General features: G+C 56.2%; 180 protein-coding genes, 2 tRNA genes and 4 pseudogenes (1 of these 186 cut by a window edge). 113 read left to right on the forward strand and 73 right to left on the reverse strand.

Translation table 11 applies throughout. The features are described from left to right. Positions 1–316: 316 nt before the first annotated feature. The gene (locus FKG94_RS11645; RefSeq protein WP_142904443.1) at positions 317–1,594 is read right to left on the reverse strand and encodes an HlyC/CorC family transporter; all 1,278 of its coding nucleotides are present in this window, start codon (positions 1,592–1,594) and stop codon (positions 317–319) included. A 55-nt stretch (positions 1,595–1,649) separates the two neighbouring features. Continuing rightward, entirely contained in the window at positions 1,650–2,447 is a 798-nt protein-coding gene (locus FKG94_RS11650) for a cytochrome C assembly family protein (RefSeq protein WP_142904445.1), read from the reverse strand. Between the two features lie 425 nt (positions 2,448–2,872). Here FKG94_RS11650 and ffh point away from each other — a divergent pair, with 425 nt between their 5' ends. The 12 genes from ffh to FKG94_RS11710 all read left to right on the forward strand — a co-directional run bounded on the left by ffh (position 2,873) and on the right by FKG94_RS11710 (position 15,729). After that, positions 2,873–4,279 (forward strand): signal recognition particle protein, encoded by a 1,407-nt coding sequence (gene ffh, locus FKG94_RS11655; protein WP_142904446.1) that lies wholly within the window; start codon positions 2,873–2,875, stop codon positions 4,277–4,279. A 190-nt stretch (positions 4,280–4,469) separates the two neighbouring features. Continuing rightward, positions 4,470–4,733 (forward strand): 30S ribosomal protein S16, encoded by a 264-nt coding sequence (rpsP, locus tag FKG94_RS11660; protein WP_142904448.1) that lies wholly within the window; start codon positions 4,470–4,472, stop codon positions 4,731–4,733. An 18-nt stretch (positions 4,734–4,751) separates the two neighbouring features. Beyond that, complete coding sequence (rimM, locus tag FKG94_RS11665; RefSeq protein ID WP_142904450.1) at positions 4,752–5,291, forward strand: ribosome maturation factor RimM; 540 nt, start codon at positions 4,752–4,754, stop codon at positions 5,289–5,291. Positions 5,292–5,384: 93 nt separating this feature from the next. Further along, positions 5,385–6,158: a tRNA (guanosine(37)-N1)-methyltransferase TrmD gene (trmD, locus tag FKG94_RS11670; RefSeq protein ID WP_142904453.1), complete on the forward strand. Its 774-nt coding sequence runs from the start codon at positions 5,385–5,387 to the stop codon at positions 6,156–6,158. Positions 6,159–6,199: 41 nt separating this feature from the next. After that, a complete protein-coding gene (gene rplS, locus FKG94_RS11675) occupies positions 6,200–6,553 on the forward strand; it encodes a 50S ribosomal protein L19 (RefSeq protein WP_142904454.1) in 354 nt (117 codons plus the stop codon). A gap of 382 nt (positions 6,554–6,935) precedes the next feature. Beyond that, complete coding sequence (gene xerD / locus FKG94_RS11680; RefSeq protein WP_142904456.1) at positions 6,936–7,847, forward strand: site-specific tyrosine recombinase XerD; 912 nt, start codon at positions 6,936–6,938, stop codon at positions 7,845–7,847. Between the two features lie 118 nt (positions 7,848–7,965). Beyond that, positions 7,966–8,799: a DsbC family protein gene (locus FKG94_RS11685; protein ID WP_142904458.1), complete on the forward strand. Its 834-nt coding sequence runs from the start codon at positions 7,966–7,968 to the stop codon at positions 8,797–8,799. Positions 8,800–8,926: 127 nt separating this feature from the next. Next, positions 8,927–10,246 (forward strand): homoserine dehydrogenase, encoded by a 1,320-nt coding sequence (locus FKG94_RS11690; protein WP_142904460.1) that lies wholly within the window; start codon positions 8,927–8,929, stop codon positions 10,244–10,246. After that, complete coding sequence (gene thrC / locus FKG94_RS11695; protein WP_142904462.1) at positions 10,243–11,640, forward strand: threonine synthase; 1,398 nt, start codon at positions 10,243–10,245, stop codon at positions 11,638–11,640. The genes FKG94_RS11690 and thrC overlap by 4 nt, the downstream gene beginning before the upstream one ends. A 152-nt stretch (positions 11,641–11,792) precedes the next feature. Continuing rightward, positions 11,793–13,553, forward strand: coding sequence for a single-stranded-DNA-specific exonuclease RecJ (gene recJ, locus FKG94_RS11700; RefSeq protein ID WP_142904464.1), 1,761 nt, complete (start codon positions 11,793–11,795; stop codon positions 13,551–13,553). Positions 13,554–14,016: 463 nt separating this feature from the next. Further along, a complete protein-coding gene (locus FKG94_RS11705) occupies positions 14,017–14,736 on the forward strand; it encodes a hypothetical protein (RefSeq protein ID WP_142904465.1) in 720 nt (239 codons plus the stop codon). 546 nt (positions 14,737–15,282) lie between these two features. Continuing rightward, a complete protein-coding gene (locus FKG94_RS11710; RefSeq protein WP_142904467.1) occupies positions 15,283–15,729 on the forward strand; it encodes a hypothetical protein in 447 nt (148 codons plus the stop codon). A gap of 32 nt (positions 15,730–15,761) precedes the next feature. Here FKG94_RS11710 and FKG94_RS11715 read toward each other — a convergent pair whose 3' ends face one another. Both FKG94_RS11715 and FKG94_RS11720 read right to left on the reverse strand, forming a co-directional pair. Next, positions 15,762–19,139 carry a TonB-dependent receptor domain-containing protein gene (locus FKG94_RS11715; RefSeq protein WP_179957605.1) on the reverse strand — a complete coding sequence of 1,126 codons (3,378 nt, stop codon included), beginning with the start codon at positions 19,137–19,139 and terminating at the stop codon, positions 15,762–15,764. Positions 19,140–19,194: 55 nt separating this feature from the next. Beyond that, on the reverse strand, positions 19,195–21,387 hold the full coding sequence (locus FKG94_RS11720; protein ID WP_142904470.1) for a CHASE2 domain-containing protein: 2,193 nt from the start codon (positions 21,385–21,387) through the stop codon (positions 19,195–19,197). Positions 21,388–21,554: 167 nt separating this feature from the next. Between FKG94_RS11720 and FKG94_RS11725 the strand changes: the two genes are divergently transcribed. After that, positions 21,555–22,193, forward strand: a complete 639-nt coding sequence (locus tag FKG94_RS11725) for a Crp/Fnr family transcriptional regulator (RefSeq protein ID WP_142904472.1) — start codon at positions 21,555–21,557, stop codon at positions 22,191–22,193. Between the two features lie 5 nt (positions 22,194–22,198). Here FKG94_RS11725 and FKG94_RS11730 read toward each other — a convergent pair whose 3' ends face one another. From FKG94_RS11730 to FKG94_RS11745, 4 genes are all read right to left on the reverse strand, one after another. After that, positions 22,199–22,693 carry a hypothetical protein gene (locus tag FKG94_RS11730; protein WP_142904474.1) on the reverse strand — a complete coding sequence of 165 codons (495 nt, stop codon included), beginning with the start codon at positions 22,691–22,693 and terminating at the stop codon, positions 22,199–22,201. Positions 22,694–22,891: 198 nt separating this feature from the next. Continuing rightward, on the reverse strand, positions 22,892–23,491 hold the full coding sequence (locus tag FKG94_RS11735) for a DUF3501 family protein (protein WP_142904476.1): 600 nt from the start codon (positions 23,489–23,491) through the stop codon (positions 22,892–22,894). 106 nt (positions 23,492–23,597) lie between these two features. Beyond that, the gene (locus FKG94_RS11740; RefSeq protein ID WP_142904478.1) at positions 23,598–24,941 is read right to left on the reverse strand and encodes a heterodisulfide reductase-related iron-sulfur binding cluster; all 1,344 of its coding nucleotides are present in this window, start codon (positions 24,939–24,941) and stop codon (positions 23,598–23,600) included. Between the two features lie 111 nt (positions 24,942–25,052). After that, on the reverse strand, positions 25,053–25,472 hold the full coding sequence (locus FKG94_RS11745) for a rubrerythrin family protein (protein ID WP_142904480.1): 420 nt from the start codon (positions 25,470–25,472) through the stop codon (positions 25,053–25,055). A gap of 111 nt (positions 25,473–25,583) precedes the next feature. On the opposite strand from FKG94_RS11745, the gene FKG94_RS11750 reads away from it, so the two are divergent. After that, a complete protein-coding gene (locus tag FKG94_RS11750) occupies positions 25,584–26,480 on the forward strand; it encodes a hydrogen peroxide-inducible genes activator (protein ID WP_142904482.1) in 897 nt (298 codons plus the stop codon). A gap of 339 nt (positions 26,481–26,819) precedes the next feature. Here the strand turns inward: FKG94_RS11750 and FKG94_RS11755 are convergent, their stop codons facing one another. Next, the gene (locus tag FKG94_RS11755; RefSeq protein WP_142904484.1) at positions 26,820–27,449 is read right to left on the reverse strand and encodes an arylesterase; all 630 of its coding nucleotides are present in this window, start codon (positions 27,447–27,449) and stop codon (positions 26,820–26,822) included. A 280-nt stretch (positions 27,450–27,729) separates the two neighbouring features. Here FKG94_RS11755 and FKG94_RS11760 point away from each other — a divergent pair, with 280 nt between their 5' ends. From FKG94_RS11760 to FKG94_RS11800, 9 genes are all read left to right on the forward strand, one after another. After that, entirely contained in the window at positions 27,730–28,425 is a 696-nt protein-coding gene (locus tag FKG94_RS11760) for an ABC transporter ATP-binding protein (protein ID WP_142904768.1), read from the forward strand. A gap of 17 nt (positions 28,426–28,442) precedes the next feature. Continuing rightward, a complete protein-coding gene (locus FKG94_RS11765) occupies positions 28,443–30,929 on the forward strand; it encodes an ABC transporter permease (RefSeq protein WP_142904486.1) in 2,487 nt (828 codons plus the stop codon). 110 nt (positions 30,930–31,039) lie between these two features. Beyond that, positions 31,040–34,939, forward strand: a complete 3,900-nt coding sequence (gene hrpA / locus FKG94_RS11770; protein ID WP_142904488.1) for an ATP-dependent RNA helicase HrpA — start codon at positions 31,040–31,042, stop codon at positions 34,937–34,939. A gap of 419 nt (positions 34,940–35,358) precedes the next feature. Next, a complete protein-coding gene (locus FKG94_RS11775; protein ID WP_142904490.1) occupies positions 35,359–36,333 on the forward strand; it encodes an alpha/beta fold hydrolase in 975 nt (324 codons plus the stop codon). Positions 36,334–36,578: 245 nt separating this feature from the next. Beyond that, a complete protein-coding gene (locus tag FKG94_RS11780; RefSeq protein ID WP_142904492.1) occupies positions 36,579–36,959 on the forward strand; it encodes an HvfA family oxazolone/thioamide-modified RiPP metallophore in 381 nt (126 codons plus the stop codon). Positions 36,960–37,196: 237 nt separating this feature from the next. Further along, entirely contained in the window at positions 37,197–38,105 is a 909-nt protein-coding gene (locus FKG94_RS11785; RefSeq protein ID WP_142904769.1) for an HvfB family MNIO-type RiPP peptide maturase, read from the forward strand. 39 nt (positions 38,106–38,144) lie between these two features. Further along, entirely contained in the window at positions 38,145–38,891 is a 747-nt protein-coding gene (locus FKG94_RS11790) for an HvfC family RiPP maturation protein (RefSeq protein ID WP_246125102.1), read from the forward strand. A gap of 297 nt (positions 38,892–39,188) precedes the next feature. Continuing rightward, positions 39,189–40,262 (forward strand): OprO/OprP family phosphate-selective porin, encoded by a 1,074-nt coding sequence (locus tag FKG94_RS11795; protein ID WP_142904496.1) that lies wholly within the window; start codon positions 39,189–39,191, stop codon positions 40,260–40,262. Positions 40,263–40,507: 245 nt separating this feature from the next. Continuing rightward, positions 40,508–41,299 carry an MlaA family lipoprotein gene (locus FKG94_RS11800; protein ID WP_142904498.1) on the forward strand — a complete coding sequence of 264 codons (792 nt, stop codon included), beginning with the start codon at positions 40,508–40,510 and terminating at the stop codon, positions 41,297–41,299. 434 nt (positions 41,300–41,733) lie between these two features. Here FKG94_RS11800 and FKG94_RS11805 read toward each other — a convergent pair whose 3' ends face one another. Then, positions 41,734–42,042: a PilZ domain-containing protein gene (locus FKG94_RS11805; protein ID WP_142904500.1), complete on the reverse strand. Its 309-nt coding sequence runs from the start codon at positions 42,040–42,042 to the stop codon at positions 41,734–41,736. A 260-nt stretch (positions 42,043–42,302) separates the two neighbouring features. Between FKG94_RS11805 and FKG94_RS11810 the strand changes: the two genes are divergently transcribed. Both FKG94_RS11810 and FKG94_RS11815 read left to right on the forward strand, forming a co-directional pair. Then, a complete protein-coding gene (locus FKG94_RS11810) occupies positions 42,303–43,490 on the forward strand; it encodes a response regulator (protein WP_142904502.1) in 1,188 nt (395 codons plus the stop codon). A 2-nt stretch (positions 43,491–43,492) separates the two neighbouring features. Beyond that, entirely contained in the window at positions 43,493–43,981 is a 489-nt protein-coding gene (locus FKG94_RS11815; RefSeq protein WP_142904504.1) for an STAS domain-containing protein, read from the forward strand. A gap of 148 nt (positions 43,982–44,129) precedes the next feature. Here the strand turns inward: FKG94_RS11815 and FKG94_RS11820 are convergent, their stop codons facing one another. From FKG94_RS11820 to dusA, 3 genes are read right to left on the reverse strand one after another with little or no spacing between them, the layout of a single operon-like run. Continuing rightward, positions 44,130–44,585 (reverse strand): tellurite resistance TerB family protein, encoded by a 456-nt coding sequence (locus FKG94_RS11820; protein WP_142904507.1) that lies wholly within the window; start codon positions 44,583–44,585, stop codon positions 44,130–44,132. Continuing rightward, the gene (gene tal / locus FKG94_RS11825) at positions 44,575–45,534 is read right to left on the reverse strand and encodes a transaldolase (protein WP_142904509.1); all 960 of its coding nucleotides are present in this window, start codon (positions 45,532–45,534) and stop codon (positions 44,575–44,577) included. The genes FKG94_RS11820 and tal overlap by 11 nt, the downstream gene beginning before the upstream one ends. 28 nt (positions 45,535–45,562) lie before the next feature. Continuing rightward, positions 45,563–46,513: a tRNA dihydrouridine(20/20a) synthase DusA gene (dusA, locus tag FKG94_RS11830; RefSeq protein WP_246125134.1), complete on the reverse strand. Its 951-nt coding sequence runs from the start codon at positions 46,511–46,513 to the stop codon at positions 45,563–45,565. Positions 46,514–46,958: 445 nt separating this feature from the next. Between dusA and FKG94_RS11835 the strand changes: the two genes are divergently transcribed. Continuing rightward, positions 46,959–47,438 (forward strand): hypothetical protein, encoded by a 480-nt coding sequence (locus FKG94_RS11835; protein ID WP_142904514.1) that lies wholly within the window; start codon positions 46,959–46,961, stop codon positions 47,436–47,438. A 12-nt stretch (positions 47,439–47,450) separates the two neighbouring features. Beyond that, a complete protein-coding gene (locus tag FKG94_RS11840) occupies positions 47,451–47,708 on the forward strand; it encodes a hypothetical protein (RefSeq protein WP_142904516.1) in 258 nt (85 codons plus the stop codon). A gap of 185 nt (positions 47,709–47,893) precedes the next feature. Here FKG94_RS11840 and FKG94_RS11845 read toward each other — a convergent pair whose 3' ends face one another. Further along, entirely contained in the window at positions 47,894–48,607 is a 714-nt protein-coding gene (locus FKG94_RS11845) for a helix-turn-helix domain-containing protein (RefSeq protein ID WP_142904518.1), read from the reverse strand. Between the two features lie 403 nt (positions 48,608–49,010). Between FKG94_RS11845 and FKG94_RS11850 the strand changes: the two genes are divergently transcribed. From FKG94_RS11850 to FKG94_RS11910, 13 genes are all read left to right on the forward strand, one after another. Then, positions 49,011–49,892 carry a beta-keto acid cleavage family enzyme gene (locus tag FKG94_RS11850; protein WP_142904519.1) on the forward strand — a complete coding sequence of 294 codons (882 nt, stop codon included), beginning with the start codon at positions 49,011–49,013 and terminating at the stop codon, positions 49,890–49,892. A gap of 25 nt (positions 49,893–49,917) precedes the next feature. Beyond that, positions 49,918–50,337 (forward strand): acyl-CoA thioesterase, encoded by a 420-nt coding sequence (locus FKG94_RS11855; protein ID WP_142904520.1) that lies wholly within the window; start codon positions 49,918–49,920, stop codon positions 50,335–50,337. 106 nt (positions 50,338–50,443) lie between these two features. Next, positions 50,444–51,205 carry an SDR family oxidoreductase gene (locus FKG94_RS11860; protein WP_142904521.1) on the forward strand — a complete coding sequence of 254 codons (762 nt, stop codon included), beginning with the start codon at positions 50,444–50,446 and terminating at the stop codon, positions 51,203–51,205. 691 nt (positions 51,206–51,896) lie between these two features. Next, positions 51,897–53,957, forward strand: coding sequence for a TonB-dependent receptor (locus tag FKG94_RS11865; protein WP_142904523.1), 2,061 nt, complete (start codon positions 51,897–51,899; stop codon positions 53,955–53,957). Positions 53,958–54,253: 296 nt separating this feature from the next. Beyond that, positions 54,254–55,504: a spinster family MFS transporter gene (locus FKG94_RS11870; RefSeq protein ID WP_179957606.1), complete on the forward strand. Its 1,251-nt coding sequence runs from the start codon at positions 54,254–54,256 to the stop codon at positions 55,502–55,504. Positions 55,505–55,572: 68 nt separating this feature from the next. Further along, complete coding sequence (locus FKG94_RS11875; protein ID WP_179957607.1) at positions 55,573–56,829, forward strand: alpha/beta hydrolase family protein; 1,257 nt, start codon at positions 55,573–55,575, stop codon at positions 56,827–56,829. A gap of 9 nt (positions 56,830–56,838) precedes the next feature. Continuing rightward, on the forward strand, positions 56,839–58,923 hold the full coding sequence (locus tag FKG94_RS11880) for a hydantoinase/oxoprolinase family protein (protein ID WP_142904528.1): 2,085 nt from the start codon (positions 56,839–56,841) through the stop codon (positions 58,921–58,923). Beyond that, on the forward strand, positions 58,920–60,626 hold the full coding sequence (locus tag FKG94_RS11885; RefSeq protein WP_142904530.1) for a hydantoinase B/oxoprolinase family protein: 1,707 nt from the start codon (positions 58,920–58,922) through the stop codon (positions 60,624–60,626). Before FKG94_RS11880 ends, FKG94_RS11885 begins: the two co-directional genes overlap by 4 nt. 21 nt (positions 60,627–60,647) lie before the next feature. Further along, positions 60,648–61,406: an SDR family NAD(P)-dependent oxidoreductase gene (locus FKG94_RS11890; protein WP_179957608.1), complete on the forward strand. Its 759-nt coding sequence runs from the start codon at positions 60,648–60,650 to the stop codon at positions 61,404–61,406. 190 nt (positions 61,407–61,596) lie between these two features. Continuing rightward, complete coding sequence (locus FKG94_RS11895) at positions 61,597–63,177, forward strand: long-chain-fatty-acid--CoA ligase (protein ID WP_218943510.1); 1,581 nt, start codon at positions 61,597–61,599, stop codon at positions 63,175–63,177. A gap of 16 nt (positions 63,178–63,193) precedes the next feature. After that, complete coding sequence (locus tag FKG94_RS11900; RefSeq protein ID WP_142904533.1) at positions 63,194–63,799, forward strand: glutathione binding-like protein; 606 nt, start codon at positions 63,194–63,196, stop codon at positions 63,797–63,799. A 55-nt stretch (positions 63,800–63,854) separates the two neighbouring features. Further along, entirely contained in the window at positions 63,855–64,298 is a 444-nt protein-coding gene (locus tag FKG94_RS11905; protein WP_246125135.1) for a nuclear transport factor 2 family protein, read from the forward strand. 4 nt (positions 64,299–64,302) lie between these two features. Next, positions 64,303–65,157, forward strand: a complete 855-nt coding sequence (locus FKG94_RS11910; RefSeq protein WP_179957609.1) for an NAD(P)H-binding protein — start codon at positions 64,303–64,305, stop codon at positions 65,155–65,157. 32 nt (positions 65,158–65,189) lie between these two features. Here FKG94_RS11910 and FKG94_RS29365 read toward each other — a convergent pair whose 3' ends face one another. Continuing rightward, positions 65,190–65,315 (reverse strand): hypothetical protein, encoded by a 126-nt coding sequence (locus FKG94_RS29365; RefSeq protein WP_281284234.1) that lies wholly within the window; start codon positions 65,313–65,315, stop codon positions 65,190–65,192. 67 nt (positions 65,316–65,382) lie between these two features. Between FKG94_RS29365 and FKG94_RS29540 the strand changes: the two are divergent. The 5 genes and pseudogenes from FKG94_RS29540 to FKG94_RS11940 all read left to right on the forward strand — a co-directional run. Further along, positions 65,383–65,616 (forward strand): annotated as a pseudogene (locus tag FKG94_RS29540) (glutathione S-transferase family protein); the annotation flags it as partial. A 94-nt stretch (positions 65,617–65,710) separates the two neighbouring features. Beyond that, positions 65,711–66,529, forward strand: coding sequence for a M90 family metallopeptidase (locus tag FKG94_RS11925; RefSeq protein ID WP_142904539.1), 819 nt, complete (start codon positions 65,711–65,713; stop codon positions 66,527–66,529). A gap of 156 nt (positions 66,530–66,685) precedes the next feature. Continuing rightward, on the forward strand, positions 66,686–67,324 hold the full coding sequence (locus FKG94_RS11930; protein ID WP_246125104.1) for a 2-dehydro-3-deoxy-6-phosphogalactonate aldolase: 639 nt from the start codon (positions 66,686–66,688) through the stop codon (positions 67,322–67,324). A 294-nt stretch (positions 67,325–67,618) separates the two neighbouring features. Then, on the forward strand, positions 67,619–69,844 hold the full coding sequence (locus FKG94_RS11935; protein WP_246125106.1) for a TonB-dependent receptor: 2,226 nt from the start codon (positions 67,619–67,621) through the stop codon (positions 69,842–69,844). Between the two features lie 5 nt (positions 69,845–69,849). After that, positions 69,850–70,989 carry a PepSY-associated TM helix domain-containing protein gene (locus tag FKG94_RS11940; RefSeq protein WP_142904541.1) on the forward strand — a complete coding sequence of 380 codons (1,140 nt, stop codon included), beginning with the start codon at positions 69,850–69,852 and terminating at the stop codon, positions 70,987–70,989. A 581-nt stretch (positions 70,990–71,570) separates the two neighbouring features. On the opposite strand, the gene FKG94_RS11950 is transcribed toward FKG94_RS11940, so the two are convergent. The 4 genes from FKG94_RS11950 to FKG94_RS11965 all read right to left on the reverse strand — a co-directional run bounded on the left by FKG94_RS11950 (position 71,571) and on the right by FKG94_RS11965 (position 74,649). Continuing rightward, positions 71,571–72,563, reverse strand: coding sequence for an MBL fold metallo-hydrolase (locus FKG94_RS11950; RefSeq protein WP_142904545.1), 993 nt, complete (start codon positions 72,561–72,563; stop codon positions 71,571–71,573). A 60-nt stretch (positions 72,564–72,623) separates the two neighbouring features. Then, complete coding sequence (locus FKG94_RS11955; RefSeq protein ID WP_142904546.1) at positions 72,624–73,769, reverse strand: slipin family protein; 1,146 nt, start codon at positions 73,767–73,769, stop codon at positions 72,624–72,626. 338 nt (positions 73,770–74,107) lie between these two features. After that, positions 74,108–74,180: transfer RNA gene (locus FKG94_RS11960), tRNA-Met, on the reverse strand. 166 nt (positions 74,181–74,346) lie between these two features. Then, complete coding sequence (locus FKG94_RS11965) at positions 74,347–74,649, reverse strand: cyclic-phosphate processing receiver domain-containing protein (protein ID WP_142904548.1); 303 nt, start codon at positions 74,647–74,649, stop codon at positions 74,347–74,349. Between the two features lie 914 nt (positions 74,650–75,563). Here FKG94_RS11965 and FKG94_RS11970 point away from each other — a divergent pair. Beyond that, positions 75,564–77,330 carry a PhoPQ-activated pathogenicity-related family protein gene (locus tag FKG94_RS11970; protein WP_179957610.1) on the forward strand — a complete coding sequence of 589 codons (1,767 nt, stop codon included), beginning with the start codon at positions 75,564–75,566 and terminating at the stop codon, positions 77,328–77,330. 51 nt (positions 77,331–77,381) lie between these two features. On the opposite strand, the gene FKG94_RS11975 is transcribed toward FKG94_RS11970, so the two are convergent. Beyond that, complete coding sequence (locus FKG94_RS11975) at positions 77,382–78,329, reverse strand: helix-turn-helix domain-containing protein (protein ID WP_179957611.1); 948 nt, start codon at positions 78,327–78,329, stop codon at positions 77,382–77,384. A gap of 503 nt (positions 78,330–78,832) precedes the next feature. On the opposite strand from FKG94_RS11975, the gene FKG94_RS11980 reads away from it, so the two are divergent. From FKG94_RS11980 to FKG94_RS12010, 7 genes and pseudogenes are all read left to right on the forward strand, one after another. After that, positions 78,833–79,207, forward strand: a complete 375-nt coding sequence (locus tag FKG94_RS11980; RefSeq protein WP_142904554.1) for a hypothetical protein — start codon at positions 78,833–78,835, stop codon at positions 79,205–79,207. Positions 79,208–79,265: 58 nt separating this feature from the next. Next, positions 79,266–79,511: pseudogene (locus tag FKG94_RS29545) on the forward strand (carbohydrate-binding protein); the annotation flags it as partial. A gap of 262 nt (positions 79,512–79,773) precedes the next feature. Next, complete coding sequence (locus tag FKG94_RS11990; RefSeq protein ID WP_142904557.1) at positions 79,774–80,559, forward strand: FadR/GntR family transcriptional regulator; 786 nt, start codon at positions 79,774–79,776, stop codon at positions 80,557–80,559. A gap of 417 nt (positions 80,560–80,976) precedes the next feature. Continuing rightward, positions 80,977–84,021, forward strand: coding sequence for a TonB-dependent receptor (locus tag FKG94_RS11995; RefSeq protein WP_142904559.1), 3,045 nt, complete (start codon positions 80,977–80,979; stop codon positions 84,019–84,021). A 454-nt stretch (positions 84,022–84,475) separates the two neighbouring features. Next, on the forward strand, positions 84,476–85,228 hold the full coding sequence (locus FKG94_RS12000; protein ID WP_142904561.1) for an SDR family NAD(P)-dependent oxidoreductase: 753 nt from the start codon (positions 84,476–84,478) through the stop codon (positions 85,226–85,228). A gap of 385 nt (positions 85,229–85,613) precedes the next feature. Further along, a complete protein-coding gene (locus FKG94_RS12005) occupies positions 85,614–88,391 on the forward strand; it encodes a TonB-dependent receptor plug domain-containing protein (protein WP_142904563.1) in 2,778 nt (925 codons plus the stop codon). Between the two features lie 306 nt (positions 88,392–88,697). Further along, positions 88,698–90,716 carry a S9 family peptidase gene (locus FKG94_RS12010; RefSeq protein WP_142904565.1) on the forward strand — a complete coding sequence of 673 codons (2,019 nt, stop codon included), beginning with the start codon at positions 88,698–88,700 and terminating at the stop codon, positions 90,714–90,716. A gap of 54 nt (positions 90,717–90,770) precedes the next feature. On the opposite strand, the gene FKG94_RS12015 is transcribed toward FKG94_RS12010, so the two are convergent. Both FKG94_RS12015 and FKG94_RS12020 read right to left on the reverse strand, forming a co-directional pair. Further along, on the reverse strand, positions 90,771–91,715 hold the full coding sequence (locus FKG94_RS12015) for a LysR family transcriptional regulator (RefSeq protein WP_142904567.1): 945 nt from the start codon (positions 91,713–91,715) through the stop codon (positions 90,771–90,773). 102 nt (positions 91,716–91,817) lie between these two features. Beyond that, complete coding sequence (locus FKG94_RS12020) at positions 91,818–93,302, reverse strand: leucyl aminopeptidase (RefSeq protein ID WP_179957612.1); 1,485 nt, start codon at positions 93,300–93,302, stop codon at positions 91,818–91,820. Positions 93,303–93,766: 464 nt separating this feature from the next. Here FKG94_RS12020 and FKG94_RS12025 point away from each other — a divergent pair, with 464 nt between their 5' ends. Together FKG94_RS12025 and FKG94_RS12030 are read left to right on the forward strand one after the other, a co-directional pair. Then, positions 93,767–96,703, forward strand: a complete 2,937-nt coding sequence (locus tag FKG94_RS12025) for a TonB-dependent receptor plug domain-containing protein (RefSeq protein ID WP_142904571.1) — start codon at positions 93,767–93,769, stop codon at positions 96,701–96,703. Positions 96,704–96,848: 145 nt separating this feature from the next. Continuing rightward, positions 96,849–97,214 carry a DUF6482 family protein gene (locus tag FKG94_RS12030; protein ID WP_142904573.1) on the forward strand — a complete coding sequence of 122 codons (366 nt, stop codon included), beginning with the start codon at positions 96,849–96,851 and terminating at the stop codon, positions 97,212–97,214. A gap of 391 nt (positions 97,215–97,605) precedes the next feature. Here FKG94_RS12030 and FKG94_RS12035 read toward each other — a convergent pair whose 3' ends face one another. Next, positions 97,606–98,013, reverse strand: a complete 408-nt coding sequence (locus tag FKG94_RS12035) for a thiol-disulfide oxidoreductase DCC family protein (protein ID WP_246125108.1) — start codon at positions 98,011–98,013, stop codon at positions 97,606–97,608. A gap of 263 nt (positions 98,014–98,276) precedes the next feature. Here FKG94_RS12035 and FKG94_RS12040 point away from each other — a divergent pair, with 263 nt between their 5' ends. The 3 genes from FKG94_RS12040 (at position 98,277) to pepQ (ending at position 101,365) form a co-directional block, all read left to right on the forward strand. Beyond that, complete coding sequence (locus tag FKG94_RS12040; RefSeq protein WP_218943512.1) at positions 98,277–98,825, forward strand: GbsR/MarR family transcriptional regulator; 549 nt, start codon at positions 98,277–98,279, stop codon at positions 98,823–98,825. Between the two features lie 85 nt (positions 98,826–98,910). Further along, complete coding sequence (locus FKG94_RS12045; RefSeq protein WP_142904575.1) at positions 98,911–99,798, forward strand: DUF4166 domain-containing protein; 888 nt, start codon at positions 98,911–98,913, stop codon at positions 99,796–99,798. Positions 99,799–100,030: 232 nt separating this feature from the next. After that, positions 100,031–101,365, forward strand: a complete 1,335-nt coding sequence (gene pepQ / locus FKG94_RS12050; protein WP_142904577.1) for a Xaa-Pro dipeptidase — start codon at positions 100,031–100,033, stop codon at positions 101,363–101,365. Between the two features lie 22 nt (positions 101,366–101,387). On the opposite strand, the gene FKG94_RS12055 is transcribed toward pepQ, so the two are convergent. Together FKG94_RS12055 and FKG94_RS12060 are read right to left on the reverse strand one after the other, a co-directional pair. Next, a complete protein-coding gene (locus tag FKG94_RS12055) occupies positions 101,388–102,434 on the reverse strand; it encodes an AraC family transcriptional regulator (RefSeq protein WP_142904579.1) in 1,047 nt (348 codons plus the stop codon). Then, complete coding sequence (locus tag FKG94_RS12060) at positions 102,431–103,393, reverse strand: GGDEF domain-containing protein (RefSeq protein WP_142904581.1); 963 nt, start codon at positions 103,391–103,393, stop codon at positions 102,431–102,433. The genes FKG94_RS12055 and FKG94_RS12060 overlap by 4 nt, the downstream gene beginning before the upstream one ends. Before the next feature lie 215 nt (positions 103,394–103,608). Here FKG94_RS12060 and FKG94_RS12065 point away from each other — a divergent pair, with 215 nt between their 5' ends. Further along, positions 103,609–104,823 carry a phytase gene (locus FKG94_RS12065; protein WP_142904583.1) on the forward strand — a complete coding sequence of 405 codons (1,215 nt, stop codon included), beginning with the start codon at positions 103,609–103,611 and terminating at the stop codon, positions 104,821–104,823. 493 nt (positions 104,824–105,316) lie between these two features. Here the strand turns inward: FKG94_RS12065 and FKG94_RS12070 are convergent, their stop codons facing one another. Together FKG94_RS12070 and FKG94_RS12075 are read right to left on the reverse strand one after the other, a co-directional pair. Next, positions 105,317–106,114, reverse strand: a complete 798-nt coding sequence (locus FKG94_RS12070; RefSeq protein WP_142904585.1) for a helix-turn-helix transcriptional regulator — start codon at positions 106,112–106,114, stop codon at positions 105,317–105,319. Between the two features lie 7 nt (positions 106,115–106,121). Continuing rightward, on the reverse strand, positions 106,122–106,550 hold the full coding sequence (locus tag FKG94_RS12075) for a VOC family protein (RefSeq protein WP_142904587.1): 429 nt from the start codon (positions 106,548–106,550) through the stop codon (positions 106,122–106,124). Positions 106,551–106,715: 165 nt separating this feature from the next. On the opposite strand from FKG94_RS12075, the gene FKG94_RS12080 reads away from it, so the two are divergent. Both FKG94_RS12080 and FKG94_RS12085 read left to right on the forward strand, forming a co-directional pair. Then, positions 106,716–108,257: an MFS transporter gene (locus FKG94_RS12080; RefSeq protein WP_142904588.1), complete on the forward strand. Its 1,542-nt coding sequence runs from the start codon at positions 106,716–106,718 to the stop codon at positions 108,255–108,257. Positions 108,258–108,370: 113 nt separating this feature from the next. After that, positions 108,371–108,997: a phytase gene (locus FKG94_RS12085; RefSeq protein ID WP_142904589.1), complete on the forward strand. Its 627-nt coding sequence runs from the start codon at positions 108,371–108,373 to the stop codon at positions 108,995–108,997. Positions 108,998–109,270: 273 nt separating this feature from the next. Here FKG94_RS12085 and FKG94_RS12090 read toward each other — a convergent pair whose 3' ends face one another. Then, on the reverse strand, positions 109,271–109,711 hold the full coding sequence (locus FKG94_RS12090) for a universal stress protein (protein WP_142904590.1): 441 nt from the start codon (positions 109,709–109,711) through the stop codon (positions 109,271–109,273). Positions 109,712–110,413: 702 nt separating this feature from the next. Between FKG94_RS12090 and uvrA (FKG94_RS29550) the strand changes: the two are divergent. Continuing rightward, positions 110,414–114,013 (forward strand): annotated as a pseudogene (gene uvrA / locus FKG94_RS29550) (excinuclease ABC subunit UvrA); the annotation flags it as partial. After that, positions 113,996–115,954 (forward strand): excinuclease ABC subunit UvrA, encoded by a 1,959-nt coding sequence (gene uvrA, locus FKG94_RS29555; protein WP_425460045.1) that lies wholly within the window; start codon positions 113,996–113,998, stop codon positions 115,952–115,954. The pseudogene uvrA (FKG94_RS29550) and the gene uvrA (FKG94_RS29555), both read left to right, overlap by 18 nt. A 205-nt stretch (positions 115,955–116,159) precedes the next feature. On the opposite strand, the gene FKG94_RS12100 is transcribed toward uvrA (FKG94_RS29555), so the two are convergent. The 4 genes from FKG94_RS12100 to FKG94_RS12115 form a co-directional block, all read right to left on the reverse strand. Beyond that, the gene (locus FKG94_RS12100) at positions 116,160–117,017 is read right to left on the reverse strand and encodes a hypothetical protein (RefSeq protein WP_142904592.1); all 858 of its coding nucleotides are present in this window, start codon (positions 117,015–117,017) and stop codon (positions 116,160–116,162) included. 533 nt (positions 117,018–117,550) lie between these two features. Next, complete coding sequence (locus tag FKG94_RS12105) at positions 117,551–119,425, reverse strand: DUF885 domain-containing protein (protein WP_142904593.1); 1,875 nt, start codon at positions 119,423–119,425, stop codon at positions 117,551–117,553. Between the two features lie 626 nt (positions 119,426–120,051). Then, complete coding sequence (locus FKG94_RS12110; RefSeq protein ID WP_142904594.1) at positions 120,052–122,154, reverse strand: TonB-dependent receptor; 2,103 nt, start codon at positions 122,152–122,154, stop codon at positions 120,052–120,054. 83 nt (positions 122,155–122,237) lie between these two features. Beyond that, a complete protein-coding gene (locus tag FKG94_RS12115; RefSeq protein WP_142904595.1) occupies positions 122,238–122,510 on the reverse strand; it encodes a hypothetical protein in 273 nt (90 codons plus the stop codon). A 107-nt stretch (positions 122,511–122,617) separates the two neighbouring features. Here FKG94_RS12115 and FKG94_RS12120 point away from each other — a divergent pair, with 107 nt between their 5' ends. Continuing rightward, positions 122,618–123,721, forward strand: coding sequence for an NAD(P)/FAD-dependent oxidoreductase (locus tag FKG94_RS12120; RefSeq protein ID WP_142904596.1), 1,104 nt, complete (start codon positions 122,618–122,620; stop codon positions 123,719–123,721). A 37-nt stretch (positions 123,722–123,758) separates the two neighbouring features. Here the strand turns inward: FKG94_RS12120 and FKG94_RS12125 are convergent, their stop codons facing one another. Continuing rightward, complete coding sequence (locus FKG94_RS12125; RefSeq protein ID WP_142904597.1) at positions 123,759–124,016, reverse strand: RimK/LysX family protein; 258 nt, start codon at positions 124,014–124,016, stop codon at positions 123,759–123,761. Between the two features lie 99 nt (positions 124,017–124,115). Here FKG94_RS12125 and FKG94_RS12130 point away from each other — a divergent pair, with 99 nt between their 5' ends. The 12 genes from FKG94_RS12130 (at position 124,116) to FKG94_RS12185 (ending at position 138,659) form a co-directional block, all read left to right on the forward strand. Continuing rightward, positions 124,116–125,474 (forward strand): glutamine synthetase family protein, encoded by a 1,359-nt coding sequence (locus FKG94_RS12130; RefSeq protein WP_142904598.1) that lies wholly within the window; start codon positions 124,116–124,118, stop codon positions 125,472–125,474. Positions 125,475–125,526: 52 nt separating this feature from the next. Further along, positions 125,527–126,693 carry an iron-containing alcohol dehydrogenase gene (locus FKG94_RS12135; RefSeq protein WP_142904599.1) on the forward strand — a complete coding sequence of 389 codons (1,167 nt, stop codon included), beginning with the start codon at positions 125,527–125,529 and terminating at the stop codon, positions 126,691–126,693. 246 nt (positions 126,694–126,939) lie between these two features. Further along, entirely contained in the window at positions 126,940–127,773 is an 834-nt protein-coding gene (locus FKG94_RS12140; protein ID WP_179957614.1) for a type 1 glutamine amidotransferase, read from the forward strand. A gap of 486 nt (positions 127,774–128,259) precedes the next feature. Continuing rightward, entirely contained in the window at positions 128,260–129,756 is a 1,497-nt protein-coding gene (gene gltX, locus FKG94_RS12145) for a glutamate--tRNA ligase (protein ID WP_142904601.1), read from the forward strand. Between the two features lie 157 nt (positions 129,757–129,913). Next, positions 129,914–129,989, forward strand: a tRNA-Ala gene (locus FKG94_RS12150). Positions 129,990–130,609: 620 nt separating this feature from the next. Further along, positions 130,610–131,383 carry an SAM-dependent methyltransferase gene (locus tag FKG94_RS12155; RefSeq protein ID WP_142904602.1) on the forward strand — a complete coding sequence of 258 codons (774 nt, stop codon included), beginning with the start codon at positions 130,610–130,612 and terminating at the stop codon, positions 131,381–131,383. A 346-nt stretch (positions 131,384–131,729) separates the two neighbouring features. After that, complete coding sequence (locus tag FKG94_RS12160; protein WP_142904603.1) at positions 131,730–132,260, forward strand: isochorismatase family protein; 531 nt, start codon at positions 131,730–131,732, stop codon at positions 132,258–132,260. Between the two features lie 189 nt (positions 132,261–132,449). Beyond that, a complete protein-coding gene (locus tag FKG94_RS12165) occupies positions 132,450–132,932 on the forward strand; it encodes a GNAT family N-acetyltransferase (RefSeq protein ID WP_142904604.1) in 483 nt (160 codons plus the stop codon). A gap of 66 nt (positions 132,933–132,998) precedes the next feature. Continuing rightward, positions 132,999–133,472, forward strand: coding sequence for a L,D-transpeptidase family protein (locus FKG94_RS12170; RefSeq protein ID WP_142904605.1), 474 nt, complete (start codon positions 132,999–133,001; stop codon positions 133,470–133,472). A gap of 315 nt (positions 133,473–133,787) precedes the next feature. Further along, a complete protein-coding gene (locus FKG94_RS12175) occupies positions 133,788–134,651 on the forward strand; it encodes a hypothetical protein (RefSeq protein ID WP_142904606.1) in 864 nt (287 codons plus the stop codon). Positions 134,652–135,112: 461 nt separating this feature from the next. Continuing rightward, positions 135,113–137,461: a TonB-dependent receptor gene (locus tag FKG94_RS12180; protein WP_142904607.1), complete on the forward strand. Its 2,349-nt coding sequence runs from the start codon at positions 135,113–135,115 to the stop codon at positions 137,459–137,461. 154 nt (positions 137,462–137,615) lie between these two features. Beyond that, the gene (locus FKG94_RS12185; protein WP_142904608.1) at positions 137,616–138,659 is read left to right on the forward strand and encodes a VOC family protein; all 1,044 of its coding nucleotides are present in this window, start codon (positions 137,616–137,618) and stop codon (positions 138,657–138,659) included. A gap of 520 nt (positions 138,660–139,179) precedes the next feature. Here the strand turns inward: FKG94_RS12185 and FKG94_RS12190 are convergent. Then, complete coding sequence (locus FKG94_RS12190) at positions 139,180–139,947, reverse strand: SDR family NAD(P)-dependent oxidoreductase (RefSeq protein WP_142904609.1); 768 nt, start codon at positions 139,945–139,947, stop codon at positions 139,180–139,182. A gap of 450 nt (positions 139,948–140,397) precedes the next feature. Here FKG94_RS12190 and FKG94_RS12195 point away from each other — a divergent pair, with 450 nt between their 5' ends. Beyond that, complete coding sequence (locus FKG94_RS12195; protein ID WP_142904610.1) at positions 140,398–140,706, forward strand: hypothetical protein; 309 nt, start codon at positions 140,398–140,400, stop codon at positions 140,704–140,706. A 93-nt stretch (positions 140,707–140,799) separates the two neighbouring features. On the opposite strand, the gene FKG94_RS12200 is transcribed toward FKG94_RS12195, so the two are convergent. Next, complete coding sequence (locus tag FKG94_RS12200; RefSeq protein ID WP_142904611.1) at positions 140,800–141,330, reverse strand: protein tyrosine phosphatase family protein; 531 nt, start codon at positions 141,328–141,330, stop codon at positions 140,800–140,802. 538 nt (positions 141,331–141,868) lie between these two features. On the opposite strand from FKG94_RS12200, the gene FKG94_RS12205 reads away from it, so the two are divergent. Both FKG94_RS12205 and FKG94_RS12210 read left to right on the forward strand, forming a co-directional pair. Next, positions 141,869–142,195, forward strand: a complete 327-nt coding sequence (locus tag FKG94_RS12205; protein WP_142904612.1) for a hypothetical protein — start codon at positions 141,869–141,871, stop codon at positions 142,193–142,195. Positions 142,196–142,482: 287 nt separating this feature from the next. Then, on the forward strand, positions 142,483–143,067 hold the full coding sequence (locus FKG94_RS12210; RefSeq protein WP_142904613.1) for an FMN-binding negative transcriptional regulator: 585 nt from the start codon (positions 142,483–142,485) through the stop codon (positions 143,065–143,067). A 186-nt stretch (positions 143,068–143,253) separates the two neighbouring features. Here the strand turns inward: FKG94_RS12210 and FKG94_RS12215 are convergent, their stop codons facing one another. Next, positions 143,254–143,877, reverse strand: a complete 624-nt coding sequence (locus FKG94_RS12215) for a TetR/AcrR family transcriptional regulator (protein WP_179957615.1) — start codon at positions 143,875–143,877, stop codon at positions 143,254–143,256. Positions 143,878–143,979: 102 nt separating this feature from the next. Between FKG94_RS12215 and FKG94_RS12220 the strand changes: the two genes are divergently transcribed. From FKG94_RS12220 to FKG94_RS12230, 3 genes are read left to right on the forward strand one after another with little or no spacing between them, the layout of a single operon-like run. Beyond that, a complete protein-coding gene (locus FKG94_RS12220) occupies positions 143,980–146,310 on the forward strand; it encodes an efflux RND transporter permease subunit (RefSeq protein WP_142904615.1) in 2,331 nt (776 codons plus the stop codon). Next, positions 146,307–147,098: an outer membrane lipoprotein-sorting protein gene (locus FKG94_RS12225; RefSeq protein WP_142904616.1), complete on the forward strand. Its 792-nt coding sequence runs from the start codon at positions 146,307–146,309 to the stop codon at positions 147,096–147,098. The genes FKG94_RS12220 and FKG94_RS12225 overlap by 4 nt, the downstream gene beginning before the upstream one ends. Next, positions 147,064–148,284, forward strand: coding sequence for a hypothetical protein (locus FKG94_RS12230; RefSeq protein WP_142904617.1), 1,221 nt, complete (start codon positions 147,064–147,066; stop codon positions 148,282–148,284). Before FKG94_RS12225 ends, FKG94_RS12230 begins: the two co-directional genes overlap by 35 nt. A gap of 136 nt (positions 148,285–148,420) precedes the next feature. Here the strand turns inward: FKG94_RS12230 and FKG94_RS12235 are convergent, their stop codons facing one another. Beyond that, the gene (locus tag FKG94_RS12235; RefSeq protein WP_142904618.1) at positions 148,421–148,813 is read right to left on the reverse strand and encodes a peptidase U32 family protein; all 393 of its coding nucleotides are present in this window, start codon (positions 148,811–148,813) and stop codon (positions 148,421–148,423) included. A gap of 240 nt (positions 148,814–149,053) precedes the next feature. Here FKG94_RS12235 and FKG94_RS12240 point away from each other — a divergent pair, with 240 nt between their 5' ends. From FKG94_RS12240 to FKG94_RS12255, 4 genes are all read left to right on the forward strand, one after another. After that, positions 149,054–149,890: an alpha/beta hydrolase family protein gene (locus tag FKG94_RS12240; protein WP_179957616.1), complete on the forward strand. Its 837-nt coding sequence runs from the start codon at positions 149,054–149,056 to the stop codon at positions 149,888–149,890. A 3-nt stretch (positions 149,891–149,893) separates the two neighbouring features. After that, on the forward strand, positions 149,894–150,646 hold the full coding sequence (locus FKG94_RS12245; protein WP_142904620.1) for an SAM-dependent methyltransferase: 753 nt from the start codon (positions 149,894–149,896) through the stop codon (positions 150,644–150,646). A 304-nt stretch (positions 150,647–150,950) separates the two neighbouring features. After that, positions 150,951–151,328 (forward strand): RidA family protein, encoded by a 378-nt coding sequence (locus tag FKG94_RS12250; RefSeq protein ID WP_142904621.1) that lies wholly within the window; start codon positions 150,951–150,953, stop codon positions 151,326–151,328. 292 nt (positions 151,329–151,620) lie between these two features. Further along, positions 151,621–152,280, forward strand: a complete 660-nt coding sequence (locus FKG94_RS12255) for a hypothetical protein (protein WP_142904622.1) — start codon at positions 151,621–151,623, stop codon at positions 152,278–152,280. A 137-nt stretch (positions 152,281–152,417) separates the two neighbouring features. Here FKG94_RS12255 and FKG94_RS12260 read toward each other — a convergent pair whose 3' ends face one another. The 3 genes from FKG94_RS12260 to FKG94_RS12270 form a co-directional block, all read right to left on the reverse strand. Further along, complete coding sequence (locus FKG94_RS12260) at positions 152,418–154,109, reverse strand: FAD-dependent oxidoreductase (RefSeq protein WP_142904623.1); 1,692 nt, start codon at positions 154,107–154,109, stop codon at positions 152,418–152,420. A 253-nt stretch (positions 154,110–154,362) separates the two neighbouring features. Then, entirely contained in the window at positions 154,363–157,632 is a 3,270-nt protein-coding gene (locus tag FKG94_RS12265; RefSeq protein ID WP_142904624.1) for a translocation/assembly module TamB domain-containing protein, read from the reverse strand. Continuing rightward, positions 157,629–159,383, reverse strand: coding sequence for an autotransporter assembly complex protein TamA (locus FKG94_RS12270; RefSeq protein WP_142904625.1), 1,755 nt, complete (start codon positions 159,381–159,383; stop codon positions 157,629–157,631). The genes FKG94_RS12265 and FKG94_RS12270 overlap by 4 nt, the downstream gene beginning before the upstream one ends. Before the next feature lie 315 nt (positions 159,384–159,698). Here FKG94_RS12270 and FKG94_RS12275 point away from each other — a divergent pair, with 315 nt between their 5' ends. From FKG94_RS12275 to FKG94_RS12285, 3 genes are read left to right on the forward strand one after another with little or no spacing between them, the layout of a single operon-like run. After that, complete coding sequence (locus FKG94_RS12275; RefSeq protein WP_142904626.1) at positions 159,699–160,553, forward strand: mechanosensitive ion channel family protein; 855 nt, start codon at positions 159,699–159,701, stop codon at positions 160,551–160,553. Positions 160,554–160,580: 27 nt separating this feature from the next. Then, the gene (locus tag FKG94_RS12280; protein ID WP_142904627.1) at positions 160,581–161,408 is read left to right on the forward strand and encodes a magnesium transporter MgtE N-terminal domain-containing protein; all 828 of its coding nucleotides are present in this window, start codon (positions 160,581–160,583) and stop codon (positions 161,406–161,408) included. Between the two features lie 2 nt (positions 161,409–161,410). After that, positions 161,411–162,736: a magnesium transporter gene (locus FKG94_RS12285; RefSeq protein WP_142904628.1), complete on the forward strand. Its 1,326-nt coding sequence runs from the start codon at positions 161,411–161,413 to the stop codon at positions 162,734–162,736. Positions 162,737–162,807: 71 nt separating this feature from the next. Here the strand turns inward: FKG94_RS12285 and FKG94_RS12290 are convergent, their stop codons facing one another. Continuing rightward, positions 162,808–163,878: a mechanosensitive ion channel family protein gene (locus tag FKG94_RS12290; RefSeq protein ID WP_142904629.1), complete on the reverse strand. Its 1,071-nt coding sequence runs from the start codon at positions 163,876–163,878 to the stop codon at positions 162,808–162,810. Between the two features lie 342 nt (positions 163,879–164,220). Between FKG94_RS12290 and FKG94_RS12295 the strand changes: the two genes are divergently transcribed. The 4 genes from FKG94_RS12295 (at position 164,221) to FKG94_RS12310 (ending at position 167,945) form a co-directional block, all read left to right on the forward strand. Then, the gene (locus FKG94_RS12295; protein WP_142904630.1) at positions 164,221–164,988 is read left to right on the forward strand and encodes a hypothetical protein; all 768 of its coding nucleotides are present in this window, start codon (positions 164,221–164,223) and stop codon (positions 164,986–164,988) included. Between the two features lie 34 nt (positions 164,989–165,022). Continuing rightward, positions 165,023–165,868 carry a mechanosensitive ion channel family protein gene (locus tag FKG94_RS12300; protein ID WP_142904631.1) on the forward strand — a complete coding sequence of 282 codons (846 nt, stop codon included), beginning with the start codon at positions 165,023–165,025 and terminating at the stop codon, positions 165,866–165,868. Between the two features lie 100 nt (positions 165,869–165,968). After that, positions 165,969–166,874, forward strand: coding sequence for a 30S ribosomal protein S6--L-glutamate ligase (rimK, locus tag FKG94_RS12305; protein ID WP_142904632.1), 906 nt, complete (start codon positions 165,969–165,971; stop codon positions 166,872–166,874). 3 nt (positions 166,875–166,877) lie between these two features. Further along, the gene (locus tag FKG94_RS12310) at positions 166,878–167,945 is read left to right on the forward strand and encodes a succinylglutamate desuccinylase/aspartoacylase family protein (protein WP_142904633.1); all 1,068 of its coding nucleotides are present in this window, start codon (positions 166,878–166,880) and stop codon (positions 167,943–167,945) included. Positions 167,946–167,951: 6 nt separating this feature from the next. On the opposite strand, the gene FKG94_RS12315 is transcribed toward FKG94_RS12310, so the two are convergent. Further along, a complete protein-coding gene (locus FKG94_RS12315; RefSeq protein ID WP_142904634.1) occupies positions 167,952–168,455 on the reverse strand; it encodes a Dps family protein in 504 nt (167 codons plus the stop codon). A 54-nt stretch (positions 168,456–168,509) separates the two neighbouring features. Further along, positions 168,510–168,695, reverse strand: coding sequence for a hypothetical protein (locus FKG94_RS12320; protein WP_142904635.1), 186 nt, complete (start codon positions 168,693–168,695; stop codon positions 168,510–168,512). A gap of 85 nt (positions 168,696–168,780) precedes the next feature. Here FKG94_RS12320 and FKG94_RS12325 point away from each other — a divergent pair, with 85 nt between their 5' ends. Further along, a complete protein-coding gene (locus FKG94_RS12325; protein WP_142904636.1) occupies positions 168,781–169,461 on the forward strand; it encodes a hypothetical protein in 681 nt (226 codons plus the stop codon). Between the two features lie 122 nt (positions 169,462–169,583). Here the strand turns inward: FKG94_RS12325 and FKG94_RS28740 are convergent, their stop codons facing one another. The 4 genes from FKG94_RS28740 to FKG94_RS12340 form a co-directional block, all read right to left on the reverse strand. After that, positions 169,584–169,724 carry a hypothetical protein gene (locus FKG94_RS28740; protein WP_179957617.1) on the reverse strand — a complete coding sequence of 47 codons (141 nt, stop codon included), beginning with the start codon at positions 169,722–169,724 and terminating at the stop codon, positions 169,584–169,586. 175 nt (positions 169,725–169,899) lie between these two features. Next, on the reverse strand, positions 169,900–171,642 hold the full coding sequence (locus FKG94_RS12330) for a mechanosensitive ion channel family protein (RefSeq protein ID WP_142904637.1): 1,743 nt from the start codon (positions 171,640–171,642) through the stop codon (positions 169,900–169,902). 167 nt (positions 171,643–171,809) lie between these two features. Next, the gene (locus FKG94_RS12335; protein ID WP_179957618.1) at positions 171,810–172,496 is read right to left on the reverse strand and encodes a universal stress protein; all 687 of its coding nucleotides are present in this window, start codon (positions 172,494–172,496) and stop codon (positions 171,810–171,812) included. A gap of 888 nt (positions 172,497–173,384) precedes the next feature. After that, a complete protein-coding gene (locus FKG94_RS12340; protein WP_142904639.1) occupies positions 173,385–174,800 on the reverse strand; it encodes a DUF2254 domain-containing protein in 1,416 nt (471 codons plus the stop codon). A gap of 508 nt (positions 174,801–175,308) precedes the next feature. On the opposite strand from FKG94_RS12340, the gene FKG94_RS12345 reads away from it, so the two are divergent. From FKG94_RS12345 to FKG94_RS12360, 4 genes are all read left to right on the forward strand, one after another. After that, on the forward strand, positions 175,309–175,485 hold the full coding sequence (locus FKG94_RS12345) for a DUF1328 domain-containing protein (RefSeq protein ID WP_142904640.1): 177 nt from the start codon (positions 175,309–175,311) through the stop codon (positions 175,483–175,485). Positions 175,486–175,809: 324 nt separating this feature from the next. After that, positions 175,810–175,998, forward strand: a complete 189-nt coding sequence (locus FKG94_RS12350; RefSeq protein ID WP_142904641.1) for a hypothetical protein — start codon at positions 175,810–175,812, stop codon at positions 175,996–175,998. A gap of 149 nt (positions 175,999–176,147) precedes the next feature. After that, positions 176,148–176,597, forward strand: a complete 450-nt coding sequence (locus FKG94_RS12355) for a PA2169 family four-helix-bundle protein (RefSeq protein ID WP_142904642.1) — start codon at positions 176,148–176,150, stop codon at positions 176,595–176,597. A 111-nt stretch (positions 176,598–176,708) separates the two neighbouring features. Next, a complete protein-coding gene (locus FKG94_RS12360) occupies positions 176,709–176,867 on the forward strand; it encodes a YqaE/Pmp3 family membrane protein (RefSeq protein WP_142904643.1) in 159 nt (52 codons plus the stop codon). A gap of 55 nt (positions 176,868–176,922) precedes the next feature. On the opposite strand, the gene FKG94_RS12365 is transcribed toward FKG94_RS12360, so the two are convergent. Beyond that, a complete protein-coding gene (locus tag FKG94_RS12365) occupies positions 176,923–178,080 on the reverse strand; it encodes a phospholipase D-like domain-containing protein (RefSeq protein WP_142904644.1) in 1,158 nt (385 codons plus the stop codon). A 251-nt stretch (positions 178,081–178,331) separates the two neighbouring features. After that, entirely contained in the window at positions 178,332–179,726 is a 1,395-nt protein-coding gene (locus FKG94_RS12370) for a sigma-54-dependent transcriptional regulator (RefSeq protein WP_142904645.1), read from the reverse strand. A gap of 255 nt (positions 179,727–179,981) precedes the next feature. Between FKG94_RS12370 and FKG94_RS12375 the strand changes: the two genes are divergently transcribed. The 3 genes from FKG94_RS12375 to FKG94_RS12385 all read left to right on the forward strand — a co-directional run bounded on the left by FKG94_RS12375 (position 179,982) and on the right by FKG94_RS12385 (position 183,374). Next, positions 179,982–180,890 (forward strand): diacylglycerol/lipid kinase family protein, encoded by a 909-nt coding sequence (locus FKG94_RS12375; RefSeq protein ID WP_179957619.1) that lies wholly within the window; start codon positions 179,982–179,984, stop codon positions 180,888–180,890. Beyond that, a complete protein-coding gene (locus tag FKG94_RS12380) occupies positions 180,887–181,681 on the forward strand; it encodes a metallophosphoesterase family protein (RefSeq protein WP_179957620.1) in 795 nt (264 codons plus the stop codon). The genes FKG94_RS12375 and FKG94_RS12380 overlap by 4 nt, the downstream gene beginning before the upstream one ends. A gap of 259 nt (positions 181,682–181,940) precedes the next feature. Then, a complete protein-coding gene (locus tag FKG94_RS12385; RefSeq protein ID WP_142904648.1) occupies positions 181,941–183,374 on the forward strand; it encodes an OmpA family protein in 1,434 nt (477 codons plus the stop codon). Between the two features lie 377 nt (positions 183,375–183,751). On the opposite strand, the gene FKG94_RS12390 is transcribed toward FKG94_RS12385, so the two are convergent. Genes FKG94_RS12390 through FKG94_RS12410 form a run of 5 tightly spaced genes read right to left on the reverse strand, consistent with a single transcriptional unit; the run spans position 183,752 to position 189,087 of the window. Further along, positions 183,752–184,972, reverse strand: coding sequence for a hypothetical protein (locus tag FKG94_RS12390; protein ID WP_142904649.1), 1,221 nt, complete (start codon positions 184,970–184,972; stop codon positions 183,752–183,754). Continuing rightward, positions 184,956–185,666: an ABC transporter ATP-binding protein gene (locus FKG94_RS12395; protein WP_142904650.1), complete on the reverse strand. Its 711-nt coding sequence runs from the start codon at positions 185,664–185,666 to the stop codon at positions 184,956–184,958. The genes FKG94_RS12390 and FKG94_RS12395 overlap by 17 nt, the downstream gene beginning before the upstream one ends. A 56-nt stretch (positions 185,667–185,722) precedes the next feature. Beyond that, positions 185,723–187,000 (reverse strand): ABC transporter permease, encoded by a 1,278-nt coding sequence (locus FKG94_RS12400; RefSeq protein ID WP_179957621.1) that lies wholly within the window; start codon positions 186,998–187,000, stop codon positions 185,723–185,725. Then, on the reverse strand, positions 186,997–188,289 hold the full coding sequence (locus FKG94_RS12405) for an ABC transporter permease (RefSeq protein ID WP_142904652.1): 1,293 nt from the start codon (positions 188,287–188,289) through the stop codon (positions 186,997–186,999). The genes FKG94_RS12400 and FKG94_RS12405 overlap by 4 nt, the downstream gene beginning before the upstream one ends. 6 nt (positions 188,290–188,295) lie before the next feature. Further along, positions 188,296–189,087, reverse strand: a complete 792-nt coding sequence (locus FKG94_RS12410; RefSeq protein WP_142904653.1) for an outer membrane lipoprotein-sorting protein — start codon at positions 189,085–189,087, stop codon at positions 188,296–188,298. A 177-nt stretch (positions 189,088–189,264) separates the two neighbouring features. Here FKG94_RS12410 and FKG94_RS12415 point away from each other — a divergent pair, with 177 nt between their 5' ends. After that, positions 189,265–189,873 (forward strand): TetR/AcrR family transcriptional regulator, encoded by a 609-nt coding sequence (locus tag FKG94_RS12415; RefSeq protein ID WP_142904654.1) that lies wholly within the window; start codon positions 189,265–189,267, stop codon positions 189,871–189,873. 207 nt (positions 189,874–190,080) lie between these two features. Then, positions 190,081–190,386 (forward strand): DUF1330 domain-containing protein, encoded by a 306-nt coding sequence (locus FKG94_RS12420; protein ID WP_142904655.1) that lies wholly within the window; start codon positions 190,081–190,083, stop codon positions 190,384–190,386. 87 nt (positions 190,387–190,473) lie between these two features. Here the strand turns inward: FKG94_RS12420 and FKG94_RS12425 are convergent, their stop codons facing one another. Next, a complete protein-coding gene (locus tag FKG94_RS12425) occupies positions 190,474–191,613 on the reverse strand; it encodes an AraC family transcriptional regulator (protein ID WP_142904656.1) in 1,140 nt (379 codons plus the stop codon). Between the two features lie 456 nt (positions 191,614–192,069). Between FKG94_RS12425 and FKG94_RS12430 the strand changes: the two genes are divergently transcribed. From FKG94_RS12430 to FKG94_RS12445, 4 genes are all read left to right on the forward strand, one after another. Further along, a complete protein-coding gene (locus FKG94_RS12430; RefSeq protein WP_142904657.1) occupies positions 192,070–192,909 on the forward strand; it encodes a glycoside hydrolase family 88 protein in 840 nt (279 codons plus the stop codon). 73 nt (positions 192,910–192,982) lie between these two features. Continuing rightward, the gene (gene kduI / locus FKG94_RS12435; RefSeq protein WP_142904658.1) at positions 192,983–193,813 is read left to right on the forward strand and encodes a 5-dehydro-4-deoxy-D-glucuronate isomerase; all 831 of its coding nucleotides are present in this window, start codon (positions 192,983–192,985) and stop codon (positions 193,811–193,813) included. A 177-nt stretch (positions 193,814–193,990) separates the two neighbouring features. After that, positions 193,991–194,761, forward strand: a complete 771-nt coding sequence (locus FKG94_RS12440; protein ID WP_142904659.1) for an SDR family oxidoreductase — start codon at positions 193,991–193,993, stop codon at positions 194,759–194,761. Positions 194,762–194,821: 60 nt separating this feature from the next. Then, positions 194,822–195,019 (forward strand): hypothetical protein, encoded by a 198-nt coding sequence (locus FKG94_RS12445; protein WP_142904660.1) that lies wholly within the window; start codon positions 194,822–194,824, stop codon positions 195,017–195,019. Between the two features lie 22 nt (positions 195,020–195,041). Here FKG94_RS12445 and FKG94_RS12450 read toward each other — a convergent pair whose 3' ends face one another. Together FKG94_RS12450 and FKG94_RS12455 are read right to left on the reverse strand one after the other, a co-directional pair. Beyond that, positions 195,042–195,611: a class I SAM-dependent methyltransferase gene (locus FKG94_RS12450; RefSeq protein WP_142904661.1), complete on the reverse strand. Its 570-nt coding sequence runs from the start codon at positions 195,609–195,611 to the stop codon at positions 195,042–195,044. Positions 195,612–195,697: 86 nt separating this feature from the next. Further along, complete coding sequence (locus FKG94_RS12455) at positions 195,698–195,883, reverse strand: hypothetical protein (protein ID WP_142904662.1); 186 nt, start codon at positions 195,881–195,883, stop codon at positions 195,698–195,700. 371 nt (positions 195,884–196,254) lie between these two features. Between FKG94_RS12455 and FKG94_RS28975 the strand changes: the two genes are divergently transcribed. The 3 genes from FKG94_RS28975 to FKG94_RS12470 all read left to right on the forward strand — a co-directional run bounded on the left by FKG94_RS28975 (position 196,255) and on the right by FKG94_RS12470 (position 198,371). After that, positions 196,255–196,734 carry a hypothetical protein gene (locus FKG94_RS28975; RefSeq protein WP_218943513.1) on the forward strand — a complete coding sequence of 160 codons (480 nt, stop codon included), beginning with the start codon at positions 196,255–196,257 and terminating at the stop codon, positions 196,732–196,734. Positions 196,735–196,998: 264 nt separating this feature from the next. Further along, the gene (locus tag FKG94_RS12465; protein WP_179957622.1) at positions 196,999–197,844 is read left to right on the forward strand and encodes an Lcl C-terminal domain-containing protein; all 846 of its coding nucleotides are present in this window, start codon (positions 196,999–197,001) and stop codon (positions 197,842–197,844) included. Between the two features lie 14 nt (positions 197,845–197,858). Further along, on the forward strand, positions 197,859–198,371 hold the full coding sequence (locus FKG94_RS12470) for an Lcl C-terminal domain-containing protein (RefSeq protein WP_246125113.1): 513 nt from the start codon (positions 197,859–197,861) through the stop codon (positions 198,369–198,371). A 15-nt stretch (positions 198,372–198,386) separates the two neighbouring features. On the opposite strand, the gene FKG94_RS12475 is transcribed toward FKG94_RS12470, so the two are convergent. The 4 genes from FKG94_RS12475 to FKG94_RS12490 form a co-directional block, all read right to left on the reverse strand. Beyond that, on the reverse strand, positions 198,387–199,616 hold the full coding sequence (locus tag FKG94_RS12475; protein WP_142904665.1) for a DUF1552 domain-containing protein: 1,230 nt from the start codon (positions 199,614–199,616) through the stop codon (positions 198,387–198,389). A gap of 76 nt (positions 199,617–199,692) precedes the next feature. Then, positions 199,693–202,860 (reverse strand): DUF1592 domain-containing protein, encoded by a 3,168-nt coding sequence (locus tag FKG94_RS12480; RefSeq protein ID WP_179957623.1) that lies wholly within the window; start codon positions 202,858–202,860, stop codon positions 199,693–199,695. A gap of 22 nt (positions 202,861–202,882) precedes the next feature. Beyond that, positions 202,883–204,064, reverse strand: a complete 1,182-nt coding sequence (locus tag FKG94_RS12485) for a cellulose binding domain-containing protein (protein WP_179957624.1) — start codon at positions 204,062–204,064, stop codon at positions 202,883–202,885. Positions 204,065–204,784: 720 nt separating this feature from the next. After that, on the reverse strand, positions 204,785–207,628 hold the full coding sequence (locus FKG94_RS12490) for a thrombospondin type 3 repeat-containing protein (protein ID WP_142904668.1): 2,844 nt from the start codon (positions 207,626–207,628) through the stop codon (positions 204,785–204,787). Between the two features lie 631 nt (positions 207,629–208,259). On the opposite strand from FKG94_RS12490, the gene FKG94_RS12495 reads away from it, so the two are divergent. Both FKG94_RS12495 and FKG94_RS12500 read left to right on the forward strand, forming a co-directional pair. Then, positions 208,260–209,201, forward strand: a complete 942-nt coding sequence (locus tag FKG94_RS12495) for a TonB-dependent receptor domain-containing protein (RefSeq protein WP_281284236.1) — start codon at positions 208,260–208,262, stop codon at positions 209,199–209,201. 514 nt (positions 209,202–209,715) lie between these two features. Next, positions 209,716–211,917 carry a glycoside hydrolase family 3 C-terminal domain-containing protein gene (locus FKG94_RS12500; RefSeq protein ID WP_142904670.1) on the forward strand — a complete coding sequence of 734 codons (2,202 nt, stop codon included), beginning with the start codon at positions 209,716–209,718 and terminating at the stop codon, positions 211,915–211,917. Between the two features lie 646 nt (positions 211,918–212,563). Here the strand turns inward: FKG94_RS12500 and FKG94_RS12505 are convergent. After that, positions 212,564–214,138, reverse strand: a complete 1,575-nt coding sequence (locus FKG94_RS12505) for an alpha-L-fucosidase (protein ID WP_142904671.1) — start codon at positions 214,136–214,138, stop codon at positions 212,564–212,566. 744 nt (positions 214,139–214,882) lie between these two features. Here FKG94_RS12505 and FKG94_RS12510 point away from each other — a divergent pair. Continuing rightward, the gene (locus tag FKG94_RS12510) at positions 214,883–215,851 is read left to right on the forward strand and encodes a transposase (protein ID WP_142904672.1); all 969 of its coding nucleotides are present in this window, start codon (positions 214,883–214,885) and stop codon (positions 215,849–215,851) included. 208 nt (positions 215,852–216,059) lie between these two features. Here the strand turns inward: FKG94_RS12510 and FKG94_RS29560 are convergent. The 11 genes and pseudogenes from FKG94_RS29560 to FKG94_RS12565 form a co-directional block, all read right to left on the reverse strand. Next, positions 216,060–216,143, reverse strand: a pseudogene (locus FKG94_RS29560) (hypothetical protein); the annotation flags it as partial. Between the two features lie 17 nt (positions 216,144–216,160). After that, entirely contained in the window at positions 216,161–216,493 is a 333-nt protein-coding gene (locus FKG94_RS12520) for a hypothetical protein (RefSeq protein ID WP_142904673.1), read from the reverse strand. Between the two features lie 342 nt (positions 216,494–216,835). After that, positions 216,836–217,162 (reverse strand): hypothetical protein, encoded by a 327-nt coding sequence (locus FKG94_RS12525; RefSeq protein WP_142904674.1) that lies wholly within the window; start codon positions 217,160–217,162, stop codon positions 216,836–216,838. 2 nt (positions 217,163–217,164) lie between these two features. Beyond that, positions 217,165–223,608, reverse strand: a complete 6,444-nt coding sequence (locus FKG94_RS12530; protein ID WP_142904675.1) for an RHS repeat-associated core domain-containing protein — start codon at positions 223,606–223,608, stop codon at positions 217,165–217,167. A 571-nt stretch (positions 223,609–224,179) separates the two neighbouring features. Next, positions 224,180–224,755, reverse strand: coding sequence for an aromatic-ring-hydroxylating dioxygenase subunit beta (locus FKG94_RS12535; protein WP_142904676.1), 576 nt, complete (start codon positions 224,753–224,755; stop codon positions 224,180–224,182). Beyond that, positions 224,752–226,122 (reverse strand): aromatic ring-hydroxylating oxygenase subunit alpha, encoded by a 1,371-nt coding sequence (locus FKG94_RS12540; RefSeq protein ID WP_246125115.1) that lies wholly within the window; start codon positions 226,120–226,122, stop codon positions 224,752–224,754. Before FKG94_RS12540 ends, FKG94_RS12535 begins: the two co-directional genes overlap by 4 nt. Continuing rightward, complete coding sequence (locus FKG94_RS12545) at positions 226,119–226,847, reverse strand: SDR family NAD(P)-dependent oxidoreductase (RefSeq protein WP_142904677.1); 729 nt, start codon at positions 226,845–226,847, stop codon at positions 226,119–226,121. Before FKG94_RS12545 ends, FKG94_RS12540 begins: the two co-directional genes overlap by 4 nt. After that, on the reverse strand, positions 226,844–227,236 hold the full coding sequence (locus FKG94_RS12550; protein ID WP_142904678.1) for a Zn-ribbon domain-containing OB-fold protein: 393 nt from the start codon (positions 227,234–227,236) through the stop codon (positions 226,844–226,846). The genes FKG94_RS12545 and FKG94_RS12550 overlap by 4 nt, the downstream gene beginning before the upstream one ends. Further along, positions 227,233–228,402, reverse strand: coding sequence for a thiolase family protein (locus tag FKG94_RS12555; RefSeq protein WP_142904679.1), 1,170 nt, complete (start codon positions 228,400–228,402; stop codon positions 227,233–227,235). The genes FKG94_RS12550 and FKG94_RS12555 overlap by 4 nt, the downstream gene beginning before the upstream one ends. Continuing rightward, complete coding sequence (locus FKG94_RS12560; protein WP_142904680.1) at positions 228,399–230,018, reverse strand: AMP-binding protein; 1,620 nt, start codon at positions 230,016–230,018, stop codon at positions 228,399–228,401. Before FKG94_RS12560 ends, FKG94_RS12555 begins: the two co-directional genes overlap by 4 nt. Positions 230,019–230,126: 108 nt before the next feature. After that, positions 230,127–230,686 carry the 3' portion of a LysR substrate-binding domain-containing protein gene (locus FKG94_RS12565; protein ID WP_142904681.1) on the reverse strand. Its footprint extends 364 nt past the window's final position, so 560 of the gene's 924 nt are visible here — the last part of the coding sequence; its start codon lies beyond the right edge, outside the window; its stop codon occupies positions 230,127–230,129.

The raw sequence follows: 230,686 nt of genomic DNA on the forward strand, positions 1-230,686 counted from the left end.
AAGGGGTCGGGGTGCTTGAATTTTAACCAGGCTTTTCCTGGTTAAAATTCAAGCACCCCGACCCCTTCGAAGGAAAATTCAAGCACCCCGACCCCTTCGAAGGGCACCTCCGGCGGCACGGTGCCCCAAAGAGCACTGTCACTCGCTCGCCCCTTAGCTGGCAGGCAAAAGTAAACCGCAGTGCACGAAACAGGTGCCGCAGGTAAAGGGGAGTGGCACCATTCTAAGGGGACGCAACTAAAGTTACGTCCCCGCACCGCGCCGCCGGGAGAGGTGCCACTCGCCAATGGCTTACCTAACTTCGAGCGGCCCCCTCTCAACGCCGCTTCGGCAGTTCGCAGACGCGGGCTTTCTCGATCATCTTGGCGGAAATCTCCGCAGTTTCAAAACGGTAGCGCTGAATTTCGAAACTCACATGGGCGTCGGGAATATTTTCCAGATATTCCACCACCAGGCCGTTGAGGGTTTTAGGGCCGTCGGTGGGCAACTCCCAGTTCAGGTTGCGGTTGATATCGCGGATCGAGGCACTGCCCTCGATCATAAACCAGCCGTCGCTGAGCGGGCGGATTTCCTCGCTCTGTTCCTCGGCGCGGTTGGTGGTAAAGTCCCCGACGATCTCTTCGAGCAGGTCTTCCAGCGTCACCAGGCCGAGCACCTCGCCGTACTCGTCCACCACCACACCTATACGGCGTTTCTCTTTCTGAAAGTTAAGCAGCTGGATATGCAGCGGCGTGCTTTCGGGGACGAAATAGGGCGCGCGGGAAAAGCGCCGGATGGCGTCGCGGGTAATAGTCGAGTCGTCGCCGTAGACAAAGCGGGCCACATTGCGCAGGTGCAACATCCCCACCACCTTGTTGATATCACCCTCGTAGACCGGCAGCCGGGTGTAGTCGGCGTGGCGAATCTGCTGCATCAGCGTGGGAATATCGTCTTCGAGGTTGAGCCCGACGATTTCGTTGCGCGGAATCATGATGTCTTCCACGGTGGCCTTCTCCAGGTCCAGTATATTCAGCAGCATGCCCTGGTGCTGATCGGGAATCAGGTCACCGGCTTCATCGACCACCGTGCGCAACTCCTCCGGGCGCAAATGCTCGGTGGCACTGTTGCCGGTGGGGTCGACACCGAACAGCCGCGCCAGACCGCTGGCGATGTGGTTGATCAACCAGACCGCGGGATACAGCAAATACAGCAGCGGCCGTAGGATCAGACTGGCGGGAAAAGCGATTTTCTCAGGATACAGGGCGGCGAGGGTTTTCGGGGTAACTTCCGCAAACACCAGGATCGTCAGTGTCAGCAGCAGTGTGGCGATCGCTATACCGGCGTCGCCGTACAGGCGCAGGGCGATCACCGTGGCAATCGAGGAGGCCAGTATATTGACCAGGTTGTTGCCGATCAGAATAACGCCGATCAGCCGGTCGGGCCGCTTCAGCAGGCCGGCCACGCGCAGGGCGGCGCGGTGCTTCTTTTTCGTCAGATGCTTTAACCGGTAACGGTTGATAGACATCATGCCCGTTTCGGAGCTGGAGAAAAACGCGGAGAGTACAATCAGGCCGGCCAGCGCGGTAAACAGCAGGCCGAGGGGTGCATCGTTCAACTAGGGACTAGCCTTTACTTTTTATTGAGCAGCTATCTTCCACCAGTTTTCGGGCTCAGGCAAGGATAATTTCGAGCACCAGCTTGGTGCCGAAATAGGCCAGCATCAGGGCCACAAAGCCCCCCAGCGTCCAGCGTACCGCCTGGGTGCCGCGCCAGCCGCTGCGGTGGCGACCCCACAGCAGGATGGCGTAGATGGCCCAGGCCAGCAGCGAAAAAGCCGTCTTGTGCACCAGGTGCTGGGCGAACAGATCCTCGAGAAACAGAAAACCGGTGAGAATGCTCAGCGTCAGCAACAACTCGCCCGCCCACAGCAACTCGAACAACAGGGTTTCCATGGTTTGCAGGGGCGGTAACACGCGCGTCATACCCATCGGGTGTTTGTGCCTGAGCTGGTAGTTCTGGTAGGCCAGCAGCAGGGCCTGCAAGGTGGCGATCGTCAGCAGGCTGTAGGCCAGAAACGACAGAAAGATATGGGTGACGATTTCGATGCCAATGGCGCCGTAAGGGGTAATCGGGCTGGTGCTGAACAGCGACACGCCAACTGACAGTGCCGATAACGGAAACAAAAACACGAACAGATTGTGCAGGGGCTTTTTCAGGCTGCTGGCGAGCACCAGCAGGTTGATCACCCAGAAAATCATCGACGAGACTTTGAGAAAGCCCAGGTTGTAGCCCTCGGGAGAGAAGATGATGCTGAACACGCCCATCCCGTGAAACACCAATGCGCTCAGGGCGAAGCTGCGCAGCCAGCTTATCGCCGCCGCCTGTTTGCTCAGCAACTGCGAGATCAGATAGCCACTGGCGGCGAGATAGAGCGCTATGGCGGCGGCGTTGAAGGCGAGGGTCAACATGGGGTTTCTATGTCCGTGGGCGGCCCCTGGGGGCCTGGCTGAGTCGAAGCGCAGAGTTTGTCATAAAAGAGGGGTCGGAGTAAAAACCTGGGCGCTATATCCTGGACAATCTATCGATATAGGGCGGCACCCGGGGCCGCCGGCATCACGGCGGTCTGCAAGCGGGAGTAAAATGTCACTGGCTCCAAGTGACCTGCTCTGAATAGTAGTTTCAGCGTGTACCGATTGGTCCGACACATCGGCCATCCGGAGACAAACCTGCGCCGGTGTCTTTATTCAAGATCAGCGGGTATACGTTGAGGGCCGATGTCCTGTGCAAATCCTCCCGGCTGATACCAGCGGGGCTAGATACTTGAGGCCGGTAAGGTATACTGGCGCGGCTTGTACCCCCTAAATATGCCGTTGACGATACCCGATGGATTGTTATGTTTGAGAATTTATCCGACCGCCTTTCCCATTCCCTGAAAGCGATCACCGGCAAGGCCCGGCTGACCGAGAACAATATCAAGGACACCCTGCGCGAAGTGCGCAAGGCTCTGCTCGAGGCCGATGTGGCGCTGCCGGTGGTCAAGGCCTTTGTGGAACAGGTGCGCCAGCGGGCCCTGGGCCAGGAAGTGTCCAAAGCGCTCAATCCCGGACAACAGTTTCTCAAGATTGTCGAGGGGGAGCTGATCGCGGTGATGGGGCAGGCCAACGCCGCGCTCGACCTTGCCGTCAAGCCGCCGGCGGTGATCCTGATGGCGGGCCTGCAGGGGGCCGGTAAAACCACCTCGGTGGCAAAGCTGGCCCGCTACCTGAAAGAACGGGAGAAAAAGAAGGTGCTGGTGGTCAGCGCCGATGTCTATCGGCCCGCGGCAATTCAACAACTGGAGACCCTGGCCGGCGAGGTGGGGGCGGAGTTTTTCCCCTCCAGCGCTGACCAGCAGCCGGTGGTCATCGCCACCGCGGCCATCGAACAGGCGCGTCGCTCCCACGCCGATGTGGTGATCGTGGATACCGCCGGGCGGCTGCATATCGACGAACAGTTGATGGCGGAGATCCAGGGCCTGCACGCCGCCGTTACACCGGCGGAGACGCTGTTCGTTATCGATGCCATGATCGGCCAGGACGCGGTCAATACCGCCAAGGCGTTCGATGCGGCGCTGCCGTTGACCGGCGTTATTCTCACCAAGGCCGACGGCGATGCCCGCGGCGGTGCCGCCCTGTCAGTGCGTCATGTCACCGGCAAGCCGATCAAATTCCTGGGGGTGGGCGAAAAAGTCGAGGCGCTCGAGCCGTTCCATCCCGATCGTATCGCGTCGCGGATTCTCGGTATGGGCGACATTATGTCGCTGATCGAGGAGGCGGAGCAGAAAATCGACCAGCAGAAGGCCCGCCGGCTGGTATCGAAAGTCCAAAAGGGCAAACGCTTCGACCTCAATGACCTGAAAGAACAGTTGCAGCAGATGCAGAATATGGGCGGGATGACCGCCATGCTGGAGAAGCTGCCGGGCATGGGCAATATGGCGCAGATGGCCGAACAGGCCAATATGGGCAAGCAGTTCAAACAGATGGAGGCCATCATCAACTCCATGACCCCCGCCGAGCGGCGCAACCCGGACCTGCTCAACGGTTCGCGCAAGCGGCGTATTATCCAGGGCTCGGGCACCCAGATTCAGGACCTCAACCGCCTGCTCAAGCAGCACAAGCAGATGGCCAAAATGATGAAAAAGATGAAAGGCGGCGGCATGGCCCGGATGATGCGTGGCATGGGTGGCATGATGGGTGGTGGTGGCGGTATGCCGCCCGGAGGGGGCTTTCCCGGCGGCGGGCTGCCGCCCGGTATGCGTTGAAATTCTGACTTGCATTTAACACGCTGGTATTCTGGCGGTCTTTCCCGTAAAATACCGCGCCTTTCGCAGGGTGTGTCTCCGCCTGGGTGGGGGCAGCGTCCGATAGCATGCCCGCTAGCGGATAGAAAACCTAAAATGGTGTCCTGCCGTGAGGCAACACTTATTCTGGAAAAACAGGAAGAAGATTTTCATGGTCAGCATTCGATTGGCTCGTGGCGGCTCCAAAAAGCGGCCTTTTTATCACTTGACGGTAACCGACAGCCGCAACGCCCGCGATGGCCGTTTCATCGAGCGGGTGGGTTTTTTCAACCCCATTGCCCGCGGCCAGGAAGAGCGCCTGCGTATCGACAATGAACGCGTGGATTACTGGGTGGGACAGGGCGCTCAGCTGTCCGACCGCGTGGCCAAGCTGCTGAAAGAGCAGGCGGCGGCAAAAGCACAGGCGGCGGCGTAAGCCGATCGCGACCCGGTTGTGGCAAAACGGTCCGACAGCCTGCGCGGCGGACTGGTCACCGTCGGGCAAATCACCGCGGTTCACGGTATTAAGGGCTGGGTCAAAGTACACTCGGCGACTGAACCGCGGGAAAACCTATGGCAATACAAACCCTGGTGGCTGAAGACCCGCCACGGGGTAAAAGCAGTGGAAATTGACGATTATCGGGTCCACGGCAACGGCTTCGTGGCCCATATAGTCGGTGTCGACGATCGCGATCAGGCCGGCCAGTACTGTCAGGTCGATATCGCCGTGGAGCGGGCGCAACTGCCGCCGCTCGATGAAGGGGAATACTACTGGCACCAGCTCGAAGGCTTGCAGGTGGTCAGTGACTATCAGGGCGGTACCTTTGCTTTGGGGCAAGTGGTGCGCCTGATGGAAACCGGGGCCAATGACGTCCTGGTGGTGCGTGACGAGAGCGGGCGCGAGCGGCTTATCCCCTATGTACCGGCCCAGTTCGTCAAAGCGATAGACCTCGATGGCGGAGAAATGCGGGTCGAGTGGGACCCTGAATTTTGAGGCCTGAATTTTGAGGCCTGAATTTTGAGGCCTGAATTTTGAAACAAGGGTTTTGACGCTTGAGGTTTCGGTATTGAACGGGGGGGTGCTGGCGTGCGAATTGCGGTGGTCACTCTGTTTCCCGAGATGTTCAGTGCCGTTACCGATTTCGGCGTGAGCGGCCGGGCGTTGCAACAGGGGCTGGTGGAACTGGCCTATTGGAATCCGCGCCAGTTCGCGTCCGATCGACACCAGACCGTGGACGACCGGCCCTACGGCGGTGGTCCGGGCATGGTCATGTTGGCCGACCCGTTGCGCCAGGCCATAGCGGCAGCGAAGCAATGGGCCACGGCTGAGGGGGAAATGCCTGCTCAGGTGATATACCTGTCGCCCCAGGGGCATCCTCTGGGGCAGTCGGCGGTGGTGGAATTGGCTGCCCCATTGGCGGCAACAAGGCCTGAACGACGGGGGCTGGTATTGTTGGCCGGGCGCTATGAAGGGGTGGACGAGCGTTTGCTCGAGACCGAAGTGGATGCGGAGTGGTCAATCGGCGACTATGTACTGAGCGGCGGCGAACTGGCGGCGATGGTGGTTATCGACGCGGTGATCCGGTTGTTGCCCGGCGCCCTCGGCCACGCGGACTCGGCCGCACAGGATTCATTTAGCGACGGCCTGCTCGACTGCCCGCACTACACCCGCCCAGAGTGCTACCGTGGGCGATCGGTGCCGCCGGTGCTGTTGTCGGGTGACCACGGGCGCATTCGCCGCTGGCGCCGGCAACAGGCGCTGGGACGCACCTGGTTGAGAAGACCGGATTTGTTGGAAAAACTGACTTTGGACGAGGAGCAGCAAGAGCTGCTGGCTGAATTTAAAGGCAACCTCAACTAGCTGTGAAGCTACACACTTTGGTTAACATTTAGGAGCTGACCATGAGCAGTAACAAAATTATCCAGGCACTCGATGCCGAACAGTTAAAGCAGGAGCTTCCTGAATTTGGCCCCGGCGATACCGTTGTGGTGCAGGTAAAGGTGAAAGAGGGTAACCGCGAGCGCCTGCAGGCGTTTGAAGGTGTGGTTATCGGCAAGCGCAACCGCGGTCTCAATTCCGCGTTTACGGTACGCAAGATTTCTCACGGTGTCGGTGTCGAGCGTACTTTCCAGACCCACAGTCCGCTGGTGGACAGCATCACCGTAAAACGTCGCGGCGATGTGCGTCAGGCCAAGCTGTACTACCTGCGCAACCTGACCGGCAAGGCGGCGCGTATCAAAGAGAAGTTGAACTGATCTTGATTAGGAATACCGGGCTGAGTCTGTTTTTGCCGGTTGTTTTGTGCTGAGACAAAGTCGTCTCGGTAGTTGAGCTTGCTAAACTTTTTATGTGTCACTTCACGGCCCGGCGGGGGTGAGCGGTCCCGCCGGGCCTTACCTCTTGCACACTGTTCTTGTATCGAGAAATCCGCAACAGGCGGTATTCACCCCGAGGGCGCGTAGTCTGCCTTTTGACCTCGCACCCTGTCTCTCAACGTACCACGCTCCTCTCTAACTTCCCAACTCGCCTTCATCCGTCCAACCATGAGTGGCATGGTATAGACTATTGTCTTAGCCCCTTACTTGGCGCCGGTGAAAAAGCTTTTGATATTCCGCCTTTCCCTTTAAAGTCTGCGCTATGACCGACAACCAACCCGGCAGCGCCGATCGACAGCTGATCGACCGGTATCTCGATGCACTCTGGATGGAGAGAGGGCTGAGTGACAATACGCTGGCCTCTTACCGCAACGATCTCACCAGCTATGCGCTATGGCTCAAGGCCGGCGCCGGCAACCTGGCGGATGCCACTTCGCAGCGCTTGCAGCAGCACCTGGCCGAGCGCTTCAGCCAGGGCCTTTCGGCCCGCTCCACGGCGCGGTTTCTATCCTGCCTGAGAGGCTTCTACCAGTATTTGATACGGGAAAACCTGTTAGAGGAGGACCCCACTGCCCGCATTGACAATCCCAAACTGGGTCGCCCCCTGCCGCGCTCGCTGACCGAGGCCGATGTGGAGGCACTGCTGGCCGCGCCGGCGGTGGACGACCCGCTGGGGCTGCGCGATCGGGCCATGCTCGAGGTGCTCTACGCCAGTGGCCTGCGGGTTACCGAACTGGTCAGCCTGACACTACCGCAGGTCAACCTGCGGCAGGGCGTGGTGCGGGTGATGGGCAAGGGCAGCAAAGAGCGACTGGTGCCGCTTGGCGACGAGGCCGCGCAATGGTTGCAGCGTTTTGCCGCAACGGCCCGGGGCGCCCTGTTGAAGGGGACGAGCAGCGATATCCTGTTTCCCAGCACTCGCGCCCGGATGATGACCCGGCAGACCTTCTGGCATCGCATCAAGCATTGGGCTACAGTGGCGGGCATCGATAAGCCGCTGTCACCCCACACGTTGCGCCATGCCTTCGCTACGCATCTGTTGAATCACGGTGCCGACCTGCGGGTGGTACAAATGTTACTGGGACACAGTGATTTATCGACTACACAAATTTATACTCATGTGGCACAAAGTCGGTTGCAGGCCATACATGCAAGCCATCATCCGCGCGGTTGACGGGTTCACGGCGACCAGTTCACAAAAAGGCACCGATTGCGGAACCCAACAGTCCCGCCGGGCTCCAAGCGGGGTAAAATAGGCCCCACAGTTCGCGAATAAATAGAGAGAGATTGTTATGCAACTTGTTACACAACAGGGTTGGTTGAAACGGCTGGGTCGACGGCTAACCAAGGGTGGTGCGGCAGTGGCCTGCTTGTTGGCTGCGGTGCAGATGATGAATTACTCGCCGCCGCTGCAGGCAGCGCCGGGGCAGGCGAGCACGGTGTTTCCGGATGCCGATGCCAAGGTGGCGGAGCAGATCAAGGCGACTTTGCGCAAGGGCCGCCAGGCGTTCGAGTTTGAAGAGGTGAAGGAAACGCCGATCAAGGGTCTCTATCGGGTGCAGATCAAACACGGTCCGTTGCTGTTCACCAGTGCCGACGGCCAGCACTTTGTAGCCGGCGGCGATATGTACGGCGTTGAGCCGGGCACCTTCGTCAATCTGAAGGAGCGGGAGTTCCAGCCCGAGCGGGCGCAACTGATGGCGGCGGTCGATACCAAAGACCAGATCGTGTTCTCGCCCAAGGGTAAGACCAAGGCCTATGTCAACGTATTTACCGATGTGGATTGCGGGTTCTGTCGCAAGTTGCACCTGGAGGTGCCGGCCCTGAACGCCAAAGGGGTCGAAGTCAGATACCTGGCCTATCCGCGAGCCGGACTGCAGGGCGCTTCCTACGACAAGATTGCCACCGCCTGGTGTGCCGATGATCCCCAGACCACCCTGACCCGACTAAAGAACCGCGAAGCTGTGGCAACCAAGGTATGCCAGAACAACCCGGTGGCCCAGCATATGGAACTCGGTGCCAAGGTCGGGGTGAGCGGCACGCCGGCCCTGGTGTTTGCCGACGGCACTATGATTCCCGGCTATCAGTCGGCTGAGGATTTGGTTCGGCTTTTGGGGGTGGAGTAGTACTGCAGGTCCTCGCCACGGTGAAGGGGTAGGCGCAGCACGGCCTATAGTGTCCGTGTATGCGTTGACAGCTATGTCCGGTCTCAGTAAGGTGGCCGTCTTTTTCCGCCAATGAGAGGACCCCGCCTTGAAACCGGTAAAAATCGGCATCTGCGGCCTGGGAACCGTAGGTAGCGGCACCTTCAATGTGCTGGCGCGCAACCGCCGCGATATCAATGCCCGCGCCGGCTGTGAGATTGTGGTGGCACAGATCGGCGCTCGCCGCGACAACCCCGCCTGTGATACCGGTGCCACCCCTGTCAGCCGGGACATCTTCGACGTGGTGGATAACCCCGAAATCGATGTGATCGTCGAGCTGATCGGCGGCACTGATGTGGCGCGGGAGCTGGTGCTCAAGGCTATCGCCAAAGGCAAACACGTGGTCACCGCCAACAAGGCGCTGATCGCCGAGCACGGCAATGAAATCTTTCTCAAGGCCAAGGAAAATAATGTGACCGTCGCTTTCGAGGCGGCGGTGGCCGGGGGCATCCCGATTATCAAAGCGATTCGCGAAGGCCTGGCCGCCAATCGGATCGAGTGGCTGGCCGGTATTATCAACGGCACCGGCAACTTTATTCTCAGCGAAATGCGCGACAAGGGCCGGGAGTTCGCCGATGTCCTGCGCGAAGCCCAGGCGCTCGGCTACGCCGAGGCCGATCCCACGTTTGATGTCGAGGGTATCGATGCCGCTCACAAACTGGTCATTCTCGCCTCGCTCGCTTTCGGCATGCCGCTGCAGTTCGACAAGGTGTTTACCGAGGGCATCGGCAAGATAGAACCCCAGGATGTCGGCTATGCCGAGGAACTGGGTTATCGCATCAAACACCTGGGCATCGCCCGGCGCAACGATCGCAACGGCGTCACCGGCATCGAGCTGCGGGTGCACCCGACCCTGATACCGGCGCGGCGCCTGATTGCCAATGTCGACGGCGTGATGAACGCGGTGTTGGTGCAGGGCGATGCGGTGGGACCGACGTTATACTACGGCGCCGGTGCCGGCGCCGAGCCCACCGCCTCGGCGGTGGTGGCCGATATCGTAGATGTGGCCAGAACCCTTACCGCCAACCCGGAGCACCGGGTGCCGCACCTCGGGTTCCAGCCGGGCAATCTCAACGACCTCGAAATCCTGCCTATCGAGGCCGTGGAGACAGCCTATTACCTGCGCATGCTGGCGCTGGACCAGCCGGGCGTGCTGTCGCGGGTGGCGCAGATTTTCAGCGAGGCGGGCATCAGTATCGAAGCACTGATCCAGAAGGAACCGGCCGAGGGACAGCAGCATGTGCCGGTGATCATACTGACCAGCCGGGTGGTGGAAAGACAGTTGCTCGATGCCGTGCAGGCCGTCGAGGCGCTCGCCAGTATTGAAGGGCAGGTAACGCGTATCCGCATGGAGTCCCTGGGCAAGTGAAATATATCAGTACCCGCGGGCAGGCGCCTGTGCTCAATTTTGAAGACGTGGTGTTAACCGGCCTGGCGGCCGACGGCGGTCTCTACGTACCCGAGACCCTGCCCCACTTCAGTCGCGAAGAGATCGCCGCTTGGGCGGGGCTCTCCTATGAAGAACTGGCATTGCAGGTGATCACCCCGTTTGTGGACGGCGAGGTACCGGAGCGGGATTTGAAGGACATCATTGCCGCATCCTACCGCAGCTTCCGCCACCGGGCCGTGGCGCCGCTGGTGCAGACCGGGCACAACGAGTGGGTGCTCGAGCTGTTTCAGGGGCCGACCCTGGCATTCAAGGACTTTGCCCTGCAGTTTCTCGGTCACCTGCTGGATTACACGCTAAAAAAGCGCAACCAGAAGGTGGTGGTGATGGGGGCGACCTCCGGTGATACCGGCTCCGCCGCCATCGAGGGGTGCCGGCGCTGCGACAATATCGACATTTTTATCCTGCACCCGCACAACCGCGTCTCCGACGTGCAGCGCCGGCAAATGACCACGGTGCTGGAGGACAATGTGCACAACATTGCCCTGCAGGGCAACTTCGACGATTGCCAGAATATGGTGAAGGCGAGTTTTGGCGATCAGTCGTTTCTGCCCGAGGGGCGCCAGTTGGTGGCGGTCAACTCCATCAACTGGGCGCGGATCATGGCCCAGATCGTCTATTACTTTTACGCCGCGCTGGCCCTGGGTGCGCCGCACCGCCCGGTTTCCTTCTCGGTACCCACCGGTAACTTCGGCGATATCTTTGCCGGTTACCTGGCCAAGCAGATGGGGCTGCCGGTGCAGCAGCTGATTATCGCCACCAATGCCAACGATATTCTGCACCGCTGTATCAGCGCCAACGATCACAGCAAAAAGGCCCTGGTCCATTCGCTGGCGCCGAGTATGGACATTATGGTATCGAGCAATTTTGAGCGGCTGCTGTTCGATCTGCACGGGCGCGACGGCGCCGCCATCGCGCACTTGATGGAGGACTTCAAGTCCGGTGCCATGCACCTGAGCGAGGCGGTATTGGCTGAGGCACGGCAATTGTTTTCCAGTTATCGAATTGACGATGCCGGCACCGTGGCGGTGATCGCCGATGTCTTTGCCGGCACCGAGTACCTGCTCGATCCGCACACCGCCATCGGCGTCGAGGCGGCGCGCCGCACCCGCCGCGACAGCGCGGTGCCGGTAATCTGCCTGGCCACCGCGCACCCGGCCAAGTTTCCCGAGGCGGTGCGCAAAGCCGGGCAGACCCGCGACCCGGCCTTGCCCAGGCATATGGCCGATTTGTTCGAACGCGAAGAACGCTACCAGGTTTTACCTGACCAGTTATCTGAGGTGCAGCGGTTTATCGCCGCCAATATTCGCGCCTGAGTTGATGTGTGTGGTGTGGTTCCCGCACCTGCGTTTACCGACTATCGAAAGGGAAACTCAATTCATGCTTGCCAAAACCTTTGACCAGTGCGCTATCTCAACCTCCTTGCCGTGCGTCGCGGTCAGATTATCCGGCGCCGCAGTCTGATCCCATGCAAAAAATCATCAAACGCCGGCAGGTTGATCTATCCGAGGCAGACTTTTCCGCTGCCATTCCGCCCCTGCTCCAGAGAGTTTACGCCAGCCGCGGGATCAAGACCGACGCCCAGTTGCAAAACGGTTTGCAGCAACTTCACCAACCCCAGGCTTTCAAAGGCCTGGACGCTGCCGTGGAGCTGCTGGCGGAGGCCGTTGTCGAGGGCCGCAAAGTATTGATCGTCGGCGACTTCGATGCCGACGGCGCCACCAGTTGTGCGCTGGCGGTGCTGGCGCTGCGGGCCATGGGGCTTGAGCAGGTGGACTTTCTGGTGCCCAACCGCTTCGAGTACGGCTATGGCCTGACGCCGGAAATCGTGGCGGTGGCGGCGGGCCTGCAACCGGCGGTCATCGTTACCGTCGACAATGGTATTTCCAGTATCGAGGGCGTGGCGGCGGCGCAAGCGCGTAATATTCGGGTGGTGGTGACCGATCACCACCTGCCGGGGCCGCAGTTGCCCGCCGCCGATGCCATCGTCAACCCGAACCAGGGGCAGTGTGGTTTCCCCAGTAAACACCTGGCCGGTGTCGGGGTGATTTTTTATGTCATGAGCGCCCTGCGGGCGGAACTGCGGCGCCGCGACTGGTTTGCTGAGCGCGGGCTTGCCGAACCCAATATGGCCGATTATCTCGACCTGGTGGCACTGGGTACCGTCGCCGATGTGGTGCCCCTGGATGACAACAACCGTATTCTCGTCTACCAGGGCATCCAGCGCATTCGCGCCGGTCGGGCCCGGACCGGTATCCTGGCAATGCTCGCCGTGGCCGGGCGCGAGCCGCGACGCCTGGTGGCGGCGGACCTCGGCTTTGTGGTGGGGCCGCGACTGAATGCCGCCGGGCGCCTGGACGATATGTCGCTCGGTATCCAGTGCCTGCTCTGCGACAGCCCGGGCCTGGCCCGGGAGATGGCACTGGAGCTGGAAGATCTCAACCGCGACCGCAAGGCGATAGAGAGCGGGATGCAACGCGAGGCTATGCAGTCGCTGCAGGCATTACAGGTCGATGAGGCCGGCGATCTGCCCTGGGGGCTGTGTCTCTACGATGCCACCTGGCATCAAGGGGTAATCGGGATTCTGGCAGCGCGCATCAAAGACCGCTTTCACCGCCCGGTGATCGCCTTTGCCGACGCCGATGCGGGCACTATCAAAGGTTCTGCCCGCTCCATTGCGGGCCTGCATATCCGCGACGCCCTCGATGCGGTAGCGGCGCGCCACCCCGGCCTGCTGTCAAAGTTCGGCGGCCATGCCATGGCGGCGGGTATGACGTTGGAAAAGGCGCACTTCGACCGCTTTCAGGCGGCCTTCGACGCCGTGGTGCGCGAGCAACTGGACGCGGCGGACCTGCAGGCGGAGTTACTCAGCGACGGCGCCCTCGAGCGCGAGGATTTCGCCCTCGAACTGGCCCAGCAAATTCGCGAGGCCGGCCCCTGGGGCCAGCATTTTCCGCAACCGCTGTTTGACGGCGAGTTTTATTTGCAGCAACAGCGGCTGGTGGGCGAGAAACATCTGAAACTGGTGGTGTCCCTGCTGCCGGAGGATCAATTACTGATCGATGCCATCGCCTTTAATGTCGACCTTGACGTTTGGCCCAACCCGGCGGTGCAGCGGGCCAGGCTGGCCTACCGACTGGACGTGAATGAATTCAGGGGGCGGCGCAGTGTGCAGTTGATTGTGGAGTATCTGGAGCCCTGCCAGGTGCCGGCGCCGGCTGCCAAGTAGGGGGAACCCGCAGCGGACATCTGGCCTCGCCAGAGTCAATGGGCAAAAAAATCGCTATAGACGCAAAAGAAAATGTAAGCCTGAGCCAAGCCAAATCCTATTGTGAGATGTTGGATTACGTTAAGCCAATATCTGCGGAAGAGCGGGATGAGACGGCCGTGGAAGCAACGGAAATTTCTGACAATAGTCTCCCTCCAAAAAATCTGTGGTGAAAAAAAGACGATATAGAGACGATAGAGTCTGATTTAGTAACCATTGAGTCCTTTATCGCTGGTGTCGCGGTTAACGGTTTGTCCATTCAAAGTGAACCTCTTCAGCCAAGGAAATAACTGCAACTTTTCTGCCTCACTATCCGTACATACCGGTAACTGCTGACTGCGATGACATCAACCAGGCGAAACAATGGTCCCCGTCATTGGAAAGCGGGCTCTCTCTTTACACTCCGAAGCAATGGGACTTGAGTATGCATAACGGGTTCAATTTATATGGTGGTAAATATATCTTCAAACGCAGTGTCAATTACACGCGCGTAACCGGTTTCAATGCCTCGCCCGCTCCCGGTTTTGCCGGTGAAGGGATGGACGCTGATGTGTGCCGTCAGATCGGTTACTTGGACGGCACCTTCTCAATAGACGGTGTCGGTTTTATTCCGGGGCGAGATCATGTTGCCGGAACCAGAAAAAAACGCATGCAGGGTGTCTGTTGCGGCATAAGCACGGCTTGGATGGCGGCTTTTCTCGGTGGCAATGCCGATGCGACGAATCACGGCAGCTTTGGTGATTTTTTCCAGGTCATGCGCTTTCAGGGTGCCTATGGCAAGTTTTATGGCGATCGGCCATGGCATCAGGAGACATTATTAAATAGTTTTGGACTGGGACCTCTGACCGCCACACAAATGACTTTCTCTCAATCGGCCAACATCCCATTTCAACGGTTCGCGTTACGCAGCCGTTGGGTAGGCTATGTGTTTACGTGTGAGCATGTTATTGCTATCGGGAAGGCGCGAGATTCGAATTTCTTCATCATGGATCCAAACGCAGGTTTATTTGAATACACTCGACAAGACCAGTTTCGTGCTGATTTAGGGGAGTACCTGGCTGCGATTTGGAGTGAGACACATGACGTGTTCACTGCGCCGTCTATGGATATCTATTTTTACCATAAAGCATTTGACCTGATTTAGGAGAAACTGCGATACGACAATCTCGTATAACCTGGTGACAGTAAAGGTTACTGAATACCACCAGGCTTACGAAACCTGGTCCACAGCCTGATTATTGACAAAAACCGGACCTGACCATGCCGGATTGGATGTTGCCGGGTCACCGGCGACATGAAGCCTGAAGCCGCTCACCAGAACCCGGCAGTGTGAATATGTCACAGCACGCGTGTGTGTTTTTACCTACCAACCCGGCGCGCATCTGACCATACTGGCAATTCCCAAGGTTAACGGCTAAGCCAATGTTACTGCGGTAGCGGCGGAATAGCCGGAGTTGTCAGGATTCGACACGGATGTGAATCAGCAGGGATGCTGTCAAATCCCACAGTGGGTTGGCAATTTGGCGTCTCTCTCCTCTTGCTGGCGGCACCGTCCCGGGACCGCACTCCAGGTTTCTGTGATCTGTCTCTGATTCGATGTTTTAATCTGGCGCCTGTGGCGTTAATATTGTCGCCGGCGCGCTTAGGCGTCGCTGGCAACAATAAAAACCCACAAACCTTGGGGGATTTCATGGGAACCATCACACCGCGCTCGCTGCGATGCGGGCGGCTGGCAGCTTTGGCACTTTGCTTTACCGTCTTCGGTCTGGCCGGTTGCGGCAAAAAACAGTATCCGGACCCGACAGTGCTGCAAGCTGAGGTATTTCTAAAAGAAAATAAGGAGGGCCTGTTGGCACCGGCGACACTCGATGGAGAGTTCTGGCCCGTATGTCCGCCGCAGAACTGCAGCATCCAGGTCGATGCGCCGGAAGTACCGGACCGCAAGCTATTTGACCTGGTATTGATAGAGAAAAAATCACCGAAGCCGAAACAAAAACAAGCCGGCTCACAACCCCTTGCAGGTCTGGTGGGCAGTGCCCACGCCAGTGGCGACGGTTGCACCGTATGGTGGGTTCACTATCCCAATCTCGGCTGGGTGCCCTATTACGATCCGAATGACCCCGATTGTCCTCCCTGAGGGCGGTTGCGCCGGTGGCCGGCGGCCATCGGCTAAAACTCCAACTGTACTTTCAAATAGGCGGAGCGTTCGGGCAGTAACTCCTGAGGTCTGGGGTTGGTGGTGAAGAAGTTGAAATCCCGGTACCTGAACTCTTCGTCCAGCAGATTTCTCAGTTCCAGTGTCACCACGCCGAGGCGGCTTGGCAAGCGGAAATTGAATGACCCGTCGAGTGTCCAAAACGTCTCGTCGTCGTTAAAGCCGGGTGTAAATCTATTGGCTTCCTCTATACGGATTTTCTGGTCGACAAAGTTGGCGGTGAAGCTGAAAGACGTGCGCTCGCTCGTTATCACCGTGGCTGTCAGCGGCAGCAGCCTGGTATCGAGGCGCAACGGAATTGACGGCACCCGTATCTCCGGTTGCGGCTGTCTGTCGAAGACCTCATGCCGATAGTTCAACGCCAGGGCGACGCGGTCGTTGAGGGCGTAATAGACGCTGGCTTTTAGGATTTCATTGTCGATGTCGAAGGGGTCGACATTGACGCCGAGATTGGGCACCTCGAGGTCGCGTTCCACGTATTCCAGGCTCAACTTCAGGTTGTGGCGCGGCGCGTAGTCGGCGGCGGCGCCATAAACGTCCGCAGCGGTACCCTCGGAGTCGTCATATACCTGGGCGAAACCCGCCACGTGGCCCGGCTCGATGGAGACCTGTGCATCGGTGCTCGGGGCAAATGTCCGCAGGGCGGTGCCCCGCAGTGTCCAGCCCGGTGCCACAGACCATTCCAACCCCAGTTTGGGGTTTATTTTATCCTCCGCCTGTTCCACATCGCCCTGCAGACCGCCGGCCACCACCTGCTCGTAATCGGTGTAAGACAGTGCCGCTGTCAGCGTCAGCCGATCGGACAAAACGGGCCAGAAAGAATAGGCGTAAACGCTCTCGAATGTCGTATCGAACACCAGCGACGGTGCAACGCCGGCCGGGTTGAGCTCACCTTCGCTGTCGGCATACCTGCCGCCCAGTATCCAGGTGCTGTTGTCGGCCAGCAGGTGGTATTGCAGGTCCGCTTGCTCCGTCTGGGTATCGAAAGCCGAGGACTGGTCAATCACCAAACCGGGGAAGGGCTCGAATGACCTTTGCGTCTTAATCTCTGTGTCTTTACGGGTCAGCGACGCCAGTATCCGCGAGCCCGGGGACAGCCGGTAATTGAGCCCGAGTCTGACGGTGTCGGTATCGGTGTCTACCTGGAGATTGTCGGAAAATGTGTCCAGGTCGAACTGCAGGGCAATGTCGCCGCGCTCCTCCTCGCGGCGCCTCAGCTCCAACTGTAACCCAAGGTCCGGCGTCACCTGGTACTGTCCCAGCACATTGGATAGTTCGTATTTGACATCGTTGTTGGCGCGAAAGCCATCGGATTGATAGCGATACTGCCCGGCGTTGAACGAGCCCTTGCCCAGCAGTCCGTTGAGGTTCCACTCGTAGGCGTGGGTATCCTGGGTGCCGCCGAGGCCGGACAAGCGGCCGTTGAGCCCTTCACGGATAAACAGCGGATTATACTCAGCCACGCCCAGATCGGTGGGCCCGGCGCCGTCCACCACCAGCAGGCCGGTCTCGCGCAAGCCCAGCGGCAGCGGTTGTGCGCCCGGCGGTGCCAGCAGCGTGGCCATCAAGGTTGCCCCGGCGCGCAGTGATTCCAGTTGTGGCTGGTCGGCATAAACTTCCGCCAGCAACCGGTGGCCGCTGTGCTCGGCCGGTGCCTGGCGCACGGCGCGGGCGCCTTGCAGGATGGCGGCCTGGTCGAAGCGCAGGGCGCTGTAGATACGCGCCTGGTTGGCACTGCGGCTGGCATTGTCGTTGTCCAACAACAGCCGCGAGCGGTAGACGGCGCGGTTGTCGTTGCGGGCGACAGCGGTATCGAGCGCGGCCAGGGCCTCGATCAGGCGGTTGTCACTCTGTTGGCGCAGGGCCTGGTAAAACCAGGGCGTCGGATCGGCCGGGTCCAACTGCTGTGCCAGTGTGTATTGCTCGTCGGCCAGCTCGTTGCGCCTTTCCTCGTAATAGGCTTTGCCCAGGTAACTGCGCAGCACTGCGTTGCCCGGGTCCTGGGCTATGGCATGTTCGATATGTTCGCGCCCGGCGCGCAGTCGGCCCTCGCGTATGGCAATCAGGCCGAGGCCCAGGGCCGGCAGGGGGTCGGCGGCGTCGAGTTGAGCGGCGCGGCGGAACGACTGCTGTGCGGTGGATAACGCGAAGCGATTTAGAGCGGCAAAACCGGCAACGGTGTGGGTGCGACTTAAGTTGGGGCTCAATGCCGCGGCGCGGCGGGCAAAACGGTCGGCTTTTTTATACTCGCCGAGCATCAGTGCCAGTTCCGCCAGGCGCGCTTGCAACAGACCGCTGTCCCCGGCGCGCTGTTCAGCGTTCTGAGCGCTGGCAAAGGCAGCGTCCAATTGCAACAAACTCTGCTGTACATATGACAGGGCCAGCCATGCCGCCGGGGAATCCGGTGCGGCGGCGACAGTGGCCTGCGCGCCCCGCAAGGCAGCGGCCGTATCGCCTGCGACCATCTGCCGGAGGCTTTTCAAGGCGAGGGCGGCGGGCGCCTGGGGGTCTTTTTGGAGGGCGCGATCCAGCAGACCTGCCGAAGCCTCGACCTGGCCGCGGTAAAGCGACAGCGCTGCCGCCAGCGCCAATAACTCGGCCGATTGTTGCGCCGGCGGCAGCTCGGCCAGCGCGTCTTCGGCACTGCGCAGGCGTCCGGCCGCGATGGCCGTCCTGACCGTTTCGGGGGCGCTGGCGGGCACCGGCATGGGCGGGAAGTACAGGGCCCAGGCTACGGTATCGCGCAATTTTACCGAGACCGCTTTTTGCGGCGCCGTATTGGTACGCGCCAGGGCCGATTCACCGGCTTGTAAAGACAGTTGGCCAAAGGCATTACTGAGTTGCACCTGCCCCTCGAACAGCGCCAGGGTGTTGGCGTCGGACCGCGCCGAGACGCTGAACTCAGTGCCCTTGATGGCGGCGTTGAAGTAGGGGGCTTTGACCTCGAACGGTTGCGGCGTGCGGGTGATAAAATGCGCGATCCCCTCGAGCAACTCCACCCACAGCGACTTTTGCGGAGGCAGAAATTTTAATGTGGTGTTTTCCTGGAGGCGGACCACGGTTGCGTTAGGCAGACGCAGGGTCGCGCGGCTGTCCTGAATCCGCAGGGTGTCGCCGACACAGAACTCGAAACCGGCGCCGGCGTTCTGCCACTGGGATGTGCCCGGCGCGCGCCACTGGGCCGCGCCCTCGAGGCTGATGATCCTGGCCGCCCAGTCCTGGCAGCGATCCGGGGTTTGCGCGTGCGCCAGCACACAGAGACCGAGCAGCAGAGCCACCGGCAGGCGGCGACACAGTGCGGTTATGGTTGGCCGTCGTGCAAAAAGGCGCATACTTGTTTTCCCCAATGTGATAAAGAGTGCCGGGTCTCGATGCTGCGAAGTTTTTTTACGCCACATATTCCTCGCAGACAGTCCGGTAATAGCGACTGGGACCGTCGTCGGGAAAGCGGCTCAGCACCATCTTAAACGCGTTGAGCGCCCGCTGTTTATCGCCCATTTCGTAAATGCTCAGGGCTTCGCCAAAACGGTTGATCAGTTCGCCGGTGGCGCCGCCGGCCCGCTCGCGCAACCCGACCAACTCGTGTACCACCAGCGGCTGGCTTTTGTTTTTTACCTTGAAGTGCCCCAGATACCGAATGATAAGGTCTGTGGTCGGGTTTGCAATAATCTTCTGTGCAATCGATTCGGTCAGCAGTATCTGCGTTCCCAGTTGCCGATTCAACGTCTCCAGGCGCGCGGTGGCATTGACGATGTCGCCGACCGGGGAGTATTCATAGTGATCCATGGCGCCTAAATTTCCCAGGGAAAAGGCACCACCGTGAATGCCGATGGAGGTGGGTAGCGCTACGCCCTCAATTTTACTTTGTTGAAAGGTCTCCCGGATCGACAGTGCTGCCCGACAGGCTTTCTCGCAGCAACTGCGCTGCAGAGCATCGACTGTCCACAGCGCCAGCAGACTGTCACCGACAATATTGGCGACGCGGCCGTCCTCGCGTTTGACCGTTTGCATCAACTGTGAATAGTAGCGGTTCATGACGCGGTGTAGATCGTGCGGTGGCAGGGTTTCGGCAACGGCGGTGTAGCCCTGAATGTCCGTCAACAGACAGATGCCCTCGACCAGGCGCCGCTGTTCCTGCAAGCGTCTGACATCGCCGCCGAGCTGGCGCGCCGCCTCGCTCGGCAGATAGTGTTCGAGTGCCTCGGTGATTCGCGCCTGCTCGCGCCGGCTGCGCCGGTAGCGTGACGACACCGCGGCGAGGTTGGCAAATAACAACAGCCCCAGCGGCGCTGCCAGTGGTAACCACCACTGCAGGTGAGTGAACAGGTAAGCGGCGAGCCAGGCATAAGCCGCCAGTAACAGTCCCTGTGCGGCCAGCGCGTAGCGAACCGGCAACTGCGTCATAAAACGATAAAGAAGCAGGGCAATAGACACTACCAGCAGGGCGTTAACCAGTGGGGGCAGCGGCTTTAACGTTTGCTCGTGTAACAGATTGGCAAAGACTGTGGCGGCAATTTCAACGCCGCTGATATCGACGCCGTTGGGTTGGGAAAATACGGTGTTGTAAACGTCCCACTGCTCGGTCTGACGGGTTTCGACCAGACCGACAAAGACGGCTTTGCCGCTGACGTTTGCGGCTGCCGGATCCTTCAGGACCGTGTCGTAGTCGATAGTGGGCAGGCTGCGTTTCGGTCCGTAAAAATTGATGTAGGCCGCGTCGGGCTGGTTGGCGGCACCCACCAGCGCGCGTAAATAAGGTCGCTCGGTCGCGGTGGCGCGCTCGCGCAGGTACCGCTCGACAGCGCCGTCCCCGTGTGCAGCCAGGTAGCGGCGCAAGGCCAGCATATACGCCTGTGGCTGTTGTGCATTCATGGCGTTGCGGGTGGCGGCCGGCAGTGCCGGCTCCAGCACCTCGAGCAGACGCGGGAGGTAGGGACGCAGATACACCGCCAGCGCCGCCACCGGCAGTGTCACTTCGAGGCCGGCGGACAGTTCTGTAAACAGCACCGCCCGATCCACCCTGACCGGTATCTTGGGCAGTGTGAAGGTGGCAATCGCTGCGGCCTCGCGGCCCAAAACCGCTATTGGTGGCAGCTCCCGTTCTATATCGAGCACCGTCACCGCCTGGCCGGCAACGGTGATGGGGTCGGGTTGGGGGCGCTGCAGATATTTAAACAGCACGATGTTGCCGGCGTCTTTAATGGCCTGTGCCAATGCCCGATCCTGGTTGGGCTCGCGGCTTTCGGTGAACGCAATATCGAAAGCGATACTGGCGGCGCCGCGAGCTTGCAGGGCCCGAATCAATTCGGCGTGACGGGCCCGCGGCCAGCGATCCACTGCGGTCGGCAGTCCCATGCGCGCCGCGCCCGCGCCGTCGATCGCCACGATCACCGCAGAGTCCGGCGGTATAATCGCGCCGCGCCCGTGAAACAGCCACTGCAGGCCAAACGCCGCCTCCAGACGTGTCAACCAGGGAGACAGGCCAAACAGAAAGAGTAAAACTGTTATCGACACCAGAATCGAGGTGTCTGAACGCCGATAACCTGTCGCGGTGGTGTCGTGTAATGTGTGCCCGGGCATGGCCGCCCTCTATCGGGGTCTGATCCTTTGTATAGAATCGCCAGTCAACAGTGGGTATGATAACACCTTGGTGCGGTAGCAGGATGCGATATCGCCATATGGGTCATTTTCAGGCTAGCCCGGGATTACTGACCTGATTGAGACGACCCCAATAAGAAGACCTTAACATGCTGGAAAACGTCAAGTTGTTTCAAGACACGCCGAAGCATATCACCGATGCCCTGGCGGCGTTCAGTGTACGCCGCAGCTACCCTAAAAATACTATCCTGTTTATGGAGGGCGATGAGAACAGCCAGCTTTTTATTATCGAGTCCGGCAAAATTCGCGTGTTTGTCAACGGTGAAGACGGCAAGCAGGTGACGCTGAATTTTATGGGTGAAGGGGAGTACTTCGGTGAGTTGGCGCTGATCGACGGCAACCCCCGCTCGGCCTCGGTGATGACGGTGACCGATTCGGTTTTTGTGACCGTCTCGCGCAAAGATTTTCAACAGTTTATTGCCCAGCATCCGGAATATGCACTCGATATGATGCGCCAACTGGTGAGTCGCATTCGCGGTTTGACCGATAGCGTGAAAGATATGGCGTTGCTGGACGTATACGGACGGGTCAGCCAGTTGCTGCGGCGCCTGGCCGATACCGACGACCGGGTCTGCAACCCGAAACCGACCCATCAGGAAATCGCCAATATGGTGGGGGCGTCGCGGGAGATGGTCAGCCGCATTATGAAAGAGCTGGTGATCGGCGGCTATATCGAGCAGCAGCCCGATGCGCTGGTGATTTGTAAACAGTTGCCGGCCGGCTGGTAGGGCGCTCACACTGACTCCGCGAGCGCCGCTTCACAGGCTTGCAGGTGGAGTTTGATATGTTCGCGGCGACGGGGTCTCCTCTCGTCGGGACCCGGCAGTGATTGTTCGTAGATGATCAACTCGCAATTGTCCCGGGGAAACGGGATCACCACTTCGAATGTGGTTTCCGGTTTGCGTTTGCGGGAGCCTTTGGCCGCAGGGTTGGTTGTTCGAAAGTCTGCGCTGCCGGCGCTTTCGCGCGCGGTATCGAGTTTTTCCACGAGGTCAATGTTTTCCACCAGATAGTTCAGCGGCAAGACATTGTGTAGAAAACGCCGGTAAACAGTGTTGCCGTTATCGCACTTCACCTCCACCCAGTGACCGATAATCGTCGGTTCGATCGGATCGAAAGGCTGCTTTTCCCCGCGTGGCGGCAGGGTCCGCTCGCGCAGGCTGCGGGTCAGGTGCAATTGCTTGGACTCGATATTGAAACTTAAGCGAAGTGATTCCTGCTCGTTCATAACCGCCCACCTTGGATATCTAACTGGCCGCTAGAACAGCATGCGCTAACGCCCGGCGATGTTCACCACGGAGCAGGGTAGAGTGGTTTGCAGGTAGTCGCTGTGAAGTGTTGCCCGCGGCGGTTGTGACTTATTCACATGCGCCGCGTGAGATTGGCGCTGCGGTTCACGCGGTGTGTCGCGTGGCCGCAGGTCGCGTCAGTTCAGACTGATGTCGTCCAGATCATTCGCCAGGGATGCGGTGACGGCATCAGATAAAGCAACCGGTTCGTTGTCAAAGCCGGGGTGATCGATGCCCGCCTGCAATCTCGCGCCCTGCTTGACCGCCTGCACCATTGCCGGTGTCAGTTCGAAGCGCAGGAAGTGCACACTGGAGGTTTTTTCCTCGTTGCTGCGCTCCAGGTCTTCGTTGCAGATCGGAAAGACTTTGTCGAAATCCTCGATGCGCAGCCACACCGTGTCCTCGATACCGCGCAGTGTCGCCAGGCGCCGGCGGCGCTCGTCCACGTCGTCGTATTCCAGCATCAGTGTCGCTTTCCAGTTCTGGCCGTCGGGAATCAGCGGATTATAGGCGTCCAGTTCGTCCTGAATACCCTCTGCTTCAAAGACTTTCTCGATGCGCAGCATTTCCTGAACCTGGTAGCGAATGGAGAGTTCGTCTTCAAACAGCAGCCGCGCGTGGTTGCCGATAACCACTTGGCGCTGCTTCTTGTGGGCCATGACCTGTTCGCGAAACTGCGCGCGCCGTTCGGCGTATTCCTCCAGGCTCCACAGGTCTGAGCGGTTGAGTGAAGTCATGTGCTGATTCCTCCTTTGTCTGGGTTATACAGCGATAAGCTGTACAGCTCTGGGATATGCATCTGTTGTCAGTAATGCAAGTATCAGTAGTCGTGCAAGGGCATTGCTACAGACCGTAAGCGCGACGCAGTAACGTCATCGGGTGCACGGCTTGTTCGACACTGTCGGCCAGGGCGGCAATATGGTTGCCTGCCATCGGGCAGTCGCTGCTGAAATAAGCCGGCTGCTGCTGGTCCACTTTGCGCACCACCGGACGCGCGATTTTAACGGCTTTGGCGTGGGTTTCTTTTTTCACCGCATAGGTGCCGTCGTGGCCTGAGCAGCGTTCGATCGCATCGACGCGAGTGTCCGGCACCAGGCTCAGAATGTCGCGGGTTTTCAGGCCGATATTCTGTACCCGCAGGTGGCAGGCCACCTGGTAACTGATATCGCCCAGCGGTTGCTGGAACTCGGTGTTGAACATGTCGGCCTTGTGGCGCAGCCACAGGTATTCGAACGGGTCGTAAAAGGCGGCGCGCACTTTCTGCACCTCTTCGTCGTCCGGGAACATCAGCGGCAGCTCTTGTTTGTACATCAGCACACAGGACGGAATCGGGGCGATCAGGTCGTAGCCCGCATCCACCAGTCGGCTCAGTACCGGTATATTGGCTTCCTTCAGTCGCGCCACCGCTTCCAGGTCGCCCAACTCCAGCTTGGGCATACCGCAACATTGCTCTTTGGGTACCAGTTCCAGCGCAATGTGGTTGTGACTGAACACCGCGTGGAAATCCTCGCCGAGGTTCGGACTGTTGTAGTTGCCATAACAAGTGGCATAGAGTGCGACCTTGCCGGTAGTCTTGCCGGCGGGTTCCGCCTTCACGCCGGTTTGCTCCCGCCCGGTCAGGCGCTTGCGCATAGTGTTGCTGTGGTATTGCGGCAGTGGCGCCTGGTGGTGCACCTGCAGGGTTTTTTCCAGGGTTTTTCGAAACAGGGTGTTTTTATTGAGCGCGTTGACGGTGACGTCCACCACCGGGATAGCGGCAAGCTTGCTGACCCCGTCGGTGTTGGTGAGCATGCGGTTGCGCAGGCTGGTACCTTGCTGTTTGAACTGCACTGCCTTCTCGCGCAGCATCAAGTGAGGAAAGTCCACCGCCCATTCGTGCGGTGGCACGTAGGGGCATTTGGTCATATAACACATATCGCACAGGTAACACTGGTCGGCGACCTGGTGATAGTCCGCCTTGTCGACACCGTCCACTTCCATGGTCTCGGATTCGTCCACCAGGTCAAACAGGGTCGGGAAGGCATCGCATAGGCTGACACAGCGGCGGCAGCCGTGACAGATATCGAATACGCGTTCGAGTTCGCTGTCGAGCGCTTCGCGGTCGTAAAATGCATCTGACTGCCAGTCGATCGGATGGCGGGTAGGTGCTTCCAAACTGCCTTCGCGAACAGATGTATGATTACCCATAGCGCCTCCGCTGGGCTGAGAGTGTATGGCCGGGCCGGCTTCAAGCGCAGCGCCCGGGGTCGGGCGCTGTCTTCCTGGATCGCTGGTCGAGGCTGTCTTGCCGAGACGTTATCAGGCGTCGAGACCGTCGAGTGCTTTCTGGAACCGGTTGGCGTGGCTGCGTTCGGCCTTGGCCAGGGTTTCGAACCAGTCGGCGATTTCATCGAAACCTTCGTCGCGGGCGGTTTTCGCCATGCCCGGATACATATCGGTGTATTCGTGGGTTTCGCCGGCGATAGCCGCTTTCAGGTTTTCGGCGGTAGAGCCAATGGGCAGACCGGTGGCGGGGTCGCCGACTTCCTCCAGGTGTTCCAGGTGGCCGTGGGCGTGGCCGGTTTCACCTTCGGCGGTGGAGCGAAACACTGCCGATACATCGTTGTAACCCTCGACATCGGCCTTGGCGGCAAAGTACAGGTAGCGGCGATTGGCCTGGGACTCGCCGGCGAACGCGGCCTTGAGATTTTCCTCAGTCTGTGAACCTTTCAGGGACATGGTCATTCTCCTTTGTACAGGTTGGCTTTGGTTATCACGGTGGAAAGAGTTTAGAAGAGTCCCTATACTTCGGAAAACGGATTTTTTAGATTAACCTGATCGTATTTTTCGATGAGCTATTTGCCCAGTCTGAAACAACTCAAATACCTGTGTGCGGTGGCTGAGCACCGGCATTTCGGCCATGCCGCCAAGGCCTGCCACGTGTCCCAGTCCACGCTCAGCGCCGGCATTCAGGAACTTGAAAGTCAATTGAGTGCGGGGCTGATCGAACGCAACAACAAGCAGGTGATGATGACGCCCCTGGGCGAGGATATCTGCAGTCAGGCGCAGCGAATTTTGCTGGCGGTGGACGACCTGATGGCCAGTTGCGAGGTGCGCTCGGCGCCCCTGAGCGGCAGTCTGCGGCTTGGCGTAATCCCCACCATAGCACCTTATATACTGCCGAAACTGCTCAACCGCCTGCGCCGCAGCTACCCGCGGCTGCGGGTGTTTATTCGCGAGGAGATGAGCCGGCCGCTGACCGATGCGCTGCAAAACGGGGAACTCGATGTGTTGCTGTTGGCGCTGCCGTTCCCGGCCAACGGTGTCGAGGTGATGCCGCTGTTTGACGACCCGTTTGTGCTGGCGGCCCCGCGTGGTCACCCGCTGACGGCGGCGTCATCGGTGCCGATCGAGGCGCTGCGCGGCAGTGAGTTGTTGTTGCTGGAAGACGGCCACTGCCTGCGCGACCACGCCCTGGATGCCTGTAAACTGAACCCGCGGGACCTGCGGGTGCCCTACCAGGCCACCAGCCTTACCACCATCGTGCAGATGGTGGCCAACGGCATCGGCATCACGCTGTTGCCGCAGATGGCGGTCGACGCGAAAATTCTGCACGGCACCCGTATCCAGACACGGCCGTTTGCCGAGCAGGAGATCACCCGCCATATCGGCCTGATGTGGCGCGGCACGTCGCCGCGGCAGGCGGAGTATCGGATGCTTGGGGATTTTATTAAGGCGGGTGATTGAGGTTGTGCTGGCCGGCTGGTTGACACCTACTTCTTTAGGGCAACACTTGGGAGCGAATACCAGAAGCAACTGCCTTTAGGGATCAGAGCCGAATGGCACTTAGTTAAGCGTATTGGCAATCAGCCTATCGGTCACTGCTCCAGCCACATCGATCTCAATTCAGTGTACCGAAGATAGGTCTGGTCCTGGCTGAAGCCTTCAGAAACTCTCGGCAGCAGGGATGCTGTCGGGAAGCCCCCAGGGAAGGGTTTACAGCGTGTTTCTGAAGGCTTCAGCCAGGGCCAGACCGGGCAATTAGCACATACCTGCTTAACTCAGCGCCATTGGGATCAGAGCCCTTTACAGCATCGGCTCCAGATAGGGCCAGACATTGTCAAGCATCTGCGGCTGGGCGCTGGTATTCGGGTGAATGCCGTCGCTCTGCATGGCACCTTCCCGCAAGGCCACTTTGTCCAGAAAGAACGGCACCAGCGGCAGCGACAGTTCCTCCGCTACTTGCGGGAATACAGCACTGAACTGGCGGGTGTAGCGGGCACCATAGTTGGGCGGAATTTGAATGCCTACCAGCAGGGTGGCGGCGCCGGCGGCGCGGTTGAGTTCGACCATAGCCGTGAGATTGCGCCGAATCAGCTTGATCGGATGGCCGCGCAAACCGTCGTTGCCGCCCAACTCGACGATAACCAGATCGGGTTGAAACTCTTTTAGCAAGTCGGGCAGGCGCGCCAGTCCGCCGCCGGTGGTCTCGCCGCCGATACTGGCGTTGACCACGGTAAAGTCGCCGCGCTGGTCCAGGCGGTCCTGCAGTAACTGCACCCAACCCTGCTCGATATCAATACCGTAGCCGGCGCTCAAGCTATCCCCCAGCACCAACAGGGTCTTTGCCTGGGCTGCGCCGCTCAGCAGCAACAGTGCCAGCAGCACCAGGTTTCTGGCGGCGGCGATAAGGTGATAACCCGGGAATATAGACATAGCGATTTAAAGTTACTGTCAAAATAGTGCTGGGCGGTGAATGCAGGTGAATCTGCAATAGAGACTTTGAGCACAGTATACTGATGATCCGCCCGTTGAGGAGCGCAAATTGGGCAAAGTTTCTGTAAAGTTGTGTCAACTGTTTTGACAATAATTTCGTACAACGTGAGTATGCCTAGCACTGACTATGAGTATCCCCGACACCGATGACAGTATGTATGTCCAACAAGATTCCGGCGCGGATAAATCCGAACAGCAGCCGTCAAGCGTATCTAAGCCCATGATTGAAGCATCCCACGTCACGAAAAGCGTTGCCACCAGTGAAGGCGAACTGGTGATCCTGAACGATGTGTCCCTGTCGGTAGGCAGCGGCGACAGCCTGGCTATCACCGGTGCCTCGGGTTCGGGTAAGTCGACCCTGCTGGGTATCCTGGCGGGCCTGGACTTGCCCACTTCCGGGTCTGTCCGCCTCAATGGCCAGATGCTGACCGATATGGACGAGGAGGGCCGGGCCCGGGTGCGGGCAGACAATGTCGGCTTCGTGTTCCAGTCGTTCCAATTGCTGCCCGGCCTGAGCGCGCTGGAAAACGTGATGATGCCTCTGGAGTTGCACGGTATCGGCGACGCGGAGGATAAAGCGCGGGAGTTCCTGCGCCGGGTGGGCCTCGGCGAGCGCCTGCGCCACTATCCGAAGCAGCTCTCCGGCGGCGAGCAGCAGCGGGTGGCGATTGCCCGGGCGTTTGCCAGTCAACCGCGGGTGCTGTTTGCCGATGAACCCACCGGTAACCTGGATACCGCCACCGGCTCGCGGGTGATTGATTTATTGTTCGACCTCAATCGGGAGCAGGGCACCACGCTGCTGTTGGTCACCCACGAGCAGCGGCTGGCAGACCGCTGCCAAGCGAATATGGCGCTGCAGGCCGGGCAGGTGCTGGCGGCGCCGGTGTCGATGCCGGCCGGCGCCGTGCTGACCTGAGCGCGGGGGAATAAACAGTGCTGGCACTGCGATTGTTGTGGCGCAACTGGCGCAGCGGTGAGGTGAAAATTCTTGCCGGCGCGCTGTTGCTGGCAGTGGCGGTGGTCAGTGCCATCGGCGTGTTCACCGAACGCCTGGAGCGCTCGCTGATAAAGGAGAGCAGCAGCTTCCTCGGTGCCGATCGCATCGTGCGCAGTTCCCACCCCATCGATCCGGACTGGTTTGCCGCCGCCGATGAGCAGCAAGTGCGGCGCGCCCAGTCGATATTGTTTTCCTCCATGGTGTTTTCCGGCGATAACATGCACCTGGCCTCGGTCAAGGCGGTTACTCCCGGCTATCCGCTGGCCGGTACGCTGGAGATCAGCCGTGTCCCCTTTGCGGTGGACGCTGCGGATGTCTTTGTAGCACCGGGCGTGCCGGCACCGGGTGAAGCCTGGGTGGATTCGCGGTTGCTACCGCTGCTCGATGTGGGTATCGGCGACACTGTGGAGGTGGGAGAAAAGACACTCACGGTGTCCCACGTTGTGATTCGCGAGCCCGATCGCGGCGATGGTTTCTCCCTGTTCGGCGCGCGCCTGATGATGAATGCCGCCGATCTGGACGCCACCGATGTCATTCAACCCGGCAGCCGCGTGCGCTACCACTGGCTGCTGGCGGGAGATGAGACGCGGCTGGAGGGGTTTATCCGCTGGCTCGAGCCGCGCCTGACCGAGCACCAGCGCATTGTCGATCTGGATTCGGCGCAGCGCGGCCTGTCCACTACCCTGAATACCGGCCGGCGCTTTCTGATGCTGGCCGGGGTGGTGGGGGTGCTGTTGGCCGGGGTGGCCATCGCCATTGCCGCCCAGCGCTTCGCCGGTCGCCATGTGGACCAGGTGGCGCTGATGAAAAGCCTCGGCGCCAGCGCCTGGCGCATTCGTCGCCTCTATGCCGGGCAACTGCTGTTGCTGGCGATTATCGCCTCGCTGGCGGGGTTGCTGGTCGGCGATATGGTGCAGCGATTGGTGGCCTCGGCGCTGGCGGCGGTATTTCCGGTCAGCCTGGGCGCCGCGCCGCTGAGCGCCTACGGTGTGGGTGCGATTACCGGATTGGTCTGCGCGCTATTTTTTGCCCTGCCGCCACTGTGGCATCTACCGGTGGTGCCGCCGTTGAAAATCCTGCGCCGGGAAATGGAAGTGGGTGCGGTGCGCGCCTGGTCCCAGGGCGCCCTGGGGCTGTGTGCGGTAGTCCTGTTGGTGTGGCTCTACAGTGGTGACACCCGCCTCACCGCCGCGGTGGTACTGGGACTGGGTGCGGTGATCTGCCTGGCGGCGCTGGCGGCTTGGCGCCTGGTGCACGCCGGGCGCTATGTCGGGATGCGCGCCGGCAGTATCTGGCGGCTGGCGCTGGCCAACCTGCAGCGCCGGCGCGGTCAGAGCGTGGTGCAGATCCTGGTATTTGCCATCGCCCTGATGTTGCTGCTGACCCTGGCGACGGTGCGCACCAGCCTGATCGATGAATGGCAGGTGCAACTGCCCGCCGATACGCCGAATCACTTTCTCGTCAATGTCGCGCCCCACGAGGTGGAGCCGATCCAGCAGTTGATGGCCGCAGAGGGAGTAAGCGCATCGTTTCTGTTTCCGATGGTGCGCGGGCGGCTCACCCATATCAACGATGCCCTGCCTACCGCGCAGGTGCAGCGCGAGGCGGAAGTCCTGCGCCGCGAGGCCAACCTGAGCTGGACCGAGACGCTGAACCCCGACAACAAAATCACTGCCGGCCAATGGTGGCCGCAATGGTCGGCCGAGCGGGGCGTGGGGGTGTCGGTGGAGCAGGAGATTGCCGAGCGGCTGCAGTTGGAATTGGGCGATCGCCTGCGCTTCAGCATCGGCGGCCTGCGCCTGGATGCCACAGTGGCCAGTTTCCGCTCGTTGGAGTGGGACTCCATGCGCCCCAATTTCTACTTTTTGTTTTCCCCCGGTGCGCTCGACAATTACTCGCCCATGTACCTGACCAGTGTCTACCTGCCGCCGCGCAAGAAGCTGTTTGTCAACGACCTGTTGCGCGAGTTTCCCACCGTGGTGGTGGTGGAGATGGATAAGGTGATCGAGCAGATTCGCGTTATTGTCGCCCAGGTCAGCCGGGGGGTGGAACTGGTGTTGTGGCTGGTGCTGGCGGGCGGGCTGTTTGTATTGTTGGCCGCGGTCAATGCCAGTATGGACAGCCGCCTGCAGGAATCCGGCCTGCTGCGGGCGCTGGGCAGTCGGCGCGGGCTGATTATGGGCAGTCTCTGGGCCGAGTTCTCGGCGCTGGGTTTCTTTGCCGGTGTGCTGGCGGTGCTGGGCGCCGAGGTGTTGTTGTTTGGTTTGCAGACCTGGGTGCTGAATATCCCCATTCAGCCCCATCTGCTGTTGTGGGTGCTGGGCCCGTTCGGCGGCGCCGCGCTGGTGGGGGCATTGGGCGTGCTCAGTTGCCAGCGGGTGGTCACCGTCGCGCCTGCCGTCGTGTTGCGCGAGGTGGGTTAGGCACTATAATGCTGCCCCCGATGACCGCCGCTTCCCATTGCCCTGGGTGCGGCAATCAGATTCAGATATAGACAGCAGACAGCAGACAGCGCGACCGCCACTGACACGCCATGACCGACAAACAGGCCGACCTCAACGCCCTGGCCGAACACATCCAGCACAGCGCCAGCGCTGACCGCTTCCGGTTGCAGCGGCGCTGGCGCGAACTGCGCCAAAAAGCGGCGGCCGGCAAGCCCGACCAGGCCGCCGTCGAACGGCTGCAGGGTGCGCTTGAGGCTTCCCTTGCACGGGTGGCGGAGCGGCGCCGGCGGCTGCCTGTCATCGACTTTCCCGCCCAGTTGCCGGTGTCGGCCAAGCGCGAAGTGATTGCCGAGACTATCGACCGCCATCAGGTGGTGATCCTGGCGGGCGAAACCGGTTCCGGCAAGACGACTCAACTGCCGAAGATTTGCCTGGCGCTGGGACGCGGTGTGACCGGTATGATCGGACACACCCAGCCGCGGCGCATCGCCGCCCGCACGGTGGCCAGCCGGATTGCCGAAGAGTTACAGGTGCCCCTGGGGGAGTCGGTTGGGTACCAGGTGCGGTTTACCGATCACGCTACCGACTACACCCATATCAAACTGATGACCGACGGTATTCTGCTGGCGGAAATTCAGCACGACCGCTATCTCAACCGTTACGACACGCTCATTATTGATGAGGCCCACGAGCGCAGCCTCAATATTGATTTTTTGCTCGGTTACCTGAAATTGATCCTGCCGCGGCGGCCCGAGCTGAAGGTGATCATCACTTCTGCCACAATTGATGTGGAGCGGTTTTCCAAACATTTTGACGACGCGCCGATTATCGAGGTGTCCGGGCGCACCTATCCCGTCGAAGTCCAATACCGCCCGCTGGTATCCGGGGAGGAAAACCAGACCGAGGCCATAGTCGAAGCGGTGCAGGAAGTCTTGCAACTGGAGCGGCGAAAAAGCGGGACCGGCGGCGATATGCTGGTGTTTCTCAGTGGTGAGCGGGATATTCGCGAAACCGCCAAGGCGTTGCGCGAGGTGCAACTGCCCCACACCGAGATATTGCCGCTGTACGCCCGGCTGAGCCTGGCCGAGCAGAACAAAGTGTTCCAGTCTCACCGCGGGCGGCGTATCGTCTTGGCAACCAACGTCGCCGAGACCTCGATTACCGTGCCCGGTATCCGCTATGTGATCGATCCGGGCGTGGCCCGTATCAGCCGCTACAGCTATCGCACCAAGATTCAGCGCCTGCCGGTGGAGCCCGTTTCCCAGGCCAGCGCCAATCAGCGCAAGGGGCGCTGCGGCCGGGTCGGCGAGGGCGTCTGTATCCGGCTCTACGACGAGCAGGACTTTGCCGCCCGGCCGGCCTTTACCGATGCGGAAATTCTGCGCACCAACCTCGCTGCGGTGATTCTGCAGATGCTGCATTTGCGCATCGGTGATATCCGCCGTTTTCCGTTTGTCGATCCCCCTGACCAGCGCTTGATTAATGACGGTTTTAAACTGTTGGAGGAATTGCAGGCGGTGGATGCCCGCGGGCGTCTGTCGGTCATTGGCCGCCGGCTGGTGAAGTTGCCGGTGGACCCGCGCCTCGGTCGCATGCTGTTGGCGGCCGGTGAATTGGGTTGTGTGAGAGAGATGTTGATTATCGCCAGCGCGCTGGCAGTACAGGACCCGCGCGAGCGACCGGTCGAGCGGCAGCAGGCCGCCGATGAAAAACACCGGCGCTTTCGGGACCCGCAATCGGACTTTCTCGCCTACCTGAATCTCTGGGAGTATGCCGAGCAACAGCGCCAGGCGCTGTCGCAAAACCAGTGGCGCCGCCAGTGTCGCAAAGAGTTTCTGTCGTACCTGCGGTTGCGCGAGTGGCGCGACATCCACTACCAGTTGCGCCTGGCCTGTAAAGCGCTGGACCTGAAAGAGCGTCCCGCTACCGATGACGGGCCGGATTACACCGGTATTCACCGGGCTTTGCTGGCGGGGCTGCTCGGCAATATCGGCAACAAGGGCGAGGACCGGGAGTATCTCGGTGCCCGCAATCGCCGTTTTCATATTTTTCCCGGCTCCTCGCAATTTAAGAAAACCCCGAAGTGGCTGGTGGCCGCACAGTTGCTGGAAACCTCCAAGCTCTACGCCCACACCACCGCCAAGATCGATCCCGCCTGGGTACTCGACGCCGCCGCCCATCTGGTGAAGCGCCAGTATTTTGAGCCCCATTACGATGCCCGCCGCGGCCAGGTGATGGCGTTTGAAAAAATCAGTCTCTACGGCCTGGTATTGGTGGAGAAGCGGCGCATCGGTTATGCCGATATCGATCCGGCGGTGGCCCGCGACGTGTTTATTCGCGCGGCACTTGTCGAGGGTAACTACCGCGGCAAAGGCAGCTTCTTTCAAGCGAATCGCCGCCTGCTGACTGAATTGGAAGAACTCGAGGCGAAGTCCCGCCGGCGCGATATTCTGGTGGACGACAGTGTGGTGTTTGACTTCTATGCCGAGCGGGTGCCGGGCGAGGTGGTGGGCCTGACCAGCTTTGAGCGCTGGCGCAAGCGGCTCGATGACGGTGGCCGCGAGCTGTTGCGGCTGTCGCGCGAGCATCTGATGCAACACAGTGCCATCGACATTACCGAGGCCCAGTTCCCCAAGCAGCTTGAATGGGAAGGCATGACCCTGCCCCTGAGCTATCACTTCGAACCGGGACAGCCCGAGGACGGCGTCAGTGTGGCGGTGCCGGTCAGCGCTTTGCACCTGGTGCCGGAACACCGGCTGGAATGGCTGGTGCCCGGCCTGTTGCGGGACAAATGCATCGATTTGATCAAGGGTTTGCCCAAACAGTGGCGCAAGCATTTTGTGCCGGTGCCCGCTCATGTGGACAAAGCGCTGGCCGGGATGCGGGCGGACAATACCCCGCTGACTGAGGCGCTGGGTCACCAGTTAAAACGCCATACCGGTGTCGACCTGGCGGGCGAACTCTGGTCGCAGGTCAAGTTGGAGGATTTCTACCGGATCAATATCCGCGTCGTCGATGAAGACGGTCACTGTATCGATCAGGGCCGCGATCTGGCGGCGCTGCGGTCGCGTTACCGCGATCAATTGCAACAGCGTTTGCAGACAGCGGACAACAGTATTGAGCGGGGCGGTATTCGGGCCTGGGATTTTGGCGAGCTGCCGGACAGTATCGAGCTGCGCCGCGGCGGCATCGGTATTCGCGCCTATCCGGCCCTGGTTGACGAAGGTGACAGTGTCGCCATTCGCGTGCAGGACAACCCGACACTGGCTGCGTGTCTGAGCCACCGCGGTATGGTCCGTCTGTTATTGCTGTGCCAGGGGCAGTCGGTGAAATACCTGCGCCGGCAATTGTTGCGCGGTGCGGATATCGGTCTGAGTGTCGCGCAACTGGGCAATCGCGACGCTGTTGTTGACGATCTCCTGTGCGCGGCCTGTGCCATGGCCTGCCTGGACGGGCGGCCGCTGCCCCGTGACAGCGACGCGTTTGAGCAGTGCCTGGCGGCTGGACGGGGCCAACTGGCGGCTTGCGCCAACGAGTTGGAAGCGGCCTTGCAGCAGATACTGACCGGGCTGGTGGAAATAAAGAAGTGTTTGAAATCGCAGAAAAATGCCCTGCTTCTGGCCTTTGCCGCCGGCGATATCAACCGCCAGTTGCAGGGGCTGGTGTACCCGGGGTTTCTCGCTCGCACGCCGATTGACTGGCTGCGCCAGTACCCGCGCTATTTCAAGGCCATTTTGCTGCGCCTGGAGAAGGCCGCGGGCAACCCGCAGCGCGACCGGCTTCACACCGGCGAACTGGAGCAGCACTGGGAGCGCTATACGCAGCGGCTGGAGCAGGATGGGCCGGCGCTCTGCGCTGCCAATGCGTCCCTGCAGCAGTATCGTTGGATGATCGAGGAGCTGCGGGTATCCTTTTTCGCCCAGTCGTTGAAGACATTAATGCCGGTCTCGGGAAAGCGTCTCGACAAACAGTGGCGTGAAACGCTTTAGCTGGAGGCACGCACTTCGAGCGGCACGGTGCGGGGACAGGTTTTACCTGTCCCCTTCGAAGGGAACCACGCCACTCCCAAACAGCACCTCTGCCGGCGGCACGGTGCGGGGACAGGTTTTACCTGTCCCCTTCGAAGGGAACCACACCACTCCCAAACAGCACCTCCCCCCGACGGCACAAGAGGTGCTCAGCGAAACACGGCCAGACCCGAGTGGCACTTCCTTTAACCAAGCATGACCGCCAGGTCGCACTTTGCCGATGACTATCCAGCCCCCGCCTCCGGGAAATTCCAGCGCCATCGACGGCTGCGGATAACTGAGATTTAGTTCTAGGATATTTATTACAATTGGTATAGTCTGGCGCAATTCAATAACCGTAGATAATAAGCGCTGGTGGGATTACCCGCCTGGTGTTGTCCATGCAGACGATCAACTGGCAACAGACTCAGCTTGAATTGAATGATTACCGCGTCAATGTCACCGGTGGTCATCAGTTGCAACTCAAGCAATGTTACCGCCAGGCCGGTGGCCCGCCGGTGCTGTTGTTGGCGGGATTTCTCAATGATGCCTCCCTGTTTTTCACCCCTGTCGCCGAGGGCGGCCTGGCGCAGTACCTGGCGGCTGCCGGGTTTGATGTCTATGTGGCGGAGCTGCGCGGCAAAGGCGGCAGCTGGCCGGCGGTGAATCGCAAGTCCGAAACCGGCCTGCACGAGGCTATTACCGAGGACCTGCCGGCCCATATCGATAAAATCGCGCAGTTGCGACCCGGGGAACCCCAGTGCTGGATTGGCGAGGGTCTCGGCAGTGTGTTGTTGGCGGCGACCTACGCCCGCCTCGAACAGACGCCGGCGCCGGTGCTCGGCATGGCGCATTTTGCCGCCGGGCGTTACTGCGAACTCACTTCCTGGCCGCAAACACTGGCCTATATGACCTGGCAGTGGCGCTGGCGGTTGAGCTCAATCGCCAGTGGTTACATCAAGCGCGGCTGGCGCGCGCCTACCCGCGAATCCCGTGTCAGCGCACAAAACTGGCAAACCTGGCAGCAGCAGGTTGACTGGTGTGATCCAGTCGACGGTTTTGACTACCGCCGCGCGATCAGGAGGAAAGGCATGCCGCCGAGCTTGTATTTTGCCGCGCGTAACCAGATACTTTGGGGCGCTTTGGACAGCACCCGCCTGTGGATTCGGGAGCTCGGCAACCACGATGCGCGACTGCTGGGATTGGGCAAGGCGTCCGGCAATTTAAGTAATTACAGTGCGCGCACCATGGTCACCAGCGCCAAAGCCTGTGAAGACCATTTTCCGCAATTGCTGGGTTGGCTGCGCGAGCGCGGGGTGTTGTGGCAAAACCGTGGCGTGCATGCCACACAAAGTTATCAGTTGGCAGTCTGCTAATAATAAAAGGCAATATTGGACCCGTATCGTCATTTGTTCACCAGTTCAGCAACGTGAACGCCACAATCAGCTACTGTGTTAAATAAAGCAAAGAATTAATAACCATTGACACAAATCAATGCATATTTTCGAAACTAATCAAAATGACCCCGGTCATAGTAGGCGACATCGCGGCGCCTAAGTGGTCGAGATGATAATTGAGATTGTTAAACCCAAAGCAAAACTCGCGTAACTAGGAGAGAACTATGGCGAAGAAAACTTTGACCCCTCTGGCAGCAGCGGTAGGTGCCGCTTTTTTGGCGTCCGCAAGCCTGACCTCGGCCGCTACCACCACCAGTGCCGAAAACCCGTTTGCCGCCGATGAGCTGCAGGGCGGTTACAACCTCGCCGGCAACCACGCCGAAGGTAAGTGTGGCGAAGGCAAGTGCGGCGAAGGTAAGAAAGGTGAAGGAGAAGGCAAGTGCGGCGAAGGGAAGTGCGGCGGCGACAAGAAAGGTGAGGGCAAATGCGGCGAAGGTAAGTGCGGCGGTGACAAGAAAGGTGAGGGCAAATGCGGCGAAGGAAAATGCGGCGGCGATAAAAAAGGTGGTGAAGGCAAGTGTGGCGAAGGTAAGTGCGGCGGTTAAACCCCGGCTTATCTGAGGCAACTACGCCCGTGGCAGTAACAGTCGCCAGTTAGCGTCTGCCACAGACAACAGCCCGCCCCGTATCGGCGGGCTGTTGTTTATATAAGGTGTTTTTCTTAGAGAGTTCCTTAGAGAGTTCCTTAGAGAGTTCCTTAAAGATTTTCTTAAAAGAGTTTCTTAAAGGGTTTCTTAAAGAGTTTCTCAACCCGCGCCCGAGGAGTTTCAGTTGTGAAAAGTATCTCCCCAACCCGTGCCGGCAACCCGGACCCAACCCATCCACATGGCGTCGATCATGTCGTCAGTGGTGCCGGCCTCGGCTTGCGTCGCAGTCTGTTGCACGATCTGCAGGATTTGACCACCGCTGATATTGATTTTATGGAAGTGGCGCCGGAAAACTGGATTGGCGTGGGCGGCCGCCTCGCCGGGCAATTGCGCGACTACACCGAGCGGTTTCCATTTGTTTGTCACGGCTTGTCTCTGTCTATCGGTTCGCCGAGCCCGCTGGATTACGATCTGGTAAAAAGCATCAAAGCATTTATCAAACAACACGGCGTGCGCCTGTATACCGAACACTTGAGTTACTGCAGTGATCAGGGACATCTTTATGACCTGATGCCGATTCCCTTTACCGAGGAAGCCGTGCACTATGTGGCCGGGCGTATACGCGAAGTGCAGGACATACTCGAACAGCGTATCGCCATGGAAAACGTATCCTATTATTGCGCCCCGCACCAGGAAATGCGCGAAATCGAATTTATCAATGCCGTGATCGCCGAGGCCGACTGCGATCTGCTGCTGGACGTCAACAATATTTATGTCAACAGTATCAATCACCGCTACGATCCACTGGAATTTCTCCAGCAACTGCCGGGTGAGCGGGCGGTGTATGTACATGTGGCCGGTCACTACGACGAGGCTGAGGACCTGCGGGTCGACACCCACGGCGCCCCGGTGATCGCCTCAGTGTGGAATCTGTTGGACGCCGCCTATGCGCGCTTTGGCGTGCTGCCGACCTTGTTGGAGCGGGATTTCAATATTCCCGCCACGCCGGAGTTACTGGCGGAGGTCGACCAGATCAAAGCGATTCAGGCGCGCTATGCGACCGCCGCTGTTGCCGCTGACACCGGCGCTTTGGTACGAGGTTGAGCGATGGCCACCAATGGTAGGGGAGCAGAGGCAGAGCCTGTGAACGAACCCGTCTTTAAAACTGTGCAGCTCCAGTTTGCCGCACACCTGCGCGACCCCGCCGCCAACCCGGCGCCGGCGGATGTGGAAGATCGCCGGATGGGCATCTACCGGGACCTGATCTACAAAAATATCGAGGGGTTTATCAGCGGCGGCTTCCCGATTTTGCGACAGCTCCTGGACGATCGGGCCTGGCATGGGATGGTCAGGGATTTCGTCAGCCGGCACGTCAGCCACTCGCCTTATTTTCTCGAGATCAGCCAGGAATTCCTCAAGTATTTACAGGAGGAGCGGCAGCCGCAACCGGCCGACCCGCCGTTTATGCTGGAGCTTGCGCATTACGAGTGGGTGGAGTTGGCCCTTGATGTCTCCACCGAGCAACTGCCTGGCGGCGCGCCGCAGGCGGTAACCGACTACCTTGCCGCCCGGCCGCGGGTCAGCCCGCTGGCTTGGTGTTTGTCTTACCAGTATCCTGTTCATCGGATCGGACCCGATTACCAGCCCCGGCAGCCCCCGGCGCAGCCAACCTTCCTGATTGTGTATCGTAACGCTGCCGATCAGGTGAAATTTATGGAGAGCAATGCGGTAACGGTGCGTTTGCTGTCCATTCTCGAGGAGCCGTTGACCGGTGACGCTGCCCTGGCGCAGTTGGCGGCAGAGATGCAGCACCCTGATCCCGGGGCCCTGAAAGCGGCCGGACAGGAACTGTTGGCGAAGCTGCATCGAGCCGAAATCGTCTATTTCTAGCTTTGTCGCTGTCATTTTTCCGCAGCAATACTGTCATTGCTTTGTCGTATTTGCTGTTTCTTTAGGCGCCACATTGCCACTTCGGCTGAAAAACTGTACAAAAAATCTACACGATGAGCTTTTTTCGATAAAAAGACACGATTTATTCTTCTCTCTGTAACAAAAGTGACACATACCCCTCCCAGAATACACCCCGTCGATTTGTGAAGTTTTTATTGCAGTGCTATGACTTAATAACTGCCGACATTGAACCAGGACTGATTCATTTACTAAAAAACTCGAGATGAGGATAAATCCATGAATAAAGCGCTTCTGCTTTCAGGATTGACCGCTTTTGTAACGGCGCACGTCAGTGCAGGTACGGTCACCACCGACGGCCCCGATATCGTTATTAGCACCAAACCCGGGTTGTCTGTCAAGACTGCCGACGACAAATATTCTTTCGGGATCGGCGGTCGTATTATGTGGGATTACAACCGCGCCGAACTCAATGGCGAGGCCGACGAAAACGAGCTGTCAGTGCGCCGGGCGCGCCTGGCGTTTACCGGCAGCGCCGGTGACTGGAGTTTCAAGTCTCAGTTCAATCTCGGCGAGGACGGTAGCGATGCCGGCGATGTGGAGGACCTCTACCTGCGCTACAACGGCTGGGGCAAAGCTGCCAAGCTGACCATCGGTCGCCAGCGGGAGCCCTTCGGGTTGGAGCAGCTCACCAGTTCCAACGATATCAGCGTGCTGGAACGCTCGGCGATCACAGAAGCCTATGCGCCGCCGCGCACCAGTGGCGTTCAGCTCTCCGGTGCTCTTGGAAAATCCCTCTACTACGGCGTCGGTGTATTTGAAGGCGACGGTGAAGAAGATCGATCCGCTGATAAGGTCAATGTCACCGGGCGGGTGGCATTTGCGCCACTGGTCGACAAGGGACGCCTGGTGCACCTGGGTGCCGCCGCCTCGACCCGCCTCAATATCGACGTGGTGGGCCTCGAGTTTGCCGCCGTCTATGATGCCTTTCACTTCCAGAGCGAATGGCAGCAGGGGGATGTAGATTCTATCGACGAGAAGCTGGACGGTTACTACCTCCAGGCCGGCTGGATCATCACCGGTGAGAGTCGACCCTACAAAGACGGTAAATTCAAGCGCGTTAAACCCAACGGCAGCGCCGGCGCCTGGGAAGTAGTGTTTCGCTACGAAGACGGTGACGGTAATTTCAGTGACATCGAACTGGGCAACGTTGATGCAGAGGCTTACACCCTGGGCCTGAACTGGTATTACAACAATAACGTTCGCTTTGGTGTGAATTACACCGATGGGGAGTCCAACAACTTCGACAACGACGGCGAAGAGTTTCGTATTCGCGCGCAGTTCGTGTTCTAAATCCCGTCCCCGGTCAAAAAGCCCGACCTTTCCGGTCGGGTTTTTTTTGGCATTTTTGTGCGCCCGCTTGGGGCGGTTTGCACCAACTCGAACCAACGGGTGGCTGTGTTGTCAACAAAGCACTCACTGCGCCCCGGAGTTGTCGCGGCGGGCGACCAGAGGCGGTGGTGTAAAGCGGCCGCTTCGGCTAAACTCTTGGCGCTGCGCGCGCAAGTGCGCGCGGGTGTGGCTCATTCGAGGTGTTTATGTCTCATTTTCGCTGTCGTTTTTTATTTATCGTTGTCGCGTCGGTGCTGGTCTCTGCCTGTGCCACCCAGACCCAAAATCAAAACCCAAGTCCAAACTCAAGTCCAAACCAGGATCAGGACCTGAACCTGGAGTGGGAGGAAAATCCGGTCGACCCCTGGGAGGGGTTTAACCGGTCGATGTTCGCGTTTAACGACGGCGTGGATACCTATTTTCTCAAGCCCGTGGCCAAGGGGTATCGGGCTATTACCCCTGATCCGGTGGAAAACAGTGTCAGTAATGTGTTCGGTAATTTGTTGGAAATCCGTAACGTCATTAACGATGTGCTGCAGTGGAAATGGGGCAAGGCCGGGAACGACAGCGGCCGCTTTTTAATCAACTCGACCATTGGCATTGCCGGCCTGTTTGATGTGGCTGCGAAAATGGGCCTGGAGAGGAATGACGGCGAAGACTTCGGCCAGACGCTGGCGACCTGGGGTGTCGGCTCGGGTCCCTACCTGGTGCTGCCGCTGTTTGGTCCGAGCAATGTCAGGGACGGTCTCAGCTTCCCGATCGACGCCTTTTCCGACCCGATCCGCTACATCGACCATGTGCCGACCCGCAATTCCATCAACGGGGTCCAGTTGATCAGCACTCGGGCCGGGCTTTTGCAGGCGGAGTCGCTGATCAGCGGCGATAAATATGTTTTCTTCCGCGACGCCTTCCTCCAGCGTCGGGAGTACCTGATCCTCGACGGAGAGGTCGAGGACGATTTTGGCGAGGACTTTGAAGACTACGACGAAGACTATTAGTCGGAACGCATGATCATGGTATGCCAGCCACCGCTGTCATCGATCATTCAGCGCCCAGCAATCCGCAAAATCAGGGACCTGTCAATTAGCACATATTTGCTTAAGGCAGTGCCATTCGGGAGGTGTCGGTGCAGGGTGTTTTTCAGCCCCATATGTAAATCGTGTGCCAGAAGGGGTGTAGTACCAAGTTGGTCCGGATGGCAGAGGTTCCGCTACCGGAAGGCTTAAAAATACCCTGTGCCGAGGCGGCCCGTGCCGGGTGGCATTTCCCTAACCCGTATCTTCAGCGACCGACAGGACAGTCAACCGAAGCTGCTATGCAGGTTTATCAACCGGGGTCATCAACCTCGACCATCAACCATGAACAGATAGCCTGCCGCTTTAACTGATCGTCTGTTCCGGGGCGCCGCACAGATCCCGGACGCCCGTTTCGGTCAGCTCAACATTTGCTGTATTTTCATACCCAGGGTGCAGGTGCCGGAGTGATCGGCGTCGACCCGGGTGATAACGGTCATGGCCCGCAACAGGGGTTGGTGTCCGTGAGCGGATGTAATCGTGACTTCCAGCTCGGTGCCCACCGGTAAGGTTTTATCCACCTCTATCATCATGCCGCCACCGCTCAGATCGCGACAGATACCCTGTAGCTGAGTGTCATCGCTGAGAATGCTCACATCGGCGGGGGTGTCGATTTTCATACGAATGAAGTTGCGTTTTTCGGTGTATTCGCGCTTGGCTAGGTTCATGCGGAACGCCCTCTAATTGTAAAAATGTCGGGTTCTGCAAACCGGCCTCGCATCGGGTACCGGTTTATACAAAGTTACTGCAAAAAACGTGATTTGAATAGCTTGCGAAGGCGTTAATAAGGGAGTAGGGTTGAGTTTTTGGCAACTTGTCACTTAATTCCTTCCGAAAACCGTGTTTTTAAGACTTGCGCTTTTGCTACTGATGTCTCCGCGGCCCGTAACGGCAACTCATCAGGGACGGCGGCCAACTGGGATTGTTGATGGCGGAACTTAGTAGGAAACTCCTCATTATCGATGACGATACCATTGTTCGCCAGGGTATAGTGGCTTACCTGGAGGACAGCGGTTTCGAGGTGTGCCAGGCCGAGGACGGCGCCAGGGGACTGGAACGCTTTGCGCAGGAGGCCCCCGATCTGGTGCTGTGCGATTTGCGCATGCCGGGGGTGGATGGTCTGCGTGTGCTCAAAGAAGTCCACGAGGTCTCGCCGGATACGCCGGTTATCGTGATTTCCGGTGCAGGGGTCATGAGCGATGTGGTGGAGGCTCTGCGGTTGGGGGCCAGCGACTACCTGATCAAGCCGGTGGTCGATATGGAAATGCTGGTGCATTCGGTAGAGAAGAGCCTCGAGCGTACTGAACTGCGTTCGCAGAACCTGCGCTACCGCGAGGAGCTGGAGCAGGCCAACCGCGATCTGCGCGATCACCTGCGGGCGCTGGAGCGAGACCATCAGGCCGGCCGCCAGGTACAGACCAACCTGCTGCCCCGCACACCGATGATTTTCGACGGTTATCGCATTGCCCACCGCATAGTGCCGTCGCTGTACTTGAGCGGCGACTTCATCGACTACGGTTACCTGTCACACCGCTATCTGGCGTTTTATCTCTCCGATGTATCGGGTCACGGCGCCTCCTCGGCCTTTGTGACCATCTGGCTGAAACACCTGGTGACGCACCTGGTGCGAGACGAGGGTTTGTTCAGCGATGCCGAGTCGTTTGAGGTGGGCCCGAGCCGGTTTCTGGAAGAGATCAACGACGAACTGCACGAAACCACACTGGGGCCGCATCTGACCTGTTTTGTCGGTGTGATAGACACCCAGTCCAATGAAATATGCTACGCCGTGGGTGGCCATCTCCCGATGCCGGTGCTGGTGACGCCGGAGGGTGCCCACTACCTGGAGGGCAAGGGTAAGCCCATCGGTATTTTCACCGATGTGAAGTGGCAGGTTTACCGGCAGCAACTGCCGGCCCGGTTTGCGCTGGTGGCCCTTTCCGATGGCGTGTTGGAAATGCTGCCAGCGGAAGATTTGCGGGAAAAGGAAACTCAGCTCTTACACTTATTGTCTAACTCAGACGGTAGCCTGGCCGATGTCTGCACCGCCCTGGGGCTGGACCAACTCGCTGAGGCGCCTGACGACATTGCCATACTCACGGTGGCCAAGGAGAGTTAAGCATGCAGCCTGGGCAGATATTAGTGGCTGAACATGACGGCGTATATGTGATTAAAATGGTAGGCGATGTGCGCCTGACACTGTGCATTTCGTTCGATCAGTTTATCGATTCGATGTTGGAAGACAGTGACTTTTGCTCCATTCTGTTTGATCTGACCGGCGCTGAAGCCATTGACAGCACCACCCTCGGCCTGATGGCCAAGATATCCATCCTCGGCAACCAGCGCAGAGGGATAGTGCCGGTGGTGGTCTCCACCAACCCGAGTATCAACCGCCTGCTGGAATCCATGGGATTTGAGGATATTTTTGAGATTATCCATGAGCCCGCCGCGGCGGTTACCGATGCCACCTGCCTGCCGGTCGCCGAGGTCAGCGAACAGGTCGTTAAAGGCAAGGTGCTCGAGGCGCACCGGATTCTGATGGGGTTGAACGAAACCAATCGGGAGACATTCAGGGACCTGGTTAAGAGTTTGGAAAGACCCGGCTGTTAGGGGCTGTTCGCACTTATTCAATTGGCTTTGATGAGTTTGCCACACCTGCCGCGCCGGGCTGACCGCACCGGAGCCAACTGAGATGGGGCAAGCAGGTCCCGGGAAATTGCCAGAACCCTTAGTCCCATCTTGGTCATTTTACGGACGGTCAGGCAGTGCCATCGCGGGCGTCGCGCTTGGCGCGGATAAACGCCGAGTGGGACAGGTGGATCAAATCGGCGACCTTGCGAATGATATATTCCTCATACTTGTCAATATTGCCGTCCGCATAGGCGATACACCACATGTCGCGGATCAGGCTGTACTTCTCCTCCGGCGAGAAGTGCTGATTGACCAGTTGGGTGAACTGGTAGAGCGAGGTGGCGTCCTCGCTCTCCTGTTTTGCCAACTTGGAAATTTCGGCCAGCTCCGAGTCGGTGAGTTCGAACTGCCGTTGCAGAATATCGAACAGCAGGCTGAATTCCCGGCCGTCGAAGTCGCCGTCGATGGTGGCCACCTCCACCAGCAGGGCGGCCGTGGCGATATGTCGCTGGTGCTCGGTGAGGCCGCTGTCGTCCTCGGCCAGCAGCTCGGTGGTAAAGAAATCCCGTATTTTATCCAGCATGTGCTTTTAGTAAATTCTCCAGGTTGATTTGGTCTTTGACAAAGTTCCTGATGCCCTCGGCGAGTTTCTCGGTAGCCATGGCGTCGCTGTTGAGGCTGTAGCGAAACTGGGCTTCGGCCTCGTGCAGTGCCGCGCGGTCGGTGGCGGTATTACTTGGGCTCAGCCGGCGCACCAGAGTTCCCTGATCGGCCTCCAACTCGCCCATCAGCGCCGGGCTGATGGTCAGGCGGTCGCAGCCGGCCAGGGCTTCGATTTCGCCGGTGTTGCGGAAACTGGCACCCATAACGATGGTGGCGTAACCGTGCTGTTTTAAATAATTATAGATGGCTGTTACCGAGACTACGCCCGGGTCCTCCTCGGGAGCATATTCCTGCCGATCGGTATTGGCCCGATACCAGTCGAGGATGCGACCGACAAACGGCGAGATCAGCGTGGCCCCCGCATCGGCACAGGCCGCCGCCTGGTGAAAACTGAACAGCAGGGTCAGGTTGCAGTGAATACCCTCCCGCTCCAGCACTTCGGCGGCGCGGATGCCCTCCCAGGTGGAGGCCAGTTTGATCAGTACCCGGTCGTTGCCGATCTCCGCAGTGTTGTATAGGTCGATCAGTGCGCGGGCCTTGTCGATCATGGCCTGTTGATCGAACGACAGGCGCGCGTCCACCTCGGTGGATACCCGGCCCGGCACCAGTTTCAGAATTTCACAGCCGATAGTGACTGCGAGGCGGTCGGCCGCCGCGCTCAACTGGGTCTGCTCGCCGTCGGCCTGGGACCTGCCCCACTGGATGGCCGATTCGAGGTGAGGTCGGTATTGCGGCAGTTGGGCCGCTTTGTACAGCAGTGAGGGATTGGTGGTAGCGTCGAGCGGCTGGTAGCGGCGAATCGCTTCGATATCGCCGGTGTCGGCAACCACGTCAGAGATTTGTTTGAGCTGCTCTAACTTGTTGGGCATGGGTGTTTTTACCTATTGGGTCGATGGGTTAGCGGGCCGGCTTCGCAGTGGCCTGGACTGCGGCGAGTGCTGCGTCCAGCACGTCGATACCGGCGGCGGGTTTGTGGGCATTCTCGCTGATATGGCGGCGGAACTGCCGCGCGCCGGGAATGCCTTGAAACAGCCCGAGCACATGACGGGACATATGGTGAAGCCGGGTGCCGCGCTGCAGTTGCGTGGCGCAGTAATCGATATAGGCCGCCATAACCTGTTCCCGGTCGGGCGCCGGTGAGGTATCACCATAAATCAACCGATCCACCTCTGACAACAGGTAGGGGTTGTTATAGGCCTCGCGGCCCATCATGGTGCCATCGACATGGGTCAAATGCTGCCGGCATTGGGGCAGGGTGGTGATGCCGCCATTGATAATGACCTCCAGGGCCGGGAAGTCCTGTTTTAGCCGATAGACCATATCGTAGTGAAGCGGTGGTTTTTCGCGGTTTTCCTTCGGACTCAGGCCCTGCAGCCAGGCTTTGCGGGCGTGGACGATAAAGGTGCGACAGCCGGTCTCGGCGATGGGGCGCACGAACTCCACCATGCCGGAGTAGTCCTCCATATCATCGATACCGATGCGGTGTTTGACGGTGACCGGTATCGATACGGCATCCTGCATGGCCTTGATACAGTCTGCCACCAGGGCCGGCTCTGCCATCAGGCAGGCGCCGATTTTTCCCGATTGCACCCGGTCGCTGGGGCAGCCGCAATTGAGGTTGACCTCGTTGTAACCCCACTGTTCGGCCAGGCGGGCGCAGGCGGCCAGTGCCTGCGGATCGCTGCCGCCCAACTGCAATGCCAGGGGTTGCTCATGGGGGTGGTAGTCGAGAAAGCGCGGGCGGTCACCATGCAGGACGGCGCCGGTGGTCACCATTTCGGTGTAGAGCAGGGCGTGGCGGGAGATTAAGCGCCAGAGGAACCTGCAATACTTATCAGACCAGTCCATCATTGGGGCAACGCAAAACCTTCGATCCAGGTCAGGGCGCGTACTGCCCGAGCTATAGACGGTTTCGTCAATGTTCTCAGTCACTTATTTAAACCTCTACTTTGGGCCATTTTACCCTGTTTTTTGAGATTTGGTGCTACAGAGATACTACAACAATCGTTTGTAACCCCGCTGGGATACGGAGAGGGTGATTTGGCCAGCATAGCCGTAAGTTAGCATGTTAATTTATACGAGGTAAGTAGGCGATTGCTCCCGCATGGTGCAAGAATCGTTATTCGCCCTTTAAGTGGATTGAGCTTAGAAGTATAATTTTTCTAGAGATTGCTTTTTCGTAAAAATACCAAATTTTCTTTTAATATTGTGTCTTAGTTATGAGTTGGATGTGCACTTATAAAGTAAAATGAATTTCTATCAATGTGGACCTTAAACGAACGGTAAATTAGAAATGCATAAGCATGTCTTTTCTCTCTTTGTAATGCTGCTTTTTATTCATGCATGCGCCACAATGGGAGCGAGCCAAAAAAATGCAGAGAGTCCTGCCAGCCCCCCTCTTACATCTATACTAGACTCACCCGGCCTTAAGGCCTTTAAACGCACACTAAATCAGATCGTGCTGGAGCGAAATCCGGGTACGGGTCAGTCGCAACACTTTTTTGTGAGCAAATACTCAGAGAATGAATCTTTGGCATATATGTTTTGGCAAGAAAAAAAGTTGCTTTGGATTATGTCTCTGGGTGCGACTGATGAAGAAAGCTGGTTAGGTGTTCGTTATCCTAGTAGTGGACAATTAATTGACTTGAAAAATAGTGTTGTTGCTTCAGTCGACGATGTTGGAGGGAGTAGCTATCTGGTTACCAAAGAGTGGGCTGCTGAACGGCTTTTTGACACTGTAGTTCACGGTGATTTAATAGTTATTAGCCAATAAACGAGGCTGGCAATGGGGCAATTTACTACCACAGGAAATCACAGCATTGCCTTAAAAGAAATTGAGCTTCCAGTTACAGAAAGTAAGCGTTTGCATCTTGTAGGTGTAAAAGCCAGAGTGGCTTCGGATATAAAGCTTGTTTTTGATAAAAAAATAGAGGCTTCAATTAAGGTGACGCCGTTCGATGGGCCAAAAGGTATTTGGGTTGTCGATGTGAAAGGAATATCGAAAAGCACGGAGACTTGGCCGGGCAAACATTTTATACGCTGAAATAAGCTCCGGAAATTAATGTGAAAACTAGATGATGCTCAAAACCCGCCCGATGACACCTAAGGTCAGGTTAATATCAGGCGTTTGAGGAAAAACTGGTTGCTGTGTTCAGCCAATATACAATAGGAAATGCTCTCGATGATCACATAACCCGGTAGTCGTATCGGTGCGCCGTAATGAAAAGCCTAGCTTTTTCTGACACTGAACGGCTTTTTCGGTGTCCCGCCATTCACAACAGGATCCATCATGACAATATTAAGAACTTTTGTCTTTTTTCGGCCTTTCGACACGTATGAGTGCGGCACTTTTCCGGCAAACATGGCACTGCCGCCTTCGGGTATATCAAAAGGTTCTTGCCCTTCAAAGTGTAATGTCAACATCCCGCCCAGCACATAGCAAAACTCAATGCCGTCATGTCCTTTGAGGCCGCCGGCATCCTCAAGGTTTTTTGCAGACACTTCAAAAACCAGCGGCTGTGCCAGATGGGAAAATGCGCTGTCAGTATTTGGTGCCCAGTGCGTGTAGCCGTGTATTGTATTGGAGGGCGCTTCTCCAGGCATTGTAACGCTGATAATATTATTTCTCTTCTCTGGACTGTCGAGGCTTATCAAGTCTGTCAGCGAGATTTTCAAACCCGCCATAATCTTTAACAAGACAGGAAAAGTCGGTGACATCTTGTTGGTTTCAATACGGGATAGTGTTGCGGCAGGAATGCCGGTCAATTCACTGGCTGTATTAAGGGACATCTTTTCCTGTTCGCGAAAGCGTCGTATCCTGGCGCCCATTTCACCACTGATTTGCTGTGCCTCACTGTCTCTGCGCCACACGCTTTTTTCAGCGCTATCCTCTTCCTTGCGCTTTTTATTGACATTCTTGGTCGCCTTCTTCACGGCCGCCATAAAATCGTCCTCAATATCGGGTTGGATAAGGTTAATGAATGGTGAAAATTAAATAGGGGGATTTTACCCTGTTTTTGCACAAATAGGCGGTATCGGATACTGCAACCGCTATATGAGCTAACAGCATTTATTGATTTCCGAGTTGATTTTAACTTACGGATGTGTAATATTCAATGTTACGTATCGGTAATATTGTCGTGCCCGTTTTGTTCCATTAAGAGAGTTCGATAGTGTGTAAAAGACTGCCTGCCTGCGGCGATGATGATTTGGGCAGCTTCGCTCAGCGTAATGGCGCCGGCGGCCAGGGCGCTGCTGCCGTTTAATACTGCGTTATTGAACTGCCACCGTGTGTTGGGTGGCTAAGTCACCCATAGATTACATCAATAATTTGAGAAGGATTGTCATGAGAAAAGTTATTTTGACCTGCGCCGTTGTCGGCGAGAATGACTATAACCGCGATCATCCCAACTTTCCCGTGACGCCTCAGGAAATTGCCGATGCGGCACTGGAGGCGACCCAAGCGGGCGCTTCAGCGGTACATCTGCATGTCCGCGATCCGCAAACGGGGGCAGGTAGTCGCGATCCGGACCTGTTTTTGGACATGGCGACTCGCGTGCGGGAAAACGGGGTTAAGTCTGTTATCAATATCACTTGTGGTGGCGGCGCGACTTTTTGCCCCGATCCCGAGGATGAAAGCCGAGCCGGGCCGGGCTCGGATATGGCGCTGGCCGATGAGCGGGTACGGCATATCGAAATGACGCTGCCGGAAGTCTGTTCCCTTGATGTCACTACCCAAAACCAAAAAGACGGCGAAAAAGAATACGTCTATCTCAATACGGAATCGACCCTGCGCAAAATGGCTAAACGCTTTCAGGAATTGGGAGTTAAGCCGGAGATTGAAGTATTTGCCCCGGGTGATGTGCTGTTGGCTAATCAAATGCTGGCAGAGGGTTTGTTCGATACGCCACCACTGTACCAGATAGTGACCGGGACTAAATGGGGGTTGCCCTCAACGCCGGAAACCCTGATCTATATGCGCAATTTGTTGCCGCCGGATGCTGTATGGGGTGCCTTTGGCATTGCGCGCATGCAGATGCCGATGGTGGCCCAGTCGGTCTTATTGGGCGGTAATGTGCGGGTTGGCCTGGAGGATAACCTCTATCTGAAACGTGGTGTCTTTGCCACCAATGGCCAGTTGGTCGAACGGGCCAGAACTATTATTGAAAGTATGGGTTTCGAGGTTGCTACACCGGCAGAGGCACGTGCAATGATGGGCTTGGGTTAAACAATAACGACAAAGGTAGAACGCCATGAAACTCTACGGAAAACAGATTGTGCACCCCTGGTTGTGCGACAGTATGGGCCATCTAACCACCCGTCATTATATGGCGATGTTCGATGATGCCGCCTATCACCTGTTGTCGGAAACCAGCGGCTGGCAGCCCAACGATACAACGGGATCATGGCAGGGAAAAGGGTGGGCCGATGTCAGCCAACGCCTGCAGTATCTAGCGGAAATAGCTTCCGGTTCTCTAGTTGAAATTTACGGTAAGGTCCTAAAAGTTGGCAATAAATCGATAACGTTTGCTTTGGAAATGCGTGAAAAGTCCACCGGCAAAATCGCGGCAACCTGTGAATCCACAACCGTCTATTTTGATTTGGTTGAACGAAAGGCGGCACCCCTATCCGCGGAGATGGGTGCAAAGATAAGTGCTGGTTTGGCGAATTGATAAAACCCTGTAGAAAACGACAAAAACTGTACTTGGAGTCACGGTGCGGCATTGTCTATCGGTATGGGTGAGTTGCGGCCTGTGATCAATAGGAGTCAATCGAAAAATGAATCAACAAAATGTACTTGTGACCGCCGGTGCTTCTGGTATCGGTTATGCCACGGTCAAACGCTTTCTTGAAGCTGGTGCAAGGGTTGCGGTATGTGATATCGATCAGCAAAAGCTGGACGAAGTGAAAGGTCTTCACCCGCAAGTCATAACGGCGCTAGTCGATGTCGGGAATTCGCAGGCCATACGCGCTTTTGTCGGTGATGTTGTGGAAAACCTAGGCGGTATCGATGTGGTGGTCAACAATGCGGGTATTGCAGGGCCTACGGCTGCTATTGAAGACATTGCGGACGATGAATGGCTGCCGTCGTTCAGTGTCAATATTCATAGTGTTTTTTATATGCTGCGAGAGGTGGTGCCGTTGATGAAGGCTCGGGGCGGCGGGGCTATTATCAATATTTCCACGGGCTCAACGTTCACTGTACCGCTGAATCGCTCCCCCTATATCGCTTCGAAATGGGCTGTTGAAGGTTTGACCCGCGCCGCTGCGCGCGAGCTTGGTCCTGCCAATATTCGCGTTAATGCTATTCGTCCCGGCATTGTTGATGGTGAGCGGATGCGTCGTGTGCTAACCAAAATTGCGGTTGCGCAAGGCACCACCGTGGAGGCGTTAGAGGCCGAGGCGCTAGGTTATATATCCATGCGAACTAAAATACAGCCGGAGGAAATCGGCGATATGGCGGTATTTTTGGCCTCGGCAAAGGCGGCTCATATCAGCGGACAGATGATCTCCGTCGATGGCAATATGGAGTGGGAATAAAAATACAATCGGTAGTATGCAAGAAATATCGATAAAAACAGCAGTGTGTAACCCTGAATGGTACTTCCTTAAGCAACGATGTGCCAATCGACCGGTCCGGCTCTGGCTAAAGCCTTCAGAAACACGGACTAGGCGTCCTCTCGATGAACCCCCGCAAGCGGGTCCAGCCCAAAGCCAGAGGCTTTGGGCGTTGCGCGGGGCGAAGCGGTGCTTCGCTGTTTCCCGCTCCACCCCTGGGAACTCGCCTAAAGCGCCTACTTTCGTTTAAGGCGCCTACTCTCGCCTAAAGCGCCTACTTGTGGTGGTGGTCACGACAGCATCCCTGCTGTCGAGAGTTTCTGAAGGCTTTAGCCAGAGCCAGACCTCCCTTCAGTATGCTTAGTCGAGGTCGAGGCAACTGGGGCGGCTATCGATAAACTGATGTAAATATGCTTAAGGAAGTGCTATTCGTGTGTAACCCTGTTTTTTCCAAATAATATTCTGATAGCAGCTCGGCGTCTTGTCCTGTTTTTATATCAATAAACGACGTTGGCTGCCGCAACAAGCACAAATTAAATTAGTTTAATTCCGGCTTGAAATTAAATTACCGATATGTAATATTTGTGTTACGTATCGGTAAGTTAATCCGGCTCGCGGTTTTAAGAGAGTTGGATACACTATTTTTAAGAAGCCATGTTGCGAGGTTAATATAATGAAAAGATCTAAGAAGCTTTTGAAACCGGTGGGTATCGAGTTGGCCAGTGTTGCCTGGGTGCTAGGACTGATGTCCAGCCCTGTGGTTGTTATGCAGTCATCCGCCCAGATGCTTGAGGAGGTTATCGTAACAGCCCGCAAACGGGACGAAGCGCTTAGAGATGTACCGGAGACCATCACTGCCTATTCTGAGCAACATTTAGAAAGAGCCGGCATCAGAAATCTCGATGATCTGGGGCGTTCGCTGCCGAATGTGGTGTTGAATCGTCGCGGTGATAACGAGCCCAACGTGGTTATTCGCGGTATCGGTTCTTTCGGTAATGTTCAGGGTATCGGCTTCTATATAGACGATGTGCAGAATTTTACCGATCAGGCCAGCCGCCTCGTTGATCTGCAGCGTGTGGAGGTTTTGAAAGGACCCCAGGGAACTCTCTACGGCGGCAGCTCCATCGGTGGCGCGGTAAAATATGTCACCAAGAAACCTGGAGAGGCGTTTGAAGGCAAGGTTTCTTTAGAGGCCGGTAGCCACAGCATACTGAACGTGAACGGGTCGGTGAATGTACCACTGTCGGATACGGTATATGCCCGATTTTCCGCTTATAGCGATACTACTGACGGTTATCTCGACAATAACATTACCGGTAAGAACAACGATGAAGCTGAAGAGTATGGTCTGCGTGCCGCTGTTCGATTTCTGCCTTCCGACGAGACGGAAGCCAATCTGAGCATTCGTTACAGTGACCTTGATAATGGGGGTAACGACTATTATCTGACTTCCAGCACGACAGACTACAGGCTTGATTCGGACCTTAACCTGGATATCTTCAATCGCCGTAAGGTACTGGGCAGTATCCTGGATGTACAGCATCAGATCAACGACCTTTCGTTGACCTCTTTGACCTCCTATACCGAGCGTGAGAATGAAATTTTTTGGGACCTGGATTACAGCCCTGCAGACGGTGTTTCGGTTGCTCAAAATCGCAGACCGGTAAAAACGAAGGTGTTAACCCAGGAGCTTCGGTTGCAGTCGGATAGCGGTGAAGCCTGGAACTGGCTGGTTGGCGGGTATTATTCGAGTGTTCGCGATCGTTCGCTCGTTATCCTGGCCGATGTTTTCCTCGGCGTCGATGCCGACGGGCCGGTAGAGCTACTGGATTTTCACGATAGCACCAGCCTCGAGAAAACCTATGCCGCCTTTGCGACAGTAACCTATGAAGCGGGTGCGTTTGAGGCATCGCTGGGTGCCCGGGTGAACCGCAATGATTTTTATGGCAAGAATCGCCTGATCAACGACAGCATGCACGTCAAAGATACGGTTGTATTGCCGAAATTGACGCTTTCCTACGAGTTCAATCCCACAGTAATGCTGTATTTCAACGTATCGGAGGGTTATGAGCCCGGCCGTTTAACCCTCTTCAACGAGACACCGTTAATTGCTTATGAGCCGGAAGAATCACAGAATTTTGAACTGGGTGCCAAAGGGCAGACCGAAGACGGATTCCTGACCTACGAAGTGGCTGGCTTCTATATCGAGAGCACGGATCGTCAGCTTGAAACGCTGGTGCTTGTGGGCGGAGTACCCAACGAGGCAATCGGCAATGTCGGTGACGCCAGTACCCTGGGGGCTGAATTTTCCGTCACTGTGCGCCCGACCGATGAGCTGTCTTTTAGTGTCAATGGCGGTTGGATGAATTCTGAGTTTGACGCCGGTCTGTTTGATGGCTTTGATGTGCCCTTTGCGCCCGACTTCACCGGTGGTGCCAGTGTGGATTATGTGACGGATATTTCGTCATCGCTAACGCTTTCTTTACGGGCCGATGTTTCTCACAGTGAAGGTTTTTACTGGGATACCGTCAACACGCTGGAGCAGGAGGCCTATTCCGTATTCGGTGCGCGTATCGCTTTGGCTACCCTCGATGACAAGTGGGAAGTGGCTGTGCGGGTGGATAATCTGACCGACGAAAAATATCACTCGGAATTGCAGCCATTTGACGCTGATCTTCTCGCCCGTCGCGGCCGGCCGCGCACGACCATTGCGACGGTCACGTACCAGTTTTAAGCAGCGGGGCACTGAGGTCTCGATCAGGGGGGGCGCCTAGCCCATAGCCCTTCGGGACCTTCGCCAGCAGGGATGCTGGCGAAGAGCCTACATGGATGTATTCACGGCGAGTCCCGAAGGGCTATGGGCTAGGCGCCCCCCCTGATCGAGACCGTGTCAGCTAAGGACACCAAAACCCTTTTTAATGTGGAAGTACCATGTCTAACCTATCAACGCAGCACGATACTCACGAGATACTAGCGGAACAAAAACAGTTTGCCTGGCGCAGTGAGGCTTATGCCTGGTGTGTTGTGGTTTTGCTGATCCTGGCGCTTACGCTGTCGATGATTGATCGCATGATTCTGACATTATTGGTGGGGCCCATTAAGGCTGACTTTGGTCTCAGTGATACGCAGATCAGTCTTTTACATGGTTTGGCATTTACGCTGTTATATGTTGTCGCAGGCCTGCCAATGGGTCGCTTGGCCGACCATTACAGTCGCAGAGCTATCGCGGGATGGAGTGTTTTTTCCTGGAGTTTGGCCACTGCCATGTGTGGCGTGACCAATAATTTTTGGCAGTTGTTTGTTTCCCGTGTCTGTGTCGGGATTGGTGAGGCGGGCTTATCGCCGGCAGCGGTCTCGATGATTTCCGATTATTTTTCGAAAGCCAAAGTGGCCAAGCCTATTGCCTACTACTCCATTGGTGCTTCTGCCGGTGCGGGTTTGGCTTATATATTCGGCGGTGTCGTTGTCGACTATGTATCGACATTGGGACCGGTAACTATTCCAGTGTTTGGTGTGATCCGACCATGGCAACTGGCTTTCTTTGCCGTCGGTTTGCCCGGGATTTTGTTTGCCGCTGTGTTTATGTTTGTGCGCGAACCCAAACGCAACAAAACCCAGCAGGAAATAGAGGCTGGTGAACGCGTGCCGGTGTCAGAAGTGGTTGCATTTTTTATGCGCCATAAGGATTTCCTGATACTGCAGTTGGGTGCGGCGTCTATGGCCGCGCTGGCTATCCTCAGCCTGCATGCCTGGATGCCGGCCTTTTTAATGCGCACCTATGGTTTGTCGCCAGGGCAGGCGGGTACAGGCTATGGCGTTGCGGTATTGATTGGTGGGGTGTCCGGTCTGCTGTTGACGGGGTGGCTGTCCAATCATTGGACGGCGAAGGGGATGCGGGCGGCCCATATCAGAATTGCCTGCCTCAGTGTGGCGATATCCACGATACCGGCGGTATTAACACCTTTGGTACCGAACTTTTATCTGTCAATAATACTTTCCGGCTTTGCGGTATTTGGTTTTGCTGCCGCCATTGCGCTCGCGCCTGTCGCTCTGCAAGTGTCTGTGCCCAACAATATGCGAGGTCAGATATATGCGTTCTACCTGCTGACGATCTCAGTGCTGGGTTATACCGTAGGGCCAATGATTGTTGCGCTTATTACTGATCTCGTGTTCCAAGACGAAATGAAAGTGGGCCTGTCCATGGCGCTTGTCGTGGCGATTGCCGGTCCTGTGTCTGCTATTGGATTTGGCCTTGCACGCACAAAATATTTTGGCGAATAGTATTTGACTATTACCGATCCGTAATGTTTAATTTGCGGATCGGTAAACACTATAATGGATGGTGGACTATGACAAAAGCAGCTTCGTTAACCAGGGTCGCCCCTGACTATAAGCCGGTCGGCGAATATATGCCTGCGGGCTGGATACAGTGGCCTGATAACCCGGATTATTCCTTTCAGTTTATGCGTATATTGGGTGCGGCGCAGGAAGGTGCCAGCGCAATCAGTGAGTGCTTTTTGGCGGGCACCCGCATTACGCCCGGCGACGATGAAAGCTGGTACCGCGAGTGGACTGCGATGGGGCATGTCAATAAAAAGCGTGCCGAACAAGCCATTGCGCAACATCACATTAACACTGCGCGGATGAACTGGTTGCGTGCCGCCAATTATTTTCGCTGTGCAGAGTTTTTTCTCCATCATGACGATCCGCGACGGCTTGAACTTTTAGATCTTTTGGAAGGGTGTTCGCAGGAGTATATGAAGCGTATGTCCCCCGCCGGTGAAGTCGTGAAAGTGCCCTACGAAAATGGCGCGCATCTCGACGCCTATTTCTTACGTGCGCCTTACGAACTGGAAAAGCAACCTACTGTGATTTGCTTTGGTGGCCTTGATGAATTCAAGGATGAGCTGCTGCATGAAATACCCAAGCATGCTTTTCCGCGCGGTATGTCGGTGTTGCTGGTTGATCTACCGGGGCAGGGCGCCACGCTGCGGCGACAAAAATTAACCGTGCGTGTCGATACCGAGGTGCCGGTGTCAGCGTGTGTGGATTATCTGTTGTCCCGTGCGGATGTGGACCCGGACAAAATAGCGCTGTATGGCGCCAGCCTGGGAGGTTACTACGCACCGCGGGCAGCCAGCTTTGAGCACCGCCTGAAAGCGGTCGTCTCTGACGGTGCCATTTGGGATTTGCAGCGCAGCGTCAATACAACCGGCTATGATCCCGGCCGTATCGCCATACGTCATTTGCATTGGGTACTCGGTATTGAAGGTGCAGGCACGCAAGAGGGATTTAAAGCTATTGTCGAGGCCTTAGGGCAATTCAGGCTCGAAGGTGTGCAGGACAAAATTCAATGCCCCTATCTGATCGTAGAAGGTGAGTGCGACTTTGCCGGTTTTGAATTTGCGGTTGAATCCTATGAGTACTCGAAAAAGCACGGCCTCGATGTGACATTCAAGGAATTTACAGCGGAAGAAACCGGTGCGGCTCACTGCCAAATCGACAATCCTACATTGGGCCAGGAATTCATTTGCGATTGGCTGGCGGACAAGTTGGGCATTGATCAACGGCAGTTGCCCGCACCGCTGCAGAAGCCGTGGGTATAGGGGGTTCTCGTGCGTCTAGCGTGTGATACCGGGGGTACGTTTACCGACCTGATTGTCGAGGACGACGAAGGCAATCTTGACATGTTCAAGGCGTCCACTACACCACAGGATCCGGTGCTGGGTGTTATCAATGCGGTTAAGTTGGCGGCGCAAGCCGCGGGGCTCACACTGGCTGACTATCTCGCTTCCGTCGACACATTTATTCACGGTACGACGCATGCCATCAATGCGGTTATTACCGGAAACACCGCGCGCACCGCATTTTTGACAACGCGGGGGCATCCGGATGTGCTTGTGTTGCGCGAAGGTGGGCGGCAAGAGCCGTTTAATTTCACCGTTAAATACCCCGAACCTTATATTCCGAAGGCGCACACCTTTGAAGTGCCGGAGCGTATCGGTGCCGATGGCGATATCGTAAAGCCGCTTGATGAAGCGGCGGTTATTGCCATTTGCCAACAGATAAAGGAAAAGGACATTGAGGCTGTGGCGGTATGCTTGCTATGGTCTGTTGCCAACCCGGCGCATGAGCGCCGCATCGGCGAGCTGATAGAACAGCACTGTCCCGGTGTGGCGTATACGCTTTCACATGCCCTAAACCCCACCATTCGTGAATTTAGACGGGCCTCAGCTACCGCTATTGACGCTTCCCTGAAGCCGTTGATGGGCTCCTATTTAGGATCGCTTTCAGCAAGGCTGGATGATGCCGGCTTTACTGGCCGCTTGTTGGTACTGACCTCGCAGGGCGGCATGATCGATGCCGATGAAATCGCGCAGTCGCCTATTCGGGCGATTAACTCCGGGCCCTCGCTGGCACCGATAGCGGGCCGGTATTTTGGTCAGAATGCGATGCCGGGAGCCGATATCATTGTCGCCGATACCGGGGGCACCACCTACGATGTGAGCCTGGTGCGGGGTGGGCAGATTCCGCTGACCAGGGATGCCTGGATTGGCGCGCCGTTTCAAGGGCATTTGACCGGTTTTCCATCCGTTGATGTGCAAAGCGTTGGCGCCGGTGGCGGCAGTATCGCCCATGTCGACAGCGGCGGTTTGCTGAAGGTTGGGCCGCAAAGCGCCGGTGCTGTGCCCGGTCCCGTCTGCTATGGCCGGGGCGGTAGTGAACCTACGTTGAGTGATGCCTGTGTCGCGCTGGGTTATGTCGATCCGGATTATTTTCTCGGCGGCGCCATGCGGTTGGATAAGGAAGCCGCAAGAGCCGCGATTAAAGAAAAAGTGGCAGACCCGCTCGGTATGGGCGTTGAACAAGCCGCCGCCGCCATTGTGACGCTGGCAACGGAAAATATGGTGCAGGCCATTGCCGATATTACCGTCAACCAGGGTATCGACCCGCAGCAGGCGGTGCTGATTGGTGGCGGTGGCGCCGCCGGTCTTAATTCAATTTTTATCGCCCGTCGCCTTTCTATCCCGCGGCTTGTGATCCCCGAGGTGGGGGCGGCGCTGAGTGCGGCCGGCGCGCTGATGTCTGAGCTGGCGGCGGACTATCGCGCAGTCGACTATATGACGACCGCTGAGTTTGACCGAGACCGAGCCAACGACATTGTCAGTGGTCTCCGACAAAAAGCAGAAGCTTTTCTTGCGGATGTTGGCAAGGGAGCCTTTGATCCGAAGATACAGTTTTCTGTTGAAGCGCGCTATGAACAGCAAGTATGGGAAATAGAAGTGCCGCTGCCGGTTGTCGATTTTGCCGGTGAAGCGGACATTCATCGTCTTATCGAATCGATGCATGAAACCCATGAGCGTATTTTTGCCTTCCGCGACGAGCAGTCTGCCGTAGAGGTTATCGGCTGGTCGGTGCGGGCAAGTTGTCGTGTACATAAGCATTTGATCGGGCGCATGCAGACACAGACCGAGCCGGCGCCGCAACCAATGACCCGGCAGGTATGGTTCCCGGTAACCGGTGCAACTGAAGCGGCTATCGTGCCATTTGCCAATTTGGAGATCGACAGGAAATACAACGGACCTGCGATGGTGGAGTCGCCTTTCTCAACAGTGGTGATTGACCCCGATTCCCTATTTTGGCGCCTGCCGGACGGCAGTCTTGTGATCGACACGCAGACAGAAGGAGCCGCAGCATGACAGCCGACTCACCCGCTCTCGATGGCGCGCAACTGGCGGTATTGAATAATCGCTTTGAAGGTGTGGCACGGAAAATGGCGAACACCCTACTGCGAGCCGGTCGGTCAGGCGTTTTGAACAGGGCGAGGGATTTTTCAGCCTGCATCGTTACCGCAGATAACCAGTTGCTTGCCGCCGCCGAAAGTTTGCCGATTCATGTGCTGTCCGGTCCCGACTTGATGGCTGCCGCCATGCAAAAGTTTCATCCGAATTTACAGCGCGGTGATGCATTTTTGCATAACTCACCGTACCATGGCTGCTCGCACCCGGCTGACCATACGATCCTGGTGCCGGTGATTGATGATGACGGTGTGCACCGTTTTACCGTCGTCGCCAAGGCGCACCAGGCGGATATCGGAAACTCGATCCCAACCACTTATCACGGCACTGCCAGCGATGTCTATGAAGAGGGCGCGCTGATCTTTCCCGCTGTCAAAGTGCAGGAAAACTACCAAACCAATGCCGATATTGTGCGCATGTGCGAGATGCGTATTCGCGTACCTGAACAGTGGAAGGGCGATTTTCTGGCGATGATCGGTGCCGCCCGTATCGGTGAGCGCGAAGTGTTGCAGCTTGGCCAGGAGGTAGGCTGGAGCCAGCTTGATGTTTTTGTAAACCGCTGGTTTGACTACAGTGAGCAACGCATGGTGGATGCTATTTCACAGTTGCCGGCGGGTAAACGTATTGCTACCAGTACCCACGACGCTATTGCCGGGACACCCGATGAAGGTATTGTGATCAAGGCTGAGGTAGAGGTGCTGGCCGATGAAAAAAGGATGGTTGTTGACCTGCGTGACAATATCGATGCGCTGCCATGCGGTCTGAATCTCAGCGAAGCCTGTGCCCGTACCAGTGCCCTTATCGGTGTTTTTAACTCAATCGATCATGCGGTACCGAAAAATGCCGGTGCCTTCCGGCGTGTTGATGTGCGCCTTCGGAACAATTCGGTTGCGGGCATTCCAAGGCATCCCACCAGTTGCTCTGCGGCGACAACCAATGTTGCGGACAGGGTGTGTGCATCGACACAGACGGCTATCGCAGAGCTGGCCGATGGCTTCGGTATGGCCGAGGTGGGGGCCGGTCTCTCGCCTGCCAGCGGTGTTGTCTCCGGCGTTGATCCGCGTACCGGCAAGGCATTTATCAACCAGCTTTTTCTGGGTGCAACCGGCGGTGGCGCCACCGCCCATAACGATGCCTGGCTGACCTATTTGCATGCCGGTAATGGTGGCTTGTGTTTTATCGACAGCGTTGAGCTCGATGAATTGTGCCAGCCCATACGGGTAACCAGCAGGCGCTTGCTCGCCGATACCGAAGGCGCCGGGCGCCTGCGAGGCGCCTCCAGTCTTGAGGTGGAGTTCGGGCCGGTCGGCTGCGAGGTTGATGTTGCTTTTGTCAGCGATGGGATGTTCAACGGCCCCAAAGGGGTGCGTGGCGGAGAGCCGGGCGGCTGCTCGCGGCAATATAAACGTAACAAAGATGGAACACTGATGGACGTCGATCAGGTCAATGTGTTGCGCTTGCATAGTGGCGAGACCGTGGTTTCCATTACCACCGGTGGTGGCGGTTATGGCAAGCCCAGTGAACGCGACAAGGCACTGGTGCGGCGCGATGTTGACGAAGGCTGGATTACGCCGGAGCGTGCAAAGTCAGTCTATGGCTTGTAAATAATAATGGAGGGTAAAGATATGAGACTTGAAAATAAAGTAGCTATAGTTACCGGCGGTTCTCAAGGCATTGGCGAAGCAATAGCCCAGCGTTTTGCCAGCGAAGGCGCAAGCGTTGCCATTGTCTACAGTCGTAACGATGAAGCGGCGAATAGTGCTGTAAATAAAATAGCCGCTGCAGGTGGCAAGGCTATCGCGGTTAAAGGTAATTGTGCGGATGTTGCAGACATTAAACGCTTTGTGGCGGCTATTGCGGAGCGTCTGGGTGGCGTGGATATTCTGATCAATAATGCCGGCACATTTAAAACTGTACCGGTGTCGGAAACTACCGAAGAAATATGGGATGCTCAGATTGATCTGAATCTTAAAGGCACATTTTTCTGCACACAAGCAGTGCTTCCTTACTTTAGAAAAAGGGGGGGTGGCAAAGTCGTCAATATTACGTCAATTGCCGGTGTTGCCGCATTCCCTAATTGTCCGGCGTATTGTGCTTCAAAAGGTGGTGTCGCTATTCTAACGCGTGCACTGGCGACAGAACTGGCCGCTGAGAACATCAATGTCAATGCGATTGGTCCAGGCAATGTTGCGACACCCATCAACGAACATCTGCGTGGACCGGGCCATGAGGACTACATAAAACTGATGAGTGAGAACACGCCGACCGGGCGTGCCTTTATGGATGTCGGTGATATGACCGGCGCCGCTGTTTTTCTATCCAGTGATGATGCCAAAGGCGTGCACGGGGCTGTCCTGATGGTGGACGATGGCTGGTCTGCATAAGCGGGATTTAAACCGGGGAATCGTGTATTCGGTAGCAGGTATTTACTAGTGCTTCGACCAGAAAATATTTTTACTTCGGTGGCACAGAGGTCCCGAAGGGCTATGCCCGGATTGAGACCGTGTCGGCTAGGACACCAAAACCCATTTTGGGTGAAAACCTTTATTTGGCGAAGCAGTAGGAGGTGGCAAAATGGAGCACATGCAGGCTTGGCCGCTTACCGTTGATCGCTTTATTGATCACGCTGCGCGCTGGTATGGAAATCATGAAATCGTATCTCGTCTAGCGGATGGTGCGGTTGTACGAACAAGTTGGGCTGAGCTGTTGCTGCAAGCCAAGCGTGTGTCCAATGCGTTACTGGCCTCCGGTATCAAACCGGGAGACAGGGTGGGCACCCTGGCAATGAACAGCGCCCACCACCTGGCGTGTTGGTATGGCATTATGGGCATAGGTGCGGTATGCCACACGCTCAACCCCCGCCTTTCCGATGAGCAGTTGACCTATATTATTAATCACGCCGAAGACCGGTTGATTTTTGCAGACAAGGATTTTACAGAGATCGTCGCCCGCTTGCTGCCGTCGTGTCCTGCGGTTGAGAAAGTCGTGTCTATCGATGACACGGAGAGTTGGGAGGGTTTTACCAGCGGCCATAGCGTTGATGTTGTTTGGGGGATGTTTGACGAGCAAGCGGCTGCGGGCTTGTGTTATACATCGGGTACAACGGGCGACCCCAAAGGTGTGCTTTACAGTCATCGTTCCAACTACCTGCATACGATGATGACGATTCAGCCCAATGCGATGAACCTGGGAATTGGCGACGTCATAATGCCGGTTGTCCCTATGTTTCATGCCAATGCCTGGGGTTTGGCGTTTGCCGCGCCGGCCGTCGGGTCGAAATTGGTGTTACCCGGTGCACGGCTCGATGGTGCTTCGTTGTATGAGCTGATGGAAAACGAAGGTGTTACGGTTACGGCAGGTGTACCCACTGTCTGGCAAAATTTGCTGCAGTATATAAGCGAGCACGGTCTTCAACTGTCCAGTCTCAAACGCGTGCTGGTTGGTGGCGCCGCGTGTCCACGCAACGTGTTTGATGACTTTAACGCTCTGGGAGTTGAGGTGGTACATGCCTGGGGCATGACGGAACTGTCGCCTCTGGGCACCTGCGGCACTATGGATAATGAGATCTCGACGCTACCGCGGGCAGAGCAAATGCAATACCGGGTAAAACAGGGACGGGTGCTGATGGGGATTGATATACGCATTGTTGATGACAAAGGCGCGGAGCTGCCCCGTGATGGTAAAACCAGTGGTTTTCTTCAGGTGAGGGGGCATTCCGTTGTCGCTGCCTACTACAAGAAAGACGGCTCAGTACTGGACGCCGATGGCTTCTTCGATACCGGCGATATTGCCACCATTGATCCCAGGGGCTTTATGCGAATTACAGACCGCGCTAAAGATGTGATTAAGTCCGGCGGCGAGTGGATCAGCTCAGTGGACATGGAAAACACGGTGATGAGCCACCCGGGAATAGAGCTTGCCGCTGTGATTGGCGTGCCGCATCCGAAATGGGATGAAAGACCGCTGCTGATCGTTAAGCGCCACCCAGGTCAGTCGGTGACAGCAGCGGACCTGCAAGCGCATATTGCCCGGTCTGCGGCGAAGTGGGAAGTGCCCGATGCTGTGTTGTTCGTCGACCACATACCGCTAACGGCAACAGGAAAATTGGATAAGAAGCACCTGCGCGGCCAGTACGGAGCTAGCTGGCAATGGTGAAACCGGAGAAAGTGATATGATGAAGTTATATTATTGCCCTCCTGCTGTGTCGATAGCACCACTGATTGCGGCCTTGGAGTTGGACCTTGATATAACACTTGAATACGTTGACCTGGAAACCAAGACCACAAAATCCGGAGACGATTTGTTTACGGTTAGCCCTAAAGGGTTGGTACCGATATTGGAACTGGATAACGGGGAGAAATTGACGGAAACACTGGTCATGCTGCAATATATCGCTGGCCTGAAACCTGACGCCGGCCTAAATGCGGCGGTCGCAACCCCTGATTATTATCGTATATTGGAGTGGATGGTCTATTTTGCCTCTGAAATTCACAAATTATTTACACTCCTGTTCTGGGAGGTCGATAACGGCGCCAAGCAAGAAGTGGCTCGGCGTATTCTGCAAAAGTTTGACTTTATCGAGGCTGCCCTGGCGGGTAGAGACTATCTGGTGTCAAACCGCTATTCGATAGCCGATCCTTACTTGTATGCCGTGATTCGCGGCCTGCATTTAATCGACGTCGATATGGCGACTTATCCCCGAGTGACGGCTTTTAAAGAACGAATGGAAAGCAGGCCCGCAGTCATCCAGGCTTTGGAACGACACAGCGTGAATTAACCGCTGCGCTGTTGTCTTAAGCAGTATCGCTCTATTAGAAGGGAGAGTTTATTTGATGGCTAATTCATTAATAAAACAAATCGTTGACGAGCAACTGGCAAGCCTGCTCAGAGCTGATGTTGATGCCTGGGTTGATTGGTGGCATAAGGACGGGGTGTTCGAGTTTCCGTTTGCGCCGCCGGGTTACCCTAAAGTGGTTAAGGGTAAAGCGGCCATAGCCGATTACATGGCCGGCTTGCCGGAAAAAATCCACCTTGAGCGGTTCGATATTGTCGAGCTGCATGAAAACCGCGCCGGTGATGGCGGGGTGGTCGAGTTTACCTGCACAGGTACCGTGGTCTCTACCGGTCGTCCCTATAACCAGCATTATGTCGCCATTCTGAAAACCAAAGAGGGAAAATTGAGCCTGTACAGGGATTTTTGGAACCCATTGGTAGCGATTGAGGCTTTCGGCAGTGCCGGGGCCTTTGAAGATGCATTTGCAGGTGGGGAAGAATAGCAATATGGAAAAGATTGAACAAATTCTGGTGACCGGTGGCAGTGGCAAGACCGGCCGTGCTGTTGTGGCGACGCTGGCCGATTTGGGCTACAAGCCGCGTATTGCCGTTCGTAACCCGGCGGGTGATATGCCGGCGAACACCATTGCTTTTGACTGGATGGATGCTGATACGCATGCGGCAGCAGTATCCGGTATTGATGCCGTCTATATTGTGGCGCCGGCACTGCTGGTCGATCCTGTACCCGCCGTGGACAGCTTTATTGCCACAGCTATTGCCGCTGGTGTCAAACGCTTTGTGTCACTGAGTTCTTCTGCAATACCACAAGGCGGTCCGGTGTTGGGGCAAATTCATCAAATTCTCGCCGACAAGGCAGAGCAATGGACAGTGCTACAGCCATCCTGGTTTATGCAGAATTTCACTGAAGGCCATCATGGCGACAGCATTCGCAAAGAATCGGCCATTTATTCGGCCACCGGTTCGGCGGGTATTGGTTTTATCGATGCCAATGATATCGGTGCAACGGCTGCGCATTGTCTTGTTGCCGATCGGGCTTTGGGGCGGGGTATCGTGTTAACCGGGCCGACCAGCCCAAACTATGACAGTGTTGCCGGGATACTGTCAAACGTGGCTGGCAGAACCATTCGCCATGTGTTGCTCTCGCAACAGGCGCTGGCGGAGCGATTTGAAAAAGTCGTAGGTATGCCGGCTGACTATGCGAATTTTCTTGCCGGAATGGATGCGATGCTTGCCGGCGGCAGTGAGGACCGTGTTACTACCGGGGTCAAGGATATGACCGGGAAGGAGCCCCGTAGCTTTGAAGTGTTCGCTGAACGCTACGCTGATGTTTGGAGAAGCTGAAATACCCATAAATACTCCCCCTGCCAAGGCTCTTAGGCTTTCAGATTGCCGGTGAGCCGTGGTGATTGCAGGGACTCCATAATCGCCAGCGAGAGTATCAGTTCGACAACCTCCTGATGGTTTAAATTCAGGCGCTCAATTCCCCACCTGCCATTCAAACGAGTGCCTCCCCGCGCCCCAGTCCGACTCAATTGGACAACCGGCACGCCTTAGCTCTGCCGGCTCTCGCATCAAGGTAAGCTGCCTGCACTTGTGGATGGCGGAGTAGTGGTTACGGAAGTGGCCGCCATCTGTGCATACCTCGCTGACAAGTTTCCGGAAAAGAGGCTTGCACCTGAAATAGGCTCTGCTGATCGTGCGACTTATTATCGTTATCTGTTTCTCGCAGGCAACACCATTGAGCCGGCATTTTCACCCATGGCTGCTGGAATAGAGCACCCCGAGTCCAGGTCGGTTTGAGTGACGGGAGATCGTTTCCCGGAGCATTGACATTGGGCACTGTTCAGACTTTCAGGTAAAATGATCAACTGTTCGTTGTTGAGGTAATAGTACGTTGCAACCATCTATCATAGTTCTGGGCCTCCTGGCGCTGGCCGCAATCATTTGGGTTGTCCAAAAACGCAGGGCTGAGGCCCGCCGCAATAGCCTCTTCCAAACCCCGCTTTCTCCCGGGCAAATTGCGATTCTTGAGAGCAAGGTGCCATTGTATGCGCGTTTACCCAGAGAGCTGCGTAAAACGCTACATGGTTGTATCAATTTTTTCCTCGATGAAAAAGTATTTGTCGGTTGTGACGGTCTTGCGATCACCGATGAGATCCGGTATGTCATAGCGGCCAATGCCTGCCTGTTGGTGGTAAACAGGGATAAGAAACAGTTTTCCGGTTTTGAAACCATTCTCGTTTATCCCGATGCCTATGTAGCCAGGGAGGTCACCTATGACGGTTTGGTGGAAATACATGGTGACAGCACCCGGGCCGGTGAGTCCTGGCATCGCGGACCGGTTGTGTTGTCCTTAGTGGATGTGTTGCGAGGCTCGGGTAACGAGGAGGACGGTCATAATGTGGTGCTGCATGAGTTCGCCCATAAGCTGGATGAAGAAAACGGCATTATGGATGGCTTGCCCGTTCTTCGGAAGAGTACCCACTACAAAGAATGGGCCGAGGTGTTGACACGGGAATATGATGAATTTCTCGATCGTGTCGAACGGGGTACGAATAAAGTTATCGATGAATACGGGGCTGTTTCTGCGCCTGAGTTTTTTGCCGTCGCTACCGAGTCATTTTTTGAAAAATCAAAGCAGATGAAGAAGAGGCTACCAGACCTTTATCGCCAGTTGCAAACACTTTATGGCCTTGATCCCGCTGAGTGGTAAACCGGGAAAGCCGGGGCGGTTTTTTAAGGGTGGCCGTTATCGGGGGAGTATTAAAGGTTTTAATCGTGAACTACCCAGTCGAACATTTGGTGTCCCTGTTGCAATGTGTTGTTGTGTCGATAGTCGGAATACACCCTATTTTTCAAAGCCTGGAACATGAGCAAAACCAATATGCCAATTGATTTTTTTTCACTGCTGCAACAGATGCCGGTGATCGCCATCCTCAGAGGCATAACACCGGAGGAAGTTATTCAAGTCGCGGATGTCCTTTACTCTAATGGTATAAAAATTATCGAAGTACCTCTGAATTCCCCTCGTCCCTGTGAAAGCATCAAGCGGCTACAGGACAAATTTGGCGATCGCTGTGTATGTGGCGCGGGGACTGTTATCAATGAAGCCCAAGTGGAGCAGGTTTTTAACACCGGGGCACAGCTTGTTGTTTCGCCTAATACCAACCGCGACGTTATTCGAAAAGCCATCGATTTGGGTATGATGCCCGTTCCCGGATTTTCGACACCGACGGAAGCGTTTGCGGCTATTGAGGCCGGTGCCAGGGTGCTAAAACTTTTCCCGGCCGCTAGTATTGGCCCCGATTTCCTTAAAGCATTGTCGGTGGTTATTCCTGATGGGGTTCATATTATAGCCACCGGTGGCACCCGAGCAGACACTATGCAACAGTGGCTGGCGGCGGGCGCCGCGGGCCTGGGTGTCGGTAGTGATCTTTACCAGCCTGGTGTTAGTGACGCTGACCTGGCGCGACGAGCAGCGCAGTTCAGCAAAGCCTTTAAGGGGTAAAACACGGGTTCCGTAAAAAAATGCGAGGCCTCTTGGCCGGTGGGAGACTACGCAGCATACTTCGCTCGTGCACGGCAGTTATACACTTGTACACAGTGCATATGCTGACCTGTAACTCATTGAAATAGAAAGAAAATAAAATACAGTTGTGCTGCCCAACATGGAGACAAGAGCAAGTTGCCGGCCGAAATATCTCCAAAATCATTGATCACAGTGAAACAAGGCAGTACGACCAGAAGGCGCGTTTTACTCAAAAAACCCGCTATTGCCACTTGACACGCAAATGATAATTGTTTGCAATTGCGTATTTTTACGGCAAGTGGGAGCGATATGCAGAAGCAAAGGCAAGGCCGACTGGCGGTAGCGGTCTTAACGGCAACGATTTGTATAAACAGCCTGGCATCGGCGCAAACAACGCCTGACTCACAGGCTGAGACAACCTTGGATGAGGTCGTTGTCTACGGAGACGCATCCCAGGTTGAGCTGACCCGCGCATTCGCCGGCGGGCAGGTGGCCCGTGGTGGACGCGCAGGGCTACTGGGCAATCTCGACTTCCTCGATTCCCCGTTTAGCGGGACTGCCTTTACTCAGGAAATCATTCGGGGACAGCAGGCGGAGAGTGTCGGCGACACATTGTTGAATGACCCGGCTGTGCGGGTAACCAAAGGCTTCGGCAACTTCCAGGAAGTTTACATTATCAGAGGGTTTCCGGTTTTTTCCGATGACATCACTCTGAACGGGCTTTTTGGTATTCTCCCCCGGCAATTCGTCGCCGCAGAACAGCTGGAACGCGTAGAGGTATTTCGCGGCGCAAATGCGTTTATCAATGGTGCTGCGCCCGGTGGCAGCGGTGTTGGTGGCACGGTGAACCTGGTGGCAAAGCGTGCTCCCGCAGCGGGGGTCATACAACTGACGGCTGGTTATGAGGGGGCCGGGCAACTTTATGCTGCTACCGATTTAGCGAAACGTTTTGGCGGCGAAAACGAGTGGGGGATTCGCTTTAATGCGGTGTATCGAGATGGAGAGTCTGCTGTCGAAGACCAGGAACGTGAACTCTCCGTGTTCTCTTTTGGTACAGATTACGCCGGTGAAAACATCCGCTTCTCGGCTGATATCGGCTATCAGGACAATCATATAGATAACCCGCGGCCACAGGTCACCCCGGAGGGCGAAGTACCGCGTGCGCCCGACGCCGATGCAAACTATGCCCAGCCGGGTACCTATACCGATGAACAGCAGCTTTTTGGTGTTGTCCGCGCTGAATTCGATGTTTCCGACGCTGTCACGGCTTGGATCGCCGCCGGTGGACGCGAGGGCGAAGAGAAAAATATTCTTGCTAACCCGAGAGCATCAGCCGATGGCGCAACAACCTCGGTGCGTTTTGACAACGTCCGCGAGGACAGCGTATTTTCAGCCGATTTAGGTGCTCGGGCCACTTTTTCGACGGGACCTGTCAACCATAATCTTGTTGTTTCAGCGTCATTTATCGATAGTGACTCCAACAACGCCTTTGCACTCTCAGATTCTTCCACGCCACTGATCAGTGACTTATTTACACCAACTCCACTGGCAGAGCTTCCGGTGGCTGATGCTTTTACCGGTGGAGTGCTGTCAGACCCGCTTACCACCGAAGAGGTGACTAATTCGAGTGTCGCGATTGCGAACACACTGGGGCTGTTAAGTGACAGCCTGCTGGTGACCGCGGGCTTGCGCTATCAATCGATTGAAACACGGACGTTCGATTTTAATACCGGCGTTGAAAATTCCCGCTATGACAAAAGTGATACGACACCTGTTTTTGGCGCGGTGTATAAGGCATCAGACAATATGTCTTTCTACGGCAACTATGCCGAGAGCTTACAGCCGGGCGCGACGGCACCAACAACCAGCAATAATATACAGGTGTTAAATGCAGGAGAAACTCTCGATCCTTTTTCCGGCGACCAAGTGGAACTGGGTGCAAAGTATGATGGCGGCAGTTTCGGGGTGACGGCTGCCGTATTTTCATTGTCCCGGCAAAATGCGATTGTAGAGAATCAAATCTTCAAAGCGTCCGGTGAACAGCGTAATGAAGGTTTGGAATTCAGCGTCTTTGGTGAACCGGTTGCCGGTATTCGATGGTTGGGTGGTATCACCTATGTCGATGCCAAATTCGAGAAAACGCAGGATAACCTCAATGAAGGCAACACGGTAATCGGGGTTCCAGAAATACAGGCAAACCTAAACGGTGAATGGGATATACCCGCTGTACCGGGCCTGACGGTGGATGCCCGTGTAATTTACACAGACAACCAGTTTGTCAACGCAGAGAATACTATCGAAATTGACAGCTGGAGACGAGTGGATTTGGGCTTGAGATATACCACGGAAATTTACGGTAAGGCCCTTACTTTCAGGGGACGGCTCGATAACCTGACGGACGAAAGATACTGGGCGTCCACCGGCGGTTTCCCCGGCGCTAACTACCTCATCCAGGGTGATCCCCGCACGTTTTTCATGACCGTATCAATGGAACTCTAGCTTCTATGCGTTCTTCAACGCTCCGCGCGTGGTCGTTTGTACACCTGTGGTCGAGCCTTGTCTGTACCGTTTTTCTGTTGATGCTCTGCATCACCGGTTTGCCGTTGATCTTTCACGACGAGATCGACAGCGCGTTAAATCCGGATAGGTGGCAGCCGGCTAATCCGGGCGGCGCTTATCTTGAGTTGGATAGCATTGTTGATATTGCGCTTGGTCGAAGACCGGGCGAGGTGCCAATTTTCCTAAGTTTTGATATTGACAGGCCGGTGGTTAATGTCACCACGGGGTTGCAGGCTGATATCGATGCCGGTCAGATGCATTTTGCGTCTTTTGACCTGACCAGCGGTGACTTGGTCCCACCTGCGGAGGTTGGCGCCGGCGTCATGCATTTTCTACTCGATATGCATACCGATATGTTCCTGGGGCTGCCCGGTATGCTGTTTCTGGGCGCGATGGGTATACTGTTTATTGTTGCGACGATTACCGGTGTCGTACTCTATGCGCCTTTTATGCGCAAACTCGATTTTGGTACGGTCCGGCTTTCCAAATCGGCGCGAATCCGATGGCTCGATTATCATAACCTGCTGGGTATAGTGACGGTGGCATGGGTGCTGGTTGTTGGTGTTACCGGCGTTATCAACACACTGGAAGAGCCTATTATCGATACCTGGTGGGCCAATGACCTGGCAGAGTTAATTGCCGAGCATAATAACGCACAGGCGCGGCCGGATCGGATCGCCTCACTCGATAGAGCGGTAAGGCAGGCTGTTGAGGCTGCTCCAAATATGACCTTGCAGTTTGTTGCGTTTCCAGGCAGCGGGTTTTCCACGGACGCCCACTACACGATTTTCCTGCATGGCCGGACACCGCTGACGAAACGTCTTATTACACCGGTTTTGGTCAATGCAGCGACTGGAGAATTTGTCGGCCTAAAGCATATGCCCTGGTATGCACAGGCGCTGTCGTTATCGCGTCCTTTACATTTTGGCGACTATGGCGGACTGCCATTGAAAGTTGTTTGGGCGTTAATGAACCTATTTACAATCATTGTACTTTTAAGTGGTGTGTATCTATGGATGGCGCGGCGCAGGGGTAAAGACAGTGCTGAGTCCATTAACCGATCTGGCAAGTGGATAGACGTATGAGGCGGGAGCGGTCTGTTTATCGAATTTTTGCCATGCCTTTGGTATTTTTCGTTACCGGCATGTTTGGCCTTATCTCGGCGTTGCTATTCGATAACCCGGTCGATCTGCTGGCAAGTTTGGTTGTCGGTATGCCTGTCATGACTGTCGCTTGCATTGTGCATTTCCGGACGAGAAAAAATATACACAAACACAAGCGTGACCGCTACCAGTCTCATTAAAAGGTATTGCCTGCTTACGATGGTACGAGAGATCCAGTGGTGCTTCGACCTGAAATGTTTTCACTTCAGTGGCACTTAGGTCTCGATCAGGGGGGGGCGCCTAGCCCATAGCCCTTCGGGACCTTCGCCAGCAGGGATGCTGGCGCAGAGCCTACAGGGGTGGAGCGGGAAACAGCGAAGCGCTGCTTCGCCCTGCGCAACGACCGAAATCTATGATTTCGAGCCGGGCCCGCTTGCGGGTATCAACGGCGAGTCCCGAAGGGCTATGGGCTAGGCGCCCCCCCCTGATCGAGACCGTGTCAGCTAAGTACACCACAACCCGTTTTTAGGTGACAACCTTTATTTGTCGAAGCTCTGGAATAATTACCGCTTACGACCACTTCCCAGGCCAGGCTGTTTTAGTTGCAGGTTGCCACCCTTGTCAAGTTCATAGCCTGCCAGGTCATCGGCGAGGAATAAGTTGCCGTCATAGTAAGCTCTCGCTTCGTGCTCCAGCTCGTTTACAGAGGCGCTGCCGGGGGCATCGATTTGATAGCGGGCGCTGAAATGGGTCAGTACCAGATTCCTGAGACCGACACGCTGGGCAAACCCGGCGACTTGCGCCGCCGAGCTATGCCGGTGCTTCGAGCCCACTACTGCGGCGACTGCTTCGGTGTAGGTGGCTTCATGTACCAAGACATCGGCGCCGGCACACTCGGCCGACAGCAGCTCCGGTGTATCGTTGTCGCCGCCGATCACAATGCTGCGGGGGGAGCGCTGTGGCAGCAGGTACTCATCACTGCAGTGCTCGGTTCCGTTGTCCAGTGTAACATCCTGTCCTTTTTGCAATCGCCCCCACAAGGGACCCGCCGGAACCCCACGTTCTTTTAGCTTTTGAGTGTTCAGGTTGCGAGGAACGTAACGTTCAGTAAAAGTATAGGCGTAACTCGGTACACGATGAGACAAGGCTGTTGTCTTCACCAGCATATCGGTGCCGCGCCAGGCCGTCTCCGGTTCCTCCACCGGCGTAAAGATAATATCGTAGGGTATATAGGTGTCTGTCGTCTTTTGCGCTATCTCGATAAACGCCCGTATGGGCTCCGGCGCTATGATAGGCAGGGGTTCGCTTCTGCCGGCCATAGCGGCGCTGGCCAGCAGACCGGGCAATCCAAAGCAGTGATCGCCGTGAACGTGGGTGATAAATATGCCCGCGAGTTTTACCAGCGAGCGATGTGTCTGTAACAACCGGTGTTGAGTGCCTTCACCGCAGTCGACCAGATACCACGCCTTGGCACCGGCGATGCCTATCGCTAATCCGGAAACATTTCGATGCCGGGTGGGAACACCCGAAGAGGTCCCCAGAAACATAAACTCCATAAGCGCTCCTGGCAAAAAAGCCGGTATAACGCCGACTCGCGGCGTTATACCGGCCCGGGTTTACGAAGTGCGCAATTTAACCAGGTCATTCAGCACACCCTCCAGACCCCCGTAAACGGAGATCTTATCGATGCGTCCGGTGACCCGCTCCAGCGCCTCCAGTTCTTTCAAGCGTAGTAGCGTCGGGTTGTTGTCCATCATTTTAGCGGTGTTGTGCAGTGATCGCATCGCTTGAGTTTCCTCGCGGCGCTTTATCAGGTTGGCCTCGGCCTCTTTCTGGGCCTCCACGACCTGATTCAAAATCACTTTCATATCACCGGGCAAAATAATATCTTTCACACCGACACTGATCATCTCGATACCGTATTGTGACAACTTACCACGAATACCGTCGGCGATAACCACATTCAATGAATCCTTGTCTGCCAACAGGGCATCCAGTGTTTGCGTGCCTACGGCCTCGCGCAACTGCAGTTGCAGCTCGCGGTAGATAAAACCCGCGAAGTCGTTGAGTTTTAATGCGGTAATCTCCGCATCGACCACCCGGTAGCTGCCGGTCAGGTTAATCCGCAGGCTGACACGATCTTTGGTGAGAATCTCCTGACCGCCGACCTCCATCGCCTGCAGGCGCAGATCCAGCAGTTTGACCACAACAGACCGGTTGTATTTCCAGAAACCGTAGCTGCCGGGCGCCAGGGTTTTCTCCAGCTTGCCGTTGACCTGTAACAGACCGACATGTTCGTCGGGTACCTCGGTGTAGGCGACCGCTTTCACCACTTCACGGCTCTGCCCGATTTTCACACCGCGGCCAACCAGCGCCAATACCGACGGATCGATCTCGAACTCAGTGTCGATATTGACAGCAACCACGTTGACGGCTTCAGTGCCTTTCCAGGCGGCCAGAAAGCTACCCGGCGCCAGCACGTCCACCAGGTGCCCGTCGCGGTACAGTAAACCGACCTCGGTGTCCTGCAACTCAAACTTGTCCAGGTGCGGCGCCAGTGTTTCAGCGTATTGCGCCAAAAGAAACCTGGCTTTGCTGTGGTTAAAACGCCCCTCAGTAATGTCGAAGGTCTCCACGCGCACCTTGCCTTGCAGGCGCGATACCCGATGCCGGCCGGGTGTCAGTACGCCTTCGAATCGATCCCGCACATATAAAAAGGCGCGCTGGTGATCGGCAATATCAATAGTGTTCCATAACATCATTGTTTTTCTCCTTTTGTAAATACCCTATATAACAAGTAAAGGGTTGAGGCCCACCCGACTCCCGCGCGGCCGGCGGTTTACCCCAGTCCGGTGCGATACACAGCGGCCATTCGCGCACTGCCCCCGAGTTCCCTTCGGATCACCATCCTCGGTCGGCAGTTGCGGTCCGGGCTTGTGTATCGCACATGGCTGGCGAAGCCACTGCCGGCGGCGTTGAAGCCGGCGCCGTCGGGCCTGCGTAAGCACCCGGCGACCATGGGCCTCCGTTCAGTTTTTAAAGTGGGGATTCGAACCCCGAGACTTGCGTCTCTACCATGAGGTCGTTTTGCGTACGACTGTCACTTTGGCCGGAATCGAACCGGCTACCCACTGATTATGAGTCAGTTGCTCTCCCAAATGAGCTACAAAGTACCCTCTAAGCGTTTTGCACGAATTGGTACACATCACGCCAGCGGCGCTTGCGCCAGGCCGGCTTACAGAACCGGCACCGCTAATCCGTCAAAACCGGCTTAAAGCCTGTTGCGACCGGTGACTCGGGTCACCAGTCAAAATTGATGTTTTCGGACAATCCCCCGGGTTATCGGCCTTGCCACCTGCGGTAATTGATACCGTCGGCCGAGCGATAACCGCTTGCCTCAAGCAGATAACCCATGGCGACCCGCTGGTTGCGGTTGGTTGTCACCAATACCACGTGTTGCGGCGTCAGATCGTGTTCCAACGACCAGCGCAGGGCATCGGTGCCTGTCTCGCGCCCAACCAGGCGGTGGTCTATATAGAGCGTATAGACATCATTTTCCTTCAGCACCCGTTTACCATCGCGGGCAGTCGGACAAAATCGATCCACCGCGTAAGCGAGCGTATTGCCAATCAGAACTCGCATGGCTTCCTCCCTTCTTTATCAAGGTGCACGTCCCTGTGCAACGACTTCCCTGACCCGATGCCCGCTGTTGATTATTCAGCGGGCAATAAAAAACCCCGTGCGGGATTACCGATCGGGGTTTCAGTTTCTACCTGCCCGGTCGGCGGCAGCCTCCCGGGTTAGCGGAAAACTACACAGCTATCCTGTATTAATCAAACCTGTCGCTTTCATAGAGGCCTTCGCCAAGGCACAGTGGTCCTGTCCCGGCGCCTCGCGCAGGGCCAAACCGCCGGCTATACCAAGCCGGCTTTCTTTTCTAAACCTTATGGGTTTTGTTTCGCACATCAGGTGCTCAACCTAACGTTCACCATAGTCTTGTCTATTGCCCAACTCGTTGATCCTAAACGCAAAAACCCGGTCGGTTTTCACCTTCCGGGTTTTTTTATACCCTGGAAGGCGGCGACGCCTTCCGGATAGAAAGACGCACTCAGCCTGGCAGCCGCTCCCCTACATTGGTGTAGCGACGAACTATAAATATTGCACTTAAACCCGTGCTGCCTTTGCACCCTTGTGCAAGTTGCGCTGGTTTGCCTGCTTGATGTCGGAGACTTTGAATCATTGCCTTAAAAACTGAGCTGATTGATTTTGACGCCATGATAGTGCCCGAAAAATTAAAGTCAACAATTTTATGTATTCATATCAATATTTTTTCTATGCAGATGTTTTTTTACTTCCTTTAACTGTGTGCGAATCGTATTTTCGGCTTGACGACTGAGCACAACGTAAGTGGAGCGCGAAATTAACACAGACAAAGAATTGCTACTTGCACCCGCTCAGGTAAAAATATCTGCAGCTTTCCCCACGGATATTTTAATAATAATTAACACGACAAAAAGGCGCATCCCATGTATAGCTACCGATCTCCAGACCTCCCATTGACTCGACCCATCTTCGGCACGCTGCTGTTTTTCCTCTACAGTCTGTCGACGATCGCAGCGGGGCCGAACACGGCCCTCAAGGATTACGTTGCCACACCGGACCCGGCATACCAGTTTACGCTTATCGGCACCATTGAGGAGGCCGACGCCACCGTCTATCTTCTCTTACTGACCTCCCAGCAGTGGCGCATGCCTGCTGAGGTCGACAGGACCTTGTGGCAGCATCAACTCAGTATCGTGGTGCCGCATGTCGTCAGTTCACGCACCGGCATGATCTTTATTGGCGGTGGCGACAATGACGATATCGGGAGGCCTTCCAGTCTCCTCTCCACCGCCGGCGCCCTGGCGGTTGGCTCGGGCAGCGTGGTGGGGCTGTTGGGCCAGATACCCAACCAACCGCTCGTATTTGCCGACGAACCGGGCATAGCCAAGGAGGAAGACGACCTGGTGGCGTTTACCTTCGATAAGGCGATGGACACGGGCGACTACACCTGGCCGGCTTATCTGCCTATGGTGAAAAGCGTGGTGCGCAGCATGGATGCGGTGCAGGCATTTCTTACCGCCTCCACACCCGCGATCGAACTGGACGATTTCGTGATAACGGGCTTCTCCAAGCGCGGCGCCACCGCCTGGCTGACGGCGGTGGTGGACCCTCGGGTTACGGCGGTCGCCCCCGGTGTTTTTGACGTCCTGAACTTCACCCCCTCATTCGAAAGCCACCGCGCCTCCTACGGCGCCTTCTCGTCGGCGTTGGCACCCTATGTCGAGTATGACATCCTGGATCGGGCCAGAACGCGAGAGGGCCGGGAATTACTGCAGGTGGTCGATCCCTTTACTTATCGGGACAGACTGACGCTGCCGAAGTATATATTGGCGGCTTCGGGGGATGAATTTTTTCCGGTGGACTCGGGCCAGTTCTATGCTGATGCGCTGCAGGGTGAAGCGTTGTTCCGCTATCTTCCCAACACCAATCACGGCGGCGCCAACGGTGGCGACGATGCCGCTTTTGCCGGGCTGCTGGCCTGGTATCTGCGGGTGATTAACCGCCAACCGCGGCCACAGGTACAATGGCACGTTGACGACGGGACCCTGCGGGTCACTACCGACGGTGTGCCGTTACAGGCAAGTCTCTGGCAGGCGAACAATCCCAGCGCGCGTGATTTCCGCTTTGATGAAGTAGGCGCTATCTGGCATGCCACCCCGTTAACCGCGGACGGCGATGGCAGCTATGTCGCCCGCCTGGAAAATCCGGTCACCGGCTGGAGCGGATACTTTGTGGAACTGGTGTTTCCCGGCTTGGGGCCGCTACCCGAGGTTTATACCACCCCCGTTTTTATAACACCGGAAACCCGCCCCTTTTCGCTGGATCAACCGCTTGGCGATCCGCGCAGAGTGCGTTTCTGGCGGCGGGAATTTGCCGCAGCCCTGGGTGAAAACCCGGGCTACAGGCCGCTGTATGATGCTGCGCAATTGCACGGTTTTTTGCCGGTGCGTGTATTTGACGACTATTTTTTTACTCTCGAGCGGGTGCGGACGGCATTGACCCCTGAGTATCCCCGCGACCAAGAGGCGTCCGCGCTGAGCCAGTGTTTGGCGGCGAGGTTGAATGTGCAGAGTCAGCAAATCGACTGGTATTCGCCGATGCGCTTGTTTTTCATCCCGCGCCAGCCTTTTTGGAAACTCTGGAACGGTGCAGACAGGCAATTTAGGCGGGGGCGGCCGTCTATTGCGGAGAACTTTTGTAGAATTGCCAATCTGCAATAAAAAGGGACTGACGCTGACTTTAGGTCGTTGGCGCACCTGCCAGCTGTGCCGTCACCTCCGGATGCGCGGGGATGACGGCTGTTTACGAAACGTGTTGGGCGTATGGCCGGTGACTTTTTTGAACGTATGGAAAAAGTTACTGTTGGTGTAGCCGACTTCCAGGGCGACAAGGCTTACGGGCATATCGGTCGATCTCAACAGGCGTTTTGCTTTTTCAATGCGTTGTTGCATCACATATTTATGTGGAGGCAGGCCCACGGTATCTTTAAAGAGCCTGGCAAAGTGATAAGTGCTCATATGTACCAAGCCGGCAAGCACATTCAGTGATATCTCTCGATCGAGATGGCTGTGGATATAGTCGAACAACAACCTTAACTTACTGGTACTCAAACTACATCGATACTCCGGTACCTTGTAAGTCACTGAGCAATACTCTTGCAGTAAATAAACGGACAACAGACTCACTGCCGTTTCCACAAAGATCGTACCGAATGGGCTGCCGCGATCGACTTCTTTTTTTATCTTTTCACCCAATTGCCGCATAAAAGGATCGACGAGACCCAACTGGTGCGGCAGTTCGATCTTATAGGGACCTTTGTCGGCAACCTCAAGCGCAGACTTTGCCAAAAGCCCTGGTGAGATATTCATGTAACATACAGACAGGTCGACATGCTGCGGGGTGATGGCATCCCAGCGGATATCGCGGTCGTTTTCCAGGGCCGGGGCGATAAAGAAGGCGCCTGCGTGCCAGGTAAACTTTTTCCATTTGCTGGAATTTAGCCGATATTCACCCCGCGCAGCACCGCTGTCGGCGAAAATCAAACTGTGATCGGTCGTTGCCGGCCTTGGGCTTCCCGTGCAGTGTCTGGGGTAATTGACACTCATAAAATGAAAGCCGTCCCAGCTTTTTTGTCTACTGCTGGTTTTAAGCCTGCCGGGAACGAGCCTTTCATAACTGACGCTATCGACGACAGTTTTCCCCCCTATTACCTTTGTCACCTGATACCTCTTGGCGCTTATATCAATATTATCGTGTGTTGCTTTTAAATTTGTTGTCCCGGTTGCTACGCAATAACCCCCGTTTCTTGCAGGGCAATAGCTGCTTTGACGAGCCGAGAACAGCTGCCAGGTATATTGAGAAAACAGTAAGTCGTCGAAAAACAGGGCACCGGCTGGGCGATAGAATGATATTGTCATCTCAATCGGCTGGTAGTGCGCTTCCCGGCTCCAGAAGTATATCTTCCTCGCCTATAGAGACTGTGACTGCCGAAGGGCTATAACCCTATGGCCGGCAATAGCGAAAATAGAATCGCTATATAAGACAGCAAATAACCAGACGTATTTAGCAGGATACCGGAGTCGCCGGCTTCTACAGTGGAATATTATTCTTCCAGCTGAAGTGGCAACCTGCCGAATACTGTTGGACCAGTCGATAGGTGATGTTTCGGTTTGATTGCGACTTTTTAAGGCTTTTTAACAATTGATAGTGGAGATTAAGGAATATGAAAAAACTGGGAAATAAAAATATCGAGGATAAGGTAAAGGCGCTTGCCGGGCAAACACTAATCGCTTTAGGTTTAGGGCTGAGTTTGTTGCTGCCCTCCGGCGCCGTGGTTGCAGAGGTAAAATCCGGCTCTTTGTCGAATATGGCGGGTGTCTTGTCGGATCTAAAAGAAGTCGGGGGTGGGGACGGTGTTGTGGTTTTGCCCCGTGAAGTCAGCGAAAAATTGGACATAAAAACCATACCGACGCCGACGTCCGCGGGCATCCGGATTGGAACCTACTGGGATTGCTACAACCATAGCAGCGGGCATGAAATCTGCCGGATCAAACTCGTTGCCTGCACTGATGATCAAAGCTTCTGCGTGGAAGTGTAGATCAGCCCTCAAAGTGCCGGCCGCTGGCCGGCACAGCTTTTAGAGCGCCACCCAGAAGCAGTCGGCGATCGTTCGCCGTGTGTTCACGCGTGAAATGAACAGTGTCCAACCGGGGGATGCCGTGAATGTGGGGGCGACGGGAGGATGGCAGTCCTGGCAAACAGTATCAACGGCTGCCGCTCAGCTCAGTCAGGGTACGCAAACACTGCGGGTGCAGGTCCAGTCCGGAGGTTTCACTCTCAGCTGGATCGACATCAGGATGAAGCCGCGGCCGCAAAAGTGTCAATATCGGTTATCTGCTTAATCGTTCAAGTTGCCAATGCTTACCCGCAACCAGGGTAGCAAACTGCCGGGGCAGGGTGGTTTGCATTCGGCAGGCCCTCGATATGCCTTGCTATCTTATTGAATTAAAAGTAAATTCTTGAAAAACAACCTACCGCCTTTGCCATTTTGAATAATTGGACAATATCAGTGTCTGACCAATTGCCGCACCCTGTGCTACAATCCCGAAAAAATCCGCGTGCGGTCGGTAAGTACATGAACAACGGGCAACTTGGAGATGGGTTATGAAGCAAGGGCAGTCGACTAATGGGCAGCGTCTGTACCAGCAGGTGGTCGATAAGATGTTGGCGGTACTGGACTCGGGCGAGTATGCCGCCGGTGTGCGCCTGCCCTCGGAGCGCGAGCTTTCGGAGCGTTTCGGCGTCAGTCGCCCGACCATCCGCGAGGCGATTATCGCGCTGGAAGTGATGGGGCGGGTTGCGGTGAAAACCGGTTCCGGTGTTTATGTGTTAAAGCATCAGCAGAAAAATGACGATGTTCACGATTTCAGTCCCTTCGAGCTGACAGAAGCGCGCGTGCTGATCGAGGGGGAGGCGGTGGCCCTGGCGGCATCCATGATCACCGCCGACCAGCTCAAACAACTGGCGCAGGCGTTGGAGGAGATGGCCGCTGAAAATGAGGCCGGTCACCTGACCTCCGAAGTGGCGGACAGAAAATTTCACGCTATTATTTCCAAAGCCACGCAAAACCGCATGCTGGCCGACACCATAGAGCGGTTGTGGTATATCCAGGAGCATTCCCAGGATATTCACCTGGCCCATCAATCCGTTTGTAAGAAGGACGGCCAGCGGCGCCTCGCCGAACACAAGGCTATCTATGATGCCTTGGCGAAAGGTGATTCCCAGGCTGCCAGGACCGCGATGCGCAACCATTTTTCCCGGCTTATCGAAGCGCTTCACGACGCCACCGAAGCCCAGGCGGTGGAGGAAATGCACCGCAAGGTTTCAGAGCGGCGGCAGCGCTTCTCGCTTAACCGCCTGGAAAATGGCTTTGCCGATAATGCCTACTGAGGCGGTAACGGGCGCTGCCGCCTGTTGCAGAATCTTGCTTCTCTAACATTTACAGGTAAATTGGTTAGACCAATTTGTCGCTCCTTTTACTTTGCAGCTCCTCAGCCGCCCCCTTTTCTGACTCTGCCGCCACAGCCAAAGTCTTTCGAGGCCAGTGTTTGTCTGACTTGTCGATTTGACACTTACCAACCTGGTTACTTTAATTGGCTCTCTCAGATAAACGCTTTTTTTTTACGTCGCTTCCGAACCCTTTTGGGGCAGAAGAGCCCCTGGGTCGTCCGTTTTGGTGATTTATTACAACCGGTCATAACAAAGCGTAAAGCCAATAACTTTAAATTGGTAATATTTACTGGTTGACATTGCGGCAGGAAGAACGTAATTTTCGTGACACGACTAACATAATTATAAGGGGTCACTATGTTTAAGTGGTCATACAAATACGATGATGAGAGAGAAAAGTTTTCATTCCAGGGGATTGGCACGGCGCTGCTGGTTGGTGTGACAACCTCACTGTCCCCGCTGCCGGTAGCGGCCCAGTCCCAAGAGATAAGCGTCGACGATATCGAGGAAATCGTGGTCCAGGGGACCCGCCGCACCATCCAGGACTCTATTCAGCAGAAGCGCAACGCCGATGTGATTGTCGAGGCGCTGTCGGCGGAAGATATCGGCGATATCCCGGCGCTGTCGATCGGCGAGGCGCTGGAGACGCTGACCAGTGCCGCCTCTCACCGGGAGCAGGGTGGGGCGACCGAAATTTCGATTCGCGGCATGGGGCCCTATCTGGGTTCCACGGTGATCAACGGGCGCGAGGCCACCAACGGCAGTGGCGACCGCTCGGTGAATTTCAGCCAGTTTCCCTCCGAGTTATTCAACACGCTGCAGGTCTACAAGTCCCAAGAGGCGAGCCTGATTGAGGGCGGTGTCTCCGGGCAGATATCGCTGGAGACCATCAAGCCGCTGGATTACGGCAGGCAGCGAGTGCAGCTCGACCTGAAAGGCAATTACAACCCGGACAATCAGGATATCAAGGACAATGAAAGGGATTACGGTTATCGGGGGACTGTGAGCTATATCGACCAGTTTGATTTTGGTGAAGGCAGTCTGGGGATTTCTCTGGGGCTGCAGAAAAACGTGGCCACCAACCCGGAGCAGGAATATCGAACCAGCAGCACCTACCGCTCCTGCCGCAATGATCCGGACGCGACGTCGGGCGTCTATGCCAGCGGCAACTGCGACAGTAATGGCGGCTCTTTGAATACTAATGTCGACCCGGCAACGGGGGAGTCGCCGGACGACGCCGATACGCCGGTAATCTTTGTGCCCAGTTCGCGATCCTACCGGCAGAATATTACCGATGATGATCGTGAATCCATCTTTGCTGCGGTGCAATGGCAGCCGAATGACAAGCTGGATATCAATGTCGACTACCAGTATTCGGACCGGGTTTTTACCGAAATACGCAACGATCTGGTTTTTGCCGAAAACCGGCGGGTAAACCCCGAGGGGTTGGTCACCACCAACAAAGGCGCGGTGTTGGCCTTTAACAATGATGGACGGATTGAGACTCACAGCCAGTTCCAGGAGCGGCTGGAGGAGTATGAAGGCGGTGGTATTACCGTAAAGTATGAGGTCAATGACCGGCTGAATATATCATTCGACGCCTCCTATTCTGATACTTCGCGTCGCGAGAATATTTTCCAGACACGACTCCAGTCCGAGGCCAACGATATTTTTGGTAACCCCACACCGGCCGCCACAGATCGCCCGGCGACCTCCTACCGATTGGCCGGTTCCGGTTCCAACTCTTCTGTTGGCCTGGTTACTGTCACCAATTTTGATGTGACCAATCACGACTTGTTTGCGGATGCGGCGCGCACCAGAATTGACCTAAATCAGGCACGTGATAACACTATTACCGCATTTCGAGGCGACTTCGAACTGGAAGTCGATTGGGGGCCGATACATACCCTCGAGGGCGGTATGCGTTATTCTGAGCTGGAATTTACCAGCTTTCCCAGAGTCAGGGACGAATTGAACTTCAATGACAACGCCATTGCCCCTGCGAGCTTGGCCTGCCGTAACGAATCATTCCCCGAAAGCGGTTTTCTGTCAGAGCCTAGTAACGGTCAGGCGCTGATCACTAACGTAGATGAGAACGGTAATGTTATTGCCGCTGGAACAGGTAGTCGCTACGCTACCTTTGACCCCATGTGTTTGGTGCAAGAGTTGATCATCGCTGAAAATGCAATTCGGACCGCCGATGGGCGGGACGACCTGCTTGAGTTTTCCGGTTTTCCGTCGCCGGAGAAAGATGTCAATAACGTGGATGTTGAAGAAGACACGATTGCACTGTACATACAAGCGAACTACGAAAGCGAGCTCAACGGATATCCCGTGCGTGGTAACTTTGGTTTGCGTATAGTACGCACAGATGTGACGTCCACGGGACTGCGGACCACGTTTACCTCGAGAAGAAATGATGATGGCAATATCATTATCGACAACGATCAAGATAATTTCTTTTCCGTCGAGGGCGGCGACAGCTACACCGAGTTTCTACCCAGCGCCAGTATTGTAGTGGATTTGCGAGACGACATACTCCTGCGTGGCGGTATTTTCCGAGGGCTGTCTCGCCCCGACCCGGCTGACCTCGGGTTTGGTCGCAGATTCGAAGTCGACGATAATGCTGTGATCACCGATCTCGACGAGCTTGTGGGTGAGGCAACCGCCACTGGCAATCCAGATTTGGAGCCTTTGCTGTCCTGGAACTTCGATGCGGCGATCGAGTGGTATCCCAATGACGACACCATTCTCGCTCTTGGTGGTTATTACAAAAGGTTTCAGGGTGGCTTTGAAAACGTCCAGCGCTTTGAAACCTTCATTGTCGATGGTGAGCCGCTGCAAGGCAAGGTGACCACCACCCGCACCGATTCCGATACCAGTACGCTAAAAGGTTTCGAATTAACTGCGACTCACTCCTTCAGTTATTTGCCAAGCTTTTGGAGCGGCTTTGGTGCCAAACTCAGCTATAACTATGCCGACTCAGATTTTGAATTTGAACACGGCAGGTTCGGTGCTGCGGAGGTGCGGCAGGTAGACGGTACTGTAGAGGAAAGAATCGGCATAGTCCCCCCCGCCAACCTGTTCGGTTTCTCGGACAACGTGCTCTCCACCCAGCTCTACTACCAATGGGGCGGCTTCGACCTGCAGTTGATCTACAAATACCGCAGCGAATACTTCCAGCAGTTTATCAGCACCCCCGGCGAGCTTCGCTATATCGGCGACACCGAAGTCTTCGAAGCCAGGCTTACCTATAAACTCAACGACAATGTCTCGTTTAGAATCGAAGGTATCAACCTGTTTGACGAAGACCGGACGCAATTCAACCCGGTGGACGACAATGTCGCGGAAGTAAACAGCTACGGACCGCGCTACTTTGCCGGCGTGCGGGTGAAGTTCTAAGCATTGCTGCCGTCCTTATCCAAGGTTACAGCTTTATAGATAAGGGCGGCTGTGCCGATAGCTGCCAACGATTTAGGGTGTGCAAGGAAAACCGGTTTACCCCACTATCTCTCTATAGTTAAAATCGGGTTTACTGTCGGTTATGCACGGTTTTATTTACCTGAACAGTGAAGGTGAGGCGATCACCGGTCCCAATGGTAGAAAGCAATAGTTAGGAGTGAAAAAAAAGTAAATCATTCAATCGATAAATCCAGAAGTTGTTTCTTAGCTGCCGGGCCTGACAAAACGCCTGATAGATAACGCCGCAATAGTCCGGCAGCTATGAAACAGTTTTTAGGGTGTTGTCTTCCAAGTAGCCTGCAGATTCCGGTAGCTGGATATCTGGTCGCAAAACCGGAAGATGTTTTATCCAACCACATTGGCGTTGGTTAAAAAATAATTATGTGGAGGCATTATGAAATTCAAAAACAGAGTAGCAGTGGTCACCGGTGGCGCAAGGGATATCGGTAAGGCGATCTCCGTCAAACTGGCCGCCGAGGGCGCCAGGGTGGCGATCAATTACTTCGGCAGCAGTGGCCCGGCTGAAGATACGTTAAAGGAGATCAAAGACGCCGGCGGCCAGGCTATTTTGGTACAGGGCGATATGACCCAGCCGGATGATGTCGGCCGCTTGATTGACGAGTGCCGGGCCGCCTTCGGCCCGGAGATTCATATGTTGGTCAATGTTGCCGGCGGCCTGGTCGCCAGGAAAACGATCGATGAAATGGACGCAGACTTTTTCGACCAGGTGATAAAGCTCAACCTCCACAGTACGTTTCTGCTTACCAAAGCCGTGGTGCCCTTGATGCCGGAGGGCGGGGCAATAGTCAATCTCGCCTCTCAGGCCGGCAGGGACGGGGGCGGCCCCGGCGCCTCCGCTTACGCCGCGGCAAAAGGTGCCGTGATGACATTTACCCGATCAATGGCAAAAGAATTAGGCCCGAAGAATATTCGGGTCAATGCCCTGTGCCCGGGGGTTATCAGCACCACCTTCCACGACACCTTCACCAAGGCCGAGGTGCGCAGCAATATTGCCGCGGCCACGCCGTTGCGCAGGGAGGGTGGGGCCAACGAGGTGGCCGATGCGGTGGCTTACCTGGCTTCCGGTGAGTCGTCTTTTATTACCGGTGTCAATATGGATATCAACGGCGGTTTGATGTTCTCTTAAACAAGTGGGTAACGGTGATACAGTAAATAGCGGCCAGGCTTCCCTGGCCGTGTCATCAGGTTTCGAATAATTGATTTAACTTATTGATTTTAATAAAAAATATCTGGGCTGCTAGCGCCTCGGCAACACTTCTAGCAGGGCTGCATCAAGGCCCCCGTTGCCGCCAAAGTCGATACTGCCGATCGGTTCAGGCCGATCCCTATGATTTTTCCGTCTAATTCTTGCCATAAACAGCATTGCTGCCCACTGCGTGACTTTTATAATCGATCAATCGCCAGTAGCGTAGCGCTGGAGGGTTTGACTATACGCAGGGTTAATGGCGGTATCGATGTTGCCCTGAGTGCTTGATCGTTGTCCAACATAATAATCCATAACGGGAAAAGTCATGCATTCCAACAACGAAGGTCCGCTAACGGCAGCGGTTTTGCTGCTTCTATGGGGCGCTTTACCCGGGCAGTCGGCCGCCGCCAATGATGTTATAGAGGAAGTTACCGTGACCGGCTCCCATATCCGGAAAAAAACCGGCTACGAGGGCAGCTCGCCGTTAACGGTCGTCGATAAAGAGGCGTTCAAAGCACAGGGCGTGGCGGATCTGGTGGACCTGGCGGCGGGGTTGACCGTCAATGCCGGCAGCATTGTCTCACAGGAAACCGGCGGCCTGATTGGCACCAGTCAATTCAATATCCGCAACCTCGGGGCGGGCTCGACCCTGACCCTGATCAATGGGCGCCGCGGTGGCATCTCCACGGTTCCCGATGCCGGCGGCAACCTGTTTTTCGATAATAAACAGTTACCCCTGGCCATGATCGAGCGGGTCGATGTGCAAACCGATGGCGCCTCGACCACTTACGGCTCCGATGCGGTGGGCGGTGTGGTCAACATCATCACCCGCAAAGGATTTGAAGGCTTTGAACTGTCGGCCCGCTACCAGGATGCCTCCAACGAGGCGTATTCCGTTAACCTCGCAACCGGCGTCAGGACAGACACAGCGATATTCAATCTCTACGCCACTTTCTATGGGCAAACACGCAATCACCGCACGGACTTTGACTGGCTGGTGGAGCGAATTCACGGCGACGGTGACCTGACCCGGTCGCGATTGATTTCCGGCCAGGGGTCCCCCGGCACCTATCGCCCGGCGGTGACCGATACGAACGGGGTGATTACGGCGTTTGGCAACCCGCATATCGATGCTGATTGCGAGGCGGCGGGCGGTGTTATCAGGGGCGAGAACTGCCGCTACAACTTTGCCGACCAGGTCGCCATACTGCCGGAAGAGCAGCGCTTGCAGGTGTTTGCCGAGGCGGAATACGATTTTTCCGAAACGACCACACTGTTTACCGAAATCAGCTACTCCGGCAATGATATAGAGCGCACGCAAGGGCCCAACAGCTACCGCAACGGGTTGGTAGAGGGGGGCAGCCTGTTTATCCCCGCCGAGCACCCCTTTAATTTTTGGGTGGCCGACCCGGCCGATCCCGGCGGCGCCAGCCTGATCTATATCGACCCTGCGAACTGGGACAACGCCATCCACCAGGCTGTAGACCTGTCGTGTAACTGCCGGCCCCAGGGGCTGGAGGCCAACGGCAGGGGCGACGATGCGCCGTTTAACCGCAATATCGATCTGGATTATTATCGCCTGGTGTTGGGCGGGGAGCGCGAGCTGTCTGAAACCTGGATATTGACCGCCAATTACATCTACGCGGAATCGCGGCGCAAGTATCGCGAGGAGAACAACTGGAACAGTATTACGCTCAATGCGTCGCTGCTGGACGGCACCTTCAATCCCTTCGGTACCTCCAGGGTTTCACCCGATCTGGTTTCGCCAAAAGACGGCGTTAGCACCGCGGGTAATTCCCGCGAGACCCTGTTGCTTGTTATGCACAAGGAGAGGGCCCGCATAGATACCAAACAACAGGTGCTCGATATCGTGGCGTCCGGCGATCTCTTTGAGATAAACAGCGGTGCCGTTGCCGCGGCGGTGGGCGCCCAGTACCGGCTGGATGAACGCGAGACCAGTCCCGATCCGTTTTTGGTCAGCGGTTTGGGAAACAGCCCCGAGGGTAGTGCTGCCCCGAGCACCGCCGACCAGGATGTTGTGGCCGTGTTCGGCGAGGTGTCGGCACCGGTCACCGATGACCTGCAAGTGTCGATCGCGCTGCGCTATGAAGATTACGGTGATGTGGCGGGATCGACGCTGGACCCCAAACTGGCATTGCGCTGGGAGGTGAACGATAGCGTGGCCGCGCGGGCGAGTTGGGGCACCGCTTTTCAGGGGCCTTCCATTCCGCAGACCGGCCGTACCTCAGCAACGACGTTTATCGACGATGCCGCTGTCGTCAATCCGGTCACCGGGGTGCTTGAATGCGGCGATGGCGGCGATGGCAGTATTGTCGTGGTGCAGACCGAAGGCAGTGACAGTCTCAAACCGCAGTCCTCAGAGAATTTCAATCTCGGCCTGATTTTCAGTCCCACGGACGATCTGCGGCTCAGTGTCGACTATTGGCGCTTCGAGTACGAAGACCTGATTACCCAGGACGAGGGTGCCCAGGCTATCGTCGACAACGATTGCGCCGATAACGGTATTCCCGATGACCCACGGATCCAGCGGCTTGGCTCCGGTCAGCTGCGCGTTATTACCTCCGAGTTTATCAACACCGGATCGGTGGAAACCGACGGTGTTGATCTGGCGACCCACTATGATTTCCCATCTGTTGCACTCGGCCTGTTCAGTGCGGGCCTGAACCTGACCTATGTCAACAAATTTGCAGTCGTCAACGACGATGGCAGTACTTTTGACGGTGTTGGCAGTCGTAATTTTACCAACCAGTTTGGCTCGCTGCCGCAGTGGCGGGCGATGGCTAATATGGGCTGGAACCTCGACCGCCACTCGGCCAACCTGGTTGTCCGCTATATCGACAGCTACGAAAATGATCAGAGCGATGATTTTGAAGTAGACAGTTTTACCAGTGTCGATCTGAATTACGCCTATGAGCTTCCCTGGGACGACGACGGCGAGCTGTTGATTTTCAAGCTGGGTGCCCGCAACCTGTTTGATGTCGATCCCCCGTCGCTGGGCGACGGCGTGCGGCCGGCGTACGACGATCGGGTGCACGATGTGCGCGGGCGGATACTGTATGCTGAGACTACATGGACGTTTTAAATCGTTTGCGGCACTGTAGGGTCTTTAATCCGGCGCTTTTGCGGCAGTGTTCATAACCCGTTGCAGTTAATAAGTGGACTCACTTAATAGGACTTGCGTCAATTTATCGACCACCATTCCAGTCCTTAGGGTCTTGATTAAGAATACTGAGGCAGGCCGGGCAATTGGCACGTCCTCGCTTAAGTATCTCCACCCCAGAAAAATTAAGTGCTTAAAGCGAGCGCCGCCAATTGCACCTAACCTAATGTCGATAAACAGCGCCCGCAATACCGCGCCTTTGTATAAACCACAACCAACAGGAAAAATATGAATAGAGTATATCGAGTCGTTTTTTTGTATGGGCTTATTGTCTTTTCTCTATCGACGTTGGCCGCGGCCGCGCCGGAACCCAGGGCTATGCAGCCCCTGGATATACTGAATCTGCCCTCTGTATCGGCGCCGAGAGTGGCTGCCGACGGGCGCCGTGTGGTGTATATCAAAAAGGTGTCCGATTGGGAAAAGAACCGCCAGGTCGACGACCTTTGGCTGGCGGAGACTGCCACCGGCACCGAGCGGCAACTGACGTTCGATGCGCGGTCGAAAAGCCAGTTGGGCTGGTCCCCCGACAACAGCTTTATCAGCTTTGTCAGCAAGCGTGATGGGGATTCCCACAAGCAGATACATCTGCTGCCGCTGGCCGGTGGCGAGGCGTTCGCCGTGTCGGATCACAAAGCCGATATTCAGAGATATCAGTGGAGTAGCGACGGCCGCTCACTATACTTTCTCGCCGATGAGCCCCTCGACGAGGCAATCGAGGACAGAAAGAAAGCAAAAGACGATATGTTTGCCTTTGAGGAACCCTTGAGCTATCGCCATATCTGGAAGCTGGATATCGAGCAACGGACGATTGAGAAGATCACTGAGGGCGAGTATTTTGTCAGGGATTTTGACCTGTCCCCCGACAATCGCTTTATCGCTTTCAGCCGGGCTGTCGACGCGACCATCGATGCCCGCCACAGCGCCGATATATGGACAGTGCCCAGCAGTGGCGGCCGCATCGAGCGCGTGACCAGCAATCAATATGCGGAGAGCAGGATACGTATATCACCCGACAACAAACATATCCTCTTTATCTCCAATACCAATGCGGACGGCGAGTACTACTACGATGCCAACCTGTTTGTGGTCACTATTGCCTCCGGCCGGGTGCGCCTGCTGGCGCCCGAGCAGACCTTTGAAGTCGAGGCTGCACACTGGTCGCGCACCGGCGACTCGATTTATATATTGGCGAATATGGGCGTGCGCTCGGAGCTGTGGGAAATCGGTCTCGACAGGGGCCGGCCGCGGCAATTGACCGACGCTGTCCACACATTGAAGAGCTGGCGCTACAATGCCGCCGCCGACCGGCACGTGTTCGTACGCACCACGCCGTCCAACCCCGGCGATATCGGGCTGCTACCCGGCGCCGGCGGCGAGCTGCAGCCGGTGACCCGGGTGCACAGCGAGCTGTCGCGCACCTATCGATTACCCGAACAGCGGCTGGTGCGCTGGCAGGCCGCCGATGGTACACCGCTGGAGGGGCTGCTGAGCCTGCCGTTGGACTACAAAAAAGGTACACGTTATCCCACAGTGATTCACACCCACGGCGGCCCGCGCAGCTCCGATCAATACGGGCAGTTCCGCTGGCGCACCCATATTCCGGTGCTCGCCGGCATGGGCTATGCCTACTTCACCATCAATTACCGCGGTGGCACAGGTCAAGGCGATGCGTTTATGCGCGATATGGTGGGGGGATACTTTAACAATGCCCATCTGGATGTCATGTCCGGCGTCGATCATTTGATCGAGGAGGGGATTGCCGATCCGGACCGACTGCTAAAGGCGGGCTGGAGTGCCGGCGGCCATATGACCAACAAAATTATCACGTTTACCGACCGCTTCAAGGCGGCGTCTTCGGGCGCCGGCGCAGTGGACTGGGTGTCGATGTACGGCGAGAGCGATACCCGTTACGGGCGTACCGACTGGTTCGGCGGCACACCCTGGCAACAGAATGCGCCTTTGGATATTTACCGCAAGCACTCGCCGCTCAAAGATATGTGGAAGGTGAAAACGCCGACCTTGATCCTGGTGGGCGAGAAGGATATCCGGGTGCCGCCCACCCAGTCGATGCTTTTGTATCGCGCCTTGCGGGATTTGGGGGTGGAGACCAAGCTGTATATCGCACCGCGGGAGCGGCACGGCTTTCGGGAATTGCGCCATCGCCTGTTTAAAATCAATGTGGAGTTGGAATGGTTCGAGCGGCACGCGCGCGACCGCGCATACCAGTGGCAGCCGGCGCCCGAGTGACGCCGGTGTCCGGGTGGCAGTCAACGGCGGCTCATTGTCAACTACGGCTCATTGTCAACTACGGCTGGGCGCAGCGCTGTCACCGGACGGATAAACAGCGCTCAGCTTGTGCCAAAATGCCATGATTTCAGGTTTGGTGTTGAGCGCATAGCGATAAATGTCGATCGACAGCGGAATATGGTAGCGACTGTCGCCGACGGCTTGCAGAGTGCCGGACTGCAACTCTTGCCTGATCGCCGACTCGGGCAGCCAGGCAATGCCGTAGCCCTCCAGCACCAGTGCCTTGATACTCTCTGCGGAGCTGGTCTCCATGGCGACATCGAGGTAAATGGGGGCGACGGCGCTGATAGTGGTGATATCGGCAACCTCTTTTGCCAGTGTTGAGTACTGCTTGTAGCTGATATAGGGCAAGGGTCGCTGCAGTGAGCCGGGCAGGTAGTATTGTTGCTCCTGTAACAGCGTTGTTTCACAAACCGGAATCAACGACTCGCCACCGAGTGTGAGCGAGACGAATTTGTCCGACTGCAGGGGTATCGACTTGGTGACACTGCTGTAGCAGATCAGAAAATCAAATTCCTGAAACCGCAGGGATTCGAAAAAGCCGATGCCGGAGCGGATACTCGACAGCAGGTCGAAATAGTAAGACCCTATCTCCTGCTCGATGTTGTGCAGCCAGGACGGAAAAAAGTGAATGGACAGGTGGTCGGCAATACCGATGGTCAGGGACTGGCGCTTGCCGCGGTTTTGCGTGGTGAAATCATCTCGCACCTTGTAAAACATGCGCACCGATTGCTGGGCGGTTTCCACAAAACGGGTGCCGGCGGCGGTGAGCGTGACGGGATGGGACTTGCGGTCAATCAGTCTGGTGCCGAGCCACTCCTCGAGAGATTTGATGCGCCTGCTGAACGCGGACTGGGTGACGTTGCGGTTTTCCGCAGCCTTGGAAAAGCTGCCGGTATCAGCCAGACAAATAAAATCTTCTAACCACTTGAGCTCCATCGGCCATACTCACGGCGAAAGTTGCTTTTTACTATATAACAAAAAAGCCCGGGAGGTTAGCACCCGCCGGGCTGGAGCCGCGTTTTCAAGGTGTGCGCTTAGTCAGCCGCCGCTGTCCGCTTGCAGGTCGAGCAGGTATTGCATCAACAGCGGTACCGGCCGGCCGGTGGCCCGGACAGTCGGTTTAGCCCGCTTGGCGGTACCGGAGATATCCAGGTGCGCCCAGGGGTAGGCGCCGGCAAAGCGCGACAGAAACAGCGCCGCTACCACAGCGGCGGCGGTGCCGTCGCCCATATTGGCGATATCGGCAAAGTCGGTGTCGAGTTGCGACATATCCTGCGCCGACAGCGGCAATTGCCAGGCTTCATCCAGGGACTCCCGTCCGGCTGCCAGCAGCCGGTCCGCCAACTCCTGCCGGTTGGCGAACAGACCCGAATAGTGCTGCCCCAAGGCCACCACGCAGGCGCCGGTCAGGGTTGCCACATCCACGACCGAGGCCGGTGTAAAGCGCTCGATATAGGTCAGGGCATCGCACAGGACCAGGCGTCCTTCGGCGTCGGTGTTGAGCACCTCGACAGTCTTGCCGGACATGGATGTCACTACATCGCTCGGCTTGGTGGCGCGGCTGCCGGGCATATTTTCCGCACAGGCGATGACGCCGATGATATTCAGGTCCAGCCCCAGACGGGCGGCGGCGGTCATGGTGCCGATGACGGCGGCCGCTCCCCCCATGTCGTATTTCATCATGGCCATACCGGCGCGGTTTTTAAGGAAGATACCGCCTGTGTCAAAGGTGATACCCTTGCCCAGGATGACATGGGGCGGTTGCTCGGGGTCGCCGCCGCGGTAATGCATAACCGCCAGTCTGGAGTCCTGGGCACTGCCCGCACCCACCGACAGCAGCGCCCCCATGCCCAGCTCGCCCATCGCCGCTTCGTCCAGCACCGTGGTCGACAGCCGTTCGTGGTGTTGTGCCAGTTCTTGCGCCTGCTCGGCCAGATAGGTGGGTGTGCAGAGATTGGCGGGCAGATTGCTCAGGTCCTTGCAGGTTTTGATTCCCTCCACCATCGCCAGGCCCTGGGCCAGGGCAGCCCGGCAGTCGACACCGCCGGCCAGGGTGAGGCGCTGTAAAGGACGCTGTTTGGCAACCTGGCGTTTACCGCCGCCAACCTGGTAGATGGCTTCTCCGGCGGCGATTACCTGTTGTTGGATCTTCCAGCCATCACTCCGTCCGGTGACTTCCAGTTCGGTGAGGTAGGCGGTGGCCGCGGCTATTGGCAGTTGTACTAACCGGTCGCAGGCGGCGGCCATCAGGGTGCGGTATTCCTGCGGCGATTTTGCACTGCCGGCGCCGGTGCCGATAATCAGCAAATGATCCGGCCCGCTAGTGTTTGCCAGGGGCACCGCAACGACCTCGCCAAATTCGCCGGACACTGTGCCCCGCTCCAGCAAGGTACTGATTATATTCTGCGCCAGGCTGTCCGCCCGCTGCGCAGACTCGGACAATCCGCCGCTGCCGACGGCAACCACAACGCAATCGCTGTGTGCTGCGGGAGGCGGGGTCTGGGTAAGGTGAATATCGAGCAAAACGGTCTCCCTTAAAGATGGCCGAGTTGGCGGTACCTCGAGTGATGTTGCGCGTATGACTTCGGGGAAAGCTGACGCCACTCGGCATCTGGTAGATAAAAATTGCAGGTATCGTCTAATTGCCCAATATAGCAGCAAATATCCCAATGGCTGATGCTAATAGCGGCAAACGTTATGCCCGAATGGTATTGAGTTTTCCGTTCGGACGGCTACGAGTGGCGCCACCTGGCGGCAACCTATGACATATTTGCATAACTGTTTCCCTTTTCGGACTTGGAATATGACACTGACTGTGGTTACTCTTGACAGTTGCTCTCACGGTGGCGACATAAAAACCAAGCGACCGGGGGTGTAATTATAATAACCAGCAGGGAAGGCGACGATGTCACGATGTATAGATGATGGATAAGAGACCCTATCAACTATAACTGGTATCGCAGTGCGCATTGCCAGGGGAGTGAGCTATGAAGTCCAGATTCGCGGCCAGTGTCATGGCCGCCGCCGTCGGCCTGACGGCAGCCAACCAACCGTTATATGCCCAACCTGCCGGCGCTGCGTCGGCCGGCGCTGAGATGGAGGAGGTGGAAGTCACCGGTACCCGCATCCGCCGCGACACCTTCTCCAGTGCCATGCCGATCGTCAGTATCGACAAAGAGGACCTGCTGTCGATCGGCTCGAACTCGCTGACCGATGCCCTGCTGGAAATTCCGTCTGTCGTTTCCGGTCTCAGTCAGACCAATACTACCGCTAACCTGCAAAACGCCGGCTTGTCCAGCGTCGAGCTGCGAAACCTGGGTGACAATCGCACCCTGGTGCTGATCGACGGCCGGCGCACGGTCTCCAACAGCGCCAATGGCAATCGCGTCAGCCTGGGTACCATTCCGGCGAGCTTTGTCGAGCGGGTGGAGTATATAACCGGCGGTGCCTCGTCAATATACGGCTCCGATGCCGTCGCCGGCGTGGTCAATATCATTACCGAGAATAACCAGGAGGGCTTCGAGTTTGACGCCCGCTACGGGGAAGGCAATGGCAATGGTTATCACGACTACACACTGGATGTCAGTTTTGGCAGCGCGTTTGCCGGCGACAGGGGCTATTTCTTCACGACCCTGAACTACGATGAACAATCCGGTATCGAGGCCAAGGATGTGGTGCGGGCATTGGTGCAGGCCAGTTGGGATTACGAAAACGGTGTCAATGTGTTCGAAACAGCCGCCGGCGACCAGCCCGCCGCGCAGATCACCCGCGATCAGTTGGCGGATTTGAGCGCGGACCCGGACGGCGGGCGTTTCGATGGCAATAACTTCTGGTACGACGACAACGGTCTGCGCGAGGACTTCGTTACCAATCGGGACGGCTTCGATTTTCGCCGGGACGACCATATATTTATTCCGCGCGAGCGACTGAATGCCGCTTTCAAAGTGCGTTATGAGATTACCGCCGGCCTCGAGGCATTTGCCCAGGCGACCTACAGCAAGGTCGATACCGATAATCTGCGCGAGCCGGAGGGGGACGATTTCAACGATCCTCACACCTTGTTCGATTTTGCCAATGGTACCTCGGAGTTAATCGCAGCCGGCCGCATCCCTCTGAACAATCCGTTTGTACCGCAGCAGATCGCCGATGCGGTAGGTGGGGATATAAGCTGGGACCGGCGTTTTGTCGAGGTGGGTCTGCAACGCACGGTCAACGAGCGTGAAACCACGCGCTTTTGGGCCGGCCTGCGCGGCGACGTTTTCAGCGACTGGGACTGGGAGGCGAGTTTCGGTTACGGCAAATACGAGCAGGATCAAACCCGTTTCAACGAGATCAACATTCTCAACCTCACCGAGGGGCTCAATGCCGAAGTGGGGCCGGGGGGCGAGATTCGCTGTGCCAGCGCCGAGGCGCGGGCCAACGGCTGTGTGCCGGTCAATCTGTTCGGTCGCGGCTCCATTACGCCGGCGGCGGCTGACTACATCCGCGCCAATCTGGGGCTGCAATCGGAAGTGGAGCAGGTCAATCTGCAGGCCTATATGACGGGCAACCTGTGGGAACTGCCGCACGGTCTGGTTGGGGTGGCGTTCGGCGCCGAGTATCGCAAAGACGAATTGAGTCTCGAGCCGGGCGAGCTGAACCGCACCGGCGGTCACTCGTCCAACTTCGTGCCGATGTTTTCCGGTGAGCTGGAAGTGACGGAGTTGTTTTTCGAGGTGAGTGTGCCGCTGCTGGCAGACCTGCCCGGTGTGCAGTCGTTGGTCTGGGACGTCTCGGCGCGCTATGCCGACTACGACCTCGCCAATGTCGGCGGTGTCACCAGCTACGGCACCGGGTTGCAGTGGCGCCCCATCGACGACCTGAACTTTCGGGCTACCTATAATCGCGCCCTGCGGGCGCCGGATATCGCAGAGGCCTTTTCCCCGCCCCGTGGCGATACCGATAACTTTGACGACATCTGTATAGGCGTAACGCTCAGTACACCGGGCGTGGTGGCCGAGAACTGCCGGGCCGAGCCGGGTGTGCTGGCCAATATCCAAGCCAACGGCAGCTTTGATGATGAGACGCGTGGCAAGTTTTCCCCCAATGCGGGCAACCCGGACGTGAGTGAGGAAACCGCCGATACCGTTACCGCCGGCATCGTCTGGCAGCCGGGATTTCTGCCGGATTTTAACCTGGCTGTCGATTACTACATTATCGAAATTGAAGACGCCATCGATTCCCTGACCAATGAAGAAATCCTGCGCCAGTGTTACGAGGACGGCCAGACCTTTGGCGAGCAGAACCCTTTTTGCAGGGATATCACCCGCGACAGCGAGGGCCAGATTGTCGGCCTGATTCAAAGGCAATTGAACCTGGATTCTCTCGAGGTGGAAGGTGTCGATGCCACGGTCAGATATAGCTTTGGATTAGAGGCGCTGGGATTGCCGGGAGAGCTCGATCTCAGTTATAGACACTCCCATGTGATCAAGCACGAGATCGTTGCCCAGGGTGTCCAAAGTGTTGTCGATGACAAAAAAGGCGAACTGGACGATAGCAGTGAGGTTTTTGAGGATCGCTCGCAGTTCAAACTGGACTGGACCCACAACAATCTCAAAGTGACCTGGCGCGCGAAGTATTTTGGTTCAGTCAACGACGACAATGACCTCAAGGAGGAGTACCGCGAGGCGTTGGCGGCCAATCCGGATGCAGAGAAGCCCCTGTACCTGGATATCGACAGTGAGGTGATCCACGACCTTAATATCGGTTACCGGCTGCAGACCGAGCGCGCCGGTTATCGATTTTATGGCGGCGTGCGCAATGTGTTCGACAACGACGGGCCCTTCCTGCCGGCCGGCACCAGTGGCGGCGGTGATAATCACAACGATGTATACGGTAATATTCGCGGCCGCTATGCCTATGTGGGGGCGACGTTAACGTTCTGAGACAATTGAGGTCTAACCCTTTCGGCAGCAGCTTCGCGGTTTGCTGCCGTTTTTTATGTGCCGGCATCCGGGCCGGCTGCCCCTTCCCCTTCTCCCCGACATTTATGGTCTATAATTTTTCAACAGCCGCCGCCGGGCGGTGGTTATGACCGATTACCAGGGGGCACAGGGGATGAAATTGCAGGTTTCACAGTTGGCGCAGATCAGTGAGCGGGGCGTCTTGATCATCGAATCGCTGGATGCCAGTCTCTACCAGGCCTTTGTTGCCGTCGATGGTTGCGAGCACTTGATTTACGGAGACGACGGCCGGCCGGTGCGGGCGTTCAGCCTGGGCAATATGCGCCAGCGCCTGGGCTACCATCGCTTCCTGCGGGTGGTGCTGCGCCAGCACAGTGCCTACGACGAGATGATCGGCCAGCCGGTGAGGGAGCAGAGTAACGCCCTGGAAGTGGATATAAGCTGGCCGGCGGAGTCCGGGTTTCCGGTGCCGATCAGCAAAAGCTTGCATTGATAAACTGGTGCGGGCCTTAAGCAAATATGTGCTAATTAACCGGTCTGGCTCTGGCTAAAGCCTTCATAAACACGGGCTAGGCGCCCCCTCGATGAACCCCCGCGAGCGGGTCCAGCCCGACATCATATATATCGGGCGTTACGCGGAGCGAAGCAGTGCTTCGCCTTTTCCCGCTCCACCCCTGGGGACTCGCCTAAAGCTCCTACTTTCGCTTAAGGCGCCTACTCTTGGTGGTCTCGACAGCATCCCTGCTGTCGAGAGTTTCTGAAGGCTTTAGCCAGAGCCAGACCTCCCTTCAGTATGCTTAGCCGAGGTCGATGCGACTGGGGCGGCGATCGACAAACCGGCGCTACTACGCTTAAGGAAGGTCTATTCGGCGCGGGCCCCGGTTTCAGGTCTTCGGCCCGCAGCGGTTGCCGTCACAGCGGGCGCGGCCGGTGAGCCACAGCGAAATACGGTAGCGGTGTCGGGCGAACAGACGATAACAGCCATCGGCGACCAACCGCAGCAGCGGCCAGCGCAAGGGTGCCGTCAACCAACCCCGGCCGACCAGCGACCAGGCCCGGTGGCTGGTATCCAACCCCTTCAACACCTGGCCGTCCGGCAGCTCGCCGTGGAGTGCCGCAAGGGCGGCGTTGCGGTCGATATGGGGGTAGTCCCGTTCGAACTGTGGTTCATGCAGGTCTACCAGCCGGATACGCCGCTGGTGGTCGAGTTCCGACAGCTTCTGCATCTCCTTCACACACAGGGGGCACTGGCTGTCATAGTAGATGGTCAGTTCCGCACTCGCGTCCGCCAAGGGATTGTCACCTTCTGTTTGATCACACTGGGTATACGCCGGACAGCCTGGAATGGATGTCCGCGATCGGGGTTGGCTGGGGCAGCCTGTATGTCCGGCTCCCGGCTGTTGACACCCGATCGGCCATGCTATACATTTATTTCTGTAATAACAGAAATAGCTGATACAACTGAAACAATTGCAGCAGTTGAGACCAGCAACTGAGAGAACCGCAACCGCCAAAAGATTGCAACAATAACTGAGAACAAGGTACAGCCACACTTATGCCAATGCCCGTCACACCGCTGATGCAAAAGTACATTCTCCACTGGGGCGAAATGGGCACCCGTTGGGGCGTCAATCGCACCGTAGCACAGATTCACGCCCTGCTTTACCTGGCGCCACAGGCGCTGCCCGCTGAGGATATTGCCGAGATGCTGTCGGTGGCGCGCTCCAACGTCAGCACCAGTATTCGCGAGTTGCAAAGTTGGGGATTGATCAAGGTAGAACATGTGCTGGGCGACCGCCGCGATTACTTTTCCGTTAATGGCGGCAACTGGGAGATGTTGACGACTATTTTGGAGGAGAGGAAAAAGCGCGAGATCGAGCCGACCCTGACAATGCTGCGCCAGTGTGCTTTGGAAATGGAAGAAGACCGTGAAACACCTGCCGAGGTAAAGGAAAAAATGTCGGCGATGCTCACTTTCGTCGCCACACTCAGTGACTGGTTTGACCAAGTGAAAGCGCTGCCGAAGTCGACGCTGGTTGCCTTGATGAAAATGGGGGCCAAGGTGGCCAAGTTCATTCCCGGTAAGAAGACCAAAAGTCGGTAAAAAAATTTCCCTGAATGTTTCTGTCTTGACAGAAATTACTGAAATAAAATCAAGCCGATATCGCGAACAAAATAAAGGAGACACAATGCCCCCCAAAACCCCGCGACTGATCAATAACCGCCAAGATGTCAATTCGCAGTGCCTCGATGCCGGGACCACTGGCACGCGGGCGACCTTTTCACAGGACTTTGACTGGGGAACCAACGACTCGCACATTACCGCTTCACGGGGTGTGGATTTGCAGGGCCCCGGACCGCAAGCCCGCACTGACAGCTCCGCCGATCCACCGGCAACGGCTGCCCAGGGCCTCGATTTCAAGGCCGACGATCCACCGCTTGACGATCCGCAAACCGGTGACCTGCAGACCAACTACGAGGCGCTGCTGGGACGGCGAGCCTGGCAGCGTCTGCACGGAGATATCCGCCGTCGTTTTGGCTGCGGTTATGTCCACCGCGCGACTTGCTACCGGGGTGTTATGCAGGATGTCAGCCTGTCTTTTACCGGCCGCTTGCTGGCGCAGTTGTGCCGTCTTATCGGTACACCCTTGTCATTGCATCAGGGCCGCGACGTGCCGGTTACCGTCAAGGTGTATCCGGATCGGCGGGTCGGTGGTCTGTGCTGGGATCGGTTTTATTATTTTCCCGGTGCTCGCGTCAACCGCGTCAGGTCCACCAAATGTATCTGCCGGCAGTCCGGTTTAGTGGAAGTGGTCGGCGGCGGTTTCGGCATGTGCCTTAAGGTGACAGAACGACAGGGCGCAATCTGTTTTGAGAGCAGCCGCTTTTTTTGGCAGATGGGCCGTTGCCGGTTTTATATTCCATCCTTATTCACCCCCGGTAAAACGACCGTCGTGCAGACGGCGCTGGCGGGCGGCAGGTTTCGTTTTGAGCTGGAGGTCGTGCATACGGTGCTGGGGCTTATGTTCCGCCAGAGCGGTATCTTTACGGAAGTGGAAACGGCGGCCGATCAATAACCGCCTTTGGTCTGGCCGAGCGGCCCGATCTTGCGCTTGTCTCTGCAGTTGAGTAGCGTGTTCAGGTGGGCGGCAGGGCCGTGAATCAACACGCAGAGTTGAAGTAAAGTGAATGTTACCGCAAGCGGATCTTTGATAGAGTGGCCCCCGGATCGAGACCGTGTCGGCTAGGACACCAAAACCCGTTTTGGGTGAAAACCTTTATTTGCCGAAGCACTGACAGGTAAACCAAATGACTGATTTATACGCAAAGCATATTGACAATAAAATGGCGGTTTACCGGGAGGTGTTCGACATTACCCCCTGGCGCAAAGTGATTATCCACGCCGGCAGCGAACATGTTCAGTTTCGCGATGATGTGCATTATCCCTTCAAAGCCAATCCCTATTTCAAGGAGTGGCTGCCGCTCGCCGACTACCCCGACGCCTACCTGGTCATCGAGGCGGACCAGTCGCTACCCCGCTTACTAGTGAAGCAGGTGGAAGACTTTTGGCACTCGCCGGCCCAACCCCCGGCCGCGGCGATTGTCGAGGCGTTTGATATTGCCCACTACAGCAGCGGTGCGCAGTTGCAGGCCGGCCTCGGCATCGATGCCGCCACCGTTGTGATTGCCGAGGGTGGTGACGATATTGCCAGGCAACTGCAGCGGCCCGAGCAGCATAACAACACCGAGGTTTTGCATATTGTCGATTACCACAGAGCCTGTAAAAGCGACTATGAAATTGACTGTATGAGCGAAGCCAATCGTATAGCGGTGCGCGGTCACCGCGCCGCGGCGGCGGCCTTTCACGAAGGCGGTTCCGAATATGCCATCCACCAGGCCTACCTGGCGGCCACTGAACACACCGAAAATGAATTGCCCTACGGCAACATCTGCGCGCTGAACGAGCACGCGGCGGTCTTGCACCATATGCATCTCAATAAAACGCCGCCGGCTGAGCGGCGCTCCTTTCTCATCGATGCCGGCGCCACCTGTGCCGGTTACGCCGCGGATATCACCCGCAGCTATCAAACTGACGGCCCGTTGCAGGACCCAGACTTTGCCGCGCTGCTGGCCGGCATCGACGCCTATCAGCAACAATTGGTGCAGCGCTGCCGTGTCGGTATGGACTATCTGGATTTACACTTGTCGATGCACACGCTGCTGACCCGGTTGTTGTGTGAGATGGGGGTGTTCAAACTCGAGCCGGAAGCGGCGCTGGCGCGGGGGTTAAGCAGAGCTTTTTGCCCCCACGGCCTCGGGCACCTGATTGGCATACAGGTGCACGACCGGGGCGGGCACCAGTGTGACCGGCAGGGCCAACTGCGGCCGCCGCCCCAGGAACACAGCTTCTTGCGTTGTACCCGCACCCTGGCCGAGGGCATGGTGGTGACGGTGGAGCCGGGCGCTTACTTTATTCCGAGTCTGTTGCAGCCGCTGAGACAGTCCCAGCCCCAAGCCATCGACTGGTCCCTGGTGGACAAGTTGGCGCCGTTCGGCGGCGTGCGCATCGAAGACGATGTACTGGTCACTGCCGCCGCACCCCGCAATTTTACCCGCGAAGCGTTTGCCGCGCTGGTGGATTGACCTTTTGAACCGGCCATCGGGTTCAATCGTGTGCCTGTCTCAACTCGCTGGGTAACAGACCGGTCCAGCGCTTAAATGCGCGGCGGAAATTATTCACATCGGTAAACTGCAGATAGGATGCCAGTTGATTGTTCTTCCAGCCCTCGTGCCTGAGGAGGAAGAGGGCGGCCTCCTTGCGCACCTGGTCCTGGAGGTGCTGGAAGCTGGTTTCCTCGCGCTTGAGGCGGCGCTTGAAGGTGGTCGGGCTCATACCAAAGCAGGCGGCGACCTGTTCAAGATAGAGCGGACTGTCGTGATGCCGGTCGGGTTGGCGGTGCAGTTGCGCGTACAACAGCCGCCGGGTCTGTACCAGCAGGCTGTGCCTGGTGCGGGTCTGTTGTATCAGTTGGCGGCAGCGCGAGGCATTAACGTCGAACTGCTCGCGATCGCGCAGACTAAAAGGACGGTAGAGCGCCGCCGGCGCGATCAGGATACCCGACTGCCAGCGGCCAAACGCGATCTGTTGACCGAAGTACTCCTGGTACTGATGTATGGCTTTCGGCTGCGGCCAGGCGAACTCCACCGTGAGCGGATAGTCCCGGCCCCACTGTCGTTTTAGCACTCGGGTCAGCCAACTCAGCAAGGCTGCGGTCAGAAAAGCCCCGCTGTTCCCCTTGGCATCGGCGCCGCACAACAACAACAGGGTATTATTGCCGCGCCGCGCGTGAATATAGGTCAGGGGCTGTAATAGCGGGTGGTAGCGCACCAGTTGCTGCAGCAACTGGGCCAGGTGCTGGCAACTGTTCAACAGCCTGTCCAGGGCCGGGTCACAGTCGGACAGGGCCCGGTGGCCGAGTTGAAAACACAGCTCTTCATCGCCGCACAGGCGTTCAGCATTGGCAACCAGTTGCCGCCACTGGTTAGGGCTGATATGCACGCCGGGCAGATGCAGGTCCTCGCTGAACAGGCGCGTGCCGCGCAGTAACTTGTTGATATCGCAACCGCGCTGTTGTGCGAGCTTGATCAGCGTCAGCGGCGGGCCCTGCAGCGCAATGACCTTCTCATCGCCGTGAAAGCCCGCGCGCTTCATGGCATCGCCTCGCGCAAGCAGTGGTGTCGTTTGTGGCTGTGTAGCGCGTCATTGGCGCGCTCGATCAGGCTGTCGGCGCTGTCTGTGGGGGTAGCGGTAAGGGTGATCACCGTGGCGCTCAGCGACGCCCGGTTGTGCCAATAATGATTCTTCAGCGTGTCGTGCAGTTGCCGGGCTATCAGCTGTGCACTGTCGCTCGGCGTTTTGGGCATTAACACGATAAAGCGGTCACCCGCGTAGCGGCACGCCAGGTCGGTGGCCCTGATGGTCAGCAGGATCAATTCGGCGGTATGCAGCAGGGCCTGGTCGCCCTGTTCAGTGCCGTAACGCCGGTTGTAATCGTCAAAGTCATCGAGATCGATCAGCGCCAGGGACAGTGGTTGACCCTGGTGCTTGTGCAGAATCAGCTCCCGGCGCAACTGGTGTGTCATGTACACGGCGCCGTTCAGTTGGGTGAGGTGATCGATCAGCGCATGTTCCCGGTAGAACCGCTCGCGGCTGCGCAGTTGCCGGTTGACGCCTTGTTGCTCGCGGTACCAGAGCCACAAACCGTAGCTGATCAGTACCAGCCCCGCCGTCAGCGGCAGGGACTCCAGCCAACTGAACCAGCGTGAATCGGCCGGTGCGCGCACAAACTCGTCCATCACATCCAGCAGGCTGGACAACCAGAAACAACCGGTGCCCGCATAGAGAATATTGGTGACGCGACCGCCCGGCCGCGCAATCAGCAGGATACCGATCCACAGGGTGATTATCACCGAGACGCCGACTTCGCCGACGACATCGATAACGTCGATGTCTGCGCGCGACTTGGCCGAGCCGAGCCAAACATAGATGCCGCAGAGCAACAGCGCCAGCGCGATCAAAACGCCCAGCTTGAGCCCGTGCAGGGCGGCGATATTATGCAGCCTATGCAAGCTTTTAGAGGGACTGTCAAAGGGGTCGATAGTAGCGGGCATGCTGGACAGTTTATCACCGGATTATGGCGGTTGTATCTACGCCGTGATTTTATAGCGGTCCGAATTGACCCCGTCTCAACAGACTTGCGAATCTTGCCCGAAGCCGCGCCATTTCGCATTGATGTCATTTATGCTGCCTGCCCTGTACACCGTTTTACCCAAACACCGGTTGCTGAAGCGACCGGTAGTCGCACTAATAAAATAAAGGAGAGGACATGAAACCTTATTTCAAGCCTTGTCTGCTGGCGTTGGCCGGCGCGCCGCCGGGGGCGGCATCGATGCGATTGCTGGCGCAGGTGTTGCTGGCCGCGGTCAGTCTCGTGCTTGTCGCCTGCCAGCCGGCACAGAAAAGTCCGCACCAGTCGCCGCCGCAGATGCGCGTGCTTGCCGGCAGCCAGGGGCCGGGGGCGTCGCAGTCGGCGGTGCCGGTCTCGCCGCCAGTGATACCCGAGGTAGCGGCGAGCCTGGAAACGCCGGCGGCGGCGCAGGCCGGTGACGTGATGGACGATCCGGCGATCTGGTATAACCGCCGGAACCCGGCCCAGAGCCGCATTCTCGGCACCAATAAGCAGGTGGGGCTGCACGTGTACAACCTGGCGGGCGGGCAGTTGCAGTTCCTCGCCGACGGCCGTGTCAATAATGTGGACCTGCGCTACGGCTTTTCGCTGCGCGGTCGCACGGTGGATATTGCCGCAGCAACCCGCCGCGATGACAACAGCCTGGTGGTATACGCCATCGATGAGGGCGGTCGGGTGAGCAAGGTGGCGCAGTTGCCGACCACCCTCGATGCCATTTACGGTGTGTGCATGGCGAAGTTGGACAATCGGTTTTATGTTTATGCCAATGATAAAGACGGGCGCATCGTGCAATACCTGCTGTACGAGAACGACGCGCGAGAAGTGGCCGCTCGCGTGGTGCGCCGCCTGGCGGTAGCCTCCCAGCCGGAGGGTTGTGTGGTGGACGACCTGACCGGCCGTTTGTTTATCGGTGAGGAGAATCGCGGGGTTTGGGTGACGGCGGCCGCTGCCGTTGCCGCCGGCCAGTTTGAACTGGTCGCCGCCGTTGGCGAGTATCTGCGGGCCGATGTGGAGGGGCTGGCCATCGCCCGCATGAAAGCCCAGGGCCAAGAGACTGACTGGCTGGTGGTATCGAGCCAGGGTAACGACAGTTTTAGTGTTTATAAAGCTGAGCCACCATTTGATTATCTGGGGCGCTTTCGCATTGGCCCTAATCTGCAAGCCGGTGTCGACGGCGTATCCGATACCGACGGCCTGGATGTCTCATCGCTGAATTTTGGCGACGCTTTTCCCGGCGGGATACTGGTGGCCCAGGACGGCCACAACCGGATGCCGGATGAACCCCAGAATTTCAAGTTGGTGGATTGGCGGGATATCGTGGCTGTTATTCAGCGGCAGGTAGCGGTTGATTAGGGGGGAGCTACCCGGCATGTCTTGGCCTTTGGAATCGCGAGGGACACAGTGATTTCAACTCGTATAGGATGGTTGGGTGGCTTAGGTTGGGAGACTCGAGTCAGGAACGTGCCATCCGACACGGGCCGCGCCGGTACAGGGTGTTTTTCAGCCTTCCGGAACGAAGACCTCTGCCGCCGAGCACTGCTTGCTACTACACCCCACTGCTGGCACGAGTTTTAAGTATGGGGCTGAAAAACACCCTGCACCACCCCGTCCCTGGTTGGGCAGATGGCTGCGCGTTAACACCTCGATAGTGCTGGTGCACTATTCGGGGGACTATTCGGGGGACTATTCGGGGGACTATTCGGGACGGAGGGATTATTTTTCGATCAACTCAAATCTGATTGACTATTCGGGACGGAGGGATTATTTTTCGATCAACTCAAATCTGATCACTCTTTAATCCCTCCGTCCCGAATGGCCCGTCCCGAATGGCCTTTGTTACAGCGCCTTATGTCGTTTCTTCAAAATAAACCACCATCTTCAGATGGTAGTGCTCGTCCACCGTCAGCGTTTCATGGGTAAAGTCACGGCGCTCTGAATTCTCGCTCATCAGTGTGCCGATACCTCTTCTATAGCTTTCCATGTCGGGCTGTTCAATCCATTGGCGGAAATCAGGCGATAGCTTTTTTAAATCCTCGATCAGGTTCAGCATGGCCGGATCTTCCGGTGCGCCAGCCAAATCGCTGCGGAACTGCGCCAGCAGGCGGGGGGCGTCTTTCCGCCATTCCGGAAGGCGGCGGCGCAGGTCGGGATCGGAGAAAACCAATCGTATGATGTTGCGCTCCGCCAACTCCCGCGTGGAAAAATGAAACAGGCCATCGGCTGTCGCGTTCCAGGCGATCACATCCCAGCGCAAATTGATGACATAGGCCGGGCGTGCGGTCAGGTCGTCAAGCAATTGCTGGATATGTGGGGTGACGTTTTGCCATTGCCGCGCTTCGGCAGGTGGCGGACGCTGATGAGCGAGAAGAAAAAAGTGACTGCATTCAGCATCATTCAACTTCAGGGCTTTTGAGATTTTCAAAAGAAAACTCTCCGAAACCTGAATATCGCGCCCCTGCTCAAACCATGTGTACCAGGTGAGACCCACACCTGCGAGCTGAGCGACCTCTTCCCGCCGTAGTCCCGGCGTGCGCCGCCCGCCCGTGGTTGGCAGACCGACATCGGCGGGGGTAAGCTTTTTTCTGTGGCGCATTACAAAATCAGAGAGTGCACTTCTTTTGCGTTTCAGACTGCGTGCAGACATGGCGTTGTTACCACCGGAAAGAACCGTCTTCGCCGTGCGAAGCAAACGGGTTATGCGCGACTTCCCAGAGGTAACCGTCGAGATCGGAAAAATAACCCGAATAGCCGCCCCAGAAAACCTTTTGCCCGGGCTTGATAATCGTGCCGCCGGCAGCTTCGACCTGTTGCAGCGTTTGATCAACTTCCCCAGGCGTCTGTACGGTATAGGCGAGGGTAAAAGATGGGTGCATGCCTTTGGTCATGGTGACCGTGGTATCCTCCGCCAGTTTATCAAGCGGGAATAATGCCAGAGAAAACCCGATCAGGTTATAGGCAACAATGCTTTCTATTTCCTCGGTATTGTCATTGGCTGGCTTCCAGCCCAGGGAATCATAAAAATCTCTGGCCCTCCCCAAATCCGCAACACCCAAAGTGATCACACTTAATCGCTGTTCCATTTTCCTTTGATCTTTCCGGTGGTTTTGAAGATCAAACTATTTGTATATCAGACTATTGGTTTTAGTAATAGCATAATTACTTATATTGTAACATGAATAAATTGGCATCATAGTCTGTTTTCCACAAAAAATCCGGTCACGAAGCCGGAGGGAGAGGACAATACAATGGCCAACATCAATCACACCGCTGATCAATCCATTCCCACCAGAGCGGGAACACGCGAGTGGCTGGGGCTGGTGTTGCTGGCACTGCCGACATTGTTGCTTGGATTAGACCTGACTTTTCTGCCGCTCATCTTACCGTCACTGGCTGAGCATTTGCAGCCGACCAGTACGCAGGCTTTATGGATTATGGACATCTCCGGCTTTATGCTTGGCGGCTTTTTAATCACGATGGGCACACTTGGTGACCGGATTGGACGGCGCAGGCTTTTGATGATCGGCATGATTGCCTTTGCGAGCGCCTCAACCGTTGCAGCCTTTTCAACCAGTGCCGTGATGTTGATTGCGGCACGCGCCCTCGTTGGTATTGCGGCGGCAACGCTGATGCCCTCCACACTCTCATTGATCAGCGAACTCTTTCGTAACCCGCAGGAACGGGCAATGGCATTCGGTTTATGGGCAACAGTTTTTGGTGTGGGTTACGCACTTGGGCCGGTTGGCGGCGGCTATCTGATGGAGCAATTCTGGTGGGGTGCAGCTTTTTTAGTCGCGATTCCACTGACTTTGGTGCTACTGGTTTTTGCACGCACGCTTCTGCCGGAGCATTGGACGTCCAAGCGGGATAAAATAGACCTGTTGAGCGTTGCCTTCTCTTTGATCGCAATGCTGTCAGCAACACATGGCATCAAACAGCTTGCAAAGTTCGGGATCAGCTTTGAAGGCGCAATCGCACTCACCATCGGCCTGATCGTCGCAGCCGTTTTTATCAGGCGGCAATACCGGCTTGCCGATCCGTTGCTTGATATCAAACTCTTTTCTAATCATGAGTTTACAGCAGCATTGATTGTGCTACTGGTCGGACTGATTGCGGTTGGCGGCACAATGATGCTTACCGCACAATATTTACAACTGGTCTGCGGCTATGCCCCTTTTGCCGCAGGGCTGTGGATGGGGGTGGCAGCACTTGGCATGATCGCAGGTGGCATTGGTGCGCCTGTGGCCGCACGGTATATACGCCCCGGTTTTGTCGTCGCCGGGTCACTTGTGTTGTCGGCTCTGGGATATGCGATGCTTGCTATCGCCGGACAAGTTGATTTTACAATTGCATTGATTGTCAGTGGGCTGGCGCTTGCTTATCTCGGCAATGGTGCTATCGCTGCGCTTGGTACTGATCTTGTCGTTGGCTCTGCTCCGTCTGAAAAAGCCGGATCAGCCTCGGCCATGTCGGAGGCCGTTCAGGATATCGGCGTTTCGATGGGAATTGCCTTGCTTGGCAGTGTCGCCACCGCGATTTACCGCAGCACAATGCTGGGCAAAATGCCTGATACCCTTAGCGCAGATACGCGCGATGCCACGAGTGACAGCCTATGGGCGGCGACAGCGATTGCTTCCGAATTGCCTGCCGATCTTATGAAAGACGCGCAATCTGCTTTCATCCTCGGTTTTAATAGCGCTGCTATTTTTAGCGCGGTCAGCGTTATGATCCTTGCTATCCTCGCGGCACTTGCACTGCGGCATGTAAGGACGCCTGGAGCTTATGGATGATGGAATCTGCGTTTAGGCCGCCCCGCTCGTGCATGCTGTCTTATCATCGTTAACTCCGTCCCAAATGGCAAATCCCTCCGTCCCGAATGGCACGCCGGATGGCATGGTGTTAGATAAACTGTCCCCAGAACCCCCGGTTTTATGTTTATGCCAATGATAAAGACGGGCGCATCGTGCAATACCTGCTGTACGAGAACGACGCGCGAGAAGTGGCCGCTCGCGTGGTGCGCCGCCTGGCGGTAGCCTCCCAGCCGGAGGGTTGTGTGGTGGACGACCTGACCGGCCGTTTGTTTATCGGTGAGGAGAATCGCGGGGTTTGGGTGACGGCGGCCGCTGCCGTTGCCGCCGGCCAGTTTGAACTGGTCGCCGCCGTTGGCGAGTATCTGCGGGCCGATGTGGAGGGGCTGGACATCGCCCGCATGAAAGCTCATGGCCAAGAGACTGACTGGCTGGTGGTATCGAGCCAGGGTAACGACAGTTTTAGTGTTTATAAAGCCGAGCCGCCGTTTGATTATCTGGGGCGCTTTCGCATTGGTAGTAATCTGCAAGCCGGTGTCGACGGCGTATCCGATACCGACGGCCTGGAAGTCTCATCGCTGAATTTTGGCGACGCTTTTCCCGGCGGGATACTGGTGGCCCAGGACGGCCACAACCGGATGCCGGATGAACCACAGAATTTCAAGTTGGTGGATTGGCGGGATATTGTGGAGGTTATTCAGCGGCAGATGGCGGTTGACTAGGGAAGTGCCACCCGGCATGGGCCGCACCGGTACAGGGTATTTTTAAGCCTTCCGGTAGCGGCACCCCTGCCAACGGGACCTGCTTGCTACTACACCCCCCTTCCGGCACACGATTCTGGTGTGGGGCTGAAAAACACCCTGCACCGACACGTCCCTGGTTGGGCAGATTACTGCGCGTTGGGAGGTAGCTTGATTTTTTCTGAGCGAGGCGTTGTCTCAGCGCGGCGGCGGCCTGTGCGGTTCGACGTTTGCCGCCTTTGGCTGGATACGACTTCAGCCGCGCTCGTGAGTGGGAACCACCAGCACCGGACACTTGGATGCTTTGAGCACACCCGCACTGATACTGCCGACCAGCAACTGGTGCATCCTGCCCCGGCCGTGAGAGCCGACGACGATCATATCGGCATCGAGCCGTGTCGCTTCCTTCAGGATAGTGTCCGCTGTTTCACCCTGTATCAACAGTGCTGTTGCCTCCAGGCCCCGATCCCGCAAACGGTCTGCCAGTGCCTGAATTTGTGTGTGCTCTTTGCGGAGTGCTTTGGAGACCGAGTCGCGGACTGATTGCGGACCTACATCGAGCCCGACGAACTCCGGCTCCGGTGCCGCGACATGCAGGAGCCAGACTTGCGCCGACAGTGCCGTGGCGATTGCGGCGGCTTTGTCCACGATCTTTTCGGTGGATTCAGAGAGATCGACGCTCACCAAAAGTCTCATTGGTTTTCTCCATAGCCTGCACCGGCGGCACAGTGATTAAATTTCTGGGCACATGGCGGGCAGGTCATTCAACCATCGCGATGCGTAGCGTTGAACTGATGCTCCTTCTTCGAAACGCAATCCCGCCCTCCCCAATCAGCCATCATAGTGAGTTCTTCCGGTAGTTTTTGCAACATCCTGTAAACTCTGGGGTTTATACCTACAAAGGCATACAGGCACTAACTGTGCAGAGTTCAAAACGCGAATGGCTTTATGGTAAATGTCCACAATGTAAACACGACGCAATTTGGTGGCAAAGGAGCGCCGCTTGGCGCGGTTTCACTTAAGCCATTGTATGATACCCCTTCCAACTTGCAGTGATCTGCCCAACCAGGGACGTGGTGGTGCAGGGTGTTTTTCAGCCCCACACCAGAATCGTGTGCCGGAAGGGGGGTGTAGTAGCAAGCAGGTCCCGTTGGCAGGGGTGTCGCTGCCGGAAGGCTTAAAAATACCCTGTACCGGCGCGGCCCGTGCCGAATAGCACTCTCTCAACCGACCTTTCACAGCCTCCCTTTCTGAAAATTCCCTCTGGTCCGGGTATTCCCCCAGCACTAAATTTTTAGCTGCAAACGCTCCCTCAATACTGTATATTTAGCCAGCTTTCCGGCCCTGGCACTAATGACCAAGGTATCACCCGACAACTCAAGGTATCACCTGTCCACTATGAGTCGCGAATCCATCGTTATCAAAGGCGCCCGCCAGAACAACCTCCGCAACCTCGACCTCGAACTGCCCACCAATGAGTTGATTGTGGTGACCGGCGTCAGCGGGTCCGGCAAATCCACCCTGGCGTTTGACACCATCTATGCGGAGGGGCAGCGCCGCTATGTGGAAACCTTCTCCGCCTATGCGCGGCAGTTCCTGGACCGGATGGACAAGCCCGCCGTCGACAGCATCCAGGGCATACCGCCGGCGATCGCCATCGACCAGACCAACCCGGTGCGCACCTCCCGCTCCACTGTGGGCACCATGACCGAACTGAACGACTACCTGAAATTGCTGTTCGCCCGCATGGCACGGCTCTACTGCCATAATTGTCAGCGGGAAGTCAGTAGCGATTCGGCACAGAGCATCGTCGCGGCGCTCTACCGGGACGGCGGCGCCGGCCAGCGGCTGATGGTATGCCTGCCGATCGAGATTCCCGCCAACTTCACCGATGAAGAAGTGGTGCAACTGCTGAACCAGCAGGGCTATACCCGCATTCATACCCGCAGCAAAAAACGGGTCGAGGCGGTGCAGGACCGCCTGCGGCTGGTGCCGGAAAATCGCGCGCGCCTGACCGAAGCGGTGGAGGCGGCGCTGCACCACGGCAATGGCCACCTGCTGGTCTACCCCCTGGATGCGCAGAAACAGGCGGGCGAGCCCTGGCGCTTTTCCAGCCACCATCACTGCCCGGACTGCGATATCGATTACGGCGAGCCGAGCCCCAGCCTGTTTTCGTTCAACTCGCCCATCGGCGCCTGTGACACTTGCCGGGGCTTTGGCCGGATTATCGGGGTGGATTACGGCCTGGTCATTCCCGACGAAAACAAAACCCTGAAAGAAGGGGCCATCAAACCCTGGCAAACCCCCTCCAATATCGAGATTCAGCAGGCCCTGATCAAGTACGCCAAAAAACGCGGTATTCCCATCGACAAACCCTGGAACAAGCTCAGCAAGAAACAACAGCGCTGGGTGATCGAGGGCGAGGGAAGCTGGGACGACGGCGTCTGGTTTGGCGCCGAGCGGTTTTTCAAATGGCTGGAGAGCCGCGCCTACAAAATGCACGTGCGGGTGTTGTTGTCCAAATACCGCTCTTACACCCCCTGCGGAGACTGTAACGGCGCCCGTTTAAAACCGGCGGCACTGTGGTGGCGGTTGGGACGGTCCACAGCAGCGCCGGCGGCCAAGGGACAGCCGCCCGGTCTCAATATACACCAGGTTATGCAATTGCCGCTGCAAGCGTGCGCCGAGTTCTTCGACCAACTAAAACTGCCGGCGCCTTTTGACGAGGCGGCGGAGCTGTTGCTGGGTGAAATCCGCTCCCGCCTCGGCTACCTGCTGGAGGTGGGATTGGGTTATCTCACCCTCGACCGCCAGTCGCGCACCCTGAGCGGCGGCGAGGTGCAGCGTATCAATCTCACCACGGCGCTGGGCACCTCATTGGTCAACACCCTGTTTGTGCTCGACGAGCCGAGTATCGGCCTCCACCCCCGGGATATCAACCGCCTGGTCAAGGTGTTGCACCGGCTGCGCGATGCCGGCAACACGCTGCTGGTGGTGGAGCACGATCCGCAAGTGATACTGGCGGCCGACCGCATTCTCGACATCGGCCCGGGGCCCGGCAAGCAGGGCGGGGAGATCGGTTTTTTCGGCACGCCGAGAGCCCTGCTCAGCCACCGCAAGTCGCTGACGGCCCAGTATTTATCGGGCAAAAAACATGTCGTTGCCAGCGCCGTGGAGGCACCGCCGCCCGCCGCCTGTGTGCAGGTGGTGGGCGCCACCGAGCACAACCTGCGCGATATCGATGTGGAGATTCCCCTACAGCGGCTGGTGTGTATCACCGGCGTCAGCGGTTCCGGCAAATCGACATTGATGCGCGATGTGCTCTATCCGGGTATCTGCAAACACAAAGGCAAAACCGTAGAGACACCCGGCGCCCACCGGGCCATTGAGGGACACGAGCATATCGACGAGGTGGTGCTGGTGGACCAGAGCCCGATCGGCAAAACCACCCGCTCAGTGCCCGCCACCTACGTGGGCGCCTTCGATGCGATCCGCAAACTGTTTATCGCCGAACCCTTGGCTGTCGAGCGGCGTTACACCGCCGGCACTTTCAGTTTCAACGCCGGCAAGGGGCGTTGCCCAACCTGCTCCGGCAACGGTTTTGAGCATGTGGAAATGCAGTTCCTGAGCGATGTCTATCTGCGTTGTTCGGACTGTGACGGCAAGCGCTATCGGGATGAAATTCTGGAGATAAAGCTTTACGGCGCCGCCGATCAGCAGGCGGACCCCGCCCTGCACCAGGGCCGCTCCATTGCCGATGTGCTGGAGATGACGGTCGCCGAGGCGCTGGCGTTTTTTGCCGACCAGCCGGAGGTGGTGAGCAGCCTGCAGCCGCTGGCGGACGTCGGCCTGCATTATGTGCAGTTGGGCCAGGCGGTGCCGACGCTCAGCGGCGGCGAGGCCCAGCGGCTGAAACTGGCGGGGCACCTGGCGAAAAATATGTCCGGCCGCCAAACCCTGTTTCTGTTTGACGAGCCCACCACGGGTTTGCACTTTGACGATATCGCCACGCTGATGGAGGCGTTCCGGCAATTGATCGCCGCGGGTCACTCGCTGTTGGTTATCGAACACAACCTGGATGTTATCAGCGCGGCGGACTGGATTATCGATATCGGCCCGGAGGGCGGCGCCGGGGGCGGGCAGGTGGTCGGTCGGGGCACCCCGCAGCAGTTGGCCGCGGCCACCGGTGCCGAGGCCACCCATACGGCCAAGGCGCTGCGGGCTTACCGGCGCAGCCGTGGTAAGGCGCTAACCCTGCCCAAGGGGCGCGTCAGCGCTGCCAGGCAGGCAACCAAGGCGCGCGACCGGTCGATAGTTATACACCATGCCCGCGAACACAATCTCAAAAATATTGATATCACCATTCCCCGCGACCAGTTTTCCGTGATCTCCGGTGTCAGCGGCAGCGGCAAAAGCACTGTGGCTTTCGATATCGTGTTCGGCGAGGGGCAGCGGCGCTATCTGGAATCGCTCAATGCCTACGCCAGGCAGTTTGTGCAACCGGCGTCGCGCCCGGATGTGGACACCGTGCACGGTATTCCCCCCACTGTTGCCATCGAACAGCGCACCAGTCGCGGCGGTCGTAAAAGCACGGTGGCAACGCTCACGGAAATCTATCATTTCCTGCGCCTGTTGTATGTCAAACTCGGCACCGCCCATTGTCCCGACTGCAACCTTGCGATCGAGCCGCAGACAGTGGCGGCGATTCTCGCGCGGCTGCAAAAAGATTACCGCGGGCGCGAAATCACGTTGTTGGCACCGATGGTGGTGGCGCGCAAGGGCATCTATAAAGAACTGGCGAAATGGGCAGCCGAGAAAGGTTACACGCAACTGCGCGTCGACGGCGTCTATGTGTCCACCGATCCCTGGCCAAAACTGGACCGCTACCGCGAGCACGATATCGAATTGCCGCTCGGCAGTGTCACCGTGGCGCCCAAACATGAAGCGGCGCTGGCCGCGCTGTTGCAGCGCACTTTGGATATGGGCAGCGGCGTGGTGGTAGTGGAAGCGGCGGCACCCGGCAGAAAGCGCAAAACCGTCGATGCGCTGTTTTCCACGGAGCGGGCCTGTCCGGGTTGCGGGCAAGGGTTTGACGAACTGGATCCGCGCCTGTTTTCCTACAACTCGAAACACGGCTGGTGTGAAGGGTGCTTCGGCACCGGGGTGGTGCTCAAGGGGTTCGATGAAGAACAGACCGGTGAGGAGGGCGAGTGGCTGGAGCAGGATGAAGATGCGCTGGCGGAGCGACCCTGCCGGCGCTGCGCGGGCCAGCGCCTGAACCCGACGGCGCTGGCGGTGCGTTTTCGCGACCGCTCTATCGCCGAACTGGCGGGGCTGTCGGTGGCGCAGGCGGCGGTCTGGTTCGACAAACTGAAACTCAAAAACAAGGAACAGGAAATTGCCCGGGATTTACTGTCGGAACTGCAGGGGCGGTTGAGTTTTCTCCAGAAAGTCGGGCTTAACTACCTCACCCTCGACCGCGCGGCGCCGACCCTGAGCGGTGGTGAGTCCCAGCGCATTCGACTGGCGTCGCAGTTGGGTTCTAACCTGCAGGGTGTCTGTTATATTCTCGACGAACCCACCATCGGTCTGCACACTCGCGACAACCGGCGCCTGATTGCCACGCTGCGGGAATTGCAGCGCCAGGGCAATACGGTGCTGGTGGTGGAGCACGACGAGGACACCATCCGCGAGGCGGATTACGTGATCGATATGGGCCCGCGGGCCGGCATCGACGGCGGCGAGGTGATCGCGCAGGGCAAGCTGTCGAAGTTGACCCGCAACAAAAAATCCCTGACCGGCCAATTCCTGGCCAAACCCCTGCGCCACCCGATGCCGGCGCTCAGAAATACCGAGATGCGCGCGCTCTGGCCGGCTGAACAGGTCAGCGTGCACGGCGCGGCGCAGAACAATCTGGCCGGTATCGATGTCACTCTGCCGTTGCGCCGGTTGGTGTGTGTGGCGGGTGTCAGCGGCAGTGGCAAGAGCACATTGGTCAACGGTGTGTTGCAGGGCAATCTGCGAACTGTGGTCAAGGCCCCGGGGCGCGGCCGGCGGGGTCGCAAAAAAACCACCTGGCAGGGGTGCGACGAGATTCGGGGATGGGAGTCGATTCACCGGGTGTTACAGGTGGACCAGACGCCGATCGGCAAGACGCCACGCTCCTGTCCGGCGACGTATATCGGTATCTGGGACGCTATCCGCAAACTCTTTGCCGGCACGGTGGACGCCCGCCTGCGGGGTTATACGCCGGGGCGTTTTTCTTTCAACGCCGGAGAGGGGCGCTGCGATGCCTGCGGCGGTCACGGTATGCGCAAGGTGGAAATGAATTTCCTGCCGGATGTGCGGGTGCAGTGCGAGGTGTGCGACGGCTGGCGCTTTAACAGCGAAACCCTGACGGTGCGCTACAAGGAAAAGCACATCGGCGAAGTGTTGGCGATGAATGTGGAGGAGGCGACTGAGTATTTCGATGCGCTGCCCGGCATTCGCCATGCATTGCAGTTACTGCAGGATGTCGGCCTGGGCTATCTCACCCTGGGCCAGCAGAGTCCCACCCTGAGCGGCGGCGAAGCTCAGCGAATCAAGTTGGTAGCGGAGCTGGCCAAGGCCAGGATCGAACCCGAGGCGGTGGTAAAAAAACAGGCCGGGGGCCGCGCCGGCACTCAGCACAATCTCTATATCCTGGACGAGCCCACCGTCGGCCTGCATATGGCAGATGTGGAAAAGTTGTTGCGGGTATTGCACCGGCTGGTGGATGCGGGTAACTCAGTGGTGGTGATCGAACATAACCTGGATGTGATTGCCGAGGCCGACTGGGTGATCGATATGGGACCTGAAGGCGGCGACGGCGGGGGCAAGGTGGTCGCCCAGGGGACGCCCGCCACAATTTGTAAACGCAAGCGGTCCTTTACGGGGCGTTATTTGAAGGATGTTATTTAGGATTGTTTGCTGTGTGGATTTTTGGGGAGGCTATAGTGCCTAAAGGGAAGTCCGGCCTGCTATTCGAAGTTGTTTGTCACTGCCAGTTTGCTGTCGCTCCACCACGCCCGGCGTCAATGCAACAGCATTCCGTCAACACCAAAACCTGCCGCCGCGATTGTTCGGGCGGCAGGGAAAGGAACCCGCGACAGCATACTTGCTCTTGTCAATCCAACCTGAAGCGGTAGTTGCCAATATTGCGAATAACCACCGTCTGGTTGCCCACGGCGTTGGGAAACTGTCGCTTGTATATCTCTTTGACCGGTGTCAGGTCAAAACGCTTGGGAACGTCGATCAGGTCTGTGCAACCGTCGTTGTCTTCCCCGTAGACGGATAAAGAGGACGTGCGTACAGTGCCGCCGGAGGTGAAGTCGTCATCGATAACCAGGTCGAAATCGTGTTCGCCACAGCCGCCTCTCACTTCAAAAACCAGCCTGGCAATATCGCCATCGATTGATGCGCTGACAACGGTGTGCGGCTCGGTGTCGACTTCGATATCCGCCAGCGCCGCGACAAAGACCGGTTCGTGCAGGTCCGGGACGGTGGTGTTATTCAAGTCGCCACAGCCGGTGCCGCTAAACGCCACCATGGCTGAGGCCTCATAGGCCCGGCACGAGTTTTCGAAGCTGCGGTATCTGAAAGTAAACAGGTCGTTGTCCGGCAGTGCCTGTTTGGCACACACCGGTTCGGCGTTGGGCAGACAGGTGATATCGAAATCGCACTGCAGTCGCCACTCCTCGGCGCGTTGCCGGTCACTGGCAGTCAATCTGCAGCCGCTGCCCTGGGCGTTGTACAAAATGGCGAGATCAAAAAAGTCCTGATTGCGGTCCAGGCTGACCAGATGTTCGCCGTTTTCGTCTATCTCGAACAGGCGCCCTGACAGCCGTTCGATCAGGTCAACCGGTTCGGTTACCCCGGAAGCGTCGATACGCAGTGCTTTTACGCCGTTGTCATTGTCGTCGTCATCACTGCCGTTGCAACCCAGCAGCGGCAATACCAAAAACAAAATAGCCAGACTTCTCACAGGCGTGTCTCCAAGAGTTTAAAACCCAGGTATCTTAAACAGGAGCTGTGTGCGAAGACGTAATAATTTGTTAAAGGCTGGCGCGTATATGTATGCGATGTCACTACCGTCCAGCTACCCGCAAATTCGGGAGGCTGCTCCCGTGGTCGCTGGTGCATATTCTTATCCTTCGGCTTTCTCTCGATAACTTTTTAAAGAGCCGGATAAGCGGTACAGAGGGAAATGTGAAGCTCGAGGTTGGGTCAGGCTTTCCCAGACCGTGCGCGGCAGGGATGCCGCGCTCGAGCCCCCATGGGTGGAGCGGGAAACAGCGAAGCGCTGCTTCGCCCCGCGAAACGCCCGAAATTTATGATTTCGGGCTGGGCCCGCTTGCGAGGGTAAGGGGGGACGCCTAGTCCGAGTCTGGGAAAGCCTGACCCAACCTCGAGCGCCTCGCACTGAATAAAGAATGTTGTCGTAAAACCAATAATTGCGGGTAATCAGATAGGCCCGAGCGGGTGGAGTTCTACTCCACCCGCCTGCGATATCGCCTGCTATGACCGCTGTTGTTCTATCCAGGCCGCTATTTTTTCTTCCAAGAGTGACAGGGGCACGGGCCCGTCTTTCAACACTTCGTCGTGGAAGCCGCGAATATCGAACTTATCTTTTAACGCCGAGCGAGCCTGTTCGCGCAGTTCCAGGATTTTGATCTTGCCGATCAGGTAAGCTGTGGCCTGGCCCGGGTAGACGATATAGCGCTCAATGGCTTTGACCGTATCGCCGGCTGGATTGGGTGTGTTGTCCTGCAAGTACTGGATGGCTTTTTCCCGTGACCATTGCTTGGCGTGCAGACCGGTATCCACCACCAGGCGACAGGCGCGCCAGAGCTCCATCGCCAGGCGGCCGAAATCGGAGTAGGGGTCCTGATAAAATCCCATCTCTTTCGGCAGGTACTCGCTGTAGAGACCCCAGCCTTCGGTGTAGGCGGTAAAGGAGACATATTTCTGAAACTCCGGCACGCCCTCCAGTTCCCCGGTAATGGCCCGCTGCATATGGTGACCCGGTATGCCCTCGTGGTAGGCCAGGGCCTCCATCTGGTACTTGGGCATATCGGCCATATTATACAGATTGGCGTAGTAGATACCGGGCCGGCTGCCGTCCGGAGTCGGCGACTGGTAGAAGGCCTTGCCGGCGGAACGCTCCCGGAATGGCTCCACCCGCTTTACGATCATATCCGCCTGCGGCAATATACCGAAGTAGTCGGGCAGTCGCTTGGCAATGATATCCACCAGCGCCTTGGCTTCACCGAGATAGGCCTCGCGACCGGTATCGGTGTTGGGGAAGTAAAACTGCGGGTCGTCGCGCATAAAGGCGAAAAATTCCTGCAGTGAGCCGGTAAACTCGACTTTGGCCATAATGGCCCGCATTTCATTGTGGATGCGGGCTACGTTTTCCAGGCCCATTTGGTGCACCTGCTCGGCATTGAGGTCGGTGGTGGTGTAGTAACGCAGCAGGTAGTTGTAGTAAGCCTCGCCGTTCGGCAACCGCCATACACCATCGCCCTCGGGCGCGACCGACTGTTGGGCGCGCAAGGCGTCGATCAGGCGGCCGTAGGCCGGCTGCACGACCTGCAACAGTGCCTCGTTGGCGCGCGTCATAAACGCGGTAGCTTTTGCCTGGTCGAGGTTGAGGCCGTCCAGTTTGCTTTTGAAATCCGCCAGCAGCGTGCTGTCGGCGCCGTCATCGAAGGGTGCCCCGGTAATGACGTTGGTCGATGCCTCCAGCATCTGCGGGTAACTCCAGCGCGGCGGGTAGACCCCGCGTTTGGCGCGCACCTGCATCTGCTCAATGACCTGATCGAACAGCGTGCCGACTTTTTCCAGCCGGCTCAGGTAGGCCTCCAGATCCGCGACGCTGCCGACGCGGTGAATACTGATCAACACACTGGGCACCATTGTATGCCAGGCCCGGAACTGCTGCATGATGTACTCGTGATGGCGAAACTGATCGCCCTCGATTGCGCGGTCGTTTGACAATTGGGCGATGCGCAGGCTGAGAGCGGCAGTGTTGTCCAATTGCGCCGCGTCGAAGCCCTGCAGTTCCTGCCGGCGTCGCTGCCAGATCGCCAGGGTTTCATCCTGGTAAGTATCGGTGAGGTTGCTCCAACTGTCCTGCCCCATTTTTTCACCGCGGAAGGAGGCGAAGATGGGCGAGCGCTCGAGATTTTCCCGGTCCATTGCCGCCAGATAGTCCATCAGGCGCTGTTGTTCTGCAGAGACTTGTTCGGCAGATGCTGTGCCGGGTGCCTCGGCGGCGCTGGCCGTTTCGGTTTGAGTGTCCTGCCGGCCTGTGTCGCAACCGCTGATAACGGCCGCCGCGACGCAGGTGATAGCCAGCAGCCAGGGGCGCAGGTGTCGGGTATCGCGCATGGGTCTGTTGTCCTTTTGGGTCGGTGGATGGGGAAGCGCTCATCTTAACACCAGTTATCGGCCCTCGGGGAGCTATTGTGGCGCTCACCGGTCGTATCGCGCCGGTGTCAGGCGGCGCAAAGTCCGCTGCTGCTAAATGCTGTCGCCGCCGGCGGGAATTGTCAGGCAGGTAGTGTGAGTTTCGGGAATGATTGCCCGTTGCCACTTGAAAAAGTCCGGGGCCAAAAGCGAAGGGCACTTGCTTTAGGTGCTTGCTGCGGGTGCTTTAGCAGATTTGCACAGTTCATTGAACCCCACTTTAACCTTACTGACCTTGGTGAAATATACCGGAGTAGGCCTGCCTCTGGATGGGGCCTGCAGAAACTTTCGATGGCAGGGATGCTGTCGCGGCCACCACCACCACCACCACCACCAAAAGTAGGCGCTTTAGGCGAAAGTAGGCGCTTTAGGCGAAAGTAGGTGCTCTAGGCGAAAGTAGGCGTCTGAAGCGAGAGTAGGCGCTGCTTTAGGGAGAGTAAGCGCCCAGCACGAGTACCAATCGGGTGAGGGACGGGTGTTGTGCGCTTGCAAAAAATGTCGCCAGGCCAATCGCCACCCGAAGATAACGATCGGCCTGCCGGTTGCGGCTAGAACGTGAAACGCAATCCTGCTTCCAGCGTGCGTCCGGGTGCCGGGGCAAAATCCTTGATAAAGGACACGTGGTTGCGCTGCTCCTCATCGGTAAGGTTGCGGCCCTGCAAAAATACCGTCAGCGTGGTTTGCTCCAGTGGAAACTGTGCGCCGACATAGGCCCGCACGTCGTCGTAGGCATCGGTGGGCAATTCGAGTTCCGCCACGTCGTCCTGCTCATCCACCCGGGTATAGTCCAGGCTCGCGTTGACCACTCCCCAGTTGGCGGCCAGGCCCAGGCCGTAGCGGGTGGGAGGAATGCGCGGCAGGTTGTCGTTACCGCTGATATCCAGCTCCGCCGTTACCGTGTCGAACATGGCTTTGACGCTGAGCTGGCCGTCGCCCCACTGGTGCACTATGGCTTTCGCCTCGGCTTCGAAACCGGTAAAGACGGCATCCTCCTGGGTGTAGCGCAACACCGGCAGCTCGTCCTCTTCGAGGCCGGTATTGAAGCGGTAGATAAAGTCGCTGAAGTCGGTGCGGTACAGTGTGCCGGCGAGGTACCAGTTAGAGCCGGCGTAACGGAGGGTGGCGGAGAGGTTGAACGCCGTTTCTTCGTCGAGACTGGCATCGCCGATCTCGAACGTCCCGGCAGCCAGGTGAGCGCCGTTGGAGTAAAGCTCTTCGCTGACCGGCGCGCGGGATGAATAGTCGCTCTGCAGGCTCAGCGTCCAGTCTGACGTCAGGGGGATGATCGCACCCAGGGAACCGCTGACATTGGTAAAGTCGGTGTCGGCGAGGCCGCTGTCGGATGGCCGGTGCTCGACCGTCTCGACGCGCAGGCCCGTCTCTATATGCCAGTCGGCGATATCCCGCTCGCCCACCCAGAACAGGCCGATCGACTCGGTATCGACCGGCGATAAAAATGCTTCTTCCCCCAGCGCGCTGAATTCCCGATCGCTGTATTGCAGACCGACGGCGCCTTCCCAGCCGCCGACGGATTTATGCATCAACTCGACCCGCGCTTCCCAGGCTTCGTTCTCAAACAGGGTGCCGACTTCGCCGGAGGGTTCGATCTCGGCATGCTCGTAGTCGTTGATACCGACCCGCACGTTAAGGCTGGAAAAGCCGGCAAAAGGATTTTCCACACCCGCTTCGAGGTCGATACGGGTTTGTTCCATATCCAGGGTGGGGTTACCTTCCTCCTCCTCATGTTCCTCCATGCCGGGTTCCTCTTCCTCATGTTCGTGCCCGTGCCCGTGAGCGCCCGGCAAACCGTATTCGGCATCCAATTGGCTGACGGAGAAGCCGACAAAACCGCGCTCCCCGATATACGACAGGCCAAACGCGCCGCCGTTAACTTCCAGTTCGCTGCCCGGCAGTTCGCCGCGGGCTTCCTCTTCTTCGTGTTCCTCGCCCTCGGCCTCTTCCAGCGCCCGCAGTTGAGCCGACTCGACAAAGTTCGGGATTTCATAGTTGTCGGCGTCGCGCCAGAAGCCATCCAGGTGCCAGGCAAAACTGCCGGCGCCGCCGTCCAGGCGCAGGGCGCCCACGCGCGTCTCGGCACTGTCGTCGGCCCGGGCCTCGGCTCTACCGGTCAACGTTTTTTCCGGCAATTCGTGGGGAATGCGGCCGGTGTGGACATCCACCACGCCGCCGATGGCGCCGGAGCCGTAGAGCAGGGTGCTGGCACCTTTGAGAATTTCCACCCGATCGGCGATAAAAGGTTCGATCGCGGTGGCGTGATCGGCACTGGTGACGGAAACATCCAGGGTGTCGATACGGTCTTCCATCACCCGCACCCGGGCGCCGCCCAGGCCGTGCAGCACCGGCCGGCCTACCGCTTGGCCGAAGGAGGCCGAATGCACACCGGGAATATTGGCCACAGTGGCGCCGATAGAGGCCTGCAGGCTGCGGGACAATTGTTCCCCGCTCAGAACCGCCGAGGCCTGGGCCAGGCCCTCGGCCGACAGCGGGTGGCCCACGACTTCGACTTCTTCGATGTGCAGTGCCGAGCCGGTTTTGGCCTGCACCGCGGCATTGGTGCCGGTAATATTGAGCAGCGTACATACGGACACACAGGCCATGGGTACGGGCGAGAAAGCTTTTGCAAAGCGCATGAATAGCTCCTGATTCCTAATAGCAAACTGGCGTGAACGGGATACCGGTCACGCAATAAATATGAAGTTAAGGGTTTGCGGATTCAGGCAGGCGGCGGGGCGCGCGGGAGATAGTGACCAAAGCGTTCGGTGGCGGTGTGATCGACAGGTGCCGCGGTGAAAACCAGCGGCCCCGACAGTATCCATGGCTGATAGCCGCCGCCAACCAGGGCGTCGGCGTGATCGCTGAGGGCGCAAATGGCGCAGGGCTCTGCGAACAGATCGTCATTGTGGACGTGTCCCTGGGCGGCCGTGAGGGCCAGCACTAACAGTAGGCTGGCGATCCAGGCGCTATGGAAGCGGCGAGCAGCGTTCATTTACATCGGGTTTGCAGTAAAGTGCGATTGATTATACTGATTGACGGTTGCGAGTGGAACTCATTTGCAGCGTATATTCCTTTAGCGTGTAAAGAGGTGGTGCGTCCGTGACGGAAACGGTCGATTGCGTGGTAATCGGCGCCGGTGTGGTGGGGCTTGCCTGTGCCCGGGAGCTGGCCCGCTGTGGTCGCGAGGTGCTGGTGCTGGAAGCGGCGCGGGCCGCGGGCACCCACAGCAGCAGTCGCAATTCGGAGGTGATTCATGCCGGTATCTATTATCCCCGCGGTTCGCTCAAGGCTGCGCTTTGTGTGGAGGGTAGGGAACGGCTTTACCGTTACTGCCGCGAGCGGCAATTGCCCCACCGGCGCCTCGGTAAGCTTATTGTGGCGACCACCGACAGCGAGCGGGAGACCCTGCTCGGCTATCGGCAGGCGGCTCGCGACAATGGTGTCGAGGATCTGCAATGGATTGAACAACCGCAACTGCAGCATCTGGAACCGGCGCTGGCAGGTACCTGCGCACTGTTGTCGCCGTCCACCGGTATCCTCGACAGTCATGCGTTGATGTTGTCACTGCAGGGTGATCTGGAATCCAACGGTGGCCTGCTGGTGTGCCGGGCGCCCGTGATTGCCGCGCGAGTCGTCGATCAAGGCGTGCGGCTCAGCGTCGGCGGCATTGATCCGATGGAAATCACCGCGCGCACCCTGGTGAACAGTGCCGGCCTCGATGCCGTCAGGGTCGCGCAGCGTATCGAGGGCTTGCCTGCCGCCACCATTCCGCCCGCCTATTATGCCAAGGGCCACTACTTCACGCTGCGCGGCAAGGCACCGTTTCAGCGCCTGATATACCCGGTGGCCGGGCGCGCCGGCCTGGGAATTCACGTCACCCTGGATATGCAGGGCCGGGTCCGCTTCGGGCCCGACGTGCAGTGGGGGGAGCGCGACTATCGTTTTGATGAAAGCCGCAAGCCCTTGTTTATCGAGGCGATCCGGCGCTATTACCCCGGTCTGGTGCCGGATCGGTTAGAACCTGACTATACCGGTGTTCGACCGAAGCTGGTGCCTGCCGGTGAAGCGCCCCACGATTTTGTTATCAGCACGGCGGCGCAGCACGGGGTCGGCGGTTTGGTCAACCTGTTCGGTATCGAATCGCCCGGGTTGACGGCGGCGCTGGCGCTGGCGCGCCGTGTCAGGGCCGCCCTGGTGCCTTAGCCCGCCGCTGCCCGCAGGTCGGCCTCCCTGTGACGCCTTAGAGCTGCAACCATTCCGATGCCGTCATCTCGCCGGTCCGGAAGCTCGCGGCGGGGTCCAACAGCATCCGCCCCTGCATGGCCTCGCGCCCGGGCAGCATGCAGTAGCCCGTGGAGTCGCGGTTGGTCGGGGCCACCTCTACCTCCCAATATCGCCGCCGACTGTGTGGCGGTTCGCGCACCACAGAGCGCTTTTCACTGACACCGCTGGCGCTTTTCACCAGGCGCCGGTCGAGCACCTGGGACTCGCAGCGCACCGTGGCGCAAAATAATCAATCCTGCCGGTATCTTAAAGCTCGACATTTAGCACCACCGGCGCTATATCTAGGGCCTGTGACAGGCTAGCGGAGGCGGCCATGGCCAAAAGCGCTCAGGATATTGTGCAGTTGATCGACGAACGCGGCATCGAGTATATCAAGGTCGGGGTGTTCGATATCGACGGGGTCCTGCGGGGCAAGTACCTGAAAAAGGACAAATTTCTGTCGGCCCTGGACACCGGGTTCGGCTTCTGTGACGTGGTGCTGGGTTGGGACAGCAACGACCAGCTCTACGACAATGTGAAGTTTACCGGCTGGCACACCGCGTACCCGGATGCGCCGGTGCGGCTGGTGCCCGATTCCGCCCGCGAGCTGCCGCTGGAGCCCGATACGCTGCTGGTGCTGGGCGAGTTTACCGGCGCGGCGGAAAAACTCTGCCCTCGCGGTGTGCTGCGCCGGGTGTTGGAGCGAGCCGACGCCATGGGCTTGGCGGTGCAGGCGGCCTGTGAGTACGAATTCTTTTTGTTCGAGGAAACGCCGCACAGCGTGCGGGAAAAGAACTACCAGAGTCTCAAAAGCGTCACGCCGGGTTTTTTCGGCTATTCGGTGCTGCGCAACTCAGTGCACGCGGAGATCTATCACGACCTGCTGCGACTGTGCCAGGAAATGGAGATGCCGCTGGAAGGCCTGCACACCGAAACCGGACCCGGTGTGATCGAGGCGGCGCTGCTTCACGATACGGCACTGGCCGCGGCCGACAACGGGGCCCTGTTCAAAACCTTTACCAAGGTGTGGGCCCAGCGGCTGGATATGATGGCCACCTTTATGGCCAAGTGGTCGTCCGAGTATCCCGGGCAGTCGGGGCATATTCATATCTCCCTGCAGCATAAAGACAGCGGCGCCAATGCGTTTTACGATGCCGGCGAGGCCCAGGGCATGGCGGCTGTCCAGCGTTGGTTTGTGGGTGGCCAGCAACAACTGATGCCGGAATTCCTGGCCATGGTGGCCAGCACGGTCAACAGTTACCGGCGTATGGTGCCCGGTATGTGGGCTCCCCTGGATGCCACCTGGGGCATTGAGAACCGTACCTGCGCGTTGCGGGTTATTCCCGGTGGTGAAAAATCCCAGCGGGTGGAGTACCGCATAGCCGCCGCCGATATGAACCCTTACCTCGCCATGGCGGCGGCCATTGCCTCCGGTTTACAAGGCATAGAGGACAAGATCGAGCCCACCGCGGCTGTTGTTGGCAATGCCTATGACCAGACGCATCCCGGCGCACTGCGGCTGCCGCAGACTCTGTACGAGGCGGCCGAGCGGTTGCGAGACTCGGCCGCGGCCCGGGCGCTGTTTGGGAGTGAGTTTGTGGAGCATTTCAGCCAGACGCGGATCTGGGAAGAGCGCGAGTTCAGAAAAGCGGTGACCGATTGGGAGCTGCAGCGGTATTTCGAAATTATCTGACTCTTATCTTACGACCCTTGTCTTATGACGCTTGCCCTATGACCCTTGCCTTATGACTATAGTGACCTGGAATTACCCGACCTCGATCGCCTTTGGCCCCGGCGCCATCGCGCAATTGCCACAGACATGTGCAGACCTGGGTATGCGCCGCCCGCTGGTGGTGACTGACAGCGGTTTGAAAACCGCGCCGTTTATTGCCCGGGTTTTGCAGGACTGTCGCGCGGCAGGGCTGGCCGCGGAATTATTTGCCGGGGTGCAGGGAAATCCGGTGGATGAGAATGTGGCGGCCGCACTGGCGGCCTATAAAGGCCAAAGTTGCGATGGAGTGGTCTCGGTGGGCGGCGGCAGCGCGCTCGACGTCGGCAAGACCCTGGCCCTGATTGCCGGGCAGACGGCTTCGCTGTGGGAACTCGGCGGCGCCGAGGACGACTGGAGCGGTATCGACGGCGACAGCATAGCGCCCCAAATCGCCGTGCCCACCACCGCCGGGACCGGGTCTGAAGTCGGCCGGGCCGCGGTGATTACTGACACTGCCGCGCGTGTCAAGAAAATCATTTTTCATCCGCAGATGTTGCCGCCCAGAGTCATCGCCGACCCGGAGCTGACCCTGGGCCTGCCGCCGCACCTGACTGCCGCCACCGGAATGGATGCCTTGGTGCACAGTTTCGAGGCCTATTGTGCCACCGGGTTTCATCCCATGGCTGACGGCATAGCGCTGGAAGCCATGCGCCTGGTGGCAGCCAGTCTGCCCCGGGCCTTTGCCGACGGCGGGGATCTCGAGGCGCGCACGCAGATGCTGGCGGCGGCCACCATGGGCGCCACCGCTTTTCAAAAAGACCTGGGCGCCGTGCACGCTCTCGCTCATGCCATCGGAGCGCTGTTCAATGTGCACCACGGTCTTACCAACGCCATCCTGTTGCCCTATGTCATGCTGGCCAACCGGGCGGCGATTGAAGATAAAATGGTGCCTTTGGCCCGGGTGCTGAACTTGCCGGCAACCGGGATATCCAGCTTCGAGGCGGTGTTTGAGTGGGTGTTGGCACTGCGAGGTTCCCTGGCCATTCCCCACACCCTTGACGAGATCCAAGTAGCGGCGGGGCGTGCCGATGATATAGGCTCGCTGGCGGCGACAGACCCCTGTGCAGCGGGAAATCCTATAGGATTTGATGCCGGACACTATGCGGAGATTTTTACCAGAGCTGTCGAGGGGCAGTTGTAAGCGGTGTTTCTGGAGTTTGCCGGAAAATAGGGTGTTGTAGCCGGGTGTTGGAATCTAGTGAAACCGGTTATTGAAACCGGCTATAGAAATCAGGTTTTAAGACTAGGTCTTAAGACCAGGTTGTAAGATCAGGGGTTGAGTCCAGATTCCGCGACCGGGCACTGAAACCAGGACTTGAGCCGAGACACCAAAATCTATCACTGAAACCCGTTTGTTAAAACCACAATGTCGAGAGTGTATCGTTGTATGAACACTAAACCTCTATTGATTATCGATGGCAACAAGCGCGAGTCCAATCAGCAGCAGGCTGCCATGGGCGGTATGGCTACCGGCGAGGGCTACGCAGCGGTGCTGCGGCGCATCGACCCCGCCGTGCAGTACACCATCGTGCAGCCGGCCTATGACGATTATCAGAAACCGACGTTCGGCCCCGATGACTACCGTGGCGCCGTGATTACCGGTTCGGCCCTGCACGTCTACGATGCTGTGCCCGAGGTGGAGCGCCAACTGGCACTGGCGGCCGAAGTTTTCGATTGTGGCATTCCGGTATTTGGCAGTTGTTGGGGCTTGCAGGTGGCCAGCACAGTGTTGGGGGGAAGGGTACGCGCCAACCCCCGCGGCCGCGAACTGGGCATTGCCCGGGGCATCTGCGCCAATCAGCAGGGCGGCGAACATCCGCTGCTGGCGGGCAAGGGACCGGTCTACGATGCCGTCGCGATCCACACCGACGAGGTGGTGGAATTGCCCGCCGGGGCCACGTTGCTGGCGAGCAACACCATCAGCGAGGTGCAGGCCGTGGTGATAGAACAGGGAGACAAGCGGTTTTGGGGCGTGCAGTATCACCCCGAGTTCAGTCTGTTTGATATCGGCACCATCTTTTTGCGCTATGGGGAAGGCCTGATCGCCGACGGCTTTTTTACCTCATTGCCGGCGCTGGAATCGCTGGTGCGGGATTTTCACAGTCTCGATCAAAAACCGGACCAGTTGGCATTGAGCTGGCGTTACGGATTGAGCGCCTCGGTGTTGGACTTTGATTTGCGGACCCGGGAACTGCGCAATTGGCTGCAGGCGCTGGGTTAGCTGTCGGCGCCTTATGGGCGCGCCGTGCAAACAACAACATGACGCCGTGCAAACGACAATATGACAGAAAAATGTCGCGGTGCTAAAACAGAAGGAGACGCTTATCAGTAGGTAAAGCGGGCCAATAAAAAAAGCCTCTAAAATGATTTTAGAGGCTTAACATGTATATAACTACACTAAATAGAGGAGGGAGAGTTAAGATTCACGATAAAAAGTGTGTTCTCGCAATCTAAGATGGCTGATTTTCCTTAAAGTTCCTACCGCCCCGGTAAAAAAATGCGAATTGGATCAATTAATCTGTTGGTTTTTTGAACCAGTCGTATGACCGCAGGAGAAGGCGTGCCGATTGTGGACGCGATGGATACCGCCCCTGCACTCCGCGCTTGCCGGGTCGCTGGCGGCTGGCGCGGGACAAAGGCTATAATCCGGCGCTTTACCTCGGACCTGCTGCTGAGGTTCCACTGATCAGAGAGAGCACGCCAGTCAATGACCGTTCGCACCCGCATTGCGCCTTCGCCCACCGGTGATCCCCACGTGGGAACCGCTTATATCGCCCTGTTCAACCTGTGTTTTGCCCGCCGCCACGGCGGTCAGTTTCTGTTGCGGATCGAGGATACGGACCGGGCCCGCTCGACCCCCGAATCTGAACAGGCCATCTTCGACAGCCTGCGCTGGTTGGGGATCGAATGGGATGAAGGGCCGGATGTGGGCGGTGATAAAGGGCCTTACCGCCAGAGTGAGCGGGGCGATCTCTACCGGGAATACGCCGAGCAACTGGTGCGCGAGGGGCATGCGTTTCATTGTTACCGCACGGCGGAGGAATTGGAGACACTGCGTGCGGCGCGTCGCGCCCGCGGCGGTTTTACCGCGCTCAAACCCGCTGAGTTGGCGCTGCCGGCGGCGGAGGTGGAAAAGCGCAGGGCCGCCGGTGAACCCTTTGTGATTCGCATGAAGGTACCGCAGGAGGAGGGGCCCTGTCCGATTGACGATATGCTGCGCGGGCGCGTCGAGCTGGATTGGGGGCAGGTGGATGCTCAAATTCTGCTCAAGTCGGACGGTTTGCCGACTTATCACCTGGCCAATGTGGTGGACGATCACTTGATGGGTATCACCCATGTCATTCGGGGTGAGGAGTGGATCAATTCAGCCCCCAAGCACAAGCTGCTGTATGAATACTTCGGTTGGGAGATGCCGCAATTGTGTCACCTGCCGCTGCTGCGCAACCCCGATAAGTCCAAGCTCAGCAAGCGCAAGAACCCGACCAGTATCTTGTACTACCGGCGCATGGGGTTTCTGCCCGAGGCCCTGTTGAATTACCTGGGCCGTATGGGCTGGTCGATGCCGGATGAGCGGGAGAAGTTTACGCTGGCGGAGATGATCGATAACTTCGATATCCAGCGGGTATCCCTCGGCGGTCCGATCTTCGATGTGGAGAAGTTGTCCTGGCTGAACGGCCTGTGGATTCGCGAGGACCTGAGTGTCGAGCAACTGGCCGATCGCCTGCAGGACTGGGCGTTCAATCGGGAGAATCTGCTGCGGGTGCTGCCCCATACCCAGTCCCGGATGGAGACCCTGAGCGACTTTGCCCCCCTGGCTGCGTTTCTGGCGGCGGGCACTTTGCCGCTGGCGGAGGCCGATTTCGCCGGGCTCAAGCTGGAGCCGGACCAGCTCAAGCAGGTGTTGCAGTTTGCGCTCTGGGACCTGGAAGCGCTGCGGGAGTGGGAGCGGGAGCAGATTTTCGCGGCTCTCAAAGCGCTGGCGGGGCGTCTGGATATCAAGTTGAAGGACTTCCTGGTGCCGTTGTTTGTAGCGGTAGCCGGTACTACGGCGTCCTTTTCAGTCATGGATTCCATGGTGTTGTTGGGTCCGGATATGACCCGGGCGCGGCTGCGTCACGCCCTGAAGGTCTGCTTCGGTGAGTTGGGGAACAAGCAGTTGAAGAAGCTTGAAAAAGCCTACGGGGCCCTGGCGCGTCAGGGGTAGTCGGGGCGGCGTGGGAATCCGCCTCGGGCCTGGAAAAACAGCAGTCAATTCAAGCAGTTATTCCAGCGCGGAGACCGTTGTAAGGGAGTTGACAGGCGTCGCGGGAATGGTAGAATGCGCCCCTCTTTGCCGTTGATGTTATCGATCGACGCACTACGGGGCCATAGCTCAGCTGGGAGAGCGCAACACTGGCAGTGTTGAGGTCAGCGGTTCGATCCCGCTTGGCTCCACCAATGTATAAAAAACCCCAAGGTTAGCCATTAACCTTGGGGTTTTTTATTGCCCCGCAGGCGTGATCGAACCCGGTTCGAGCGAGTGGCCGCACCGCCCGCTTGGCTCCACCAAACATTTAAACCCCCGAGGTTAGTACTAACCTCGGGGGTTTTTTGTTACCCCGCAGGCGGGATAGAACCCGGTTCGAGCGAGTCGTCGCACCGCCGCCTTAGCTTCACCAAGTTTTCTTTTCAAATTCTCCTGACTCCGCCGGTGTGCCCTGTGCTTACTTAAGTCGGTTCCAGGAATATCTGCAGTGAATAGAGCCGGTCTGGTAAATTTAGGGTTGATTTCAGTAGGTGGCAATCGCCAAGATACCACGGCTCGTTTAAATGAAAACCGCCTACTACCCACTAAGTGAACTATTGCATTTCAGCTCTGGTAAAATAATGCTCTATAAAAATATAATCCAAAAATCAATGGGTTAGACGTCAAAATGTGTTGGAAGACAAGAACCTTAAACAATACTCTTTGCAATAATATCCCGATTTGGGGTGCTAAAACGCCTGACCTCGTTAATTGTTTGTAACCGTCATGGCTTCTCAAAAAGCGTTATGTGTAAAACTGAGTGGGTAAATTGATGAAGACAGTTGAAGAAAGCGTCGTAATGGCTATGGATGGCGCAGATAGTAATTTGTTTCCGTATTTGCCGTACATTTTACAGGATTTATGGGAAATTGGTGCATCTCCTGAAGTCGTACTTAAATTAGTGGAAAAATACACGACTGATCGTTCAAATCTTAAGGTTCTCGATTTAGGATGTGGGAAAGGGGCAGTGTTAATAAAATTGGCAAAACAGTTTAACTGTTATTGCCATGGAGTAGATGCTGTTGAGGAATTTATCGATGAGGCTAAAGATAAAGCAAAAAAATTCAATGTTGACGAAAATTGCTGCTTTGAATGTGATGACATAAGAGTCAGAATTAATGATTTAAGAGATTACGATATCATAATCCTTGGTGCTATTGGCCCAGTTCTTGGTGATTATCAGTCGACATTAACTAAAGCTTCAAAATGCATCAAAGAAAGCGGGCTAGTATTTGTTGATGATGGATATATCGATGACGGGAGTGAATATTCACACCCTTTAATGGAAAAAAAGTCAGTGATTCTTAAGCAAGCATCTGATGCTGGAATGAAACTAATCGATGAGGTTGTTGTTAACACAGATGAAATAAAAGAATCAGATGAGTACATTTACAGAAATATTAAGAGGCGATGCCAAGAGCTGATCGAGAAACACCCTGATAAAAAGAATATTTTCATTGATTATATTAGGGAGCAAGAAGAAGAGAATGAGGCACTTGAAACGAAAGTAGTTTGCTCAACAATGCTTTTTGGGAGGTGTAGTTAGAACAATGGTGCCATAAAGTATATAAAGACATGGCAAACAAGGACAAGTTTCGCCTGCCGAAACCTGTATCCAATTGTTGAACAGGCCCGGAGTGTGTGGTTAAAAATCAGTCTTTATATAGGCCCTAAAATAGTATCGTTTCTTTTGGCCTCCGGCACAGACCCTGACTATGATGTACGTATTAGAGAGTGTGATTCGACATTGTTCTCCGCTAGAGCTATCAGTGGTCCTCATGGAAAATATCCGGACGAAAGCACTTATATACAAATGTCAAACCAACTTCAAGCCAATAAGCGCGTCAACTGATTGAGACGTTAAGTTCACCAATCATTGTTTAGGGGAAATCGTGGATATATTGCTTATCATTGATATGCAAGTGGCATCGTTTGCAAAAGGAGAAAAATATGACTCCGATAATGTTATTGCTCGAATAAATCAGTTGTCTGAGCACGTTCGTCGAAACGGCGGAAAAGTGGTTTTCATTCAACACGATGGAACGGAAGAAGAGGGATTGCTGCCATTCTCCTCTGGATGGAAAATTCTACCATCACTTACTCAGGATAAACGTGATGTCGTCATTAGGAAGACTATTAATGATTCTTTCTACAACACAAGCCTAAACAAGTGGCTACAACAATTCAATGAGATAAGACTGCTGGTTACAGGCTGGGCAACTGATTTTTGTGTTGATACAACAATTAGAGCGGCTGTTAGTCACGGATACAACGTTGTTGCTGTTTCTGATTGTCACACGGTAAGTGACCGGCCTCATTTAAGTGCTGAACAGGTAATTGAACACCACAACTGGATATGGAACAATATGCATACGCCAGCAAAGCCTGTTGAGGTACTACCGCTAAAGGCTCTGTTTGGGTAGGTGGCGTGGAAACTTAACAACCACAGTTAAAGGAAAACCTACGCGTTGATCTGATTCTCCTCACCGTAAGCTTAAGTTTGTAAGGCAGTTTTGTGGAAGCCGTGAGTGATGGGGCCAGACCACATTTTTCCGTTTTTTCGGGTGAAGTTACCTCAAAACGTCGCCCTCAATGGTTCAAACTAAAATTATATGAATATCAGAGAAGCTACAACAGAAGATTGGGATTTAGTTTGGCCTATTTTCCACGAAGTAGTCAAAGCCGGAGAAACCTATGCGTATGAAGTGGATACAACCAGAGAGCAGGCAGAGGAGATCTGGCTAAATACTCCACGTAAGACCTACCTCTTTGAAGAGAGTGGAAAAGCATTGGGTACCTATTTTTTAAAAACTAACCAAGCAGGCCCGGGAAGCCACGTTTGCAATTGTGGTTATATGGTTGCTTCTCAGGCCAGGGGCAAAGGGCTCGCCACCTTAATGTGTGAACACTCACAAGAGGTTGCCAAGGAACTCGGCTACAAAGCTATGCAGTTTAACTTTGTAGTATCAAGTAACGAGGGTGCAGTACGGTTGTGGGATAAACTTGGTTTTAAAACTGTAGGTTGCTTACCTAAAGCTTTCAATCATCCAGTAAAAGGGTATGTGGATGCGCTGGTCATGTATAAATGGCTATAAACATGGCAATCAGAAGCATGGCGACGTTGGTGCAGGATCAGTCCGCTGCCGTAGGCGTTAGATGTTATGAGAATTATCATACTACTTTTCTTACTTTTTAGTTATGCAGCTTGGTCAGATGCTGATCTCGTAAAGGTCGATAAATCTGAGCGTAAAATGTATCTTTTGAGTGGCGCGAAAGTTATAAAGGAGTACCATATATCGTTGGGTGCAAATCCTGCGGGCCACAAGCAGCAAGAGGGTGACGAGAAAACTCCAGAAGGAAGTTACACCCTCGACTACAAAAAGGAGGATTCTTCATTCTATCGTGCGATGCATATCAGCTACCCGAATGAAACTGACAAAAAGCTCGCTCAAGCTAAAGGAGTCTCTCCGGGCGGTTTTGTTATGGTTCATGGACAGCGAAACTGGCTGGGTTGGCTCGCTCCCATAGCACAGAGCTTCGATTGGACAAATGGGTGTATCGCGATAACCAACTCTGAAATGGATGAATTCATGAGCTTGGTAAAGACCGGCACGGAAATTCAGATTGAGTGGTAAGCATTTAACCCCGCTAGGAGAGTGATGGGGGACAGACCACCTGTTTCTGTTTTTCGGGTGCAATTACTTCAAAAGGTGTCCCCAATGCTACAAAATGACAATAGGTGGCAAACAAGTTGGCTTCAACGGGCACTGCAGCGGTAAAGTCGATAAATATGGTCTTGCGGGTGTTCTGGGGTCGGCTTACCTGAAATTCTCTGATCGTCTTATGAATACAGAATTTAGTTAAGTAAACTGTTTTGGGATTCAGAAAAGTATAACTTTTTGTCATCCGGATTTTTCGAGTGAAGTTTTGACATTCCTGGTAGTTGGAATATGAAGATTCTGTTTTTGACATTAATAGCACTTAGTCTTGTTCCGCTGTTTATTGGTTTTGCTATGCTCTGGCGAACGCCAAGGTCAGAAAGTCAGATCATGCTGTCGGTTCCTGCCAGCATTTTACTTTGCGCTTTAAGCTTCAATTTGACTTTTTTTGTTCAAGAAATTGGCTTGGTGGTTCCCAAGGCGCTGGTGCCTGACCTGAATCCCATTCTCTACCACAACGACCATAGCTGGAGCGGTGACGCAGAGATCGCTGAACTACTCCAGGGTACCGGCGCGATCGCAACATTGACGAGCGGGTTGGTGTCCATTGCCCTGCTGCGTGTTTTTCGAAACGCGTCTGCAACCTGGAGACTGTTTTTCTTCTGGATGTCTTTTCAAGGTCTCTATCAAGCGCTCACACAACTTGCGATTGGGGCCTTAGTTGCCGGAAACGACATGGGCCGCGCGCTTGCTTTTCTCCAGATCAGCCAGGCCGGTAAGATGATCATTCTCGCAGTGGCGGTGCTGGGACTGGCTGTCAGTGGTTTAACGCTTGCTCGTATCTATCCGTTTTCTTTTCGGGGGGAACCAGCGCGTTACAATTGCAATAGCGCGCTCCATCTGCTTTTGGTGTCGATTATTGCTGTAGCGCTGGTTATCCCCTTTCGCATGCCCCGTGAACTGATCGAAGTGCTATTCGTGCCCATGGTTGTAAACATTATCGGCGTTAGCTGGATGATCCTGGGTACAGGTTTCTCACAGGCTCCTGTAGCGGCAATCGATGATCAGCCTCCGACCGTAATCGGTCCGGCCACGGCACTAGTGCTAACGCTCGTTTTCTTTCAGCTTTTTTTACGGCCCGGGGTTGAGTTCTAGTGGCTGTGCCGGTTATTGAAGCGGTTGCGTGATATTCAGGTATCTCTATTCCAGAGTCCGCTCTACGTTGACATTCTGTCTAATAAAAATTGCGATTTTCTCATAGATACTCTCTGCATGGGCCGAACTTTTATAGTTATAGCCACCATTAATAGCTCGCTATAAATTTAATGACTATTAGTCAGTATTGTTAGTTTGATTACACTAATCGCCGACATTCTGTAAATTTATATTTAAAAACACATAACTTATTGAATTTTATGTACTTATCACTTTCCAAACTAACGGTTAGTATAGAAAAACTATAGTTTTGCATATTAAAAGATAGTGCTTATAACTCTTTTATTGAGTGTTTGCTAAGAATTTGGCGCTATTATTGTATTAAAGATCAGTAAGGTGTTGACTAAGGCGATGTAAAACTCTAATTTAGCGTCATTAGATAATAAAAATATGTGGAGACGATGATGCTATACAAAAAAAGCAAGGTTTACCTTGCACTTCTCGCTACCTATACGGCTTCCATCAGCGCGCAGACGCAGCAAGACGTTGGAGCTATGCTTGAGGAAATTATTGTTACCGCAGAGAAGCGGGAGGCTACTCTTCAGGATACAGCCATAGCGGTAACGGCTTTGGATGCCGGTACGTTAGAGCGATCCAATATTGAAGATAGCCTGGATTTACAGTTTGCCGTGCCGAATCTGATGCTTGGCCAGAACGATAATATTACCTTGCGTGGCGTAGGGCAGAGTGTTTTAGGGGGAGGTGCTGACCCAGCGGTAAGTTCCACCTTCAATACTATGGCTATTTCTCCCACCGGTGAGATTTACGATTTGGAGCGAATCGAGGTGTTGCGCGGTCCACAGGGAACTTTGTTTGGGCGCAACACGACCGGCGGTGTGATCAATACGGTTTCCGCCAAGCCCACGGAGACTTTTTCTGCAGACCTGGCCGCTCAGGTAGCGAATTTCGGATCGATACGCACCGTGGGGGTTGTCAATTTGCCGCTAACGGACTCTGTCTACCAGCGTTTTGCCTTTAATACGGTCAGGCGTGATGGCTACACCGAGAACGAATTTAACGGTACTGACGTTGACGGCCGTGATCAGGTGTCTATTCGCAGCACTACCCGTTTTGAATTTGGGGGGGATAACGAGGCAACCCTGATTGTGCAGTATTACGACGAGGACAGTGATCGACAATCTGCAGTGAAGGTTGCCTGTAAGCAGGATACTACCCTGGGTTGTGCGCCTGATACTGAGGATGAAATTGGTTATCCGGCAGATTTTATAGGCAGTGTCGATACGGGCTTGCTGCTTGGCGGCATTCTAAAACCGAACCGCTATGGCGAGGCGCCGAGCGACTACCGTACTGTCAGGCTTGAAACGGACCCTACTTATGAGTTGGAGGAGCTCTTTGCCGGGTTGGAAGTCAATATTAGTCTTGGTGATAACTTGACGCTGACTTCTGTTACATCTTATGCAGATGGCGAGTTCAATCAATTTCGAGACTTCGATTTGGCAGCTGCGCCCGACGCTTTTAATGTCACCCCTGCTACTCCCGAGGCTGCGCTGACCTATCTATACGATGGCGAATTTCAGACTCGTACTGACTATGCGTCAACGCAAAGAAATATTAGTGAGTCCGAAAGCTTCGCTCAAGAATTTCGCCTCGCCTCGGGTTTTGATGGGCCACTCAATTTTCTTGTGGGTATATCCTATTTCGAAGAGGATGTAGATTTTTGGGGGGCGAGCTATATACCGGGCTTGCACAATACGCTCAACCCTGCTTTTGCTGCCGGTCTGATCACTGGCGGGGTCACTAATGAGAGCGATCGAACTTCTGAATCTCAAGCAGTATTTGGTGAGGTTAATTACGATTTAACGGAAAATCTTATTCTCACTACGGGCTTGCGCTATACCGAAGATGAAAAGAGGTCGACGGCTGGCTTCAACACCCTCGGTGAGGTTACTAATTTTGTAACAGCCGAGGGAAGCTGGGAGGAGGTTACCGGCAAGATAAACCTTAGTTGGAGGACAGAGCTACCGTTTACCAACGACACCACTGTGTACGGAACCTTGTCCCGAGGCTATAAAGGAGGCGGTTTGAACCCCGGAAATATTATATCGGAGACTTTTGATCCGGAGTATATTAATGCCATCGAAATAGGCGCGAAAAACCAACTGCTCAACAATAGCATGCAGTTGAATGCGGCCGCCTTTTACTATGATTATAAAGATTATCAGGTAGGTGGCTTGATTGAAGGTGTGGCTGTCAATTTCAATGCCGAAAAGGCTAAAATTCAAGGCTTTGAGCTGGAAGGACTGTATTTGATCACTGAAAATTTATTGGTCAATGCCAATCTGGCTATTCTGGATACAGAAATTGTTTCCTCACTACCTCTGCCTAACACTTCACTGGGGAGCGTTGGGGGAGTACCCATTCTGGAAGATGTGGAAGGTAATGATCTGCCCAATGCGCCGGAGAGTTCTTTTAGCTTGGGCGTTCAGTACACTCAGCAGCTCAATGATACGTATGAACTTCGCTATCGCGCTGACTACTACTGGCAGGATGAGTTTCAAGGGCGAGAGTTTGATAACTACACCTACGACGCGTGGGACCGGACTGACCTCTACCTTACCTTGAGTGAGACAGGTGGTCGGTGGGAAGTCGAAGCGTTTGTGAAAAACGTGACTGACGACGACGGTATAACCGGTGGTAGTGCCGAAGCCGCGCTGGTGGGGTTGTTTCGCAAATTACGTCTGTTAGACCCACGCACTTACGGCGTTGAGTTTAACTATCATTGGGACTAAAAAATCATTCAGGTCTTACGGATTTGATCCGGCTGTGACCGGTATTTAGTGAAAAACGACGACATGATGTCGTCGTTTTTGCATCAGCGAAATGTAGAGTTTTTAAAGCGGTTTATTTTTACTGACAACTTTCTCGTTTATTAAAGGAATTTTTATGCGCAATATTCTTTTGGCCCTTTTGAGTGTTATGACCTTGGCTGGTTGTTCCAGCGGTGAGCCGGGAAGGCCGGATGACGCAGTTGTTCGTGGAGTTCACTATGTTGGCGTCGCTGTTAGTGACATCGAACGATCTGCGAATTTTTATCGAGAGATAGCCGATCTGGAAAGTGTTGAAAATGGAGAGTTTCATCATCATCCCGTGATTGATGCGCTTGTCGATCGAACCGGTGCTAAAGCCTCGACAAAACTTATGAGAAGTGTGAACGCACAGCTTCGCCTTATGGAGTTTGAAAATCCATCTGCAGCGGCAGTGTCGGCCGGTCAAGTGGAGGTGTACGGTCCCGGCATTGCTCACTTGTGTTTTCAAGTAAATAAGGAAACCAAGTCCTACCAGCGCTTTCTTGAAGCTGGGGGCGTCGCGATTGGCGATCGTGAAATGGCTCAGCTAAATCCGGCTAGTCCCGTTTCTTATGCTTATGGGCGTGATTTTGACCAGGCAATTATAGAGATTGAGCACGTGAATTTTGAAGCTCTTGATCTCGACACGCCGCCGGAGAATGACTATCGAATTCGACACATATCACTGGCGACACCGGATGTTGATCGCGCGGCGAAGTTCTATTCCATTCTGTTACAGGAGGAGAATCCGCGCCGGGTTGGTAACTGGTTTCCCGTGTCCGGTGAAAAGGTGGATATGGTTTCCGGTCTTCCCGGCAGCAAGCTGAAATTTGCCTGGTTTCAAGTCCGAAATCTCGAGTTGGAGATCATTCAGTATGTCAGTCACCCAACCGAGCTTGCGGATGCGCCCCGCCCGGCGGATGCTCATGGCTATAATATGATTGTCTTTGATGTTGTTGATTTAGACGCAGCGAGCGAAAGACTTATCGCTGCAGGCGGTACCGTTGTCGTTGAAGACAAGCCGATGGACGGCGGTAAAGTCATGTTTGGTCGGGACCCTGATGGAAATTTATTGGGCTTTCAACAATTGCCGGATGACTCTGTACTTTCATCGCAGAACTTTTCAGGCAATGGTACTTAAAATGTGCTGTTACGTCTTTGCCGGTATTGTTTTACTAGTGCTTTGACCAGAAAATATTTTCACTTCGGTGGCACTAAGGTCTCGATCCGGGCGTAGCCCTTCGGGACCTTCGCCAGCAGGGATGCTGGCGAAGAGCCTACAGGGATGTATTCACGGCGAGTCCCGAAGGGTTATAGGCTAGGCGCCCCCCCTGATTGAGACCGTGTCAGCTAAGGACACCAGAAGCCGTTTTAGGTGAAAATCTTTATTTGTCGAAGCACTAGAATACTTTTTTCCTACGCAACCCGCCTCACCGTTACCTAACTTCCACCCTTTTCGATATGAAAAGGATATGTGAGGCCTCATCCCGCTCGATCAGCTCGTATGCCGGATAGAGTACAAGATGATGCGCTATGAGATGACGGAAAAGGCGGTTATGTGATTGCCTATACGCTTGCAAGCCATCGATAAGGCATTGGGTGATGGCCGCATCACTCCAGCTCCACAATGCCCTGTCGCAATCGTATGGAAAGGTGAGATTTTAATAGTGTGTATGTTTGAGGGCGCCACCGTCGACCCGGAGGTTTGCACCGGTAATATAGGAGGCGGCAGGGCTTGCTAAAAATGCTACCGCATTGGCCACTTCCTGCGGTGTTCCGTGGCGCTGCAGGGCAGATATTTGGCTGGCGCGTTCAAAGAGTGCGGGATCTGCCTGTTTGACTTGAGCCCAAAACCCCCCTTCAAAATTTATCGGCCCCGGTGTCACAAAGTTAGACCTAATGCCATTTTCGGCAAGGCGGTGAGCGAGCTGTGCGGCGTAGGCGTTCAATGCGGCTTTCATCACGCCGTACTCCCTTTCCTGGGGGATAATGTTAGCCATGACGGAGGCGATACTTGAAATGAAAACAAGAGAGCCGGCATCACTTTTTTGTAGAAAGGGGATAACCAATTCGGTAGCCCGCATATGCTGCAAGAAATCTGTTTCGAAGGCGTCGAGCCAGCGTTGTTCACCTTGGGAGCTGATCCGTGTTGAGACATTACTGATAAAAATATCTACGCCGCCTAAGTGGTTCGCGGCGTTTTCCAGCCAGCGGGTATAGGCGGCGGTATCGGTCACATCAATGGCTTCGCCATAGGCGTTGATGCCTTGGGCCTCCCATTCACCCAGCGCTTTATTTAGCGCTTCAGAGCCCCGGGCACAGGTGGCTATGGAAGCCCCTTCTTTGGCTAAAACGTTCAAAATAGCATTGCCAATACCTCGGCTGCCGCCCGTTACAATGGCTCGTTTACCCTTTAAATTCAAATCCATGAGGCTTTCCTCGCGTCGATTTATTAATTTAATTTGGGCTAGTTTAAGTTTTTATTGTTGTAGAAGTCAATAAATATCAAATTGCTTTTGATTTCCGTACTTTTAAAGGGTGATATTGTATTCAAATAGCGGGTCTCTATAAATTTACTGCATATAAATAACTGATATATATGAATTTTTTAAATTTAACTTAGATAAATAGTTTTCTTTCAATAAGTAGATATTAAGTCATTAAAATATATATTTTCTGTCCTTGACATCTATTCAGATACTTAAAGTAGCCTGTGAATAGGGCAAAGGTCTATCTTTTTTCTATGTATATTGTATTTATCGTCATTAATGGTAAGGCCGGCACTTTTGTGGATACATTGCAAGAACGTTACGTATCGGGAAGGGGGGCTTGGCTAGTCCTGCCGTTGTGGTAGCGTCATGGCTATTTTTTAGTAGTGGATGATCGAATTGGCGACGGGAACTGAAAAGAAAACATTTACGCGGATGTCGCCGGAGGCCCGAGTGGGTGAGATTTTAGACTGTTCAGTGGGCATCGTTGACTCAGGCGGTGTGGCCGCTCTCGGTAGGGAAGAGGTGCCAATGCGGCAGGCAAGACCCGCTGTGGATATCTCCTTTGGGCTTCCGGCCGCCGCCGGCTGCTACCTGGATGAAAAAAAGGCCGATAGGCAAACCATTGAAGATATTATCGTCACGATGACCACAGGCAGCATAACCGCAATAAAAGAGGGGTTTGATGTAAAAGCTTAAGGCGCTGCCTGCAAGAGACAGATAGGCTATAGCGGGTACCGGCTGTCAAATTGCTGTCACCCAAGTATTGATACAGTGCGGTACCTGATGGGGCTACTGTGACAACTTTTCCCTGACCACTGGCTCCAGACGCGTTAAACCCCACCGCTTGCCTTCAGCGATGGCGGCCTCAATATCACTGCCGTTGGTCTCACCCTCTGCCAGCGCAACCAGTGCCCCCACCCGATTGCCGCTGCCGCAGTGCACCAGCACCGGCTCGCCGTCAAGCCCGCTTAGGAGCTGCTGTAGTTTTCGCGCATTGTCACTGTTGACACCAGTCGCGCCGGCGACAGGAATATGATGATACTCCATGCCCAGCGACTGTACATGCGCCTGCTCGTCCCAGTCCAGCTCACCGGCGGTGCGCAGGTTAACGATATGTTTGACACCTGCTTCTGCCAGCGTTTGAAATTGCGCTTCGGTGGGCTGGCCGGCGGTAAAAGACGCGGCATCGGTAGCGGTGAGATTGGTGATCTGCGCTTGTTCGATAAGTGCGGTATCCAGCGTGGGCGCTTTGGAGGGTGAGCATCCCATACTTGCCGCTAACACAACACCGAGTATAAAAAGCTTGTTAAATATTTTCATCGAATTACTCCAGGGATAGCGGGTATTCTGTATTCCGGGGACATTTTAGAATGGCACTGCCTTAAGCAAATATGTGCCACTTGAACGGTCTGGCTCTGGCTAAGGCCTTCAGAAACACGCTCTGAACCCATCCCTGGGAGCTCGCCTAAAGCGCCTACTTTTGGTCCCGACAGCATCCCTGCTGTCGAGAGTTTCTGAAGGCCTTAGCCAGAGCCAGACCCCCCTTCCGTGCCATTCGGGACAGTTTACTCAATTGCCTTTAGCTTTTACATGAAAATAGGGTTTAATTTGGGGAAATTGCCCTTGATGGCACTTGCATGAAGCGCTTGCTGTCGCTTAAAGCGCTTACTTTAGCTAAAGTACCTACTTCCAGTGGCGGTACTTTAGCGAAGAAATGCTAATTGATGGGGCTGCCTCTGGAGGGGGCTGGATATGCAGGGCAAACCCTTTTTGTATCAAGTGTTTGTGTCAGTCTTCAAGGGTCTCATTTTTTGTCAGGTAGCTTACGCACTATAAGCTTTTCAACTGAGATAACGCTATGTATAAGCATTATAAAAAAATCACTGTGGCAATAGCGCTGTTGTCTATTATTGTATTCCTTTCTTTTCAGGCACTTGTAGCCACGAAAATAAGGGAAGCTGCCGAACCTGCCAGGCAGTATCTCTCTGCGGTAATTCAAGATTTTCCCTCCTGGGATATTAAAAAATTTGATCACTATCTGACTTCTAATGGCTTAAAGGAGTTTAACTCCTCCGGTGGGCAAGACCTGTTAAGGCTGCTGAACTCTATGGGGAAAGTGGTATTGGTGAATAATCCTTCATTTTTCGGCACAACCACGGGGCATCTTAACAACGGAGCATCTTAACAACGACGCAATAAGGCAGACTGTTGAATTTGAAGTGGATTTTATATTTGAAAGTGGAAGTGCCAGAACACTTTTTTTTCTTTTAAAGACAAGTGAGGTATGTAGGGTTGATCGCATTGCTTTCACCTCTTTAGAGCAAAACTGATATTTTTAGCGAGCCTACTTATGCTGTCCCAACAGTTGTCCTGTTTCGTAATTTTGAAGTGAAAATGAGTTAAGTAAACTGTCCCGGGGCTCGGGGCTCAGTCACAACTAATAAACGTTTGAGTCTTTCAGGCGAGGAAATTATGTACATACCCAAGTATTTCGAGGTAACTAATCAACAGGAAATATATGCGTTCATTGAGGCAAATGGGTTTGGCCAGCTTACCTCCAACTTAGCGGGGCGACTGTTTTCAACGCATCTTCCTTTTTTATTGTCGAAAGACAGAACCAAGTTGCTTTGCCACCTGGCAAAGGAAAACCCCCAAGCCAGTGACATTGAGGGCCAAGAGGTCTTGGTAACGTTACAGGGACCCCATGATTACATATCCCCGTCTTGGTACCTAAGCCCCGGTGTGCCGACATGGAATTATCAGGCAGCGCATATCTATGGGCGGTGCAAGGTGTTCAGTGAGATCGAGGCGTTGAAGCAGGCAGTTGAGGCGCTCACCAGCAAATATGAATCCGGTCTTCCCGCGCCTTGGCAGCCCGAATACAGTCCGTCCATGCTCAAGGCCATTGTCGGTATTGAAATTCATATCACTGAGATTCAGTGCAAATACAAACTAAGTCAAAATCGCACGGTGCGAGATCGAGAGCAAGTAATTGAGCAGTTGAAAAATAATGGCTCCAATCGGTTAGCGGAAGTGATGGAGCGCAATCCGTTGTGATCGTTGGCAGCCGTTGGCGCCCCAAGTGCTGAGTGCCGGAGTCCCGCGCCGTTGGGTAAAATACTCTCCTTTCAACAAGTAAGGGAGTCATATGAGTCAACAAGTACTGGGTTTAAGCAATGATAGGCGATTGACCATTTTAACCTGGGGTGCCGGTTATTCCGGATCGCTAACGCAATATTCACGCTAAAGTTCAAGAATAATAGCCATAACAGTTTGTATATGCTTCTTATGATCTTTGAATTTTGAGGTTTTAAAACCGTACAATAGCTTTTGATAGGTTTTGCCTTCCCAACTGTTCAATAGAAGATCTGCTAAAAGTTCAGGCGTTTCCTTGCGTTTGATAAAGCCTTTCTTTTGGCCATGTGCAATCATATCTTCAAGATGGCTGTAAGTGACTTCATAGGCGCGTTTATAAAACAACTTTGACATATCGGGATTTTCCAAAACCTGCGTCAGCATTAGCTGATCAAACCGCACAATTTTGGGGTCTTCCAGGAAGTGGAGCAGATTTACGCCAAAATTGATAAAGGCTTGTCTGTAGTCCTTTTCATTGTCGATGGCTTCAAAGGCCGGAATGAAGAACTGCTTACACTCATGATCCAAGACTGCAACTAAGATTTCTTCTTTGCTTTTAAAGCGTGAATACATGGTGGCCTTGGACATATTGGCCTCTTTTGCCAGCATGTCAGTAGACACGGCAGCTACACCATATTTGAAGAACAGCGTTCGAGCAGCGTCGATAATGCGCTCTGTTGGGTGTGGTTTTTTTGGGGATGTTGTTGTTTTTTTGTCGTTTATTTCTTTCATAGGTCGTCGCATACGTCTTGGGATTTAAAGTTTGCAATGATCAAAACTGTACGGTACAGTTCACTTTTATTATAGTGTAAGATTGATCAAGGACACAAACTTATGGCGCAGATTACACTATCCGTTGAAAATCTCGGAAAAACGCTGGCTGAATTTTCTGTGAAACGGGCGTGGCTTACCATTTTCATGTGCATCGCTCTTGTTATCGCTGGTGGCTACGGTGGTAAGAACTTAGGTTTTTCCGGTGACTACCAAATCTTTTTCGGGGATGAGAACCCCGAGCTTCAAATTTTTCTGGACTTTGAAGCCACATACGGGAAAGCGGATAACATTAGCTTTGTTGTAATCCCGAAGGAAGGCGACATCTATCAACCCAGAGTAATTGAGGCCATTCATGATATCACGACTAAAGCATGGCGTCTGCCTTTTGTTTCGCGCGTTGACAGTTTAACGAACTTCCAGCACACCTACGCCGAGGGCGATGACCTCATCGTCGAGGACTTGATTTTCGAGAAAAGCGAGATTGCTCAACCCGGCCAGATGGAAAGACTACAGCGTATTGCTGAAAATGAGCCGCTGCTCCACGAGTTTATCACCGCCTCAAATGGTACCGCCACTATCATCAATGCTGTTTTGCAGGTAGATCGAAAAATTGCCGAGGATGTGTTGGGGGCAGCGCAAGCTGCCAGGGATATACAAGCAGAAATTCTAGAGCAATATCCAAGTATTGATATTAAACTCACTGGCGCATCCATGCTGTCCTCAGCATTCAGTGAGGTTGCGATGCAGGATTCCGCAACGCTGATTCCCGCCATGTATCTTCTGATCACTGTTGTCATGCTTTTGGTTCTGCGCTCTCTGTGGGCCACGGTCGCAGGCTTACTTATAGTGATTCTCTCCACGATATTCGGCATGGGCTTTGGGGGGTGGCTCAGCATTGAACTTACGCCGATCTCAGTCGGTGCATCGACGATTATTTTAACGATCGCCATTGCCGATGCCGTGCATATCATTGCGGCTATGCGGCAAAAGATGCAGCGTGGACTTGAGAAGCTCCCGGCGATTGTTGAAGCGACAGCGACGAATACATTTCCTGTGACTTTGACTTCCATTACAACAGCGATTGGATTTCTGAGCTTGAATTTCTCGGATTCACCGCCATTTCACCACCTTGGTAATATGGCCGCCGCTGGGATTTTTATGGCGTGGATACTCTCCATCACATTCCTGCCGGCAGTGCTAACGCTGTTACCCGTAAAATATGAAGTTTTGCCGAAAGACAAGCAGAACGGATCGGTGATGAAGTCCCTGGGCGCGGCGATTCTGAGGAGGCGTTACGCCGCTTTCATCCTGACAGCGGCTACATGTGCTGTTGCGATATCGCTCATCCCGCGCCTTGAGTTTAACGATGTCTGGTCAAAATATTTTGACGAAAACATAAAGATTCGCCAGGCGATTGATGCTACGCGCCCACACTTCGGCACGGATAATATCGAATTTGTGATTGATTCCAGCGCGCCTCAAAATGTCCTGGAGCCTGTATTTTTGCAGGATGTCAAAGCTTTTTCTGAATGGCTTAGAATGCAGCCCGAAGTCGCGCATGTCTATTCGGTATCGGACATTATGAAGCGTCTGAATAAAAACCTGAATGAAGATAAGCCGGACTTTTACGATATTCCCGACAATCGTAAACTCGCCAGCCAGTATCTTTTGGTGTATGAGTTGTCGCTCCCCTACGGGCTTGACCTCAATGATCGTATTGACATCGATCGTCAGCGCACTCGCGTAACAGCGACGATTAGGGATACGTCAACAGTCGAGGCGCGTACCTTGATAAAAAACGCAACAGACTGGATGGAGAAAAATTCACAATTCGGTGCTACAGTCAGCCCCACCGGAAACACGACGCTGTTCAACTATATTGCCGACCGCAATGTTCAGGCGATGTTTGAAGGCGGGCTGGTATTGATTGTCGCGATCTTTATTATCATGACCGTTTTTTTTAGATCGGCAGGGATTGGCTTGCTTAGTATTATCCTCAACGCTATCCCGGTTTTTGTAGCGTTCGGGATCTGGGCGGTCGTTTCCGGCACGGTTGGTTTCTCGATTGCTGCTGTTGGGGCGGTAGCCATTGGGTTGGTGATCGATTATACGGTTCACCTGGTTTCCAAATTCATGTCAGCCAGACGTCATTATGGCAAGAATAATCAGGAAAGTATCCTGTATGCCTTTGACACTGCAGGTACAGCGATTGTGGCCACCACGGCGATTCTAACGGCTGGTTTTGCCCTGCTCGCTACGTCTGCTTTCAAACCGAATACCGACATGGGGTTGCTGACTGCGATTGCCATCATGCTTGCGATGGTAATTAATTTCCTGATTATGCCCGGTCTGTTAAGTTTTAATTCAAAAGAAAAGGAGAATCGCTTATGAAAACATTGATTCCTTTGATTGTCATGGTTAGTGCACTGGCGCTGTCTATACCCACAGTGGCTGAAACACCACAGGAAAAAGGCTTCCGGATTGCAGCCAAGTCCGATCGTATGGATAGAGGTTTTGGTTCCAGCATCGCGCAGTTGGAGATGACCTTAAAAAATGCCGCGGGACAAACCACCACGCGGACGTTGGAGATTAAGACACAGGAAAAACCCAACGAGGATGTGGGCGATAAATCCGTGACGCTCTTCTTTACCCCGCCCGATGTAGAGGGCACCGCCTTGCTCTCTCACGCCAAAATCCTTGACTCCGACGACCAGTGGCTGTACCTGCCGGAGCTGGCGCGGGTCAAGCGGATTTCATCCTCAAACAAATCCGGCCCATTTGTAGGGTCTGAGTTCGCCTTTGAGGACCTGACTGCCGCTGAACTTGGCAAGTATAGTTATGAGTGGCTGGAAGAGACTACATTGGATGGGATGGCCGTTGATAAGATAAAACAGACCCCGCGCTACAAGCGTTCAGGTTATACCTACCTGATTGCCTATATCGATCAAGATATCAGTCAGTTGCGAAAGATCGAGTTTTATAATCGCGGCGCGACGCATTTTAAGACGCTGACCCAATCAGAGTTTAAAAACTATGGCGGCACTATTTACCGCCCGATGATGCAGGAGATGAATAATCACCTGACGGGGAAGAGTACAACGCTGCGCGCAAAATCCTATAAATTTGGAATAGATCTGGACGATAATGAATTCAAACCTTCAGCACTTAGCCAGTTATAAGACAGCGATTTTAGCAGCTATTGTGCTGTTACCGTTTGGACGTGTGGTTTTGGCAGGGGCGCCGACATTTACACCCAATATCGGCGTGGAGCTGCGATATTTCCCCGACAGCCCTGCTTTCGACGGGCAGCTGGAACATGTTCAACCCTCTGTGGCTTTCGGTGTTGAAGGACGATGGGTGTCTGATGACCGCAAAAAGCGTGTTCGGTTTGAACCCTTTTTACGTGTAGATGCGCAAGATAGTGAACGCACGCACTTTGACCTGCGGGAGCTGACCTACAGCCAGCGCCTGAGTGACTTTGATCTCCTGGTTGGAAGCGCGCAGGTCTTTTGGGGAGTAGCTGAAAGCCGGAACGTGGTGGATATCATCAACCAGTTTGACGGGGTGGAAAATAACGACGAAACCGACAAGCTCGGTCAACCTTTGGTAAGACTTGGTAAATTCACGGATGTTGGTCGCTTTGAAGCCTATTATCTTCCCTACTTCCGTGAGCGCACTTTCCCGGGTAAAGATGGGCGGCAACGTGGGCCGCTGGTTGTTGACACCGATGCTGCAGAATTTGAACGTGGGGGCGAAGAGTTCGCCGGTGATTTTGCTTTACGGTATCAGCACCAGATTGATAAGTTCGATATTGGCGCGCATATATTTTATGGCACAAACCGTTCCCCATTTTTTAAGCTTAATGGCGATGGATCACGTCTCATTCCCGTCTATCAAGAGCTGACGCAAGGTGGTGTTGATTTACAGTGGACAAGCGATGCCTGGCTTTTGAAGTTTGAAGGGATTGCGGCTCATTCCGGCGGTGAAACGTATATCTCAAGTGTTGCCGGATTCGAGTATACGTTCTTTGATGTCAAAGAAAGTGGTATTGACGTGGGCATCCTGGCGGAAGGTTTGTACGACAACCGCGATGAAACGCAAACTGCCTTAACCCTGTTCGAAAATGATGTGTTTCTCGGCACACGCATCACTTGGAACGATGTGCAGGAGAGTGAGCTTTTGGCCGGGGCGGTTGTCGATTGGGAAAGTGGTGCGACCTTCGGTTCTATCGAATTTGAAACCCGTATCGGTGAGAATATGAAATTTGAAGTTGAGGCCCAAATTTTATCCTCACCGGATAGCGAGCCTTTAGCGCAACAGGAACGAGACAGCAATATCACCGTTCGTTTGACGCGATACTTTTAGACAGAAGTCAACCGGCACGTCTCAAAGTCCGGGCTAAAATGCCTATCATTCTGACAGTTGATCTCCATCAATGCCGACTGAGGTCGAATCAAGCTATATATGATCTGCCGAATGGGTGAGGCGTCGGCCTATACTGTCAAGCGCACCTGGGGGCCTGGCGCCATACCCGCACCACCTGTTCCACATAGGCGGGGCTGCGCTGGCGGCCCTCCAGTTTGATCGCTTTGATACCGATCTCTGCCAGTGTCGGAATAAGGGCACTGACATCGAGGTCTGCTGCGATATCGACCGCCCGCTGCCACCGGGGCCAGCCGGCGGGTTGCGGGTAGGTGTTTATTGCCACGAATACCTTGGTATGGTGTCGGCGAGTGTAGTCCAGCGCCTTTGTCGCCTTGCGATCGGTAAAGTTAAGGCCGCTGAAATGGCGGGCGTTGGTGGCGTCGTTAAAGCCGATATATACCGCATCGGCGCCGTTGTCTACAGCAACTTTCAGGGCCGGCAGGCTGCCGGCCGGACACACCAGCTCCATTTGTTGTTTCCTCTCCTGTCAGGATAAAGGTATACGGGCGGGTAAAACGGTCGAGGTTGGGAGTGTGGCGTCGAAAGGGGTTCTCCGTATTGATATAAATCAAGTCATATGCGAAGGTAACCCTCAGCTATAAGCCTCTGTAACGGAAACTACGGAATTTATGTACTTTAAGCTACAGGGGTGCGAACAGAGTAGGGTGTTTGATATCAGACAAGGACTATTAACAGACCACCAATGTATATGAACAAGACAACAGTTATCGTATTTTTTCTTATTTACAGTATTCAAGTCTTTGGCGAAGACTATAAAATTGAGAATGCTGAATTTTATAGTCACGGCGACAAATTATCCGGATCGATAGTTTTTCCTGTGGAAAAGGAAATACACTCCGCCGTGGTATTTGTGCATGGCTCAGGAAAGCAAACAAAAAATATAGACTGGGCAAAGCGCTTCGCCAGGGAAGGTATTGCAGCGATGGTCTACGATAAGCGAGGTGTTGGAAAGTCAGGTGGTAGATATGAGAGTAAGCAGAGCGTTAGCGAAAAGAATATAACCCTGCTGGCGGACGATGCGGTTTCAGCCTTGAACACACTCGCAAATCATCCGGCGTTAAAAGGAACCGCTCTGGGTTTAACAGGTATAAGCCAGGCCGCTTGGATTGTGCCTTTGGCTGCAGAGAAGAGTGAGGCTGTAAGTTTTATAGTCTTATGGAGCGGTCCCGTTTGTAAAGTGAGTGAAGAGGACATATTCAGTAAATATACTGCCGATGTCGACGGAAGGGAGGTGCCGAGTTACGACGAAGCGCTCAATTCAAGGAAAGAAAAATATATCTGGCCGGATTTCTTGGGTAAAGATATGGATCCAAGCGAAAGCCTGGCAAAACTGACGATTCCCGGGTTTTGGATATATGGAGAGGAGGACGGGAGTATTCCTGTTGATTTGTCTATTCGGAGACTGCAAACATTAAGAACTGCGGGCCACAGTTACGATTATGTACTTTTCTCGGGCCTTGGGCACAATAATATGGTTGAAACTTTTGCTACCGCAACTGATTGGATCAAAAGACTATTAAGGTAACCAATGGAAGATCAGGAAAAATATACCGAAGCACTTGTCAAACTGCACAGCGGTCTTGCAAGGCAGGGGCCGGGTGATGCCAGTTTCACTGATTACATAATCGATCGACTACCCGAGCTGCCACCCAGTCCACGAATTGCGGATATAGGTTGCGGCGCGGGAGCGGGGACTTTAATACTTGCCAAAAAGTATCGTTCTAAGGTTAAAGCTGTAGATTTCTCAAAGACTTTCCTGGATCAAATGATGCACCAGGCCAGGCTGGAAGGCTTGGAGGACTTGATTGAACCCATCGCGTGCGATATGGGGAATTTGGATTGGGAGCCGGGGACAATTGATCTTTTATGGTCCGAGGGTGCTGCATATACGATAACCGTTGAGAAGGCACTAAAGGTCTGGAGACCGCTTATGGCTGCGGATGGGATTGTGGTTATTTCAGAAATGACTTACTTTTCAAATCCGGCTCCTGAAGCCGTCGCGCAGTATATGACGGGCCTTTATCCGGGGATCAAGACCGAAGCAGGTAATGTTGATTTAATTAACGCATCGGGATTTCAGGTTCTTGCAGCACACCGGCTGCCCTCGAAAGCTTGGTGGGACAATTATTATAACCCTCTTCGTAAAAACATAATGAAATTAAAAGATACCACCGATAGCGTCATGCAGACTGTAATCAGTGACACCGAAGAAGAAATGCAATTCTTCAAAGAGTATCAAAGTGATTACGGTTATACATTCTTTATAATGCGAGCAATTTAACCTCGCTGGACTGACAGCCATATATTCCCGAACGGTAACAGTGGCCGTTGCTCGTCGCTATTATTTTCTTTACAGGTATTCGGGTGCAGGTTTTCAAAAGCCTTAGGAGTCCAATGAAAAACGCGCATACGCAATAGACTTTTTTTGGTCATAAACGGCGCTATGGTATTAACCGCCGCATCTGTCAATTGTTCGCGTCGCAACCGACCCTGTATAGGGTCCAGGTGCCCAGTCGTCTTATAGCATTTAGGCGCTAAGATGATTAAACTGAGGCAGATTTTTAGTGAGGAGAACCTGGTGGTTTATGAAGATCGTCGAAACTGAAAATGCAACCACCCCCGCGGGGCACTACGCCCAGGCGGTGGTCCATAGGGGAGTGATCCATATATCCGGGCAGTTGGGGCGGTTGCCGGGTATGGACGATGCTGAAGCCGGTGATATCGAGCGGCAGACAAGCCGTTGCCTGGACAATATTAAGGCGATCCTCGAGGCGGCGGGCAGCTCAATGGATAATTTGCTGAAAGTGAGTGTGTACATCAGCGACATAGCGCTTTGGCCCGATGTAAATACGGTCTATGCCCGCTATCTCGGCGACCACAAACCCGCGCGGGTCGTCGTTCCCGTGCCTAACCTGCACTACAATGCCCTGATAGAGATTGAGGCCATGGGTGCTGTCCCTTAACCGGTCGACCCCAATATGCGTTTAGGACGGGTCTTCCGGAGACAGTTTAATCTCTACCGGCTGCTGTAAGTCTATCCAGCTTTCATGCCAGGAAAAGACTGAGTTAGGTGAACTGTCCCCAGGTTGCCTCAATTTTCAACACAGTCGACACTATTCGGTGCCTGTTTGACGTAGAATTGCGCCATATACTGCCACACATAAAGCCACTGTCGGAGGTACTGTGAACCAGGCATCAACCGCACTGCCACGGGTAAAAGCGGCAAGTCTTCAAAAGTCACCCTGGTATGACATTTTGCTGTTTCGCACCCGCCTGCGGATCAAGGTTCCGAAAGCCACTGCCAGAGTCGGCAAAGACGCGCTCGGGAACACGATTGACCGGCGTCCTTTCTTAAACACCGTAGCGAAAACAGAGTATGACTGTAACGACAGGCTCGGCCGTTGTGTCATCGATATTTACCACTCCGCCTGGCGTCTTTACCCCGCTAACCTGCTCTCCCGTTCGCATGCGACACTCTCTTTCTTTCTGCGTGGCCTGGGTGTCACACCCAACGAACGTCGAATATACCGGGATCTCTACCAACTCGATACGGCGAGCATATGGATACAAAACTACTACTCCGGCGCGACCCACCAGTTTGACGAGCTGCCGTCCGTTGCACCGGTTAGCAGCGATGGTGAAGATGACCGACCCGAGTCCGGCGGCAACCTTCGCTTTGCGATCAAGGAGGCATCCATCAATGACATCAAGGTGTTTTTTTGCCGTCCGTTTAAAAACCAGGTGGATTATTTCATTCCGTTTTCCGAAGCGGATCTGCTGCAATTTTCTTTCCAAATGACACCAACAAACGCACGCGGCAAAGAACAATCGATTGAATTAATGCGGGTCGCACAAAAGTTCGCTTTTGCTATGCTCAACACCCTGGCGATGGAGCGGGATACGGTACCTGCTTGACTCCGGCACTATCAGTCAGTGTCCAATCCGCCACTGTTGCAGTCGGCGTGAGCCGGTTGTCATATCGAGCCGCTGCGATAAACACCCAGGGCTTTGTTGAAGAACCCCGAGCGTGTGAGAAATGACGGCTTTCGATCTCAATAGTCAGCCAGGTACTGATGCACCTGGCTGATCGACATCGACCCTTCACCGACACCTGATGCCACCCGTTTAATCGAGCCGGAGCGCACATCGCCGGCGGCAAAAATACCCGGGGCACTGGTTTCCAGCATCATCGGACTGCGCGCCAGTTCCCAGGCCTCGTTGTCGGCAATCTGCAGTCCTGTGCAGACAAAACCCTTATCGTCGAGTTGAACACAGTTTTGCAACCAATCGGTGTTGGGCATGGCGCCGATCATAAGAAACACATGCCTGATGGGATGTGTCTCGCTTTTATCATTCTTGCTGTCATGCCAGGTTACCGTTTCCAGATGTCGCTCGCCGTCGAGGCGGGTGATTTGTGTCTGGGTGTGGAGCGTAATTTTTTCGGAGGAGTTGATGCGCCCCACCAGGTAATCGGACATGGTGGCGCCGAGGCCCGGGCCGCGCACCAGTATATGGACGTGGCGCGCATGGCCGGACAAAAATACCGCCGCCTGTCCGGCGGAGTTGCCGCCGCCGACCACGATAACATCTGAATTTTCACACAGACCCGCTTCCATTGCCGTTGCCGCATAGTAGACGCCGGCGTTGTCGAAGCGCCGGTCATCTTCGATGCCCAGGGTGCGATAGGTCGCGCCGGTGGTTACCACCACGCACTTGGCGGTGATTTTTTGCTGGTCACAGAGACTGAGTGTGTAGGCTTTACCGTTTTCGCGCACAATATCGGTAACCCCGTGGGGCAATGCAATCTTGGCGCCGAATTTCTGCGCCTGTATCTGGGCCCGCCCCGCCAAAGCCTGGCCGGATATTCCGGTGGGAAAGCCGAGGTAGTTCTCTATTTTGGAACTGGTACCGGCCTGTCCGCCGGGCGCCTCCTGTTCCAGCAGGAGTGTGCTCAGCCCCTCGGAAGCGGCGTATACCGCCGCCGACAGGCCCGCCGGTCCGGCGCCGACAATAGCGACATCGTAGACGTGGTCCGGCTCGATCTCCTCAACCAGGCCCAGGCATTCGGCCAATTGATAGTTGGAAGGTTTGGACACGACCCTCTCACCCAGGTGAATCACAACCGCCGGTAAGCTCTCCTCGGCCAACTCATATTTTTCCATGAGTTCAGCACAGTCTTCACTGGTGCACTCCATGATGTCAACGGGATAACCGTTGCGGCGCAGAAAGCGCTCGATGCGCAGGGCGTCTGCCGACAGCTTGTTGGTAATCAGGGTCACCGAACCCTGTTTATGTGAAATCAACCCCATGCGGCGCAGTATAAAAGCGCGCATGACTGTTTCACCGATATCGGGCTCCGCAGACAGGAGTTTTTTAAAGTTGCAGCGATTGATCCTCAAGACCGTGCCGTCTTCTCCCATACGGCCGCCAACCAGAATCTGGCGGTCGTTGAACAAATCCAGCTCGCCGGTGAACTGGTGATTGCCGTGAACGGTAAACACATTGATGCCGTCGCGGCGATGTTCGTAAATTTCGATGGTTCCCTGCAGTAAAATAAAGAAGTCGACGGTGCGCTCTCCGCGTTCGAACACGACGGTGCCGCGCTCTAGATCCTCGATGCTGCCAAACGGTTTGGCGCGGGCGATTTGGTCGTCCGTCAAAGTTGGAAACGTTTGTCTCTGGCGTGCATAGGGATCGCTCGGGTCGAGAGACTCCTGGTTGGTGAAGAGATTGGTTTGCGGCATCTTTATCTCCTGGGCGGTGTCGACACCTGCGCCACGTCCGGCGTGGATGGATCGGAGCTAATGCGGTCAGCCCCGGCTGCTGGTCCAGAGTCGCTGACGATATACACTATCTTCTGTGGGGTTATTCAGTGTTGCAACTGGCAGAGCGTCGGATAGGCAATCGTGCGGCAGAATATAGTCGATTCGCAGTCTGATGTAAAAACAGAATAGTTTTCCTTGCCGCCACTACCGATTTTGCACCGTTACAGTGCCGCTATTCGCGCTCGAAAGTCCACAGGACATCCAGCGAGTTGGACTCGCCGCTGACTGCCTCCAGGTACAGGTTGCGTCCCACTTTGTAGCGCAGTGTCAGGGAGTTGACCGCATCGAACACGCCGATGCCGTAGCGCACCAGCAAGTTCGAAGAGAGGTAGCCGCTCAGGCGCATTTGCGGGCCGTCGCGACCGCCTTCGGCGCTCATTCTGAAATTATCGATACCCAGCGCGCGGGCGGTTTTGTTGACCACGTTATCGCTGGTATTGATACCCAGGGAGAGCGCCGTCTGCGCGGCGATAAGATTGGGGTCCTGTTCCACGCTGGTGCCCGGCGCCTGTCCGGTCAGCAGGTAGTGCAGCTTCGCCTGCTCGGGCATGTCCGGTTGGGAGAACAGATTGATGATCGGGTTTCTGGCCGGTCCGGTAGCTCGCAGTCCCACCACCGTGCTGTCGCTGTCCATCTCCCGCACCGCCTCCACCCGCAGTTGCGGATTGTCCACGTCGCCGACAAAAATCAGGTCGCCCTGGCGAATGGCCAGGGCCTGGCCATAGGCGCGGTAGCGCCCCTCGCGCAGGCGCACTACGCCCCTGGCCCGCACACCCTGGGTGCGGCTCTGTTTCAGCGTCAGTTCGCCGGTCAGTCGCGTATCCAGGCCAAACCCGCGAAAAACCACATCGTCGCCGAGTTGCAGGGTGATGTCGCTGACCACTTGGGGACCTTCGGGCCGGCTTTTTTCCAGTCCCACCACCACGGTGTCCGGCGAGGGGGAGACGGCCTGGGCCGGCAGTTGTTTCAACCGCACGCGGGCCCGAGGCACTGCCACCTTGCCGGCGATTTGTATCTGCTCTGGTGCCAGCGCCAGTGTTATCGCGGGCGACAGGATAACTTCCATGTCGTCGTCGGGACGCAACAGCAAGCGCTCGGCATCCACGGACAGCTCACCGCGCCAACCCGGATTGAGCCAGGTCAATTGGCCGTTGAGTGTGCCCGGCGCGGTGCCGGCCTGAAACTGGCCCTGCAGGCGGGCCGTGCGACCCTCGAACTCGATATCCATGCCGAGCTGTTCGATCGGCTGCGGCAGGTTGGCCAATTGGGTCTTGGCGTCGGACACCGTCAGTTTGCCCTGCAAGCTGGGTTGGTCGCGCCGGCCGCTGACGCGAATGTCGGCGTCGACCAATCCACTCAGCGCTTCCACCCCGGCGTCGGCCAGCAGGGGCTCGAGCGGCGCCAGGCGGGCGGCGGCGATGGCGATAGTTGCCTCTATTTTCTCCGGGTCCAGGGTCAGCCCGCCGCTCAGGCGCCCGTAGTCGGCAGCGTCACCGGACCAACTGAGTTCGGCCTGTTGTCGATTCAGTGACAAGTCGGCGGCGATACGGGTCACCGGAATGGTCAGGGGCTCGCCGGTATCGGCCTGCCAGTGCACGGCCGCGGCGCTGCTGGCAATGGCCGCGCTCACCTCGGGTGCGCCGCCGGCAAGGGTGCCCCGGAGGCTGAATTGCCACTCGCCCTGAAGTTTGATTGTCTCGGGCAACCAGGGCGTGAACATTTGCCAGGGCAGCCGCTCGCCGGCCAGGGACACACCGGAGACCACATCCCCGGCCAGGGTGATCGGACTGTCACTGCAGATCACCGCCCCGTTGTGGCCGGCAGATAACAGACCGAGACATAGCGGTGCCAGTTCGGCACTCGGCCCCGCCAGATCGAAGTGCATTTGGGCCGGGTCCCGCAGGGCCCAGGTTTGCCGGGTGAAGCCGAGCTGCAACTCGCTGCATTGTCCGCGCCAGACGGTATCCGCCAGTGCCCCGCCGCAGGCCAGGTTGGCCTTGTAGTCATCCGGATGCCGCCAGCGCGCGCTCAGTTGGTGTTGCGCCAGGGTGCCGCGGGCGGCGAACTGGAGGTCGCCGAGGGTCTGGTTCTCCATCGCGACTTGTTGCAGTTGCGCAGTAATCTCGCTGGACTTGCGACCCAACTGCTCGAGATGAAACCTGAGCCGACCTGCGTCAATTGCCAAGTCCCGGTAACCGACGCCGCGGAGATCCAACTGTGCATCTATATCGGGTTGGTCGAGGTTACCGCTGAGGGCCAGAGGACCTGCCAGAGTGCCTTTGAGCCCGGGCCACAATTGCGCCAGGTCGGGAAAGTTGATCACTGCCTGCAGTTTGCCCGCAGTGTCGGTGCCGACCGAGCCGGTGGCGCTCAGGTGGTTTACCCCCTGTCGCAACTGCAGGTCGCTGATGGCCAGGCGCTGGTCGCCCCAGGTCAGATCGGCGCTGCCGCTGATTTGGCGTTGTGACACGACGCCGTCGAGATTGCGCAAGGTTATTGCCAGCGGCGCCGACGGGTTCGGCTGTTTCAGCGCGGCCTGTAGTTGCAGGTGATTGTTCCCGTCCCAGAATGCGGTGCCGAAATCCACCTTAACGTTGGCGGCGAGCGACTGCGGGGTGCCGTTTACGTCCAGGGCGACGCTTTGCAGGTCGAACCGGCCGTCACCGAATGCCAGCGGCTGTCGCAACCGGGCACTGGCTTGCAGGGGACGCTCGAGGTCCAGTGGGGATAGCGACACCTTTGCGTCGAGAGCCCAGGTCCCCGCGCTGTGCAGCTTGGCGGTCAGCCATTGCAGGTCGCCGCTGAGGTCGCCGGTGACCGTGCCGAGCGGCAGGTCGGTATCGCACTCAACGCGGGTGCGCAGGGGATAAGCGTCCCGCAGTTGGATATCCGCCTGAATCCGCCCGCGACAAACCGGATGCCTGAGTTCCGCGTTGGCGATCCGCAGGCGATCACCGCGCCAACTGCCGCGCAGCACCAGGGACTCCAGACCCGCGACTGTCGCACCCGCCTGGCGCAGCGTTATCGAGCCCATTCGCACCCGACTGAATACCAGCGGCAGCGGGGTGCTGACGGCCGGCAGTTCCCCGCGGGTATCCACTGGGTTCGGGTCCGGGTAAGTGACGATATCCAGGGTGTCGGCAGACAGTTCATCGATACACAACTGCAGGCTCCAGAGGCAGGCGGGCCCGATGCGTAGTTTGGCCCGGGACAGGGTGATGGCGATACTACGGGTGCGATATTCAGCGTCGAACCGCAATCCCTGAATCAGGTTCCCCGACATCGCCGTCGCCTCGAATTCCGGTACCCGCTCGGTTACCTGATCGGCGAGATAGCGACCGACCACACTGGAACGCAGCGCGGCGTAGATTGACAGGTGGATAAAAAAGGCAATGACCAGCACTACCTTTAACCCCGTCAGCAGGGCGCTAGCAGGTTTCACAAAGGCAGGCCCATATAGATATGCAGGCGCACCGAATCGCTGCGGTCGCTGTCTACCGGCTTGGCAATATCGAACGCCACCACGCCGATTGGCGACTGCCAGCGCAGGCCGATGCCGGCGCTGGTATGGAAGGGCTCGGCGTTGTCGTTGTAGGCGCGGCCGCTATCGGTAAACACTGCCCACTGCCAGCTTGGCCGCCACTGGCGCCGGTACTCGAGGCTGGCGGCGTTAAGGTACTGGCCACCGGTCAATTCGCCCTCGGCGTCGCGCGGTGACAGGGTTTCGAAATCGAAGCCGCGCACGGTCTGGTCGCCGCCGGTGAAAAAGCGTCGCGAAGCCGGCACATCCAGAAAGTCGCCGCTGACAATGGCGCCGAGTTCCGCCCGGGCAATGACCTGGTTTTTCTCCGCCCAGGTGTTCAGGTAGCGCAGGCCGCCGCTCAGGCGCGCGAAGTCGGTGTCCGAGCCGAGCGCGGTACTGCTGGCCTGGAGCCCGAACCAGAGCCGGTAGCCCCAGTCCGGTGCCCGCGCCTGGCCGCTGATCACGGTGCGCGACCAACTGCTGCTCGGCACCACGAAGGTGACGGTTTTTTCCGGTTCCGAGCCCTGTTGAAACGTCTCCTGTTCCAGGTCGACGTGGTAGCTGTACTGCCAGCCGTCCTCGGCCAGGTTGTGGTAGGACAGGCCGGTGGTGATGATTTCGGTCTCGGTATCCTCCACGTCTTTTTCCTGAAAGCCGTTTTTCCAGGTGAGGTAGCGTTCCAGCGGGTGGTGCCAGGGAATGCGGTACTGGGTCGACACTTCGGTGCTGATGGCCGAGGCCTCCAGCCGGGTCTGGAAGCTGTCGCCGCGGCGATTGATACGCGGGCGCTGCCAACTCAGTTGCAGGCGCGGCCCGGTGTCGGTGCCAAAACCGGCGCCGGTGGTGTAGCGGTGCGAGGGCGCATCGACAAGCGTGATCTGGAGCTGCACCCGGTCGGGCGGTCGCGGCGCGGTGTCAATATCGACGGCGGCGAAATAGCCGCTGTTCAACAGTCGATTGTAGACTTCACCGATTTTGTTCACGTCGTAGCTTTCACCCGGCGTCAGTTGCGTCAGTTGTTGCAGTAATTGGGGCGAGAGATTGCTGCCGCTGTAGTCGATCTCGCCGATCCGGTAGGCGGTTCCGATGGCCAGCACCAGCGCCACATCCGCTCGGTTGCGGGTCAGGTCGATGCGCAGTTGGTGTTGGGTCAGCTCCGCATCCAGGTAACCGCGCCGCTGTGCCAGAGACAGAAATTCGCGCTTAAAGTTCTCGTAGGTGGCGTGATTGATCTGTGTTCCCGCCTCGAACGGGTGCTGCACCGCCATCCGGGCAAAGACAGGATCGAGTGTCTGGTCGCCATCGACGACCCGGATATCAGCTTCACCCCAGGTGACCGCCGGTCCCGGTGTGATAGCGACCGTCACTGCTTCGCCGTCGGTGCGGTAGTCGACCTCCGCCTGGTAGTAGCCAAACGCCTGTAGCGCCTGGGTCACCGGGCCCTGCAGGCGCTGCTGCAGCAGCTCCGGGTCGGCCGCCGGCAGGGGTTCGAGGCGCGATAGATGGAGCCTGAGGTTATCCGCCACCGGCCCCTCGACGCCGGTGATATCGATCCCGGCGGCCGGCCAGAGGCTGCCGTGCCAAAGTGCCAGGGTCAGCAGCACGAACCTACGGGTGATGCCCAGCCTGAATGTTACCCCCAGGCGAGCTATGAAAGACGTTTTTGACATAACTACATACTCACTGCGTCCGCTGACCATATAAGGAATCACACCGTCTATTCAAGTGCCAGGGTGTATTCAGGCGCCACGGGTCCTATTTACCGGGCCGAAGTCGCAGTGGCCGAATGCAGATTGATTTCAACGATCCATTTCAACGATCCATATCGACAATGCATTTCAACGATCCATATCGACAATCCATTTCAACAACCCATTTCAACAACCCATTTCAACAACAGACTTGCTTTTTTGGCGGTTGTCCCTAAATGTTAGCGGTAACCGTGTTGCCAAGGACACAAAAATCGATTCAACGGCAGTGAAACCATGGATAACGATAATATTCTGAGCAACTGGCAGGGGGCTCTGGCCGACACCTACCAGCAACTGGCCCGGCAACTGGCCGATATCCTTCCACAATTGCTGAGTGCCGTCCTGCTGTTGCTGGCGGGCTGGATAGTCGCGCTTGTCGCCGCCCGCGGGGCCCGCAGCCTGCTGGCGGTGATGGCGTCACTGGTCGGGCGCTGGCTGCCGGCCTCGGCACAGCCGCGCGACAGCCTGACGCCGGTGCAGATCGCCATCGGCGGCCGGGTGATATTTTGGCTGGTGATGCTGTTTTTTATTGCTGCCGGCGCCAGTGCCCTCGGCATCACCGTGTTTTCCAGACTGGTGACCGATGTCGTCGCCTATCTGCCCAAGCTCCTCACCGGGTTGCTGATTATGCTGGCGGGCTACTGGCTGAGTCGGATCGGCAAATCGATCGCGACTGCCGCGGCCGCCTCGGCCGGCATGCTGGAGGCCGGGCTGGTGGGTGCCGCCGTGCAGGTGGGCGTGGTGTTTACCGCGCTGGTGATCGGCGTTCAGCAACTGGGTATCGATATCCAGTTTCTCACTCAACTGCTGGCGGTAGTGCTGGGGGTTCTGTTGGCGGGTTTCTCGCTGGCGTTCGGGCTCGGTGCCAGGCAACTGGTGGCCAATGTGATCGGCGCGCAGCAACTGCGCAAACAATACCGGGTCGGCGATACGGTAAAAGTCGCCCAGGTCAGCGGCGTGATTGTGGATATCACGGCGACCACTGTGGTGCTGGATACGGGCGAGGGCAGAGCGACGGTGCCGGCGTCGAAATTTCAAGAGCGGGTCGTCGTGATCAACGACCACTCGGCATCGGATACCTCCGGTTAACCGCCACCCGCTGTTGGAGCCAGCCCCATGAACACCGACGAGATACAATTTGCGTTTGCTTTTTTAAAAACCGAACCCGAGGCTGCGGCCCGCCTGCTGGAACTGCAGCCCGGCGCCGATGCGGCGACGTTTCTCGCCCGCGCCCCCGCGCCCGATGCCTGGCGGGCCCTGCAGCATATGCTGCCGCCGGCCGCGGCCGGCGCCCTGGAGCAGATGAAGGTCGCCACCGCCGTGGATATGCTGACACGCCTGAGCCACTCCGGGGCCAGCGCAATTTTGAGGGCCATGGATAAAACCGCAAAACAACAGGTGCTGGAGCGCCTGCCGGTGAAATTCAAGGCCGCCTGTAGTCTGTTGCTGAATTACTCCCCTGAAGAGGTTGGGGCATGGCTGGAGACCCGCTTGCTGATGGTATCCGGCGAGGGCAGTGTCGCCGAGTGCCTGATCGATTTGAAAAAGAAAGATCGCCAGATCGATGCCAGTCGCCTCTATGTCGTATCGCGCAATCGCCAATTGCGCGGCACCCTGTCGTTTATGAGCCTGCTGCAGGCTCACCCGCAGCAGGCGCTGGCGTCATTGCTGGTCGAAGACACGGCGGCCATGCGCAGCCGCACCGGTCTGGCGTCGGCGTTAAAAAGCCCGCTCTGGCAACAACGGGACTGGGTGCCGGTCATCAACCGATCCGGCGAACTGATTGGTGAACTCTATCACCACGTATTGCGCAGGGTGCTGGCGTTCGAACGACGGGTGAGTGCGGCGGCGCCTGCCAGTCTGGCGACCGAGCTGTATCAGGCCTACGGCGACAGTCTGGCACAGGTATTCGACACCTTTACGGATGACGAGGCGAGGCTCTGACCATGACCACCACCAGCGAGCGTTTAACGTCGACAGCCGGCGTGTTGAGCGAGGCGTTCTTGCTCAACTATCCGCAAAAAGCGGCGCGCTATATGGAAAAGATCCCCGCTGCAGAGGCGGCCAGTATCTTCCAGCAGCACCCTGTGCCCAGCGGCAAAGCCGTGTGGGTGTTTCTGAGCCCCGGTGCCGCCGACCAGATTCTTGGAAAAATGCCGGATAAGGTTGTCGCCGAGTTGCTCGCCGTGCTCGACGCCAATCTTGGCGTCGCCCTGCTGGGGCGTCTCGACGAGGCCCGCCAGGCACAGATTCTCGCCTGCGCCCACGCCGATATTGCCAGGGAAATGCGCGAGTTGTTGACGTTTCCGGAGGATACCGCCGGCCGCCTGATGCAAACGCGGGTGATGGCGTTAAACGAAAATATCACCGTCGAAGAGGCGATCAGGCAGCTAAAGGCCGCCGGTCGCACCGATACCGACCACCTGTTTTTACTCGACGACAATGCCCGCCTGACCGGGCGCCTGGCCGGGAACCGGTTGGCGTTGACCGACAAAACCCAGCGTCTGTCGCACCTGGCACTGCCCATGCTGTTGACCGTGCATACACTGGACCCTAAAGACGAGGTGGTGGAGAGACTCGAGGCGGCGAAAACCGATGCCGTACCGGTGCTCGACAGCGATGACAACCTGGTGGGAGTCATAAAAACCGCGGCCCTGTACCAGGATATCAAAGAAGAGCTGGTCACCAATATGCAGACGATGGTGGGTGCCAGCAAGGATGAAAAAGCGCTGTCGAGCAGCCTGTTCTCCGTGCGCAAACGCTTGCCGTGGCTGCAAATCAACTTGCTTACGGCCTTTGCGGCGGCCGCCGTTGTGGGTGCATTTGAAGGGCTTATCGCGCAGTTTACGGCGCTGGCCATTTTGCTGCCGGTAGCCGCCGGTCAGTCCGGCAATGCCGGTGCCCAGGCGCTGGCGGTGACCATGCGCGGTCTGACGCTGCGGGAAATAACCACCCGCAGTTGGCTGAGAATATTGTTGAAAGAAATGAGTACCGGCTTTATCAACGGCGTGGCCATCGCCCTGACCTGCGCCGTGGGGGTGTGGGTTTGGAGTCAGTCGCTGGGTCTGGCGCTGGTGATCGCCCTGTCGATGGTGGTATCTCTGGTGATTGCCGGCTCCGCCGGTGCACTGGTGCCGATTTTGCTGAAAAAACTGGGACAGGACCCGGCGCAGTCTTCCTCAATTGTATTGACCACGGTTACCGATATTGCCGGCTTTATGTCGTTTCTCGGTATCGCGACCCTGTTGTCGGGGATGTTGCCGCAGGGCTAGCGGAGGTTATGCTTCGACCCCGCCATCGGGGGATGATGACGGGCGGAGTAGTACGGGAGACAAGTGCTGTGTCAGTCCTTTTTTGCCCCGTTTTCAAGGCGGCTCGAGATACCCTTGACGCGTTTTCTATGGCGGTTCAGTTTCTTTGTCAGGCTTGCGCGCTCGGCCTCATCGGCCTGACCAAGCTGCGCCTCGAGCGTTTTGATTTCGACCAGTAAGGCCTCCTTCAGGATGCGCAGTTCCTCGAGTTTGCCGGCTTTATCGGCCTTATCGAAAATCAACGCTTCCGGCACCGTTTGCCCGGCGTCGCTCTGCCGGGTTTCAAACAGGTGCGGCCGCCGGGGTATGATGCTGGCCCCCTCGGGCAGCACGCGCTGGTTCATAAAGGTCGGTGACACGATTTCTATGCCGTTTTGGTGCAGCGTGTCCAGCACTTGTTTGCAGAGATTAGAGCGGGTGGTCAGCAGGTGTTTGACCTCGACGAGAAAACCGGCGATGCGATACACCACCGAGTAGTCACCGAGTTCCATCACCTGCACAAACGGCTCGGTGAGCCCGGCCTGCCCGGCGGCCTCAATCAACAGAGGCTCGATCTGGGTGCGCGGAATGTCGTAGCCGAGTGACAACTGGGTCGAGACAATCGTGCCCGAAGCGTGCACGACGGTGACCGGCTGCGATACCAGAAACAGATTGGGCAGGGTGGTCAGGTCGCGATCCTCGGTCTGGATCTCCGTGTGGAACAGGCCGCGCTCGGTAACCCGCCCCAAGTGGTCGCCGACGCGGACAAAATCGCCGGGGTGGAAACTGCCCACCGAGCGCAGCATGATGCCGGCCATGGCATTGGAGACGAACGTAGTGGAGGACAGCGCGATGATCGCACTCAGCAACAGCCCCAGCAGACTCAGCAATTGGCCGCGGGTGGCGTCGGAGGTTGGCAGGGCCAGAATAACCATCACCACACCGATGCCGGTGAGCAGCAGCATAACCACTTGGCGCGGCAGGCGCTTCTCGGTTCCCAATTGCGCGCCGCGGCGAAACAACAGCAGATGCAGCATCCACAGGATGCCGGTCACCGCCGCGGTAACGGCCAGAACCGGTAGGTAGTCGGCCAGTGCGCTGTAGAGCTGTTTTGCTTCATCCACTAGATGGTGATCCTCATTGCTGCCGGGGTTACACCGCGGGCTGGCGTAGGTTAGACGGGCAAGCTTAAAACAGGGGCGAGCCGTCCCACAAGGGGTGCGTTTCAAATAGCTTCCCGGTAGGGTCGATTTTAGTAGAGTTGATTGTAATTTGGGCCGGCGGCGCTATAGTCGACTCGAGCAGCGGCTTGCGGCGCCGGTAGGTTGGTCGCAGGCTCGCAGGTGTGGTGTAGGTGTAGGTGTGGTGTAGGTGTGGTGTAGGTGTGGTGTAGGTGTGGTGTAGGTGTGGTATGGGTATGATTGGGTGCTTTGTGCACAAAAGCGGTTTGGTGAAGGATTAATGGTGTGAGCTATTCGTTTTCGGACAATACAGTGGTAACGGAACAAGCCGTGCAAGTGGGCGATTGTCACTGCCTGGTGTTCGGGTCGCTGTTTGCGCAGGTGCAGCGCCACAACCACGAGTGGCGGGTCGAATATACCTATGGCAGTGCGCCCGCGCAGGAGCGCCTGGCGACCTACGGCGCGCCCAAAATCTCCAGGCTGGTGACCAGTACCACCGACGGTAAGCTCAGCACCCGGCTCAGGCTCGCTGATCGCCCTATCGTATCGAGACCCACCGATGTGTTGGAAGTGTTGCCCGATAACACCGCGGTCATTTATATCAGCACGACACTATGGATTTCCATATGGGTGGCAGAACAACAGTTGGTGGAGCTGCCGGCAGCACAACTGTCTGATACCTGGTTTGGGCCCAACACCTACGAGGGCGAAGTATGCTATGCCAGCACCACCCGCGCGCGGCTCGACGCGGCGCTGCTGGAGCCGGTACCGTTCAAAGCGGTGACGCCGGTAATGATCCACAATAAAAGCGACGTTAAGCTGGTGCTGGAACGGGTGAACCTGCCGGTGCCGTTTCTGACCCTCTATGTGGTCAATGGCGAGTATTGGACATCCCCCGTGCGGGTGACGGTGGAGGCGGACTTGAGCCGCGCCAAGATCGATATCGACCCGGATCATCTCAAGCGGGAGGAGGAAAAAACACAGCTTGCCGAACCCCGTAAAGGTAGCGGTAAAGGTGTGTTGGACAAAGCCATCAATTTACTGCTGGCATAGATCAAACTTGTATGAAAGCGTATAGAGACTTGCCATGGAACAGATAGAAGTGCTCAAAAGTGCCTGGGATTGGAGCAACGTTCTGCGTGCCCTGATTCTGGTGGTGGCCGGTTTTTTTGCCGCCCGGCTGGGCAGCAAGCTGGCCCGCTACCTGTTGCTGGAGCGTTTGTCGCACCACGCCCTGGCGCTGGTCGGGCGCGGTATTTTCTGGCTGCTGTTCTCGCTGTTTCTGATCAGCGGTTTTCACCAGTTGGGGTTTAAGCTGAGTGTCTTGCTGGGTGCGGCCGGGATTCTGTCGGTGGCGCTGGGGTTTGCTTCCCAGACATCGGCCTCGAACCTGATTTCCGGCCTGTTTGTGTTGGGTGAGCGCAGCTTTTCCATCGGTGACATCATCCAGGTCGGCACCACCACCGGAGAGGTGTTGTCGGTGGATTTACTGTCGGTCAAGCTGCGCACCTTCGATAATCTCTATGTGCGGATTCCCAACGAAACCATGATCAAGTCGGAGGTGACCACTCTGACCAAATACCCGATTCGCCGTTTTGATTTACTGGTCGGCATCGCCTATAAATCGGACATTGCCAAGGCCCGGGAGGTGTTGTTACAGGTCGCGGAAAGAAACCTTTTGTGCCTGGAGGAGCCCAAGCCGCTGTTTATCCTGAAGGGGTTTGGCAACTCCTCAATCGATATCCAGTTTTCCGTCTGGACTACACGGGAAAACTGGCTGGCTTTGAGAAACAGCATCCAGGAACAGGTAAAACAGGCCTTTGACGATGCCGGTATCGAAATACCTTTTCCCCATGTGAGCTTGTACACCGGTGCCGCTTCGGCACCGTTCCCCATTACCCTGGTCGACAGGGACGAGCATGGTCGATATTAGGTGCTGCCGCACTGGTTTGCACGTTGCGCCGGCGTAGTCTTTGCACAGACCTTTTCGTATCGAAGCGCCGACTGTTCACTGAATTTAAAGGAAAACCATTATGAAAATAGCGATATTGTCACGCAATAGAAAACTGTATTCCACCCGCCGTCTGGTCGAGGCTGCCAAGCAGCGCGATCACGAGGTCCGGGTGGTCGATACCTTGAAGTGTTATATGGACATCACCTCGACCAAACCGGTGGTGTGGTACGGTGAGGAGAAGCTGGTCGGCTATGATGCGGTAATCCCGCGTATTGGCGCCTCGATTACCAACTACGGACTGGCCGTTATCCGTCAGTTCGAAATGATGGGCGTCTACTGTTTGACGGAGTCGGTGGCGCTCGGACGCTCGCGCGACAAACTGCGCGCCCATCAACTGCTGTCACGCAAAAATGTGGGCATGCCCAACACCAGCTTTGCCCACGATATCAACAATACCAAACATCTGATCAAACTGGCCGGCGGTGCGCCGCTGGTGGTAAAACTGTTGGCCGGCACCCAGGGGCGCGGGGTGATTCTGGCGGAGACGGCGAAGGCGGCAGAGAGCGTGATCGACGCCTTTCGTGAGCTGAAGGCAGACATTCTGGTGCAGGAATTTATCAAAGAGGCCGGCGGCAGCGATGTGCGTTGTCTGGTGATCGGTAACCGGGTGGTGGCGGCGATGCAGAGAACGGCCCAGGCGGGTGAGTTTCGCTCGAACCTGCACCGGGGGGGAACGGCGGAGCTGACTAAACTCACACCGCTGGAGCGCCGCACGGCGGTGACGGCTGCGCAGACCATGGGGTTGCATGTGGCGGGTGTGGACCTGCTGCGTGCCGAGCGGGGGCCGCTGGTGATGGAGGTCAATTCGTCCCCGGGCTTGGAGGGGATTGAGAGTGCCACCGGCAAAGATGTTGCCGGGGCGATTATTCAATTTATCGAAACCAATGCGAAACCCAACAAGACCCGCACCCGCGGCAAGGGCTGAGTTATGCCGAGCAAAAATACCCCGATCGAAATAGCCGGTGTGACGGTCCGGCCTGGTGAGTACAAAACCATCGATCTGCCGCTGGCGGCGATGTACACCCACAACGATGTACAGATGACAGTTCATGTTATCTGCGGCAAGCAGGCCGGGCCGGTGCTGTTTATCTCTGCGGCTATCCACGGCGATGAAATCAACGGGGTCGATATCATTCGGCGCGTGCTCAAACGCAGGCAGCTAAAGAGTATCAAGGGTACCCTGGTCGCTATCCCGGTGGTCAATGTGCACGGTTTTCTGAGTCATTCACGCTATTTGCCGGATGGGCGCGACCTCAACCGTACTTTTCCGGGGGGCAGTAAAGGATCACTCGCGGGCCGCATTGCCAATACTTTCTTTAGAGAAATCGTCAAAAAATGTACTCACGGTATTGATCTGCATACCGGTGCGAGGCATCGCAGTAATCTGCCCCAGGTGCGGGCGGATCTTAGCACCGAGGCGGTGAGAACGCTGGCTCACGCCTTTGGTGTCCCCGTGATTATCGACTCTAAAATCCGCGACGGCTCCCTGCGCCAGGCTTGCAGTGACGCCGGTATTCCAATCCTGCTCTACGAAGCGGGGGAGGCGTTGCGCTTTGATGAAATTTGTATTCGCGCCGGCGTCCGGGGCGTCGTTAACATTATGCGGGAAATTGGTATGCTGCCCCGGCTGAAAACGGCCACAGCGGTGCGTAAACCGGTGGTTTCAACCAATACCACCTGGGTCAGGGCGCCCCACAGCGGCATCTTGCGCGCGCTGGTGCCGCTCGGTGCCAAAGCCGAGAAAGGCAGTGTCCTGGGGGTGATCGCTGACCCGCTGGGGGTGAGCGAGTACGAGGTGGTGGCGCAGGCCGACGGTATCGTTATCGGACGCACCTACCTGCCGCTGGTCCACGAGGGGGAGGCGTTATTCCACCTGGCCCACTATGAAATGAAAACTGACAAGGTCCTGGGCCAGGTTGAAAAGTTCCAGGAAAAACTGGAGCCGGAGACCACCATGGTGGCGCCGCAGAGCGCCACCGATGCACCGATTCAATAGCCTCCGCTACGCCAGCAGTGCCCGCAGCATCCAGGCATTTTCTTCATGTTGACCAATGCGTTCAGTCAGCAGGTCGGCCGTTTTCACGTCGCCCACCCGATCGGCCTCGGAGACCGCCTTGCGCAGTTTGCGGCTGCATATCTCATTGCCGTCAACCAACTGCTGGATCATTTGCTCGGCGGTGGGCATTCCGGTTTCCTCCTCGACCGAGGCCACCAGTTTAAACTGGTGAAAGCTGCTCGGGGCGGGAAAGCCGATGGCGCGAATCCGCTCGGCGAGGGTGTCGATAGCCTCGGCCATATCTTCGTATTGCTCTTCGGTGAGTTTATGCAGGCTGTAAAATAGTGGGCCCACCACATTCCAGTGAAAACCCTGGGTTTTGACATAGAGCAAGTAGGTATCCGCCAGCGCTTCGGAAAGATAGCCGGCGAGGTCCCGGCGATCCTCGCGGGCAACGCCGCTGTGGGTTTCGACTTCCTCAGGTTTTGACTGCAAGATGGGGTCTTTCATAAATTGCCTCCTGATTGTGGGGCTTTGCCAATGTTACCGAGGCTTTTGCACAATTCATACCGCCGCACAATTCATACCGCCGCACAATTCATACCGCCGCATGTTTCGTACCGGCACCGTCAATACTCGCAAATGCCGGTCGATTTCAACCGATGAGGGGCAAAACCACCACGGATCGCCGGTGGTCCCGGGCGTGATATGAGCGCTCGGGTTGAAGCCGCAACTGTCAATCTTTGGCATAGCTATTGCTCCAGCACTGCCAAGGGGCCTACCGAGGTCCAGCTGATGTCACAGTTATTGATATTTGCCTGAAGGAGGAACGGATATGTTTGGTAGAATTTACAGAATCGGTTGTATTGTCTTCATTGGCGCACTGCTTGCTGCGTTTCTCGGCGCCTGTGCCGCGCCGACCAGCATCAAGTCGAACTGGCAGGACCCGACGTTTGCGAAGCCGCCGATGCGGAAGATCGCCGTGTTGGCGTTGTTTGAAACGGAGGCCGATAACCGCCGCTTCGAGCAGAGCGCAGTGGCGGCCCTGCGCGCCGGCGGCGTAGAGGCTGTTGAGGGGCACAATGTCATAGAGTCTGCTCGGGATTACTCCTACGAAGAACTGGAAGACAAATTGCTCAATGCCAACGCAGACGGTATCCTGATATTCAAATTGATCGCTATCGATCATGATCACGTTTATCGTCCCCCCACACCTTATGCCGCTTACAGTAATGTGCATCCACATGATCCGATCTACGATTACTACAACTCGACTGCGCATTATTATTCTTATTGGAGTGCCGGCCGGCAGGTAACCCGCAATCCTGCCTATTGGGAGGAGCGCGCCTACTATGTGGTCGAAACCACGCTGCATGAAAATACCGCTGATCGCCTGGTGTGGACGGCAGTCTCCCAGACCTACGAACCGGATGATATTGGTGAATTGTCGCGCTCGGTTATCGATATTGTCAGCAAGCGTTTACTTGAGGAAGATCTGGTGGCGGTAGAGCAGTAGCCGGTCTATGTTGATAGCGCCACAGCAGCGGCCACTCAATACCTGGTGAGATTCTCAGGCAGGAACAAAGGCAAATATATTGCCAGTCATTAAAGCAGGCGCGGGAAGCGCCTGGAGCCTTTTCAACCGCAACAAACAAAAATGCCGGCGGTATTCGGAAGGTCGGTTGCCAACCCGTAAATAATAAATAATAAAACAACGACAATTACCGCTGTCCCTATCATGGAACCGATTGAGCGACTTTCAGTTTTTTTTTCTTTCATAGCTGCATTTATCCTTTTTACACTACCCTGGTGTTTAACAGAGCCGCCTAAGCGTAAAGCAGGGCATCTCTGTTAGCATACCGTTGGTTGATAAGCTCTCTGAGAGGGGCTCTGTAAGGAAGGAGCAGCAAGTATCGAGCCAGACTATGGGGGATAACAGGCTGGCTCGAATATACTAATGGCCGGATTTAGGCTGAGCAGGTTGGTCCGACGCCTCGGCAGTGGCGGGGCTCGAGTTTTGTGTGTAATCATCCGGCTGCATATGGACAGTGAGTTGGGTAAAGGGAATGGTCCAGGCGTTTTTATTACACGCGTCCACCGCAGCGCGCTGGATAAAACGTTCGAGCGGTATATAATCTGCCGCTGCCGCACCGTCAAAAGCGGCGATAATCATCAAATCCAGTGAGGAGGCGCCGGCTTCCTTGAACTCCACCCGCAGCTCACCCAGGTGTTCGCCGTAGCGGCTTGTCTCGACTGCCTGGCGGATGTTGCGCTGCATGGCGGTCAACACATCAGTGGTGATTTTCTCCTGCAGTGAGTAATCCAGGCCAAACGTGACAAACAGGCTGAAGCCGCCGGATAAGTTACGCGGGGTTTGGGCCAGGAAATCCAGAGTCGGGTAGGTCTTTATCGCACCGCCGAACAGCTTCAGCTGAACGAACTCCGGGGTTTGCATGGCGACCTTCCCAAAGGTATCATCCGCCAGGATCAGGTAATCGCCGGCTTTGGTGGGGAACCAGGGTTCTTCCCGCGACCAGCGCCGCGAGATCAGTGTGTTCATCACCCGCATGGGTAAGCGCAGCCGCCCGCCTGTCAATACAGGGTTGATCAGCACGGAGTAAATATTCAGCCGTGATATTCGCCAGGGCAGGCCATTGTAGATCACGCGTTCTCCCTCGCGCGCCGGACCGATATTTAACAGAAGCCTTACTTCGTCCACGTACCGCGGCAGCGAGTTTCTCAAAGTGAAAGCCACCGCGACCAGGAAGATCAACAGCAGTGTCAGGATCAGCCAGTCACCCAGTGTATAAAGTGTCGCCAGCAAGGCAAAAGTAGCGGCGACGACGGTAAATACCTGAAAGATCACATGGGCCAGGCGCGAGAAAAGCCGACTTTCGGCGTCTTGGCCCCGCTTGATCCAGCGTTTCACCAGATGACTCGAGTACCTCAGCACGGCAAAGGTGATGATAAAAGCGATGATCGCCAGAAACAGATTCAAGCCGTGTCCGGTAAAAAACTCCTTCAACGCCCTGGCGATAACCGTGCCTTTGGCCTCGCTGTTGTCCAGTTTTTCATTGAGTTGGAAGCGCACCAGGTTCAATTCGCGCTCGAGGTCCTCGCGCCGCTCCTGCCAGCTTGTCAACAGCGGCGCCAGCGCTTTTTTCGTATCCTCGACCTCGACTGCGGCTATCAATATGCCTATCTCCTCAATGGCGATAGTGGCAGCTTCTATGCGCGTTTGCAGCGATGTTTCCCGGCTGCGCAGACTTTCAATCTGGCGCGGTTTTTCAGTCAGCTTCTTCAACTCGAAAAGAATTGGCCTGAGAATCTCCTTGACCTCGGTTTGCCAGTTGAAATCATTGACCGGTGCTTTCCTGAACAGGGATAAGTCGACAGCCCCGGTGGCGATTTGCTCGAGCGCGTTCTGCTGTTTTTTGAGCTGCTCGAGTACGTTCTGTCGCTGCGCTGCAAGGGATTCGATCTCTGCTTCCAGCTTGGTGGCTGCAAGCGACTTGTCGAGACGGGCTATTTCGGTCTTGAGACTGGATATCTCATCGATAATAACGGCAATCTGCTCGATGACTTCCGGTTCGATTTGGGCGGCATCGGCAGCTTGGTTCTCGTTTGCCGCTAACGGGGCCGACAGTCCCACCAGACAGATAATAACCAAAAAGAGGGTGCTTAACTTGGATTTCACGCTGTTTACTTTTCCCTGACTGTTGTCGATTTCCGGCCGGCAACGGATCACCGCAAATGAGGTCGTAGCCTGGCGTCCCGATATGGGGCCGCCATAGAGCACCGGAATGGGCGGTGGCCGTCAGTACCGGACGACGGCCAGGTTGCACTACCTTAACTGATAAGGTGTCAGTGCGACAATAGAACGGGCACTGGCGCGTTTTTCAGTATATTGCGGGTCGCGCCGCCCATGACCAGCTCCGCCAGGCGCGAGCGACCGTAGGCGCCCATTACAATCAGGTCGTTTTGCCTTTCCTTGGCGTGGGTCAGTAGTACTTCACTGATATCCGGCCCTGCGCGTTGCTCCCTGATCAGGGTCGGTTCAACATCGTGCAGGCGCAGGTAGTTGAGGAGGCCGCTGTCGGCTCGTTGGCGGAACTCCGCCGTTGCTGTTGTCGTCTTGCCCGAGAACACATCGATTTGCCCGGCGGTTTGTAAAAACGGCAGAGAGTCGCGCAATGCCCGCGCGGCCTCGCGACTGCCGTCGTGGGCTATCAGTGGATGTGAACAGGGCTCGGTTGCCGTGTAGTCGTCAGGTAGCATCAGCACTGCGCAAGCGCTGTTGACTGCGGTGTTGGCGGCGGCCAGAAACATGTCGTCCAGCAGATTACCCTGCGTGACGGTGCGGCTGAGGATGATCAAATCGTGATAACAGCTGTTTTGTGCCAGGGCCTGACTGAGAGGGCCACTGCTGCTTTCCCAGGGCGGTAGGGGTTTTAGAGTACGGATATGGTGCTCGAGTCGTGCCTGAATGCGCGATTTTTCCTCGGTAATATAGTATTTGCTGATAGGTAAGGCCTCTGGTTCCTGAGGCATATCCGCAGTTTCAGGGGACTGCAGTTTAAGGCTACTCGTTTGGGGCGGGGGCGGCTCGATATACAAACCTTTTAACAGAGACCCGAACCGCTGTGCTAAAACAGCAGCGATCTTCAGGCGACCGTCACACGCCTCGCTGTCGTCCAAGTGAATCAATATGCTCTTTATCGGCATTGAAAAAACTCCTGAAAAAGCTTTGGGTAGTGATCCAGGTTTTTTAAACTGGGTTTGTCGCGGCAGGATTTTTTGTGTCTTGTCCCAGGTGTGGATAATGCCGTCCGTAGTCGTTTGCCGAGAACTCTTATCGGTTTGTTTCAGTGAATTGAGGTGTTTTTCCAGTTTGCTATGTCCGGCTCTTGGTTTGGGGAACTCCCTGGTTATGGTGCAGTGCTGTTGCGTGAGCTGCTGTCGTCATTTTGTTGTCTCCGAATAATCCGTATACCGCCGGCTGCGTTGATACCTGATTCTCACAAGTATATGTGCCCGGCCTGGGTGGACTGGATTTTGACCATGTCCACCAATGTCCCACCCGGTTTGGATTCTAACTCGCAACTTCCTGCGGGTAGCAGGAGAACTGCATTTTGCGTGCCATCCATACGGATACCTGTCTAGGTACTACCGTGCCGATGTCGATGGCAACAGCGGTGGATATGCACTGGACTATGGTGGATTTCAACAGTCCTTCCTTGCAGTCAACTGTTGCAGATATTACACACCTCGATCATGGTATTACTCTTGAAGTGATATAGGTCCTGGATGCGTTCGTGCTCAAGTAAGGAAGTGGGGAAGGGACTATCGATGGCCTATGCTACTGTGGTCGGCAAGTATGGGGGAGCGTTTTCCGAGAATGGAGGGGGAGAGCGGAGTTGTCACGCAGCAGATTATGAATTAGGTTCCCCCGGCCAACCAGTGTTCACGTAACAGGTGCCGGTTCACAAGCATGGGGCTGGCGGCGATGCCCTCCAATATGGCCTTGCGTCTTTGTAGCTCCTTTACGTCGCCCTCACAGTGTTGTTGTTTCGCGCGTTCCAACATTGGCGTCAACAGTGACAGTAGCGTCTGGCGCTGCGATTGTAATGGGCAGGAGATGACAACCCGCCCGATCGTGGTGAGAAAGTGCAAGGCGGCATTGCGATCGGTGGCGGCGTAAGCACTGAGGCGTGTGTACGTGGTTTGGGTAAACTCCGTGAAGTCGACCTGCCGGTACAGCAGGCGCAGTGTGCCGTCTTCGTCCAGATAATCCGGTTTATCGACCCGGCGTGTCGCGAGACAGCGACAGGCGCTACTCAGCCAGTCCATGCAATCCATTGCCGTAAACGGGTCGTTGATACCCGGCGACAAGGCCCGCACCGCGATTTCCACCAGTTCGTTGGAGAGAAAAAGAATGTCCTGCGCAGGCGTGCGTTTGGTGCCGATGATAAATGCTTTGTCCAGGTCTGGCGCCGCCAGTGTGTTGGCGGCATCCGGTGTGATTGTCCAACCGAGGCAACTGCTTTGACTGAGGTAATCCCCCGGCCGGCAGTTGACTACAATGGTGCCGTCGATATCACAGGCTATGTTGTGAAGGTAGTCGAGGTCGAGAAACTGTAAATAGCCATTGCCGCTGGATTCTATGCTTTGGCTGGCTTGTATATCGATTTTGTCTACAACCAACTCTGCGTAGTCGGTGGACTCCTGCGTGTCTGCCGCCGGCTGCAGGCTGTTGGGGTAGATAACTTTTATTCTGTCGATCAGCGATGCCCCGATATCCGCGATAACGTTGGAGGCGTGAATTGATGCCGGTACATGATGAATGAAGTAAATCAATACGCAGATGCTGGCGATCCCCAACAGTACGCCGAATGCCACGGCGATATGCGGCACAAAAGCCCCGGTTACCCCCGCGTCGCCCGGCTGCAAAGTCGGTACGTCGGCGTTGGCAATAGTGCGCAGTACCAACAGGCAGTAGAGGAAAGTGGCGATAAAGGTTCCCAGTGTAAACTGGTTGCCGCGGTCTTCCATAAAATTTGTCAGCAGGCGTGGCCCGTACTGGGTGGTGGCGTAGGCGACAGAGGCAATGGTGATGGAGAAGGTGACGCCGGCGACCGTAATCATCGACCCGGCGATTGTCGACAATAGAATACGGGCACCTTCCGGTTTGGATAGATAAAGCCATTGGAGATACTGCGCATAGGTGTTTTGTAAATACTGGTTATTCGCCGTCAGCACATGGGCCAGGAGAAAGGCTCCGACAGCCATCAGGCTCGGAATAAACCAGTAGCTGCCTTGCAGGCTATCCCAGAACTTTGCCAGGCGGTTTAGCATCGCCGGTAGTCTCCCCTGGTGAGTGGAGTCTGCATATTGCACCAGTGCGCAAGAAAGTTCACGTTTTCCGGTTACCCTATATAGACCCCGGGCGGGGGCACTGGGGGAAAAGGCCCGGTTGGGTGGTGAGAACCACCTTGGCAGGTGCCAACCCCCTTAGCAGGTGCCAACCCCACCCCCGAACGCAAGGAACGTGGTTGCCTTCGGATGGCGCTATGACTGTGCATAGTTTGACACTGTAAAAACTTCTCTGGGTTCGCAACCGTTTATTCCAAAGGTCGGGCGCGGGTTTCGACGTCTGTTGTTTGGTCGATGTAACTCTTTGGCATACTTCCTGCTTTAACCCTGGCAATGAGGCTGTCAGTTACGACTAGCCAGATGACGAGGCCTCTCTGATTTACTATCGAGTCGAGTGATACGGAGAGTTGCCTGGGGCCTCAACGGGCGAATACACCCTGGTTGTTGCCGGGGTGGTCGAGAGTTCAAATGACGCACGAGGAGAAGGGTTATGTTGAGATGGGCAGTGATATTTTTTGTGATTGCACTGATAGCCGCAGTTTTGGGTTTTGGCGGTTTGGCGGGTACGGCCGCCGGTATTGCAGAAATTTTGTTCTTTGTCTTTTTGGTGTTGTTAGTAATCACTTTGGTTATGCACCTGGTAAAGGGCCGGCGTCCGCCGTTGTAAAGAGCTTGGGCGGCAGGCCCTGCCTCCAAAGTATATTTAGCTAACTATCGGCAGAGGCCTATGTTAAGTTACAAGCGGCCCTTGTAAATGTTAACTGCCTGTAATTGTCTTATGATGGCCAGGTAGCCTGTGGAAGGTGTTAGCGAAGTCAATAACCGACTGAAAGCCGTGTCCCGTTAGCCGGTTCTGTAGTTTGGTGATTTGTTCAGTGGGGTTGGCTTCAGGCCGTCCCGGCGCCTTTGGGCGCGAGTGTCACGGCACTCGAGTTCAATGTAGTAGAGTTTTCAATTTTGTAAAATGTTCAACTTATAAAAGGAAAGTCTTATGAAATACTTTTATTCACTGTTTATTATACTCACCCTGGCAATAGGGGTAGTCGGCTGTGAGGAGGGACCCGCTGAAGAAGCTGGCGAGAAAATAGATCGCGCCCTGGACGATGCTGGTGATGCAGTCAAGGATGCCGGCAATGCAGTCGAAGATGCGTGTGAAGATGTTACCGGTGAGAACTGTTAAGCGGCAAGTGATGCTCGAGGCGAGTACAGCAGCCCGGCAGCCGCAACCGGCAGCCGGGTTATGCTGCCTGGGGAACATCGAAATGGTTTCTTCGCAAGCCATGCCCTCGATGGTCCCCCAGGGTTAGCCGAGCGCTAGGGGGCTATTTTATGGAAGATGTAGGTGCAAGCGAGAAAAGCCATATCAGTGACATTGTTAAGGCGCTGAATAGCGGTGTAGATTTTTACACCCAGGCGCGGGACAAGGTCAACGATCCCGCGCTCGCAACCTTGTTTGAATTCACGGCAAATAAGCGCCGGCAGATCATAGAAAGGTTTCAGCCCTACATCGAAGCTGAAAAAGGGGCGCCGGAAGAAGGGAATTCTTTTGTCCTTGAGACACGCAAACTGTACACCAACATTCTCGCGCTGGTGGTCCCCGATTCAGAGTATGCCTACATCCAACAGTTATACGAAGTTGAAGAGAATACGTTGAAAGCCATTATTGCCGCCCTGGACGAAGAGCCCGCTGTCGACTGCCGTGCCGTGCTGGTGAACGCTTACGACGAGGTCGGAGAGTGCCAGGATAAATTGCGGGCCCAGATAAAAACCAGGAAGTGAATCCACCTTGCGGCGCGGACTCGGGTAAGTGAGACCGCTCCTGTTGTGCCGCTTAAATGGCGTGGTTTGTCAGGTGTGATTGGCACGACAGCGTGTTATTGAGGAGGCATTATGGATTTTATTCGCGTATTGGTGGCGATTTTGCTGCCACCCTTAGGCGTGTTTCTGCAAGTCGGTATCGGTGGCGCGTTCTGGTTGAATATACTATTGACGCTGCTGGGTTATATTCCCGGCATTGTACATGCCGTTTGGATTATAGCCAAGAAGTGAAGCCCGCAGCCGAGGCCCGCAGTATTGGATGAGTGCCGGATTTGGCACCGGCCTCTCAGAGTTGCTCGATCAACAGGCGAGCAAGGCGCTCCTTGGCGCGCAGCCAGGTGCTGCGGCCTTTCCATGCAGCGAGCGTTAGTTGCTCGGCGTGGCTGCAATCGGCAATGAAATCACTTTCCAGCTCGGCGGCTAACGCGGGCGATAAAACAACAGCGCAGCACTCTTCATCCTTACCCAGGGAGCGGTGATTCAGATTAGCCGATCCCACACAAGCCAGGGTGCCGTCGACCGTCATCAGTTTCGCATGCAGCATGGTGCGCTGGTAAATCCATATCTTGACGCCACCGGCGAGCAGACGCTCGAAACTGAGCTGCCCGGCGAGCTGCGGAAGCCGCTTGTCGATGTACTTGCCGGGCAACAGCAGGCGTACCTCCACGCCCCGTTGTGCGGCAGCACAGAGTATGTCGACCAACTTCGCGTCGGGTACGAAATAAGCCGTTACTATCGTCAGGGATTGCCGGCTCACCGACACCAGCGCGCGCAGCAGGGAAGCCATTTCGGTCCACCCGATAGTCGAGGAGGCGCGCACAATCTGCACGGGCTCGCCGTCGGGGTGCGCCGGTGTCGGCGTGCGTTGCCCGTCCCAGGTCCAGTCGCCCGCTTCGTTCCAGTTGTCGAGAAAGGCGGATTTCAATCCCCGAACCGCCGGGCCATCCAGCTTGAAATGCGTCTCTCGCCATTCACTTGGGTTACTGGCATTTCCCTCCCACTCTTCGGCAATACCCACGCCGCCGGTGAAGCCGATGCGGTCGTCGATAACGAGAATTTTGCGATGCGTGCGTTTGTCGTTGCGCCACAAACGCCAGGTGGCGAGCGGGCGAAACCAACGCACTTCGACACCCGCGCTTTGCATTTTCTCTACCAGGGTTACGGATATCGTTTTTGCCCCAAAAGCGTCCAGCAGTACCCGCACGGTTTTACCCTCGCGGGCTTTCGCAGCCAAGGCATCCGCGAAGCGCCGGGCTATGTCGCCCTGCCAGTAAACAAAAGTTTCAAAGTCTACGCTGTCTTGCGCCTGTGCAATTGCCGCCAGCATGGCCGGGAAGATCTCAGCTCCGTTTTGCAGGGCTTTCAATCGGTTGCCATCGATAAAGGGAACCCCCAGTGCGTACTCCAATTGAACTTGGTAATAAGTAATGTTTTTACTATGCATATTGTAAATCTTTCAATTCTTTATGTTTGTTTATCCGGTGGTCCGAACATCGAGTCAAGGTACCGGTCAAGAGGATTGAGGTTTTGACGCCGGCTACATTCTATACGACCCCATGCCGGCTGGCATGTTTTAGCCGCTACGGTTGCCACTGAACAACGCAGAAATGTGCACGTTGCAGCAATAGTAAGAAAATAATATCGGCGTAATATAGGTTGTCGCAGGCGACCAGAAAGGGGTGCTGTTAGTGATTGTCAGGAGGTCTGCAAATCGTATTTCTGGATACGGTAGCGCAGCGTCTCCCGCGTAGTACCCAGCACCCTGGCGGTTTCTGCGATGTTGTAGCTGTTGAGTTGCAGTGCGGTTTGAATGATATGGCTGTCCATTGCGTCCAGTGACATGCTGCCGTCCAACTGGATGGTAATGGTGTCGCGGGATGCACCGGCGCCCATAGCTTTCGCGGACCCGGGTGTACAATTTTCCTCCAGTTGCAGCCATCTGATCGGAAATTCCTCGCCCGATGACAGTAGCACGCAGCGCTCGATAACATTGCGCAATTCGCGCACATTGCCTGGCCAACCGTAACTCAGCAGTTTCTCCCATACCTCGTCCGGTACTATTTCCACATGTTTATTGGCTTTGGCATTGTATTCCGCCACAATGCTCGGCAGCATTTCAACCAGGTCGTCCTTGCGCTCCCGCAACGGCGGCAGGGTTACGCAAAAGACACTCAAGCGGTGATAGAGGTCCTCGCGGAACCTGCCCTCAGCGGCTGCCTGCTCCAGATTGATACCGGTGGCGGCGATGATCTGTGCGTCCACGGTGATTTCGCGTTCGCTCCCCAGCCGACGCAGCCGCCTGTCTTCGATAGCCTTTAACAGTTTAGTCTGCAAATCGATATCCATGTCACCGATTTCATCCAAAAACAAGGTACCGCCGTCGGCCTGTTCCAGCAGCCCGCGGTGGCGGCTTTTGGCCCCGGTAAAAGCGCCGGCTTCGTGGCCGAACAACTCTGACTCTATCAAATCCCTTGGCAGGGCGGCGCAATTGAGTTCCACCAGCGGGCCGTTTTTGCGCAGGCCCGTGTGATGGATGATGCGTGCCGCCAGTCCCTTGCCGGTGCCGGTTTCCCCGGTAATGATCATGGTGCTGATCGGCACCTCGGCCAGCCGCCGCAACATGTCTTTCAATGTTCGCACCGCTTCGCTGTTGCCCACATAGGCATCGAGTTGATAGCGTTTGGTATCGGCTGCGGAGTAGCTCTGCAGGCGACGGGTTGTCTGGGAAGCACGCAGGGCGCGCTTGAGCACCTTGTCCAGGCGCCTTTGATCAAAGGGTTTTTCCAGAAAATCGTAGGCCAGCTCATCGATGCGTTCCATATCGGTATCGCCATCGGCTGCGATGGCAAATACCCACTCGCTGTAGTCGATTTGCTGGTGCAATTCCTCCAGGTAATCGAGGATATTGCCGTCGGGCAGTCCTAAATCCGCGATAATTACATGGGGATTGAGTTCGTCTTCAAGCAGGTAATGCCGCGCTTTTTCGACACTGGTTGCGACTTCGACCTGCCAACCTTTTTTGCGGTAATACCGGGCAATACCGCCACCGGTATCGGCGTCGTGCTCAATTACGAGTAGTTTGTCGGCCATGGCGAGGTCCCTGAGGAGGTTTACCATCCAGTGATCGGGATTATACGAGACTTCTCAGTCCGACTGTTAATATATTCTGCCCGGTCAGTCTTTGTGAATGGGAACCGGTGTTTCCAGGTTTTACAGGACAGGGCTCCTGTTGGCTGGTACAGAAAATGCTTGCTGAAGGCCAGTGCGCGCAAGGCAATAGGTTCACTGAACAGCTGTTATTGGCAAGGGTGCTATTTATACAGGAAGCGAACAAGGGGAGTGCAATTGGTTAGGCAACCACCGTTGATATTGTTTTCCAACAGTGCATCGGGAAGCGCCCAGGGTGATCGACTACTGGCTCTTTGGCGCGAGCTGGTACCCTCGTACAGGCGGAGCGAGACGTTTATTCTGGAGCCGGAGGCCGAGTTCGATGCACTGCTCACCCGGGCGCTTTTGTATTGCGAGCGCTGTAACGGCGTGTTGGTGGTGGCCGGGGGTGACGGCACTATCAGCAGTGTGATCAACAAAATAGCGGGGCGGTCAATAACCATGGCGGTGGTGCCTCAGGGGACCTTCAATTTTTTCGCCCGCAATTACAATATTCCGCTGGAACCGGATGCCGCGCTACGGTTTGTGTTGAGTGCCGAACCGGTAACGCTGCCGCTGGCTTGCCTCAACGATCGCTCCTTTGTCGTCAGTGTAGGCCTGGGGCTGTATCCGAAGGTGATAGCCGCCCGCGAATCCCACCAGCAGGTAGCCGGTCGCAGTGGCTTCAGTGCCATTGTTTCCGGTGTCTGGACGCTGTTGCGGGAGCGGCATATCAGCCGCGCTAAACTACATTACAACGGCAATACCCAACGGCTGGCGACACCGCTGTTGATGGTCATTCACAATCGCCGCCAACTCGAGCAGCTCGATAGTCGCTTTCAAGGTGATCCGCAACGACTGGCCGTGTTGCGGGTGCATCCGGTATCTTTTGGCGCAATGTTGCGGCTGCTGGCAAATGGACTGCTGGGACGACTGCTCGATGAAGAGAATATTGATTGCTTCAACACGGACGAACTGCGGGTAGAGATAAGGCGTCGCCGGGTGCAGGTGGCGCTGGACGGTGAGCTGATAAAAATGAGACTGCCGCTGCGGTTTCATATCCGCCGTCACGGTGTGCGCTGCCTGCTCAACGGGGATACATCGTGATCGTAGTGCAGTTGTCCGATACGCATTTCGGCAGGGAAAATCCAGTCGTCGTCGACGCGTTGCGGCGTTGTCTGCAGGCGCAGAGTCCGGACCTGTTGCTGGTATCCGGCGATATCACCCAGCGCGCGCGCGGCGGGCAGTTTCGCGCGGCCGGCAATTTTTTAGCGGATTTGCCCGCCCCGCGGGTGCTGAGTATTCCGGGCAACCACGATATTCCTCTCTACAACCTGGTCGCTCGCCTGCTGTGGCCTTATCGCGGTTATTGCCGTGTCCTCGGCGATGAGCTGGAACCGGCTTATATCTCCGATACCTTGTGTGTGATTTGCGTGAACACGGTGCGGCGCTACCGTCATGCCGGCGGCTGTATCAATGTTGCCCAGATCGAGCAGGTCGGTGAAAGCTTGAGTGTCGCGCCGGCGTCTGCGATTAAAGTGGTGGTGGCGCATCATCCTTTTGCCGTGATGTTACCGAGCGATGTTAAACACCGCGTCCGCGGTGCGACAGCGGCACTGAGGGCCTGGTCCCGACAGGGTGTCGATCTACTGTTGGGAGGACACATCCACTATCCGTTTATGGCGCCGCTGCGCGAACACGTCACCGGGCTCAAGGGCGACCCCTGGGTGGTACAGGCCGGTACCGCTGTGTCGCGCCGGGTGCGAAGCGGCATGCCCAATTCGTTTGTACGCCTGCAACTCGACGGCGGCCGCGCCGGAGTTTGCCTGCAGCGGTGGGATTACAGCCGGGCGCAGGACGCCTTTATGCTGGCGCAAAGTTTTACGCCTTGGCGCTGAGCCGGCGGAGGTGAGGGTGTCGCTGTGGTTGCAGGGCGGTGTGAGCAGGAGCCGATGTATAACCTGGTGCTTGATAAAGAGTTGGCGTGCTACTTGATGAGTTGGCGTGCTACTTGATGAGTTGGCATGCTACTTGATAGAGAGATCGATAGAGAGATCGAAAGAGAAGCGATAGAGAGTATACATATTACTTGATGGATAGTTGTCAGGTGGCCATTTCGTTTTTCTCTGCTACCCGTTAACCAAAAAGAGGTGTTTTATGAACAGGCTATACAGGCCGATTTTTTTGTTATTGATGGTGTGTGGCTTAGCGGCCTGCGTATCAGTGGAGTATACCAAAGACGCAGTGCTTGAGCGAGGTAATGCGATTGCGCAACTGCGCGATGAGCTGGAACAGGCCCGCGGCGAGGAGATGGAGCTTACCGCTCCTATCGCCATGCAGGCTGCTGTCGAAAAATACGCGCTGGCGTTGGAGACGGCCAAAGACACTGTTGAGGTCGACGCCGGTGTCGCCATTGCCCGTGAAGGGCTGGCGGATTTAGAGCGGGCCAGGGCTCAAGCCGTGCAAAGCAGGCAAGTGCTGCGCCGGGCCTACATGCTGCGCAACCGCGTTTTGGATGCCGAGGCGACCGAGCATTATCCCGAGCGTTTCGAGGACGCCGAGGAGGCACTGACAGACGCGGCCCGGCAGTTGGAACAGGGCGATGCCGAGAGCGCCCGCGCCGCGCGGGATGAGCTGATTCCCATCTATAACCAGTTGGAGTTGGACAGTTTAAAAAAAGGGTTATCCGCCCAGGCGGTAGCGGCGCTGCAAGAGGCCCGGGATGTGGACGCCGATAAGTATGCCCCGAAAAGCTTTGAGCTGGCACGACAGCAACTCGCTCTGATGGAGCAGATATTGGAGGTCGACAAGGCGCAGTTGGAGAAGGCGCAGTTTCATGCCGCCGAGGCCAGGTATCTGGCCGCGCGCGCTGTCCAGATCACCCGTTTGGTAAAAAGCTTTGAACGGCGTGACTTCTCCCGCGAGGACATGGTGCTCTGGTACCATCAGCAACTGGATGTCCTGGGTAAAAAGCTGAATAAAGACCTGGCTTACGACAAGACCAACCGCGAGCTTATTGACGAACTGGGGTATGCCGTCACCCGCCTGCAAACGGGACTGAAGGACCGCACCCGAACCTTGGCCGAGAAGCAGTCCACCATCGATAAGCTCGAACAGGAACTGGTGATGACCATGGTCAACGACCAGCGCGAAGCGTATGTGCGCGAGTCGCGTCGCGCCCGGTTCACCGATCTGGAGGAGTCCTTTTCGGCCGATGAGGCTGTCGTGGTGCAGAACAGTGATGCCGTCGTGATTCAAGCCCACGGTATCTATTTCCCGGTCGACAGCGCCGATATTGAGGTACAGAATTACCCGCTGCTCAGCAAGCTGGTCGGCGCTATAGGGTTGTTCGATAACGCGAAAATCAAAGTCTACGGCCATACCGACGCCACCGGCAGCAGGGCGCGGAACCTGCGCCTGTCCAAGGAACGGGCTGCTAATGTGAAGTTGTTCTTAACGACCGTGGGAATGTTGGCGCCGGACCGGGTAGCGGTGAATGGGTTCGGTGAATTGTACCCGGTAGCCAGCAATGAAAACGATCGAGGTCGTGCTTTAAACCGGCGTATCGATATTCATATCATGAAACCCTGAGCCGGGCTCGTTTGCCGGCCCGACTCCCGCGATCGCGCCCGGGCCGGCCAACAAAATTCTGCGGTGTCGACAGGCCCGCCGCATTCGGTTGTTCGCCGGGGGCGCCCCGCTCCCGAAGCGGTGGAAATCAACCACGGCCATGTTGAAATCCCCCCCGCTGTGAACTATCCGCCGCCTGCTTTTATGGCCGGCCAAGGCGGGTTTGAGCGACACAAGGAGCCGTTGACCGAATGCAAGTGGTGTGACACGGTTTTGGTGCTTCCCGCGTTGTGCCGGGACTGATACCTGTGATGGAGTGAGAACCGGCTGACATGTCGTTTTTAACCCGGCTGGCTGCCGAATCAAACCTGCAATCACTGACCGGCGGCGATTGGTGTTTAGAAGTAATACCTGAAACGCAACGTCAGGCTTTTGGGCACATGGCCGAACTCGGATCTCAGTCTGCCGTCGTCCAGCCCGTCACCGGTACCCCAGAGTGCGGACACCAAAAAGTCGGCTTCATCGCTGACGGAGTACACAAAGTTGACCTGGTGCATAAAAGAACGACGGTGATCGTTGTCCATGTCTTTGAGGCTGCTTGCCAACAACAGATAGGTGCCGCGCAGCAGGGGAGTGATATCGTTGTTGACCGATATTCCCAGGGCGCGCCGCCCCAGCAGCGGTTGCAACTGGAACACGACGAGCGGATCGGTGATCTCATCGGCCAGGGCCATTTGTTCCTTTACCCCGAAGTGATTGTGATACCATTCCAGCGCGAGCAGCGTGCCCTCTTCGAATTGATAGTCGATGCCCGCGATATAAAACAACCCCTTATCGTCGCTTTCTTCCAGGTCGTAGTGAGCGCCCTCGATGCGCCAGCCGATACCCCGCCAGGCACTCTCAAACGAACCGCCGACCACTTGGTTGCCGCTGATGCTGCCGGCCGCCAGGCCGATCTCCGATTGTTCGCCGACCTGGCGTCGATAGTAGGTCGCCAGACTGTCTTCCAGTGCGGCATCGCCTTGCGGGGAAACGATGTAGGCGGTGGTAACAGAGGCGTGGGGCGAGGGGTACCAGTCGAGTGTGACACCGTCGATGCCCGGCTTATAGTCGGTGTCCAGATCGGTTGGCGCGAAGGCCCCGAACAGGTTGAGCGGCTGCCACAGGCGCCCGCTGCCCCAGTCGACCGGTTGGCGGCCAAGGGTGAAGGTGAAGTTGTCGACTTGACGTTTGTAGTAAGCGTGGTCCAACTCAATGCCGGCCCGGGTGGCACCGTTGTCGTCGCGTTGATCGAGCCAGTTGTCCCTGAGGTCTTGGTAGCGGAACAGGTCGCTCGAGTGCACAGCCGCGCTTGGGAAACCGTCGAAGTGTTGCCGGGTCGTGCGGACATGCACCGACCACTCGGCGTGTTCGCGAATCTCATCCAGCATCAGGCGCAGCCCGATTTGATCGGCTGTCAGGTACTCGCTTTCCCCCTCGATAAAACCGCTGTCGCCGGCGGCGGGTTTTGCGACCAGGCCCAATAGGGACGCGCGACCGGTAAGCTCGATGGCGCCGGCTGGGGCGATGCACAGCGCCAGTGCCAGGCCGGCAATTGCGGGTTTAAGCGAGAGCGGCATGGCCGGGTTGCGCTACCACTTCGTCACTTTCGATACGCCCGTCGCGCAGCTTGATCAACCGCTCGGCCCGCTCCATCACCCGCGGGTCGTGGGTCGAAAAGATAAACGTTGTTTTCTGCTCGCGGGATAATTTGTACATGATATCGAGCAGCGCAGAGGCGTTTTCGGAATCCAGGTTGGCGGTGGGCTCATCGGCCAACACCAGCCTGGGTCCACAGGCCAGGGCGCGGGCGACGGCGACCCGCTGCTGCTGGCCGCCGCTCAGGGCCGAGGGGCGACGCTGCATGACGTTGCCGAGGCCCACCAGATCGAGGTAATGCTCCGCTCGCGCGCGTCTTTCCGCCGCCGGGCGACCTTGCAAAACCATAATCAACTCGACATTTTCCAGCGCGCTAAGTACCGGCACCAGGTTATATGCCTGAAAAATAAAACCCAGCTGGAACAGGCGAAAGTCCGAGAGTTGGGCCTCCTTCAAACGCGTGATATCCGTGCCGTTCAGATGCGCTTCACCACTGCTGGGGGCATCCAGGCCGCCGATAATATTCAGCAGCGTCGTTTTCCCCGAGCCTGATGGGCCCACCAGCGCGGCGAATTCGCCTTCGTCAACTTCCAGGTTGATATCCTTCAGGGCCCGAACCTGGATTTCTCCCTGGATAAAATTCTTGCAAATGCCTGTTAGCGTCAATAGCGTCATAGCTGGTCTCTCGTAGCGCTCTTCTCTCATAGCGTTTTCAAGGGGGCATGCGGGCGCTAAGTGCGCAGCGCCGCCACCGGGGTTACCCGCGCCGCCTTCAGTGCCGGATAAATGCCGGTCGCCAGGGTGGCGCCGAATACAATGCCGGTCAGTTGTAGTACCCGTTGCGTCGATAACTCGGTATAGACAACGGAGTCCATAAAGGTGCCGGCCATAGCGTTGGCGTCGCCGATGGCCGCTGAAAAGTCCAGACCGTTGGTGGCAAACCACAAGTGCGTGCCGCCGCCGACCACCCAGCCGAGCAACACGGCCAGTAAGCTCAACACCAGCGATTCACAAAACACCAGCAGCAGCAACTGGTAGCGGCCCAGGCCCAGCGCCCGCAGCAGACCGAACTCGCGGGTGCGTTCCAATACGCTCATCAAGACGGTATTGATGATGCCGAACACTACCAGCACCAGAATCAGTGTCAGAAACACATAGTTGCCGGCATCATCCACGGCGATAAACTGGACCAGTTGCGGCATCATTTCGCGCCAGTCCAGCACCTGTACCTGCTCGCTGTCCACCGCTTGCCTGAGAAGGGTTTTCCAGTATGCCAGTTGTGACTGGTCATCGAGATAAACCGCCAGCCTGGTGATGGGTTGCAGGCGGGTATCGGCCCCTTCGCCTGCCAAAAAGCGCCGGGTCAAGCCGATATCGCCCAGTATCAGGAACGCGTCCAGGTCATCGACGTGAGAGTCGAAGATACCGCGCACACGGCCCAGGTGTACCTGGGAGTCGCCGCCGCGCTTACCGGCCATCAACACGACCTTACTGCCGGGCTTCGCCTTCAGCTTGCGCGCCATGCTGTCGCCGATCAGGATGCCCCGATCGTCCCCCGGTTGCAGCCACTGGCCTTCAATCAGAAACGGCCGCAGCATTTCGACCCGCTGATCGCTGTCGGTAATAAATCCCTCGAGGCCGGCACCGACGGCGTTATGTGCGGTGCTGGCCAGTACCTGAAGGGAGATACGCGGGTCGACAGCGCCGGCGATGTGCAACTGCTCAACCTGTGTTTGCAGGCTGAGCCCCCGGGCCAGGTATTTGTGATTGGCGGGCGCCTCCTGGTAGCCGCGCGGCTGCACCGTGATGGCGCCTTCACCCAATTTAATGGCGTTGCGAATCATGGAGTTGTGAGCGCCGTCGTTCAAACCGATAAACAGCACCGCCAGCCCAAAGCCGAACGCGATCGAACTCAAGGTAATCAATGTGCGCCGCCGGTGGCGCCAGAGGTTGCGCCAGGCAAGCAGCAGTAAAACCGTAACAGGCAAATGCCCGTGCCGGGCTTTCATCGCATCACCTCCGCCGGTTTCAGGCGCACCGTGCGCCATGACGGCAGCAATGAGGAGAGCATGGCCACCAGCGTCATGATAAGGCAGGCGTTGACGACATGGCCGGGGTCGAGGTAACCCCGCATCACCGGTTCAAATGACATGCCCGCCCAGTCGTAGCCGTCGGGCATGGTGCCGCTGAAGTCGATGCCGTGCGTCTGCAAGTAACGGCCCAGCCAGGTCCCTAAGGCGGCGCCGATCGCCGCCGATATCAAGGCGAGGAGGAAAGACTCAATCAATACCATCACCATCAACCAGCGACTTTTCATGCCGATTGCCAGCAGGATGCCGAATTCGTGCGTGCGCTCATGCACCGCCATCAACATGGTGTTGAGCATACCGAGCGAGGCCAGGCTGACCACGATGAAGCCGATCACCACCACCATGGACTGACTCAACTTCAGCATGTCGGAGATGGTCGGATTGATTTCGCGCCAGTTGCGCACCACGGCCGCGCCGCCGAGTTCGTCCAGTGGCTGCTCTCGTGCCAGGCGTTCCAGAGTCTGCTGCAACAGGGCCTGGCCGGTACCCAGGTTTTCCGCATCGGGTGTCTTGACGGCCAACTCGTGAAAGCCGCTGTCCAGTGACATCAGGGACTGGTAAGTGTCGATGGACATCAGCACGCCGGTGCGGTCAAAGGCGGTATCCACCGGTTTCAGGATCGCGGCCACGCGAAACAGCCCGTTGCCGATACTGCCGTCAGCCGCCTGGGTCACGAGGATCAATTCACTGTCTACCTGCAACTTCAGGTTCTTTGCCAACTGCGTGCCCACGACCACATTGGCGCGCGGCAGGCCGTCGGTGCTGTCGCTGGCCGGACCCAGCTCCGCGGTGCCGCTGCGAACGCTGTCCAGCAGCCGCGTTGCCCGCGGTTCCCTGGCCGCATCGACGGCTTTTATCAAAACGCCGGTGGATGACGCCTGCGCGCTTGCCAAACCGGCGGCGTAGAGTCGGGGCGCTACACTGGCAGCGGGTAACGCCGTTTCGGCGGCGTTGAGGTAAGACCAGGGCAGGGTGGCGTAGAGGTCCTGATCGTCGATAAACGCACGGCGGTGCAGTTGCAGGTGACCGGTGGACATGTCCGTGGCATAAGTGACCATTTGCCGCGTCATACCCTCGAGCAATACCGAATAGAGAATGACGATAATCAGGCCGCCGGCCAGGGCGAAAACCGTCAGTAGACTGCGAATGGGATAGCGCCAGATATTGCGCCAGGCGATAAAGACAAACATGGCCAGGTTGGATGTCATGTTGTGTTACCGCCGCCGTTTCAGATTTTGCAGCGAGAAGAAAGACGCTTCCAGAGGCACATCGAAGTCAATCTTTTCATAGATGATCGTGGTCGATTCCTCGGGTTTGTCCTCGGGCTGCAGCCGCATTCGCATCGGGGTCAACCGGCCGTCGATCTCCCGGGCCTGGTCGAAGGTCATGGTGCGCACCAGCAGGCCCTCTTCGTCGAAGTAAAGCGCTTGGAGGGGCGCTAACGAGGTCTGTTCGAAGTTGATGATCACTTTGCCCCACACCACCGCGGCATCGGGGTTGGGGATGGCGGTTATTTCATAAATCGCCTGGCCGCCGCGTTCACCCTCGAAAGTAATGGACGACGCGTAGTCGTCTTCAAAGGTACTCTCTTTTACCAGATCGTCATTGGTGAAGTGGCTGCCCATCCACGAACCGGACATCATGCTGGCCGGTATTTTGGTGACCCGGTTGATCTTGGGCAGGTAGTTCCAGATATTTTCCTCCACCTTCAGGGTCGCTACATCTTTGTCCTTTATCGGTTTGCGCACCACCACCAGCGAGTAGTCCTTGCCCCGGGACCAGGCCTCCATGGTCATGGTGCGCTGGTAGCGGCGGGTGTTGACTGTCATCGTCATTACCGCCGCGGACGTGTTGCCGCGCCACAGTTTGTCCATATGGCGGATCAATTCGTCCACCTCCAGCGCGACGGCTGTCACCGGGGCGAGCAGACACAGTGGCAGCAGGGCCAGCTTCAATAGTTTCCCGCCTGTGGCGGCGACATCGGCTGCAGCCCAATCCCGCTTCATATCCAGACCTCCAAAGCTTTATCAACGTCAACATGCGTCGCCTACTCTACTATGCCCATTGCCTGGACCATTGACTCAGGTCAATGACTGACGAGTTAGTCATTGTACACTGCGAACGCAACCTCAACACAGCCGGGCTTCCGGCCCTGTGGACTTCACACGTAAGCGCGGTAAGTTATGGCGAAGGTGGTCGATAAGAAACGCAAGCAGGCGCAACTGGTGCAAGCCGCCGTTGAAGTGTTTGCAGCCAGGGGATACCAGGCGGCCACGATGGACGATGTCGCCGCCCGCGCAAATGTCAGCAAGGGCAGCCTGTATTTATACTTCAAAAATAAAGAAGCGCTGTTCAACGAAGTCTTTCTCTGGTTCGGCCGCCTGGTGCGTGGGCAGTTCGACGCGGCGCTGTCAAACGCGGATAACGAACTGGAGAAATTGCGCCGCATCGCCGCCGTATGGGGTGAGATCGGCAGCGAAAACCGCCACTATGCGCCTTTGTTTCTCGATTTCTGGGCGGCCGCCAGCAGTAAGGACATGCTGCACGATTATGCGCGCGGTCTCTTCGATATGTATGCCGATTACCGCGCGCTGCTGGAAGAGATAGTCGATGCCGGCAAACGCCGGGGCCTTTTCAAACCGGATACCGACACGCAAGTCACCGCCTATCTGTTGATCGGGGCCATGGACGGACTGTTTCTACAATGCTGGCTTGCCCAACCCGACGATATCGGACTGATTATGCGGCAGTCGATTGATACGGTAATAGCCGGCATAGCGGTGAGAGGTTGATGTACTTTGGGGGTATGCCTTTATAAAAGGTATTATTTATCAGCTGCCAACACGGCAGCGGTTAGCTCGGGTAATTCCACCCGCACAGCGAGGCAATGCATCTGGCCATGGGGTCCGTCTATATAAGCTTTTCGCGGCATCGATGTGCCTGACTTGTAAAAAGTTATAATGACATACTAAAATAACAATTTTTGAGAATTCGCCTCCATGCCTGCTTATATGATAGTGACCGCCAGGATTGCCGACCGCGACCGTTTTATCGAGGGTTACGGCAAGGCCGCCGCCGCGCTGGTGGCGGAAATGGGGGGCCGCTACCTGTTGCGTGCCCCGAATGCTGTGCTGCTCGAAGGCGATTTTGGCGCAGGGGCTTCCATGGTGATCTCCGAGTGGCCCGATCGGCAGGCTGCCCTGGCGTTCTGGCAGTCGCCCGCCTATGCCGAGATTAAAAAACTGCGCCGGGATATCGCCGATTGCCAGGTACTGCTGATCGAAGCGCCGGCGCTCGGTGCGTAAGGCGAGGAAGTCCGGTTCGAGTTTCGCCCAACGGAGCTGATGCCGAGCGTTCTTATCAATCTTGTGACACAGCGGCGATTGGCGGGGTTAGCGGTTGCGCCTCCGGTAGCCCAAAGGTGTTTCCGCTACGATTTTCCGGAAACTGTTATTGAAGTACTGCGGGCGGGCAAAGCCGCAGGCGGCGCTGATTTGGGCAACCGTGTCGTTTGAGGTAACCAATGCCCGTTTGGCGGCGCGCAGCCTGATACCGGTCAGCTCGGCATGCATGCTGTGCCCGAGTTCGGCGTTGAACAAAGCGTCGAGATGGCGGCGGGTCACTCTGCAGTGCTCTGCGGCCTGTACCACCGTGTAGTGGCAATTGGAAAAGTGCCGGTTGAGTTGCTGCAGTGCCGTCCTGACCAGCGGCTGGGTTACCGCCAGGCAATCGGTGCTCAGGCGGCTGGTAATACCTTTGGGCGGTATCAGTCGGGGTGTCTCGGTGTTGTGCCGGTGGCCGCCGGCAGCGACCATAATCCCCTGCAGCAGTTGCGCGCCGGCGTAGCCGAGCGCCTCCACATCGTGGTTGACACTCGACAGCGGCACCCGCAGCGAATTGGTGATCAGCTCGTTATTGTCGACACCCAGAATTGCAATTTGGTTGGGCACGTCCACCTCGGCCTGGATGCAGGCATCGAGCACCATGCTGGCGTCGATATCGCGGGCGGCGAACAGGGCCAGGGGTTGCGGATTCGAGCGCAGATGGTCGGTCAGGGTCCGGTTGAGATTACCGGATCGGGACGGCGCCGGTATGCTCCAGTCAACCGTGGAGTGGGCGCGGCTGCCGGCGGTGGCGAAGAAGCTGTCGCGGCGCAATTGCGATACCCGGTCGCTGGTGGTGGAAAAGAACGCGAAGTGGCGAAAGCCCTTGTCGAGGTAGTACTCCGCCGCCAGGCTGCCGATACGATTATTGTCGGCACAGACCCGTGGGGCGGCAATATCCCGGCGAATAACGGATATATCCACGAAGGGGACCTGCGCGCCGAGTACATAGTCCACCACCTCCTGGTCTTCAGTGAGCAGGGCCAGGATGCCGTCGCCGCGCCAGTTGCCGGGCGGCCGGCCCGTAATCGCCATCTCACAGTTCAGATGCCAGTTGTGTTTGGCGGCAAACTGCGCAACGCCTTTATGGGTCCGGTGATCGTAGCGAGAGAGCGCCAGTAAGACGTTCAGGTGTTTGGCGGTTGTCATGGGGGCAATGGCTTGAAGCTAAATGTTTACTATATATAGTGGCCGTTTCTTATGATAAAAACCGTAGTTCCATATAGTGTAATAATTTGCAAAAATATTGCAATTGACTGTTTTTGCAGGCTGTTGCTAGCATGGGCATCGTAGTGGCCGATATCTGTCTAAATACATCGGGTCGGTGCCCGGAATCAGGTTTTAAATGCAAGGGTTTAGCTGCAAGAGTTTAGAGGTAAAAGACGGATAAGAAAGTAAGAGACTCGCCGGCACAACCTAAATGCAAAGTCACAAGCCGGGCGGGATACAGGTAAATAAAGAAAGTAAAAATAGAGAAGCCATAGCCGGTAAGACAGTAAACGAAATACAGAAATAGAAAACGCAGCGGCAGGCCGGCGCCTTCTCCGGCTGATCAATTGCGCCGCCACACGATCAAATATGACGAAACGATAAGTCGAGGCACCTATGATCGAGGCACCTATGATCGAGGCACCTATGATAAAGTCGATTGTGCTGAGATGGATTGCGCCGGGGTCGATGGGTTGCCTGCTGGTGTTGCTGTCTGTGCTTATCGGTGTAAAGGCCGCAGCGGCCAAGGCACCGGTGCCGGATGCGCAAGCTGTGGCAATCGACCTGCAGCGTGTTGCCGATTGGCAGATTGCCCATTTTCGCGATACCTATGGCGGCCGCGACGAGCCCCACCATATCCGCGACTGGACCAACAGCGCCCTGTACGTGGGTATGCTCAAGTTTACTTACGGCCTGGCATGGGGCGTGAATAACGGGCTGCTGAAAAAGAAAAAATACCTGCCGGCCATTCACCGTGCCTGGGCGGCGTTGACCAGCCATGTCACGGCCGAGGGTATGTTGGGGTATGTGCAACCCATAGGCGCCGAGCCCGGCCAGGCCTGGCCCGATAAATCCGAAGTTTACGGCAGCGGGGCGTTCCTGGCGGCGGGCAGTGAAGTGTACCGGCTGATAAGGGGGCCGTTACCGGTGCCGATTCCCCGCTCCGCGCAACTGGACGCGGCCATAGAGGCGGCCGAGCGCGCCCTCGACAAAGAAAGATCAAACTCGTGCATCCGGCCAAAATCCCTTGTTTGCGCGTTTTGTACCGGAGCGAAAAGACGATTTTGCCTGGGAAAACGACCGCTGGAAACTTTTGTATCCTGGTCGGACCTCAGCATTGATGCCGACAAGTTGCAATTCACCCTGCACTACGAAAGAGAGGTGGCCGGCGATATTACCGGTGAGGCCCAGTGGCACAGTTATCTGAACCGGTTTGCGGATGACAGTGGTTATTAACACAGGTTTTTTCGAATCGGCGCGCAGCACGCGCCGGTGCGCGATTGATTATGTCAGTAGAAGGTAAAGTGTGATGGAAGTGAAATATACCGTGGGTAAAAACGAGTACGCCCGTATGAGCACCGAGATGCTGCGGGAAACTTTTTTAGTCACCTCGCTGTTCAAAACCGGTGAAATCTCGCTGGTTTACAGCGAGGTGGAACGTGCGGTGATCGGTTCCGCCGTACCCGCCGGCGCACCGCTGGTGCTGGAGGCAGGGGATGAGCTGGCTGCCACCCATTTCTGCGAGCGCCGCGAATTGGGCATACTCAATGTGGGTGCAGAGGGCAGCATTACCGTCGACGGTCAGAAATATCCCATGGCAAACCTCGATTGCCTGTACGTGGGGCGGGGTGCGGAGGCCATCAGTTTCGAGAGCGACGCCGCCGATCGCCCCGCCCTGTTCTACCTGCTGAGTTATCCTGCCCACACCGGCTATCCCACCACGCACGCCTCAAAAGAGGCGGCCAATCCCATCCGCCTGGGCAGTGTCGAGGACAGCAACAAGCGCACCATCTATCAGTATATTCACGGTAACGGTATACAAAGCTGTCAACTCGTGATGGGTTTTACCAGCCTGGAGGAAGGCAGTGTCTGGAACACCATGCCCCCGCACACCCACGAGCGGCGCACCGAAGTTTATATGTATTTTAATATCGCCGAGGGTGCCGGCGTCTTTCACTTTATGGGGCCGCCGGCGGAAACCCGTCACCTGATGATCGGCAATGGCCAGGCGGTGGTATCGCCCATGTGGTCTATTCACAGCGGTTGCGGCACCCGGGCCTACAGCTTTTGCTGGGGCATGGGCGGCGAAAATCAGGTGTTTGACGATATGGACGGTGTCGCTGTTACCGATCTGAGATAGTTTGTGCAAATCGATTACCACGAATCGCCTGGTGCTCTGGCCGGTATATATTTTCGCCCAAAACGGGTTTGGTGTCCGTAACCGGGTCGAGACCTCTTTGCCACCGAATGAAATTATTTTCTGGTCGAAGCACCCAGCATCAACGATATCGGAAATTTATGATCAGGTCTTTAACGTATGACGGTATTAGATACATTCAGACTCGACGGTAAGCTCGCCCTGGTGACGGGTTGTAAACGGGGTATCGGCAGGGCCATGGCCGTCGCCCTGGCTGAGGCGGGAGCCGATATTATCGGTGTCAGCGCTTCGCTGGAAGCGCAAAACAGTGAGGTCAGTGCCGCCGTGACGGCCCTCGGGCGACGTTTTTACGCGTATCAGTGTGACTTTTCCGAGCGGTCTGCGCTCAAGCGTTTTATCGGCGATGTCACCGCCCGTTTTCCGACTATTGATATTTTGGTGAACAATGCCGGCACCATTTTGCGCGCACCGGCGGCTGAACACTCTGACGAGTACTGGGACAAAGTGGTGGAGGTCAACCTCAACGCCCAGTTTATTCTGTCTCGCGAAATCGGCGGGCAGATGGTGGCCCGTAAAACCGGCAAGATCATCTTTATTGCATCGCTGCTGACTTTTCAGGGCGGTGTGACCGTACCCGGCTACGCTGCCAGTAAAGGCGGTGTGGGGCAGCTCGTGATGGCACTGTCGAACGAGTGGGCGGCGTCCGGCGTCTGTGTGAATGCCATCGCGCCGGGTTATATTGCCACCGACAACACCGACGCACTGCGTGCCGACCCGGTGCGCAGCCGCCAGATTCTGGAGCGTATCCCGGCGGGGCGCTGGGGCGAGCCGGCGGATTTCAAGGGGCCGGTGGTTTACCTCGCATCGCCGGCTTCCGACTATATGACAGGGCATACCATGGTGGTTGACGGAGGCTGGATGGCCCGCTGATACAACCCTGTAAACGGAGACAACACTCATGAAGCTTGTCGTCAACCGCTTACTGGTCTTGTGTTGCGCGGACCCGACCACGTAGCCTGGACCGTCGATTTGGAGCTGGATAACGAAGGCCGGCCCTATGCAGTGTTCTCGGTGCAGGTCAACGACAGTAATAAAAAGAACCGGCGGCGCAATCCCCATGGTGACGATATTCGCTACTCCGAAATAGTCCTGCGCCGCCAGCCGCCTTCCCTGGGGTCGGTGGAGTGAGCGTTGTTTCAGTATTCCGGAGTTAGGTTTTTACGGCATGGAAATAGTAATTCTCCCCTTCGTCCACAGCGTTGCCAACCAGATCCAATCCCGCCTCTGAAAGGAGCCTGATATACGTCTCTTCTCCGAGTGAACGAGACTTGCGCCCCGTCATCAGGTCGGTCCATTCGCAGACTGGAGAGGGCGATGTAAACAGGAAATGGCCACCGGGATCTAGTGCGGCAGCCGCTCTGAAAATCAGGCGCCGCTGCGCATCGGCGGACAACAGGAACACAAGTCCGATGCTGACAATACCGTCGAAACTTCGGCCAAAAAAAGGTGAGGTCTCCACCGGCTCGCAGGCGGCGCTCATCTGCGGTAAGCGCCGCTTGAACTCGGCGATTATTGTGGGTGAGGCATCCACGCCATAGATTCTGAATCCATCTTTGCTCAATGCCAGAGCGATTGGTACACCAGTTCCACAGCCCAGATCAAGTATCGCGGCCCCGTTTGGAAGAGTCTGCGCCCAGGCTCGCGCCACGTCGACGCCGATCGAAGACTGCTCGCGTGCAGCGATAAAATCACCTGCGATTTCTTCCCAGCCGTTAGACATATCGTGCTTAGGCGGAGATATGGAAGTCAGAAATTAGCACCTCGTACAGGGTGGCGAATGATCTTTTTATCCATTTCAGGCTTTCTTTATGGGGAGGTTTGGATTGACCCGCTTAAATGTTTGAGCTGTTCCTCTGATAAAGGTTGCGCATCAGGGTCACCCAGCGCTGCCTCGTGAAGCTCTTTTTCGGTCATCTTATCGAGTGCTTCTTTGTCTTTGTACACATCGAGTTTCTGCCCTTTTGCGGACTCTACAGTGACTGTTTTACCCATAGTGATCACCATAATTTCTGCTGTTCATACAGCCGGTGCTCACGCCTTTCCCGTAGTCCCACTCATAGCACAATCATTATATGCCTCAGTACTGATCAAATATCCAACTTTTAAAGGCGCTAATCATAGCATGACTTATGTGTCAAATACGGACTTTTCTGGCACCACTGCAACGCTATTGAATTTTCTGTGAAACTGGTTGTTTTGTTGTGGCTGTATTCAATGTCCAGCGTGTTACTTACAAGAGCGCCCGCTGAGTTGGGCAACGTGGTCAAAGTCACGATCCTGCGCAACCCCCCCCCCCCCCCCCCCCCCGGGGCTGCGGTATCCTGCTGGGGCCGGGACTCTATGCCGCCGGCGGTCTGCTGTTTGTGCCCGCCAGCGCGCTGGGGGAGTTTTATCCGTCTCTGTTGGCTTATTTTGTGATTACCTGCGGCCTGTCATTCCTGGAAACCACCGCCAATCCTTACATTCTTTCTATGGGGCCGCAGGAGACCGCGACCCGGCGCTTGAATCTGGCGCAGGCGTTCAACCCCATCGGTTCGCTGATCGGTATGTATACGGCCTCGCAGTTTATCTTGGCGCAGTTGGATGCGCGGCAAAGAGGCCCGGGCAGTGTTGCCGGTAGAGGAGTTCGAGGCGGTGAAGGTGGCAGTGACAAAGGTGTTGCGGCACCCAGTATCGGTGATGGGACGCCTGCAACTTTGCTACTTAAGCGCGCACAGTACGATGATGGGACACCTACAGCTTTGCTACTTAAGCGCACACAGCAGGGCTGGCACAACGCAGTAAATTTTAATCAGTTGCTAAGTTGCAGGCGTCCCTCAAGACCCCAGTTCCAGGTAGTTTGATTTTCCTCGTATCGGCATATTCGATTAGTTCTCAATAGCGACCCATATTGCGCTTACTTAGTTGTGTAACGCTGACTGACATGTGAAAATACTGGCACTTTCAACGCACCGTTAGCACTGTAAACATATGTTTAATAAGATGCCATTGCAGGTATCACTATTGATTCGATGAAAAATAATATTGGGCTTGGACATTTTCTGTCATGCTTGCTTACCGTTCTAGTGTTGGTTAGCGGATGCACCGATGATACCGGGGACAGCAATGTGCAAAGTGCTGCAGACACTGCTGGCCAAACTACCGATAAAAAAGCCTCCGGTAAACGAGATGCCACCGGACTGCAAGGGGATGTCAAAGTGCCCGACCACCTCGCGGCGCCCCCGGCATTAAACGATACCGGGATTACCTGGGGCGGTAATTATCCCCGCGGTGTCAATACGGACTGCACCGCAACCATAGCGGCGCCAGAGCACAACAGCGCCGGCAACATTCTCGTACAACAGGACTGTGCCAATGGCACCGATGCGCGCAACGGTGGCGTAGCGGGATTTGTTTACCACAAAGTCAGCGATACCGGCGAACGGCTACCGGCCGCCGCGCCCCGCTGGCACTGTGTCATCGACGCCGTCAGCGGTTTGATGTGGGAAGTGAAACAGGCGCCCGACGCCGGGGCGGCCGGACTGCATCACAGCGGCGATTTGTTTACCTGGTACAACTCAAATGAGCGCGTCAATGGCGGCAATATCGGCGACTGGAACAGTCGCGGTGACCAGTGCAGCGGTTATGTGGCCGGTCAGCCGCGAACCTATTGCCATGTGGAGCAATTCGTCAGCCGGGTCAACAAGCAGGGCCTGTGCGGTTATCGCGACTGGCGCCTGCCGACCCGACCGGAGTTGACCAGCCTGATCCACTTCGGCCGCACCGAGCCGGCTATAGATACCGACTATTTTCCCGCGACCCAAAGCGAGTTTTACTGGTCCGCCTCGGCGGTCGCCGGCAGGGAGCTGGAGGCCTGGGCCGTCAGTTTCCAGTTTGGATTCACTACGCCATTGCGCAGGTCGGATACCCGGTATGCCCGCCTGGTGCGCACAATCACGCAGGAAAGCCTATGATTCGGACAGCGTTAATGGCAACCCTGCTAAGCGTTTCCATCGCCACCGGCGCAGAGCAGACCTGTCAGCCCGATAGTATCCCTGCCACTGCACCCGAGGACCGATACACCCGGCACGCGGACGGCACCGTCACCGATAAGCAGACAGGTTTGATGTGGCAGATGTGTAGCGCCGGTCTCAGCGGCGATGGTTGCGCAACGGGCGCGGCGCTGGCGTTTTCATGGGCAGAGGCTTTGCTCTATCCCGCCACCATCAATCGCCGGCCCGACGGTGGCGGCTACACCGATTGGCGGCTGCCCAATATCAGGGAACTGGCATCACTTGCCGAGCTGCAGTGCGCGCAACCGGCCATCAATCTGGCGGTGTTTCCCAATACGCCGTCTGCCCACGTCTGGTCCTCATCGCCCTATCAGTTTTATGCCCACTACTCGTGGTATATGGATTTTGACGAGGGTATATTTATCTATGGCGAGCGCATCGACAACGACAAGCATATTCGACTGGTTCGCGACGCGACCTCGCCTTAAACCTAAAATATAGACTTAAGTCAAAACACCCGGAATGGTTCTACCGTAGCCCAGCGTGACGCCGCAGGCACGTGCTGCGGTGTGCAGCATATCGCGCTGGTTGTAGCCGCTGCCGGCCGTTGAGGTGCCGCGCCGGATAGCGCTGCCGCCGCCGGCTATCATCAGGGGCACATCGTTTTGCCCGTGCAGGTCGGCGTGTCCCATATCCGTGGTTTCCACGACGACGGTGGTGTCCAGCAAACCCTCGGTACGCAGCTTTTCGATGACGTAAGCAGACAGGCTGCCCAGATGCGCACGCATCTCGACATAGTAGGGATAGTTGGGCTGACCGTCGCTGCCGCCGTGGATGGACTGGTGATAGTTGCCGGTATAGTTCAGTTCCGGTATGCGAAACTCACCTTGATGATTGCCAAACGCGAGGGAGCAGGAGCGGGTGATATTGCATTTCAGGGCCGCCACCAGAATATCGGCCTGCAACCTGGCCTGGCGGCTGAAGTTCTCGTAGGTGAGGGGAAAGCTGCCGGGGTCGGTAATCGCGCCACAGGAGCCGCCACCGCCGCCGCCCAGTTCGTCCAGGCGTCGCTTGGTTTCGGCAATGGCCTCGAGGTGTTCGTTCAGGCGGTGCACTTCATAGTTGGCCAGCTTGGTTTTGATGGCGTTGGCGGCAAGGGTGTGGGCCTCCATAATCTGCGTCTTCGGATTGCCGCCACCACCGGTGCCGCTGCCAAACAACAGGTTGAAGGCGTTGAACGGATTGTCTTGAAACGGCACCCGGGTGTTACCTTCCCGTGTCAGAATCCCCTGCCCGTTGCTGTGAACACCCAGGTTGACGTAGGTAAAAGGCATGTCGGCACCGAGTTGCCGGCCCATAAAAACATCGTAAGTATCGCCCTGGTACCCGGTGGACAGAATCAGCGGCATACGGCCGTGCCCGCCGTCGGTATGGCTCATATTGCGCAAAAAATTACACTCGGTTTTGACCGGCTCGTAGGAGGCCGACATAGACGGCAGGGTCATGCTGCTGCCGCTGCCGCTGGGTGCCCAGAAGTCGTGGATGCCGCCGCCGGGCACATAGATGACCATCGACTTATTGGGTGTGCTCTGCGCTTCGGCGTGGCGGGCAAACAGCATGCCCGCCACCAGCGGCGAGCTGCTGATCAAGCTTTTGGAGATACCCGAGGCGAGAAATGTCTTGAGTAAGCCCCGGCGCTTTCTGTTTATTTGATCACTATCACCTGTTTTCATTGCGGTAACCCTTATTGTCCTGGTTTGGCGCTGTCTGATGTTGCTGTGCTCAGCGTCGACATGCTCAGTTTGACATTCAATCTCGTGCCCATGCTTTGCGGTACCGTACGGCTTCGAGCGTACTGAACCGTTCCAGCATGGAGCGGGGGTTTTCGTTTATCATCGAATCGACCAGATTATCGATTTCGCAGGCGTAACCGGATTTTTCGGCCTCGGCCAATTGCCGTCCCGGATTATCCTTGTCGATATCCTGGTAACCCACGCCGACGACATAGCGAAACATCTGTTTGGGCAGGCAGGCTTGCGCCGAGGGCAGTGTCGCGAGGAGCTGCCCCAGTCCGCGACTGCCCTGGAAGGGTTCGACTTCCTGCACGTTGCTGTAACTGTTGGGTGCAAACAGTTCGCCCGACGCGTCGATGGCGTTGCCGTTGAGGTCCGCCGTGCGCACCCGGCCGACGGTGTCAAAGTCCTCCATACCGAAGCCCAGTGGGTTGATATACTGCAGGTGACAGTTGGTGCAGGGTTGATCCTCGGTCAACCGATGATACTTCAAACGGTTGGTGGTGGAGGGGTCCTGCAGCAGCTCGGAAAGCTCGGCCAACTTTTGCTCGCGGGCGGCAAATGTGCCCGCTGGCGGGGGCGGCTGGTCCTGACACAACATGCGCCGGCGCACGCGCACAGAGCGCAGGATGGGCGAGGTTTCCACCGCTTCGCCCCAGCGTGCCATAAAGGCACCGTTGGCGAGGATGCCGCCGCGGTCCGACGTCGTGACTTTCTGCATGGCGTCCCCGCTCACGTTTGCGATACCGTAGTGCGCGGCCAGCGTCTGGTTGACAAAGGTGTAATCGGCGGCATAGAGCGAGGCGAAACGTTCAGTGGGATCGAGCATGACGCTGGCGAACATTTCGTTGATCTCGCGCTGCATATGCGGCACCAGGTCCAAAAATCCCGGCCAGGTGTCTTCGTTTTTCGCCGCAATATCCAGATTGGCCGTACCCAACCAGCTACCGACGAAGTCGCCCATGACCAGCTTGGCCCCGGCGCTCTCCGCCAGCCGGCGCGCCTGGCTCATAATCTCAATCTCACTGCGCAACTCGTCGTTTGCCGCCGCCGCCAGTAATTGTTGATCCGGTGTGGAGCCGGTAAACGTGTAGGCGAGGAAGGTAGCCATTTCATAAGATGTCAGCTCGAAGGCGTCGCTGTCGATATCGCCATTGGCCGGATTGGGTTCACCGAGTTCGTGGCGGTATAAAAACTGCGGTGACGACAGGATTGCCTCCAGCGCCATCTCGATGCCGTCTTTGACATTGCCGCCGGTGAGTGAGCCGTTCGCCATTTGCGCGTAGGTGTCGATCTCATCGCTGTCCAGCGGCCGCCTGATGATAGCCGGTGCCAGGTCGTTGATGAAACTGTCCGCACAGTCCTGGTTGAAGCTGCTGCAGTTGAGCGCCGGGGAGAAGTCGCGAGCGGCTGCCCAATCGGCAATTTGCTCGGCGACGATCAGGTAGTTGCTGTAGGAGGACGCCACAATTGACGCGTGGGTATTGTTGAAGAAGAAACCCACTTTTTCGTCGGCGGACAAACCCTCGGCGGCATCGAAGTCGACCCCGAGGAGGTCTTCGACACTGCGCTGATACTCGGATTTCGTCAGTATTTTTAACTGCCGGGCGCCATAGCTTACCGGGCTCAGGGTCCTGTCACAGGCCACCTCGGTCACCCAGAGTGTCTGAATATAGGCGGCCACATCCTGAGCGCATTGCTCGTCGCAGGCGCCCGGGTTGCCCCTGGGCATCGATGTGGTGATCACCTCGATCATGATCTCCAGGTCGCGGGGTGTGTTGAGGGCGGGAAAGCTGGCGGTGCCGCCGGCATCGGCGCCGTGACAGCCGGCGCACTGCTCGCCGTAGGTCTGGCGGCCGCGGGCGATCGGATCGCCCTCGCTGACCACTACACGCGCCGTATTCGACGCCGCCGATGGCACACTGTTGTTGATGGCGATGACCTTATAATCAAATTCACCGGCGTCGGGTAAGCCCTCGCTGAAGTCGACGGTATCGGCAAGCAGATTCGCCGTCGTTTGCCAGAGGCCGTCCGGCGTTTTGCGTCGCAGAATAAACCGGCTCTCGTTGTCGCTGTTGTCCTGCCAGGTAAGTCTCGCCTCAGCCGCAGCCGGATCGTAGTCGCCGGCGAGCGGACCGGGTGCCGCGGGCGCTGCCGGCATTGCAACCGGTGCCTGGGCGGGATCAGTATTGGCGACATAGTGCAGGCGCAGGTAAACGGGCACAGCCTGCCCGATGGAGGTGAGGTTGGCGATGGTTTTCAGGGTCTCCAGGCCGCTGGCCATATCGAACTGTTTGCTGTCGATAAGAATCGGTTGCAGTGTGGAGACGGTGATATCGGTGGCGGTGCGTTTTACTACCAGTACATCGGTGGCAATGTCCTGGCGGATACCGTGCAGGCTGAGACTGCCCTGCAGGCTCTCGACACGGGTTGTCCCCACCGCCATGGCAGTGAGGGCATCGATATCGATGGATGCGGTGATATAAGCGGTCGGTAAAAACTCCGTTTCAAAAACAAAATTGACCATACGCTCGTTGCGAATATCAATTTCGGTGGCCACGTCATTGAGGTCGATCGACAGGATTGCGTTGCCGCCGCTGTCGATACTACCGTCCAGTGCGGCGGGTTCAGCGATCGGGGCGACAAAGGTGTTGATCTCGGCGATATGGTCCTTTTTCATCGATACGTATTGAAGACTGGAGCCGCTACCGTCGAGTTTCCACAGCACATTGCTGCTTACACTGTCGCTGCAGATTTCACCATTGACGGTCACCGGGTTTTGCGTCGGCGTGCCCGGTGTGCCTTTGTTGCCGACAAAGCCAATGGTATAACTCTGGCCGGCGGGTATACCCGCAAACCAACTCGGCGGTGTTGCACTGCAGGTGCCGCCCGAGCAGTCGTAAGTAGCCTGCCAGCCATGATTGAGATTGCTGCCGTCGCTCCATGTCCAGGACAGGTTCCAATTATTGAGTGTCGCATCGGTGTCGTTGGTGAAGGTCACCTCGGCTTTAAACCCGGTACTCCAGTCATCGATTACCGTATATTGACAGTTTGACGCCAGTGCCAGGTGGCCGTAGAGTGCGCCGACCAGTGCAATGGCAGCTTTGGCACAGCCGCGCGATATCCGCTTCGAATCGCCGGTGAGTTTTCGCGCTGGCAGTGAGCGTTTACATGCGTTGTTCATTATCCAGTCTCCCATACGCGAATTAAGGTGTGTTGAAAAACAAAGTAAAATTGACGGGAATCGAATAACTGATGACGCTCAGGTTGGCGACATCTCTCAAGGCATCCACACCATTGGTCAGGTCGAAATCGCCGGCCTTGATAATGATAGGATCGGCGTTTTCTACCAGGATGCTCGAGGCGGACAATCGCGTGACAAAGACCTGTGTCTCCACAATTACGCTGACGCCGTGCAGGTTGACGCTGGCCGCGACTGCCTGGGCCTCTGAATCACCGGTGGCAAGGCCGGCCAGTCTCTCCATATCGACCGGCAACGATACCGTGGCTTCGGGGAAGGTGCCGGTTTCGAATAACAGGTTACGCATACGTTCGTCGCGAATATCAATGCCTGTCGCAACACTGTCCAGATCAATCTTCAGGGTCGCGGCCCCGGAGTTGGTAATGGAGCCGGATAAGGTACTGAAACTGTGGGTCTCCAGTACATGGACTTTTTTGGTGGAGACGAAATGCAGAGACGATTTGACCGGATCGAGGCTGTAGGCGGTAGTGTCGTCGGGTTCTTCCGCGGTAATGGTCAGGGTTACACTGGCGGAGTCGACCGTGCCGTCATTGACGGTCAGGGTTACCGGAAAGGTGCCGGCCTGGTCAAACGTTTTTGTAACGACTGCTTCGGTAGCGGTTTCACCGCCGCCAAAATCCCACCGGTAGGTGAGGGGGTCGCCATCCGCGTCACTCGACCCGCTCCCATCGAAAGTAACGTTTAGCGGAATACTGCCGCGCAAGGGTGCAGCGCTGGCGCTGGCCTGTGGCGCTGTGTTGACCGGGTTGTCAGCGGTGCAAATACCCGCCAGTTCAGGGATAACTGCCGGCGTATTCGCTGTGGCTTTGCTGCCGTTAAAGCCAAAGTCTGTTGTTGCGCCCGGTGCAATGGTGCGGTTGTAACCCAGGTTGGTGGCTGTATAGGGATTGGCGCCCGCCAGCGACGCTTTCCATATCTGGGAGACGCTGGCGCCATCGGTAAATTCCCAGGTCACCGACCAGCCGTCAATGGTTTCCGTGGTGTTGTTGGTAATGGTGATCGAGGCGGTGAATCCTGAATTCCATTCGTTAAGGATATCGTAACGACAGTCGGCGGCGTGCAAGGTGCTGGCGTAAACAAGACTCGTCATTGCCAGCAGCGAACGCCCCAGGGTGAATTTGCTCATTGCCATCTCCAGTGGAAACCTCAGTTTTTAGCGGGGCACTATCTCATCTACGGCAGAGATTATTCAGTGCTTGGTTCACATTCCGAATTATTGATAAGCTGGTGGAATCATTTTTCTGATGTCTTCTTTCATTATTTTCTTTTCGCTTTTCTTTTAACTTTCACGAAAAATTCATAGTGCACTTTGGATATACCCCATGGTGAAAAGCGACTTTGACAGTGAATCAGTGTGTGTTGCTTTTTGCGTCAGTATCCAAACAACCGGCGTTGTAGTGGGTGTTCACTCCAGGGGTCTATCGGGTAGAGCCGAGTGACGGCAACTTGCCAACGCGCAGGGCACCTGGCAGCCAGGTTTTATTGAAGAAATATGCCTGCTATGCGTTGCAACGCCTGACGGCAGCGAGCGAGGCGATGGCTGCAGTCAATGGCGTTGGTTAGCCCGGTCGGGGTTGTCGAGCGTTATCGAAAAACATTATCGAAAAATGCTGTCGAAAAACACTGCCGAAAAGCGTGGCCGGAAAGCATTGCCGAGCAACCCTATCGGGACTTGTCGCAACCCAACAGCAAAGCTACACCGGATACGGGAGGCCGGTCGTCTCTGCGCAGGCATTACCGGAAGCAATACGTTTAGATAAACGCAAAAAAAGTATGATTGCGCGCAAAACAAGGGAAAACTGGCGCCGTTTGCGACATTTACAAATTAACGACGCCAAATATAGGGCTAGTAAGCGGCTTCCAATGCCTGGTGCCTCGGCGTTGTAGCACCTGCGATACCTTGCTTCGAGCCCCAGTAGAAGCCCGCGGAATGGGTGCCGTGGAGGTTGAAGTTGGCGGCGGTGTTCACTCCACCATCGATCATCGCCTGGATCAACCGATGATAGAGCTGACCCATCTGTGATGTGGTTTGAAAATTGCGATATCTGATATCCAATGCGCTGCCGGGGGCGTGGTGAGCTGAGAGGTGTTGACCGAACTCATACACAGCCAGCTCAACGTCGGTCCTGCCGGTAAGTGTCGCCACTTTGGTTCTGTTGACAGCCAGTTGAGCCACGATTGACTCAATATCCGTGGTGATACCGGAGTCCGGGTTGTCACTTATATGATCGTAGAGCTGGGTGTCGGTCCAGTTGACCACGTTGTTGGCCGCCGGGTAGTTGGCGCCTTGTAACGCGCCGAACATATAAGGTGCGATAGCGTAGACATCGATATGGCGTTCGATATCGTTGTATTGGTTAGTCAATCTGCAATTGTAGAAACAGAAGTCGAGGTTTGTTGTGTTTACATAGCCGTTGGCCTGTATATGGCCGGCGACCACCAGCTTTACAGCCGCGGCATCGGCGGCAAAAACCTCGGTGAATATCTGCTTCATGTCGATGGATTTCTGTGCCAGCCAGGTACTCTGGGCATTAATGCCGTCCAGGGTGGGATACATAATGCTGCCCTGGGCCTGTGCATAGCCTGTTTGCCGGAATCCGGTGTTCCAGATTTCGTTACTGAATTCGATATAGACAGTGATACCCGCCTGCCACTGCGCATAGACCTGGTTGGCGATCTCGGTGATGGTCTCTGCCGTTGCCAGGTGCGGAATCGTGATCCAGGCGATCGGCACCCCGGCCTCTTTTGCCAACTGCATGGCGACACCGTAGGGAACGCCTTTATTGTAGGCCCAGGTGTCCCAGTTCATAGCGGGCAGGTCGGCCGGGTGGGTTTTCTGCGAGTTGTTGGTGGCGAACCAGTCCATAAAGCGCAACACCCGGTTGTTGGCGATATCGTCGATAAAATCCGGATTGAACAGGCCGCCGGCATTGTGGATGGACTCGGTGCCCGGCAGGAGAACATGGTAGTCGACAGCGCCGCTAACGGGGGCGGAAATAACAACGGACAGTCCTGTTCGCCGGTACTCCTCCCGGGTTAACCCCGGGGGTAAATCAAGCCTGTAGACCCGGCGCCCGTTGGTTTTTTCATCGGCAACCAGCGTTAAGGTGCCGGCGCCGGTATGGGTCAGCGATACCCCGGGGCTTTTCGTATGGTCCCACAGTACGACATAGTCCCCGCCATATAAGCAGGTTGCATCGAGTATCAAACCTTTGCTGGCCGTGCCCGTTGGCAGCGAGACGATATTGCCGCCGGCGTCGAGGGCGCCGGTACCGCCGGCGATATTCCAGGAGCCGAGTTCTCTGTCGATATGATCGGATTGCCTGCGCAGATCAATAAAGGGGTATGACGACTCCCAGTAGGCGAAGGGGGCCAGGTTGTTACCCATGGCGAGTGAACCTGTGTAGCTATAGGGGTTTGGGCCGGTTTGACCCCTGGCGGCGGCGCGCTCGGCTGCGCACCCCGGCAATGCCGCCGTGGGCGGCGAGGGATCGGGATAGTCCGAGATATTGTTAGGATCGGTTCCGGCCAGGTACTCCTGAAGGTTGCTGAAACCGTCGCCGTCCCGGTCGGCGTTGCCGTCGGCCACCGTCGCCAGCAGGGCGTGGGCCACTTCATAGCCGTCCGGCATGGTATCGCCATCGGTGTCCTGCGCCAGCGGGTTGGTCTGCCAGCGGTTGATCTCATCGCCGTCATTTAAGCCGTCATCATCGGTGTCGGGATTTAACGGGTCGGTGCCCAGGGCTGCCTCTTCGTCATTGCTCAACCCGTCGTTGTCATCGTCGGAATCATTGCTACAGGAAACGCCGGAATGCGGGTATTGGCAAACGGTATCCCACGCCAGTTGCTGTAACGTTGCCACCGCGCTGGCGGAGATGGCCGGTGTGCAATCGGGCACCGGCTGGTACGGCCTGCAATTGGGCACGGTACTGGTCAGCCCGAGCGGACTGGCTTCAAACACGGCGGCGAAGTTGACCAGTGCCATGTAGTACCAACCGATATCGTTTAAGTGAATATGATCTTCAAAGAGTTGATCTATGCTGGCGATGCCGTCTACTTCTCCGGCCTTGATTGCGCTATCAACAGCAATCATGGCTTCGCCGCCGGGAATGATGGAGACGTTTGCTCCGGGGTTGTTTGTCTCCAGTGCCGCGGCGAAACCCAGCCACTCGCTGCGATCGCGGATTATCTGGCCCACCAGGCCGTGTTCCCGGCCTTCGCCGCTACAGTCCGGGTGGGTTTCCAGACACTGCCAGGTCTGCCACATATAAAACTTTATAGCCGGGTTGTTGGAAATCGCGGCGCGGTAAAACAGATTCGCATAGTAGTCGCCATTGTTGTACATGCGATTACTTCGCACGGGCTGTGCCTCGGTCAAAATGAATACGTCGAAGGTGCTCGCTGCGAATTCAGTCCGGTAGTTATCGATATGCGTTCGTTCCGGTTCTTCCCAGTTCAGCGATATCGGTGAGCCCGGAATATTTTGAGTTTTATTGGCGCCCAGCGGAAAGCCGGCATCGGCGGCCAGCGCTTCTATCCCGGCCGGCATGGCCGGGGGGCCGAGCAGACTGTGCCCGACTGATATTATGCGCTGTGGCTGCTGTGCCTGGGGCTGTGCACTGAAAAGCAACAGGGGTATTAAAAAACAGAGTGATTTTTTGATGATGTGGTTAAGGGTATTAAGGTCCATTTATCTTCCTTTGCGTAGTGTTTGTTGCATGATATTGAAATAGCTGAAACGAGGGCTACGTAGAGTTCGTCGGCCGACTCGCCCGGCAGGTAAAGCTGTGCCACACGATACAGTGCATAGATACCAGTTACAACGGTGAGCGTCTTTCCGTCGCGCTATTTTTGAATAATATATTTTTTAATAAAATTTTTTTTTAAAAAATTAATCTCGGTAAAGATATTTTTAATGTGAGTGGGATTGCTTGTTACATGGTCCGAGTAAAAGCGTAATTCTCGATAAAGACTAAACCCTGTTTTTTTATTTTCCAAATGGTGAAACAGTACGGGGCGACAGGTAACAATCATTACGACGTTAAAGGCCGTGACGGTTTTCTTGGGCCATTGGCATACATGGGAATTTGATCTATTGAGATGTGGACGTTTTCGTGCGCTCGCTACAGTCTGCAGTTGCGAGACAGTTTCCGTTGAGTAGGGGGCAGTGCGGTTCGTCGCAGCTGTTTGAAAAATTACGGGCGGTTTTTTCTTGTGCCGACGCATATCTGTTCGGGAGATGCCGGCGAAGCTTTGATATCTGCCAAGGTAAAGATGCAAGAAACGCCGTGGATCAGTGAGTTCAATTCGGTCGCCTGGCGTTGTCGAAAACCATGGCGCGGCCCCGCATCGATTCTTTGCAGCCGGGTTTTTCGCTGAGTGAAAATATCTGGGGCACCAGTTCGTGGGGCACGATCAATAACCCCAACCTGGAGCCTTTGGAGTCGAAAAATATTGATGTCTCCTGGGAGTGGTATTTTGCCGAAGGCGGCTTGTTGGCGGCGACCCTGTTTTACAAAGACATGAAAAACTTTGAAGAGAGCGAGTCGATCAGTGTCTACTGGCAGGACTTCCGCGGCGCGACAGACCTGACCGGGGTAACCGCACTGTCGGCGCTGATGGAGATACCGGATGAGTCCCGGTGTCTGCCCGATCGCTATTCGATCTGGCACGATATCGGCGTCAGGTCCGGTTGTGATCTCGTGACCGTCAGAGCCAACCGCAATGGGGCCGGTGCCACTACCCAGGGGGTCGAGCTGTCGTACAACCAGAACTACGACTTTCTGCCGGGTATCTGGAGTGGCCTGGGAATCGCGCTTAACTACACGTATTCCGATAGCGAAACCGAGGCAGAACAGGGTACCCTCACCACCGAACTGGCCGCCATGCCATTGGCCCGGGTGCCACGGCATACCGCCAACGCCACCTTGTTTTGGGAGCGCGACGGGCACCTGATTCGGCTGTCTTACAATTACCGCACCGATTCCCTGGAGAACCGCTCGTTCTTCAACGGCGCCCTGTGGAACGAGGGCGGTGATCGCTTGGACTTGTCGGCTACCTGGAAGATAAACGACAACTTCTCCATGACGTTGTCCGGTGTCAATCTGACCGATGAAATCTCCCGCCAGTACTACACCAGCCTGACAGACCCGGGGATAGAGGCGGAGGGCAACGCGCTGGACGGCGATGTGACCACTTCTCGCACGATCAAGGAATGGCAGACAGGGAGGCTGTTTCGTCTCGGCGTGCGGGCGAGCTTCTAACCGTCGTTGTTTTTAACCGGTATTGTTTCCAACCGGTGTTGTAGCGGGGCGCGGGGATTCGGCTTCGATCTCTCCTCTTGCGCGCGCAGCCACTGATGTCGCTATAAACGACATCGTGGCAGCGCGTGCTTTGTTGCACGAAGACACTGTAGGGGCCCGGGTAACGCGGTTCTAAACAGAATATATTCGCTTCCCAACAATATCGCTTCCTATAAAACTGTCAACGGCCGTTTTATAGCCGTAAGTTATTGTGCTGGCTCTGATAGAGTGTTTGTATCGGTGCAGGTTGTTTGCCCCGGTCAGGTATTCTACCAGCGCTATTATTCGCGCCTCGCACCACACCCGGCAATTCGGCAAAAGTTGCCGGTAAAAACCTGGACCTCCATCGAGGTTTTATTGTAACTTGCCGCTAGCGGTCCGGGTATGCGCAAGTGCGGTCAGGAGTATTGCCACGCTGCACGAAGTTATCGGTTGACCTGTCTACCCCATGAACGTTTACAGAGGAAAAACAACTATGCGCACTCGCTACCCGCTGGCCGGTCATATTCTGCTTTGTACCATTTTTGCTGCCGGTGCCGGCGCTGAAAAACCGGCGCCCTGGTATGATACCCAACTGTCGCAGTCCGAACGCATCAGCGCCCTGGTCGGCGCCATGACGCTGGAGGAAAAGACCGCCCAACTGCTGAATGCCAGCCCGGCGATCGAACGTCTCAAGGTGCCGGCCTACGACTGGTGGAATGAAGCCTTACACGGCGTCGCCCGCAACGGCAAGGCGACCGTGTTTCCCCAGCCCATAGCTATGGCGGCGACGTTTGACGATGCTTTACTCTACGATGTGGCAGCGGCGATTGCGGATGAAGCGCGGGCCAAGTTCACCGTATCGCAGTCGATCGGCAACCGCACCCGCTATTCGGGGCTTACCTTCTGGACGCCGAATATCAATATTTTTCGCGATCCCCGCTGGGGGCGGGGGATGGAGACTTACGGCGAGGATCCGTTTCTCACCAGTCGCCTGGGGGTGGCCATGGTGAGGGGTTTACAGGGGGATCATCCGCGCTACCTGAAGTCGGCGGCCGCCGCCAAGCACTACGCCGTTCATTCCGGACCGGAGGCGCTGCGCCACGAGTTCGATGCGATCACCACCCCGAAAGACCTGCGCGAGACTTATTTACCGGCGTTCGAGGCACTGGTTACGGAGGCCAGGGTGGAGACGGTGATGGGCGCCTACAACCGGGTCAACGGCGAGCCGGCCAATGCATCGAAACTGTTGTTGCAGGATATACTGCGCGACGAGTGGGGCTTTAGCGGACATGTAGTATCCGATTGTTGGGCGCTGGAGGACTTTCACAAACACCACAAGGTGACCGCCAATGCCGTGGAGTCGGCTGCCGCCGCCATCAATGCCGGGGTCGAGTTAAACTGCGGTGCGGTTTATCAGGAGTTGCCCGCGGCGGTAAAACAAGGGTTGGTGTCTGAAGCGACTATCGACACGCGGCTGAAAAAACTGTTGGAAACCCGTTTCAAACTCGGTCTGTTCGACCCGCCCGAAGCCAATCCTTACAACGCGATACCGGCCAGCGTTATCAACTCTGAAAAGCACGCCAGACTCGCTTACGAATCGGCGGTAAAGTCAATTGTCCTGTTGCAAAACCGCAATGGTGTGCTGCCGTTGAGTAATACCATCAGCAATGTATATGTGACCGGTCCCATGGCCTCCAGCACCGATGTCCTGTTTGGCAACTACTATGGCATCAGCACCACTTATACTACCTTTTTGGAAGGGATTGCCGAAGCTGTCAGCGTCGGTACCACCATTAACTACAAAAAAGGCATTTTGCCTTATCAGCCGAAAGTCAATCCCATTGACTGGACCACCGGCGAGGCGAAAGCGGCGGATGCCATTATCGTGGTGCTGGGTATTGATGCTGCCTACGAGGGGGAGGAGGGTGATGCGATCGCGTCGCCGCACCTGGGGGATCGCCTCTCGCTGGGCTTGCCGGAACACCAGCTTGATTTCCTGAGAAAGCTGCGGCAGGACAACACTAAGCCGGTGATTGCCGTAGTGACGGCGGGCAGCCCGGTGATTATGGGTGAGATTGCCGAACTGGCCGACGCTGTGTTGTTTGCCTGGTACCCCGGACAGGAGGGTGGCACGGCGCTGGCGGATATTGTGTTTGGCAATCGCTCGCCGTCGGGTCGCCTGCCGATTACCTTTCCGGTATCCGAGAGCCAGTTACCGCCCTATGAAGACTACAGTATGACCAACCGCACTTACCGGTATATAGAGAGCGATCCGATGTACCCTTTTGGGTTTGGTTTGAGTTACGGGACGGTTAAGTTCAGCGGTGCCAAGCTGGCTGGTGTCAGGCGGGGCGTGTATACCGGGCAGGGTCCGTTGACGGTAACCGCCAAGATTAAAAACACCGGTAAAACGGCTATGGAGGAAGTTGTGCAGGTCTACCTGCAGGCACCTGGTGCGGGCAAAGATCAGCCCAAGTTTTCACTAAAGGGGTTTCAGCGGATGAAGTTGGCTGCGGGTGACAGTCGGACTGTCGAGATCACCATTCCCGAGAATCAGCTCAGGGTGTTTGTGGAAGATGGTAGTGCCGTTCTCAGGCCCGGGCGCTATACCCTTTATATTTCCAATTCGTCGCCGGGTCCCCGCAGCAGGGCGTTGGGGGCGGTCAAGCCGCTTGAGTTGAAGTTCAAAATATAGTGGAGCGGTACGCAAATCGATAGGAAGCGGGCCCATGAAACCGTAGGCCGCATGGAAGCGAATCCGGAGCTTGCTGGGGAGAAAGAATGAGAGAATGAGGGGACACAAGAGAATGAGGGGACACTGATTCGTTAATAACTTAAAAGCCCTTGGTAAACCAATTTACAAGGGGCTTTTGTTTTTACTTCGCCGTCAAAATTAATTGCTCAAGTTATTAAGTCATCAGTGTCTCCGGCACTGCCCGATTCGGTGTGCAGGTATAGCGGGTCAGATTTCACTGCAAAACCCGAATCAGTTTTAAATGCAAATTAGCAGCTTCAACGAAATGAGGGGACACTGATTCGTTAATAACTTAAAAGCCCTTGGTAAACCAATTTACAAGGTTTTTTTGTTTTTACTCCGCCGTCAAAATCAATTGCTCAAGTTATTAAGTTATCAGTGTCCCCGTGTCCCTCGTGTCCCCGTGTCCCCGTGTCCCCGTGTCCCCGGCACCTCCCGGCACCTCCCGGCACCTCCCGGCACCTCCCGGCACCGGTGTCCCGGCACCGTAGGGTTAAAGAAACGGATTACTGATTCGGTGTGCAGGCATAGCGAGTCAGATTTCACAGCAAAACCCGAATCAGTTTTAAATGCAAATTAGCAGCTTCTATTTTTCACGAACGATAACTTCCGCCAGTTGGAGCTTGCCTCTGCGCATCAGAGTGATGCGCACGAAGGCGCCTCTGGCGCCGCCGACATCCAGTCTCGTTGAATCCCGGGGCGCTTCCGTCTTCGTTTCGCTCCAGGTGATATCGCCAGCCCTGTTGCGGATTTCCACTTTGTAAGGAGCCAATTTATCCTGGCAGCAATCATTGCGATTTACGACCTCCACCGAGCCGATATCGAATTCGCCCTGGAGGTCCACCTCCCACCAACTATTCCGGCTAGCTGAAGTCATGCTCACCTGGCGAAATTTGGCATTGCCGTTGCTCTGTCCGTCGACGGCGATACCGCCCCTCAGGGCCAGCCGCCAGATCCAGGGATAGGTCTTGATCCAGGCACTCCATATCCTCGGATAACTGCCGGATTGCCGGGTCGGCTTTTGAAACGCCAGGTTTTCGGAAACATCGTAAGAGTAGCCCCAGGAAGGATCGGCCTGTGCAAGGTCATCCGGGTCGTTCCAGGCGGCCCGTATTTTCCCGAGTAATGGCGCCACGTCGTCGTCCAGTCTACCGGACCGGTTGGGTGACAGGTTCAGGACCAGCGTGCCATTTATGGCATTAATTGCATTGAGTTTCTCGGCAATCGACTTCCATTCCCGTTTTTTCAGCTTCGAAACGCCGGGCCAGTAAAACCATTTGTTTGACAGGGTTTCCGAAATCGCCTTGGGGTCCAGGTAATCGTCGGGAAATATCCGGTCAACGGATTTATTGATCGAGTCCAGAAAGGGCGCTTCCGTCGTCGCATAGTTCCCCATATAGTTATGGTTGATGATCAGGGCCCCCGGTTGGTGCTCCTGGACCAGATCGTAAAACATCTTGTAGGGAATTTCCTGGGCGGACGTTTGAGGCGGGGTTTCCACATAGCCATCGATATTGACGTAATCCAGAGGGCCATACTGGGTGAGAATCTCGGTGAACTGCTGCTTGACGAACTCGATTTTCTCAGGGGTTATCGCCTTGGCCTGGATGTCGTGGTGTAGATCAGTGACGCAGAAGTAAAGCCCGACCCTCATGTCTTCGGCCCGGAACGCATCTACGAATTCCCTGACCACGTCCACCGTGTCAAATTCGAGATCGGGGTGATCATAACCGGCCACGTCGTAGGTGGTCTCTTCGCCAACGGTTTCACCTTCGACATCCCAGGTCACGATCGCTTTCGAATCCCACAACGCAAAGCCGTCCATGTGCTTGGTTGTCAGAATTCCGCCCTTCATACCGGCCTCTTTGGCGACCTTCGCCCATTGCGCCGGGTCATTTCCCTGCGGCCGCCAAGCAGAGACGGGTACCTTGCCGCTGCCCCAGTCTTCCTTCGGACTGCCGCCCGTGTCGAAAACATTCATGCCATAGTGGAAATAGGCGAGGTAGCGGTCATTGACCAGGCCAAGCTGCTTCTCAGCCAGGGTGGGTACGGTCGGATTCGACCGGTCATCCGGTACTTCCGGGGCTGCACTGGTATAGGCCGCGATGGCCAGAAGGGCCACCAATGCCGTTAGTATTTTATTTCCATGCTCACCTATCATCGCTAGTCACCTTTCTCGTTGCTGGTCATGTGGAGCTTCGAGTATACGTAAGGTCAGTATGCGAAATAGACGGATTTTTAAAATCCGTCAGCTTTTCCAGGGTTAAAACGGGGGGAGGGTAGTGATTCTCCCCTGAATTACGAGGAGAATTCTAGGGGAAATTCTAGGGACAGGCACTCCGGAGAATTCTAGGGACAGGCACTCCCAGTGGGAAATTCTAGGGACAGGCACTCAATTCTGACAAATTCTAGGGACGGGAAATTCTAGGGACAGGCACGAATGGCACTTCCTTAAGCCTAAGTGATTGTTATATTTGACAAAAAGAGGCTGGCCAGGTAGTAACTGCAAGTTACCACACCGTTAGAAACCACCAGAGGCCAGCCACAATGAATGCTAATCGCAAACGCAACAACCTTCAACGCCGAGTTAAAGCCCAAGCTGCAGAAGTAGACACGTTTAGTTTCTTTAATTTACTCACCAGCCCCGAGTTATTATCCACCCTTGAGACGTTGGAGCCGGCGTATCGGGAACGCACTTATCCGCCCACTGAAACATTGTCGATGTTTTTATCTCAAGCAATGAGCCCCGATCGATCTTGCCAAAACATTGTCAATGCCACTGCGGTACAAAAGTCTGTCTGTGGTTTGCCAGCGAATGAGAATTCTAGGGACAGGCACTCCTAAATTGACAATCTCACACCCTTATCCTAAGATCGCTACTCCTCAATCGTTAATGGATCTAACGATGACTCGACCTCGGAAAGCACTCGTCTCTGTTCAAAATACGCCCTATTACCACGTGGTTTCCCGCTGTGTCCGGCGCACCTTCCTATGTGGCATCGATCAGCACACCAACCGAAACTACGAGCATCGCCGTCAATGGATTGTCAACCGCATTCGGTTGTTGTCTTCTCTGTTCTCGATTGACGTCTGTGCCTATGCCGTGATGTCCAATCACTACCATATCGTCGTCAAGCTCGATCCAGAACAAGGCGAATGCTGGCATGATGATGATGTCGTTGAACGCTGGACCAGCCTCTACAAAGGCCCCTTGCTAGTCCGACGTTATCAAAGCGGCGAGCCTTTGGCGCCTGCCGAATTGGCGACCATCGCCGACATCATCACTGTGTGGCGCCAACGCTTAACCGATTTAAGCTGGTTTATGAAGTGCTTAAACGAACCTATTGCCAGAGAGGCCAATAAAGAAGATCAGTGTACCGGCCACTTCTGGGAATCTCGTTATAAGTCTCAAGCGTTGTTAACTGAAGAGGCCCTGTTAAGTTGTATGGTCTACGTTGACCTCAATCCAATCCGAGGGGGCCTTACCAAGGTGCCTGAGTGCTCTGATTACACCAGCGTCCAGGAACGTATAGCGCCGCGATTTGATTTGGCCAACGCCATTAAAGAACAGAAAGCGCAGAGTGCTTTTAATCGCTTTGATTTGCCTTTAAAGCCGCTGCTACACTTCTCCGATAGCATCACAGACGGCGTATACCCCGGGATTCCATTTAGTCTTGCTGGCTATTTAGAGCTGGTTGATTGGACTGGACGCGCTATTCGAAGTGGCAAGCGAGGATCTATCCCTGATAGCTTACCGCCGCTTTTACAGCGTCTTTCAATGTCACCCAAAATCTGGCTACAACATAGCCAAACCTTTGAACAAGTCCACACGGCGCTATTCAGAAAAAACCGGGCTCGCAAAAGGGTTGCTTAAAATTGTTTTCCGAAAATTCTATCAAGGTATATCTTGACGGGTATTTGTGTCCTAGGCTAATGGTGTTGGCTATATTTTCATAGCCTTACAGTCATTTTTTATTCATCGGTTAGTTTTTACACTCTCTCAAAAGCTCCTGCCGTTTTAATAAAATACAACTTTGTCTTAGGCGAGGATCTTGGCTGCGCTTACTCGTGTCCTTGCTGTTTTAAACATCATCAGTTCTACCAAGAGTTTTTGGATTTATATTGCCAGGTACAACTCGTGCTAAATTTTCCGGTACTGGATTAGCTACTCCCTTTGTCGCAACTAATTAACACATAAATCTGTAATTGCAGCAGCCCCACCTCTCCACCAGCTCAAATCCATTGGATTGTTAGAATCAAATTTCCCTTCTGGCACCCAAGTTACAGAACACCCTAAAACACCAACTGTATCTAGCACACCAAGATCATCTCTTGACAACCTTGCTGATGCAACAACATGCCGGTACGTCGTACCAGTAGATTTTAGAGGTTCATCTAGCTTCAGTAACATAGATTTACTTCCTTCATCAATCATAGCTATAAAACCGTTTGTGTCCTGATCAACAAACCCATTGCTACGAATGACAGCGTTCTTGCCAATTAGGCTACTGGACATTATTGAACCCTCTTTATCGTCACTGGAATATTTCCCGTAGCTGTGCGCTCCATACCACCACCAGGCATGTTAAACGCTGGCTCTACTTTTGATGGCTTGGAGAAAACACCCTTAGGTACTTCCAATGTAACCTTAACTTCTGGAGTCTGAGGAAGCGCAGATCTCTGACGGGCACGGAGGGCATTTGAGTTTGCCGAATCGGTAACATAGTGAGTCCCTTCTCGGCCACCGCGCAACAAACCAGTGTCTTGAGTTGCCTTTAGTTCTGCTTTCGCAATCCAACGTTGAACGGTTTCAGTACCTGCTTTGTTTGTAGCAACTAATCAAAGGATTTGGCCAAATCTAAAGCTCTTCATGCTTTAATAGAGCTACCCGTTTATCTTTCAGCAAAACTGCTTTTAAATCACTTGATCTATTAGTTTCGTTCACATAGAAAAGGTTGGGATATTTCGAAAAAGATTCCTCCGTCCACTCACCCTCAAAGTCATCATAGTTATTTTGAAGAATAAAATGCTCCTGACCTACGTCATATAAGCGATAGTATTCACCACAACGAAATCCACTCTCGTGCGCCATCATAACGATATTGAGCAGTGCCTCAATCAAAGTCCTTGCAATATCCAGACTTTCGCAATCAATGCCATAAAGGTCGTATGATTTTTGAATCATAACTAGAATCCTATACTTGGTGCTCTGCTAGCGGCTGCACCAGCGTCACCATAGATCATAAAGTTTACTGGACGGCCAGCTTGTTTTGATAAAGTAGATTGCATGCCCCCTAAACCCAAGCGTTGTACTTGAGCAGCAGTAAGTGGCCCAGTTCGAGTACCTCCTGACCTCAACCCAATACCAAGTTGCTTGGCTCTTGCAAGAATCTGCGGACCCGCAAGCGCTATATCAAAATCGCTTATGCGACCGGCATCGAACGCTTTTCCAGTTCTGAAGCTCTTACCAGTTACAGCACTTCCTTGAAGCAATGCTTTCGTACCACCAAAACCCGCCTCAGCAAGCCCTGAATTTAAAGCTTTACCGAATTGCGCGAAATCGCCAGCATTTTTAAATCCAAAGGGTATTCCCTTTGTAGCACCTTTCAAAAAAACCCTAGTCGCCCCAGCCAAACCACCAAGTGGCACAAGCGGCCCTAAATCTTGTCCCAGTTGACCGATATTGGTATCGGCGGGATCAAAAACAACTAGATCCGTATTGTTCGCCCCTGGTGGCGCAACAAGACAGGGAAGGCCGCACAATAATTCTATAGTGTCGTTTACTGATGACGCTATTGCCCCTTGAATCACACCAAGGGTGAGGTCTCCAACATCACCATTATTGTATTCGGTGACACTTCCTCCATTCGCCACCTCCAACGCATGCTCAGCAAACGCCCGTTCCCTAGAAACGGGATAAGGAGCATACCCCATTACTATCGGCTCATCAAATTGCGCCAGATAGGTAAAGTAGAGAACCCCGCCACCAAACTGCCGGCCAAACGCATAGTTGCTTTGATTATTAAGCCAACCCAGTGCCAGTGGATTTAAGCCAGACGGGTCCCAGTCTATATCCGGTTTGCAAATAAATGGAAAGCAGGGCCCCAGGTCCAGGTCGGTCGCTACAGAATTATAACCCGATGGGTCCGTCGCATTTAACGGATTGTTCAAGACATAACTATAGCGATTCCAACTCTGACTGAATGTCGGAAACTGCACATACGGGTCGGGACTCAGAAAACGACCCAAGGTCGGATCATAGATGCGACCGTTCATATGAATAATACCGGTGCGATCCAGGTGCTCGTGGTTCGTAAAACCCCGCTTGGTGGTCAAATTGACCGCCTCCAGCAACCGCTGTCGCTCCTGTTCATTGAGATTGCGGCGCCAGTCTTCTTTCTTCCGGTTGCCAAAGGGATCAAAAGCCGTATCCAGTAGGATATTGCCGGCTTCATCCGTAACCTTTTCCACCGAACCGAGATGATCGCGATGCAGGTATTCCGTTTGGGCTTTGACCTGGTTGAGATGATCGGTCAGTGTAGCCTGCATGACATGGGTATCGAGTTGTACCTTTTCAATGCGCTGATAGTCCGGGTCGTTGGCCGGGCGCAAGTCTTCGTAGGCGCCGATATAAAAGGTATGTTCGGTGCGCAGGGTCTGGGTGGCGTCCAGCCAACGGGTTTCCTTGTAGAAACGCTGGCCGTCCGGCCCGTACCAGAAGCGGTCTCTGGCTGTCGGGGTCGAATCGGTGCGGCTGTCGCCGACCACAATATCGACGGGCAGTTGCCGGGCGTTCCAGGTGATCCACTTGTCGTCGCCGCCCGGGGCATCGTAATGGATGATAGCACCGTTGGCGTCGTAGTGCAGCGCGTAGGTCCGGCCGTCGATCGTGGCCGCACTCACCGCGTGCGGGCCGGCATTGGCGGTGCCGCCGTATTGGTAGCCGCTGACAGTGATATCGCCGGTGTGACTACTGGTTTTGCCGAGCAGATTGCCGAGTCGATCATAGTGCGTCTGTAAGGTGCGCGTCTGGCTGCCGTCGATCAGTGTGGCAGCCCGGGTCAACCGGTTCAAACCGTCATAGATGAAGCTTTCCTTTTTAACCGTTGCGCCGTCACGCTGTAACCGACTTTCCAACACGCTATTGCTTTTCCAGCGGTACTCGTTGTCCTGTATAGTGCCGGCGTCGAGCGAGCTAATGCTTTCCAGGGCACCGGTTTTGGCGTTAAAGGTCCGGGTGGTGGCGATGCCGTTGCCGTAGAGTTCGCCAGTGACCTGGCCGAAGGCATCGGTATGCTGGTAGGTCTTAAGCGGGCTGGCGGTGGTCTTGTCACTTAACACCGAGAGGTAACCACGGGCGTTGTAGTCGTAACCGACCATAATACCGCTGGGATAAGTCATCGCGCTCACCCGGCCTTGCGTATCGTAGCCGTAGCTATGGGTATAGGTGTTGTTAAAGCCGTTGGCGGTAATGACGGTGGTAATGCTGTCAAGGCGCGCCTCGGTTGTGTATCGATAGGTTTCGCTAAAATCCTTGTAAGTACGCGACGCCAGGGCGCCAACGGCATTGTGCGGATCATAGGTCCACGCCGCCGTTCCCTCGGCGTCCACTTGCCGGGTAAGACGGCCCAGCAGATCGTAGGTGAAGGAAAGGGTATTGCCTTGATTGTCCGTGTGGGATATCAGCTCGCCCAGCGCATTGCGAACTGTGCGGACAGTACCGATATTCGGACCGGCGATATGGGTCTGCACGCCGGCTCGGTCGTAGGTAAATGTGGTGGTGTTCTGTGGGCTGGCGTCCACCTGAGCCGAGAGGATTAACCCGCTGCCGTCATAGGTAAATACGGTGCTGATCTCATCGACAGTACCGGCGGCATCCACGGTTCTGACCAGGTCGCCGGTAAGGTCGTACAGGCTGTGTTGAACCTGGGTCTCCTCCGGCGTCCCCCCGGCACTCAGCACATCATGCTCGGTAGTGATGCGAACTTGATGTTGCGCACCGTCGGCCTGCACCCGCATGCGCACCTCGCTGCCGTCAGGGCGCACGGTGCGCACGACGCGATCGCGATTGTCGTAGTGGTAGTAGAAAAAGTCTATCGACTCACCGGTATAGTAAGGCTGTGTGCGCCGGTCGATCCGCCCCTGGTTGTCGTAGTAAGTGTCCTGATAGATCCACGTTGAACCGGTAAAGGCCTCTACCGCCGTGCGCATCACCCGTCCCAGCGAATCGAAGAAGGTATCCCGGGTGGGAGTAATCGATGAGTGCGTGCGCACACGGTAGCTGGGCACTACGCCATTGACGCTGTCACAGATGATAACGCTGCAAGCGTCATAAACTGTGCTGAACACCACGCCGTCGGCGTTGGTACGGGCGGTTTCCCGCCCCAGGTTATCGTAGTCGATGACGGTGGTGCGATTGTTGGCGTCGGTGATACGGGTCGGGGTGCCGAAACGCGGGTCCGTCTGGCTGGTAATGGACTGGTTCAGCGCATTGGTCAGCGTTTGCGGATAGCGCCGGTCAATAAAGCTACTCACGTTAATACTGCGCGGCTGAATACCGGCCCCGGATACCGTTTCGCCGGTTTGATAGCCGTCGGTATTGTAGTCAAAGCGGGTGGTCAGTTCGTACTGCGTATCGCCCGGGTACTGCGTCGCCGTACTAACGGCATTGGTATTGCCATGGGGTGTGGCGGCAACAGTTTGTGTGCGAATAGGACTGGTGGAGACATCGCCGTCGAACCAGCGCGTCTCCTGGCCGGCTGCAAAGCCGATTAACCAGGCGCCGCCGGCGGTGCGGTTGCTATAGGTGGTTCTGCTGTCGCTGCTGCGTGTCACCGTGCCTAAGGTTGCCGGCGGCAGTTGGCCCCAGGCCACCGGTGTCCCGGAGAAACTGACCGACTCGACCACGCGCTGGGTGGCAACCGTGTTGCTAAGTAAACCGCCGCTAAACTGATAAGCGGTATCGGCGACTTGGGCACCCAGGTTTACATCGTTTTCGAAAACCATACTGATCCGGCGCGGCATTGTCGGCACCAGGGTGGTGCCGCTGCCGATCGTTAACGACTGGTTTGCCAGGTAGGTGTAGGTCTTGGAGAGGGTTTCGGTGTGGCCGCCAAACAGATTGTCGTACTGGTGAACCTGTGCGACCCGACCAAAATGTGGGAAGTCCAGGCGCTGCTGGCGATAAGTGGTAATGCCGGACTGTTCGTCGCGGATACGCTGGGCGTAATAGCCGATAAAGCCCCAGTTGCGGGTGTTGATCAGGCCTTTGCCGTGATAGGCATAGGTCTGTCGATGAAAACCGCCGAGGCCGTTGCTGCGTCGCATTTCCGTCACCACACAGCGTAACCATCCGTTATCGGCGGGCATCGGTGCGGTGTCCGCAGGCGCTATCGCGTTGCCGAAGGGCCGTTCGAAGAATTGTGCCTCGCTCCCTCCCTGGGTCATCATGGTGTGATCGAATTCGGTGATATTGCCGTGGCCGTCTGTCACTCGGTTAATGGCAGTCTTAAAATCCAGGGCGTTACTGCCGGTCGGCACGACCCAGTCAAAATTGAGCGGCGGCAGACAACTGGCATTGGTACCACTGCTGTCAAAACCGCAGACCTGCACCTGATCCAGCCGTTTCCAGCCCTGGGCCGCCGTCTCGGATACCAGGCGGTATTCCCGCACTAACCGGCCGTCCAGTGTGACGTTGATATGGTGCAACAACACCAACTGCCCCTGCCCGATACCGTCCGGTCCCAGGGGCATCGGTTGCGCGTCGTTGCGGGTAGCGTATTCAAACGTGACCTGGGCATCGTTATTGTGCCCGTAGGTGATGTCCAGCGGGTAGGCGATACCGGTGAGGCGGTCAGTGTGGTAGCGATAGGTTATGCGGTTGCCAAACACATCTGTGACCCGGTTGCGCTGCCAGGAGAAATACGCGGATTCTCCCCGGCTGTCGACAACATTGATGCGGGCGTTGGCAGTGGCACCGTATTGACTGACGGCACCGCTGGTGTTGGTGACTTCAAACCAGGGGGCTGCCGCTGTGCCTTTTAATTCAATACGGATAAAGCGATCCCGTAACGTTCTGTAGAGCGCGCCGGGTTGCCAGTGGCTGCCGCCGACCAACACCAGTGGCTCACCGTCGAGACAAATGGCGTCGTCGTCGGTGAGCTGTACGATATCGGCGTCGCTGCGATGGATGACGCAGCGACGTATCTGGGAGAAGCCGCTCAGGCGCCAACCGTAGCCCAGAACATCCTCCGGCAGGGATTCGGTGACTTGCTGGCGTGCGCGACCGCTGTTGTAGGCCAGTGAGAGACCGGGTTCGACACCGTTGACGCCGGGTGCGGTGTGAATCGGTATGTTCACGATAGCATCGCCGCTACCGGTCACGGCTGCCTGGTAGGCGAGACTGCCGGCCTCGTCTGTCGGCGCTATGGTGACCACCGGTGTGATCTGATCGAGGTTGTGAACATTGATCAGTGCGCTGGTATTCCAGTTGCTGCAGGCATCGCTGTTGCAGGCCCGCAGGCGATAGCGGTATTGGCCCTGCGGTTTGCCGCGCGCCTGGTAGCGCAAGCCGCTGGCGGCGATGGCTGTCCAGTTGCCGGTGTTGCGTTTTTCCTGCAATTGGTAGTAGGCGACGGTTCCCGCCGGTGCCGACCAGCGGATATCGTAGTCACCGGTATCCGCCTGGGCGGGAAAGCCGGTGTAGCCGGGTACCGCCGGCGCGGGTAAAGGGATTGCCACATTGACTTGCTTGGTGGCGCCGTAACTGCTGCAGCCGGCACCGTTACAGGCGCGCAAACGGTAGTAGTAGGTGCCACTGCCGGCAACCGAGATGTTTTTGCTGCGGGCGCTGCTGTTATGGATTTGCGACCAGGCGCCACTGCCTATTTTCTGCTCCAGGCGGTAGCTGCCCACGGTGCCGGTCGCAGCGCCCCAGGAGAGGGCAAAACTGCCGTCCGTATCGGCATCGGGGCCGGTGATAGCGCCCGGTACGCCCGGTTTTTTCAGCACGGTAACGGCATTGGGCGCAGACCGCGCGCTGCTGCACAGCGTCAGGTCGGCGATGGTGTTACAGGCGCTGACGCGATAGGTGTAGGTGCCGTCGCTCAAGCCGCCTACGTTTGCAGAGAGGGCTGTGCTCTGGTGAATTGGCGTCCAGTTGCCGCTGTCTTTGCGCTGTTCCAGCAGGTAGTGGGTGACGCGGCCGGTAGCAGCCGCCCCCCAACTGATAGAAAACCCGCCGTCGTTGTCCGTGGTGCCATTGGAGACCCCGGTATAGACGATGGATCCGGTGCACCCCGGGCGCTGCTCGACGGTTACCGTAACGGAATTGACCCTGACGACTTCGCCTCTGTAGGAATACCGCATATCGTACCGGTAAACGCCTTCTGTGCGACCCTCCAGCTCTACCCACAGTCCCCCCCAGCTTTTTTTGGCGACGAAGCCTGCATAGACACCGTCTTTGTATTCGCTGACAAACCATGAGAATCTTCTGTCGGGTCGCTCCCAGCCGATGATGTAGCTGCCGTCATCGTCGACCCGCGAAGCCGGTGAAGTAAGATAGGCAAATGCTGTCGACTGAAATAGCCCGGCAATAACCAAAATGATATAGACGCACACTTTTCCCAACATAGCTAATCCCTTTTCCTTGTGCCCAAAGCCAAATGGCGGGCCTGATTACAGTTGCATACTGAATAAATCACCGTGCTCAGCGACTGGTCGCCGGGCGGAAAACTGTTGAATTTGAGGTGGGTCGGGCAGCTTAAAATGGTTTAAACATATGCATATCCTTATCCATATATTGCCAATGTTTCATGACAACCATCAGTGAACTGTTGAAAAACTGCAAATCTGCTTGAATTGTCTATTTCTTACTATTTTCTTTACTTCTTACTATTTTCTTTACTTCTTACTTTCCCTAGTTTTCTTGGGGCGATACTATCAGGAGCTACTTAAAAACGGCAGACTTTAATATTTTTAATACGCAACAAACTGTATTGTAAGACTACGCTCTACTATAAGCTGAAAATGCGACAACGTCTTTAGTGCTATAGCTTCTAATAATCAGACTAAGACTTCGATAACGGAGCTCGATACGCCGGAAACCGTTGCCAAACGATATAACGCAAAACGTAAAAAATCAATATCAAGAAAGATCCTATATTGTTTGGCTGCCGCATACACCCGCTGGCGCGGGGTAGCCCTAGATATACGTCATAATAGATTTGTGGTTGGCATCGCAGTTAATGATATCGACGCGCTTTTGCCGGATTTTATACTCGTCCCCGGCGCGCACCAGATTATGAGTATAGGTGCCGGCAAACAGCGTCTGTTCGCGATAGTAAAGCACCGCCTGGAAATTGGACTTCACGGTGCAGGTACCGGTCGCGGTATCCAGCGCCGCAAGCCGAATATTTGAGATCAGGTGCGAGGTGCGAATCGTGTACTGCATGGACGCCGACAGGCGATGGCCGAAGTTGGCTGCGCGCACCGCCATCAGGGTACGGTTCTCGAAAAGAATGGAGATATGGCTGTGGGGGTCTTGCTGGTCCGGCGCCACCGGCATCCAGTAGGTGCCGTCGTCGGTAAACAACTGCATCCAGTTTTCCAGGTCATTGCCATCGAGCAAATCGGCTTCCCGGTAGAGAAAGCGTTCGATTTCCGCCAGGTCGACGCCGCCGGCCGGTGTCGCGGTGGCGGCGGTTATGGCCGGCCCGGTGACAGGCGCAGCTGGTCCTGCCACTGGCGTCGTGTCTGTCAGGGGAGGCGTCTCTGTCATCGCTGCGTCTCCTGTGCTTCGCTGCCGGCCATATAGTGCAACCAGGCGCGGTATTGATTGCGCATCGACAGGTCGCTGGTGCCCTTGGCGCGAGTGATCGGGCCAAGGGTTTCCTCGCGGCCGATATAGCGGCGCATATCCACCCATTGCGCACTGTTCGAGCACAGTGATTCCTGCATGCGGTTGTAGCAATCGAAATCGTCGGGCCCCACCATGGAGGCGGGCGAATTGATCAACCGCGAATAGGTCATGGTGCGGTGTAACATCGCCTCGGGCGCTCCCTTGAGGCGAAAATGCCAGGTTTGGATCAGGGTTTTGTCCACCGCCAGCGGACGTACCACGCGGACAATCTGCACCGCATCTTTAATCGTAAAGGAGGGATAGATGGTGGTGTTGTGGCGGTTGCTGCCGAGCACCTGTTCGGTGCGCTCGCGGCCGTGGGCGGCGATCATACTGTCCAGGTAACCGGGAATATCGGAATAGGCGGAGTGGATACTCTGTTGCCCACCCATAAAGCTGTGGCCGTTGGGCATTACCGACACACCCAGATCGTCAAAGAACTGGTAGGAGGCACCGAACGGCGAGATAATTTCCGCCTCCTTGGGCGGCTCGGCGCCCGCCGGCAACCGTTTCATCAGCGCGCGGGTGGCAAAGCCCACCGAGGCGTGGCAGACCATGGGATGCTGCGCGTCGTTGAGATTTTCGACAAACATCTTCCAGTTGCAGTCGTGAAGATAGGGCAGGCAGGCGCCGGCCACCTCGACCTCGCCCTCGGGCGAGCGATCTGCCATATTGTCAATGGTCTCCAGCGTCGCCCCCATAAACGTTTTCAAATCCTCACCCTCGGCGGCCAGGCTGGCAAACACAAAACCGCGATGACTCTCCACCCTGGCCACCGGCTGCATACTGAATTGCGGATCGCTGGTATCGAAATCCGTATCCTCGTAGCCGCATTTGTGCGGGGTGGCGTTCAGGGTGCCGTCGAGATTGAACGTCCAGCCGTGGTAGGGGCAGCGAAACATCGCGGTATTGCCGCCGGGTTTGGTGGCGACCTTGGCGCCTTTGTGACCGCAGCGATTGTAGATCACATTAACCCGGGCGCGTTTGTCGCGCACCATCAGCACCGGCTCTTTGCCGATGCTGGTGCCGATATAGTCGCCGGGGTCCGGCACCTGTGAGGCGTGGCCTACATAGACCCAGGCCCGGGCCCAGATACGTTCCATCTCCAAGTCGAAAATCGCCGGATCGAGATACACATCTCGATGCACACGATTTTTCTGCACCAGGCCGGTCAATTCCACTGTGGTGTAAACCGGCGCGAGACGATCGCCGGCGATCAAGTTGTTGTTGTGTATGTTGCCCATCATAGTGACAATCCTCCCAAACTGGCGCCCCCGCAGACAAACAGGGTTTGGCCGGTGACAAAGCTGTTTTCCGGCGCGGCGAAAAACATCACCGCCCGTGCGACATCTTGCGGATAGCCGATGCGCTTAAGCGGCAGCCCCGCGGCGATAGCTTCGAGTTTCTCGCTGCCCTCGGGAATCACCGCGTGAAACATTTCGGTAGCGGCGATAGGGCCGGGCGCCACGGTGTTTACCGTGATGCCGTGCTGGCCCAGCTCCAGCGCCCAGGTGCGGGTCATACCAATCATCGCCGCTTTGGTGGCGGCATAGCAGGTGCGTGTTTCGAGGCCCTGCAGAGCGCGGGTCGACATAGCGACAATACGGCCGAAGCGCTTTTCCTTCATCGCCGGCAGCACCGCCTGGGTCAGTATAATCGCCGCGCTCAGGTGGACCCGGGTCAGGTAGTCGAGGTCGTCGGTATCCACCGCTTCGAGCGGTGCGGCACGGATCAGGCCCGCATTGTGAATCAGGGTGTCGACCCTAAACTGTTCGGTAACCGTGGCGGCCGTCGCGCGGGTGGCCTGCAGATCAGAGAGGTCAACCGCGAAGTTGTGCAGCCGGCTGTGCTCCAGCGAAGCCGGTCGCCGTGCAAGATTGACAACCTGATAGCCGGCTTCCAATAGTTGCCGGCAGATTTCGAGGCCGATGCCGGTGCTGCCGCCGGTAACCAGCGCTGTGTGTTCACTCATACGCTCACCCCGTTATTTAAGGCCGTCGCCGCCAGTAGCGTCTCACCGCGCGGGTCTTGCCCGGCGACTATCGCGACGCGCGCGCCGGCGCCGGCGCGCGCCCGGTTGTGGGCCAGCACCCGAACGCCGCAATCGAGCTGCACCGATGCCAGCGGCCAGGGCAGTTGTGATTGCCAGTCGGTGATCAGGCTGTGGTGTAGATCACTGGTTGCCAGCACTACGCCGCGATTGTCCGCGGGTTCCCACGACAATGCGTCACCAAGACAGTTTTTACAGATTTCCCGGGACGGGTATTGCACTGTGTCGCACTCGTTGCAATGCTGGAGCAGCAGAACTTCGCTTGATTGCGCCGCGTCTGTGGCCGGCTGCGAACCGCTGGCGTTATTCATAGATCACCCCGCGCCAAAATGGCCGCTGCCGCGCACAGGCCGCGGTCGTAGTTGACCATGCCGTAGCCGCTTACCATGCCGATACGGGCGCCGGGCACCTGGTGAGCGCCGGCGCTGCGGTTGAGCTGCCGCAGGGTTTCGACCACACCCAGGTAGCCGCAGCCCGCCTGCCCGACGGACAACTGTCCGCCGTTGGTATTGTGCGGCAGGCCACCGCCGTCGAAGGTCAACGGTGTCGCGCGCACAAAGGCCGGTGCCGTACCCGGTTCGCAAAACCCGAGACCCTCTAACTGCAGCATGCAGATAACCGGGTAGTCGTCGTAGGTTTGCAGCACGTCGATATCGCCCGGCCCGAGGCCGGCGCGTCGATAAAGCGACTCCTGAAACAACAGCCAGCCGCCGCGCACTTGCACCGGGTCTTCGCTAAACGCATTGTGGCGCTCATCCGCCGCCAGGATGCTGACATAGGGCAGTTGCAGATCGCGGGCCCGCTCTACACTGGTTACCAGAAAGCCGTCGGCGCCGGCGCAGGGCATAACACAATCGTAAAGGTGCAGCGGTCCGGCAATAGGGCGCGCGTTTAGATACCCGGCCATGTTCAGCGGTTTGTGACCGAGCAGGGCGTCGGGATTGTGGTTGGCATTGTAGCGTTGCGCAATGCAGATGCGGCCGAAATCTTCCCGCGTCGCGCCGAAGGTATCCATATAGCGCTGTGTAATCAGCGAGAAAGGCGCGTTGGGACCGGCGCCGCCATAGGGGTGCACCGCCTGCTTACTGAACTCACTGAAGTCGGCGACAGTGGCGGTAAAGCGCCCCGGTTGCGCGGTGTCGCCGCCGATACAGGCGATAATATCTGCATCGCCGCACTGGATGGCGCGGGCGGCGCGGCGCAGGCCGATCACACCCGATGCGCCGCCGAAAGGCAGTTGTTCCAACCAGCGCGGCGCGAGGCCGAAGTGTTCGGTGAGACTGACCACCGAATCGGGTTCGAGGGTAAAGCTGGAAATACACAAGCCGTCGATCTGCTGTTTGGCAATGCCGCTTTGTCGCACCAGACCGGCCAGGGCGCGACCGATAAACCGCGCCGCCCCGTGTTCACTGAAGCGCACGTAAGGCACAGTAACCGGTGCAATCAGCGCCACGCCCCGGTAGTCGTTGGGGATCATGCGGAAATCCTGCCGCGCTTTTTCTGCTCGCGCAGGTCGAAACAGTCTGCCGCTGCCAGTAACTCCCGACACAGGGTTTTGAGTTCGGCACGCTGGGGTTTTTGCGATGCGGTCAGCGGCAGTTGATCCACGAAAGCGATATAGCCGGGCGCTTTGTAGTACACCAGTGCGGCGCGACAGTGCTCAAACAGCGCCTGGGCGCTGTTGTTGTTTGCTGCAGTCTCCGGTTTCAGGACGATGCAGGCCATCACCTCGTCGCCGCGCAGTTCGTCCGGCACCGGGGCCACCGCCACCTGATCGACTGTCGGGTGCAGCGCCAGGGCGGCCTCCACCTCCAGGGCGGAAATGTTTTCGCCGCTGCGGCGAATCACATTCTTGCGGCGGTCGACAAAATGTAACTGACCATCCGACCCAAAGCGCACCACATCGCCGGTATGCAGCCAGTTATCCGCCCAGATCGCCGCGGTAGCGGCGGCATCTTTCAGGTATTCAGTAAAAAAACCTTTGCGTGGATTGTCACCGGCGGCGCGCACCAGCAGTTCGCCGGCTTTGCCGCTGGCGACTTCCCGACCCTGTTCGTCCACCAGTTTGACTTCGATGGCGGGACCGGGTTTGCCGATACAGGCGCTGCCGATATGACGCGGTTCGCGGCTGGCGATAATGGCGCCGGCGCAGCCCGATTCGGTCATGGCCCAGGCTTCGATCAGGGGGAAGCCGAAGCGCTGCTCAAAGGCTCGATGGTGTGCCGGGTTGACGCCGGCACCGAAACCAAAGCGCAACCGGTGGCGGGTTTCCGCCGCTGCCGGCGGCATATTCAATAGTATCGCCGGCATAACCCCCAGGTAGTGAACGATAGTGGCCCGACTTTGCGCCGCAGTTTCCCACCAACTGTGCGGATGGAAACGGTCCAGTTGCACGAGACAGCCACCGCTCATGATCATGGCCATGGCGGAACAGGCCATGGCGTTCATATGCACCAGGGGCAGCGGCGTCAGCAGGCGCTCTTTGCCGTTCTCCAGCGCGCAGAGATCGCCGATACTGTTGTACCAGCGGCCGTTGCTGAGAAAATAGTCGTTGCTCAACACGCAACCTTTAGGCCGGCCGGTGCTGCCGGAGGTATAGAGCAGCGCACATTCGGTGCGGTGATCGACAGGACGGGCAAGTGGCGCTGACCGGGCCGCGGGTATCGCTTTCTCATCGGGGTGTATAACCGGCAACTCGATACCGGCCTGCCGCGCCGCGCATTGCAATGCCGCTTGACGCTCTGGGATGCAGACTGCCAGGCAGACTTCGCTGTGACTCAGCAGGTAGGCGGTTTCAGCGTCGGTCATGTCGCCGTTGACCGGGACCGCGCTGACCCCGAGCGCGTTCAGGGCCAGCCAGTGAAGAAAAAACGCCGCGCGGTTTTCCAGCAACAGGGCGACGCGATGACCGCAACCATAACCCGCTGCGCAGTAAAGTCTTCGCAGGCGCTCCACCGCCGCGCCGGTGGCGCCGTAACTGAGTTCGACAGCGCTGTCGCTGTAGCCGCGGGTGGCGGCCGCGGGGATGCACAGAAACGGCTGCTGCGCATACGCCTCGACACTGTCGCGAAAGGCCTGATAAACGCTGGACATAAACCCCGATTCCCCGCCTCGATACTGAACGCTGTCGAGCGAGTATAAAGCAGGCCAAAAGCCGTTGTAATTTGGTAATTTTTATATCGGATATTTGCCTGGTGGATATCAGGCATCGACGCCCTGGGTGTCCTGCCGGTACATACCTAAAATGATGTCGCGCACCCATTGATGACCGGGATCGCCGTGCAGGCTGCTGTGCCACATCAGGTAAACCGGTGCCCGCCAGTCGTCGAGCGGGGCCGGCAGCAGTTGCAGATCGAACAGCGCGGCAAAATGCCGCGCGACTTTTTCCGGCAGGGTGCAGATCATATTCGACTCTGCGACGATATACGGCATATTGAAAAAACTGGCGACGCGCATGCCGTGGCGGCGGCGCAGGCCGTTGGCCAGCAGGTGCTGGTCCAGCAGGGAAATCCGTTTATCTTTGGGATAGAGCGCCACCTGCTCGGTCTGTAAAAACTGCTCCATGCTCAGGCTCTGTTGAATCTTCGGATGATCCCGGCGCGCCAGGCAATAGCCCGGTTCACGGCAGAGGATTTCGATATGGAAATCGTCTTCGAGCAGCGGGATGTTGTCCACGGCGAAGTCCACGCTGCCGAAGTGCATCAAGTCTTTCAGGTCCGCCTCGTACTGGGGCCAGATATTGATACGCACGGCGGATGCCT

Source organism: Exilibacterium tricleocarpae, assembly GCF_007004655.1.
Taxonomy (GTDB): Bacteria; Pseudomonadota; Gammaproteobacteria; order Pseudomonadales; family Cellvibrionaceae; genus Exilibacterium; species Exilibacterium tricleocarpae.

Excerpts from the sequence above, each read along its gene's own strand:
- FKG94_RS11755 (WP_142904484.1), bottom strand. The coding sequence starts at position 27,449 with ATGTCTATATTCCCGGGTTATCACCTTATCGCCGCCGCCAGAAACCTG.
- FKG94_RS11760 (WP_142904768.1), top strand. The coding sequence starts at position 27,730 with ATGATTGAAGCATCCCACGTCACGAAAAGCGTTGCCACCAGTGAAGGC.
- FKG94_RS11795 (WP_142904496.1), top strand. The coding sequence starts at position 39,189 with ATGAATAAAGCGCTTCTGCTTTCAGGATTGACCGCTTTTGTAACGGCG.
- FKG94_RS12310 (WP_142904633.1), top strand. The coding sequence starts at position 166,878 with ATGCCGAGCAAAAATACCCCGATCGAAATAGCCGGTGTGACGGTCCGG.
- FKG94_RS11990 (WP_142904557.1), top strand. The coding sequence starts at position 79,774 with ATGAAGCAAGGGCAGTCGACTAATGGGCAGCGTCTGTACCAGCAGGTG.
- FKG94_RS11780 (WP_142904492.1), top strand. The coding sequence starts at position 36,579 with ATGGCGAAGAAAACTTTGACCCCTCTGGCAGCAGCGGTAGGTGCCGCT.
- FKG94_RS12180 (WP_142904607.1), top strand. The coding sequence starts at position 135,113 with ATGATGCTATACAAAAAAAGCAAGGTTTACCTTGCACTTCTCGCTACC.
- FKG94_RS12415 (WP_142904654.1), top strand. The coding sequence starts at position 189,265 with ATGGCGAAGGTGGTCGATAAGAAACGCAAGCAGGCGCAACTGGTGCAA.
- FKG94_RS11885 (WP_142904530.1), top strand. The coding sequence starts at position 58,920 with ATGACAGCCGACTCACCCGCTCTCGATGGCGCGCAACTGGCGGTATTG.
- hrpA (WP_142904488.1), top strand. The coding sequence starts at position 31,040 with ATGACCGACAAACAGGCCGACCTCAACGCCCTGGCCGAACACATCCAG.
- FKG94_RS11900 (WP_142904533.1), top strand. The coding sequence starts at position 63,194 with ATGATGAAGTTATATTATTGCCCTCCTGCTGTGTCGATAGCACCACTG.
- FKG94_RS12030 (WP_142904573.1), top strand. The coding sequence starts at position 96,849 with ATGACCGATTACCAGGGGGCACAGGGGATGAAATTGCAGGTTTCACAG.
- FKG94_RS12530 (WP_142904675.1), bottom strand. The coding sequence starts at position 223,608 with ATGTTGGGAAAAGTGTGCGTCTATATCATTTTGGTTATTGCCGGGCTA.
- FKG94_RS12195 (WP_142904610.1), top strand. The coding sequence starts at position 140,398 with ATGATCGAATTGGCGACGGGAACTGAAAAGAAAACATTTACGCGGATG.
- FKG94_RS12300 (WP_142904631.1), top strand. The coding sequence starts at position 165,023 with ATGGAACAGATAGAAGTGCTCAAAAGTGCCTGGGATTGGAGCAACGTT.
- FKG94_RS11845 (WP_142904518.1), bottom strand. The coding sequence starts at position 48,607 with ATGGCGGCCGTGAAGAAGGCGACCAAGAATGTCAATAAAAAGCGCAAG.
- FKG94_RS12275 (WP_142904626.1), top strand. The coding sequence starts at position 159,699 with ATGGATAACGATAATATTCTGAGCAACTGGCAGGGGGCTCTGGCCGAC.
- FKG94_RS11715 (WP_179957605.1), bottom strand. The coding sequence starts at position 19,139 with ATGCGCCTTTTTGCACGACGGCCAACCATAACCGCACTGTGTCGCCGC.
- FKG94_RS12335 (WP_179957618.1), bottom strand. The coding sequence starts at position 172,496 with ATGCCTCAGGAACCAGAGGCCTTACCTATCAGCAAATACTATATTACC.
- FKG94_RS12560 (WP_142904680.1), bottom strand. The coding sequence starts at position 230,018 with ATGTCCAGCGTTTATCAGGCCTTTCGCGACAGTGTCGAGGCGTATGCG.
- FKG94_RS11950 (WP_142904545.1), bottom strand. The coding sequence starts at position 72,563 with ATGGAGTTTATGTTTCTGGGGACCTCTTCGGGTGTTCCCACCCGGCAT.
- FKG94_RS12500 (WP_142904670.1), top strand. The coding sequence starts at position 209,716 with ATGCGCACTCGCTACCCGCTGGCCGGTCATATTCTGCTTTGTACCATT.
- FKG94_RS12545 (WP_142904677.1), bottom strand. The coding sequence starts at position 226,847 with ATGAGTGAACACACAGCGCTGGTTACCGGCGGCAGCACCGGCATCGGC.
- FKG94_RS12040 (WP_218943512.1), top strand. The coding sequence starts at position 98,277 with ATGCCAATGCCCGTCACACCGCTGATGCAAAAGTACATTCTCCACTGG.
- FKG94_RS12315 (WP_142904634.1), bottom strand. The coding sequence starts at position 168,455 with ATGAAAGACCCCATCTTGCAGTCAAAACCTGAGGAAGTCGAAACCCAC.
- FKG94_RS11955 (WP_142904546.1), bottom strand. The coding sequence starts at position 73,769 with ATGATGTTATGGAACACTATTGATATTGCCGATCACCAGCGCGCCTTT.
- rpsP (WP_142904448.1), top strand. The coding sequence starts at position 4,470 with ATGGTCAGCATTCGATTGGCTCGTGGCGGCTCCAAAAAGCGGCCTTTT.
- FKG94_RS12220 (WP_142904615.1), top strand. The coding sequence starts at position 143,980 with ATGGCGCAGATTACACTATCCGTTGAAAATCTCGGAAAAACGCTGGCT.
- FKG94_RS12450 (WP_142904661.1), bottom strand. The coding sequence starts at position 195,611 with ATGTCTAACGGCTGGGAAGAAATCGCAGGTGATTTTATCGCTGCACGC.
- FKG94_RS12165 (WP_142904604.1), top strand. The coding sequence starts at position 132,450 with ATGAATATCAGAGAAGCTACAACAGAAGATTGGGATTTAGTTTGGCCT.
- FKG94_RS12175 (WP_142904606.1), top strand. The coding sequence starts at position 133,788 with ATGAAGATTCTGTTTTTGACATTAATAGCACTTAGTCTTGTTCCGCTG.
- FKG94_RS12070 (WP_142904585.1), bottom strand. The coding sequence starts at position 106,114 with ATGTCTGCACGCAGTCTGAAACGCAAAAGAAGTGCACTCTCTGATTTT.
- FKG94_RS12170 (WP_142904605.1), top strand. The coding sequence starts at position 132,999 with ATGAGAATTATCATACTACTTTTCTTACTTTTTAGTTATGCAGCTTGG.
- FKG94_RS11905 (WP_246125135.1), top strand. The coding sequence starts at position 63,855 with ATGGCTAATTCATTAATAAAACAAATCGTTGACGAGCAACTGGCAAGC.
- FKG94_RS12405 (WP_142904652.1), bottom strand. The coding sequence starts at position 188,289 with ATGACATCCAACCTGGCCATGTTTGTCTTTATCGCCTGGCGCAATATC.
- FKG94_RS11930 (WP_246125104.1), top strand. The coding sequence starts at position 66,686 with ATGAGCAAAACCAATATGCCAATTGATTTTTTTTCACTGCTGCAACAG.
- FKG94_RS12140 (WP_179957614.1), top strand. The coding sequence starts at position 126,940 with ATGAACACTAAACCTCTATTGATTATCGATGGCAACAAGCGCGAGTCC.
- FKG94_RS12065 (WP_142904583.1), top strand. The coding sequence starts at position 103,609 with ATGAAACCTTATTTCAAGCCTTGTCTGCTGGCGTTGGCCGGCGCGCCG.
- FKG94_RS11850 (WP_142904519.1), top strand. The coding sequence starts at position 49,011 with ATGAGAAAAGTTATTTTGACCTGCGCCGTTGTCGGCGAGAATGACTAT.
- FKG94_RS12010 (WP_142904565.1), top strand. The coding sequence starts at position 88,698 with ATGAATAGAGTATATCGAGTCGTTTTTTTGTATGGGCTTATTGTCTTT.
- FKG94_RS11800 (WP_142904498.1), top strand. The coding sequence starts at position 40,508 with ATGTCTCATTTTCGCTGTCGTTTTTTATTTATCGTTGTCGCGTCGGTG.
- FKG94_RS11820 (WP_142904507.1), bottom strand. The coding sequence starts at position 44,585 with ATGCTGGATAAAATACGGGATTTCTTTACCACCGAGCTGCTGGCCGAG.
- FKG94_RS11805 (WP_142904500.1), bottom strand. The coding sequence starts at position 42,042 with ATGAACCTAGCCAAGCGCGAATACACCGAAAAACGCAACTTCATTCGT.
- FKG94_RS11940 (WP_142904541.1), top strand. The coding sequence starts at position 69,850 with ATGCGTTCTTCAACGCTCCGCGCGTGGTCGTTTGTACACCTGTGGTCG.
- uvrA (WP_425460045.1), top strand. The coding sequence starts at position 113,996 with ATGGGCAGCGGCGTGGTGGTAGTGGAAGCGGCGGCACCCGGCAGAAAG.
- FKG94_RS11865 (WP_142904523.1), top strand. The coding sequence starts at position 51,897 with ATGAAAAGATCTAAGAAGCTTTTGAAACCGGTGGGTATCGAGTTGGCC.
- FKG94_RS12325 (WP_142904636.1), top strand. The coding sequence starts at position 168,781 with ATGTTTGGTAGAATTTACAGAATCGGTTGTATTGTCTTCATTGGCGCA.
- FKG94_RS12360 (WP_142904643.1), top strand. The coding sequence starts at position 176,709 with ATGGATTTTATTCGCGTATTGGTGGCGATTTTGCTGCCACCCTTAGGC.
- FKG94_RS12015 (WP_142904567.1), bottom strand. The coding sequence starts at position 91,715 with ATGGAGCTCAAGTGGTTAGAAGATTTTATTTGTCTGGCTGATACCGGC.
- FKG94_RS11860 (WP_142904521.1), top strand. The coding sequence starts at position 50,444 with ATGAATCAACAAAATGTACTTGTGACCGCCGGTGCTTCTGGTATCGGT.
- FKG94_RS12475 (WP_142904665.1), bottom strand. The coding sequence starts at position 199,616 with ATGAAAACAGGTGATAGTGATCAAATAAACAGAAAGCGCCGGGGCTTA.
- FKG94_RS12540 (WP_246125115.1), bottom strand. The coding sequence starts at position 226,122 with ATGATGGGCAACATACACAACAACAACTTGATCGCCGGCGATCGTCTC.
- FKG94_RS11995 (WP_142904559.1), top strand. The coding sequence starts at position 80,977 with ATGTTTAAGTGGTCATACAAATACGATGATGAGAGAGAAAAGTTTTCA.
- rimK (WP_142904632.1), top strand. The coding sequence starts at position 165,969 with ATGAAAATAGCGATATTGTCACGCAATAGAAAACTGTATTCCACCCGC.
- FKG94_RS12270 (WP_142904625.1), bottom strand. The coding sequence starts at position 159,383 with ATGTCAAAAACGTCTTTCATAGCTCGCCTGGGGGTAACATTCAGGCTG.
- FKG94_RS11890 (WP_179957608.1), top strand. The coding sequence starts at position 60,648 with ATGAGACTTGAAAATAAAGTAGCTATAGTTACCGGCGGTTCTCAAGGC.
- FKG94_RS12005 (WP_142904563.1), top strand. The coding sequence starts at position 85,614 with ATGCATTCCAACAACGAAGGTCCGCTAACGGCAGCGGTTTTGCTGCTT.
- FKG94_RS12025 (WP_142904571.1), top strand. The coding sequence starts at position 93,767 with ATGAAGTCCAGATTCGCGGCCAGTGTCATGGCCGCCGCCGTCGGCCTG.
- gltX (WP_142904601.1), top strand. The coding sequence starts at position 128,260 with ATGACCGTTCGCACCCGCATTGCGCCTTCGCCCACCGGTGATCCCCAC.
- FKG94_RS12525 (WP_142904674.1), bottom strand. The coding sequence starts at position 217,162 with ATGATTCAAAAATCATACGACCTTTATGGCATTGATTGCGAAAGTCTG.
- FKG94_RS11980 (WP_142904554.1), top strand. The coding sequence starts at position 78,833 with ATGAAAAAACTGGGAAATAAAAATATCGAGGATAAGGTAAAGGCGCTT.
- FKG94_RS12045 (WP_142904575.1), top strand. The coding sequence starts at position 98,911 with ATGCCCCCCAAAACCCCGCGACTGATCAATAACCGCCAAGATGTCAAT.
- FKG94_RS12410 (WP_142904653.1), bottom strand. The coding sequence starts at position 189,087 with ATGAAGCGGGATTGGGCTGCAGCCGATGTCGCCGCCACAGGCGGGAAA.
- FKG94_RS11750 (WP_142904482.1), top strand. The coding sequence starts at position 25,584 with ATGAGCTATTTGCCCAGTCTGAAACAACTCAAATACCTGTGTGCGGTG.
- FKG94_RS11855 (WP_142904520.1), top strand. The coding sequence starts at position 49,918 with ATGAAACTCTACGGAAAACAGATTGTGCACCCCTGGTTGTGCGACAGT.
- FKG94_RS12420 (WP_142904655.1), top strand. The coding sequence starts at position 190,081 with ATGCCTGCTTATATGATAGTGACCGCCAGGATTGCCGACCGCGACCGT.
- FKG94_RS11965 (WP_142904548.1), bottom strand. The coding sequence starts at position 74,649 with ATGCGAGTTCTGATTGGCAATACGCTCGCTTACGCGGTGGATCGATTT.
- FKG94_RS12480 (WP_179957623.1), bottom strand. The coding sequence starts at position 202,860 with ATGAACAACGCATGTAAACGCTCACTGCCAGCGCGAAAACTCACCGGC.
- FKG94_RS11875 (WP_179957607.1), top strand. The coding sequence starts at position 55,573 with ATGACAAAAGCAGCTTCGTTAACCAGGGTCGCCCCTGACTATAAGCCG.
- FKG94_RS12135 (WP_142904599.1), top strand. The coding sequence starts at position 125,527 with ATGACTATAGTGACCTGGAATTACCCGACCTCGATCGCCTTTGGCCCC.
- FKG94_RS12110 (WP_142904594.1), bottom strand. The coding sequence starts at position 122,154 with ATGCGCTTTGCAAAAGCTTTCTCGCCCGTACCCATGGCCTGTGTGTCC.
- pepQ (WP_142904577.1), top strand. The coding sequence starts at position 100,031 with ATGACTGATTTATACGCAAAGCATATTGACAATAAAATGGCGGTTTAC.
- FKG94_RS12490 (WP_142904668.1), bottom strand. The coding sequence starts at position 207,628 with ATGGACCTTAATACCCTTAACCACATCATCAAAAAATCACTCTGTTTT.
- FKG94_RS12200 (WP_142904611.1), bottom strand. The coding sequence starts at position 141,330 with ATGAAAATATTTAACAAGCTTTTTATACTCGGTGTTGTGTTAGCGGCA.
- FKG94_RS11835 (WP_142904514.1), top strand. The coding sequence starts at position 46,959 with ATGCATAAGCATGTCTTTTCTCTCTTTGTAATGCTGCTTTTTATTCAT.
- FKG94_RS11725 (WP_142904472.1), top strand. The coding sequence starts at position 21,555 with ATGCTGGAAAACGTCAAGTTGTTTCAAGACACGCCGAAGCATATCACC.
- FKG94_RS11840 (WP_142904516.1), top strand. The coding sequence starts at position 47,451 with ATGGGGCAATTTACTACCACAGGAAATCACAGCATTGCCTTAAAAGAA.
- FKG94_RS12075 (WP_142904587.1), bottom strand. The coding sequence starts at position 106,550 with ATGGAACAGCGATTAAGTGTGATCACTTTGGGTGTTGCGGATTTGGGG.
- FKG94_RS12055 (WP_142904579.1), bottom strand. The coding sequence starts at position 102,434 with ATGAAGCGCGCGGGCTTTCACGGCGATGAGAAGGTCATTGCGCTGCAG.
- FKG94_RS12425 (WP_142904656.1), bottom strand. The coding sequence starts at position 191,613 with ATGACAACCGCCAAACACCTGAACGTCTTACTGGCGCTCTCTCGCTAC.
- FKG94_RS12345 (WP_142904640.1), top strand. The coding sequence starts at position 175,309 with ATGTTGAGATGGGCAGTGATATTTTTTGTGATTGCACTGATAGCCGCA.
- FKG94_RS12455 (WP_142904662.1), bottom strand. The coding sequence starts at position 195,883 with ATGGGTAAAACAGTCACTGTAGAGTCCGCAAAAGGGCAGAAACTCGAT.
- rplS (WP_142904454.1), top strand. The coding sequence starts at position 6,200 with ATGAGCAGTAACAAAATTATCCAGGCACTCGATGCCGAACAGTTAAAG.
- FKG94_RS12155 (WP_142904602.1), top strand. The coding sequence starts at position 130,610 with ATGAAGACAGTTGAAGAAAGCGTCGTAATGGCTATGGATGGCGCAGAT.
- FKG94_RS11895 (WP_218943510.1), top strand. The coding sequence starts at position 61,597 with ATGGAGCACATGCAGGCTTGGCCGCTTACCGTTGATCGCTTTATTGAT.
- FKG94_RS12230 (WP_142904617.1), top strand. The coding sequence starts at position 147,064 with ATGAATTCAAACCTTCAGCACTTAGCCAGTTATAAGACAGCGATTTTA.
- FKG94_RS12240 (WP_179957616.1), top strand. The coding sequence starts at position 149,054 with ATGAACAAGACAACAGTTATCGTATTTTTTCTTATTTACAGTATTCAA.
- FKG94_RS12320 (WP_142904635.1), bottom strand. The coding sequence starts at position 168,695 with ATGCCAAAGATTGACAGTTGCGGCTTCAACCCGAGCGCTCATATCACG.
- FKG94_RS12400 (WP_179957621.1), bottom strand. The coding sequence starts at position 187,000 with ATGAAAGCCCGGCACGGGCATTTGCCTGTTACGGTTTTACTGCTGCTT.
- FKG94_RS12395 (WP_142904650.1), bottom strand. The coding sequence starts at position 185,666 with ATGACGCTATTGACGCTAACAGGCATTTGCAAGAATTTTATCCAGGGA.
- FKG94_RS12215 (WP_179957615.1), bottom strand. The coding sequence starts at position 143,877 with ATGAAAGAAATAAACGACAAAAAAACAACAACATCCCCAAAAAAACCA.
- dusA (WP_246125134.1), bottom strand. The coding sequence starts at position 46,513 with ATGGACTGGTCTGATAAGTATTGCAGGTTCCTCTGGCGCTTAATCTCC.
- FKG94_RS12555 (WP_142904679.1), bottom strand. The coding sequence starts at position 228,402 with ATGATCCCCAACGACTACCGGGGCGTGGCGCTGATTGCACCGGTTACT.
- FKG94_RS12115 (WP_142904595.1), bottom strand. The coding sequence starts at position 122,510 with ATGAACGCTGCTCGCCGCTTCCATAGCGCCTGGATCGCCAGCCTACTG.
- FKG94_RS12245 (WP_142904620.1), top strand. The coding sequence starts at position 149,894 with ATGGAAGATCAGGAAAAATATACCGAAGCACTTGTCAAACTGCACAGC.
- FKG94_RS12250 (WP_142904621.1), top strand. The coding sequence starts at position 150,951 with ATGAAGATCGTCGAAACTGAAAATGCAACCACCCCCGCGGGGCACTAC.
- kduI (WP_142904658.1), top strand. The coding sequence starts at position 192,983 with ATGGAAGTGAAATATACCGTGGGTAAAAACGAGTACGCCCGTATGAGC.
- FKG94_RS12340 (WP_142904639.1), bottom strand. The coding sequence starts at position 174,800 with ATGCTAAACCGCCTGGCAAAGTTCTGGGATAGCCTGCAAGGCAGCTAC.
- FKG94_RS12080 (WP_142904588.1), top strand. The coding sequence starts at position 106,716 with ATGGCCAACATCAATCACACCGCTGATCAATCCATTCCCACCAGAGCG.
- FKG94_RS12485 (WP_179957624.1), bottom strand. The coding sequence starts at position 204,064 with ATGAGCAAATTCACCCTGGGGCGTTCGCTGCTGGCAATGACGAGTCTT.
- FKG94_RS11685 (WP_142904458.1), top strand. The coding sequence starts at position 7,966 with ATGCAACTTGTTACACAACAGGGTTGGTTGAAACGGCTGGGTCGACGG.
- FKG94_RS12205 (WP_142904612.1), top strand. The coding sequence starts at position 141,869 with ATGTATAAGCATTATAAAAAAATCACTGTGGCAATAGCGCTGTTGTCT.
- FKG94_RS11735 (WP_142904476.1), bottom strand. The coding sequence starts at position 23,491 with ATGACTTCACTCAACCGCTCAGACCTGTGGAGCCTGGAGGAATACGCC.
- FKG94_RS12260 (WP_142904623.1), bottom strand. The coding sequence starts at position 154,109 with ATGCCGCAAACCAATCTCTTCACCAACCAGGAGTCTCTCGACCCGAGC.
- FKG94_RS12370 (WP_142904645.1), bottom strand. The coding sequence starts at position 179,726 with ATGGCCGACAAACTACTCGTAATTGAGCACGACGCCGATACCGGTGGC.
- FKG94_RS12505 (WP_142904671.1), bottom strand. The coding sequence starts at position 214,138 with ATGATAGGTGAGCATGGAAATAAAATACTAACGGCATTGGTGGCCCTT.
- FKG94_RS11730 (WP_142904474.1), bottom strand. The coding sequence starts at position 22,693 with ATGAACGAGCAGGAATCACTTCGCTTAAGTTTCAATATCGAGTCCAAG.
- FKG94_RS12535 (WP_142904676.1), bottom strand. The coding sequence starts at position 224,755 with ATGACAGAGACGCCTCCCCTGACAGACACGACGCCAGTGGCAGGACCA.
- tal (WP_142904509.1), bottom strand. The coding sequence starts at position 45,534 with ATGCCCAACAAGTTAGAGCAGCTCAAACAAATCTCTGACGTGGTTGCC.
- FKG94_RS12350 (WP_142904641.1), top strand. The coding sequence starts at position 175,810 with ATGAAATACTTTTATTCACTGTTTATTATACTCACCCTGGCAATAGGG.
- FKG94_RS12060 (WP_142904581.1), bottom strand. The coding sequence starts at position 103,393 with ATGCCCGCTACTATCGACCCCTTTGACAGTCCCTCTAAAAGCTTGCAT.
- FKG94_RS11650 (WP_142904445.1), bottom strand. The coding sequence starts at position 2,447 with ATGTTGACCCTCGCCTTCAACGCCGCCGCCATAGCGCTCTATCTCGCC.
- FKG94_RS12280 (WP_142904627.1), top strand. The coding sequence starts at position 160,581 with ATGAACACCGACGAGATACAATTTGCGTTTGCTTTTTTAAAAACCGAA.
- FKG94_RS11745 (WP_142904480.1), bottom strand. The coding sequence starts at position 25,472 with ATGTCCCTGAAAGGTTCACAGACTGAGGAAAATCTCAAGGCCGCGTTC.
- FKG94_RS12430 (WP_142904657.1), top strand. The coding sequence starts at position 192,070 with ATGATCGAGGCACCTATGATCGAGGCACCTATGATAAAGTCGATTGTG.
- FKG94_RS11810 (WP_142904502.1), top strand. The coding sequence starts at position 42,303 with ATGGCGGAACTTAGTAGGAAACTCCTCATTATCGATGACGATACCATT.
- FKG94_RS11710 (WP_142904467.1), top strand. The coding sequence starts at position 15,283 with ATGGGAACCATCACACCGCGCTCGCTGCGATGCGGGCGGCTGGCAGCT.
- FKG94_RS12130 (WP_142904598.1), top strand. The coding sequence starts at position 124,116 with ATGGCCAAAAGCGCTCAGGATATTGTGCAGTTGATCGACGAACGCGGC.
- FKG94_RS12355 (WP_142904642.1), top strand. The coding sequence starts at position 176,148 with ATGGAAGATGTAGGTGCAAGCGAGAAAAGCCATATCAGTGACATTGTT.
- FKG94_RS12225 (WP_142904616.1), top strand. The coding sequence starts at position 146,307 with ATGAAAACATTGATTCCTTTGATTGTCATGGTTAGTGCACTGGCGCTG.
- FKG94_RS12190 (WP_142904609.1), bottom strand. The coding sequence starts at position 139,947 with ATGGATTTGAATTTAAAGGGTAAACGAGCCATTGTAACGGGCGGCAGC.
- FKG94_RS12185 (WP_142904608.1), top strand. The coding sequence starts at position 137,616 with ATGCGCAATATTCTTTTGGCCCTTTTGAGTGTTATGACCTTGGCTGGT.
- FKG94_RS11705 (WP_142904465.1), top strand. The coding sequence starts at position 14,017 with ATGCATAACGGGTTCAATTTATATGGTGGTAAATATATCTTCAAACGC.
- FKG94_RS12385 (WP_142904648.1), top strand. The coding sequence starts at position 181,941 with ATGAACAGGCTATACAGGCCGATTTTTTTGTTATTGATGGTGTGTGGC.
- FKG94_RS11720 (WP_142904470.1), bottom strand. The coding sequence starts at position 21,387 with ATGCCCGGGCACACATTACACGACACCACCGCGACAGGTTATCGGCGT.
- FKG94_RS12550 (WP_142904678.1), bottom strand. The coding sequence starts at position 227,236 with ATGAATAACGCCAGCGGTTCGCAGCCGGCCACAGACGCGGCGCAATCA.
- xerD (WP_142904456.1), top strand. The coding sequence starts at position 6,936 with ATGACCGACAACCAACCCGGCAGCGCCGATCGACAGCTGATCGACCGG.
- FKG94_RS11815 (WP_142904504.1), top strand. The coding sequence starts at position 43,493 with ATGCAGCCTGGGCAGATATTAGTGGCTGAACATGACGGCGTATATGTG.
- FKG94_RS28740 (WP_179957617.1), bottom strand. The coding sequence starts at position 169,724 with ATGAAAGAAAAAAAAACTGAAAGTCGCTCAATCGGTTCCATGATAGGG.
- FKG94_RS12235 (WP_142904618.1), bottom strand. The coding sequence starts at position 148,813 with ATGGAGCTGGTGTGTCCGGCCGGCAGCCTGCCGGCCCTGAAAGTTGCT.
- FKG94_RS12210 (WP_142904613.1), top strand. The coding sequence starts at position 142,483 with ATGTACATACCCAAGTATTTCGAGGTAACTAATCAACAGGAAATATAT.
- FKG94_RS12285 (WP_142904628.1), top strand. The coding sequence starts at position 161,411 with ATGACCACCACCAGCGAGCGTTTAACGTCGACAGCCGGCGTGTTGAGC.
- FKG94_RS12365 (WP_142904644.1), bottom strand. The coding sequence starts at position 178,080 with ATGCATAGTAAAAACATTACTTATTACCAAGTTCAATTGGAGTACGCA.
- FKG94_RS11740 (WP_142904478.1), bottom strand. The coding sequence starts at position 24,941 with ATGGGTAATCATACATCTGTTCGCGAAGGCAGTTTGGAAGCACCTACC.
- FKG94_RS12470 (WP_246125113.1), top strand. The coding sequence starts at position 197,859 with ATGGCAACCCTGCTAAGCGTTTCCATCGCCACCGGCGCAGAGCAGACC.
- FKG94_RS12000 (WP_142904561.1), top strand. The coding sequence starts at position 84,476 with ATGAAATTCAAAAACAGAGTAGCAGTGGTCACCGGTGGCGCAAGGGAT.
- FKG94_RS12090 (WP_142904590.1), bottom strand. The coding sequence starts at position 109,711 with ATGAGACTTTTGGTGAGCGTCGATCTCTCTGAATCCACCGAAAAGATC.
- recJ (WP_142904464.1), top strand. The coding sequence starts at position 11,793 with ATGCAAAAAATCATCAAACGCCGGCAGGTTGATCTATCCGAGGCAGAC.
- FKG94_RS11775 (WP_142904490.1), top strand. The coding sequence starts at position 35,359 with ATGCAGACGATCAACTGGCAACAGACTCAGCTTGAATTGAATGATTAC.
- FKG94_RS12520 (WP_142904673.1), bottom strand. The coding sequence starts at position 216,493 with ATGTCCAGTAGCCTAATTGGCAAGAACGCTGTCATTCGTAGCAATGGG.
- FKG94_RS12440 (WP_142904659.1), top strand. The coding sequence starts at position 193,991 with ATGACGGTATTAGATACATTCAGACTCGACGGTAAGCTCGCCCTGGTG.
- FKG94_RS12510 (WP_142904672.1), top strand. The coding sequence starts at position 214,883 with ATGACTCGACCTCGGAAAGCACTCGTCTCTGTTCAAAATACGCCCTAT.
- FKG94_RS11910 (WP_179957609.1), top strand. The coding sequence starts at position 64,303 with ATGGAAAAGATTGAACAAATTCTGGTGACCGGTGGCAGTGGCAAGACC.
- ffh (WP_142904446.1), top strand. The coding sequence starts at position 2,873 with ATGTTTGAGAATTTATCCGACCGCCTTTCCCATTCCCTGAAAGCGATC.
- FKG94_RS12390 (WP_142904649.1), bottom strand. The coding sequence starts at position 184,972 with ATGCCGCTCTCGCTTAAACCCGCAATTGCCGGCCTGGCACTGGCGCTG.
- FKG94_RS12105 (WP_142904593.1), bottom strand. The coding sequence starts at position 119,425 with ATGCGCGATACCCGACACCTGCGCCCCTGGCTGCTGGCTATCACCTGC.